This window comes from Dendrosporobacter sp. 1207_IL3150, from assembly GCF_036763085.1.
Taxonomy (GTDB): domain Bacteria; phylum Bacillota; class Negativicutes; order DSM-1736; family Dendrosporobacteraceae; genus JBAIYU01.
On record NZ_JBAIYU010000010.1, the window covers coordinates 634,385 to 865,070 of the forward strand.

206 protein-coding genes, 1 tRNA gene and 2 riboswitches (2 of these 209 cut by a window edge) are annotated in these 230,686 nt (G+C 39.5%); of the genes, 39 read left to right on the plus strand and 168 right to left on the minus strand.

The genetic code is table 11. The features are described from left to right. From V6C17_RS06510 to V6C17_RS06540, 7 genes are all read right to left on the minus strand, one after another. Window positions 1–929: the 5' portion of a sensor histidine kinase gene (locus V6C17_RS06510; protein ID WP_333521739.1), read on the minus strand. The gene continues 202 nt to the left of window position 1, outside the view; 929 of the gene's 1,131 nt are visible here — the first part of the coding sequence; the start codon lies at window positions 927–929; the stop codon falls past the left edge of the window. Between the two features lie 100 nt (window positions 930–1,029). Further along, window positions 1,030–2,001 (minus strand): type II secretion system F family protein, encoded by a 972-nt coding sequence (locus V6C17_RS06515; protein ID WP_333521740.1) that lies wholly within the window; start codon window positions 1,999–2,001, stop codon window positions 1,030–1,032. An 11-nt stretch (window positions 2,002–2,012) separates the two neighbouring features. Next, on the minus strand, window positions 2,013–3,224 hold the full coding sequence (locus V6C17_RS06520; protein WP_333521741.1) for a response regulator: 1,212 nt from the start codon (window positions 3,222–3,224) through the stop codon (window positions 2,013–2,015). Continuing rightward, the gene (locus V6C17_RS06525) at window positions 3,193–4,431 is read right to left on the minus strand and encodes a type II and III secretion system protein family protein (protein WP_333521742.1); all 1,239 of its coding nucleotides are present in this window, start codon (window positions 4,429–4,431) and stop codon (window positions 3,193–3,195) included. The genes V6C17_RS06520 and V6C17_RS06525 overlap by 32 nt, the downstream gene beginning before the upstream one ends. A gap of 34 nt (window positions 4,432–4,465) precedes the next feature. Continuing rightward, a complete protein-coding gene (cpaB, locus tag V6C17_RS06530) occupies window positions 4,466–5,341 on the minus strand; it encodes a Flp pilus assembly protein CpaB (RefSeq protein WP_333521743.1) in 876 nt (291 codons plus the stop codon). A 372-nt stretch (window positions 5,342–5,713) separates the two neighbouring features. Further along, window positions 5,714–6,895: a type III PLP-dependent enzyme gene (locus tag V6C17_RS06535; protein ID WP_333521744.1), complete on the minus strand. Its 1,182-nt coding sequence runs from the start codon at window positions 6,893–6,895 to the stop codon at window positions 5,714–5,716. Window positions 6,896–7,093: 198 nt separating this feature from the next. Continuing rightward, window positions 7,094–8,527, minus strand: a complete 1,434-nt coding sequence (locus V6C17_RS06540; protein WP_333521745.1) for a CCA tRNA nucleotidyltransferase — start codon at window positions 8,525–8,527, stop codon at window positions 7,094–7,096. A 234-nt stretch (window positions 8,528–8,761) separates the two neighbouring features. On the opposite strand from V6C17_RS06540, the gene V6C17_RS06545 reads away from it, so the two are divergent. Then, the gene (locus V6C17_RS06545; RefSeq protein ID WP_333521746.1) at window positions 8,762–9,046 is read left to right on the plus strand and encodes a hypothetical protein; all 285 of its coding nucleotides are present in this window, start codon (window positions 8,762–8,764) and stop codon (window positions 9,044–9,046) included. A gap of 29 nt (window positions 9,047–9,075) precedes the next feature. Next, the gene (locus tag V6C17_RS06550) at window positions 9,076–9,636 is read left to right on the plus strand and encodes a peroxiredoxin (protein WP_333521747.1); all 561 of its coding nucleotides are present in this window, start codon (window positions 9,076–9,078) and stop codon (window positions 9,634–9,636) included. 58 nt (window positions 9,637–9,694) lie between these two features. Here V6C17_RS06550 and V6C17_RS06555 read toward each other — a convergent pair whose 3' ends face one another. The 8 genes from V6C17_RS06555 to V6C17_RS06590 all read right to left on the minus strand — a co-directional run bounded on the left by V6C17_RS06555 (window position 9,695) and on the right by V6C17_RS06590 (window position 18,317). Next, window positions 9,695–9,991, minus strand: coding sequence for a hypothetical protein (locus V6C17_RS06555; RefSeq protein WP_333521748.1), 297 nt, complete (start codon window positions 9,989–9,991; stop codon window positions 9,695–9,697). A gap of 118 nt (window positions 9,992–10,109) precedes the next feature. Further along, window positions 10,110–10,769 (minus strand): CPBP family intramembrane glutamic endopeptidase, encoded by a 660-nt coding sequence (locus V6C17_RS06560; protein WP_333521749.1) that lies wholly within the window; start codon window positions 10,767–10,769, stop codon window positions 10,110–10,112. 414 nt (window positions 10,770–11,183) lie between these two features. Further along, entirely contained in the window at window positions 11,184–13,106 is a 1,923-nt protein-coding gene (locus V6C17_RS06565; protein ID WP_333521750.1) for a TRAP transporter permease, read from the minus strand. A gap of 25 nt (window positions 13,107–13,131) precedes the next feature. Then, window positions 13,132–13,632, minus strand: coding sequence for a DUF1850 domain-containing protein (locus tag V6C17_RS06570; RefSeq protein WP_333521751.1), 501 nt, complete (start codon window positions 13,630–13,632; stop codon window positions 13,132–13,134). Window positions 13,633–13,659: 27 nt separating this feature from the next. After that, window positions 13,660–14,619: a TAXI family TRAP transporter solute-binding subunit gene (locus V6C17_RS06575; protein ID WP_333521752.1), complete on the minus strand. Its 960-nt coding sequence runs from the start codon at window positions 14,617–14,619 to the stop codon at window positions 13,660–13,662. 284 nt (window positions 14,620–14,903) lie between these two features. Further along, window positions 14,904–16,298 carry an FAD-binding oxidoreductase gene (locus V6C17_RS06580; RefSeq protein WP_333521753.1) on the minus strand — a complete coding sequence of 465 codons (1,395 nt, stop codon included), beginning with the start codon at window positions 16,296–16,298 and terminating at the stop codon, window positions 14,904–14,906. 39 nt (window positions 16,299–16,337) lie between these two features. Next, window positions 16,338–17,516 carry an FAD-binding protein gene (locus V6C17_RS06585; protein WP_333521754.1) on the minus strand — a complete coding sequence of 393 codons (1,179 nt, stop codon included), beginning with the start codon at window positions 17,514–17,516 and terminating at the stop codon, window positions 16,338–16,340. A gap of 12 nt (window positions 17,517–17,528) precedes the next feature. Further along, a complete protein-coding gene (locus V6C17_RS06590; protein ID WP_333521755.1) occupies window positions 17,529–18,317 on the minus strand; it encodes an electron transfer flavoprotein subunit beta/FixA family protein in 789 nt (262 codons plus the stop codon). Window positions 18,318–18,890: 573 nt separating this feature from the next. Here V6C17_RS06590 and V6C17_RS06595 point away from each other — a divergent pair. Further along, window positions 18,891–19,586, plus strand: a complete 696-nt coding sequence (locus V6C17_RS06595) for a heparan-alpha-glucosaminide N-acetyltransferase (RefSeq protein ID WP_333521756.1) — start codon at window positions 18,891–18,893, stop codon at window positions 19,584–19,586. 38 nt (window positions 19,587–19,624) lie between these two features. Here the strand turns inward: V6C17_RS06595 and V6C17_RS06600 are convergent, their stop codons facing one another. Further along, entirely contained in the window at window positions 19,625–20,767 is a 1,143-nt protein-coding gene (locus V6C17_RS06600) for a sensor histidine kinase (RefSeq protein ID WP_333521757.1), read from the minus strand. Then, window positions 20,751–21,449: a response regulator transcription factor gene (locus V6C17_RS06605; RefSeq protein ID WP_333521758.1), complete on the minus strand. Its 699-nt coding sequence runs from the start codon at window positions 21,447–21,449 to the stop codon at window positions 20,751–20,753. Before V6C17_RS06605 ends, V6C17_RS06600 begins: the two co-directional genes overlap by 17 nt. Window positions 21,450–21,575: 126 nt before the next feature. Between V6C17_RS06605 and V6C17_RS06610 the strand changes: the two genes are divergently transcribed. From V6C17_RS06610 to V6C17_RS06630, 5 genes are all read left to right on the plus strand, one after another. Then, window positions 21,576–22,016: a DUF3842 family protein gene (locus V6C17_RS06610; protein ID WP_333521759.1), complete on the plus strand. Its 441-nt coding sequence runs from the start codon at window positions 21,576–21,578 to the stop codon at window positions 22,014–22,016. Further along, window positions 21,992–22,183 carry a CooT family nickel-binding protein gene (locus V6C17_RS06615; RefSeq protein WP_333521760.1) on the plus strand — a complete coding sequence of 64 codons (192 nt, stop codon included), beginning with the start codon at window positions 21,992–21,994 and terminating at the stop codon, window positions 22,181–22,183. Before V6C17_RS06610 ends, V6C17_RS06615 begins: the two co-directional genes overlap by 25 nt. Window positions 22,184–22,396: 213 nt before the next feature. After that, complete coding sequence (locus V6C17_RS06620; RefSeq protein ID WP_333521761.1) at window positions 22,397–23,440, plus strand: energy-coupling factor ABC transporter permease; 1,044 nt, start codon at window positions 22,397–22,399, stop codon at window positions 23,438–23,440. A 60-nt stretch (window positions 23,441–23,500) separates the two neighbouring features. Continuing rightward, the gene (gene cbiQ, locus V6C17_RS06625; protein ID WP_333521762.1) at window positions 23,501–24,310 is read left to right on the plus strand and encodes a cobalt ECF transporter T component CbiQ; all 810 of its coding nucleotides are present in this window, start codon (window positions 23,501–23,503) and stop codon (window positions 24,308–24,310) included. Further along, window positions 24,310–25,059, plus strand: coding sequence for an energy-coupling factor ABC transporter ATP-binding protein (locus V6C17_RS06630; RefSeq protein ID WP_333521763.1), 750 nt, complete (start codon window positions 24,310–24,312; stop codon window positions 25,057–25,059). The genes cbiQ and V6C17_RS06630 overlap by 1 nt, the downstream gene beginning before the upstream one ends. Before the next feature lie 77 nt (window positions 25,060–25,136). Here the strand turns inward: V6C17_RS06630 and V6C17_RS06635 are convergent, their stop codons facing one another. From V6C17_RS06635 to V6C17_RS06690, 12 genes are all read right to left on the minus strand, one after another. Continuing rightward, window positions 25,137–25,760: a DUF3793 family protein gene (locus V6C17_RS06635; RefSeq protein WP_333521764.1), complete on the minus strand. Its 624-nt coding sequence runs from the start codon at window positions 25,758–25,760 to the stop codon at window positions 25,137–25,139. A 267-nt stretch (window positions 25,761–26,027) separates the two neighbouring features. Continuing rightward, window positions 26,028–26,228 carry a hypothetical protein gene (locus tag V6C17_RS06640; RefSeq protein WP_333521765.1) on the minus strand — a complete coding sequence of 67 codons (201 nt, stop codon included), beginning with the start codon at window positions 26,226–26,228 and terminating at the stop codon, window positions 26,028–26,030. A 100-nt stretch (window positions 26,229–26,328) separates the two neighbouring features. Next, window positions 26,329–27,264, minus strand: a complete 936-nt coding sequence (cysK, locus tag V6C17_RS06645) for a cysteine synthase A (RefSeq protein WP_333521766.1) — start codon at window positions 27,262–27,264, stop codon at window positions 26,329–26,331. Window positions 27,265–27,535: 271 nt separating this feature from the next. After that, window positions 27,536–27,748 carry a hypothetical protein gene (locus V6C17_RS06650; protein ID WP_333521767.1) on the minus strand — a complete coding sequence of 71 codons (213 nt, stop codon included), beginning with the start codon at window positions 27,746–27,748 and terminating at the stop codon, window positions 27,536–27,538. 232 nt (window positions 27,749–27,980) lie between these two features. Beyond that, window positions 27,981–28,325, minus strand: a complete 345-nt coding sequence (locus V6C17_RS06655; protein ID WP_333521768.1) for a YezD family protein — start codon at window positions 28,323–28,325, stop codon at window positions 27,981–27,983. After that, window positions 28,325–29,476 carry a trans-sulfuration enzyme family protein gene (locus V6C17_RS06660; RefSeq protein ID WP_333521972.1) on the minus strand — a complete coding sequence of 384 codons (1,152 nt, stop codon included), beginning with the start codon at window positions 29,474–29,476 and terminating at the stop codon, window positions 28,325–28,327. Before V6C17_RS06660 ends, V6C17_RS06655 begins: the two co-directional genes overlap by 1 nt. 13 nt (window positions 29,477–29,489) lie before the next feature. Further along, a complete protein-coding gene (locus V6C17_RS06665; protein WP_333521769.1) occupies window positions 29,490–30,620 on the minus strand; it encodes a trans-sulfuration enzyme family protein in 1,131 nt (376 codons plus the stop codon). 70 nt (window positions 30,621–30,690) lie between these two features. Then, window positions 30,691–31,503: a MetQ/NlpA family ABC transporter substrate-binding protein gene (locus tag V6C17_RS06670; protein ID WP_333521770.1), complete on the minus strand. Its 813-nt coding sequence runs from the start codon at window positions 31,501–31,503 to the stop codon at window positions 30,691–30,693. A 56-nt stretch (window positions 31,504–31,559) separates the two neighbouring features. Next, window positions 31,560–32,213: a methionine ABC transporter permease gene (locus V6C17_RS06675; RefSeq protein ID WP_333521771.1), complete on the minus strand. Its 654-nt coding sequence runs from the start codon at window positions 32,211–32,213 to the stop codon at window positions 31,560–31,562. Further along, window positions 32,182–33,240, minus strand: coding sequence for a methionine ABC transporter ATP-binding protein (locus V6C17_RS06680; protein WP_333521772.1), 1,059 nt, complete (start codon window positions 33,238–33,240; stop codon window positions 32,182–32,184). The genes V6C17_RS06675 and V6C17_RS06680 overlap by 32 nt, the downstream gene beginning before the upstream one ends. A gap of 19 nt (window positions 33,241–33,259) precedes the next feature. Beyond that, the gene (locus V6C17_RS06685) at window positions 33,260–34,075 is read right to left on the minus strand and encodes a MetQ/NlpA family ABC transporter substrate-binding protein (protein ID WP_333521773.1); all 816 of its coding nucleotides are present in this window, start codon (window positions 34,073–34,075) and stop codon (window positions 33,260–33,262) included. A gap of 11 nt (window positions 34,076–34,086) precedes the next feature. Next, window positions 34,087–35,271, minus strand: coding sequence for a pyridoxal phosphate-dependent aminotransferase (locus tag V6C17_RS06690; protein WP_442891447.1), 1,185 nt, complete (start codon window positions 35,269–35,271; stop codon window positions 34,087–34,089). 79 nt (window positions 35,272–35,350) lie between these two features. Continuing rightward, a riboswitch (SAM riboswitch) is annotated at window positions 35,351–35,454 on the minus strand. Window positions 35,455–35,715: 261 nt separating this feature from the next. On the opposite strand from V6C17_RS06690, the gene bioB (V6C17_RS06695) reads away from it, so the two are divergent. Together bioB (V6C17_RS06695) and bioB (V6C17_RS06700) are read left to right on the plus strand one after the other, a co-directional pair. Next, window positions 35,716–36,696: a biotin synthase BioB gene (gene bioB / locus V6C17_RS06695; RefSeq protein ID WP_333521775.1), complete on the plus strand. Its 981-nt coding sequence runs from the start codon at window positions 35,716–35,718 to the stop codon at window positions 36,694–36,696. A 60-nt stretch (window positions 36,697–36,756) separates the two neighbouring features. Next, window positions 36,757–37,755, plus strand: a complete 999-nt coding sequence (gene bioB / locus V6C17_RS06700; protein WP_333521973.1) for a biotin synthase BioB — start codon at window positions 36,757–36,759, stop codon at window positions 37,753–37,755. A 288-nt stretch (window positions 37,756–38,043) separates the two neighbouring features. Here the strand turns inward: bioB (V6C17_RS06700) and V6C17_RS06705 are convergent, their stop codons facing one another. The 3 genes from V6C17_RS06705 to V6C17_RS06715 all read right to left on the minus strand — a co-directional run bounded on the left by V6C17_RS06705 (window position 38,044) and on the right by V6C17_RS06715 (window position 42,106). Next, entirely contained in the window at window positions 38,044–39,018 is a 975-nt protein-coding gene (locus V6C17_RS06705) for a 2-hydroxyacid dehydrogenase family protein (protein ID WP_333521776.1), read from the minus strand. A 153-nt stretch (window positions 39,019–39,171) separates the two neighbouring features. Further along, the gene (locus V6C17_RS06710; protein ID WP_333521777.1) at window positions 39,172–40,062 is read right to left on the minus strand and encodes a LysR family transcriptional regulator; all 891 of its coding nucleotides are present in this window, start codon (window positions 40,060–40,062) and stop codon (window positions 39,172–39,174) included. A 193-nt stretch (window positions 40,063–40,255) separates the two neighbouring features. Continuing rightward, window positions 40,256–42,106, minus strand: coding sequence for an ATP-binding protein (locus tag V6C17_RS06715; protein ID WP_333521778.1), 1,851 nt, complete (start codon window positions 42,104–42,106; stop codon window positions 40,256–40,258). A gap of 245 nt (window positions 42,107–42,351) precedes the next feature. Here V6C17_RS06715 and V6C17_RS06720 point away from each other — a divergent pair, with 245 nt between their 5' ends. After that, on the plus strand, window positions 42,352–43,137 hold the full coding sequence (locus tag V6C17_RS06720) for an alpha/beta fold hydrolase (RefSeq protein ID WP_333521779.1): 786 nt from the start codon (window positions 42,352–42,354) through the stop codon (window positions 43,135–43,137). 13 nt (window positions 43,138–43,150) lie between these two features. On the opposite strand, the gene V6C17_RS06725 is transcribed toward V6C17_RS06720, so the two are convergent. After that, complete coding sequence (locus V6C17_RS06725) at window positions 43,151–43,921, minus strand: formate/nitrite transporter family protein (protein WP_333521780.1); 771 nt, start codon at window positions 43,919–43,921, stop codon at window positions 43,151–43,153. A 146-nt stretch (window positions 43,922–44,067) separates the two neighbouring features. Here V6C17_RS06725 and V6C17_RS06730 point away from each other — a divergent pair, with 146 nt between their 5' ends. Next, window positions 44,068–45,258, plus strand: a complete 1,191-nt coding sequence (locus tag V6C17_RS06730) for an MFS transporter (RefSeq protein WP_333521781.1) — start codon at window positions 44,068–44,070, stop codon at window positions 45,256–45,258. Between the two features lie 16 nt (window positions 45,259–45,274). Here V6C17_RS06730 and V6C17_RS06735 read toward each other — a convergent pair whose 3' ends face one another. The 12 genes from V6C17_RS06735 to tatA form a co-directional block, all read right to left on the minus strand. Continuing rightward, window positions 45,275–45,499: a small, acid-soluble spore protein, alpha/beta type gene (locus V6C17_RS06735; RefSeq protein WP_333521782.1), complete on the minus strand. Its 225-nt coding sequence runs from the start codon at window positions 45,497–45,499 to the stop codon at window positions 45,275–45,277. 58 nt (window positions 45,500–45,557) lie between these two features. Next, complete coding sequence (locus V6C17_RS06740) at window positions 45,558–47,525, minus strand: LTA synthase family protein (protein WP_333521783.1); 1,968 nt, start codon at window positions 47,523–47,525, stop codon at window positions 45,558–45,560. A 161-nt stretch (window positions 47,526–47,686) separates the two neighbouring features. Then, window positions 47,687–48,499, minus strand: a complete 813-nt coding sequence (gene larE / locus V6C17_RS06745) for an ATP-dependent sacrificial sulfur transferase LarE (RefSeq protein ID WP_333521784.1) — start codon at window positions 48,497–48,499, stop codon at window positions 47,687–47,689. Window positions 48,500–48,780: 281 nt separating this feature from the next. Beyond that, on the minus strand, window positions 48,781–50,067 hold the full coding sequence (locus V6C17_RS06750) for a homocysteine synthase (RefSeq protein WP_333521785.1): 1,287 nt from the start codon (window positions 50,065–50,067) through the stop codon (window positions 48,781–48,783). 326 nt (window positions 50,068–50,393) lie between these two features. Beyond that, the gene (locus tag V6C17_RS06755; RefSeq protein ID WP_333521786.1) at window positions 50,394–51,305 is read right to left on the minus strand and encodes a 4Fe-4S binding protein; all 912 of its coding nucleotides are present in this window, start codon (window positions 51,303–51,305) and stop codon (window positions 50,394–50,396) included. Window positions 51,306–51,717: 412 nt separating this feature from the next. Next, the gene (locus tag V6C17_RS06760; protein WP_333521787.1) at window positions 51,718–51,876 is read right to left on the minus strand and encodes a hypothetical protein; all 159 of its coding nucleotides are present in this window, start codon (window positions 51,874–51,876) and stop codon (window positions 51,718–51,720) included. Window positions 51,877–51,991: 115 nt separating this feature from the next. Then, on the minus strand, window positions 51,992–53,713 hold the full coding sequence (locus tag V6C17_RS06765) for an ABC transporter ATP-binding protein/permease (protein WP_333521788.1): 1,722 nt from the start codon (window positions 53,711–53,713) through the stop codon (window positions 51,992–51,994). A 269-nt stretch (window positions 53,714–53,982) separates the two neighbouring features. Next, on the minus strand, window positions 53,983–54,966 hold the full coding sequence (galE, locus tag V6C17_RS06770; RefSeq protein ID WP_333521789.1) for a UDP-glucose 4-epimerase GalE: 984 nt from the start codon (window positions 54,964–54,966) through the stop codon (window positions 53,983–53,985). 21 nt (window positions 54,967–54,987) lie between these two features. Then, window positions 54,988–55,992, minus strand: a complete 1,005-nt coding sequence (hypE, locus tag V6C17_RS06775) for a hydrogenase expression/formation protein HypE (protein WP_333521790.1) — start codon at window positions 55,990–55,992, stop codon at window positions 54,988–54,990. A gap of 8 nt (window positions 55,993–56,000) precedes the next feature. After that, complete coding sequence (gene hypD / locus V6C17_RS06780; RefSeq protein ID WP_333521791.1) at window positions 56,001–57,086, minus strand: hydrogenase formation protein HypD; 1,086 nt, start codon at window positions 57,084–57,086, stop codon at window positions 56,001–56,003. Continuing rightward, a complete protein-coding gene (locus V6C17_RS06785; RefSeq protein WP_333521792.1) occupies window positions 57,073–57,294 on the minus strand; it encodes a HypC/HybG/HupF family hydrogenase formation chaperone in 222 nt (73 codons plus the stop codon). Before V6C17_RS06785 ends, hypD begins: the two co-directional genes overlap by 14 nt. A gap of 17 nt (window positions 57,295–57,311) precedes the next feature. Continuing rightward, window positions 57,312–57,491 (minus strand): twin-arginine translocase TatA/TatE family subunit, encoded by a 180-nt coding sequence (gene tatA, locus V6C17_RS06790; protein ID WP_333521793.1) that lies wholly within the window; start codon window positions 57,489–57,491, stop codon window positions 57,312–57,314. A gap of 268 nt (window positions 57,492–57,759) precedes the next feature. Here tatA and hypF point away from each other — a divergent pair, with 268 nt between their 5' ends. Continuing rightward, window positions 57,760–60,024: a carbamoyltransferase HypF gene (hypF, locus tag V6C17_RS06795; protein ID WP_333521794.1), complete on the plus strand. Its 2,265-nt coding sequence runs from the start codon at window positions 57,760–57,762 to the stop codon at window positions 60,022–60,024. A gap of 69 nt (window positions 60,025–60,093) precedes the next feature. Next, a complete protein-coding gene (locus V6C17_RS06800) occupies window positions 60,094–61,884 on the plus strand; it encodes an urease accessory protein UreH domain-containing protein (protein WP_333521795.1) in 1,791 nt (596 codons plus the stop codon). An 85-nt stretch (window positions 61,885–61,969) separates the two neighbouring features. On the opposite strand, the gene V6C17_RS06805 is transcribed toward V6C17_RS06800, so the two are convergent. The 3 genes from V6C17_RS06805 to V6C17_RS06815 form a co-directional block, all read right to left on the minus strand. After that, window positions 61,970–62,371 carry a hypothetical protein gene (locus V6C17_RS06805; protein WP_333521796.1) on the minus strand — a complete coding sequence of 134 codons (402 nt, stop codon included), beginning with the start codon at window positions 62,369–62,371 and terminating at the stop codon, window positions 61,970–61,972. Between the two features lie 90 nt (window positions 62,372–62,461). Next, complete coding sequence (locus V6C17_RS06810) at window positions 62,462–62,695, minus strand: DUF1653 domain-containing protein (RefSeq protein WP_333521797.1); 234 nt, start codon at window positions 62,693–62,695, stop codon at window positions 62,462–62,464. 65 nt (window positions 62,696–62,760) lie between these two features. Next, window positions 62,761–64,011, minus strand: coding sequence for a dicarboxylate/amino acid:cation symporter (locus V6C17_RS06815; RefSeq protein ID WP_333521798.1), 1,251 nt, complete (start codon window positions 64,009–64,011; stop codon window positions 62,761–62,763). Window positions 64,012–64,291: 280 nt separating this feature from the next. Here V6C17_RS06815 and V6C17_RS06820 point away from each other — a divergent pair, with 280 nt between their 5' ends. Then, complete coding sequence (locus tag V6C17_RS06820; protein ID WP_333521799.1) at window positions 64,292–64,948, plus strand: hypothetical protein; 657 nt, start codon at window positions 64,292–64,294, stop codon at window positions 64,946–64,948. A gap of 75 nt (window positions 64,949–65,023) precedes the next feature. On the opposite strand, the gene V6C17_RS06825 is transcribed toward V6C17_RS06820, so the two are convergent. From V6C17_RS06825 to V6C17_RS06840, 4 genes are all read right to left on the minus strand, one after another. Further along, window positions 65,024–68,158, minus strand: coding sequence for an efflux RND transporter permease subunit (locus tag V6C17_RS06825; protein ID WP_333521800.1), 3,135 nt, complete (start codon window positions 68,156–68,158; stop codon window positions 65,024–65,026). Between the two features lie 12 nt (window positions 68,159–68,170). Continuing rightward, window positions 68,171–69,304 (minus strand): efflux RND transporter periplasmic adaptor subunit, encoded by a 1,134-nt coding sequence (locus tag V6C17_RS06830; protein ID WP_333521801.1) that lies wholly within the window; start codon window positions 69,302–69,304, stop codon window positions 68,171–68,173. Window positions 69,305–69,355: 51 nt separating this feature from the next. Beyond that, a complete protein-coding gene (locus V6C17_RS06835) occupies window positions 69,356–69,928 on the minus strand; it encodes a TetR/AcrR family transcriptional regulator (protein ID WP_333521802.1) in 573 nt (190 codons plus the stop codon). A 219-nt stretch (window positions 69,929–70,147) separates the two neighbouring features. Further along, window positions 70,148–72,352 (minus strand): diguanylate cyclase domain-containing protein, encoded by a 2,205-nt coding sequence (locus V6C17_RS06840; protein WP_333521803.1) that lies wholly within the window; start codon window positions 72,350–72,352, stop codon window positions 70,148–70,150. Window positions 72,353–73,315: 963 nt separating this feature from the next. On the opposite strand from V6C17_RS06840, the gene V6C17_RS06845 reads away from it, so the two are divergent. Together V6C17_RS06845 and V6C17_RS06850 are read left to right on the plus strand one after the other, a co-directional pair. Next, window positions 73,316–73,489 (plus strand): YjfB family protein, encoded by a 174-nt coding sequence (locus tag V6C17_RS06845; RefSeq protein WP_333521804.1) that lies wholly within the window; start codon window positions 73,316–73,318, stop codon window positions 73,487–73,489. 219 nt (window positions 73,490–73,708) lie between these two features. Continuing rightward, the gene (locus tag V6C17_RS06850) at window positions 73,709–74,122 is read left to right on the plus strand and encodes a YmaF family protein (RefSeq protein WP_333521805.1); all 414 of its coding nucleotides are present in this window, start codon (window positions 73,709–73,711) and stop codon (window positions 74,120–74,122) included. Window positions 74,123–74,228: 106 nt separating this feature from the next. Here V6C17_RS06850 and V6C17_RS06855 read toward each other — a convergent pair whose 3' ends face one another. The 3 genes from V6C17_RS06855 to V6C17_RS06865 all read right to left on the minus strand — a co-directional run bounded on the left by V6C17_RS06855 (window position 74,229) and on the right by V6C17_RS06865 (window position 75,537). Next, on the minus strand, window positions 74,229–74,465 hold the full coding sequence (locus V6C17_RS06855) for a hypothetical protein (RefSeq protein WP_333521806.1): 237 nt from the start codon (window positions 74,463–74,465) through the stop codon (window positions 74,229–74,231). A gap of 92 nt (window positions 74,466–74,557) precedes the next feature. Then, window positions 74,558–74,986 carry an EamA family transporter gene (locus V6C17_RS06860; RefSeq protein ID WP_333521807.1) on the minus strand — a complete coding sequence of 143 codons (429 nt, stop codon included), beginning with the start codon at window positions 74,984–74,986 and terminating at the stop codon, window positions 74,558–74,560. Between the two features lie 224 nt (window positions 74,987–75,210). Continuing rightward, window positions 75,211–75,537, minus strand: coding sequence for a hypothetical protein (locus V6C17_RS06865; protein WP_333521808.1), 327 nt, complete (start codon window positions 75,535–75,537; stop codon window positions 75,211–75,213). A gap of 343 nt (window positions 75,538–75,880) precedes the next feature. On the opposite strand from V6C17_RS06865, the gene V6C17_RS06870 reads away from it, so the two are divergent. Beyond that, window positions 75,881–76,057: a hypothetical protein gene (locus tag V6C17_RS06870; RefSeq protein WP_333521809.1), complete on the plus strand. Its 177-nt coding sequence runs from the start codon at window positions 75,881–75,883 to the stop codon at window positions 76,055–76,057. Window positions 76,058–76,772: 715 nt separating this feature from the next. After that, window positions 76,773–76,985, plus strand: coding sequence for a hypothetical protein (locus tag V6C17_RS06875; RefSeq protein ID WP_333521810.1), 213 nt, complete (start codon window positions 76,773–76,775; stop codon window positions 76,983–76,985). A 104-nt stretch (window positions 76,986–77,089) separates the two neighbouring features. Here V6C17_RS06875 and V6C17_RS06880 read toward each other — a convergent pair whose 3' ends face one another. Both V6C17_RS06880 and V6C17_RS06885 read right to left on the minus strand, forming a co-directional pair. Next, on the minus strand, window positions 77,090–77,623 hold the full coding sequence (locus tag V6C17_RS06880; RefSeq protein ID WP_333521811.1) for an N-acetylmuramoyl-L-alanine amidase family protein: 534 nt from the start codon (window positions 77,621–77,623) through the stop codon (window positions 77,090–77,092). 293 nt (window positions 77,624–77,916) lie between these two features. After that, window positions 77,917–79,065 carry an RtcB family protein gene (locus V6C17_RS06885; protein WP_333521812.1) on the minus strand — a complete coding sequence of 383 codons (1,149 nt, stop codon included), beginning with the start codon at window positions 79,063–79,065 and terminating at the stop codon, window positions 77,917–77,919. Window positions 79,066–79,308: 243 nt separating this feature from the next. Here V6C17_RS06885 and V6C17_RS06890 point away from each other — a divergent pair, with 243 nt between their 5' ends. From V6C17_RS06890 to V6C17_RS06900, 3 genes are all read left to right on the plus strand, one after another. Beyond that, window positions 79,309–79,470 carry a zinc-ribbon domain-containing protein gene (locus V6C17_RS06890; RefSeq protein ID WP_333521813.1) on the plus strand — a complete coding sequence of 54 codons (162 nt, stop codon included), beginning with the start codon at window positions 79,309–79,311 and terminating at the stop codon, window positions 79,468–79,470. Window positions 79,471–79,540: 70 nt separating this feature from the next. Continuing rightward, on the plus strand, window positions 79,541–79,729 hold the full coding sequence (locus V6C17_RS06895; RefSeq protein WP_333521814.1) for a hypothetical protein: 189 nt from the start codon (window positions 79,541–79,543) through the stop codon (window positions 79,727–79,729). A 156-nt stretch (window positions 79,730–79,885) separates the two neighbouring features. Further along, on the plus strand, window positions 79,886–80,464 hold the full coding sequence (locus tag V6C17_RS06900; protein ID WP_333521815.1) for a hypothetical protein: 579 nt from the start codon (window positions 79,886–79,888) through the stop codon (window positions 80,462–80,464). A 117-nt stretch (window positions 80,465–80,581) separates the two neighbouring features. Here V6C17_RS06900 and V6C17_RS06905 read toward each other — a convergent pair whose 3' ends face one another. From V6C17_RS06905 to V6C17_RS06915, 3 genes are all read right to left on the minus strand, one after another. Further along, on the minus strand, window positions 80,582–82,297 hold the full coding sequence (locus tag V6C17_RS06905; protein ID WP_333521816.1) for a methyl-accepting chemotaxis protein: 1,716 nt from the start codon (window positions 82,295–82,297) through the stop codon (window positions 80,582–80,584). A gap of 431 nt (window positions 82,298–82,728) precedes the next feature. Continuing rightward, complete coding sequence (locus V6C17_RS06910) at window positions 82,729–83,970, minus strand: hypothetical protein (RefSeq protein ID WP_333521817.1); 1,242 nt, start codon at window positions 83,968–83,970, stop codon at window positions 82,729–82,731. Between the two features lie 326 nt (window positions 83,971–84,296). Next, on the minus strand, window positions 84,297–85,175 hold the full coding sequence (locus V6C17_RS06915) for a hypothetical protein (RefSeq protein WP_333521818.1): 879 nt from the start codon (window positions 85,173–85,175) through the stop codon (window positions 84,297–84,299). Between the two features lie 217 nt (window positions 85,176–85,392). Here V6C17_RS06915 and V6C17_RS06920 point away from each other — a divergent pair, with 217 nt between their 5' ends. Continuing rightward, window positions 85,393–86,073: a CBO0543 family protein gene (locus V6C17_RS06920; RefSeq protein ID WP_333521819.1), complete on the plus strand. Its 681-nt coding sequence runs from the start codon at window positions 85,393–85,395 to the stop codon at window positions 86,071–86,073. Between the two features lie 116 nt (window positions 86,074–86,189). On the opposite strand, the gene V6C17_RS06925 is transcribed toward V6C17_RS06920, so the two are convergent. The 3 genes from V6C17_RS06925 to V6C17_RS06935 all read right to left on the minus strand — a co-directional run bounded on the left by V6C17_RS06925 (window position 86,190) and on the right by V6C17_RS06935 (window position 87,586). Continuing rightward, window positions 86,190–86,393, minus strand: coding sequence for a hypothetical protein (locus tag V6C17_RS06925; protein WP_333521820.1), 204 nt, complete (start codon window positions 86,391–86,393; stop codon window positions 86,190–86,192). Between the two features lie 176 nt (window positions 86,394–86,569). Further along, entirely contained in the window at window positions 86,570–87,151 is a 582-nt protein-coding gene (locus V6C17_RS06930) for a GH25 family lysozyme (protein WP_333521821.1), read from the minus strand. A gap of 261 nt (window positions 87,152–87,412) precedes the next feature. Beyond that, complete coding sequence (locus V6C17_RS06935) at window positions 87,413–87,586, minus strand: hypothetical protein (RefSeq protein ID WP_333521822.1); 174 nt, start codon at window positions 87,584–87,586, stop codon at window positions 87,413–87,415. A 387-nt stretch (window positions 87,587–87,973) separates the two neighbouring features. Between V6C17_RS06935 and V6C17_RS06940 the strand changes: the two genes are divergently transcribed. Continuing rightward, on the plus strand, window positions 87,974–88,585 hold the full coding sequence (locus V6C17_RS06940; RefSeq protein WP_333521823.1) for an outer membrane beta-barrel protein: 612 nt from the start codon (window positions 87,974–87,976) through the stop codon (window positions 88,583–88,585). 480 nt (window positions 88,586–89,065) lie between these two features. Here V6C17_RS06940 and V6C17_RS06945 read toward each other — a convergent pair whose 3' ends face one another. After that, window positions 89,066–89,338 (minus strand): hypothetical protein, encoded by a 273-nt coding sequence (locus tag V6C17_RS06945; RefSeq protein ID WP_333521824.1) that lies wholly within the window; start codon window positions 89,336–89,338, stop codon window positions 89,066–89,068. An 84-nt stretch (window positions 89,339–89,422) separates the two neighbouring features. Beyond that, window positions 89,423–89,519, minus strand: a tRNA-Sec gene (locus V6C17_RS06950). 269 nt (window positions 89,520–89,788) lie between these two features. On the opposite strand from V6C17_RS06950, the gene V6C17_RS06955 reads away from it, so the two are divergent. Beyond that, complete coding sequence (locus V6C17_RS06955) at window positions 89,789–91,120, plus strand: ammonium transporter (protein WP_333521825.1); 1,332 nt, start codon at window positions 89,789–89,791, stop codon at window positions 91,118–91,120. Window positions 91,121–91,230: 110 nt separating this feature from the next. Here V6C17_RS06955 and V6C17_RS06960 read toward each other — a convergent pair whose 3' ends face one another. The 3 genes from V6C17_RS06960 to V6C17_RS06970 form a co-directional block, all read right to left on the minus strand. Next, window positions 91,231–92,613, minus strand: a complete 1,383-nt coding sequence (locus tag V6C17_RS06960; RefSeq protein ID WP_333521826.1) for a methyl-accepting chemotaxis protein — start codon at window positions 92,611–92,613, stop codon at window positions 91,231–91,233. Between the two features lie 502 nt (window positions 92,614–93,115). Then, window positions 93,116–94,390: a serine--tRNA ligase gene (serS, locus tag V6C17_RS06965; protein ID WP_333521827.1), complete on the minus strand. Its 1,275-nt coding sequence runs from the start codon at window positions 94,388–94,390 to the stop codon at window positions 93,116–93,118. A gap of 335 nt (window positions 94,391–94,725) precedes the next feature. Continuing rightward, the gene (locus V6C17_RS06970) at window positions 94,726–95,703 is read right to left on the minus strand and encodes an HD domain-containing phosphohydrolase (protein WP_333521828.1); all 978 of its coding nucleotides are present in this window, start codon (window positions 95,701–95,703) and stop codon (window positions 94,726–94,728) included. Between the two features lie 411 nt (window positions 95,704–96,114). Here V6C17_RS06970 and V6C17_RS06975 point away from each other — a divergent pair, with 411 nt between their 5' ends. Continuing rightward, entirely contained in the window at window positions 96,115–97,158 is a 1,044-nt protein-coding gene (locus V6C17_RS06975; protein WP_333521829.1) for a YkvI family membrane protein, read from the plus strand. Here the strand turns inward: V6C17_RS06975 and V6C17_RS06980 are convergent, their stop codons facing one another. After that, window positions 97,159–98,031 (minus strand): NAD(P)/FAD-dependent oxidoreductase, encoded by an 873-nt coding sequence (locus tag V6C17_RS06980; protein WP_333521830.1) that lies wholly within the window; start codon window positions 98,029–98,031, stop codon window positions 97,159–97,161. A gap of 55 nt (window positions 98,032–98,086) precedes the next feature. On the opposite strand from V6C17_RS06980, the gene V6C17_RS06985 reads away from it, so the two are divergent. Beyond that, window positions 98,087–98,401: a hypothetical protein gene (locus V6C17_RS06985; protein ID WP_333521831.1), complete on the plus strand. Its 315-nt coding sequence runs from the start codon at window positions 98,087–98,089 to the stop codon at window positions 98,399–98,401. Here the strand turns inward: V6C17_RS06985 and V6C17_RS06990 are convergent. The 3 genes from V6C17_RS06990 to serA form a co-directional block, all read right to left on the minus strand. Next, complete coding sequence (locus V6C17_RS06990; RefSeq protein ID WP_333521832.1) at window positions 98,361–99,368, minus strand: aldo/keto reductase; 1,008 nt, start codon at window positions 99,366–99,368, stop codon at window positions 98,361–98,363. The two genes, V6C17_RS06985 and V6C17_RS06990, sit on opposite strands and share 41 nt — an antisense overlap. A gap of 195 nt (window positions 99,369–99,563) precedes the next feature. Beyond that, complete coding sequence (locus V6C17_RS06995) at window positions 99,564–100,817, minus strand: DUF1015 domain-containing protein (protein WP_333521833.1); 1,254 nt, start codon at window positions 100,815–100,817, stop codon at window positions 99,564–99,566. A 12-nt stretch (window positions 100,818–100,829) separates the two neighbouring features. Further along, window positions 100,830–102,413 carry a phosphoglycerate dehydrogenase gene (gene serA / locus V6C17_RS07000; protein ID WP_333521834.1) on the minus strand — a complete coding sequence of 528 codons (1,584 nt, stop codon included), beginning with the start codon at window positions 102,411–102,413 and terminating at the stop codon, window positions 100,830–100,832. 516 nt (window positions 102,414–102,929) lie between these two features. Here serA and serC point away from each other — a divergent pair. Both serC and V6C17_RS07010 read left to right on the plus strand, forming a co-directional pair. Continuing rightward, window positions 102,930–104,018: a 3-phosphoserine/phosphohydroxythreonine transaminase gene (gene serC, locus V6C17_RS07005; RefSeq protein WP_333521835.1), complete on the plus strand. Its 1,089-nt coding sequence runs from the start codon at window positions 102,930–102,932 to the stop codon at window positions 104,016–104,018. Between the two features lie 146 nt (window positions 104,019–104,164). After that, on the plus strand, window positions 104,165–104,668 hold the full coding sequence (locus tag V6C17_RS07010) for a flavin reductase family protein (protein WP_333521836.1): 504 nt from the start codon (window positions 104,165–104,167) through the stop codon (window positions 104,666–104,668). Window positions 104,669–104,713: 45 nt separating this feature from the next. On the opposite strand, the gene V6C17_RS07015 is transcribed toward V6C17_RS07010, so the two are convergent. The 54 genes from V6C17_RS07015 to V6C17_RS07280 all read right to left on the minus strand — a co-directional run bounded on the left by V6C17_RS07015 (window position 104,714) and on the right by V6C17_RS07280 (window position 168,270). Continuing rightward, window positions 104,714–105,283 (minus strand): DJ-1/PfpI family protein, encoded by a 570-nt coding sequence (locus tag V6C17_RS07015; RefSeq protein ID WP_333521837.1) that lies wholly within the window; start codon window positions 105,281–105,283, stop codon window positions 104,714–104,716. A gap of 119 nt (window positions 105,284–105,402) precedes the next feature. Further along, window positions 105,403–106,080: a hypothetical protein gene (locus V6C17_RS07020; RefSeq protein WP_333521838.1), complete on the minus strand. Its 678-nt coding sequence runs from the start codon at window positions 106,078–106,080 to the stop codon at window positions 105,403–105,405. Between the two features lie 249 nt (window positions 106,081–106,329). Beyond that, window positions 106,330–107,025 carry a DUF2225 domain-containing protein gene (locus tag V6C17_RS07025; protein WP_333521839.1) on the minus strand — a complete coding sequence of 232 codons (696 nt, stop codon included), beginning with the start codon at window positions 107,023–107,025 and terminating at the stop codon, window positions 106,330–106,332. 51 nt (window positions 107,026–107,076) lie between these two features. Then, the gene (gene cydC / locus V6C17_RS07030) at window positions 107,077–108,822 is read right to left on the minus strand and encodes a thiol reductant ABC exporter subunit CydC (protein ID WP_333521840.1); all 1,746 of its coding nucleotides are present in this window, start codon (window positions 108,820–108,822) and stop codon (window positions 107,077–107,079) included. Next, window positions 108,819–110,543, minus strand: coding sequence for a thiol reductant ABC exporter subunit CydD (gene cydD, locus V6C17_RS07035; protein WP_333521841.1), 1,725 nt, complete (start codon window positions 110,541–110,543; stop codon window positions 108,819–108,821). The genes cydC and cydD overlap by 4 nt, the downstream gene beginning before the upstream one ends. Before the next feature lie 17 nt (window positions 110,544–110,560). Then, window positions 110,561–110,896 (minus strand): YjcQ family protein, encoded by a 336-nt coding sequence (locus tag V6C17_RS07040; RefSeq protein WP_333521842.1) that lies wholly within the window; start codon window positions 110,894–110,896, stop codon window positions 110,561–110,563. 120 nt (window positions 110,897–111,016) lie between these two features. Further along, a complete protein-coding gene (locus tag V6C17_RS07045) occupies window positions 111,017–113,878 on the minus strand; it encodes an FAD-binding and (Fe-S)-binding domain-containing protein (RefSeq protein ID WP_333521843.1) in 2,862 nt (953 codons plus the stop codon). A gap of 320 nt (window positions 113,879–114,198) precedes the next feature. Continuing rightward, on the minus strand, window positions 114,199–115,203 hold the full coding sequence (gene cydB / locus V6C17_RS07050) for a cytochrome d ubiquinol oxidase subunit II (protein WP_333521844.1): 1,005 nt from the start codon (window positions 115,201–115,203) through the stop codon (window positions 114,199–114,201). Further along, window positions 115,194–116,582, minus strand: a complete 1,389-nt coding sequence (locus V6C17_RS07055; RefSeq protein WP_333521845.1) for a cytochrome ubiquinol oxidase subunit I — start codon at window positions 116,580–116,582, stop codon at window positions 115,194–115,196. Before V6C17_RS07055 ends, cydB begins: the two co-directional genes overlap by 10 nt. Then, window positions 116,575–117,009 (minus strand): RrF2 family transcriptional regulator, encoded by a 435-nt coding sequence (locus V6C17_RS07060; protein ID WP_333521846.1) that lies wholly within the window; start codon window positions 117,007–117,009, stop codon window positions 116,575–116,577. The genes V6C17_RS07055 and V6C17_RS07060 overlap by 8 nt, the downstream gene beginning before the upstream one ends. A gap of 321 nt (window positions 117,010–117,330) precedes the next feature. Next, the gene (locus V6C17_RS07065; protein WP_333521847.1) at window positions 117,331–117,669 is read right to left on the minus strand and encodes an ArsR/SmtB family transcription factor; all 339 of its coding nucleotides are present in this window, start codon (window positions 117,667–117,669) and stop codon (window positions 117,331–117,333) included. Window positions 117,670–117,698: 29 nt separating this feature from the next. Beyond that, window positions 117,699–118,190, minus strand: a complete 492-nt coding sequence (locus tag V6C17_RS07070; RefSeq protein ID WP_333521848.1) for an NADH-quinone oxidoreductase subunit B family protein — start codon at window positions 118,188–118,190, stop codon at window positions 117,699–117,701. A gap of 18 nt (window positions 118,191–118,208) precedes the next feature. After that, window positions 118,209–118,562 carry a 4Fe-4S binding protein gene (locus V6C17_RS07075; RefSeq protein ID WP_333521849.1) on the minus strand — a complete coding sequence of 118 codons (354 nt, stop codon included), beginning with the start codon at window positions 118,560–118,562 and terminating at the stop codon, window positions 118,209–118,211. 25 nt (window positions 118,563–118,587) lie between these two features. Next, a complete protein-coding gene (locus V6C17_RS07080; RefSeq protein WP_333521850.1) occupies window positions 118,588–120,180 on the minus strand; it encodes a hydrogenase large subunit in 1,593 nt (530 codons plus the stop codon). After that, window positions 120,177–121,649 (minus strand): hydrogenase 4 subunit F, encoded by a 1,473-nt coding sequence (locus V6C17_RS07085; protein ID WP_333521851.1) that lies wholly within the window; start codon window positions 121,647–121,649, stop codon window positions 120,177–120,179. Before V6C17_RS07085 ends, V6C17_RS07080 begins: the two co-directional genes overlap by 4 nt. A 4-nt stretch (window positions 121,650–121,653) precedes the next feature. Continuing rightward, on the minus strand, window positions 121,654–122,289 hold the full coding sequence (locus V6C17_RS07090; protein WP_333521852.1) for a hydrogenase: 636 nt from the start codon (window positions 122,287–122,289) through the stop codon (window positions 121,654–121,656). A 44-nt stretch (window positions 122,290–122,333) separates the two neighbouring features. Next, a complete protein-coding gene (locus tag V6C17_RS07095; RefSeq protein ID WP_333521853.1) occupies window positions 122,334–123,275 on the minus strand; it encodes a respiratory chain complex I subunit 1 family protein in 942 nt (313 codons plus the stop codon). An 8-nt stretch (window positions 123,276–123,283) separates the two neighbouring features. Then, entirely contained in the window at window positions 123,284–125,305 is a 2,022-nt protein-coding gene (locus tag V6C17_RS07100; RefSeq protein ID WP_333521854.1) for a proton-conducting transporter transmembrane domain-containing protein, read from the minus strand. Between the two features lie 387 nt (window positions 125,306–125,692). Continuing rightward, a complete protein-coding gene (ilvN, locus tag V6C17_RS07105; RefSeq protein WP_333521855.1) occupies window positions 125,693–126,190 on the minus strand; it encodes an acetolactate synthase small subunit in 498 nt (165 codons plus the stop codon). Window positions 126,191–126,193: 3 nt separating this feature from the next. Beyond that, window positions 126,194–127,885, minus strand: coding sequence for a biosynthetic-type acetolactate synthase large subunit (gene ilvB / locus V6C17_RS07110; RefSeq protein WP_333521856.1), 1,692 nt, complete (start codon window positions 127,883–127,885; stop codon window positions 126,194–126,196). Window positions 127,886–128,318: 433 nt separating this feature from the next. Continuing rightward, the gene (locus tag V6C17_RS07115; RefSeq protein ID WP_333521857.1) at window positions 128,319–128,870 is read right to left on the minus strand and encodes a BMC domain-containing protein; all 552 of its coding nucleotides are present in this window, start codon (window positions 128,868–128,870) and stop codon (window positions 128,319–128,321) included. 19 nt (window positions 128,871–128,889) lie between these two features. Beyond that, window positions 128,890–130,218 (minus strand): SLBB domain-containing protein, encoded by a 1,329-nt coding sequence (locus tag V6C17_RS07120; protein WP_333521974.1) that lies wholly within the window; start codon window positions 130,216–130,218, stop codon window positions 128,890–128,892. Window positions 130,219–130,251: 33 nt separating this feature from the next. After that, entirely contained in the window at window positions 130,252–131,682 is a 1,431-nt protein-coding gene (locus V6C17_RS07125) for an aldehyde dehydrogenase family protein (RefSeq protein ID WP_333521858.1), read from the minus strand. 28 nt (window positions 131,683–131,710) lie between these two features. Beyond that, complete coding sequence (locus tag V6C17_RS07130) at window positions 131,711–132,745, minus strand: cob(I)yrinic acid a,c-diamide adenosyltransferase (protein ID WP_333521859.1); 1,035 nt, start codon at window positions 132,743–132,745, stop codon at window positions 131,711–131,713. A gap of 4 nt (window positions 132,746–132,749) precedes the next feature. Beyond that, window positions 132,750–133,034, minus strand: a complete 285-nt coding sequence (locus V6C17_RS07135; protein WP_333521860.1) for a EutN/CcmL family microcompartment protein — start codon at window positions 133,032–133,034, stop codon at window positions 132,750–132,752. 21 nt (window positions 133,035–133,055) lie between these two features. Next, window positions 133,056–133,862 (minus strand): flavoprotein, encoded by an 807-nt coding sequence (locus V6C17_RS07140; RefSeq protein WP_333521861.1) that lies wholly within the window; start codon window positions 133,860–133,862, stop codon window positions 133,056–133,058. Next, the gene (gene pduL, locus V6C17_RS07145) at window positions 133,863–134,522 is read right to left on the minus strand and encodes a phosphate propanoyltransferase (RefSeq protein ID WP_333521862.1); all 660 of its coding nucleotides are present in this window, start codon (window positions 134,520–134,522) and stop codon (window positions 133,863–133,865) included. It lies immediately after the preceding gene. Between the two features lie 37 nt (window positions 134,523–134,559). Next, window positions 134,560–134,847, minus strand: a complete 288-nt coding sequence (eutM, locus tag V6C17_RS07150; protein WP_333521863.1) for an ethanolamine utilization microcompartment protein EutM — start codon at window positions 134,845–134,847, stop codon at window positions 134,560–134,562. Between the two features lies 1 nt (window position 134,848). Then, the gene (locus tag V6C17_RS07155) at window positions 134,849–135,433 is read right to left on the minus strand and encodes a BMC domain-containing protein (protein WP_333521864.1); all 585 of its coding nucleotides are present in this window, start codon (window positions 135,431–135,433) and stop codon (window positions 134,849–134,851) included. A 4-nt stretch (window positions 135,434–135,437) separates the two neighbouring features. Then, entirely contained in the window at window positions 135,438–135,890 is a 453-nt protein-coding gene (locus tag V6C17_RS07160) for a glycerol dehydratase reactivase beta/small subunit family protein (RefSeq protein WP_333521865.1), read from the minus strand. A gap of 4 nt (window positions 135,891–135,894) precedes the next feature. Continuing rightward, entirely contained in the window at window positions 135,895–137,718 is a 1,824-nt protein-coding gene (locus tag V6C17_RS07165; protein ID WP_333521866.1) for a diol dehydratase reactivase subunit alpha, read from the minus strand. Window positions 137,719–137,730: 12 nt separating this feature from the next. Further along, window positions 137,731–138,249 (minus strand): diol dehydratase small subunit, encoded by a 519-nt coding sequence (locus V6C17_RS07170; RefSeq protein WP_333521867.1) that lies wholly within the window; start codon window positions 138,247–138,249, stop codon window positions 137,731–137,733. 17 nt (window positions 138,250–138,266) lie between these two features. After that, a complete protein-coding gene (locus V6C17_RS07175) occupies window positions 138,267–138,908 on the minus strand; it encodes a propanediol/glycerol family dehydratase medium subunit (RefSeq protein WP_333521975.1) in 642 nt (213 codons plus the stop codon). 22 nt (window positions 138,909–138,930) lie between these two features. Beyond that, window positions 138,931–140,601, minus strand: coding sequence for a propanediol/glycerol family dehydratase large subunit (locus tag V6C17_RS07180; RefSeq protein WP_333521868.1), 1,671 nt, complete (start codon window positions 140,599–140,601; stop codon window positions 138,931–138,933). 21 nt (window positions 140,602–140,622) lie between these two features. Then, window positions 140,623–141,408, minus strand: coding sequence for a propanediol utilization microcompartment protein PduB (gene pduB, locus V6C17_RS07185; RefSeq protein WP_333521869.1), 786 nt, complete (start codon window positions 141,406–141,408; stop codon window positions 140,623–140,625). 25 nt (window positions 141,409–141,433) lie between these two features. Then, the gene (pduA, locus tag V6C17_RS07190; RefSeq protein WP_333521870.1) at window positions 141,434–141,709 is read right to left on the minus strand and encodes a propanediol utilization microcompartment protein PduA; all 276 of its coding nucleotides are present in this window, start codon (window positions 141,707–141,709) and stop codon (window positions 141,434–141,436) included. After that, complete coding sequence (locus tag V6C17_RS07195; protein ID WP_333521871.1) at window positions 141,702–142,148, minus strand: EutP/PduV family microcompartment system protein; 447 nt, start codon at window positions 142,146–142,148, stop codon at window positions 141,702–141,704. The genes pduA and V6C17_RS07195 overlap by 8 nt, the downstream gene beginning before the upstream one ends. 1 nt (window position 142,149) lies before the next feature. Next, entirely contained in the window at window positions 142,150–142,491 is a 342-nt protein-coding gene (locus tag V6C17_RS07200) for a BMC domain-containing protein (protein ID WP_333521872.1), read from the minus strand. A gap of 255 nt (window positions 142,492–142,746) precedes the next feature. Further along, window positions 142,747–144,369 carry a response regulator gene (locus tag V6C17_RS07205; protein ID WP_333521873.1) on the minus strand — a complete coding sequence of 541 codons (1,623 nt, stop codon included), beginning with the start codon at window positions 144,367–144,369 and terminating at the stop codon, window positions 142,747–142,749. 26 nt (window positions 144,370–144,395) lie between these two features. Beyond that, window positions 144,396–145,616 carry a sensor histidine kinase gene (locus tag V6C17_RS07210; RefSeq protein WP_333521874.1) on the minus strand — a complete coding sequence of 407 codons (1,221 nt, stop codon included), beginning with the start codon at window positions 145,614–145,616 and terminating at the stop codon, window positions 144,396–144,398. 160 nt (window positions 145,617–145,776) lie between these two features. After that, entirely contained in the window at window positions 145,777–146,808 is a 1,032-nt protein-coding gene (locus V6C17_RS07215; RefSeq protein WP_333521875.1) for a nicotinate-nucleotide--dimethylbenzimidazole phosphoribosyltransferase, read from the minus strand. A 265-nt stretch (window positions 146,809–147,073) separates the two neighbouring features. Beyond that, a riboswitch (cobalamin riboswitch) is annotated at window positions 147,074–147,269 on the minus strand. A gap of 125 nt (window positions 147,270–147,394) precedes the next feature. Beyond that, window positions 147,395–148,147, minus strand: a complete 753-nt coding sequence (gene cobS, locus V6C17_RS07220; protein ID WP_333521876.1) for an adenosylcobinamide-GDP ribazoletransferase — start codon at window positions 148,145–148,147, stop codon at window positions 147,395–147,397. Window positions 148,148–148,415: 268 nt separating this feature from the next. Next, the gene (locus V6C17_RS07225) at window positions 148,416–148,805 is read right to left on the minus strand and encodes a hypothetical protein (RefSeq protein WP_333521877.1); all 390 of its coding nucleotides are present in this window, start codon (window positions 148,803–148,805) and stop codon (window positions 148,416–148,418) included. Window positions 148,806–149,051: 246 nt separating this feature from the next. Further along, window positions 149,052–149,543 carry a DUF134 domain-containing protein gene (locus V6C17_RS07230; RefSeq protein ID WP_333521878.1) on the minus strand — a complete coding sequence of 164 codons (492 nt, stop codon included), beginning with the start codon at window positions 149,541–149,543 and terminating at the stop codon, window positions 149,052–149,054. Between the two features lie 165 nt (window positions 149,544–149,708). Beyond that, complete coding sequence (locus tag V6C17_RS07235; protein WP_333521879.1) at window positions 149,709–153,170, minus strand: bifunctional glycogen debranching protein GlgX/4-alpha-glucanotransferase; 3,462 nt, start codon at window positions 153,168–153,170, stop codon at window positions 149,709–149,711. Between the two features lie 200 nt (window positions 153,171–153,370). After that, window positions 153,371–155,857 (minus strand): glycogen/starch/alpha-glucan phosphorylase, encoded by a 2,487-nt coding sequence (locus V6C17_RS07240; RefSeq protein WP_333521976.1) that lies wholly within the window; start codon window positions 155,855–155,857, stop codon window positions 153,371–153,373. 55 nt (window positions 155,858–155,912) lie between these two features. After that, window positions 155,913–157,358: a glycogen synthase GlgA gene (gene glgA / locus V6C17_RS07245; RefSeq protein ID WP_333521880.1), complete on the minus strand. Its 1,446-nt coding sequence runs from the start codon at window positions 157,356–157,358 to the stop codon at window positions 155,913–155,915. After that, window positions 157,359–158,471: a glucose-1-phosphate adenylyltransferase subunit GlgD gene (gene glgD, locus V6C17_RS07250; RefSeq protein ID WP_333521881.1), complete on the minus strand. Its 1,113-nt coding sequence runs from the start codon at window positions 158,469–158,471 to the stop codon at window positions 157,359–157,361. Window positions 158,472–158,475: 4 nt separating this feature from the next. Beyond that, entirely contained in the window at window positions 158,476–159,651 is a 1,176-nt protein-coding gene (locus tag V6C17_RS07255) for a glucose-1-phosphate adenylyltransferase (RefSeq protein ID WP_333521882.1), read from the minus strand. A gap of 45 nt (window positions 159,652–159,696) precedes the next feature. Further along, window positions 159,697–161,613: a 1,4-alpha-glucan branching protein GlgB gene (gene glgB, locus V6C17_RS07260; protein ID WP_333521883.1), complete on the minus strand. Its 1,917-nt coding sequence runs from the start codon at window positions 161,611–161,613 to the stop codon at window positions 159,697–159,699. A gap of 269 nt (window positions 161,614–161,882) precedes the next feature. Further along, window positions 161,883–164,309, minus strand: coding sequence for a glycogen/starch/alpha-glucan phosphorylase (locus V6C17_RS07265; RefSeq protein ID WP_333521884.1), 2,427 nt, complete (start codon window positions 164,307–164,309; stop codon window positions 161,883–161,885). A gap of 182 nt (window positions 164,310–164,491) precedes the next feature. Next, a complete protein-coding gene (gene glgA, locus V6C17_RS07270) occupies window positions 164,492–165,928 on the minus strand; it encodes a glycogen synthase GlgA (RefSeq protein ID WP_333521885.1) in 1,437 nt (478 codons plus the stop codon). A 1-nt stretch (window position 165,929) separates the two neighbouring features. Beyond that, complete coding sequence (gene glgD / locus V6C17_RS07275) at window positions 165,930–167,048, minus strand: glucose-1-phosphate adenylyltransferase subunit GlgD (protein ID WP_333521886.1); 1,119 nt, start codon at window positions 167,046–167,048, stop codon at window positions 165,930–165,932. Between the two features lie 40 nt (window positions 167,049–167,088). Next, entirely contained in the window at window positions 167,089–168,270 is a 1,182-nt protein-coding gene (locus V6C17_RS07280) for a glucose-1-phosphate adenylyltransferase (RefSeq protein WP_333521887.1), read from the minus strand. A gap of 445 nt (window positions 168,271–168,715) precedes the next feature. Between V6C17_RS07280 and V6C17_RS07285 the strand changes: the two genes are divergently transcribed. After that, complete coding sequence (locus V6C17_RS07285) at window positions 168,716–169,390, plus strand: 3D domain-containing protein (protein WP_333521888.1); 675 nt, start codon at window positions 168,716–168,718, stop codon at window positions 169,388–169,390. 57 nt (window positions 169,391–169,447) lie between these two features. Here the strand turns inward: V6C17_RS07285 and V6C17_RS07290 are convergent, their stop codons facing one another. Beyond that, on the minus strand, window positions 169,448–170,500 hold the full coding sequence (locus tag V6C17_RS07290) for a M48 family metallopeptidase (protein ID WP_333521889.1): 1,053 nt from the start codon (window positions 170,498–170,500) through the stop codon (window positions 169,448–169,450). A 248-nt stretch (window positions 170,501–170,748) separates the two neighbouring features. Here V6C17_RS07290 and V6C17_RS07295 point away from each other — a divergent pair, with 248 nt between their 5' ends. The 3 genes from V6C17_RS07295 to ppdK are packed head-to-tail and all read left to right on the plus strand — an operon-like array spanning window position 170,749 to window position 174,908. Beyond that, window positions 170,749–171,390 (plus strand): helix-turn-helix transcriptional regulator, encoded by a 642-nt coding sequence (locus V6C17_RS07295; protein WP_333521890.1) that lies wholly within the window; start codon window positions 170,749–170,751, stop codon window positions 171,388–171,390. Beyond that, a complete protein-coding gene (locus V6C17_RS07300) occupies window positions 171,368–172,258 on the plus strand; it encodes a pyruvate, water dikinase regulatory protein (RefSeq protein ID WP_333521891.1) in 891 nt (296 codons plus the stop codon). Before V6C17_RS07295 ends, V6C17_RS07300 begins: the two co-directional genes overlap by 23 nt. Next, window positions 172,251–174,908 (plus strand): pyruvate, phosphate dikinase, encoded by a 2,658-nt coding sequence (ppdK, locus tag V6C17_RS07305; protein ID WP_333521892.1) that lies wholly within the window; start codon window positions 172,251–172,253, stop codon window positions 174,906–174,908. Before V6C17_RS07300 ends, ppdK begins: the two co-directional genes overlap by 8 nt. A 20-nt stretch (window positions 174,909–174,928) precedes the next feature. Here the strand turns inward: ppdK and V6C17_RS07310 are convergent, their stop codons facing one another. The 5 genes from V6C17_RS07310 to V6C17_RS07330 form a co-directional block, all read right to left on the minus strand. Further along, window positions 174,929–175,843 (minus strand): CYTH domain-containing protein, encoded by a 915-nt coding sequence (locus tag V6C17_RS07310; RefSeq protein WP_333521893.1) that lies wholly within the window; start codon window positions 175,841–175,843, stop codon window positions 174,929–174,931. A gap of 32 nt (window positions 175,844–175,875) precedes the next feature. Beyond that, window positions 175,876–178,467 (minus strand): ABC transporter substrate binding protein, encoded by a 2,592-nt coding sequence (locus tag V6C17_RS07315; RefSeq protein ID WP_333521894.1) that lies wholly within the window; start codon window positions 178,465–178,467, stop codon window positions 175,876–175,878. A 184-nt stretch (window positions 178,468–178,651) separates the two neighbouring features. Beyond that, window positions 178,652–179,317, minus strand: a complete 666-nt coding sequence (locus tag V6C17_RS07320; RefSeq protein ID WP_333521895.1) for a hypothetical protein — start codon at window positions 179,315–179,317, stop codon at window positions 178,652–178,654. 12 nt (window positions 179,318–179,329) lie between these two features. Then, on the minus strand, window positions 179,330–180,286 hold the full coding sequence (locus V6C17_RS07325; RefSeq protein ID WP_333521896.1) for a DUF1858 domain-containing protein: 957 nt from the start codon (window positions 180,284–180,286) through the stop codon (window positions 179,330–179,332). A gap of 137 nt (window positions 180,287–180,423) precedes the next feature. Continuing rightward, window positions 180,424–183,036 carry an ABC transporter substrate binding protein gene (locus V6C17_RS07330; protein WP_333521897.1) on the minus strand — a complete coding sequence of 871 codons (2,613 nt, stop codon included), beginning with the start codon at window positions 183,034–183,036 and terminating at the stop codon, window positions 180,424–180,426. Window positions 183,037–183,340: 304 nt separating this feature from the next. Here V6C17_RS07330 and V6C17_RS07335 point away from each other — a divergent pair, with 304 nt between their 5' ends. Both V6C17_RS07335 and V6C17_RS07340 read left to right on the plus strand, forming a co-directional pair. Beyond that, entirely contained in the window at window positions 183,341–183,910 is a 570-nt protein-coding gene (locus V6C17_RS07335) for a xanthine phosphoribosyltransferase (protein ID WP_333521898.1), read from the plus strand. A gap of 158 nt (window positions 183,911–184,068) precedes the next feature. Beyond that, on the plus strand, window positions 184,069–185,127 hold the full coding sequence (locus V6C17_RS07340) for a glycosyltransferase family 9 protein (RefSeq protein WP_333521899.1): 1,059 nt from the start codon (window positions 184,069–184,071) through the stop codon (window positions 185,125–185,127). On the opposite strand, the gene V6C17_RS07345 is transcribed toward V6C17_RS07340, so the two are convergent. Further along, window positions 185,120–185,725 carry a DedA family protein gene (locus tag V6C17_RS07345; protein WP_333521900.1) on the minus strand — a complete coding sequence of 202 codons (606 nt, stop codon included), beginning with the start codon at window positions 185,723–185,725 and terminating at the stop codon, window positions 185,120–185,122. The two genes, V6C17_RS07340 and V6C17_RS07345, sit on opposite strands and share 8 nt — an antisense overlap. 109 nt (window positions 185,726–185,834) lie before the next feature. Continuing rightward, window positions 185,835–186,371 (minus strand): GNAT family N-acetyltransferase, encoded by a 537-nt coding sequence (locus V6C17_RS07350; protein ID WP_333521901.1) that lies wholly within the window; start codon window positions 186,369–186,371, stop codon window positions 185,835–185,837. A gap of 170 nt (window positions 186,372–186,541) precedes the next feature. Here V6C17_RS07350 and V6C17_RS07355 point away from each other — a divergent pair, with 170 nt between their 5' ends. Continuing rightward, window positions 186,542–186,664 carry a hypothetical protein gene (locus tag V6C17_RS07355; RefSeq protein WP_333521902.1) on the plus strand — a complete coding sequence of 41 codons (123 nt, stop codon included), beginning with the start codon at window positions 186,542–186,544 and terminating at the stop codon, window positions 186,662–186,664. Between the two features lie 126 nt (window positions 186,665–186,790). Here the strand turns inward: V6C17_RS07355 and V6C17_RS07360 are convergent, their stop codons facing one another. From V6C17_RS07360 to V6C17_RS07390, 7 genes are all read right to left on the minus strand, one after another. Next, a complete protein-coding gene (locus V6C17_RS07360) occupies window positions 186,791–187,918 on the minus strand; it encodes a DUF362 domain-containing protein (protein WP_333521903.1) in 1,128 nt (375 codons plus the stop codon). 216 nt (window positions 187,919–188,134) lie between these two features. Beyond that, window positions 188,135–189,145 (minus strand): hypothetical protein, encoded by a 1,011-nt coding sequence (locus tag V6C17_RS07365; protein WP_333521904.1) that lies wholly within the window; start codon window positions 189,143–189,145, stop codon window positions 188,135–188,137. Between the two features lie 89 nt (window positions 189,146–189,234). Continuing rightward, complete coding sequence (locus V6C17_RS07370; protein WP_333521905.1) at window positions 189,235–190,101, minus strand: toll/interleukin-1 receptor domain-containing protein; 867 nt, start codon at window positions 190,099–190,101, stop codon at window positions 189,235–189,237. Window positions 190,102–190,206: 105 nt separating this feature from the next. Further along, a complete protein-coding gene (locus V6C17_RS07375) occupies window positions 190,207–190,833 on the minus strand; it encodes a helix-turn-helix domain-containing protein (RefSeq protein WP_333521906.1) in 627 nt (208 codons plus the stop codon). Window positions 190,834–191,032: 199 nt separating this feature from the next. Further along, window positions 191,033–192,820, minus strand: a complete 1,788-nt coding sequence (locus tag V6C17_RS07380; RefSeq protein ID WP_333521907.1) for an ATP-dependent nuclease — start codon at window positions 192,818–192,820, stop codon at window positions 191,033–191,035. A 209-nt stretch (window positions 192,821–193,029) separates the two neighbouring features. Then, on the minus strand, window positions 193,030–195,438 hold the full coding sequence (locus V6C17_RS07385; protein WP_333521908.1) for an HD domain-containing protein: 2,409 nt from the start codon (window positions 195,436–195,438) through the stop codon (window positions 193,030–193,032). A gap of 129 nt (window positions 195,439–195,567) precedes the next feature. Then, window positions 195,568–197,067, minus strand: coding sequence for a recombinase family protein (locus tag V6C17_RS07390; RefSeq protein ID WP_333521909.1), 1,500 nt, complete (start codon window positions 197,065–197,067; stop codon window positions 195,568–195,570). Between the two features lie 81 nt (window positions 197,068–197,148). Between V6C17_RS07390 and V6C17_RS07395 the strand changes: the two genes are divergently transcribed. Beyond that, window positions 197,149–197,322, plus strand: coding sequence for a hypothetical protein (locus tag V6C17_RS07395; protein WP_333521910.1), 174 nt, complete (start codon window positions 197,149–197,151; stop codon window positions 197,320–197,322). 60 nt (window positions 197,323–197,382) lie between these two features. Here the strand turns inward: V6C17_RS07395 and V6C17_RS07400 are convergent, their stop codons facing one another. The 4 genes from V6C17_RS07400 to V6C17_RS07415 all read right to left on the minus strand — a co-directional run bounded on the left by V6C17_RS07400 (window position 197,383) and on the right by V6C17_RS07415 (window position 199,707). Beyond that, window positions 197,383–197,916 carry a hypothetical protein gene (locus V6C17_RS07400; RefSeq protein ID WP_333521911.1) on the minus strand — a complete coding sequence of 178 codons (534 nt, stop codon included), beginning with the start codon at window positions 197,914–197,916 and terminating at the stop codon, window positions 197,383–197,385. A gap of 182 nt (window positions 197,917–198,098) precedes the next feature. Beyond that, window positions 198,099–198,359, minus strand: a complete 261-nt coding sequence (locus V6C17_RS07405; protein ID WP_333521912.1) for a helix-turn-helix domain-containing protein — start codon at window positions 198,357–198,359, stop codon at window positions 198,099–198,101. Between the two features lie 328 nt (window positions 198,360–198,687). Beyond that, complete coding sequence (locus V6C17_RS07410) at window positions 198,688–199,131, minus strand: hypothetical protein (RefSeq protein ID WP_333521913.1); 444 nt, start codon at window positions 199,129–199,131, stop codon at window positions 198,688–198,690. Window positions 199,132–199,158: 27 nt separating this feature from the next. After that, window positions 199,159–199,707, minus strand: a complete 549-nt coding sequence (locus V6C17_RS07415; protein ID WP_333521914.1) for a site-specific integrase — start codon at window positions 199,705–199,707, stop codon at window positions 199,159–199,161. Window positions 199,708–199,964: 257 nt separating this feature from the next. Between V6C17_RS07415 and V6C17_RS07420 the strand changes: the two genes are divergently transcribed. Continuing rightward, window positions 199,965–200,831, plus strand: a complete 867-nt coding sequence (locus V6C17_RS07420) for a putative phage abortive infection protein (RefSeq protein WP_333521915.1) — start codon at window positions 199,965–199,967, stop codon at window positions 200,829–200,831. A gap of 32 nt (window positions 200,832–200,863) precedes the next feature. On the opposite strand, the gene V6C17_RS07425 is transcribed toward V6C17_RS07420, so the two are convergent. From V6C17_RS07425 to V6C17_RS07525, 21 genes are all read right to left on the minus strand, one after another. Further along, window positions 200,864–201,193: a GrlR family regulatory protein gene (locus V6C17_RS07425; RefSeq protein ID WP_333521916.1), complete on the minus strand. Its 330-nt coding sequence runs from the start codon at window positions 201,191–201,193 to the stop codon at window positions 200,864–200,866. A 473-nt stretch (window positions 201,194–201,666) separates the two neighbouring features. Then, window positions 201,667–202,305 (minus strand): hypothetical protein, encoded by a 639-nt coding sequence (locus V6C17_RS07430; RefSeq protein ID WP_333521917.1) that lies wholly within the window; start codon window positions 202,303–202,305, stop codon window positions 201,667–201,669. Then, window positions 202,302–202,442, minus strand: a complete 141-nt coding sequence (locus V6C17_RS07435; RefSeq protein ID WP_333521918.1) for a hypothetical protein — start codon at window positions 202,440–202,442, stop codon at window positions 202,302–202,304. The genes V6C17_RS07430 and V6C17_RS07435 overlap by 4 nt, the downstream gene beginning before the upstream one ends. Window positions 202,443–202,803: 361 nt before the next feature. Continuing rightward, window positions 202,804–203,397 carry a hypothetical protein gene (locus V6C17_RS07440; RefSeq protein WP_333521919.1) on the minus strand — a complete coding sequence of 198 codons (594 nt, stop codon included), beginning with the start codon at window positions 203,395–203,397 and terminating at the stop codon, window positions 202,804–202,806. Window positions 203,398–203,613: 216 nt separating this feature from the next. After that, complete coding sequence (locus tag V6C17_RS07445; RefSeq protein ID WP_333521920.1) at window positions 203,614–205,149, minus strand: DUF5906 domain-containing protein; 1,536 nt, start codon at window positions 205,147–205,149, stop codon at window positions 203,614–203,616. 297 nt (window positions 205,150–205,446) lie between these two features. Then, entirely contained in the window at window positions 205,447–205,953 is a 507-nt protein-coding gene (locus V6C17_RS07450) for a hypothetical protein (RefSeq protein ID WP_333521921.1), read from the minus strand. Window positions 205,954–206,830: 877 nt separating this feature from the next. Then, the gene (locus V6C17_RS07455; RefSeq protein ID WP_333521922.1) at window positions 206,831–207,736 is read right to left on the minus strand and encodes a hypothetical protein; all 906 of its coding nucleotides are present in this window, start codon (window positions 207,734–207,736) and stop codon (window positions 206,831–206,833) included. A 592-nt stretch (window positions 207,737–208,328) separates the two neighbouring features. After that, on the minus strand, window positions 208,329–210,710 hold the full coding sequence (locus tag V6C17_RS07460) for an N-6 DNA methylase (RefSeq protein WP_333521923.1): 2,382 nt from the start codon (window positions 210,708–210,710) through the stop codon (window positions 208,329–208,331). Between the two features lie 287 nt (window positions 210,711–210,997). After that, a complete protein-coding gene (locus V6C17_RS07465) occupies window positions 210,998–211,345 on the minus strand; it encodes a cupin domain-containing protein (protein ID WP_333521924.1) in 348 nt (115 codons plus the stop codon). Between the two features lie 176 nt (window positions 211,346–211,521). Continuing rightward, a complete protein-coding gene (locus tag V6C17_RS07470; RefSeq protein ID WP_333521925.1) occupies window positions 211,522–211,707 on the minus strand; it encodes a hypothetical protein in 186 nt (61 codons plus the stop codon). 266 nt (window positions 211,708–211,973) lie between these two features. Further along, window positions 211,974–213,884, minus strand: a complete 1,911-nt coding sequence (locus tag V6C17_RS07475; protein ID WP_442891451.1) for a deoxyguanosinetriphosphate triphosphohydrolase family protein — start codon at window positions 213,882–213,884, stop codon at window positions 211,974–211,976. 121 nt (window positions 213,885–214,005) lie between these two features. Further along, window positions 214,006–216,894 carry a DEAD/DEAH box helicase gene (locus tag V6C17_RS07480; protein WP_333521926.1) on the minus strand — a complete coding sequence of 963 codons (2,889 nt, stop codon included), beginning with the start codon at window positions 216,892–216,894 and terminating at the stop codon, window positions 214,006–214,008. Between the two features lie 407 nt (window positions 216,895–217,301). Beyond that, on the minus strand, window positions 217,302–217,487 hold the full coding sequence (locus V6C17_RS07485; RefSeq protein WP_333521927.1) for a hypothetical protein: 186 nt from the start codon (window positions 217,485–217,487) through the stop codon (window positions 217,302–217,304). Between the two features lie 518 nt (window positions 217,488–218,005). Then, on the minus strand, window positions 218,006–218,839 hold the full coding sequence (locus V6C17_RS07490) for a CPBP family intramembrane glutamic endopeptidase (RefSeq protein WP_333521928.1): 834 nt from the start codon (window positions 218,837–218,839) through the stop codon (window positions 218,006–218,008). A gap of 138 nt (window positions 218,840–218,977) precedes the next feature. Further along, window positions 218,978–219,163, minus strand: a complete 186-nt coding sequence (locus V6C17_RS07495; protein ID WP_333521927.1) for a hypothetical protein — start codon at window positions 219,161–219,163, stop codon at window positions 218,978–218,980. 44 nt (window positions 219,164–219,207) lie between these two features. Beyond that, window positions 219,208–219,672, minus strand: coding sequence for a GNAT family N-acetyltransferase (locus tag V6C17_RS07500; protein WP_333521929.1), 465 nt, complete (start codon window positions 219,670–219,672; stop codon window positions 219,208–219,210). Between the two features lie 161 nt (window positions 219,673–219,833). Continuing rightward, window positions 219,834–220,574: a transposase gene (locus V6C17_RS07505; RefSeq protein WP_333521930.1), complete on the minus strand. Its 741-nt coding sequence runs from the start codon at window positions 220,572–220,574 to the stop codon at window positions 219,834–219,836. A 200-nt stretch (window positions 220,575–220,774) separates the two neighbouring features. Continuing rightward, a complete protein-coding gene (locus V6C17_RS07510) occupies window positions 220,775–221,122 on the minus strand; it encodes a cupin domain-containing protein (protein ID WP_333521931.1) in 348 nt (115 codons plus the stop codon). A 360-nt stretch (window positions 221,123–221,482) separates the two neighbouring features. Continuing rightward, window positions 221,483–223,312 (minus strand): MASE3 domain-containing protein, encoded by a 1,830-nt coding sequence (locus V6C17_RS07515; protein WP_333521932.1) that lies wholly within the window; start codon window positions 223,310–223,312, stop codon window positions 221,483–221,485. 262 nt (window positions 223,313–223,574) lie between these two features. Then, on the minus strand, window positions 223,575–225,764 hold the full coding sequence (gene katG / locus V6C17_RS07520) for a catalase/peroxidase HPI (RefSeq protein ID WP_333521933.1): 2,190 nt from the start codon (window positions 225,762–225,764) through the stop codon (window positions 223,575–223,577). 425 nt (window positions 225,765–226,189) lie between these two features. After that, complete coding sequence (locus tag V6C17_RS07525; protein ID WP_333521934.1) at window positions 226,190–226,858, minus strand: L,D-transpeptidase; 669 nt, start codon at window positions 226,856–226,858, stop codon at window positions 226,190–226,192. A gap of 83 nt (window positions 226,859–226,941) precedes the next feature. On the opposite strand from V6C17_RS07525, the gene V6C17_RS07530 reads away from it, so the two are divergent. Beyond that, complete coding sequence (locus V6C17_RS07530) at window positions 226,942–227,958, plus strand: hypothetical protein (protein WP_333521935.1); 1,017 nt, start codon at window positions 226,942–226,944, stop codon at window positions 227,956–227,958. Between the two features lie 113 nt (window positions 227,959–228,071). Here the strand turns inward: V6C17_RS07530 and V6C17_RS07535 are convergent, their stop codons facing one another. Both V6C17_RS07535 and V6C17_RS07540 read right to left on the minus strand, forming a co-directional pair. Beyond that, on the minus strand, window positions 228,072–228,665 hold the full coding sequence (locus V6C17_RS07535; protein ID WP_333521936.1) for a L,D-transpeptidase family protein: 594 nt from the start codon (window positions 228,663–228,665) through the stop codon (window positions 228,072–228,074). Between the two features lie 418 nt (window positions 228,666–229,083). Continuing rightward, window positions 229,084–230,686: the 3' portion of an L-lactate permease gene (locus V6C17_RS07540; RefSeq protein ID WP_333521937.1), read on the minus strand. The gene runs 53 nt beyond the window's last position; only the last 1,603 of its 1,656 coding nucleotides appear in the window; the start codon falls outside the window, past its right edge; it ends in the stop codon at window positions 229,084–229,086.

Consider the following 230,686-nt stretch of genomic DNA (forward strand, 5'->3'; position numbering starts at 1 on the left):
ACTTTAACACTTGATGCTTTAGCATGTTTTTCAATATTGTTAAGTGCTTCTTGAATAACTCTAAAAAGTCCTATCTCTACATGGGAATCAAGCCTTTTTTCTTCGCCCAGTATTCTTATCTCACCATGTACATTTGCCCTTTCCTTCAAGCTATCTAGAAACCTCTTTAATGTTGGAACTAGTCCTAAGTCATCCAGAGCCATAGGCCTTAAATCAAAAATAATCTTGCGGGTCTCTTTCAGACAGCCTCGAACCTGTTCACGTAAATCTCTAAGTTCACCCTTTGCCCGGTCAATATCAATATCTATTAAACGTTCGCAAACCTCGGCTCTGAATACCACATTGGCCATAAGCTGTGCCGGCCCATCGTGGATTTCCCTAGCTACTCGGCGGCGTTCCTCTTCCTGAGCTTTTATTATTTTCGCTCCAAATATTTGACTTTGCTGTAACGATTCAATCTGGTTTACGACCCCGCCCATTTGATTACCTAAATAGCCCAAAACTACACCGACCTGAGACACTAGGCCCTCGGCTTTCTCTACAGTATTTTTGAGCTGCTTTAGCCTTATTTCCAGTTCATCACGTTGACGTCGCAGATTTTGTTCTTGCTCTCGAGCAACTGCCAATTCAATCTGAAGATTCTTGGCCTCATCATAACAATCTTTTATATCTTCTTCTTTATATACGCGGAAATTTCGGCTAACTTCCATCAGTCTCAAGCGCGCCCGACGCTCTTTTTTCTCTAGCTCGTCCACTAAGAAAATGACGTTAATGGTTTCTTGTTTTACCTTTTCAACGTCTTTTTTAACATTTTCCATTTCATTTCGAGCTGCCTCATATATCTCGAAAATTTGCGTTTTGCTTTTTTCAACAGCCGATAGAGTATTCTTTATTATTTTATCCAATGCTTTTAAATCTAAATCAGCCATATTTCCACCTTAATAAGTTTTCATCAAAATTCGCTCTTTTCTGAGTTATACCTGCTAAAAGTATAACGGAAATTAAAGGAAGAGGGCAATAGCCCTCTAATTAAACCTCAATATCTACAATCTTTCTTATCAAAACTATTCCTATTAACTGACTGAACACAGCAGCAGCAATCATTGCTTTACCAATTGGATCTGTGAACAATACTCCCATATAGCCTGGATTTACAAATGAAATTAGTATACCAACGGCAATTGGCAGCAAGCTTATTACTATGCCAGATGCCCGGCCTTGTGCAGTAAGTGTTTTTATCTGGCCTTTTATCTTAACTCGTTCTCTAATAGTATTGGATATATTATCTAATATTTCAGCTAGATTGCCACCAACCTGCCGTTGAATTAGCACAGCAGTTATCACCAAATCCAAGTCTTCGCTATTTACTCTCTTTGCTAAATTATTAAGTGATTCTTCTGTTGTTACGCCTAAACTCATTTCCTTCAGTACCCGTGCAAATTCTTCACCGATAGGTTTAGGCATTTCTTTAGATACCATTTCGATTGACTGCATAAAACTATATCCTGTACGCAGTGAATTAGCAACTAAAATTAAAGCATCACCTAATTGGCTGTTAAAGGCTCTAACCCTGCGCTCTATTTTCAATTTCAAAATAATGATTGGGGCTATATAACCCAAAATGCCTCCTAGTAATCCTAATAGCAGTTTACCACCTGATAAAACAGACAACATTACTGCTCCAAGAAAACCAACTGCTAGGCAAATAACTAAAAACTCTGCCCCACGCATAGGCACGCCTGCCTGAACAAGTTTATGCTCAATTTGCCGGGACCACTGCGGTATTTCAACATATCTGCCAAACCGCCTAATCAATACCCGCCATTCATCGGCTTTAGCTACTGATGGGTTATTATTTATAACAGTTTCGAAACCTGTACGTTCTATATAGCGGCCAATCCGATCCTTAACAAGCTTCTTATCATTATTAGAATAGCTATAGACGATATAGAAAACAACTGCTAGCGTAGTGCAAGATGTAATTGCTATTAATAATAGCATAAAATATCCTCCTATCCAAACAGACGCTTAAGCCGTTCGACTACGCTCTTAGGTGCTGGTTTTTCCTGTTTCCAACCGCCAGCCGCAATTGATCTGGCAAGTTCAAAAATCCCCTGTCCTATTGGAGTATTTGGATGGCTTATGACAAAAGGAATTCCTTTATTTACGGAAGGTACTACCGTTTTGCCTTCACTAGGAAGAGTAGCGGCAAAAGTGCAATGGAGACTTTCCTCTACTTCGTGTGGTTCCATTCCACCCTCAGAGTTCGCCCTATTTAGTATAACTTTTACTTTATTATCCGAGTAATTTAGTGATTCCATAATCTCTAAGCATAGTTTTATATTTTTAATCGTAGGCAAATCCATCGAGGAAACGACTAATATCTGGTCGGCAGCATCTAGAACAGTAAGCATTGTATCATTAAATGCAGGAGCCGTGTCTACGATGATATAATCAAACATCTGACGCATAACTTTTAAAATTTCAGACAGATTACTGCCATTAATTGTATCAGCCTGCTCAGGGCGGAAAGGGGCTGGCAACACCTGTAAATTTTCATTGTACGGAGTTAGGTATCCCTCCATCAAAGCTTCATCAAGATGCTCGATATCTTTTACTAAATCGGCTATTGTAGCCTGAGGCAAGAGATTTAGAAACAAAGCAACGTCACCAAATTGTAAATCACCATCAATAAGACCGACTTTTGCACCAGTCTTTTCCGCCAGGGCAACCGCTAAATTAGTAGCTATTGTCGTCTTACCTACTCCACCTTTGGTACTAAAAACCGTTATGACTTTCCCTAGTTCTTTGGCCTGAAGTTGTGTTCTACTGACATTTTTACGCTTTTGTTCTAGATTGTTGACCTGCTTGACCGCATTAAGTAATTCATCGCCAGTAAAGGGCTTTACAAGATAGTTCTTGGCCCCAGCAACCATGGCCCTGCGAAAATACTCAGGTTCACCTTGGACACTCATAATTATAATGCTCGAATTTGGCACTTCGCCACTTATAATTTCGGTTGCAGTAATGCCGTCCATACCTGGCATGTTTATATCCATTAAGATTATATCTGGATTAACTTGCTTCGCTAAAGTAATTGCCTCTTCCGCTGTTGCGGCCTGCCCAACAGCAATAACCTCGGGATGGAACGCCATCAATTTATCAATGTTTTCCCGGGTATCCGCTACATCATCAGCGATCAACACCCTTATTTTTTCCGCCATTGTTAGCTCCTCCCCATGGATTCTCCTTAGAAAACTCATGCATCTCAGTAGTCAATTGAGGTAAATATTCAGCTGGATCAACAATTGTTGGGGTAATTAATATTATAAGTTCGGTCTCATTTCTGGTAAAGGATTTACTTTGGAATAATTTACCGAGCACAGGTAAATCCCCTAGAAATGGCACTTTGGTTACGTCTTGAGCTGTTTCATGAGCAATAAGACCACCAATTGCCATGGTTTGACCTGAGGATAGAGCAATAGCTGTCTCAGCTTTACGCATTTTTATCGGCGGTATTTTAAGATCGCCAACACCTTGTATACTCTTTGTCGAATTCCAGTCAAGCGAGCTAACTTCGGCTTTGATTCTACTGTTAATTAGCCCTTCATTATTAACTTCTGGTTCAATGTCGAGCTTGATACCATACTCTTTCCACTCAAATGTTATTTTATTATCATCCCAAGCGATTGGAACGGGAATTTCTCCGCCTATCATAATGTTAGCCTTTTCCCCGCTTAATGTAATCATATTGGGCTGGGATAAAATCTTAGCTGAGCCATCACGAACTAAAAGTCTCAGCTCAGAGTGTATGTTAGCATAAAAAGATCCTAGATTTTGCCGCTGCCCAAATAAAAATGATCCTGGCGAAGAGTATGGATCATTACCCCATTTTAGACCTATGTTCTTTAGCTTCTCCCGATCAATTTCAATTACCTGTGCCTCAATTTTGACTTGTACTGGTTTAGTAAGCTCTAGAAGGTTTACAACCTTTTCACCATACGCCTCCGCAACCTTTTCGGCACGGTTTTTCTGGTAACGGTCATTGACAGTACCTTCAAGGATGATAGTTTTGCCTACTTTACTAACACGTATATCGTTATAGCCCAGAATATTCTTAATTTCATTAGCAATTGGTAAGTCATCTGCAGCAACTTCTACCAAGTAACTCTGACGATTACCTGCCGACCATATATGTAAAGTGGTCATACCAGGAGCTTTGCCTACTAGCAGTATTTCATTACTTGATACCACTAAAACATCGGCTATTTCTGGATTCGCAATTGCTACTCTTTCAACTCCATAGTAATTAAGAACTCTTGATTGGCTCACAGCCACAGCTAACTTTCCTTCCGCTAGCGCAGGCGAAATATTTATAGATATAAAACATAACATCATCATTATGAAAACAATAATACGTTTAAAATTCATAAGTTTGTCCTACCTCTCTCAAATCTAGTAATCTTTAATCTAAAGGGACTGTTTCGACCTTTGTACCTCGAATCATTTTAATCCCTGAATTATCACTAGCTGGAGGCTTAGGACTTTCATAAACAGGTGGATGTATGAAATTTGGTGTGGGACTAGACGGATTAGTATTCACTGGTGATGAATGTGATCCAACCATCTCAGTAGGCGTAATTGTACTTGTAACAGCTATCCCATTGATAGGCAGATAAGGGCGCAACGCTAGGCGAATCTTGCCTTTCTCATCAGCCAAAGTTATTCTAGCTGCTTCGTCAGGAGAGACTGCAAGCGTTACAGTAGTTGCTTTAACAGGCTCTTTGGTCTCAGATTTATTTGCAGTTTGAGTTACGCCTTCTTCAGCATCACGATTCGAAGCTAATACCAAAATATTCTGCAGCAGAAGTTGGCTTACATTATCTCCTATTGTTCCAGCATCAAACGTTACAACTATATCAACGTAATCTCCTGGCTTAACAAATCCCGCAACTCCGGTGATTTCATTAACGGCCACAGTTAATGCTCGTTTATCCCGAGGAATAACCCCCGTAAAACCAACTGCCTTACCCTCAAATACTAAGCGGCGCTCGGTAACCTGTTCGCCAGCCAGCACTCTTTCTCTTGAAACAATTCCTATTACTTTATTAATGTCTGTAACCGCTCCTGGTTGAAGATATTCGACTGGAACTATAGTCTCCTGAACCATTTCGGCTGTAATCCTAGTTTTAGGTGGTATCTCCGCTTTGGCAACTATTACTGGTATTCCTGTTACCTCTTTGTTTGCCGTACTCTTTAAATAGTTATATATCAATAACGAAGTAACTAAACTAAGAACTAAGGCAATACCTAATAAGCCTTTGTTGGTTAACTTTGCCACTAAAGGTCCCCCCCGCCTCAATATCTGGTACATTAATTGTACTTCAACGACGGGATATTCTCATCAGACTACTGCCTTATAGCTATCCAAGTTGTGGTCATAATTTTATAGGACAAAGGCACTATTCAACTATAGCAAAATCCATTCTATAGCTATTAAATAAATCCTGCCGATTTGTAGTTATCCACATATAATATTTGTATATATCCCGTAAAATGGGGATTTATTATAACTTTATCCACAATTGTGAGCATAATGTTAATAACTTTGTGGATAACCTTGTGTAAAATTACTTTTCACAAGGTAGTTTCATTCTTTCGATAAAAAAACAGAATGTACTAATCCGTACATTCTGTTTATCCTGAATAGCGTTTATAATGTTCTGTTGCTAGTAGCAGCAGCTAGAGGAATGGTTTCAATTTCTTGTTTAACATCTTCCCAAACTATCCGGGTTGTTTTGGCAAACCCGTTAAAAACAGTAGCTGATGCAGAGGTATATGAACCACAGTTAGGAACTAGGATTATATCATCCATTTCTAAAGGAACTGTCATTTTATCTCGGAACATAACATCTAGCGAGTCGCAGCTTGGTCCAGCGAAAGTTGCCGGAATTTTTTCAACATCCGGCTTAAAGGTTAGAAGCTCAAAATCCCAGTGATCAAAAATAACACCTGAGAATGTACCATATAAGCCATCATCTAGGAAATACCATTGCTGACTATTGCGATGCTGTGTTCCAATTACTCTTGTAATCAGATTTACCGTAGTACCGCAAATAAAACGCCCCGGCTCAGCCCAAATTTCAATATCGGAAAAATTCTTTTCGAGCATTTCCCTTATAGTCCGAGTTATTGCCAAAGCATCAACTTCAGTATCAATAGCCGGTATCGGGAAACCACCGCCAATATCTAAAATACGAAGTTTAAAACCTTCTTTAGCAGCATCATCAAAAAGTCTTCGGCAGATATTTATTGCATCAACATAAGCATCAGCACTTAAAGACTGACTGCCAACATGGAAACATAAACCTGCAACGTCAAGCCCTTGTTCCCTAGCTATTTTAAGAAGGCGAAGTGCATCGTCAGGATGTGCCCCAAATTTTTTATTAAGATCAACCAAAGCCTTAGGGTTATCCACTCTTACTCTTAAGAGAACTGTCCCTCCCGGTATTGCTTTGGCCATTTTATAGATTTCACTTTCACTATCAAAGGTAAATTTATATACACCCGTACGTTTTGCAACAGCTAGTCCGTTGTGGGTTTTGAAAGGATTTGCATAGACCATGCGATCTGGAGCTATTCCAAGTTCAGTCAAAGCCAGCATCTCACCATCGGATGCTACATCAAAACAAGAACCAAGGTCAGCTAACGTACGAACTATTCGCTCATCTGGATTAGCTTTAACAGCATAATAGATTTTAACTCCCGGCAGGTTCTCCGTAAGAAATCTATAATTATGCTCAATTTGTTCTAATGACAACACCAAAAGCGGTGTGCCATATTTTTCTGCTAAGGTTTCAACCGCAGACTGTGTGAGTTTAAAGATCTTTTCCATATCCCTCTCCCCTCTTTCGTATGTCTCTTTTAGGCATGATATGATTGTAGCATAATCAGCCGAAAGTTCAAGAAAAAATCGCAAAAAACCCGATAAATTTTTCGTTAAGTGCTAAATACTCAAAATATCGCTAAATATCATGCAATATTATTCATAATCGCTTTATAATTATGAAACATGATGCATATCGAGCAGACATTATTGACTTTGAGTAATTTTTTTTGTCGATATCGACCTCTTCAATTGTGATTCTAGCGCATTTTCTAGTGCATCTATAGTGTTTTCGAGTTGCCCACACTGAATACGCTCTAAAAAATTTTTTTGAATTTTCCCTACTTGCGGACCAGCTCCAATTTTGGCAGCGATATCGCCGCCTTTTATTGCTAACTGAGCTGGAAAGAACGGCAAGGCTGATAAAACAGAAAAAACTAATTCTTCAAGATCATTAAACCTGCAATTAAGCTTATGCCGTGTTGCCAGACCATCCGCACGATATAGTTGGAACAGCTCCTCTACAGCTTCTTTGAATTGCTCAAACTGGCTAAACTCTTTAGAACGTCTGCGCAGCCACTTGACCACAGACTTTATTTCCGGCTGTGGCCCATGCATATGATTAGCTATCAGCCAAGTTACTCTTTCAGCTACTATTCGGTCGACTTTCAGCCTTTTAAGCATAACTGAGGCCATTAGAGCCCCTGCTTTATCATGACCATGGTCTGTTGGTTCACCATACTCGTTCGTCCCTCGTATACCCGCACAGCCTTTTGCTATATCATGCAAAAGTGCTGCCCAGCGCAGCGTTAATTTTTGGGGGATAGTTTCTACTGCATTAATAACATGGCGCCAAGTATCTAAATGATGATAGCGCGAGTTTTGTGGAAGCTCATATAGATGGCTAAGCTCTGGCATAATTGGGACATATATATCGCTATTTGCTTCGCGTGAACGGCATTCCTGATTTAAAAGTCCTGAGGTTAACATTAAGTTGAGCCCGCGGCCAGCATATTTAGTTAATAGAGTTTTTTCAATTTCGTTTCTTACCCTCTCAACAGATAACCCGCGCACTCTATATAGATTAGCAACCATCGCAGGGAAGATAGCCTTATCCATCGCAAACCCTAATTGTGCTGAAAATCGTGCGGCGCGAAACATTCTTAATGCATCCTCGGCAAATCTAAGATGTGGATCGCCAACAGATTTAATTATACCCATTCTGAGATCATTTAGTCCGCCAAACAAATCTATCAAGTCGCCATAAACGTCAAGGCACAATGTATTAATAGTAAAATCTCGCCTTGCCAAATCTTCTTCAAGCAAGGCTCCAAATTCAACCTTTGTTGGACGATGACTATCCTCACCATATTCTTCACGGCGAAAAGTAGTTACATCATAAGGCTTGCCATCGACTATGACCATGACACTGCCAAAGGCCGCCCCAACTAATTCGGTTTTCCAGCCTTGTTTTGCCGCTATCCCCAAAATCTCTTTTGGTTGAGCATTTGTACATATGTCAATATCACTGTGGGTTATTCCAAGCATAAGATCCCTTACTGCTCCGCCAACTACATATGCTTTATAGCCACTATTTATAAATGACTGAAGTATTAAACGTGCATGCTTAATTTTACTCACCCCGCCTACGTTTTATATAGTATATTTTCCCATGAATATCTAGGTAATATCAAGAGATAATATAAAATGTAAAGGGTTCGTAATGGTTGAGCCAAGATTAGTGTCGGATCTTATAAGGTTCGGCATTAGTCGGCCAAAGATTAATATCGGGTCCCTGGCTCGGTATTAGTCGGCGGGAAGATGACTATGTGTCTTGTTAGGCTGTACAGCAGCCGCTGCTAAAGTGGTTGTTGTATGGTCGAAGCAGGATGCATAGTTGTCGAGCTAAGACTGTTAGGGGTTTTGGAGAAGAATACAGTAAGGCTGTATTCTTGGGTCTATTGTAGTCGAAAGATTGCAGTAGGTTCGGCAGGTATCCCTGGTAGTCGAGCAAAGGTCAGTGGTGGTTGTGTAATGCTTGTTGGTAGTCGAAAGATTGCTTATAGGTGTGTAATGATCATTATTGGCTGTAGCGTAAATCATTACGGGCTCTTTGTGAAAGTTGTAATTCCTGCGGCAGGGCAAGTTCTCTGCCGCTGAATTATTTAAACGAGGGAGCTGAAACTTAGATGAGTTTTCAATTATTAGACCTAGCGCCTGGATTTTGTGCCTCAGCCTATCATAATGGTAAGGAAACCGAAGTGTGCTTATCCAACTACAGCGGTAAGTGGCTAATATTGTTCTTTTACGCCTCAGATTTTAGCTTTGTCTGACCAACCGAATTAGCGGCAGTTGCCGACAATTATGAACAGATAACTAATTTATCAGCTAACGTCCTAGCAATAAGTACTGATAGTGTACTCGCTCACAAAGTGTTTCACGATATTTCCCCTAGCGCTAGTAAAATTACATATCCTATGCTTTCAGACCGAAATGCCTTAATTGCTGAAACCTACGGCGTTAAAACTAAAGATGGTACAGCTAATCGCGCTACTTTTCTTATAGATCCCTCAGGCCGTATCCGCTACTACGAAATATATCCTCTTGAGGTTGGCCGTAATATTCCGGAAGTTATTCGACTTATTCAGGCTCTTAAGTATGCCGAAGCAACAAACGAGGGCGTGCCCTCTGGCTGGCATCCTGGAATGCCTGGTATAAAAGCTGAGCTTTCCAAGGCAGGCCAGTACTAATTAAAGTGAGTATATAAAAATTGAAGCCTCTACATTAGAGGCTTCAATTTTTATAAAATTAGATTGGATAGCAAGGCCGTGGATAGCAATTACGCCGAGGATAGCAGCTGAATTGACGTGGATAGCAGCCAAAAAGCCGAGGGCGACAGCCGAATTGACGAGGGTAGCAGCCAAATTGGCGCGGAAAACAGAAGCGACGAGGATAGCAACCAAAGCCGCCGAAACCGCCAAATCCTAAACCTAATATAACTTGTCGATCTTCTTGTCGCCAGTCTTCCTCTTCAGATAAATCCTCGTCGTCATCCCAATCTTCAATTTCTGGCTCTCCCCATTTTGGCTTTCTAAAGTCCTCCATTTGGGCACCTTCCTTTCAGTTATACAGGGATCTAATCCCTTGCTACATAATATTCTTATATAGCAACAACTGCCACTGAAAGCAGGTCCTTTTATGTAGCCAGCAACATCCTATTTAATTATGGTGAAAAATAGCTTGTATATTGTATAGTTATAGTCGATAAATTTATTAAATTATTAGTAGCATGCATTATAATCGGTGTCCATAGAGACTGACTGCATTTGAAGATATAGCCTAACAGCCAACTAAAGCCTGTCAAATATATTAGGCCATTAGCTATATCACTAATTGCTAAGTTATCAGCTATCCATGATGGAAAGTGTATAAGCACAAAAAAGATTGTCACTAGAATGTTAGCAATGTTAAAACTCGTAGATTCCATTAGTTTTTGCATGAGAAATCCACGGAAGAATACTTCTTCAACTATGCTTGCTATGACTACAATACTTAATATATCTTTTAACTCCCATTGATAATAAAAAGTTCCCTCCCCCTGAAAATGAATCTTTGCGGCAATGATAGTTATTAGAATTGCTGAAAGTACACTTCCCCAAAGATAGCCAGAAATCAACCTACTTTTATCTAGCTTTAAGAACTCCACAACTTTTCTATTATCAACATATCTTATATACATATAAACAGGAAGAATTGTACCTGCAGTAAATAATCCTGGTACAGAATAATTTACTGTCGCCCAGACTACGATAAATATCCAAAAGTATAATAAAAGGTAGATTTTGCAGCTTAAATATACTATAAGCTTTTTCCAGCATTCCATAAGCTAAGTCCTCCAAATGAAGATCTCATGCTTATCTTATGCCAAGCTTCCAATTTTTATTTATTTAGTCACAAAGGGTCTATTAATCATGTATAAAGCCGCAGAAGTTTCTGCGGCATAGTGGACCACAAGTTATTCTCTTATATCCCTTTAGGACCCGCTTTTTTCAGCTTCTTTTCCTGGTCTGACTTTATAAATTGTGACGCTTTGCTAGCTCCAGTACTAACTTTACCAGTAGTTTCGCCAGAATTTTTCATAAAATCACCTCCTCCTTTATAGTTTTTCCCGATGTTGTATTAGTAATTTGCGAAAAATAATTTAAGAGCACAGAGATACTGATTATCTTGATAAAATACACCAGATAGAAAAAGGAAACTCGACTGCACTTTATAGCAGTCGAGTTTCCTTAAGGTTTTATTCATGTGCCTTTTGTTTTCTTTTCTTAGTCCATTGCCAGAACACCACTAAGGTTAGAATCCCTGCTCCGATCATATCTGTGAAAGATCCAGGGTCTACTAGTAATATACCGCCTACAAAGAACAGTATCCGTTCTATAAAGTTAGCTTTAGTCATAAAGAAACCAATCATGGCTGCACCTATGCCAATCATGCCTATTAGCGCAGTACAAGTAGCGTATATCAAAGTGCCTGCTGTTGCATTAATCATTAATAAAGTAGGTGAAAAGACAAAAATATATGGTATTAAAAAGGCTGCAATTGCTAATTTCGATGCATTAACGCCGGTTTTTAGCGCATTACCTCCGCTCACTGCTGCTCCGGCATAAGCTGCAAGCGCTACCGGCGGCGTAACGTCCGCGATTATTCCGAAATAGAATACAAAGAGATGTGCGGCTAATATAGGTATTCCCATCTGTTCAAGAGCAGGTGCCGCAATAGTTGATGTAATTACATAGTTGGCTGTTGTTGGAACACCCATTCCGAGAATTATCGAAGTAATCATGGTGAAAAACATTGTCGCCAGAAGATTACCACCAGAAAGATCCAACAAGGCAGAGGCTAACTTCAGCCCAACCCCAGTTTTGGTAACAACACCAATGATTATTCCGGCTGCAGCACAAGCGACAAGTACACCTAGTACTCCTCTAGCACCGCGTTCTAAGCCTGCTACAATTTCCATCGGCTTAATTCTAGTAGATTTTCTAAGCATGGAGGCACCAATTGCCAAGAAAATTGCCCAAAGAGCAGCCTTCATTGGAGTAAATCCGGACACCAACAGATAAATTATTGCTATTAATGGTATCGCCAGATGCCCTCTTTCTTTAAGCAGCAAAGAGGCATTTGGAAGCTGATCCCTTGGTATCCCTTTTAAATTATTCTTTTTCGCCTCAAAATGAACTCCGATCCAAATGCCAGCAAAATAAAGAAACGCTGGAATGGCTGCGGCTTTTACGACTTCAATATATGGTACACCAACAAACTCGGCCATTAGGAAGGCGGCCGCTCCCATGACTGGCGGCATTAACTGTCCGCCGGTTGATGCCGCAGCCTCAACTGCACCGGCAAAATCTTTGTGGTAGCCTAGTTTTTTCATCATAGGAATGGTAAAGCTTCCTGTACCCACAACATTAGCGACCGAACTACCGGAAACAGTACCCATCAATCCACTTGATAGTACCGCAACCTTAGCCGGTCCTCCACTGGCCCAGCCTGCGATAGAATTGGCAATATCAATAAAAAACTTTCCTAAACCTGTTGTCTCTAAATATGCGCCAAATAGGATAAATAGAAAAATAAAAGTAGAAGAAACTCCTAATGGAATACCAAAAATACCTTCAGTAGTAAAAAATAGATGACCGATCAATTCGTCGACACCTAACCCCCTGTGTGCAAGAACACCAGGAGCATAAGGACCTATAAAAGCGTAGGCAAGAAAACATAATACTACTATTACAATAGGTATACCGACAACACGACGTGCTCCTTCGATTACAAGCAGTACGCCAAGAGCACCTACAAGCATATCTGTTTGCGTTACAGTACCTGCTCTCATTACAAGTTCGTTATACATCATAATTATATAAATCGGAGCTGCTGCCCCTAAAATAGCCAGCAGTAAATCAAACGGATGGAGCTTCTCTCGTGACCAACTGCGGGAAGTAGGGTATAAGATAAATATTAACGCCATACCAAAGCTTAAATGTACTGCTCTTTGTATATGGGCGTCCAAAACACCAAACATCGCCGTATATAGATGGAAAATAGAAAATGTAATCGCAATAACGGAAACCGCTAAAGCCATTAATCCTTTAAAACTTCGCGTATCGGACTCCCGATCATACTTTTTCATAATCTCATCTGCACTTAATTGCTTGCTCATATATAACCTCCTAACTATGCGATTTTTACAGCCAAGTAGAATAATAGGGAGCGACACGCAGAGAAATTAATCCCCCGCTAGGAACCATTTGATATAAAGCATATACTTTTCCCTGATAGTACATTTCGAGCTTGGCCTCGGGACCAGCCCGCAGGTTTATTATAGAAAAAGGACGATTAATATCCTCCAAGATAAATCTAGTTCCCTCTTGACGGAATTTACCCTCATCAGCTAAATAAGGTAATCCTACACCATAAGATTCGTATTCAGTAGAATTAACAACTAATTTACCTGAATTATCTATTGATATATTCTCCACAACTAGTGTTTTATGGACAGAATGGGTATATTTTAGGGTTATCCCATTATCCCGGTTAGCTGGCAGCCTTATCAGCAAGCCATCGTCAGATTGTAAAACTAGGCATGGCAATGAAATAAAATAGCCTGCACATAAGACTATCAATATTATTATTGTTAATTTCTGTGTATTCATAAAAAGCCGGGGGCCAAAATTGGCACCCGGCATTTCCCCCTTCACGGACACCTTACTAAGTTATTCCTTGAAGAATTTTTCAGCTCCGGCATTCAATTTAATAGGCATACCAGCTTTAGCGCCCTCTTTTGTTATTTGCTTTCCTACAGAGTGAGACGCTTTTATGCGGTCAAGATTGGTATAGATAGCTTTAGTAACCTTATACCCTGTATCCGCATCTAGTTTGTCTGTTGCAACTAACATAGCCATAACTGCTACTGCCGAAACATCAGCAGCTTGGTTTGGATAAGTGCTGGCTGGGATATTAACTTTAGTATAGAAAGGATATTTACTAATTAAAGCATCAGCTTTATCGGCCGTAACTGGAAGTAACACAACTTGATTTTGTGCAGCAATATCCTGAATTGCTGCAGTTGGGAATCCTGCAGTTACAAAAGCAACATCAACGTTACCATCTTTTAAACCGCTGGCAGCTTCACCGAAAGAAAGATACTGAACCTTGATATCTTGGTATGTAATACCATATGCTTCAAGTATTTGGCGAGCATTTGCCTCAGTTCCGCTTCCAGCGGCTCCAACTGCTACCCGCTTACCTTTAAGATCAGCAATAGACTTGATGCCAGTCTTATCTAGAGTAATGATTTGTATTGTTTCAGGATAAAGAGTAGCTAAGCCCACTAAATTAGGAACTTTTTTATCCTTGAACATTTCGGTTCCATTAGCTGCATAATACGTAATATCATTTTGGACGAAAGCGATATCTACTTTGCCATCCTTAAGCATATTAATATTGGCAACAGATGCTCCTGTACTTTGAGCACTAGCATTCATGCCAGGGATATTCTTATTTAGGATTTCGGCAATAGCGCCACCAAGAGGATAATACGTGCCTGCAGTACCACCTGTAGCGATGTTGATAAATTTCTTATCAGCAGGCGCCTGGCTTGTTGTACCGCCGCATCCGGCGAGTAATGCAATAGCTAAAAAGCATATAACTAAAATGGAAACAGTCTTTTTCATGCCTTTCCTCCTCAAAAATAATTTTGACTGGCAGGGTATTGCCTTCACCTCCTGGTCCCTTACCGTTATAATGTAATTACATATTTTTCTACATATGGAATTTCAATTCCTTCCGTTCGAATAAAGTATACAGAATATTTCACTCAGGAAGGACATTCCTCTATCACTAAATTTATATGTTCATGCTAATAGAAATAATACAAGTTATTATATTAAAATTTTGCATTGCATAATTATAAAAAATAGACTGTCGATTAATCGACAGTCTATTTATGTTACTCAAATTAGCAAACTTTGCCTGGGTTGAGTATGTTTTTAGGGTCAAATGAAGCTTTGATGCCTCTAAGAACGGACATGTAATCTTCGCCCATTGCTTTTTCAAGGTAAGGTTTCTTTTCAGTACCGATACCATGCTCACCGGAAGTTAAACCGTGAAGCTCAGTAGCTTTGTCATACATTCTATCCATTGCTTTGTGCAATTTAGTTTTCCACTCGGTTTCGCCAAGATCATCTCTCAAGATGTAAACGTGTAGGTTACCGTCTCCAGCATGACCAAAGCTTTGAATGCGGATGTCAACTTCTTTTTGAAGTTCGTTAGTGAATTTAATGAATTCCGCAACTTTGTTTCTTGGAACAACAACGTCGCACTCATCAAGTTCGCTTGTTGAAGCTTTGATAGCCTCAAGGAAAGCACCGCGAGTTTTCCAGATAGTTTCTTGTCTTTCTTGAGTGTTGGAAATGAATACGTCATAAGCGCCAGCTTCTAAGCAGATGTGGGCAACTTTTTCGTAAGCATCTTCAACTTCTTCTTTCTTGTTGCCATCAAATGTTAACAAGAGGTAAGCGTCAGAAGACTTATCTGGGAACTTTTTACCAAGGAATTCTTCAGCAGCAACAATAGCGGAGCGCTCCATGAACTCAATAGCAGTTGGGATAGATTTTGATTTAATGATTTTTGGTACTGTCTCAATAGCAGTTGCCAAATCTGGGAAAGGAATTAGCAAGCTTTGAGAAATTTTAGGAAGCGGAAGAAGCTTAAGGATAGCTTTAGTTATAAAACCAAGTGTACCCTCGGAGCCGACGATAAGATCTTTAATGCTGTAACCAGAGCTGTTCTTAACGTTTTTACCGCCAACTTCGATTACGCGTCCGTCTGGAAGAACAACTTCCAAACCACGAACATAGTCTCTAGTTACGCCGTACTTAACAGCTTTCATACCACCAGCATTAGTAGAGATGTTACCACCAATGGAAGCGGATTTCTCACCTGGATCTGGTGGGTAGAATAAATCATTACTTTGAACATGCTTGATAATATCCATCAAAAGAACGCCTGGCTCTACTGTTAGAGTTAGGTTTTCGTCATCAAGCTCAAGAATGTTGTTCATACGAACAGTGGAGATCATGATACCGCCATTAAAAGCAACAGCAGCACCAGCAAGGCCAGTACCTTGACCGCGTGGAGTTACGATAATGTTGTTATCATAAGCATATTTCATAATTTTTGAAACTTCTTCAGTAGTTTCAACTTCTACAACAACATCAGGATACTTATTAGCGTGAACGATTTCGTCACGGCTATAAGTTTCATGGATTTGGTCGCCAACAAATACTTTTTCTTTACCTGCAACGGACACGATAAACTCTATATCTTTACTATCGACTTTTTTGTAATCCATAGTTTGTTCACCCCTTAACTATAAATTTACGGGCTGCTATTAAGCGCCAAGCTCTTGAGCAAGCTTAGGAAGTATTTCGTTTACATCACCAACGATGCCATAGTGAGCAACGTCGAAGATTTGAGCGTCAGCATCTGTGTTAATAGCAATAATTGTTTCGGATTTGTCCATACCAGCTACGAATTGGATATAGCCTGCTACACCAGCGCAGATGATAAGACGAGGCTTAACAGTTCTACCGCTAAGACCGATTTGCAGTCTTGCATCAGCTAGACCAGCTTCAACAAGCGGTCTAGTTACCGCAAGCATACCACCAAGTTTCTCAGCGATGGCTTTGCACATATCAAGACCTTCTTTAGTCTTGATAGCACCACCTGCAACTACGATAACTTCAGCATCCTCAATAGATTGTACAGTTTCTTTCTTAACTACGCCCTTAACAGAAATGCGTGAGTTAAGTTTGTCTGCATCAAGGCTGCAAAGAGTAATTTTGCCGCTTTGCTCTTGAGTTCTTTCAGGAGCATCGAATATTTTATAACGTACAGTCGCAAATTGCGGACGGTTGTTTGGAGTATAGATATGAGCCATAATGTTGCCGCCGAAAGCAGGACGGATTTGTGCTAAATCTGTGCTTTCATCCATATCAAGAATTGTACAGTCAGCAGTTAAACCAGTACGGAATCTTGCAGCTACACGAGGAGCTAATGAACGGCCAACATTTGTACCACCAACAAGAATTGTGGAAGCTTTAGTTTTGTTGATGAAGTCTTCCATTACCGCAGTATATGGCTCGATGCGGAAATGCTTGAGTTCTTGAGCGTCGTAAACGAAAACTTCGTCAACGCCGTAGTGAAGAATTTCAGCAGCTTTTTCTTGTATATTTGAACCGGCAAATAAAGCATATACAGGATGGTTAATTTTAGCAGCCATCTCTTTTGCTTTACCGATAAGCTCAAATGTTACAGGATGGATATCGCCGTCTACATGGTCAACATAAACGCAGATACCTTTCCATAAGCTCTTATCAATCTCTTCAACTTTATCTTCTTCGCATACGAAAACGCCTTCAGGGCCTTTTTTCACGCAAATTTTACACATTTTACAAGCAGCGTTTATTTGCAGATACTCATTGTCCCACTCAATTGCATTGAATGGACAGAGTTTCATTAGATCTTCTGGACTAGTAACTAATTTTTGATTAATAACTATTCTAGCCATTATTGTCCCTCCTTACGCAAACTTAAGTTCTTTTAGCTTTTTAACTAACTTAGCATTCAGTTCTTCACCGGTGCCTGTCCACATTTCGCGATCAGAATTAGCTTCTGGTGAGAATATTCTTAAAACGCGAGTTGGGGAACCGTTCAAGCCATATTTCTTCTCATCTTTGTCTTCGAAGTCATTTAAGGTGTAGAACGGAATCTTTTTACCTTTAGTAGCCAACTTAAGTTTGAAAGAAGGCAGTCTTGGTACATTGATGCCCTTTTCAACAGTAATAAGGCAAGGATACAGCATTTCAACAATTTCCACACTGTGACCCATGTCCATTTCAACAGTAACAGCTTTGTCAGTAACTTCGATAATCTTAGTTACGTTAGCAACATGCGGAATTCCAAGGAACTCAGCAAGTTCAGGGCCTACTTGAGCAGTATCGCCGTCAGTAGTTTGTTTACCACAGATGATAAGATCAGGGATGTTAACTTTCTTGATACCTTGCGCAATAGTGTACGCAGTTGCAAGAACGTCAGCACCAGCAAATTTTCTGTCAGTGAATAGTGCAGCTTCGTCAGCACCCATCATGAATGCTTCTTGAAGAATCTCGGACGCTTGTGGCGGCCCCATGCTCACTACAGTAACTTTTGCCCCATTTTTCTCTTTAATTCGTACAGCTGTCTCTACGCCATACAAATCGTACGGATTCATTTTTGAATCAATACCTTCTCTTTTTAGGACGCCAGTCTCTTTGTCTACTTCAACTTCTGAAGTTCCGGGAACTTGCTTAATGCAAACCAAAATCTCCACACAAAAAACCCCCTCTTGGTAAATATAAGACCACTCTGAAAACTGTGCATTACTGCCTAATCCATGACAGTAATGGTAAATAATAAGTAAAGCTTATCCCCTGAATAATTGTAACAAAATCTTTGCAATATAGCAACAATTTGATATCTAGTTCTTTTTTTCACAGGCTAGTTCTTTTTTTCACAGCTTTTCTATGTTTTTCTTGCTATTTTGCAAATTTCGCTAAACTTTATAGTTCCCAATTACAGTTACGAGTATGCGTACCTCTCACATAAAACTGTAATTTTTCAGAAAGCTTCATTAATATATAGTAATCAATCGCTGCTTAATTCGCGTTGCTATGCTCCTTGTAATTATACCAGTGTCGACTGTCAATTATTTTAGGTGCAATGTACAGCCATATTACGCAAATAAACGGCAATTTTATTAATTTAGGAATATACTTTAAACCTGTATTTCCGCTAGCCTACTTGTTAGTTAGCGCTCGGCACATTTCGTGAGTATAAATATGCCAATACAGCCTGTGTTTATTATGATAATATATTTATAATACATCACTATAGGCGGGATAAAGTGAAAGAATATAAACGAATTTGGGAAATTGATTTTTTTCGCGGTTTAGCTATCATTCTTATGATTCTATTTCATTTAGTTTTTGATTTTAAAGAATTTCTGAATGTAAACTTGAATTATAGTTCAGGTATATGGTTTTACACTGGCAAAAGCGCGGCCGTTCTTTTTATCTTCATTTGCGGACTAAGCGGCAGTCTAACTAACAAACATGTACGTAATGGCGTTAACGTCTTAATTTGGGGTTTAGCACTATCTGTCCTAACTTATTTTTATAACCCTATCTTATATATAAGATTCGGCATATTGCATCTCCTCGGGGTAAGTCTTATCACCTATCCATTTGTCCGCCCTCTAAGCATAAGTCTGTTATTCATTTTGGGCATTGCCGCTATTATAGCAGGCTTTATTACAACCAAGCTTGGTACAACTAATGATTGGCTGCTAACTATCGGGTTAACGAGCCCTTCTTTTGCCTCATTGGATTATTATCCTTTACTTCCCTGGTATGGAGTTTTCTTATTCGGTGTTGCTGCAGGCAAATACTTTTATTATGAAAAAACCTCGATCATGCCTGTATTTATTGATATCCCACTAATTAATTATTTAGGCCGTCATTCACTTCTAATTTATTTAATTCATCAGCCTATATTACTAAGCTTAATATTCGCATATAAGAAGCTTATCGATTTGCCTTAGTAGCTTTAGCTCAGATACCAAAAAAACACTAACTTTACCTACTCTTTTTCTATAACAGCTCGGCTGATTGGAATATATAGAGAAAAAACACTACCTCTTCCCTCATGGCTCTTAACTAGTACTTTCCCGCCGTGACTTTCAATTAGCTGTTTGACTATTGCTAATCCAATACCAGATCCACCGCTTTTGCGATCACGTGCCTTATCCGACCGATAAAAGTGATTAAAAATATATGGTAAATCCTCTGCAGCAATTCCAGTGCCAGTGTCGGAAACTTCTACTAGTAACCAGCTCATGCTGTTTTCAAAAACGCTCCGGGTAGCAACTGATATTCTCCCACAATCCGGTGTATGTCTTAAAGCATTAGTCATAAGATTGTACAATACCTGATTTATTCTGCCAGCATCAACGTAAACTTCCGCGACGTTTTCTAAGTCTGTTTCTAACCTTATGTTTTTTTCTTCCGCCAGTGGTTCTAGCATGTGGATTGCCTTAATAATCAACTGATTCAAATCCGTTGGCCGTTTTTCTAATAATAACTGACCTGCCTCAGCTAAAGATAAATCACGCAGGTCTTTGATAAGCCTGTTCAAATAGACAGTTTCATCATAGAGTGAACTTAACTGAGTTTCACTTGGTTCAACAACGCCTTCAAGCATACCTTCCAAATTGCCTTGAATGACAGCTAGCGGAGTTTTAAGCTCATGGGCAACATCGGCTAACAGTCGTTTTCTTAATCGGTTATTCTCATTTAGAGCCTCATTCATTCTATTTATAGCGGTGGCTAATTGCCCCACCTCATCTTTTGACTCTACCTCAACCTTTTGATTAAAGTTACCCTTTTGGATTTCTTCAACTGCCATTACCAGCTTACGTAGCGGCACTGTTATACTGCGGGAAAGGGCATAACTTGCGGCAAACCCGGCTGCAATGATGGCTACACCTACCCAAATAAGCGACCGATGAACTGATGCTAAAAACATCTTCTCCGGCATACCAATTATAGTTCCTTCTGCCAGCGCGATTGCTCTCATTCCGTGGGCTTCGTGCGCTGTTAAGTATTCATGGAATAATCCAGTCATTTGACTCTCCGCCAGATATACTAAGGTTACGACAGTAAGTCCGACCAATAAAAACATTAAACCATTTATACGGTAAGTTATACTATTCAACAACTTCACCGCCCATAAACTTATATCCCACACCATAAACAGTTTGAATTAAACGAGGCTCTTTAGGATTATCCTCAATTTTACGCCTTAAATTCTTAACGTGAGCATCAATGGTCCTTTCGTAGCCTTCGAAAGCATAATCCTGAATTTTTTCTACAATTTGCAGACGATTGAGAACGCGCCCGGAGTTATTCGCAAATAACTCTAATATTTTAAATTCAGTAGGCGTTAGGTCAATAATGTCTCCGCCCTTCCGCACCTCATGACGGCTTATATCTATAAGTAAATCAGCTACCTTGAAAATTTGCTTAGCTGATGTCTGTTTATATGTACGACGCAAAATAGCTCTAGCTCTGGCAACAACCTCTCGCGGGCTGAATGGCTTTGTAACATAATCATCTGCACCGATTTGAAGCCCAGCTAGTCTGTCCATTTCATCGTCACGCGCCGTCAGCATTATTACAGGAACATCACTATCTTTTCTAATTCGAAGGCAAACTTCCAAGCCATCAAGCCCTGGCAGCATTAAGTCAAGCACAATAATATCAGGCCTTAGTTCTTTGGCTAGCTTTAAGGCGCTATTACCATCATGAGTTACACTAGTAATAAATCCATCGCTTTTGAAATACGTTTCGATAAGAACAGCAAGCTTTTCATCGTCTTCAACTATAAGTACAGAATATTGATTCATATTGCCCACCTCAATAAATAGGTTTATACTTTTAAATGTTAATACTTTTTAGCAGGATATTCTAGTTTTATCTGAGAAAAAGTTATTATCATTGGTACAAGCGTAAAATTAGTACTGGAGGTAATCATGCGGGTTGCAGTAATTGACGGACAAGGCGGCGGCATGGGCAAAGTCATCATTGACAAATTAAGAAAAGAATTTCATGAAAACATTGACCTTCTGGCCCTTGGAACTAACGCACTCGCCACCGCAGCCATGTTAAAAGCTGGGGCTAATGACGGTGCCACTGGGGAAAATGCAATAATCTATAACATAAATCAAGTAGATTTAATAATAGGGTCTCTAAGTATAATCTCCGCAAACTCAATGCTCGGTGAATTGACTCCGAAAATGGCAGAAGCCATCTCTTCAAGCAGTACTCGTAAGCTGCTTATCCCAGTTTTTAGGGGTAACATGACTATAATCGGGATTCAAAACGAGCCGCTTCCGCACTATGTCGAAGCCTTGATATTACATATAAAAAAACTTCGGGAGGAATATAAATGTGCGAAGCAAACGCATACATAATTAATAAGGGCATTGAAGAACTGCTATTAGAAAGAGTTGATAAAGTAGTTCCTACTGACGGCGAAATCTATCTTGAAAATATTTTTGGGCAGCGTCTGACATTAGCAGCTCGCATTAAAGAACTGCATTTGGTAGATCATAAAATAGTCCTTGAACGCATCAAGTGAATCCTACATATAAGTAGGAAATTTACCTACAAAATATTTTCTATTTAGAGGAAAAAACTAGTAAGTGTTGAATATATATTATCTAAGTAAATACATCAATGTGACCATGAAGGTCACCCGATGACTACGAAGGTCTTGCTCCAAAGAATTTGGGGCTATCTTGCGTAGTTTTTTATTTATCAAATAAAAAGTACCATATAGGAGTGATTTTTTATGCATATGGCGGACGCACTAATCTCGCCAGTTGTTGGTGGAGCCATGTGGGCTGCAACAGCTGGTTTGGCATCATTTGCATCCAAGAAAGTTCAAACAAATATTGATAGCCACAAGGTTCCGCTGATGGGAGTTTTGGGAGCCTTTGTTTTTGCAGCCCAAATGATTAATTTTACAATACCGGGAACAGGCTCGAGCGGTCACCTTGGCGGCGGCATCCTACTCGCAATATTGCTTGGCCCGCACGCCGCTTTCTTGACTATCGCATCAATATTAGCAGTTCAAGCACTATTTTTTGCCGATGGTGGTTTATTGGCACTAGGCTGTAACATCTTTAACATGGGATTTTTACCTTGCTATATTGCGTATCCATTTATTTTTAAGCCCTTAACCGATCAAAAACCTTCTAGAAGGCGTATTATTATCGGTTCTGTTGCCGCCGCAGTCGCAGGACTTCAGTTAGGTGCATTCGGCGTTGTTATGCAGACCTTGTTCTCAGGAATTTCCGAACTGCCTTTCTTATCTTTTCTTCTGCTCATGCAGCCAATTCATTTAGCAATAGGGATTGTAGAAGGAATCATAACTGCAGTAGTAATTAGTTTTATTTACCAAACAGCACCTGAAATTCTTACTAAAACCGCCTTAAATAAGCCGTTAGATAATATACCAATCAAGCCTGTTTTAGTTGCATTTTTTATAGCAGCTCTTGTTATCGGCAGCACATTATCATGGTTTGCTTCTAGCAACCCTGATGGCTTAGAATGGTCGATTACAGAAACCAGCGGTCAAGAAGCACTGCAGGCGACAACAGAAATTCACGGTTTTTTTGCAGATTTACAAGAGAAGCTTGCCTTTCTGCCTGACTATAACTTTAAAAGCTCATCTGCAGTTGAGGCTCCAGCCGCGGCAATAGAAGAGTCAAAGGAGAGCGCATGGCCAGCTGTCGACAGAGGCACTTCTACAGCTGGTATTGTAGGTTCTCTCATCACACTACTGCTTGCATACTTGTCCGGGAAAGCACTCCAATATGCTGGGAAAAGCTAAAGTCAATTCAAAGGATGCTTCTATCCTTACTGTCTTGTGAAATAACCGAAAGAGGATGCTATGCTTAATATAGAATCAAATTGGCTTAACATGCGCTTGCTTGACGATCTTTCAATGCAAAATACACTAATCCATCGAATTGATCCGCGAATAAAAATCTTAATATCACTGGCGTTTGTTATTATAGTTACTTCGTTTTCAAAATATGAGATTACAGGATTGCTTCCACTATTTTTTTATCCTATAACTTTAATGTCAATAGGGAATATCCCCTCAACTCTCTTACTTAAACGCCTGCTCATTATTTCCCCTTTTATTTTATTTGTCGGAGTATTTAACCCGATATTTGACCGGACACCTCTTTTAGATGTTGGATTTATCAGTATTTCCGGAGGATGGATATCCTTTATATCTATTACTGTCAAACTCACTTTAACGGCAGCAGCTGCATTATTGCTTGTTGCGACTACCGGCATCAATCCAATTTGTGCGGCGATGCATAGACTAGGCTGTCCCAAACCTTTAGTAGTGCAACTATCATTTATGTACCGCTATCTGCATGTATTACTTGAAGAATTTATCAAAACTGTGACTGCATATCAACTAAGATCCCCTAATGGAAAAGGAGTTCAGTATAGAGCTTGGGGCTCATTACTGGGGCAACTGTTACTAAGAACTTATGCCCGGGCGAAAACTATCTATGATGCTATGTTATGCCGCGGCTTCGACGGAAGAATAACATTGTTATATACCAAGAACTTGCAAAACCATGATAGAATATATCTTGCTTATTGGTTATTCTTTTTTATTCTTTGTCGTGCCGTAAATATACCAAAACTCATGGGCAAGCTGTTACTGGGGGGACTTTAGTGCAAAATAATGTGATAGCTGTGAAGGATATTCAATACATTTATCCTGATGGAACGCACGCATTAAAAGGTGTCAGTTTTAAAATAAACTATGGAGAATCTGTCGCTATAGTGGGCTCAAATGGTTCAGGTAAAACAACTTTACTGTCCCATTTTAATGGAATATACCTTCCGAGTTCTGGAACAGTCCATATCGGAGAACACTCAATAAATCCCAATACATTAAGTCATATCCGGAGAACTGTTGGTATGGTTTTTCAAAATCCTGATGACCAGCTATTTATGCCGACAGTCTACGATGATGTCGCATTTGGTCCAACAAACCTAGGACTTTCGCAAACAGAAGTTGAATTGCGTACAACCACTGCACTCAAAACGGTGGGCGCATGGGAGCTAAAGGACAGACCACCATACCGATTATCAGGAGGACAAAAAAGAGCAGCCTCGATTGCAGCCGTTCTGGCAATGGAGCCGTCAATTTTGGCAATGGACGAGCCTACTGCTTTTATTGATCCTCTTACTCGTCGGCAATTAATAAATCTTTTAAAAAGCTTCAAGCAAACTAAAATAATTGCTACTCATGATTTGGATATGGCTTTAGACCTATGTGAACGGACAATTCTTTTGCAAAGTGGGTCTATTTTAGCAGACGGACCAACTGTTAAAATTTTTCGTGACAAAAAACTTCTTGAAAAAGGACGCTTAGAGCAACCACTATCAATGCAAGGTTGCCCCATTTGTTCGAAATAAATTTACATTAGAAAACGAGAGGATAGACTTCATAATCGTACGAAGTCTACCCTCTCTTGTTTTGTATTTATCGCTTGCTACGAAACCATAGCTTCTGGCTTTTCCTCACGATACGACAGCACTCTATATGGTTCCCAGCCGCCTTCAATCCACGAAGCTGCTTTATACCTGTCGTCGTCAAATCTCTTCATTATTGCTAGTGAGCACTCTGGATTTCCATAAATATGCCAGCAACCACTGCAGCAGAGCGGCTGATCTGACAAACCCATAAATCCAAGCACATCTTTAAGCGGAATACCTAGAAGTATCCCAAAATCATGTGGACAGGTTTTGGTGAATTTACTTTTTAAATATACTAAAGTTTCGTCTAGCCCCTTATCGATAGGATAGCCATGGCTTAATAAAAACTCTTTATTATTTGGCTCATAAATACATTGTTCCAGCATATCCCGACGATAGAATAAAATAGCTAGACGATCGGGAGTTTCTTTGAGTATAAAAAATGATATTGAACTGCCGTTTAAAAGTTCAGGTCCATATTGGCGCCAGAGTGTCAATAGCGGGCGACTTTTTGTATTAACGATAGAGAGAATAGTCGAAGGTTTACTGCCAAAAATGGTTGGCGCAAGTTCTAAAGCTAACCACTTTGATAAAAAATCTTCATTATTATAATGTGTTAAAATTACCGCTTCTTTAGCCATATTTCATCCCTCACTTTTAAGGAGTTTTGATAACGATTATCAATTTCATTATAACATCTACCAAAATAATCCGTCAATATATAATATGTAAATAAACTTTAAATGTATTTTCTTTCGGTTTGTCCCTAAAGCAGCAAATAAAACCTATCCAGGTTGCATAAAAACAATTAGTAACTTGACTTGCCAAAAATGACAAAACCACCGTAGTAGCGGTGGTTTTGGTGTAATTGTAATTTAACGTTTAGAATTGGGTAATGCCTCATAACATCATGGATACAATGGCTGACCATAATTAATATGTTTACTTAGTTTACTAAACATGTTCTCATTCTTTTTAATTAGGTCAAGCATCTCCTGCGCCATTGCAATATCTTTAACATAATGATGAAAATACTCTAAGTTTCTGATATGTGCTTTCTGAAAGGTAAGATAATCATCGAGATGGCGCAGTTCTTTTGATGAGATCATCTCTAGACCTCCTTTAGTTATGCTATTACTAAATTAACCAATTTAGTAAGCTAACATACGCTAAAGAAAATGCGATGGCGTTAGCCATCGCATTCATATGTTAGTCTTGTTGAAATAATACAGTTGATAAATATCTTTCACCTGTATCAGGAAGAAGAACTACAATATTCTTGCCTTTATTCTCAGGACGAGCCGCTACTTGACTAGCTGCAAACGCCGCAGCGCCACTGGATATACCGACAAGCAATCCTTCAGTCTTAGCAAGTTCACGCGAAGTAGCAAAAGCCTCTTCATTTTGAACTGTAACTATCTCATCGACGATATTCTTGTTGAATACGCCCGGAACGAAGCCAGCTCCAATACCTTGAATTTTATGAGGTCCCGGCTTTCCGCCTGACAAGACCGGTGAATCAGCAGGTTCAACAGCAATTATTTGTATATTAGGATTCTTAGCTTTTAAAACTTCGCCAACCCCAGTGATTGTTCCGCCAGTGCCTACACCGCCAATAAAAACATCTACCTGCCCATCAGTATCGCGCCAGATTTCTTCTGCTGTTGTCTTACGATGATACTCTGGATTAGCAGGGTTTTCAAACTGCTGGAGAATAATTGAATTTGCTGTCTCAGCTGCAAGTTCCTCAGCTTTTTGAATTGCCCCTTTCATTCCGGCCGGGCCAGGAGTAAGTACTAATTCCGCACCTAATGCTTTGAGTAGATTGCGACGTTCAATGCTCATTGTCTCTGGCATTGTAAGAATAAGTTTGTAGCCTTTAGCAGCTGCTACAAAAGCCAGCGCAACACCGGTGTTACCACTAGTTGGCTCAATAATTACAGTGTCTTTATTTATACGGCCCTTTTCCTCTGCATCTTTAATCATTGCGTAGCCGATACGATCTTTTACGCTGCTTAGAGGATTAAAATACTCCAGCTTTGCAATAACTTTTCCACCTAATGCTTTACTTGCATTAAAGTTTGAAAGCTCTAGAAGAGGTGTATTGCCAATAAGATCAGTAAGGTTTTTTGCGATTTTAGCCATTGATTCATTCCTCCTGAAAATAATTTTATCTTAGTTTTTAACTTTGTTTTAATTTTAACCTATATCAATATAGAAACTGACTTTAAGTACATTCGTAGTACCAATACCAAAATATGGTACTATAAAAATATACATAAAAAGGCTAAGGAAGTTCCCGAGGAACAACTCCTTAGCCTTCAGTCGTCTGATCAGCTATAACGATATATCATTAACTGTAGTATATTCCTGTATTTAAATATTGTCAATACTTTTAAACAAAGTGGCGTGCAGCTTATTTTACTCCTTTTACTTTACGGGACTTTGCTGCAAAAGCTATGTAACCCTGCAGACATTCAACTAATTGATCAGCTTGCTGCATACTGATACTTGCAAGCTTTGTCGTTCCAATCTCATCCTTCACTATGCTGTGAACCTGGAAATCGTGGTAACCCAATTCGGAAAGCTGTCTCATAAGACTTTGAACCTCAGATACCTTGTCTTGCATATATCCCTCCAGAAATCAATATTACATAGTATAAATAGGCCCACAGTCCCTAGAATAGTGCTATGCTCCTGTCCATTAACTATATTTTATTTCAAATTATTTCCAGAGTAAAGAGTATTTATTCGTAAAAAAGCTTTCAAATTCGACATTTTAGCAGTGCTACCTTGCGAGAAAAAAGTAAGTATGATTCTCATGTCCGAGATTCAAACTTACTTTTTATAGCTATTCTTATTTATATTCCATCCCCATAAAGCCCTTCAACTTCGACAAAACGACGTTTCTCGGTCTTTTCCAGCTGCACAATTTTACCATCCTGAATTTTTATTAATATTTGCCCATATTGCAAGTCGGATATTTCAGCTAATATTTTTGCTCGCACTGCTTTTAGACCTTCTACAGTTTTTTTACTGACAGCTGTTTTAGCTCCTTTAGCCGAAACTAGTATTTTTTCAGTACGTTCAATTTGCACTACTCGTGAGTCTTGAACTACAAGTGTTAGTGAGCCAAAGTTAACATCTTGTATCGCCTGATCAATAACATCGTGGACAATTTGGGGAAATTCTGATTCTTTGCCCATTAATCTTCCTCCATCGCAGAAAGTATATCTTCTGCAATATCATCTGGTGACTCCAGACCTACTGATAGCCTAAGCAATGCATCGCTTATGCCAAGTTCAGCTCGTACTTTTGCCGGTATAGCTGCATGGGACATAGTAACAGGGTAGGAAAGTATTGATTCCACGCCTCCTAAGCTTACAGCAACTGCCGAAAGTTTTACCTTACTCATAATTTTTCGGGCCAGTTGAGCCGTTTCAGCTTCAAATGACAGTACAGCCCCAAACCCTTCAGCCTGCTGTTTAAGCAATTCATGCCCAGGGTGAGATGTCAGTCCCGGGTAATGTATCGCTTTAATTTTAGGATGGGCTGCAAAGCGCTCAGCTATTAATTGGGCCGATTTTTGCGATTGGTCCATCCTTACTTTAAGAGTTTTAATTCCTCGCATAGTAAGCCAGCAGTCTTGAGGACCTAAAATGCTGCCTAAAGCATTTTGGAGGTAATATATTTCGTTTGCCAAGTGCTTACTGCCAGTCGCGACCAAGCCAGCAACAACATCACTATGACCTGCTAGAAATTTCGTTGCGCTATGAACAACAATATCCGCTCCAAACTCAAGCGGCCGCTGTAGATATGGGGTCATAAAGGTATTATCAACAATTGTGATAATACCACGTTCTTTGGCCCACGCACAGATAGCGGGTAAATTGCTCACTTTTAGCAGCGGGTTTGAGGGGCTTTCAAGCACAATTGCTTTAGTATTCCGTAAAACGGCTTTCTCAATTGCCTCTAAGCTTGTAGTATCAACAAAATCATGGTTGATACCCCACTTGCCGCAAACCTTACTAAGCATACGGTAAGTGCCGCCGTAAACATCCTTTGGTGCTAAAATATGATCGCCAACACCAAATAACAATAAAACTGTAGACATCGCTGCCATCCCGGAGGAAAATGCGAAACCGGCAACCCCGCCTTCTAATTCAGCTATAATAGTTTCAAGCGCCTTACGAGTAGGATTTCCTGATCTTGAATACTCGTAATCCTGGGCTTTACTTATATCTTCCTGGTGAAAGGTCGATACCTGATAAATTGGAACACTTACAGCCCCAGTATGTTTATCATTCTCAACCCCTATATGCAGCAACTTAGTAGAAAAATCCTTCAATTCTTTCACCTCATCTTTAGCCCTAGTCAAGCGCTTGCGCCAGATCAGCTATAATATCTTCGGCATTTTCTATACCTACCGATAACCGCAGAAGACAATCGGATATTCCCAGTCTCTCACGGACATCCACCGGCACATCGGCATGCGTCTGTACAGCCGGCAAGGTAATTAGCGTCTCGACACCACCCAAGCTTTCCGCAAAACTAATTAGCTTAACCTTTTCTAATACATCTGCCGCCCTTTTTGCGTTTTCAACTGTAAAGGACAGCATACCGCCATAGCCTGTTGCCTGTTTATCATGAATACTTTTTCCAGGATGCTTATCGAGACCTGGATAATAAACGCTTTTTACCGCAGGGTGATTTTCAAGCCACTGTGCCACAGCTATAGCATTGGCGTTATGTCTATCCATTCTTAAGGCAAGCGTTTTAATACTTCTTATTAAAAGCCAGCTGTCATTTGGGCTTAACACTGCACCAGTTGAGTTTTGGATATACTTAATCTTTTCGGCTAATTCAGCTTCACGGGCTACAACCAAGCCGCATACCAAATCATTGTGTCCAGCTAGATATTTTGTACCACTATGGATTACTATGTCTGCGCCCAGAGCAAGAGGACGCTGGAAGTAAGGTGTTAAAAAAGTATTATCAACTATACAGTGAGCATTCGTTGATTTTGCCAGTTCAATCATTGCTCTTATATCCACTATTTTCATAAGCGGGTTAGTCGGAGTTTCAACAATAATAGCAACAGTGTTTTCTTTTATGGCCTGAGCAACTTCATCAATGTTACTGCCATCTACGAATGTCGCTTCAAGCCCAAACTGCGAGAACACTTTATCAACAACACGGTAGGTACCACCATAGCAGTCCTCAACTATTACGATATGATCACCTTGTTTATAGATCATTAAAACAGCCGTCACTGCCGCCATACCTGACGAAAAAGCATACCCAGCTGCACCTTCTTCAAGTTGTGCAATACCGTCTTCTAAAATTTTGCGGGTTGGATTTAAACTGCGTGTATAGTCGTAACCGGTACTTTGACCAAGAGCCGGATGACGGAATGTTGCTGACTGATAGATTGGTGTGCTTAGTGCACCAGTGTGATCTGTACAAACTCCTATATGAACTGTCTTCGACTCGAATTTCATTAATTTGCACCCCGCTATTTTTTTTAAAAATCCCCCTTCTTTAAAGAAGGGGGACAATTCACTTTGGCAATTAGAATGCAGGAACTACTGCGCCTTGGTATTTATCATTGATAAATTTCTTAACCTCAGGAGAAGTTAAAGCTTTGATAAGCTTTTGAATTTCAGGACGGTTTTCATCACCTTTACGTACAACAAGAATGTTCGCATATGGTGAGTCTTTTTGCTCAATTACTAGTGCATCTTTAGTAGGAACAAGCTTCGCTTCTAGAGCATAGTTAGTATTAATTACGGCAATTGCCACATCATCAAGTGCTCTTGGAAGCTGCGGCGCTTCTAATTCACGAACTTTAACATTCTTAGGATTTGCAGTGATGTCTTGAACAGTAGCGTTTACACCAACGCCCTCTTTAAGATTAATTACACCAGCTTTAGCTAATAATGCAAGTGCACGTCCGCCATTGGTAGGATCGTTAGGGATAGCTACCTCTGCACCGTTTGCAAGATCATTCAGACTCTTAATTTTTTTAGAGTAAACGCCCATCGGTTCGATGTGGACTGCTGCAACATTAGCTAACTGCAAATTGCGCTCACTAGCAAACTTATTTAAGTATGGAGTGTGCTGAAAGAAGTTTGCATCCAGTTCTTTCTCAGCAACTGCCATATTAGGTCTTACATAGTCTGTCATCTCAACGACTTGAAGATCTACGCCGTCTTTCTCTAATATCGGTTTAACTACTTGAAGTATTTCGGCATGCGGTACAGGTGTTGCCCCGATTTTTACAACCGCTTTACCGGTAGGAGCTGCTGGAGTGTTGCTGCCGCAGCCAACTAATGCTAACGTTAAAGCTAAGATAGTGATAATAACAAGTGTAATTCTTTTCAAAATTTTCCCCTCCAAAATAACTTTTTATTTGCCAAACTAATAATGTTTGGTCTAATTTATTTTTTGTTCAAACGGCGAGCTGCATAATCCCCTGCCGATTGAACAATTTGAACTTGGGCTATGAGAATAACTACTGTGGCGATCATGATATCGGCGCGAAACCGCTGATATCCGTACCTAATTGCCAAATCCCCCAGACCGCCTCCACCAATAGCTCCTGCCATCGCCGAATATCCAATTAAGCTTATTACGGTAATAGTTAGGCCAGATATTATCGACGGCATAGCTTCAGGAATAAGCACCTTTGCAACAATCTGCCATGGTGTTGCCCCCATCGCCTGTGCGGCCTCAATTACTCCATACTCGACTTCTTTAAGTGATGTTTCAACTAGACGTCCAACAAAAGGAATTGCTGCAATAGTAAGAGGTACAATTGCTGCGTCGGTACCAATTGACGTGCCGACAATAATTCGCGTCAGCGGAATTATTGCTACCATCAATATTATGAAAGGAGTTGAGCGAGCGGCATTGACAATACTGCCAAGGATTCTGTTAAGCGGAAGATTCTCTAATATATGACCTTTATCGGTAGTTACAAGAACTACACCTAAGGGAATACCGGCTAGAGCCGCAAAAGCTGAAGAAACGGCAACCATATAGGTGGTTTCCCACAGCGCCTTAACCAGCAGCGCGATTATGTCTTGCGACATAGCCAATCACCTCAATCCCCAAGTTTCTAGACTGTAAATAATTCAGTGCATTTTCGATACCCTGCTGACTGCCGGATACTTCAATAACTAAAGTGCCATATGGCGTATTCTGTATATGATCTACGTTGCCATAGATGATATTAGTGTCAACATCAAATCTTCTTATCATACCAGCTATTACAGGTTCTTCTGCCGAGTGACCAATAAAGGACAGACGCAGCACCAAGGTACTGTCTGGCAGAGCTACAGGTGAAAACTTAGTATCGGCGAAGATGACGGGAAGATCATGATTGATAATAGCGCTTATAAATTCGCGGGTTGTATTTGACTGAGGCTTTGTAAAGATATCCAATACTGAACCCTGTTCAATAATAATCCCGTTTTCAATAACAGCTACCTTATCACAAATCTCTTTGATAACTTGCATTTCATGTGTAATAAGCACAATCGTCAATTGAAGTTTGCGATTAATGTCTTTTAGAAGTTCTAAGATTGATTTAGTAGTTTGTGGATCTAATGCTGATGTCGCTTCATCGCAAAGCAACACTTTAGGTTTGCTTGCCAGTGCTCTGGCAATACCAACCCGTTGCTTTTGTCCACCGCTTAGCTGGGCTGGATACTGATTCCGCTTATCCGATAGACCAACTAATTCCAAAAGCGGCACAACTTCTTTTTCAATTTCAGCTTTACTCTTACCAGATAACTCAAGTGGGAATGCAACATTGTCATAGACCGTACGAGAAGAGAGCAGATTGAAGTGCTGAAATATCATACCTATTTGTTTACGCACCTCGCGCAGCTCACTATCACTCATTGCCGTTAAGTCTTGACCGTCGACTATTACGTTGCCGCTAGTAGGTCTCTCTAACATATTTATACAACGAATAAGTGTACTTTTTCCGGCACCGCTTTTGCCAATGACACCGTAAATTTCGCCACGCTCTACATTAAGGTCTATGCCCTTAATAGCGTGAACTGTGTTAGCGCCGCTTTTATACACTTTTTCAATTTGCGAAAGTTTAATCATCTTGTTACTCCTTTTCTATTTACCAAGCCGCAACAACCGATCCTTTGAAATGCTCCTTGATAAATTGCTTCACTTCTTCAGAGTGATAAGCTTTAATCAATTTTTGATATTCAGGATTTTCTTTGTCTTTGGTACGTACTGCGATGACATTCGCATATGGAGAATTTGCATCCTCAATTGCAAGCGAATCACGAGTTGGTACAAGGCCGGCAACCACGGCATAGTTTGTATTAATAGCAGCAAAATCTACATCATCAAGTGAACGCGGAATTTGCGCAGCTTCTAATTCTTTAACTTTAATATTTTTAGGATTATCGGCGATATCAGCAGCAGTTGCACTAAGACCAGCATTAGGCTTTAGCTTGATTAGGCCAGCCTTTTCAAGCACAAATAATGCACGGCCACCGTTAGTAGGGTCATTAGGAATTGCTACAGTAGCGCCAGTTTTTACATCAGCAATATTTTTAATCTTTTTAGAGTAAATACCCATTGGGAAAATAACTGTTTTCGCCAGTGAGGTAATTTGATAACCGCGGTCTTTCACTTGATTATCAAGAAACGGCTGGTGCTGATAACTGTTTACATCAATATCACCTTGGTTAAGAGCGACATTTGGCTGAATATAGTCGTTGAATTCGACAACTTCAACCTTGAGCCCATCCTTCTCTGCTACCTTTTTTACAACGTCCATTAGCTCGGCATGCGGCCCTGCTGTAACACCAACCTTGATTGGCTTCTGTGGTGAAGCTGCCTGCTGAGTACCGCAGCCAGCTAATAATGCTATCGAAAATATCGAAATAAGAACAAGTGTAATTGATTTTAGATGTTTTTTCATGATTTTTCCTCCTATTTTTTAATTAAATCTTTTAGTTTAGCAAGACGAGCCGCAGCAGCCTGAAGTGTTTCGAACTTTTTGCAATAGCAAAACCTTATAAATTTCTTGCCATCTGGTATTTCATCCCGATAAAAGGTTGAGCCAGGTACAACAGCAACGCCGATTTCCTGCGCTAAGAAATGCGCAAACTTAACATCATCGTCATATCCAAACGGTGTAATATCGGCCATGATATAATAAGCACCGGCAGGTTTGATACACTTGAAACCAGCATTTTCTAATTCTTTCATTAAGTAATCGCGCCGCTCTTGATAGAATTCGCATAGCTCCAGGTAATATTTTGTATCAAATCTAAACGCCTCGGCAACAGCATTCTGGAGTGGTGCGGCAGCACCGACTGTTAAGAAGTCATGCACCTTACGAATTGAATCTGTCAACTCCGTTGAGGCAGTAACAAAGCCTATACGCCAGCCGGTAACGCTGTATGTTTTTGATACACTGTTGACGGCAATTGTTCGGTCTTTCATACCAGGAAGCGTCCACATCGGTATATGCTCTATACCATCGTAGATTATATGTTCATATATTTCATCTGTTATTGCTAATGTATCATACTTAACACACAACTCAGCTATAAACTCTAACTCTTCTCTCGTAAAGACTTTGCCAGTAGGATTATTAGGAGTGTTAATTATTATGGCCTTAGTTTTCTCATTGAAGAGATCTTTGAGTTCATTAAAATCAAAGTTATAGCCTGGCGCGTTAAGTTTAATGTATCTTGGTACAGCTCCGCAAAGCACAACATCTGCGCCGTAGTTCTCATAAAAAGGTTCAAAGATAATAACTTCATCTCCAGGATTTATGGTAGCCAAGAGCGAAGCAATCATTCCTTCAGTAGCTCCGCAGCACACTGTAATCTGCCCTTCGGGGTTATACTCCACACCATAGTCTCGCTTAATCTTCCAAGCAATAGCATCACGTAAAGGTTTGGATCCCCAGGTTATGGCATATTGATTGTGATCGTTAAATATCGATTTTGCCGCAGCTTCCTTTAGTTCATCTGGCGCTGGAAAATCAGGAAAACCCTGTGCTAAATTAATGGCATTATATTTAGCAGCAACGCGAGACATCTCACGGATAACTGACTCTGTAAATTGTTTGGCTTTTTCTGATGTGAAATTTCTCAATGCACTCATCCTTCCTTTATGTAAAAAAAAACAAAAAAACTCTTTTCCGAGAGGAAAAGAGTTCACATACACATAGTGATACGCTTTTCTCTCATCTCCCAGGATCTAAAATCCTGCTGGAATTGGCACCACTGCATTTCTGCCGGTTGCCGGGTGTCATCGGGCCAGTCCCTCGACCACTCTGGATAAGAGTTCCGTTAATTCAATTATGGATTTGATAATATCATGCGCTATTTTTAAAGTCAATACATTTTGATAACATTTTTATGCAGTCATCACATACATCACTATTAAACCCTTCCTAACGGTACTTTAAGATTATCATACCATTTTAGCTTGCAAATTTCTTTATTCTATTTACAATGATAAGTTAGTCGTTGTATGATGTAATTGTTAACTAGATCTGATCGGTCGGTTAACCTTTTTAATGATATTTCGAAGGGAGTATCTTAAGTGAATGCACTTGATATTGTAGCTTTAGGCGAAAAAATACTCAATGGTCATCGAATCACTTACTTGGAAGCACTTAATCTGGCAAAAATCTCTACAACGGATATTCCGCTGCTCGCTGCCTACGCCCACAAGATTAGAGAACATTCTGTCGGCAACAACGTAGACATGTGTGGCATTATTAGCGCTCGATCAGGCATGTGCTCAGAAGACTGTAAATTTTGTTCACAATCAGTATATTACAAGACTGACGCACCTAGTTATCCGCTGCTAGATACCAAAGCTATCATTGAAGCTGCTAAACAGGCCGAGCGGCATGGCGCGAAAAGAACCAGCATTGTTACAAGCGGTAAAGGCATGGATAGCGATCCTGAATTTCCTAAAATTATTACGGCGATACAAGCCATACATACTGAAACAAACTTAAAAGTTTGTGCAAACCTTGGCACAATCACACCTGATCAAGCCAAACAATTAGCTGCCGCTGGTGTAAAACGCTATGCACATAACATAGAAACAAGCCGGCGTTTTTATCCTGAAATATGCACAACCCACCCTTTTGAGGAGCGTCTTGCTACTATTCAAGCAGCTAAAGATGCTGGATTAGAACTGTGTACAGGCGGAATTATCGGGCTCGGAGAAACCTGGGAAGATCGTATTGATATGGCATTTACCCTTAGAGCACTCGGAGTTCACTCCGTCCCTCTAAATATACTAAACCCGATAAAAGGCACGGCTTTAGAAAATACTGCCCCTCCAGTTCCGCTAGATTCGATTAAAACCTTCGCCCTCTTCCGCTTTATCTTACCACACGCTGTTATTAGGCCTGCCGGCGGCCGTGAAATAAACCTGCGTGACATGCAAGGAGCCTTAATGCTCGCGGGAGCCAACGGCCTTATTATTGGCAATTATTTAACCTTTACCGGGCGTGACACGCCAGCAGATTTTAAGATGGTTCAGGATGCTGGGCTAGTACCGTCTTAAATAAATATTAACCGCAAAGACCACAAAAGTACGATTATTTTAAAACATTCGGAGGTATATATAGTGAGTTATGATTTGATTTTTGAACTTGGTAAAAAAGTGTTAAACGGCGGACAGCTTACTTTTGATGAAGCTCTTTCACTCACAACTATTGATGAATCGGATATACCAATCCTGCTTGGCGTTGCAAATAAAGTTAGAGAACATTTTACAGGAAAGGCAGTAGATACTTGTCAAATCGTCAATGCCCGCTCTGGAAACTGCTCGGAAAACTGCAAATTCTGTGCCCAGTCGGCGCACCATGAAGTACAATTCAATGCATATCCGCTAATGAAGGAAGACGATATCATTGCTGCTGCTAAAAAAGCAGAAGTTGATGGTGCTTCACGTTTTTGTGTGGTAACTGCAGGCTGCGGTGCACAAGGCGATCCTGACTTTGATAAACTTGTTGATGCCATCAAACGCATTGGTCGCGAAACAACCCTTGACCGCTGTTGCTCACTCGGAACACTACAAGAAGAGCATGTTGCAGCCCTTAAAGAAGCTGGCATTACACGTTACCATCATAACCTTGAAACAAGCGAGAGCTTCTTCAGCGAAATCTGCACAACCCATACCTTCCAGGAACGGGTTGATACCATTAAGCGTATAAAAGCGCAAGGGCTGCAAGTATGTTCTGGCGGCATTATCGGCATGGGCGAAACCTGGCGTCAGCGTATTGAACTTGCCTTCACTCTAAAAGATTTGGATGCAGATTCAGTACCTGTTAATGTATTAAACCCAATAAAAGGGACGCCTCTAGAAAATAACGATCGCCTAAATCCTATGGAAATTCTTCAAACCTTCGCCATTTTCCGCTTAATCCTCCCTACCAAAATCATTCGCTATGCTGGCGGTCGCGAGCATAATCTAGGGGAATTAGTTCCACTAGGATACCTTTCTGGAATCAATGGTGCTTTAATCGGCAATTACCTTACTACCTCTGGCCGCGGAGCTAACCATGACCTTGAGACAATTACCGGACTTGGCCTTAAACCTGTCTGCCCAAGCGGAAAATAATGATTACCAACTGCTGAGTGCGCGGAGGGAAACGCGGAATTATAAAATTCTCAAACAGCCACTCTAGTGACCCTCCGTGTACTCTGCGTACTCTGTGGTTCAAAATAAAGCAGCTCCTTCGATATTATCGAAGGAGCTGCTTTGTTGTAAAACTACCTAGGCTGCTCTATAAAGGTTCAGTTGCTAGGCGCACCGGAAAACCCAGCAGCGCCGCGTACTGCGGTCGTACGCAAGCAATGGGTTTGAGGTTGAGCGACGCAAATGAGCCTTTATCGACAGCCTGCATACTTATTCGTATATTTGTGGGTTAACGCAAGAAATTGGCTTTTGGCCCTTAAGAACAGCAATAATATTATTTGCAGCAATTGTGGCCATTTGATCGCGAGTTTCCACTGTAGCGTTGCCTAGATGCGGGCAAAGAACTACATTATCTAATTCTTCAAGTCCCGGCGTGACCGCTGGCTCAAATTCATATACATCAAGACCAGCCCCGGCGATAGTCTTGTTGCGTAGAGCTTCTAAGAGGGCCTGCTCATCGACAATCGGACCACGAGCAGCGTTAATCAAGAATGCACTTTTCTTCATGCTGGCTAACTCTTTAGCCCCAATAAGATGGCGAAGCGAAGGATTATAACTAAGGTGGAATGTTAGAAAGTCTGAGTTACGGATTACATAGTCCATATCACGATACTCAGCATTCAGTTCTTTTTCCTCTTCGGGACTCAAACGTGTTCTTGAATAATAAATAATCGGCATATCAAAACCTTTAGCTCTGCGGGCTACAGCTTTTCCGATATTACCTATTCCGATAATCCCTAAAGTTTTGCCAGTTACTTCAATTCCTAAATGATAAAGCGGTGCCCAGCCAGTGAATTTACCAGCACGAGTATTCTTGTCCCCTTCGACAATTCTCCTGGCGACAGCTAAAATTAGCCCCCAGGTTAAATCAGCAGTCGCATCTGTAGAAACTTTTGGCGTATTGGTAACAGGAATGTTCTTCTCCGTTGCTGTCGCGACATCAATATTATTAAAGCCCGCTCCATAATTGGCAATAACTTTTAAGTTAGGGTTTGAATTGATTATATCAGCATCAATATTGTCTGATAACAGGGGAAGTAATGCATCCTTGCCCGCAAGACCCTCAATAATTTCAGCTTTAGACAGCAGTCTCAAATCATTGTGCATGGTAACTTCAAATTCTTTCGACAGCATGTCATAAGCAACCTGAGGAATTAAGCCAGAAATAAACACTTTTTGTTTCACACAATTACCTCCTGCTTGTAATATACAGTAAATATTCGCCTACAAAGAATGGGTGATAAGCTTAAACTTACTAGTTAATTTTACGCCTTCTGCTACTATCTGTAAAATTCATAGTTTAGATAACTATTATTCTTTTTCCAAATACGACTAGGTTTACTTTTTCTTATCTTGTAAGTAATCTTTCACAAAGTTAACCCAGAGTTTAGTTGCGTAGGAAATATACCGCCTCTTATTCCAAATAATGGACATCTGCAAAAAAATAGGCTCATCTAATGAAACAGCAATTATATTAGGCGAGGTGACTTCATCACAAATCTTACTTGGTAACAGGGCTATTCCCAAATTTGCATCAACAATTTGCGTCATTAACTCACGCTGGGATGTTTCAAAAATTACATGGGGTGAAAAACCTGCAAGTTTACAGCGACTTAAGATCTGATCATATAGACTGAAGTCATGACGGTATAGCACAAAGCTTTCATTTCTCAGTTCCTTAAACCCTATCTCTGATTCTTTGCTTAACCGATGCTCTATATTCATGATAACTTTCAGCGGGTCTTTGGAAAATGGTATTTTATCGTAGTTTTCATTACTCGGTGGCGCACAAACTATCCCTACATCAAGTGTTCCATCCTGAATACCAATCTCGACTTTCTTAGAACCATACTCGAATAAATTTATATCAATTTTAGGATAATTCTTACTGAATTGACCAAGCAGCTGAGCAAATTCTGTAGCGCCAGTAATCGGCGGCAACCCGATACTAATTTTACCCTGCTCGAGGCTTAAACTATTTTGAAATTCATTGTTAATATTATCAAACATTTCTATCATTTTTTGAGCTTGAAGAAATAGTCTTTCACCTTCATCAGTTAATTCTACGTATTTTGAGGTTCGATTCAACAAGCCTACCCCAAGCTCTAATTCCAAGTCCTTAACCATTTTGCTGATAGTTGACTGTGAGACAAAATTGATATTGGCTGCCTTACTGAAACTTTTATGCCGGGCGACCTCGACAAAGTATTTAAGGTGTTTTATATCCACAGTAAATTCTCCCTACAGTTAATAAAGGACTGAGTCCTAATTGTACAAGAAAAGTTAGTTTAGCCAATTTTATCGTACATCAGAATCCAACCCTTAATATTCTCATTCGGCAAAATAAAGTCCTTCACTTTTTTAGTGAAGGACTTTATTTGCTACAATTATTTAACAATTCAATTTATAGGTTTGAGTTAATTTATAAAGGTTGTGTATTCTTTACAGAAAAAGATTCCTCATTCTGGCCATTTCTTATCGGCAATTTCACTTCAAACCTAGTGCCACTTTGACATTCTGAACAAATATTTATCACTCCATTATGGCGTTCGACAATACTTTTACATACTGGTAAGCCTAAACCAGTGCCATTTTTCTTTGTTGTAAAAAAGGGTTCAAATACTTTACCTAAGTACTTTTCTGGAATACCACATCCTGTATCCTCTAACGATAGGACAACATGGTCATTATCATTGTTAGTTTTTAGAAGTAACTGACCGTAGGTTTCCATGGCATCCATAGAATTAAATGCTAGATTAAGGACTACTTGTTTGATTTCTTCTTTATTTACTAAAACCCGGGGAAGTGATGGTGAAAGCTCAATATTAAAAGTCTGTCCACGTTTCAAAGCTTCAGAAGAGATTAAAGGAATTACCTCTTCAAGTATAATGTTCAAATCTAGTATTTCTTTTTCAACATACCTATTACGAGCAACCGAAAGAAAATCATTTATTATTCGGTTAGCCCTGTCCAACTCCTCCAACACTAGATTAAACTGACTGTTATAGACATCGCCCAACTTGTGCTGAATTCTTTGGATATAACCTCGAACAACAGTCATAGGATTTCTGATTTCATGCGCAACACTGGCCGCCATTTGTCCTACCACTTCCAGCCTTTCAAGACGGCCCATCTCTTCAAGGTATTTTTCATATTCAGTAATATCATAAAGCACTGTTACAATGCCTTCTATTTCACCATTATCTATGCTTCTAATCGGTACAGCGTTTACAAGCCATTCTCTGTTAAAAAAATTATTACGTTCTCCATAGATATCTTCCCCATTTAATGCGCGGTGAAATAATGATCTTTCATTTGAACTTCCCATTGAATTTGCAATAAACTTATACGATACACCAATAAGTTCTTCTTTGGTATAATCTCGTAAGTTTTCTACAAAAGTCTGATTTACAACTGCTATATGACCACTCTTACTAACCACACATATTGGAATTGGTACTGTTTCAAGTATACGATTTAGCCTGGCTATATGTTGATTAAGACTTCCTCTTAACAGATTGATCTTATCGAAGACAGGATATAATTGCGGGAAATCTTTCAGATTCTCTAGGCTGTCTTCTCCCTTATCAATCTTATGACCAAGTATTTCTAGTTCAAGCCTTAATTTGTCAAATATAAGTTTAATTATAAACAGTGTACCGATCCAAACTAACAAGGCAATTAAAAATCCCTTTAAGATATTCATATAATATTGTTGATTGACAATTTCAATGTCAATACTTGCCCAAGTTACGCCAACAATTTTGCCATTATCATAAATTGGGTTACATACACCCAGTACAGCCTTCTCCTTGCTTAATGCCGTATTTACTATGCCAAACTCCGGCTTTCCAGAATCTAATGCCTTATATAACAGCGATGCGTTAACTTTAGTCATATATTCTGCTGAACCGAGCACTGGATTAAGCGCAACAATACTATTTAGATCTTTCGAGTAATAACCTAATGTAAATTCCGGAAAGATCCCATTGAGTTTTTCAACAATTGGCTGCAATTTTTTATTAAGAATTACCTTTTTATCATTGTTGTCAAATTCTAGTGCTTCCTCTTCAGAGAGTATCTTCTCAAAACTTTCATTTGGCAATCTCCTTGTTAGTATTGCTGAAGCACGCAAAAGCTGATTCTCGTATTGACTAATTAACATTTCTTTTTCTTGTACCGCAGCAAAATAAACTATTAGTATCATGGGAATTGTTACTACTAAAGTTACAAGTAGGTACGCCCTAGTAGCGTACCCTTTATGTCGAACCATTTATCTTTTATTCCTCCATACCGAAATAATTGGAATATCATGTCAAAATGCAACCATGTATATATATTCATCCGGTAACCGGATAATCCTTTATAGTTAACGATTAAAATTCCATAAAAGCGTTATTATATAATAACAAACACTAAAAGATTCAATCATACTTAAATTGAATCCTTTAGCGTTTAGGCATGGACTAATAACACTATATAAACAATAGAACTAACATATAAATGAAGGACTATATTATGCCACACTTAAAGAGCAGTGACTTATTTTATACTGAAACAGGGACAGGAAGCCCCTTGGTTTTTATTCATGGACTTGGGGCGAGCGGTGCTATGTTCGAACCCCAAATTGAGCATTTCAGCCAAAAATACCGAGTTATTTGCCCGGATTTAAGAGGAAACGGTCAGTCAGGGCGTCTTGGCGGCCCTGTAAAAACAATTCTTGACCGGCAGTGTGATGAAATAGCAGCTCTATTAGACCACCTTAAAGTAAAAAAGGCGGTATTCTGCGGGATATCTTATGGCGGAGTTTTCACCTTTCATTTTGCCCTTCGCCATCCTAACAAAATAAAGGCGATTGTCATAGCCGACTCGACAGGAGATACAGCTCCTAAATCAATCAAGGAGCGTATCATTTTGATTGGTTTTTCCTTAATGTTCTGGTTAATTTATTTTCCTAGATCAATTATACTGCCCCTGATTAAAACAAATTATAAAAAGTGGCCTCTTGCCGAACGTCACATCATACATATAGCGGATAACCTGCGAAAATACGAAGCAGTATTGCAGCACTATGCAATTCTTCGCACCAATCATACTAAGAACCTGCACAAATTATCTTGTCCGACTTTAGGCATGGTCGGAAATACCTTAGACATAAGTCTAAAATTAATGCAGCGCTCTCTGCAAAAAATACATTCCTCCGAGCTTTACGTTATTACTAATTCAGTTGATCCAACCAATCTTTGTCAACCGGCAATTTTTAATAAAGTGTTAAGCAATTTTTTAAATAAGATTCATTGGTAGGAATGCCGAAAGATTATATTTTACCTTTAGAAATATACCAATAAGAACACGCTATAAATAAAGCGCCGCCTACAAAATTTCCGAGTGTAACTACACCAATATTGTACCAAAACCCGCTTATCGATAATGGGACACTACTAGGAATCATCAACGCCCCAGAAAGCAGGGTCATATTTGCTACACTATGTTCGTAACCAGATGTTATAAAAGCAAATAAACACCAAAATATCATGATCAGCTTGCCGGCTTCCTCTTTCATTCTAAAAGAACACCATAAAGCAAGACATACTAACATGTTGCATAATATGCCTCTGGCAAAAAGTTCGGTAGCTGACAGCGACATTTTTGTCAGGGCAATTTTTTGCATAAAAATAGCAGTACTTCCCTGTGACAGTCCAGTAAGATAAAATATCCAGGCAATCAAAACAGATCCCGCCAAATTTCCAATAAAGCTATATAAGTGCACAGCAGTAACTTGTTTAAGGCTCGTTCTTTTTTCCAACAAGCCTATTGTCATAATCATATTATTACCCGTAAATAATTCCGAGCCTGCCATAATAACAAGACTTAATGCAATTCCAAAAGCCGCCCCCATAACTATTCGTACAGCCGGTGAGTTATCTTGAGCAAGCAGTCCGCCAATTGTGAAAATAAGCAAAATACCGAACCCGACATACATACCTGCCAGCACTGAGGATAGTAGATATCTCAGCTTACCTCGTTCTAACATGCTGCTTTTTAACTCCGCTGCAGCTGCAATTTTTGTTATATCATCATAATACATTTTATCATCTACTCTCTCTCATTTATTCACTCTTATTTTACATAGAATAAACATTACAACAAAAGATAAAATTATCCAATCTTACCCTTAAATAATATATACTAGAAATAACAATATTTCTAGAAAAAATACTAAGGGAGGTATGTATGAAACATTTAAACGCTAATTTGGAGCAAAAGCTGTGGACAAAGGACTTTTTGCTGGTAATTTTAGCTAACTTTTTGGTATTTACATCTATGTATATGCTTCTTCCTACGCTACCTCTCTATGCACAATATATTGGCGGCAGTCAATCTATGGCCGGCTTAATTGTGGGAGCCTTCACTCTTGCCGCCGTTTTATTTCGTCCTTGGTTCGGCAACATGCTAGACAGTACTGGCAGGAAAAATGTACTGATGCTAGGAGTAGCTATCTTCACTCTTACTACTGCAGCCTACAGCATTTCATCAATAATTGTTATACTACTTTCTGTTAGACTACTTCAAGGTATTGGCTGGGGCGCAACTACCACTGCAACAGGCACAATTGCCTCAGATGTAATTCCACCCGCACGCCGCAGCGAAGGTATGGCATATTTCGGCATGGCTTCGACTATCGCCATGTCAGTTGGACCAGCCTTGGGTCTTTATCTTACCAGCCACTCAAGCTACACTGTCTTATTTATGCTTGCTACAATATTATCGCTTTTATGTTTTGTAACCGCGGTATTTATTAACTATGAAAAACCTGCTAAAACCATAAATAAATCGGTAATTAAAGGCGTAATTATTGAAAAAACAGCTGTAATTCCCTCACTAATCTTACTAGTTATCGCCCTGACCTATGGAGGAATAATAACCTTTCTCCCCGCATACGCGGCCTACCGCGGAGTTAGTGATATTGGTATATTTTTCACTACCTTTGCCCTTTCTTTACTTATAACACGTCCGCTTATGGGAAAAGCAGGTGATCGTTACGGTTTTTCGGTTGTATTACTGCCAGGTATGCTATTCTTAGGGGCTGCCTTAATACAATTAATAACCGCCAGCTCACTTGCAGATTTTTTAATTGCCGCAGTATTTTATGGCTTTGGCTTCGGCGCAGTTCAACCGATACTTAACGCTATAACTATCACCCTTGCTCCGCCTGAACGAAGAGGCGCGGCTACAGCCACCTTTATGTCCGCCATGGACACAGGAATTGGTGTTGGGGCTATAATCTGGGGCCTAGTCGCGGAAAAATTCGGTTTTACCTATATCTTCAGCGGCTCCACTTTTCTAATAATTGTTGCGTTAATTTTATATATATTTCTTCTGCACAGTAAGCTTTCGCAAAAAGCAAATCGAAGCGGCCTTTAATTAGGCCGCTTCGTTATTATTTATTTCTATCTTGAGCATTTTCGGCCATCAAATCTTCAGCCATTTCTATCAGCTTTCTTACTTTCGCCCCGCCAATTTTTCCGCCGATTTTCCCAACCTCGTGAGTTGTTAGATTTTCATTATGGCCTTCATCCAATGGAATACCAAGTTCAGCTGCTACCTCGTGCTTGTCAGGTAACGATGCATCAAGTTCTTTCATCGAGCGATATTTTTGCGTCATATTTTAATCCCTCCCTTTAAACTAGGGTGGATTAAAACAGTCAAAAATATTATCTATACTAGTTTAAATTATTTCCGTTTTTGATTCGCCACCAGGAAACAGCACGCAAACAATCTATCTCTTTAGTCAACCGTTCCCATTTAGGCTCTTCAGCTTTAGTATCGCTTACAATTGCTTCTGGGACATTATCCTCTGTCTTGCCAATGTAATCACTAGTTATCCAAAACCCGTAATTAACACCGAAGTTATTAGATTTGGTAAGACTCTTCCCTACTGAATAATAAGTAAATCCTTTAGGCGCAACCAACTCAATTAGGGTTGGTGCGATATTAATATGACTACCCGCTGTTTTTTCGGGAAAGATGTTTTTGTTAATACCATTTCCATAAACCACAAACGGAATGCCATAACGCTCATACATACTAGGATTTGTATCGATGTTTAATCGATCGGCATGGTCACCAACAATAAGAAAAAGACTGTCTGGATATTTAGTCCGTACTCGCTGAACAAATTCGCTCATAACTTTATCGGCATACCAAAAATGGCCTAATTGCTTTATCAATTCCTGATTATTTCTATGTCTTTCGGGTAGTCCTGCTATAAGACTGGCTTGATCAAAACCCTCTTCTGCCAGATTAACAGTATACGGAGCATGATTAGAAACTGTAAGGATAACGTTAAAGGTCGATTTATCGTCCTCGATTCCCGAAAATGCGGCATCGAGTAGGTATTTATCATCAGCACCCCATACATTACCCTTACTGCTATTATAATCGCCGCTTCCATAGAATTCTTCAAAGCCTTGTGCCATTGAGAAATCCTTTATACGTTCCCAGGAACTTGGTCCAGCATACCAAAACCGTGGTTTATAGCCCAATTTTTTCATTTGAGGAGCTATTGCAGTTGGGAATTTTTCTCTATATCCTTCAGGAATACAGTTCAAGTAAAGATTGGCATCAGTAAAACCAGTTGTAACTCCCAATACTCCAGAAATGGTACTCATTCCATTTGGAAGCATAGTCCGCACATAGGCCGCATCGTCCTGGCTGATAATGTTTTTCAGACCGTTAGCGATATTCAGGTCTTTATATTGGGACAGCAGCGGCCAATTTGCGTAGCTCTCGGCAATTATAAGAAAAATGTGCCTAGGCCTTTCTACCTTGGGACCGTGCGCTTTTTTCTCCAAGTAATCGTCTAAATTGGCCGTTTCTATTTTCCGTCCGGCTAATGACTCCCCGTATTCCGTCATTTTTTCCGAAGAAAATGCTAAACCAGTTGAACTGCGCATTCTTTCATGCAGTTCATAGGCTCGATATAAAGCTTGCATATCATCAAGAACAGCCTCATTCAAAAGCTGATCTTTTGTAACTCCGGAGTTCTCCCAATCTACGTTATAGGCATATGTCATGCTCCCACCAAACCGGACAAAAATTACTATGTAATATATTACAAGCAGGAATACTGCCCGGGTGCTGATATTCAAATACCAGCGTGAAAACCTTGGTAAATGTATTACGCCAAGCTCCAGCCACCCTTTCAATAAATAGCGGAGAATCCAGGCGGTTATAGCAGTCATGACAAGCCGAGAAGCCAAATTATATTGTTCGATTAATGTGTAAAATAGTGCGTACACATCATCTTGAAAAGTATTGAAAATTAGTTGGTTAAAACCCATATGAAATTGTTCATAATAGGGTATTCTGGCATAAAACAATAAACTTAGCAGACTCAAATAACCGGTTCCTATCAATAACCGCAGTCTGCAGTTTTGCTGCTTGAAAATAAATTGCAGACTACAACAGAGAATAAAAGATACTAAAGCTAAAATACCTGCGCTTTTTAAGCTAATACGCAAACCATAATACAAGGCTACTGCAACATCGCCCACTGCAGTCATATCACCCATGTATGTATGCATTACTGCAATAAAGCCGATGCGAAAAAGACACATAACTGCCAAAACAAATAACAGCAGCTTGAAATCCTGCTGTAGATTTTCGTAAAACCTTTCCCAGCTAATCAAGAAAATGAACTCCCTTTCGTTATGCTTAATAAAATATTATAAAAGGAACTAGTTAATAAAAATAACCTCCCAAAGTTTCAGCCCATGGCTGAGAACTCTAGGAGGTTTCGACTTTTTTTTACAATTTCCTCTTTTTTGTTGCAGATAATGCTAACGAAAGGTTACTTATTTAAAACTTCATTCATACTGCCAGTCCGATAACCTTGCAAGTCCAATACTACAAAAGTAAAACCTAGCTTTTTCAACTCAGAGGTTATTGCTGCTGCAGTATTAGGCTGTGCTAAAACAGGGATATCCTGGGACGATACTTCAATTCGTGCCATGTTGCCATGATGCCTCACTCTAATCTGATTTGAACAAAACTTACGAACAAAAGCTTCGGCAAATTCAACTTGCTTTAATCGCTCAGCCGTTACAGGCAAACCGTAAACAATTCTTGAGGACAGACAAGCGGCGCTAGGTTTATCCCAAGTCGGAAGACCCCATTGCTGAGATATCTCCCTGATTTCGGCTTTGGTAAGACCTGCTTCAAGAAGAGGGCTCCTAACACCTGCCATTTCTTCTACGGCCTGTAATCCTGGACGATAATCAGAGGTATCATCTGCGTTTGAACCCTCTAATACCCATTCATAGCCTTGCGCCTTACCCCATACAGCAATTGCTCCTAACCGCTGTTTTTTGCAGTAGTAACAGCGTTTTGCATCATTAGCTACGAAGTCAGTACTTTCTAATTCACTTATATTGAGCAGCTGATGCTTAATCCCAATATTATCCGCAAATTCTATAGCTTCACTGCGTTCACTTTCAGGCAGAGTTTCAGAGCAAGCAGTGACGGCAATAGCTTTATCGCCAACAGCTCTAGCAGCTGCTGCAGCCAGAAATGTACTGTCAACCCCGCCGGAAAAAGCTACAACAACACTGCCGCACTCTTTTATCAATTCAAGAAGTTTAGTAATTTTAGTATCTAGACTCATTTTTTCCTCCTGATTAATCCGAACCTTCACATTTTTTTGTAAGACTTGATTCAGATGGAGTTGCCTGTGCCCCTCGGGTATACCTCCCTGAATCTTAGTCGCTCTTATCCAGAGACTTAGCCGCTCGCCTGTGCCATTTGGGTAAAAGCGGATTAGTCATCGGATAAATTTAAAATTCGCCTCCAATAGGCAAACCACCTTCTTGTAGGTAAATTTCCTACAAGTTTTTTTGTCTTCTAAAAAAATAAAAACTAAGGATATTACTCCTTAGTTTTTATTTTCTATTTTGCGGCTGCTAATGCTTGCTCAAGGTCGGCAATTATATCTGCACTATCCTCTATGCCAACTGAAAGGCGAATCATATCATCAGGCACACCAGCTTTTGTACGTTGCTCAGAAGTAAGCTGCGAATGGGTAGTGCTGGCTGGGTGAATAACGAGTGACTTTGCGTCACCGACATTAGCCAGCAATGAAAACAGTTTCAAAGAATCGATAAACTTCTTGCCAGCTTCAAGTCCGCCTTTGATTCCGAAGGTTAAGATAGCCCCCGCTCCTTTAGGCAGATATTTTTTAGCAAAATTATTATTAGGATCGGTTTCAAGACTAGGGTAATTGACCCAGCCAACTTGCTCATGGCTTGCTAAAAATTTAGCTACGGCAAGTGTATTCTGACAATGTCTTTCCATACGCAAATGTAAGGTTTCTAGTCCCTGCAATAACTGAAAACTATTGAACGGGCTTATCGTTGCTCCTAAGTCACGCAATATTTGAATACGCAAGCGAATAATATACGCGAGTTCTCCTAAAGCAGTTGTATAGCTAAGGCCATGATAGCTTGGATCTTCATCGCTTAATAAAGGAAACTTCCCATTCGCCCAGTTAAACTTGCCACTATCAACAACTACGCCACCCATCGATGTTCCATGCCCGCCAATAAACTTAGTTGCTGAGTGAACAACTATATCCGCTCCGTGCTCAAATGGACGGCAGAGATATGGCGTTGCTAAGGTATTATCGATGATAAGCGGAATTCCGCTTTCATGAGCTACATTAGCCACTGCAGTAATATCTAGAATATCAATTTTAGGGTTGCCGATGGTTTCAGCATAAACAGCTTTAGTCTTTTCAGTAATCGCCTTACGGAAATTCTCTGGATCGCTCGGATCTACAAGTGTTACTTTTATCCCAAGACGAGGCAGAGTATAAGTAAACATATTATATGTACCGCCATACAATGACGCGGAGCTGACTATTTCATCACCTGCTTGAGCAATATTTAAGATAGCGGCACTTATAGCAGCATGTCCTGAAGCAAAGGCCAGTGCGCCGACTCCGCCTTCCAACGCTGTTATCCTTTTCTCAAAAACATCGCTTGTTGGATTCATAATACGCGTATAGATGTTACCCGATTCTTTTAGCGAAAAGAGATTAGCGCCATGCTCGCTGTCCCGAAAGTTATATGATGTGGTTTGATAGATTGGTACTGCTCGTGAACCGGTCGTTGGATCAGGCTCCTGTCCAGCGTGAACAGCAAGGGACGCAAAATTAAGTTTTTCAGGTAAAGCCATGTCAATACACCTCTCTAATTTTAAATAGTAGTACAAAAAAGGCCAAGAAAAACCCCTATTTAGGATATTCTCAGCCTTCAGTTTTTCTGATCAGCTATCTGCGATTGTTACAATTAAAACACTTATTTAATATTATGTCAATAATAAATTACTATTTGCACAATTAAACAGCACTGAAGTATCCACCCAGTAGACTAAAATTCAAGGAAACCAAAGTTAAAAGAGAACCATCTACTTACACAAACCTCTACCTGCAAGGCCGATATTATACTGAGCATCTTTATGATAGCAAGAATTAACGACACCACTTAGTGGTGTCGTTTTAATTAAACTGCTTTAGTGTTTTTCTGCTCAAACTTAGCAAGACGTGCGATAATTTCTTCATCACTGTCTAGTTTCTCTTCAACTTTAGCCTTTAGTTGAGCAATACCATATTTTTCTACTACTAAATTTAGGCGCTCGCCCTTGCCAGCTAAATCCTTATAGGCTTCTAATAACGCATCAAGATAAGGGAAGATGTTTTTTTCTGATACATATTTCGCGACTAGTTGGCCTTCATAAGAATAACGGCCGCCTTTCCCGCCCACATAAACATGATAACCCTTTCGCCCCTCAGTAAGAGCTTTCTTGGGACAAAGTTTAATACAAACACCACAAGCTAAACATTTCGAGTAATCAATTGTAAGTTCTGTATCAATAGCCATAGCTCTAGCCGGACAACGCTTTACACATGCTCCACATTTAACGCATGCGTCTTGAGCAATTATTGGCTCGATTACCCCTTTAAAACCAACGTCATGCGCTTCAGGCTTTGTACAGGAGTTCGGACAACCACTCACTGCAAATTTAGTCTTTGCAGGCAGATCACGGCCAACAAAATCGTCATCCAATTTTTCAGCTAATGCACGGGCATTAAGCAGTCCATATGGACACGTATCAGTAGCAGGGCAGGCAACGACTGGACGAACACGCGGGCCACATACAGCTGGCAATAGTCCTGCGTCGATAATCGCTTGATGTGCTTGTTCAAAATCAGCTTCTTTTACTCCAGGGATCTCAACACCCTGTCGATTAGTTACATGAACTTGACCTTTTCCGTATTGTTCAGCCAATTCTGCAACTCGGCGCATTTGTTCAGAAGTCATATTTCCCGCTTTGTTTCTAATCCGCATAATTAACAATCCTTTTTGAGCTTGCGGAATAAAACCATGTTTTTTGTAATCGGGTTTTACTGCCATTGTAACCAATCCTTCCCTAAATTTAAATTAAAATTTATCCTACAAATAAGGAAACTATCTTACATAAGATTAAAAAACAAAAAAAGGCCAAGTTTTCTCTACAGAAACTCTCATCCTTCAGTTTTTCTGATCAGCTAAACTATTTATCCAATGACTAACCCGCTCTATACCCAAAGGGCACAGGCTACTCCCCGCTTCTTCAAGCGATGAGCCAAAGTGCGGCAAAGTCCCTGGATAAGAGCGACTAAGATTCAGCTGGAATTATACCCGAAGGGTATAGGTAACCCATCTGACTCAAGTCTTACTATATCTTAGTAAATAATATTCCTTTAGCGTCCTCTTTGTCAACAACTATATTTAGGGTGAAATAGCAAAAATAATTAAAACAAATATTTATAAGCGGGCAAATTTACTAAGCTCCCGCGGAGACGGAGGCCTCACAATAAGCAAACCACTTTTTGCAGTCAGGGCAGCGGCACTGCGCTCGGCTTATTGCCCAAGCTACTAGCTTGCCGCAAATTGGGCATTTATATGGCACCAGTACAGGTGTCCTTATTTCCTCTTCAACCATGTCTGTCATACTCCTTTTACCGCTCTAATTTTTCCTATATCTTCCATATGCATTATTTGCATTCCTGCTTTTTTTCAACTATTTTTTCTAAGGTTTTATGACAGCATCCTACAAATCATAGATTTAATAAATTCCACTTGCCAGTCCCGTCTAAACTAAGTTTCATCTTGTGGTAGCTGGTAAGAGTATTCCTATGACCAATACTAATAACTGAAGAATCCCTTAACTCATTTTTAATATGTTTGTAGAGCAATCGTTCAGTAGTTTCATCAAGTGCCGAAGTCGCCTCATCTAAGAACAGCCACTTAGGTTTTTGCAGCATTGCCCTGGCAAAAGCTATTCGCTGTTGCTCGCCTAGTGATAAAACATGTGACCAATTATCAACAACATCAAGTTTACCAATAAAATCATTTAATCGGCACATGTTCATAACTTCCTTAATTTTATCATCTGATACAACTCCTAGACTTCCAGGATAAAGCAACACATCTCTAAGAGTTCCCAGCGGTAAATAAGACTTTTGAGGTAAGAAAAGCATATTATGCCCTTCTGGTATATGAATACTTCCCTGCCCAAATGGCCATATTCCAGCCATTGTACGCATTAATGTGCTTTTTCCACATCCTGAAGGTCCTGTTATTAGTAAAGAATCCCCTGCTGCCAATTTTAGATCAAGTTTATCTAACAGTCGTTGACCATTCGGTAAACCAACCCCCAGCCCGACAACCGAAAAAGTCGGATTAAGAGTTCCTTGTACTGAGATTGTTTCTTGCTCGGCCATACTGCGTACTCTATCAATGTTATCCACAAAACCAAGCAAACGATTAATAACAGCCTGCCATTCCGCTAATATTGTATAACTTTCAACAAAGAAAGATAAAGCGTCTTGAACACGCCCAAATGCCGATGAGGTTTGAATGAGCCCTCCGAGCTGTATCTGCCCGCTGAAATAGCGTGGCGCAGCAACTAAAATTGGAAATATAATAGCAATTTGTGAATAGCCAGATGTAAACCATGTTAGCTTTTTTTGCCTAAGCATAACTTCCCTAAAATTTTCGAAAACTCGCTTAAAGCGATTATTAAAGTTTTCTTCCTCCTGACGTTCGCCGCCATAGAAAGCAATACTTTCACTGTTTTCGCGCAATCTTACAAGACTAAAACGAAAATCTGCTTCATACCGCTGCTGGTTGTAATTAAGCCCGATAAGCGGTCGGCCTATTTTTGCAGTAAGCCAAGTACCAATTAGCGAATATACAATTGCTACCCACACCATATAGCCTGGAATAGTAATTTGTAATGATCCCAGAGGAACGGTAAAAGAACCTGATAGCTTCCAGAGAATAAAGATAAACGAGACAAGGGTTACTGTTGCTTTTAAAAGTCCAAGGGATAGCCTTAACGTCAGTGTTACAAACAGCCTAAGGTCCTCACTAATACGTTGATCAGGATTGTCTGTAGCGTTATCCAGAAGCTGCATACGATAATAGGTCCGATTTTTGAGCCAATTGTTAAGATACTGCCCAGTCAGCCAACGCCGCCACCTAATTTCGAGCATTTGCTGTAAATATAGCTCGTACACTGCAACAACGATAAATATCGCTGCTAATATCGAAAACTCACCCAGTAGACTAAAAAAGCCATCCTTATCATAATTCTGCAGCGAATTATAGAAACGGTTGTTCCACTCATTGAGTAAAACCAGTATGTAAACATGCCCTAAATTTAGTGTTACAATTACCGCAAGCAGCATTCTAGCCCGCCACTTTTCATCCGAATTCCAATATGTCTTTGTTAAATTCCAGGTTTCTCTGAAAAAGCTACGACTAAATGTCTGCATAAATAATACTCCTCAATTAAAAATTCGGACTGCATAAAGATTAGTTTGATGATTCGATGCCTTTCCAATAAATCCTGCTAAAAGGTATTATTGGAAATTATGAGGACAGCCCGTATATACCATATATATGAATTAAAATTCGGAGTATTCCACTTTTGAACATAGCAAAAGAAACTACGACAAGCATCAATTTAAGCTACGATTATCTTGGTTTTTAAATTTCTTTAGTAGACGAAAAGCTCACAGACAAATGCTGTGAGCTTTCTAACTTAATTAAAACCTTCAGGATTATTTTGATGCCATTGCCATGCAGTTTTAATAATACTTTTTATATCCTGATATTCCGGCTTCCAGCCTAGTTCAGCTTTAATTTTTTCCGAACTGGCTACCAATACTGCCGGATCTCCCGCCCTTCTTGATGCTATATCCTTCCGTATACTTTGGCCAGTTACAGCCTCGGCAGCTTCGATAACTTGTTTAACTGAGAAGCCGCTGCCATTTCCCAAGTTATAAACCGAAGAAGACTTTCCGTTATAAAGTGCCTGCAGAGCTAGTACATGAGCCTGAGCTAAGTCATTTACGTGAATATAGTCTCTTATACAAGTTCCGTCTTGCGTAGGATAATCATCGCCGAATATTTTAATGCTTTCCCTTTTACCTAAACAAGCTTGCAGTATAAGTGGAATAAGGTGCGTCTCAGGATGATGATCTTCACCGATATCAGCCTGCGGGTCAGCGCCACAGGCATTGAAATAACGCAGCGCGATGTAGTTAAGCCCATGAGCCAAGGAATAATCAGCCATAGCATTTTCCATTATAAGCTTTGTTCGTCCATATACATTAGTAGGATTTTTTGCTGCAGCTTCAGTTATCGGTACACATTCCGGCTCGCCATAGACAGCCGCCGTCGATGAAAATACTAGCTTATTTACTCCGCTTTCAAGCATTACTTCTAGTAAATTAAGCGTACCTTGAACATTGTTTTGGTAATAAGCTCTGGGATTTTGCATTGACTCACCTACTAAACTAAAGGCAGCAAAATGCACAACAGAATCAATATTATTCTTTTTAATAGTCTCCGCTAATAATTGACTATCAAAAAGATCCCCTTGTACAAAATAGTTTGCATTAACCGCTTGCTGATGCCCCTTTGATAGGTTATCGTAAACAACTACTTTCTCAGCCGCTTTTTCCAACATCCTTACTGTGTGGGATCCAATATAGCCAGCCCCACCCGTAACAAGAATTCGCATAGCACCCTCCCATAATCATTTTTAACATATACGCGGCAGAGGATCTCCTACCATTACATCTACAATTCTCTGTCCGCCAACTATAGTGTTTATATAAACCCGTCCGCTTGACTTCTTTGTTACTTTACCAATAACTGTCGACTCACGACCATAAGGGTTTCTTTTCATTGCCGCTAATATAACCTCTGCTGACTCTTCCGGTACAACTGCCAGCAATTTACCCTCATTAGCTAAATATAGAGGATCTAGACCAAGCAATTCACAAACACCGCGAACTTCAGCCTTCACCGGCATTTCATCCTCATATAGCTCAATTTCCACCTGACTCTGAGTTGCTATCTCATTAAGAGCTGTCGCAGCACCACCGCGTGTAGGGTCACGAAGCACACGGATATCAGGACATACCTTCAGCATGTCTTGTACCAAGCTATTTAAGGGAGCGCAATCGCTGACAAGTTGACTCTCCAACTGCAGCTGCTGGCGCTCAACCATTATTGCCATTCCATGATCACCTAACGTTCCGCTTGAAATTATAACATCACCAACTGCTGCCCGCCCCCCGGAAATTTCTACTTTATCAGCAATCTCGCCAATCCCGGCAGTATTTATAAATAGTTTATCTACTGCACCACGTTCGACGACTTTTGTATCACCGGCAACAATTAGCACATTAGCTTCTTTTGCCGCATCAGCCATAGCCGCAACAACTTCTTCCAATACCTTAACCGAAAGACCTGCTTCAATAATAAAGCTGCTGCTAATATACAGCGGCTTAGCTCCACTCATGGATAGATCGTTAACTGTACCGCATACCGCCAGCTTTCCAATGTTTCCGCCTGGAAAAAATAAGGGACTAATTACATATGAGTCAGTAGTGAAGGCTAGGCGTCCATTTGGTCTAGGCAATCGCGCCGAGTCATGACCTTCCAGCAAATAAGGGTTTTCAAAGTACTTATAAAATAGTTTCTTAATAAGCTGGGCGGTTAAACTGCCGCCGCTGCCATGCTGAATTGAGATTACCTCCATATATCCTCCTACTCTAAATCATACTTGTAATAAGCAGCACATGTGCCTTCTCCTGAAACCATGCACGCCCCGATTGGATTTTCCGGTGTGCAAAGCTTTCTAAATAAAGGACAATCCGGCGGTGTCTTTTTTCCCTGAAGAATGTCCCCGCAATTGCAGGCTGAAGGCATTTCTCTGTCTACATGCGGCAATGAAAAAACAAAACGGGCGTCATACTTAGCGTATTGCGGTCTAATTGCTAAACCTGATTCTGTGATAACGCCAATTCCCCGCCACGCACTATGACTCTTAATAAAGACCTGCTCCATTACAGCTAAGGCATTAGGGTTGCCGTCTTGCTGCACTACCCTGCTGTAGTTATTTACAACTTGCGGACTTTTTTCCATTATCAGTTCAGTTAACTTCAGTAAGCCCTGCAATATATCTATAGGCTCAAAGCCCGCAATCACTGCGGGAGTTCTATACTGTTCAGCCAGAAAGCGATATGGTTCAATACCAATTACACAACTTACATGCCCAGGACATAAAAAACCCTGAATATTAAGCTCAGCATCTGCGACAAGGGCTTGCATCGCAGGAGGTACCACCTTATGGGCAGAGAAAACTGAATAATTGTTAATTCCCTGCTGTGCTGCCTGCAAAATCGCAAGGCCCACAATCGGTGCTGTTGTCTCAAAACCTATACCTAAAAAAACTACCTGTTTGTTGGGATTATCTAACGCTATTTTAGTGGCATCCAGTGGTGAATAGACTATTCTGATGTCGTTACCTTGATTCTTTTCATTTAATAGCGATCCAAGACTACCCGGCACCCTCAGCATATCTCCAAAGGTAGCAATAATCACATCTTTTTGCCGCGATAGTTTAATTGCCTCGTCGACATAGCCCTGAGGCGTAACGCAGACCGGACACCCAGGGCCAGAAACTAGTTTTAATTCTTTCGGCAGAACATCTCTAATAGCGCCTCTTGCAATAGCCATGGTATGGGTACCGCATATCTCCATAATGGTGATCGGACGAACAGCTAGCTTTTGAAGTTTAGCCGCCAGTTGTTTAGCCAATACAGGATCACGAAACTCACTAAGAAACTTCATTACTTATTATCCTTAGCAATTCTAAAGTTTCCATGGCAGCTTCTTCATCAATAATTTGCATACCGCATCCTGCGTGAACCAGAATATAGTCTCCCACCTTAGCTTCCGGGACGAACATTAAAGTTATTTTACGTTTTACGCCGCTGATTTCGCCTATTCCCTCAAAATCTTTCCGCTCAATTAATCGTAATGGTACGCCTATGCACATTTTAGTTCACTTCCATCTTATTTTTCCTTATCATTATTTGTTTCAGATATATCTTTTTTTATCTCATCCGTAGCCTTCTTAAATTCGCCAATCGATTTTCCTAATGATCGACCTATATCAGGCAATTTACTAGGACCAAAAACAACCAATGCAATTACTAAGATCATTCCTAATTCTGGCAGACCTATTCCAAACATTTCTACCCCTCACTTTTTTAAAAGAAATTTATAACTCAAAATAAAATACACCCGACGTGCCGACATATAGGTAAAGAATTTAACCATAATATATATATTATATAATTTAATGCCAATTTAATCCTTATCTTTAAGATTCGCCTAAATTCGGAAATTCACCTGTCTTTTATCCCTAAAGATATTAGCGATTTAGTTACAGGATTTTTTATAGCACTATCCGAATCTTCTATGATGAGACGACCTAAGCTTTTTAAAACGGGGGTTGACCTTGATACGTTTAAATATTTTAGTAAGAGGTACTGTACAGGGCGTAGGTTTTCGTCCATTTATTTATCGACTGGCTAGCGAGTATAACTTAAAAGGCTGGGTTCGTAATAATTCAGCTGGTGTCGAAATTGAAATAGAAGGAACTGTTCCTAATATAGAGCTTTTCCAAAAGACGATTACTAGCAAAAAACCTCAGCTAGCCGTGATAACCAAAATTATAACTAAAGAAATTGATGTAACTAATAGTGTTGATTTTAAAATTCTAGAGAGCAATAATTCGCTCTTAGAAACTGCTATGATTTCATCTGACGCCGCAACCTGCCAAGACTGCCTGGCTGATATAACAAATGATCAAGGCAGGCGCTATGGCTACGCCTTTACTAACTGTACAAACTGCGGCCCGAGATACACCATTATTAAGTCCACGCCTTATGACCGTGCTGCTACAACTATGGACTCTTTTAAGATGTGTGATGCCTGTAAAAATGAATATAATGATCCAGCTAATAGAAGGTTTCATGCCCAGCCAAACGCCTGCCCGGTTTGCGGACCACAGTATCAACTGCTTGACAATAACGGTCAGCAGGTTGCTGATGAAACGACTGCATTCGAACTCGCAAGGCAACTAATAGCGGCTGGATATATATTAGCTGTTAAAGGCCTTGGCGGATATCATCTTGCATGTAACGCCTATAATGAATCCGCAGTAAAGCTCCTTAGAGCACGAAAAATTAGAGAAGATAAGCCTTTTGCTGTCATGGCCGGCAGCTTAGACACTTTAAAGACGATATGCATAATATCTGACGAAGAGACAAAGCTTTTAACCTCTCCCGAAAGCCCTATTGTTTTATTAAACAAAAGCAGTAACTACAATTTGGCGGAAACGGTATCACCTGATAACCCGCGCATTGGCGTTATGCTGCCCTATACTCCTGCTCATAGCTTATTGATTGATTCAAGCCAAGTTTGGGTGATGACCAGCGGAAATGCCAGCGATGAACCTATTGCCTATGAAGATACCGACGCACTTTGCCGGTTATCCAAAATCGCAGATTACTTTTTGGTACATAATCGACCTATTTACCGCAGGGCAGATGACTCAATTGCTTATGTAATTAACGGCAGCCCAGCACTTTTGCGCCGCAGCAGAGGCTATACACCTAGCCCAATTAAACTGCCAAAATCAATACCCTCAATGCTGGCCTGCGGCGGTGAACTTAAAAGCACTTTCTGCCTTACACGTGACAACAATGCGTATCTAAGTACGCATATCGGTGATCTCGAAACCCCAGCTACATATGATTACTATGTTGACTCCATAAGACATTATAAGCAACTTCTTAATATCGAACCTGAATGTGTTGCATATGACTTTCATCCAGAATATCTATCCACAAAATATGCCCTAAGCCTTGAAATACCTAAGGTTGCTGTACAGCATCACCACGCCCACATTGCCGCAGTTATGGCTGAGCATGGCTTACAGGAGGCAGTTATCGGAGTTGCCTTTGATGGTACAGGCTATGGTGATGATGGCTCACTTTGGGGCGGCGAATTTCTCGTTGCTGATTATAAAAGCTATATCAGAGCAGCGCATTGCAACTATCTGCCACTCCCGGGCGGCAGCAAAGCAATAAAAGAGCCTTGGCGTCTGGCACTGGCTGTTCTTTACGAGCATTATGGTGACACCCTAAAAGAAGCCAAACTTCCGGTCATGGAAATTTTACCGCCAGACTGGCCAATTGTAATTCAAATGCTCGATAAAAAATTAAATTGTCCTCTTACCTCTAGCGCGGGCCGCCTTTTCGATATTGTGGCAGCACTTTGTAAATTGCGGACTGCTATCAACTATGAAGGTCAGGCCGCAGTAGAACTGGAATTAGCTGCCGGAAATACTAAAGGCATAATCCTTCCCTATGAAATCACTACTGGGCGGCCTAGCATTATAGACTTCATGCCCACATATCGCAAAATAATAGAACTACTTGGCAGCGGTTACACTTTAGATTATATTAGTGCATCCTTCCACAACACGGTAGCGGACGCTATCTTTCAAATGATACATAAAGTAAGCCATGAGACCGGAATAGCTAACGTTGTGCTAAGCGGTGGAGTATTCCAGAATATACGCCTGCTTAATACTACTCTCAGACTATTAGCCGATAGTAAATTCAGAGTCTTGATCCCAAGACAGGTTCCTCCTAATGACGGTGGACTGGCCTTAGGCCAAGCACTCATCGCTGCCGCGAACCTCAAACTTATTTAATACTCAAGTGAGCAGAAACTCCTTTGTTCCAGCATATAATTTTGCATACTCTTCTTTGGGGTGATAATAATGGATTTAGTAACAAAAACAATACCAGTATCGGGAATGCACTGCAGCGCTTGTGAAACTAGAATTACAAAGGCCATTAACAAATTAAAAGGTATATCTCAGATAAGAGCGAGCTATCAGGAGAACTTGGTCGAGGTTTCATTTGATTCCAGTATATGTTCTTTAGATGACATTAAAGAAGTTATAGTCAGAGCTGGCTATGAAATTACCCCAGTAAAAAGCAGCAGCTTAGGTTCGATGCTTATAATATTTATTGCTATATTAGGCTTGGGACAGTTTTCGGGCAATTTTGATATGTCAGCAAAACTTCAGAGTAATGTCACTTATTCTCTGCTTTTTATTATTGGCATATTTACCTCACTACACTGTGTTGGAATGTGCGGGGGTATAATGCTGTCCCAAAGCTTAAATAACGGATCAGCTGGACGTTACGCCGTGATGCCTGCCCTAAGTTATAACCTTGGCAGACTTCTTAGCTATACACTCCTAGGCGGCATAGTTGGTGCTATTGGTTCTGTTATATCGCTATCCCTAGGGTTTATGTCAGGTGTAACTATTTTTGCCGGTTTATTTATGGTGCTAATGGGAATTAATATAGCCGGATTTACAATTGGCCGTAAAATTCTTAATCTTATCCGCTTGCCTTTGCCTAAGATTAATTTATCAAAGCCGAAAACACCTTTTCTGGTTGGTTTGTTTAACGGCTTCATGCCTTGCGGTCCGCTACAGACTATGCAGCTGTACGCTCTTAGCACCGGCAATGCGCTTGAAGGTGCGGCAACAATGTTTATCTTTGCTTTAGGTACAATTCCATTGATGCTCTCATTCGGCAGTATTTCAGCCTTCCTTAGTAAAAATTCGACTGCAAAATTGCTCAAATTCAGCGGCATCTTCATTATCGCCCTTGGCTTGATTATGACCAACCGTGGTCTATCCTTAGCTGGATTTAGTCTTCCCTTTAGTCAATATGCCAGCCAAAACATTACAGGGAATAACAATGTAATTAAAGCTGAGCTACGTGACGGAATTCAAGTCGTTAATATTACCGCGGACAATCGGGGGTATACACCAAATGTAATATTTGTGCAAAAAGGTGTTCCCTTAAAATGGATAGTTAACGGTCAACAAATTAATTCCTGTAACAATGAGATTATAGTACCAGCGCTTGATATAAGGAAAAAGCTAACCGCTGGTGAAAATATAATTGAATTCACGCCGCAGGCTGATGAGCTAACCTTCAGTTGCTGGATGGGAATGCTGACAGGTGTTATCAAAGTCGTTGATGATGTAAAATCGGTAGATATATCCAAAGCAAATGTCGCTGTGCCTCCTAGCAGCGGCTGCTGCGGCGCGGGTGCAGGAGGAGGCGGCTGCTGCGGCAGTTCGTCCGCCTCCGCCGGAATTTATGGTGATATTGCTAAAGTGCCAACTGACCGACTCATTAAAAAGGCGGAAATAAGAAACTCAAGCCAGACTGCTTATTTTAAGGGCATAGGTAATGAATTAGAGCCACTGATTATAGTAATTCAAAGAGATATGTCGGCAAAAATTATTCTAGACTTAACTAACTTTGATAACCCAGTTGGTAAATGGGAAGTATTTGATTATAAAAATAAAAATACTATTACTGCCTTCCAGGGTAAAAAAGGAGTTAACGAAGTAACTTTAAACGTCACCGAGGACTGCTCGCTGGGTTTATATAAAGATCGCAAGATCATTGCAATTATTGAAGTTGTAGAGAACACCGATAAAATAGATTTGGAAAAAGTGAGAGATAAATACTTAAGATAACCTTAGTCTCTGCTTAAAACCAATCAAATCCTAAAACAGTCAGCCGCAGACAAAGCGAACTAGCTCGTTTTGTCTGCGGCTGCATTTATGATAAGTACTCATCGCTTTTTGTTAATTCTTCTGGGTCAGGATGAATAATCCCCCACTCGGCACCTTCCTGATCTAACAATTCTTTTATAACGTCCAGCAAACCTTCCTTATCGCCTATTTCATCATGCCGTTCGGTAATTGCTCTAATAAACTCATTGACTCCTTCTGAGAACAGCGATTCAACCTCCATGCGACCTGTTAGCATATCACCTTCAGCTTCAAAAATCTCAAACGTTACATCAGGTTCAGGCCGCTCCCCACCTATTACACGAACACTTTGTTCGCCTTTATATATATAAACTATCGGGCTATTCAGATAAATATATAAATACTCACCTTCAAAATGATCGCCTTCCTCGATTTCAAAACACCCATTCCTTCCGCAGTAGTCTAACATAATCCCGCCTCCATAAGATTAATAATTACTCATTATTTTTTCCACAAACAACGAATAGATTCGCCTGAGGCTATCATAATATGAAGTTTTCTAAGGTATCATTTCATCTGCGTAACAAAATCTTGGCACTATTTTACCCACCACCACAATTTCTTCGAGAAACATAGCTTTAGGCCTGACCCATAAACCATAATCGCCGTAAAGGGCCTGATAAACTACAACATCTTCCATTGTTTCGCTATGTTTTGCTTCACCAATAACTTTATAATAATTTCCTTTGTAGTGCCTATATATGCCCTGCTTAATTGCGGTTTCTTGCTGCATAATAACACCCTCCGTAATATTATGGTAATAGGAAGAAAACTCCCAGCGGTAACTGGGAGTTTTAACTATGATTTAAGCTTTTCTTTGAGCATATCTTTATCTAATTCGTTTTCCCAGCTGGAAACTACGACTGTAGCAACACCATTTCCAATAAGGTTTGTAAGAGCGCGAGCTTCTGACATAAACCTATCTATTCCTAGTATCAGCGCTAAACCAGCTACTGGTATCGTAGGAATAACCGATAAAGTTGCCGCAAGCGTAATAAAGCCGCTGCCAGTAACTCCTGATGCCCCTTTCGACGTTAGAAGTAAAACTGTCAAAATGGTCAATTGCTGTGCTAGAGTCAGCTCAGTGTTAGTCGCCTGAGCTACAAATATCGCAGCCATTGTTAGATAAATCGAAGTACCATCTAAGTTAAACGAATATCCAGTAGGTATTACTAATCCAACGACGGATTTTGAACAGCCCAGCTTTTCGAGTTTATCCATCATACGAGGCAGTACACTCTCGGAAGATGAAGTACCCAGAACAATTAACAGCTCTTCCTTAATATACTTAATAAAGCTAAAAATGCTGAAACCAGCAAATCTGGTAATTGTGCCAAGTACTAAAAAGATAAACAACAGACAAGTAAGATAGAAGCTTCCCATGAGTTTAGCAAGAGGCGCAAGTGACGCAAGGCCGTACTTACCAATTGTGAACGCCATGGCACCAAAAGCGCCAATAGGAGCAACCTTCATAATAATGCCTACTACACCAAATAATCCATGTGAAATTTCGTCGATTATTCCTAATAGCTTATTGCTTTTTTCACCCATAGCCGATAAGGCGAATCCGAACATTATGGAAAACAATAATACCTGCAATATGTCACCCTTAGCAAAGGCATCAACAACAGTGTTTGGAATAATATTCAGTAAAAAATCAACAGTGCTTTGATTGCTTGCCACTTTAGTATAAGCAGCCACCGCTTTAGTATCTAACGTGCTGATATCAGCATTCATTCCTACACCAGGTTTAACAAAGTTAACTACTAAAAGGCCGATAATTAAAGCTACTGTAGAAACTAATTCAAAATATAATAACGCCTTCCCACCTACACGGCCAACCTTTTTCATGCACCCCATACCAGCGATTCCAACTACAACAGTACAGAATATTATCGGTGCAATTATCATCTTAATAAGTTTTATAAAGCCATCACCAAACGGCTTCATCGCAACCCCTAAAGACGGATAAAAATGCCCTAAAAGAATACCAACAATGATAGCGAAAATAACTTGAAAATAAAGGTATTTATAAATAGGTTGCTTCATTTTTTGCTATTATCTCCCCTCTTTTAATTTGATTTAGTTATTTTAGTAACAATATTAAAATCACAAATATATAATATCTCATTCTTCTTGGTAAAGTAAAGATTATCTCCCCTAAAGCAATATGTATACACAATGCAAATACATAGTAAACTATTACCTGCGTATTATTAGCACTATATTGGGCTATTTTGCTGAAAATTTACAAAAATCATAAAATAAAGGTAATCTGTTGATTTTGTGGAAAATAAATATACAAGCATTACTTAAGGAGCTGCCTAAAATGTTATTAAGTTCACCCAGCATCAAAGCATTACTAATAATAACATTTATCTTTGTTATAACTGTTTTGATTGTTTTAGCTTCCAAAGGAAATAAACGCCTCAAATTAATTTTGGCATCATCATTTGTCATTCCGCTAATGATAAGTTATTTACCCGAACGTGGGGCTGATGTAAGCTCCCAGTCTGAACGCCTATATGCGCTTGAACATCATCAGGCTATGTACTCCAGCTGGGTTAAAACATACGAAGCTAACTTTGACAGCATAGATAGATCCTGGCAAGATTTCAATAAAATAATAAAAGACTATGAGCAGAAAGAATATTCTAGAGAAACTACGGCTAAAAAACTTAAGGAAGTTCTTAACAATGCCATGGAACACAATCGTGAGATGCTTAAGGTAAATTCTCCACCAGAATTGCCGCTTGAAGCTCAAGATATAATGGTCGAAATGCAGAAAGAATTGCAGGCAATATCTTTGACTCGTATTATGATAATAGAAAAATCCATCAAATTATTGGATGAGCCAAACGGCAAGCAAAAGAAACATGAAGAAATAGTAACTGACATAAAAAAGCTAATTGTACTCAATAACCCAGTTTATATAGATATTATGCCAAAACTCTATAAACTCAAAGCTATTCTAATGCCAGTATAATCAATACAAAACGTTTAAAAGGGGCTGTTTCAATGGTCATTGACCTATTGAAACAGCCCCTTTTTATAATAACGATCAAGCAGTATTTTTCATTCTATATGATTTAAACTTAGCAGCCCCATATTCAATCATAACAAATAATACGGGTACAAGAAAAATCCCAAGAGCAGTTGCTACCAACATTCCACCAACAACTGTTGTGCCAAGCGCTGTACGCGCCGCCGCTCCAGCACCAGTAGAAAGAGCCAGCGGAATGCACCCTAGAATAAACGCTAGTGATGTCATTAAAATCGGTCTTAAGCGGAGTTTGGAAGCTTCTATCGCCGCCTGTACCGGATCCATGCCTTTATCGGTCCTTACTTTAGCGTACTCAACTATCAAGATTGCATTTTTAGCAGCTAAACCGATAAGCATAACCAGACCTATCTGCATATAAATACTATTCTCGAGACCGCGAGCATATTGGAAAAGTACCGATCCTAAAATACCAGTAGGAACAGAAAGCAGTACAGCAAATGGAATATTCCAGCTTTCATATAATGCTGCTAGACACAAGAATACGAAAAGAAGAGCAAGGCCAAATATAACTGGCGTCTGACCGCTGGATAATTTTTCTTCACGGCTTAAATCAGCCCATTCATAGGTGAAGGTCTTAGGTAATACTTCGGCCGCGATTTCCTCAAGGGCTGCCATAGCCTGACCAGAACTATATCCAGGTGCGGTTGTCGCATTAATCTGCATTGCCGGATAACCATTGAATCGCTTAATCAATGTCTGTCCGCTAGTCGATACAGGTGTTACCAAAGTATTTAACGGAACCATCGTACCTGCAGAATTGCGGACATAGAAGAACCGAGTAGCATCAACATCAGAACGAAACTCTGGTTCGGCCTGAAGCATAACCTTATAGGTACGTCCGAAACGATTAAAGTCATTTACCGGAACGCCGCCTAAAAAGGTTTGCAGCGCAGTGAAAATATCTTGAACAGGAACTCCTAAGGCCTTCGCCTTTTCACGATTTACCTCATAGCTGTATGAAGGAGTATCTGCGCGGAAGCTTGACTGAGCCATGGCAAGCTCCGGCCTCTTGCGAGCAGCTGCAATAAACTGCTGAGAGACGCTATTCATTTCTTCAAGCGAAGCACCACCACGGTCTTGGATCATAAAGGTCAAACCTCCAACTGAACCAATACCAGGAAGTGATGGCGGACTAAAAGCAAAAACGGTGGCTTCTGGGATGGCGCCAACTTTACCCATTGCTTGCCCAATTATTGACTTAAGCTGTTTGTCAGGTGTTGTTCTTTCAGCCCATGGCTTCATACCGGCGATTACCATCGCCCCATTTGATTTTTGACCGCCGGCTAACATATCAAAGCCTGCTATTTCCACAGTGTTTTCTACACCAGGAATTGAGCGGTATATTTCGCCAACCTGCTGCGCAACGGAACGAGTTCTGTTCATATTTGCAGCTTCCGGAAGACTGACAACTGACATCATAAATCCTTGGTCTTCATTTGGTACGAAAGTAGATGGGATAACTCTAAGCATACTCACAGTTAGTATAACAATAACTGTAAGACCAACACCCCAAAGACCTGCCCGACGGATAGACTTACGAACTCCCTCAGTATATTTATCAGTCAGACGATCAAACCAAGCATTGAATTTATCAAAAAACCTACCCATAACACCAGTACGAGGCTGCCCCGTGTATGGCTGCAGCATTAGGCTGCAAAGTGCTGGTGTAAGTGAGAGTGCAACAATTGCCGATAATGCCATAGACACAGCGATTGTCAAAGCAAACTGTTTGTATAGTACACCGGTTGTTCCGCCAAAGAATGCTACAGGTATAAATACCGAAGCTAGTACGAAAGCTATAGCAACAACGGGACCGGAAACTTCTTCCATGGCGCGGATAGTTGCATCTTTCGGACTAAGACCAGAGTGCCGCATATGATGCTCAACGGCTTCAACAACTACTATCGCATCATCAACAACCAGTCCTATAGCTAATACCATTGCAAATAATGTTAGTGTATTGATCGAAAAGCCTAATAATATAAATGCTCCGAAAGTTCCTATCAGCGAAACTGGTATTGCTAACATTGGTATAAGAGTAGCTCGCCAATTCTGTAAGAACAAATACACAATAATCATTACAAGAATCAATGCTTCAATAAAAGTGTGCAAAACTTTTTCTAAAGATTCACGTATATACTTGGTATTATCGGTAAGAATACGGTATTCCATGCCTGGCGGGAACCTTTTAGAAGCATCTTCAATTACTTGACGAACTCCGGCAATTGTTTCCAAGGCATTAGCCTCAGTTGTTAATTGGACAGCAAATACAACTGAATCTTTGCCATTGAAATTACTTTTAAAGGTATTATCCCTGGCACTTAATTCAACTGTTGCTACATCACCAAGATGAATTGCCGAACCGTCAGACTGAGATCTAATAATAACTTTTCTAAAATCCTCTTCTGTAGCAAGGCGACCTTGAACACTTGCTGTATATTGGAATTCCTGCTGGGCTACTGACGGCAATTGGCCAATTGTACCAGCCGGAGCCTGTACGTTCTGTTCTTTTATAGCACTTACGATATCAGATGAAGTAATGCCTAACTGCGCTAATTTGTCTGGTTTTAGCCAAATACGCATACTGAAATCAGAGCCGTATTCCGCAACATCGCCTACACCTTTAACCCGGCGGATATCATCAATAATGTTTATGCTGCCGTAGTTCTTAAGAAAAACACTGTCATAACTTTTATCTGGCGAAACAAGACTGAAGTACAGTGCAGTATCTGGTGATACTTTACGGGTTGTAACACCTGATAGCTGTACATCCTGAGGCAGACCTGCGTTAGCCTGAACAACACGGTTTTGTGTGTACATAGTGACCATGTCTGGGTTTTGCCCCAGCTCAAATTTTACATTCATAGAATATCGGCCAGAATCAGCACTGGTTGAAGTCATAGCAACTGCGCCTTGAACCCCATTGACCTGCTGCTCGATAACTTGCGCAACTGTTTTCTCAACTACATCAGCATTGGCACCTGTATAAATAGTGCTCACACTTACCTGCGGCGGTGTAATCTGTGGGTACTGAGCAATCGGTAAGTTAAAAGCTGCTATACTTCCTGCAAGTGTTATGAGAATTGCAATAACAATTGCGAAGATGGGCCGGTTAATAAAAAACTTTGCCATGAACCCGCCCCCTTACTTAGCTGCCGGTATATTTAGATCGTCCGGCCCGATCATAGTAACCTTAAGAGGGCTTCCTGGCTGAGTTTTTGCAAAGCCTTCAACTACAACAACATCCTGGACAGTAAGTCCCTCTTCCACAACTTGCATATTGCCAATTTTAGGCCCTAGCTTTACAGGCTTAGTCACGGCTTCACTGTTTGAGCCGACGACAGTCACAAAAGTTTTACCTAGCATATCTTGAACTGCTCGCTGTGGAATTAGAATTGCACCGGCTCTAGTCTCACCGATCGCAACAATTCGAGCAAACATGCCTGGTACTAGCAAGCGCTGTGGATTGGCAAAAGCTGCTTTCATAGCCAATGTTCCTGTTTGATTTGCTAAACCGCGGTCAATTTGCTCTAACTTGCCTGGAAGCGGATATTGGCTGCCATCACTTAAAATAAGTTTAAGATTCTGCCCCCATGCATCAGGTGTGTTGCCTATGCGGGCAAATTTTAAATATTCGTTTTCACTCATACTGAAACGCACTTGGACAGGGTCAACAGTCGAAACTGTTGCAAGCACAGTACTTCCGGCCTGAACATATCCTCCAACACTTAACTCGCCTACACCAATCCTGCCATCGATAGGAGATACGATAAGTGTATCAGCCAAATCGTTCTCAGCTTGAGCAAGTTTGGCTTGATAAGCATTAACCTGAGCTTGAGCCTGTTCGGATTGCGAAATAGAAGTATCTAGTGCTTGAGCTGCAATTCCACCCTGAGCCGCTAAACTCTTATAGCGTGCCACATCACGGCGAATGTTACTGAGAGAAGCCTGAGCCTGGGCTACTTGAGCTTGAGCATCTGCTACCGCAGCTAAATAGTGCCGCGAATCGATTTCAAATAATGGCTGACCCGCATGGACAGTATCGCCGCCTTTAACTAGTTTCCGCGATATATTGCCAGAAACTGTCGCTTTAATCGGCACCTCGTCCTTTGCTACTATTTCACCAACAAACTCGTATGTAACAGGTGTATCTTTTTGAATGACCTGAATGGCCTTAACAGCTACCTCCTGCGGTGCACGAGCACTTTGCTGTTTACTGCAGCCAGTTGCTAAAATTAAAAAAAGTGCTGTAATCCATATGATGCTTTTTTTGTTCACCGTTTTTCCTCCTCATTTAATACATTTGTATCAGTTTTAATGTTTATATAGTCAAGATGGTTTGTCTTGCTGCTGAACAACAATTCCATACATAAGAATATCAACCATGTAATTAATCATTTCTTTGACTGTAACTCTGTTTTGAAGCAAAAAAGCATAATTAGCAAACTCATGAAATGATCCTCTAAACATGACGCGCATAGCTGGAAAAAAAACTGGACGGAAAACTCCCTTTTGCTTACCCTCACTCAATAAAGCGTCTATTATTTCCCAAAGTTCATCAATAGATTTTTCGATTTTTTTCCACTGATGCGGCATGCATTTTTTTATATCCAATGATACCTGGTCTGCTGTGTCACCCCAAATAGTTGATCTTACCGTCATGATCTGTTTGAATTTCTCTCTTACGTCTAACTGATTATCGTATAAAATTGCTTCGCGTTTTGCTTTAAGTTCTGCCGTAACTTCGGTCAATAAAAAACCTATTAATTCTTCTTTAGAGGAAAAATTTTCATACAATGTCCGTTTGCTAACCCCCAATTGCCGTGCCAAATCATCCATGGTAAACTTAATGCCCCGTTCATTCAGTTCCGTCATGGCTGCAAGCATAATTCTATTGCGCAATGACTAATCCCCCCATCAAGCTAAAACTAATCACTCGGAAAACAAACTATGAAAACTATTTTCGTGTCCTCGTTACCAGCTTACACCTCGGCATAACTAATGTCAATTATTTCTTAAGTATAATAAGTCCGCAACCTAACTCAAAAAAAAATCCCATGCAGTAACATCCTGCATGAGATTATCTTCTTTATCTTCCGATTGTTATAGCTAACGTCACAGCTATTTAACAATAGTTTTAAAAATTCTAACTAATTCTGGGTCAAACTGTGAACCCGAACAACGCTCCAGTTCACTTATGGCAGCGCTGTGAGGCAGAGCATCCCGATAAGGCCGATCATTAGTTATTGCATCATATGCATCAACAATGGCCAATATTCTGCAGGCTATTGGAATGTCCTCTCCTTGTATTCCTAATGGATATCCCTTTCCATTCCACCACTCATGATGCTTTAAAATCCAATCGGCAATTGGTGATAACTCGGCTGAGGATTGGGCTATCCGATAGCCAATTTCGGAATGACGCTTCATTATTTCAAATTCTTCTTCAGAAAGTCGTCCTGGTTTAAACAGAATATGATCAGGTATACCTACTTTACCAATATCATGGAATCTTCCTAAAAGCCTCAGATCTGGAAGTTTGCTTTCTGAAACCCCAACAGCCACTGCTAATTCAACAACTAAATCTTGCAATCGGTCTGCATGACCGTCAGTAACAAAGTCCCTAACTTCCATCGCCTTAGCTAGTGTGTGTACAAGCGCGCTGCGAGTACTGTAGCTGCTGTGTAGTTTTTCCCGATACATATTATCATCTGCCGCTTTATACACTTCACGAATATCCTGATGAGGATATGCTCTCAATCCAAGCCCAATCGAAATACTGATGGGTATATCAGTATTCTTATCCCTAAATTGTTTTACCTTATTGCGTAATTCCTGACAAAGCCGCTCCATATCCTGGGCTTGTCTGTTAAAAACTAAAACTGCAAATTCATCGCCGCCGACACGAGCAACTATATCGTCTTTATTAAAGAAATTCTTAATTAAAGTGGCAGCATTCATAAGCAGCTCATCACCAGCATGGTGCCCTAATGTATCATTTATTAATTTTAGACCATCTATATCACAGGCAATAATACTGACCGGCAACTGATAATTTCTATTCAGTTTATCCATCTCATCTTCAAAATAGGTTCTATTATATAATCCGGTAACTTTGTCATATAACCCTAGGTATTTAAGCTTTTGATTAGTTTCAACTTGCCTGGTAATATCCCGCACAATTGCGATCGCCTCGTTTGTGCCGCAAACTTTTATTCTTGCCTCATGCCACTGGGGCCTTCCATTTATTACAACGTCATATTCAAATTGATTTGTCGTATTGGTGAGAAACGATTGGTGCAAATATTCCATATAACTGTTTGCTAATAATGTTGGAAGGAACTTATCCAACTGCAAACCAATTTTATCGTTGATATCAAACGGCAAATCAAAATCACTGCCTTTTTTAAACTCTAACAACGTACCTTGGCGGTCTAAACGCACAATTAGATCTGGCAGAGCATCGATCAGCGCCTGACTGCGGCTTTGGCTTTTATGCAGTGCATCGTTCAAATGAGCGTTGTTAAGAGCTATAGAGGCTAACTCGCTAAAACTCATAAGTGTCCGTCTTTCTTCATCATCTACGACATGCTTATCTATATAATTCATACTAAAAACGCCGATGACTTGACCTCCTACTTTTATCGGCAAGCCAACCCCGCTTTGTAATCCTTCATATATAGGTTCGCGCAAACGACTATTCCATTCAGGGTAATTATCAATAACTACCATATCTTCGCTGTCCCAAACGGCACCAATTATTCCTTCGCCGCGATTAACACTATTCTTTACTGATTCAATCGGAAACCCTTTAACCACTTTAGGCCTCATTACCAAAGCCTTTTCATCAAGTAAGTAAATATAACCAAAATCCGCTCCGGTTATAGCCATCATTTTTTTTACAACTATATCTAACAGTTCATCCACATTTCGCTCTTGCATTAATATTAATGCTGCTCTATGAAGCGCAGAAAGGCATTCATTCCGCCGGTTAATAACAGAATCCTGGCTTAATAGCTCATCAAATTGATGTCGCAATTCTTCCTCTGCTGCATATAATTCCTCATATGTGGCTGCTAATTCTTCATTCTGTTTGTGCAAATCTTCTTGGATTGCTTCAACCCTCCGTGCATTAGTACTAAGAAGCTTATATAGTACGAAAGTGGTTACTAATATAAACAGCCAGCCTTTAAGAACCTCAAGCTTACCACGCAAGACATAATCTGATACCATATACCCGGCTATAAAGTCAGATATCAAAATCCATCCTACTCCTGTTATCGCATAAATAAATGAAATCCTTATTGCGCTTACCTTATTAGTCATTAGCATCACCTCGCAGCACGAAAGGCTTTTATTTTAAATTTTTCGACAAATAACCAGATTTATCCTTCTTGCTAATATTGATTTAGCAATTATATCCTAGCAACAAGCAAAAGCAGCTGCCTTTGAGCAGCTGCTTTTGCTTGTTGCTAGGATATAAGTACAGTTAGAAAGTTCCAGTACATGTATCATCATCACAGAAGCAGAACAATAAAATAATGATGATGATTATAATCCATACCCAGCTATCACGACCGCCATGGCAACCAAAACCCATAAGAATTCCTCCTTATTGTTAAACACTTTATTGTTAGAACTTTGATATATCCTATGTAATAGGTATATATCTTGCTACTATCACTAAATTAATTTAATAAGATTATTTACGTAATTTTCTTACTATTTTTGCCATATATATCATATGATTTACTAGGACAAAGCAGGGAGGTAAGAATATGTTAAAACCTGAAGCCACGAGCAATGAGCCTATAGAGGTGAAGAATCCCTTTAAAGGAAGCTTACAGTATCTTGCTCTTTGTTTATGCAGTCTTACCGCCTGGCTTTGTATACTATTTTTGATCCGCCCGCGCTGAAATGTTTCCTAATGATACATATCGATACCATCACATATATACAATAAAAACACCACAAAAATCAGTGGTGTTTTATTGTGCTAATATATGTAGCTTGTTAGCAATCAGTTGAACAATCGTTTTGACAACAGAAGAATAGTAAAATAATGATGATTATGATTATAATCCCACTATTGTTATTTCCAAAACCGCCAAAAGCCATATATATAACCTCCTTTTTATAGGTAGACACTTAGCTGTCAGCCCTACACCATACTATGAGGAATACTATTACTTTGCTACAGTCCATTTTTTTCATTTTCGACTATTATATGGAAACATTTTTGATAAACTTGCATTATAGGTGTATAATTTTAAATAAAGGAGGGATTTCGTGGATATTGCTGCTTTATCAATCATTAATTCCCAAACGGAAGTACAGAATACCGCTAGTGTCTTGATTCTAAAAAAAGCTATGGAAACAGCCGAGACTAATAATATAAGTCTAATTAATGATTTACTTCCACCATCTCCAACGTTAGGTGCCAAAGTTGATATAAAGGTGTAGATTTTTTTGCCGTACGGAAAACCGTACGGCCTTTATTTTTAAAGAAAATACCGCTTGCGCCGAGCCTTAGCGACAGTGCAAGTCGATGTTGCACTTATCCTGCTTTTAAGAAAGTTATGCTTCCTGTTAGGAGAGCAAATATTAATAATAAAACTTCTAATGCTATATCACCCTTTGCACAGTACTAGAATATTATGTTAGCAAGGATGGTGATATAATTTGGATTTACAGGAAGACCGTAAAAACAAAAAAGGTTATCAGCCAGTAGTACCAGAAAGGGACAGCCGAAACCATAATCACACCTTTATGGCTATGGCCGATGTCTCTAATAGACATCAGCACTTAATCGTCGGAACTACAAGCCCAGCAATGTACTCTAACCGTACCCATGTTCACCGAATATATGTTAGAACATCTTTTGATCCTAAAGAAACCGAGGGCCACTGGCACATGGTCGAAGAAACAACTGGTCCTGCCATTGAAGTTCCCGGCGGCGAACACACTCACTATTTCCGCGGTGAAACAAGCTACGACCTGGGTCATAGACACTGCTTTGATAATATTACTGCCTCAGCTCCCGACAGTGACTATGACGATTGTGACAATCACCACCACGATGATGATGACTGTTAAGTAAAAAGCTGAGACTCTTAGGTATGTCCTAAGAGTCTCAGCTTTTGTTTCTATAGCTAAAGATTATATTTAATTTAATTAGGAAAGAAAAAGAGCCTAAGCTCTATTATTTCCATTCGTACTCTAAAGTAATTAGCAAGCCATTACTATCTGGGCGAATGCTATAATATGAGGAATAAGAAAGGAGTTTTTGAAAAGACCTGAATTGCTTAGGCGATTCTCCTATAATTTCAGGTATTTTTAGGGTTACAAGGGCTTTATTATTAAAGTTTTCAACAACAGAAACGTTATTCGAAACAAGTTTGATTGCCGCTAGTATGCGTATAAAGGCCGCTCGCTTCATAGATCCTGGCCCCCTTCCTTTTTAACTATTATATCATAGATAATCTACGTTAATCTACTTGAAAGATATACAACCTTTTAATCGTACTATATTTATGCCTTATAGTTAACTAGTACTAAACCAATTACGCTCAGTACTAACCCGGCTATATTGACTAGACTCAAGCTTTCTTTAAAAAATAATATACCAATAGGAATAAGCAGTAACGTCACTGACAGATTTGAGACTATTCCTGCTAAGCTAATCTGCCACCCGAGACGATAAGCCAATAGAAAACCAACTTCCAGGCCAACGACGGCAAACCCTAAAGCATAGCTTGCCCAATTTAAAGATTTAAAGTTATCAATCAAAGAAATCTGATTTGGATAAAATGGGTAGATTAGTAAAGTTGCAATCGCAGCTGTTACGTAAGTTACTGAAAGCGAAATTATTGGGTTTACAGTATTAGGTGTCATCTTTAAGAAAATATGATAGAGAACATTTGATACTATGGTTAACACTATGGTCAAATAATAAAACATTAGTTTCCCCCTATTATATGTGCCTATTCTACAAACTAAATAATACCAATTATACTCTCAGCTCTTGTTTACTGCAATGAAAGCCTTATGACTAGATGACTAGGTGTTACTTTAGAGATATCTATATCCAAAAAATAAATCCCGAAGATAGTCTTCAAGATTTACTGTTTAAATACATTGCTATTTTCTAAATTAGGTAGGCTTGCTTCCACAGACAGTTTTAGCTAATTTGGGGCATTAGTTTTTTTCTGCATCTTTCTAATTGCAGCAACTTCAAGATCAATAATCCAACCAATAAGCGCTGATGGTATAAATAGCTTTCGCCAACCTAAAATTTCGCTGATTTTATGAACTGCGATACTCCGTTTTTCAATGTTTTCCATGCTATCAGCAAATTTATCAAGCTCTAATATAATATTTCTAATGTTTTCTTTTAAACTGCTTTCTGGTAGCTTACTAAATAAAACGAACAAAATCATCGCTAAAGCATTAGCCGCTATTATTAAACCGCCAATCCAAGCAATAATTTGCAAGTCACTTGGTATTAACACATACTTTCCCTCCTCTGCTTTTCACCCTCAATTTATGTTATGCTCGCTGTTAACATTTTGTTATTAACTTAACAAAGACTTTGACATAATAGCACAAACTCAGGCAATAACAGAGTAGTTTAAGTTCCTTATAATTATTTATTTAAAATGTTTAGAATTAATTTATATAGGACATACTATCAGCGTAAGAACTTTTCTCCTCTCCCATTCCCGCATTTTGCGGGGCTTTTTTTTGTAATTAGCTCGGTAGTTTATTTGCGCATATCGAATAGGTTAGAGAAATAAAGATAATACTTTAATTGGACTCTTAAGAGTTACTATACCCTGAAAGTTGGGTGGTCTGGTGTTTAAACCAATAGTATCGTTATTTTCATTTATATTATGGCTTATCGAGAAGAGGCACTGGATTATATCACTTTCGATAGTAGCAGTAGTGGTAATAATGCCGCAGGAAAGCCGCCGTGTTATCCCCCCGGTCATTATAAAACTCTTGTACAAGTTTATTGACGACTATATCTAGTTCCACTAGATACCCCGATTGTTTGTGATAATGCTAAAAACTACTTTACTTTGTCAAAATAATATAAAACTCTTTAGTTTCCATATAATCACAATAGCTTAATACTATACATAAGATATCTTAAGGTAGCTATTTTCCGGAGGTACTAAAGAATGTTTGATATTATTTTACTGTCCATACTCACAGTCGCGACAATTATCGGAATTCCGCTTTCTTTTGCATTTTTAACTTTCCTGTGTATGTAACTTGCTATGTACCAGACTAAACCTTTATAAGAAAGATCATACTATAACTGAGGTGATGAGTATGACCTACCGATATGATAGTTCATATTTAAAGTTTAATGGCAACCGTATTAAAGGGGAAAGATTAAGCTCTGTAGGGGAATATATTAATTATGTAATATCCCAGGACGAAGAAAAGTCTCACCTACATGATCAGCTAACAGTAAGTCAGTCGCAAAATGTCTATAATTCCCCATCAATGAAATAAACCTGCTGCTAATGTATATCTCTTCATATATTAGGGCATATTAATATTGCATAATACCTTCTCTTCCCTCTTTTAAAACCTCGCTTTTCTGCGAGGATTTTTCTTTTTAATATTCTTGCTGGAATTACAGTAAATAAGTTGATAGCTCAATCTGCTGTGTAACCCTTTTTTACATTTAATGCATATATTTATATCAATAAATCTTACCCGAGGGATTAAGTACATGAATTGTGATAATATTAATAAACTAATAATCTTTGTAATAACGCTTACCATAGTTACTGATTTACTAGCACTTTTTGCTGAATTTTTTAGTCAAAGATGTGAACGAAAAGCAGAAAAAGAACAGCAAAGGAAAGAAAAGAAACTTAACGATGAAATTGAAAATTTACGAAATCGAATAGTTGTACTAGAGAAAAAAATCGGTACACAATGAAGACATTTACCATATAACTTGAAATGAACTCTCTCAACAATTAAATTCATTATGCGAGCCCCTAAGCAGAGTTAAGAATCCATGCTTAGGGGCTCGCATTATTTTTACATGCCTATACCTGCTGCGCAATCAGTTATTCCTCTAGATATTGCTCTTGAAAACTCGTCAAGCTTTTCTGAATCTGATAATAATTTTTCATCATCTGGATTGGATATAAATGCCGTCTCGACCAACGCCGCCGGGCAATCTGTCTCGCGTAAAACATGGAAATTCGCAGTTTTAACCCCACGATCAACAGTCCCCAAATTCTTTACTATTTGTGCTTGAATACACTTTGCCAACCTTTCGCCAACACCGCCTAAACTATAGCAAAATGTTTCTGTGCCCGAGGCTGATGTATTTGCTGCGGCATTACAGTGGATTGAAACAAATAAATCCGCTTCAAATATATTCGAAGCGTCAGTTATATCGTAAAGTTCATTTTTTTGAACTTCTAGAACATCATAGCCAACTACACGTAAGTAGTAAGCTACTTTTTTCATAAGTTCTCTGACTACAACGGCTTCCTGCAGACCAGTTGCACCCATCGCACCTGGATCAATACCTGGATAATGTCCTCCGTTTATAGTTATTTTCATAAAATCACCTCCTAGTTTATGTTATTCATACATTCCCGTTTTGGCCTTAATTAAACTAAAAACACTTGCTTCGCCCGCCACAATTGTAAAGTGTTATTAGACAAAAATATCCGCAGATACTATCTAGGCGGCTATCGTTCTTTATGATCTAGAATACAAAGGATGAATTAGTTGTCTGCCTGCAAGACCACGGACTGCAAAAGTTATGAGTACAGAAAGAATCCTAGGAAAACATAATGCTATAAGAAAATAAACCTTAGCTAGCAGCTAAGGTTTATTTTCTTATAGCCCACCTATCCTTTAATTACTCCTAAAGGCGTAAGTCTAACAATCGGTTTAATTAAGTCCATTTCGCATTTAATTACCTCGTCGATATCTTTGTATGCTTGTGGGCACTCATCATACTTACCATTAAACCTACCATAAACAATCCCCTTCATCGCCTCTTGAGCCATCGATTCAGTAATAACTTGGTTTGCTTGCTTACGAGACATCTTCCTGCCCGCCCCATGAGAAGCAGAACAAAATGAGTCTTCATTCCCAAGGCCTTCAACAATATATGATGGTGTCCCCATGCTTCCCGGAATAATGCCACGATCACCCTTTTCCATACGAATTGCCCCTTTGCGATGAACCCAGATATTTTCATTAAAGTGCTCTTCCGCTGCAGCATAATTGTGATGAACGTTTATTTGATCTATCTTCGTATGTCCCGTTATTTGGGCAAAAATTCGAATCACTCTGTCCATCATTGCCACTCTATTGGTGTATGCAAACTTTAGACAGAATTGCATAGCTTCGATATAGTCTTGCCCCTCTTGAGTTTCTACGGGCAAAAAAGCTAGGTCCCACTCTTTAGGTATCTCAACCTTCCACTTCTTATTTAGCTCAATAGCTTTTCTATTAAAGTGTTCAGCTACTTTTTTGCCTAAGTTACGACTTCCTGAGTGAATCATCAACCAGATAAAACCGTCTTCCCCTTTCTGGATTTCAACAAAGTGATTTCCTCCGCCTAAAGTCCCGTGCTGGTACTTGGCAGACTGCAGCTCTTGTTTAATGATCTGAAGATGAACAGGCGCTCTATTAAATACGCTATCCTCTTGCTGTTTCTTATGGTGATTAAAACCTACAGGAACAACTTCGCGAACCTTACCAATTAATTCTTTAATTTCATCTATCGTTAATCCCTCAGCTGAAGTCTTGGCCGCAATCATACCACAACCGATATCTACGCCCACCGCGTTGGGTATGATGACTTCTTTTGTTGCTAATACTCCGCCTATTGGCATACCATACCCACTATGGCAATCAGGCATTAACGCAATATGGCGAAATGCAAAGGGCAAGTTAGCAAGATTATTAGCCTGCCTCAAACAGTCAGAATCAATATTATTTGTCCAGGACTTGATGGGAATTATATTCTCATTTTGCCAGATTTTCATATTACTGTCCCCTCCAAAGTACTTATCACTCATGCTAAAAGATTACATATTTATTTTAAGCCTTAGCTTAACTAGTTTAATTCACTAAGAGATTAACCTTATAGCATGTTTCATTTAAGATAAAATAGCGCATATAACATTATATATCTTTAAACTATATATTTAACATATATGGTAATATATTCTACAATGTGGTAAAATCCACATTGTTTAGTGCTTAAAACACTATTAGGGAGGTATCACATGCAAATACAATGTCCATGCTGCAAGAAAGAATTCTCATTATTCGAAAGCCAAGTTAAAAAGAAGGAATGTAAAATTCGCTGTATCGGCTGTGGTCATATTATGAAGATAACTCCCGGTAAAATGAAAGTTAATAATAGTACTAGATTTAATCGGCTATGATGATAACCGCTGAATGAACTTCTCCCTATCATCTAATTAATAGATTTTTTTACAAAAAGGAGCGGTCGAGATGACAACAAAAACAGAACTAAACCAACTAATCGAAAAGCTATCAGATAACCAACTAGAGCAAGCTAAAGAAGCTCTTACCCTGATACTCAACGGAAAATCTAGTTTGCCTGTGTGCGATTTAGGTACTGCTGAGGATATTGCAACCCTATTTAACACTGTTGTTTATGAGGATAAAGAGAAAAATTAATTCTAGATAATTACAGTATAAATATGTAGTTTTGGTTGCGATTATATTTTTGCTTCTGGAAATTTCATTATAGTATGAGAACGGATAATCCTTAAGCAACATCTATTAAAACGCTAAGTTTTCAATAGTATTAAGTTAACATTAAGGAGTGATAAGATGCTTCACCGAAAAAGTTTATGCAGAGCTTTACTTTTATCTATCATGATTCTAATGAGCTTAGCAATTACAATTGGCTATGCCGATAGCACTCGCCGAGTTGCAATAATTCCACCTATCGACTATGCAAAGTATGGAGAGCCTGAGCTAAATAAACTTGTATTAACAGAACTAAAAGAAAACTTCATCAACCAACAATACAACGTTGCGCTTGATACTCAAGTAGAAAAAGCCGTTAACGAAGCAACTCAAGGTAAAGCCTTGAAATCCTTACCTAAAAAAGAACTTCTCAAAGAAATATCCTATAATCTTTCATCAGACCTTGTAGTAGCCGTGGAGTTTACCCGTCTTAGCAGTATAATTATCCCTACCATGTATTCTTCTAATGAAATGAGGCAAGTGTCTATAACTGCAGCTATTTATCACGCAAAAACGGATACATATAAAACATTCAACTATACTCGCAATGAGACTTCCGAAAGCGATGGTTATAGGGGTATTAAACGACTAACCATGGAATGTATTGATCAGTTATTAAGAAAAACAAACAAATATTTAACGAGCCTCTCCTTACATTAAACTTGATTTTATTTGATCCCTGCAACCAGCTGAATTTGCTATCGAGAACCTTAGACATTAAATAGACTATAACGTATAAAGCCGACAGAGGATATTACTCCCCTGTCGGCTTTCGCATTATAACTTGAATTTATTTATTATTGTTTGCAGTTCCTCTGCTAATTTAGCTAGTGCTTGGCTTGAAGATGCAATTTCTTGGACTGATGCAGATTGTTCTTCTGTAGCTGCAGATATATTTTGAGTTTGACCTGTAGTATGTTTACTCAAATCAGAAACAACTTTAGTAGATTGAACTATTTCCCGACTTCCGCTAGCCATCTGTTGGATTGCATATGATATATCTTTTATCTGATCAGTAACTTCTACAATATTAGCGTTTATCTGCGAGAAGCCTTCACCAGCTACATTTACAGCCCTACTACCATTTTTGACTTCTTCAGTTCCGGCTTTCATTGCTGTTATAGCTTTTTCAGTCTCAGTCTGAATGCCAGCAATAAGGGTAGATATCTGCTTGGATGCCTCCTGTGATTGCTCGGCTAACTTTCTCACTTCTTCAGCTACAACAGCAAAACCGCGCCCTTGTTCACCAGCTCTTGCAGCTTCGATCGCGGCGTTAAGTGCAAGTAAGTTAGTCTGTCCGGCGATAGCTGAGATTGTATCTACTATCTCCCCAATTTCTTCTGACTTAGATCCAAGGTCTTCAATTATATCAGATGAAACAGCTATCACTGTTTCTATCTGATTCATTTGCCTAACCGCGTCAGTAACAGCTTTTTGACCACTAATTGCCGCTTCATTTGTCTTTTGAGCGGTTGCCGTAACAACACCTGTGTCTGCAGCTATTTGCTCAATACTTGCTGACATTTGCTCGACCGAGGCAGAACTTTGTTCTAAAGCAGACAATTGTTGAGCCGATGCTTCAGCTACTTCTGTAACCGTAATCGCAATATGGTTACACGCCTGAGCAGACTGCTCAGCACTAGCAGTAAGCTCTTCGGATGATGCGGCTACTAACTCTGACGAATTAATAACTTGTGTAATTAAGCCCCTTAATTTTATAACTGTTTCATTTAACATTTGTGATAATTGCCCTAGTTCATCTTTTGAATCAATGTTTAATTTCTCAATACCAAGGTTACCTTCCGATATTTGCTTAAGGTTAGATACAACACTACTGAGTGGATTGGTAATTTTTTTACTGATAATAAAACCAAGGCTTATCGTTAAAACCAAAGCAATTATAATTGTAATAGATAAAATTAGTACCGCTTTACCAAAATCCTTTTCATTTTGTTGAGCTGCAACATCTGCCTGCTTTTCGGCGATGTGTGCTAAATCAACTAGGTAATTCTGAAACTCGTCGGCATGGGGTTTTACGCTGCTATTATAAAAGTTATACGCTTCTTGACCTCTTTTTTGGCTAGCCAAATTTAGGACTTCTTTTCTTGTATCTCGATAGTGTGACAAAGAATTCTTAGTTTTCGCTAAGAGCGCTTTCTCCTGGTCATCTAGATTTGTCATTTCGTACGCTTTAATGTTTTCATTAAAAAGATTCGCGCGTTTCTGTATATCTTCTAATATTCTTTGGCTTTCACTTGTGTCCGTAATAAGCATCAATTTATAAATATCCGCTTCAATAGCTCTTGCTTGGGCACGACAGTCTTCTAGCAGTTTGACCGACTGAAGTTCGTGATTATACATTACATCAAGACTCTGCTTTGAATACGACAGATAACGATATCCAGTAAAACCGGTGATTACAAGAAAGACAGCTGAAATCAAAATTAGTAAGCCAATTTTTCTTGAAACATTTAGATTATTCAGCAAATTCATAAAATACCCCCATAAATTTAGCTACGATACTTAAAACACTTAAATAATATCGATTGTCTCTGGATATCCTTTATTATATAGTTCGCTTTCATGGGTATATTTCCCTCTATTGTAGTAAAAAATAAATACATTATATTGAGTTTTACATAGATAACTAAGTAAGCAATAAAAGTAAAACTTAATTACAAGCTACTATATTTTTATATAACTATATATTGTCAAATTAGAAAAAACGGAGATTCACTTTTTAAAGTGCCTCCGTTTTTAGTTCATTTAGACAGCCTTATTTTTCTTCTCGGACTCGACTTTAGCTCTGCTCTTACTTTGTCTCAAATCATCAGCATCACAGTTGTTCTGAAATGCTACTTGAGCCCAACTTTATCTTTAACAGATTCGTTTTGTCCAAGTATCTGAAACCAAAACCTCCTTAATCACCCGTTCTTACGACCAATACTAAGTGCATGATGTCCAGCCAATACTCGCTCGACCATCTCAGCCTCTTCCTCATGACAACTAACTATGAGTACTACCTCTGTAACCTTCCCTGAAGTGTTTTTCTTCTGATAAAACCAATAGTAAAAATACTTAAATACAAAGCCTAAAGCTCCACCTGCAAAAAGAGCAATCAAACCCCATATTATTGGTCCCCAAGTCCACATAAATCCCCACATCACGCCAAAAAGCATAAATATTGTGCCCAAAACAGTAGGCAAATCAAATATACTCATACCGTCTGCCCGATGAATAGTATCGAACATCCTTGTCTCTTTTTTCGGGATATGCATTGGAATTGCACAGATATTTTCTGGGTTTATACCCTTCTGCTCTAATTCCGAAATAGCAATTTCTAAGTTTATTGAGTGTTCAAATGAAGCAGTAATATACATAGCATTTTCCTTCTTGAATTGCATTTCAAACTTAGGGCTCTGGTACTTTCTCTTTAAAAAAAAGGCTTGTTCTTTCTCAAACAATCGGTTAAATTCTACAGTATTTACATACGCATCATAGATAGCAAATCCGTATATGGAGGGCAAAAACATAAGCCACTCTGGGTTAATAATGGCTTTTGCTTCTTCGAATAATCCTAATGCAGTATATTGTACTCCCTGGAAGAGAAACGAATAGTAGGCTATTACCATCCACCATATTACAAGAAAAAAACCTGTTGGTATACGGTGGGTATATAAATGTCCTAACCCTGGAGCTATCACCGACCATGCCACGGCGGCCCAGGGTGACCTCTTGTCTAAAGCATTAATCTCCATAAAAGAAATGGAAACAGGCTGAATTGTTTGTTCGTGTCGATCAGCCAATATCGCCAATTGGTTAAATTGGAGTGTTAGACGGTAGCTATCCCATATTGCATATATATATACAGATAAATATAGGAGCAACCATCTATTATTTACGATTTCTTTCGCCATATCAAATCGGCCTGTAAAAGTATATAAGATTGCTAGATTTACATTACCCTGTGTATTTACAGTCATTTCCCAAAAGAAGAGTAAAAAACCAGTAACATAATTCCCCATGCTAATATGGCCAAAACCAGGATATGATGCTGACCACCAAGCTATTGCCCAGGGGTTACGCAAATGAAAAAAATTAGTTGCTAAAGAGTTCATAATTCCCTTAGGCCGGCGAGGTTGTTCTTTTTGCGATTCTGTAAACATAAGCTCTCCTGGAAATAATATATGTTGCAAAATACTTGTACTTTCTTAGTTTTATCAATAGCTCAGATTATATGCATATGTCGTACTTCTAAACTAAGCGTCCTAAAATCGCTACATTCCAGCCGGCCTGACGATACCCCTAAGATCCAGAAAAGCATGCGTTCCTGTCTCAGGTTAGACGCAAGCCCTTTTAGGCAGTAAAATACAAAAGCTCCCGAAGTAAAAAACCCTCAGAAGCCTTTATTGTCGCTAACAGTGTAGTAATCTTCCCCACCTAGTGACAGGTTAGTGCCACGGAACCCGTTTTGATTTCTTGATATATTCTTTTAATCACAGGTAATAACTTCGTATCCTATTTTGAAATTAAGTGTATGTGTTTTTGAGTACAACCTAATGCTATTTATAAAATTATCATCAATCATGCTGACATCTGAAACAAAATCCACAGGCACGAATTCCTCTGGCAAATGCGCTTCATAATAGTCTTTAATTTGAAAGATTTTATCCGGCAATAAACTAACAGCATAATTACTATAAGCAATTTGAAATTTATCGTCTATCTCTGCATATTGAAGCTCCTGTACGCCCTGTAAAATAAAGTACTGCGCACCAATAGCTAAAAATTCCTTCTCGCTAATTTTATGTAGTTCAGGATGTCTTTCATCAATAAATTGCATTAATAAATTAAGTTCAGCAACGAAATAAATCAATTTTAAAGGAATATATACTTGCTTGCCCCAATCGACTTCTGTAATAAGATATATCTCTCTAAATCCGCTTCTTATTATTTGTCTTTTTAGATCGTCGTTAAACAGATTATTGTATACTTCATCCCTATAAATTGTATTACTAAAGAAGTTTTCTGTATCCATTATAATCAAATTAATTGGCAACAAATCATAATGATTTAGTTTCTCATTTTTGGCCATAATTCGTTCGGTGATACCTCGTACATATACGTCTACATCAGGTGGAGATTGGATTGTTACATCTTTAGCATTTTTACTACCATAATTAGGAATATTTCTGATTCTCGCATTAGATTCATTATGGTAATACTCTGTTACCTCTACTCCAAAAGAATATTTAGCTTTCTTATTAATTATAATAAAGTCTGGTTCCTCTGAAGGAGTAATTTGGTATTCAACATCACTGTATATTAGATTTACTATGCTTATTTCTTTAAGTTTTTTATCTAAAATCATACCATGATACCTGCACTTCCTATTCAATTATAAAGTTTTTGGTACCAACTTTGGTATATATAATTATACCTTATATATTATAGAAATTGTAACTGAGTGGAGAAACTAAAGTAAATGATGCTCTGACCTACGATAAGAGATTAGCATAGAATGAATGAACTAATTAAGGTTAAAGCTTTTTTTTAAATCAAATTGAGTAACATTTTTCTAAACGGTTATGATAATACTGTCCGTTAGGGGGTGGATACTCATTGATGTTCTAGAAAGATTACACAACTCTAGGCTTGTAACTTGGGAACTTAAAACTTTTCTATGGCAGCAAAACTTTCTAACTGCCAAGTGGTGGTTCATTGCTATAATTATTGCTATCTCATATGCTATCTGGTGGAAGTTCACTGATAAAAAGAGAATAATTGAATTATTGCTCTTTGGTTCTTTCATTGCTGTATGTCGAGTAATATTTGACGATTGGGGTATTAATTCTGGAAGATGGACTTATGTTATAGACATAGTACCTCTTGGGGTAAGCCTATTTCTTAACGATCTTACCATTGTGCCATTAAGCTATATGCTGGCATACCAGTACTCACCTTCATGGTCAAGGTTTCTCGTAACAACGGTTATTCTTCAGAGTGCTATTTCCTTTGCCTTTTTACCACTACTATCGCGGCTGGGAATACTTATAATACATAACTGGCACGTTGGCTATACCTTCATCTTTATGATGGTAGTTTCTATTACAATGAGGACGATCATACTGCTTGGTTTAAATCTACAGAGAAATTCACGATTACAATATTCAGAGAGTATTTCGTATGAACTGATCCCCCAGCCTGCTATGAAACCAGTTCAGGAAGACGTTAAGAATGAAGTAGTTAAGAACAATAACAAGAACTAGCTTTATTAATAGGACTTTGCTATATAAAATACTATACCGTCTTCGCCCTTTCCTTCAACACCACCCTCGTAGTACTACGAAGTTCCAAGTGCCAGGAGTTTTGCCCTTATTTACCCCTATTTCAAAAAACAATATCCAAGGTATAACATCATTAGTAAAAAACCAATCAGCGATAACCCCATTTTATTGCAATTGCGTCTTCTGCTTATAGCTAAGCCATATAACTCTCCAACAAATAATACTGCAATTAAAATAACAAGTGCAAACCCAATATTTCCAGGCTTAATGAAATCAAGAAAGCTATGCCACATAAAGCTCACAATACTCACCTCGCTTCATTATATTAAAGTAAGGAACGAATATTTCCAGGCACCTCATTCCTTTTATCTTTTATTGTTAAAATTTGAAGTTGTAAGGACACAGTGAATACCACATCCGAAGTCCATGTTCATCCTCACCCCAATAAGCGACTCATCGAGAGCCGCTTTTATTACTTTTATCCAAAATACTCATTTCCATCAAATAGCTTACCAGCTATTTCAAATCTATCAGTAAACTGCCACATCCTAGCACGTTGAAAGTCATTTTTGCTACCCCACTGAGCATTCCAGTATGGAACATACTCAGCTAACTGCGAAGTATCTATCACTCTAGTTAGCCACCAATACGAAGCATACACTCCAACATAGGAATATCCAGCATTATTCAACTCACAAATAAATGCTGAACACATATCAGTTATGGTCTGATTATCTGGCATTCCATTGCGTTCTTTATACCCATCAGCGTCCTCCATGTCAAACCAAATACCCAATTCAGGTATTATCCCATGCCCTTGTAACACATCACGGACAAACTGCGCTTCGCCTTTTGCGGCCTCAACATCAAGGGCATAGCTATAATAATACACACCAATTTTTAAGCCTGCCGCAAGTGCACCATTTACGTTATCAACAAACTTTGTATCAAGATGGCGATTGCCGTACCCAAGACGAACTATAGCAAATTCGATACCGGACAGAACTATAGCTTTCCAATCGATCACACCATTATGATAGCTTACATCTATGCCTTTCATTTTATCATCTCCTTAGGTTTATTATATTCACGGCTATTTCCCAGGTTCTGATTTTTCACGTCAAAAAGAAGTATTAATTACTCGAAGCAGGAGTAGTCGTACATGAGCTACCCCTTAAAATGCAAAAAAACTGTTGTTACTGCTACCATTATCACACCTCTGATATATTTGGGTAAAAGTAAAACCGCCCTGATTAGGACGGTTTAAAGTTTTATATTCTTTAAAATCATAATATTCTTTGCAAATAAATTTTCTTCATCTTCAGTCGTCTTCAGTTTCAAAACCATGCTCAAGATGAGTATTAACATATTCAGCAGGAAGCTCAACTGAACCGGATCTTTTTAATTCTTGGTATAATTTTTGGCGCTCTTCATCAGATAGCTTTGAGCTTAATTTATTGACCTCTGTCCATTCACCAATATTATCTTTAGTCATAATGTACCTCCTTCGTTAGTCTTATATTTAATATGTCCCGCTCTCTATAATTTTACCAACGAAAAAGCCCGAAGAGTTAGTTGGATAAAAGGAAAAGAGCCTTTTGAAGTGCACCCCAAATGTTAGACATTGATTAATGTTTGGAGGTGCACTAATGTAAGACCCAACAATTATAAAACTCCCAGCAAATAAGCCGGGAGTCTTTGATTGTTTTTCGTTATGAGCCTGAGCGATAATAATCACCGAATTGCACAGTTAAAGTGGGTATAAAGTCCTAAAAATGAAAAATATGGTAAAATATTACCAAAATTAAACTTTTACATAATAATGTATTTTATGGTAAAATATAGAAAATATTCATAAATACATTTTATGGGGGTATACACGATGAAGAAAAAAGTCTTAGCAAGCATTATTGGAGCAATGCTCGTGTCTAGCGTAGGTTTCGCCGCTCCTGTTACTAACTTAGAAGCTGGTCAAACAAGTGTAGGTTATAATTACTCCAATTTAGATTTTACTATTGATGGAACGAAAATCGACTCAGCTGGCGCTAATGGTTTCTATGTGGAGCATGCAGTTAATAAGAATGTTATAATTGGTTTGGAATATAATGGTGGCGATATTACTAAAACACTTGGTGGCGATGCTTTAAAGCTTGAAGACAAAGAAACAGATTTTTATGTGCAGTATAAAGTTGAAAAAGGAATCCGACTAGTATTGGGAACCCGTAATTATGACCAATCTTTAAGCCTTAACGGAGCTACAGTTGGCTCATATGATACAAATAAAGTACTATACGGAGTAAGTTTCGATACTAAACTTGCTGATAAATTGGACGGTTACACAACTTTATTAAAAACAAGTGATGAGACCGAGTGGCGTCTTGGCGCTACATATAAAGTTGATGAGCAAACTTCTATTGACGTAAACTACAAAAACAAAGATTTTGATGGGTTAGAATTAAAAGGTGTTGGAATAGGTCTTAACTACAAATTCTAATAAAAGTCATCCGAATGGTGTGAGATTACTAGTCTCACACCATTTTTTATTACATACACGTTGGAAACATTTGAGCTGTAAAACCCCCTATAGAAAAGAAAGGTGTAGCAACAAATCTTTATCTGTCATATGCATAACCCTCCTTTATCTTTACGCCCCAATCTCCAACCGCCTCCGCTCCTTCAATACCACACTAACCAATATCGTCCTCACCTTCTTAATCCGCTCTGGTGCATTTCATAAATCGAAATTTTATCTTTACCAATGCCGCCAAGAATAGGATTCCTTTCTTTTTACATACTGTTGCAAATTCGTCAACCAACTTATGAATTATTTCCTGATAAATTCCTCCTCAAATTTTAAATACTTACCGCACCCCTGTCATACAGATGAAATCGGTCTAAAATTACTGTGATCATGGCATTTTTGTACCGTGACGCTATACACGTCGCTACACACTACGGTATACCTAACCGACCACTAACTATATAACTTATAGAGCTCATCTACTATGTTTACAATAAACATAATACCCATGCCAAGAAATATGCCGTAAGCTGATATTAAGGTAACTCGGTTTAAAATCTTAGCCATTTTTACATTGTCAGAAAAACTAGTGATTAGATTTCCCATCAAGCCAACAACACCGATGATAGCCAGAGTAATAATACCATATAGAACTGATGCTACCTGTGGTCTTGCTTTATCGGCTATGCTTCCCAATCCTGATGTCATGAATATTTCCTGACCCACGCTGCCCCACAATAAATTTTTCTATAGTCAGCACAAACAAAGAGGCCTCTCAGTCGCAATGACCGAGAAGCCTTAAATTCTCTATGGCGGGAGCGTGTAGGAATCGAACCCACCCATGACAGGTTAGTGCCACGCAAACGGTTTTGAAGACCGCAGAAGCCACCAGGCCCCATCCGCCCCCATATATACTCTATATTAGCATGTATCAAATTAAATAGAAATATTCCCTCAGGATAACTTTACTGTTAAATACAAATAATATTTCCCTGGAAATACATGATGATAATTTTTCCACCCTTGAGATATCATTTTGTTATTGACAGTCCTTTTCTCTACTGCTATACTAAGTTCCATCAGAACAACATAATGATTATTGGCAATGAAGCCATCGCAATTTTTGCGATGGCTTTTTCTGTTTTCTTATACTTTAATTCAAGAGGAGGTTTCACAATGGAACAACTAGCTATTAATGCGGGTGATACAACGTTTGTACTAATGTCTGCAGCACTTGTAATGTTCATGATTCCTGGAGTAGCATTCTTCTACGCAGGTATGGTAGGTCAAAAGAATGTACTTAATACTTTAACGCAAGTACTTGTTGTATTGGCAGTGGTTTCGATAGAATGGGCTTTGTTTGGCTATAGTTTAGCCTTCGGAACAGACCGAGGTGGATTGATTGGCGATTTAAGCATGTTAGGTTTGAATGGTGTAGGATTTGATATTAATGATAAATATGCCCCTACAATTCCCCACATGGCCTTCCTAGTTTTCCAAATGATGTTTGCGGTTATAACTCCAGCACTAATTTCCGGCTCTATTGTCGAACGTATGCGTTTTCCTGCCTTTGTCGTATTTACACTTCTTTGGAGCACGTTAGTATATAATCCACTTGCTCACTGGGTGTGGGGCGTCGGCGGCTGGTTACGTGAGATGGGAGCGCTAGATTTCGCTGGTGGTACTGTTGTCCATATTAGTTCTGGTGTTGCTGGTCTTGTGGCCTGTATTATGCTAGGTAAGCGTAAAAAACAAGCTCGTCCTCATCATTTGCCAATGGCTGTACTTGGTGCGGCAATGCTGTGGTTTGGCTGGTTCGGTTTTAATAGCGGTAGTGCATTAGCTGCAAATTCCTTAGCAGCCAGTGCATTTTTAGTTACACATTTATCTGCAGCAGCAGGTGCTGGTGCTTGGTTAGCTGCCGAGTATATTCATACTGGTAAACCATCCTTACTCGGATTAATAAGCGGCGCGATTGCAGGTTTAGTTGCTATAACTCCTGCTGCAGGATTTGTTACATCCATGTCATCTATTGCAATTGGTCTAATCTCAGGCTTTATCTGTTATGCTTCCGTTGCAATACTCAAAGTACGATTAGGCTATGACGATTCTTTAGATGCCTTTGGTATTCACGGTATTGGCGGTATCTGGGGTGCTGTTGCAACTGGTCTTTTTGCCACTACCTCAGTAAATAGTGCCGGAGCCGATGGATTATTTTATGGCAACTCAGCTTTGATGCTGCCACAATTAGTCGGCGTAATAGCAGCCGCCGCATTCAGTGGTATCGCTACTTTCGCAATCATTAAAGTAATGAGTGCATTTATGGCTATAAGAGTTGAAAGTACAGATGAAAGCGGTGGATTAGACATTAGTGAGCATGGGCAGGAAGCCTATGATTTAACCATTGGTACTGCCCTTCCAGTAATTAATGAACGTCCGTTAGCTTGGGAAAACTCATTAGAAAACTCATTAAATGATAGATATCACTTAAATAGTAATCTGCAGTAAAGCCCCCTCAAATCCCCTAAATCCAAAGAACACGGTAGTGTAGTGCCTTTTATAGGCACCACACTACCGTGATTTTATCTGTCTAACTATATTCTATGTCTGTTCACATTCTACGCAAGTTGTTTAATTTGATCAAGCATCCTTATGACTTTATCCGATAAATTTTTAATATCTACGACCATTCTTTGGGCTCCTAGAATATCGCCTTGCTTATATAAGCTTATAGCATCAGCGCATCGATGATGAAATTCTTCATGATAATTGTCTAATTCCTTGAAAGTATCTATATTTCCGTATGCAGCTTGACCAGGGCCAAAGTACCACTTACCTAAACGACATATATGGTGATTTTTGACCTTGGATTCCTCTAAATTTACAAACCCTTTAAGCATATAATCGACCCTTGATTTCCAAAGCAAATGGTCAGTTTTGGCTAATTCAATTATATCTTTTGGGGCAAACGATACTTTTAAATTGCTAACCTGCCCACGAATAGCTTCTGCTTTATTAATTAGTTCAAATAAATCGCCATTGCAATTCTGAACAAGACTATTCATCTTTGCCAAACCTGCCGCCGCTCCATCTAGGCTCGCACTTGTTTCTTCGAAAGCTGCTGACTGACTTTCAATTATTGGAGCTAGTTTTTTCATTGCACTATCTATATCACAAAAGGCTGTATTTATTTGATTCACACTGTTGTCTACCTCGCTAACGGCGCTAACGTTACCAGCAATCGCGCCTGCCATTCCCTTTACACCGATTCCTATAGTTTCAACTCGCTTTTTAATTAATTTAACCTGATCGGTAATCTGATCTACTGACTGACGAGATTGATCAGCTAACTTGCGTACCTCTTCTGCTACAACACCAAACCCACGTCCATGCTCACCGGCTCGTGCTGCCTCAATAGCTGCGTTCAGTGCAAGCAAATTAGTTTGGTCAGCTACATTTCTAACAACGTTTATAAGACCATCTATATGGGAGGTTGATTGGTTTAACTCCGCTACACTATTTTGCAGATTCCCCAAGTGTTCTTGCGCATAAGTGGTCTGCTCAGAGGCTGCTAATACTTGTCCTAGTGCAAAATTAGCTGACTGCCTTCCACCTGCTGTCCTTGCGGCTGTATTGCTTGTAGAATCCACAAGTTCAGTCAAGTTAGCGGCAAGCTCTTCATTTGCTGCCGAGATCTGTTGAATCCCGCTGGATTGCTCTTCAAACTGCTGCGCCAAGGTATTTAAAGCGCTGCCTTGCTGCATTGATAACGATACCAAATTGGTCATATTTAATGAAAAATCAATTATAATTTGGCTATAGAATGCGGCGAGTTTATTTATCCGATCAGCTACAGGATACAGTGGGTCATCACTGCTAATGTCGACACGCGCCGCAAAGTTACCTGACAAAAGCTCCTCTAATACTCCAGTTACTCTATCCAAATTGACTTCATGCCGATTTTCTGGCATCTCAGCCTTACCAAATAAACTTTTAAACATAATAACCTCCTTGTAAATGAAGTGCTTAGTTTGTCAAAAATACTTGCAGTCTAGCTAGTAGCTTATGCAGCGGTAATTGTAAATACAACTAACTACTAGTGATAGTTATTATCAATAATACCAATCAACTATATTTCCGTCAACATAATTTTCCATAATGTTTACTTCTTTGGCATCGCAATCAGCTCTATAAACTGATTAACAGGCCTTCTTATGTACCATTTTTTCATGCATATAAAAATCAGGGCAGTACCTAACCAAGCAGCCGACTACTCAACTGGCAGAAATTCCTCACCTATATGCACCACAGCTGTATTTCCCGGCAGACCGACAAGTATTGAGAATTTAGTAAAGCAAGATTATATTTCAAAATATCCCTACTCCTTCGCACAGCACTTGCTATATATTTAAATATATTGTGAAGCCAACAAAAAAATCTCTACCACAAGGTAGAGATTTTCCGTCTTATAAAATATATTACTATGCAATTCTGATTAGAATGTTATGCTTTGGTTATAAGATCTACACCCATATATGGGCGCAATACCTCAGGTATGACAACTGACCCGTCTTCTTGCTGATAGTTCTCCAATATCGCTGATACTGTACGTCCAACAGCTAAACCTGAGCCATTTAGTGTATGTGCAAACTCCGGCTTCGCCTTTAATTCACGACGGAATTTGATATCGGCACGGCGGGCTTGGAAATCCTCAAAGTTAGAACAGGAGGAAATCTCCCGGTATTTATTAAAGCTTGGCAGCCAAACCTCAATATCATAAGTTTTGGCAGATGAAAAGCCCATATCACCTGAACAAAGAAGAATGACTCTATAAGGCAATCCTAACAGCTGCAACACTTTTTCTGCATTATTTGTAAGCTTTTCAAGTTCATTGTAGGATTCTTCTGGAAGCGAGAACTTAACTAATTCTACTTTGTTAAACTGATGCTGGCGTATTAATCCGCGGGTATCGCGACCAGCAGCTCCAGCCTCAGCCCTGAAACAAGCGCTATAGGCTGCGTAATAGTACGGCAACTCTTTGCCATCAAGTATTTCGCTCCGATGAAGATTAGTAATTGGTACTTCAGCTGTAGGAATTAAATAATAGTCTAACCCCTCAAGCTTAAACATATCCTCCCCGAATTTGGGCAGCTGACCAGTTCCCGTCATACTTTCTTTGTTGGCGATAAATGGAGGGAAGTATTCTGTATAGCCATGCTCACGTGTATGTAAGTCAAGCATGAAGTTAATTAGTGCTCGTTCTAATCGAGCACCGAGACCTCGATAAAACGTAAAACGAGTTCCCGTAACCTTCCCGCCTCGCTCAAAATCCAAAATCCCAAGCTTCTCACCAATTTCCCAGTGTGCAAGCGGCTCTTTCGCAAATTGGCGTGGCTCACCCCAGCGGCGAATTTCCTTATTATCGTTCTCATCACGACCAATAGGCACGGACTCATGCGGTACATTAGGTATATTTAAAATAATTTCGTTAATACCGGCTTCAACTTCTTTGACTCTACCATCAAGCTCACTGATGCGATCTCCTACAGCACGCATTTCAGCAACTAAGTCATCAGCATTTTCCTTATTTCTTCTCATCAAACTTATTTGTTGGGAAACCGTATTACGCTTGTTCTTTAGGTTTTCCACTTCGCCTAGCAGTTCGCGACGCTCTTTCTCTAAAGCAAGAAAGTCCTCTAAACTCATTGCATTACCACGGTTTTCTAAAGCTTGTTGTACCTTTTCCGGGTTGTCCCGAACAAATCTAATATCAAGCATAATCCTAACCCCCAAAAAAACTACCGCCTTTATTTCAAAGCGGGGATATATGTATAGTTTATAATTATTACGTATTAGCGATCTCCTTACTATTATTAACTATTAAGGAAATCGTATACTTCTTCTATTTAATTATATATAGTAGATAAACTACTGTCAAACATTGGAGAGTTGCCATTGCTTAATACCCCGAATGTTAGTTAGGTACAGAAAACTCCTTCCAGAAGAAGGAGTTTTTATTTTCGCAATCAAAAGATAATGTTCCCTGTTGTCTAATTTTATTACTATCTCAAAACAGATACCGCATATTTAAATCAATTGAAACCAGCTTGGTGCTAGTTGCGCTGAAGTTGTTTCTTCATACAGGTAATAAATTGCTCACTAATAATTGGATCAAACTGCAACCCGGCGCATCGTTTAATTTCCTCCAGAGCCTGCTCAGTTGTATAAGGATCTCGGTAACATCTTTGACTAGTCATTGCATCAAAAGCATCACATATACATAACATCCGGCTTAAAAATGGAATATTCTCGCCTGCAAGCCCTTCCGGGTAACCACGCCCGTCATATCGCTCATGGTGATGGCGAACTATACTGGTGATGGCACCTAATCCATCTATTTCCGCTATAATTTCAGATCCCTTAACGGGGTGACATTTGATTATCTTAAATTCCTCATCAGAAAGACGGCCCGGTTTTCCTAGAATTCTCTCAGGTACACCGATTTTTCCAACATCATGAACTATTCCCGCTAGATATGCCTTTGTCACTTCGTCTGGTGATAAATTTAAATACTCGGCTAATTCAACCATTAAATAAGCCACACATTCACTATGCTGTTTCGTATAAGCATCACGAACGCCTATAGCCTTGCAGAAGGCTTTTATAATATCAAGGTTGATATTATCTAAGCGTCTTTCGATAACTTTAAATTTATCTATCGGTAGATATGTACCTACAGCATATTCGATGCGGCCTTCACTATCGCGTAATAAATATGTATTTGCTAAACACCAGATATTAGCATCATTATATTGGCTTGTTACACATACTTCCATCAAAGCTATTTCTCGGCCTGTATCAATTGTTTCAATAAGCGGTCCCAAATAGTTCCCGCGATTATCCTTTTTTTGACCCTTAAAAAACAGCTTCAGTATATGTTTACCAATAACCTCTTCACTCTTCGTCTTCCACAACTGGCAATATGCCTCATTGGCATGAACTACCTTAAAATCGCGGTCAACAACTAGCCAGCCCTGCACAGAGCTAGACTGAATAACTGCAGCAATACGAGCTAATATATTTTGTTCCATACGGCTGGCCTCCTTTCTGCAAATGGGAAAATATTGACTCCAGCCAATTTTAATGCCAGCATTGTTTCCTGGCTGCATATTCCTTTTACAGTAGATGCCTTTTTCGCGCCACTACATGCATAAAGTTTACACTGAAGTTATTGATTAAAAGTCTTTTTTACAAAATTCGCTATTATCCAACAAATTTCCTTCCGGGTTTTATTAGATTTGCCAGTAAAATTGCTTAAATTTTCTAGTTTACAGATATATTCTACTTTGCAAAAGAAAATCCTCTTAATCAACTCTTTTGTTAATTAAGAGGATTTATCTATTTTCTAAAAGCCCAATTTAATACACCCAATAAAATTAATGTAAGATTTATTGTTGCTTCAACATACATTTGATTAGAGTATAATTTGGGGGAGTGATTTCATGCACGGCCATTCCGCTCTAAGTACTACAAGAGTGGCAGCAACTTTTGCAGGTACTATCATCGGTGCTGGTTTTGCATCGGGCCAGGAACTTTTGCAATTTTTCGTGGTGTACGGCGGTATCGGGCTTGTAGGTATAGCCTTAGCCGGCGGGCTTTTTGCTTGGCTGGGAAGCCTCATTCTCGAACTTGGCTATCGTCTTCGCGCAACCAGCTACCATCAGTTACTCTATCATTTGTGCGGAAAAAAAGTTGCTATGTTTCTAGATGGTATAATAGTTGCTTTTTTGTTTAGTGTTCTTACTATTATGCTAGCTGGCGCCGGTACAGTCTTTAGAGATAATTTCGAGCTACCCTTTACAGCCGGTATTACGGCCTTAGCTGTAGTCGTAACATTAATAGTCCTGCGCGGCGTATCCGGCATTACCACAGCTAATATGATTGCAACCCCGATCTTAGCGGCAGCCATTATCGGGATAAGTGCCTATTCCCTGGCTTACCACGATTTTCAAACAGATTTTTTAAACATCCCAGCCAGCAGTGCTGCTTATCCTACACCACATTGGATTCTCTCAAGCCTATTGTATGTGTCGTATAACCTCGTCATGGCTACAACTGTATTGGCACCACTAGGAGCCGCAACACCTGCTAAGTATTCCCGCCAAATGGGAAGTATCATTGGTGGGGCAATTTTAGCAACACTTGCCTGTTTGGTATCGGTCGCTGTTATGCTGCATTATCCAAACATTATGAATCAAGAAATTCCCATGCTCTACATTTCCAGCATCCAACACTGCATAAATGGCAACATATATACTGCAATATTCATAATTGCAATGTTTACAACAGCATTAGCTAGTCTTTATGGTTGTGCTACCAAATTAGCCTCTGCAACAGGTTTAAAGTTTTCTTTGAGTGTATTTATCGTCATTACTTTAAGTATTGCCTTTAGCTATATCGGCTTTGCAACTCTTATTAATATTCTATTCCCGATATTCGGGTACGCAACTCTTTGGTTTTTAGTCAAGCTCGTAGTGAAAAAATAGCTATTTGTTTGCTTTCTTCTCAAGATAACTAATGGCACTTAAAACAGCCACCAATCCCTCGCCTGTTGCCTTGGCTATCTGCCACGGCTTGCCTATACAATCACCTGCTGCAAAAACGCCCGGGATACTTGTCGACATATCCCGATTAACTTTAATTACCTCGCCATCTAGTTCTAAACCAGGCAGAACATTTTCCACCGGATCGGACTGTCTTATTATAAATACTCCATGAACTTTAATGTCACTATGCTCCGTTACTAGTTTTTCAACTTGGCTGTCTCCTTCTATGCTGCGCGGCTTTGTATTGATTATTTCTATACCTGAACGCATACCAGAAAGTTCGCTTTTATACTGAGGCAAATAATAAACATTACGACAAATCTCGTCTAGGTAGTTTGCTTCATGCTCACCTTCAGTGCTATAGGATATTACAGCTACATCCTTGTCTTTATAAAACATACCATCACAGGTTGCACAATAGCTGACTCCGCGACCCAGCATTTCCTTTTCACCTTTGAACAATGCTGTCGCAACAACACCAGTGGCTATTATTACTGTTTTAGCATTATATATGTTCTTTGGCGTGGCAATTGTGAAGCTATCGTCACCTGGGAAAATATTAACTACTTTTTCTTTAATTAAATCAGGGCTATGGGCTAAACAATGCGCAGACATCTGCTGCATTAAGCCCTTTCCTGTAATTTGCGGTAAACCGAGATAGTTATCTACTAAATGTGCTTTTTGCAGCTTTAGGCTAAAATCCATATGCTCGAACAATGCTATGCTCTTATTACGAATTCTCCCTGTCAAGGCAGCTGATAAGCCAGCTGGGCCGCCGCCGATTACGGCGATGTCATAAATAGTCTCAGCCATGTTTTTCCTCCTTGGACAATTTTTCGAAGGTTATATAAACAGAGGAGTGAAGGTTATGTATAATTACACCATCACACGCCTGTCTTATCTGCCCATTTTTGTTATGCTTTTTGCAGGCGGAATATGTACCGGTGGTCTAGGCGGAATTGCGATTGGAATACTTGAAAAAGATGCAATTGGTATACTTGGTGGAACTTTTTTTGGGTTCGTTGCAGGTTTAATGTCAGGTATTGCTGGTCTTATTTTTACTTTTGTCTTTAACGCAGTTGCTCCGGTTTTCGGCGGTCTAAAATTAAGGCTTGAAACTGCCCCAGTAGAACTACAAAAAACTAACCCAAATCCTGAGCCACCTGCTTCAACCGATCCCTGATTGGCAAATCATAAGGACATCGTGTCTCACAGACTCCACAATCAATACACGCGGACGCTTTAGCCTTCATCGCCGCATAACGTTTAGGGATAGCCTCCTTTAAACCATAGAATGCATATTGTAAGTGGAAAATAAACATCTGGGGAATGTCAATTTCTGCCGCACATGGCATACAATAACCGCAGCGTCGGCAGAAATTGGGACCAATCTGCTGGGCTTCATCTTTAAGAATATTCTTTTCTTCAATGGTAAGCGGGTGGAACTTCTTAGCTGGCGCTATATTCTGTGCAATATGTTCTACCTTGTCCATACCCGGTATTGCCACCGTAATATTATGTTCTAGCAGAAACCTCAATGCCAAATCGATACTGCGAACTTGTCCGCCGCCTAATGGCTTCATTACTATCCGTCCAACGTCAAGCGACTCAGCTAATGGAAACAACTCATCTAGCGCACCTGTTTCGATAAAATTAAAAGGCACTTGGACGGTACTGAATTCATTAGTCTTTACAGCCTCAATTAATAGTGGCAAGGAATGGCCTGTGACGCCGATATGACCAATTTTTCCGGCAGCTTGAGCCTCTTTGAGTGCTTCGAGCGCACCGCCTGGTGCCATAACTGCTTCAAAATCTTTTCTTTCCTTAATATTATGAATTTGGTATATATCAATATAATCGGTTCTCATATTAGTCAAGCTTGTCTCAATGTCTTTAGCCATCGAGCTCTTATCTCTAGACATACTCTTTGTTGCAAGATAATACTCTGATCTTCTTGAGGAGATATGCTGACCGATCTTTTCTTCGCTGTCTGAATAAGCGCGAGCAGTATCAATAAAGTTGATCCCGGCATCTAAAGCTGCGTTAAGCACAGGGCCAGCATCCTCCATTGTATGGCGCTGTATTGGCAAAGCCCCAAAGCTAATTACTGTAACATCAAGTCCAGTTCTGCCTAATCGTCTTTTTTCCATATAATCCTCCTGTATCTAGTATTAATCAAATAGTGTTAACTAATCCAAACTGCCGTTATGGACTGTTTTCCAATTATTAATATATTTATTGTTCTTTTAATACAAATCCTGCTAAGTAATAATAAACGGCAAAATATAGCTATCTATAAACGATAAATAGTAGTCAAATAAATTTGACTACTATTTATCGTTTATCTATTTAATTAGAGGGGTTAAGTGGACAACCATTGCATCACGAAGTTTCGGTTCAAACCAAGTTGATTTTGGCGGCATGATTTGCCCCGCATCAGCAATATCCATTAGCTGCTCAATCGAGGTAGCATACATCGAGAAGGCAACAGCATATTTCTTGCTGTTTACCAGTCTTTCCAGCTCAGCCATGCCTCTTATTCCTCCAACAAAGTTAATCCGTTTGTCGGTACGAGGATCTTGGATGGCTAATATCGGATTTAAGAGGTTATTTTGCAGTATGCTTACATCAAGCACCTCTACAGGATTGTCTTCAGTAAAAGTTCCCGGTTTAGCTGTCAGCTGATACCATGTATTGTCGATATACATTCCAAATGTATGAAGATCATTCGGCTTAACAGCGCCGGACGGGCTTTCTGCAATATCAAACTTCTCTGCCACTTTCTCAATGAACTCATTTGGGGATAAGCCATTCAGATCGGTTACAACACGATTGTAATCCATTATATACATCATGTCATGAGGGAAGATTACGGTAAGAAAGGTATTATACTCTTCGTTACCTGTGTGGTTTGCATTCTTCTCACGGCAGAGATCGGCAACACGTCCGGCTGCAGCTGAGCGATGATGTCCATCAGCTATATATAGGAAGTCAATTTTTGCGAATGCGTTTTCTATAACCTGAATTTTTTTATCCTCGGCTACAACGTATAGTGTATGGCTTATTCCATCTTCAGTTGTGAAATCATACACCGGGGCTTGGTTCATACACTCTTCAATAAGTTCATTCAAAGTTTGCTCGGCTTTGTATGTTAAGAAAACTGCGCCAGTTTGGGCTTCGGTTGCTGTTATATGGTCAACCCTGTCTTGCTCCTTATCGGGTCTTGTTAGCTCATGCTTCTTAATAATATTGTTCTGGTACTCATTTACCGACGCTGCAGCAACAAGTCCTACCTGTGTATGGTCACCCATTTTCTGCTTATATATATAGAAGCAAGGTTTTTCATCCTGAACTAAGATTCTATCACCGATAAATTTCTGAAGGTTCTCAGCAGCCTTTTCATAAACTACCGGTGAATGTACATCAATATTTTCAGGCAAGTCAACTTCGGATTTAGTCACACGCAAAAAGCTATATTTATTGTTATCGGTTATTTTACGAGCTTCCTCAGAATCTAACACATCATAAGGCGGTGAAACCACTTGAGAGGCTAGTTCTTGAACAGGGCGTAAGCCGCGAAACGGTTTTAATACTGCCATTAACTTTCCTCCTTAGATAGTGTTAAAGTTGATTAATTTAGCACCAAATATGCCGTCAATTGCTGTTACTTTTTCTAAAATAGCAACTGGTATATCATTATCAACTGCAAGAACCATGATGTTTGTACCTGAAACCTCAGTTTTTCCAACTTGCATACCCGAGATATTTATACCAGCTTCACCCATCATTGTGCCAACTTTACCGATAACACCTGGGCGATTGATGTGTGGGCAGATTAGAATGCGAGCACGAGGATCAACATCTACACGGTGTCCATCGATGTTTACTATACGTTCTTCTTCGCCAAACAGTGTACCTTGAACAACATGCTGGCCTTTAGCAGTAAGTACTCTTACTGTAATTAGATTAGCAAAACTTAAGGCTTCCTTATTTTTAACTTCCTTAACTTTAATGTTACGAGCTTTTGCTAAGCCAGGAGCATTTACATAGTTTACAGCTTCTTGGAGTATTGGATTTAAAATACCTTTAAGAACGGCTGTTGTCAGCATCTTAGTATCAACATCAGTAATATCGCCGTTGTATTCTACATCAATGCTAGTAATAGGACCATCAGCCAAGTTAACCGCGGTGCAGCCCATACGCTCAGCTAGGTTAAAGTAAGGTTTAATAAGTTTAAGCACATGCGGAGCAACTGGAGCCATATTTACTGCAGTTGTTACAGGTTCGCCACGAAGAGCAGCTATTATGCCATAAGCAACGTCTACAGCAACGCCAACTTGAGCTTCAGCAGTTGACGCACCTAAATGCGGTGTTAAAACAATATTATCTAATTCAAGCAATGGATTTGCCGGATCAATTGGTTCTTTTTCGAAAACGTCAATTGCTGCACCAGCAACAATACCATTTTGGATAGCTTCTGCTAAAGCTGCTTCATCGATAATGCCGCCGCGAGCACAGTTTACTATTCTAACGCCCTTTTTCATTTTGCCAAACGCTTCTTTATTAACCATGTATTTAGTTTGCGGCGTAAGAGGCATATGGAAAGTAATGAAATCAGCTTTGGCAAAAATCTCATCAACAGTCGCGAGCTCAATACCTAGATTTTTAGCATGGTCTGCATTTATATAAGGGTCATAACCGATAATATTCATTTCCATTGCAATTGCTCTTTTCGCAACGCCGCTGCCGATACGACCTAGGCCAATAACGCCGAGGGTTTTGCCACGCATCTCAACACCCATGAACTTGCTGCGCTTCCATTCGCGGTTCTTCATCGAAGCATGAGCATCTGGAATGCTGCGAGCCAGTGAAAGCATCATTGCCACAGTGTGTTCTGTTGCGGCAATAGTATTGCCTTCTGGGGCATTAAGCACGATAATACCTTTTTGCGTAGCAGCTTCAACGTCAATATTGTCAACACCTACGCCAGCTCGGCCAATTGCCTTGAGTTTTTCGGCTACTTGAAGTACAGCCTTTGTTACTTTTGTTTCACTGCGTACAACTAAAGCATCATATTCGGGAATAATAGCAAGAAGCTCTTCTGGCGCAAGCTTTTTCCTTACGTCAACTTCAAACTCTTTGCTAAGAATCTCAACACCTTGTTCCGAAACGCCGTCACATACTAAAATTTTCATAATTTGCACTCTCCTTGAATTAATAATTAATATTTTGGCTGCGTTTACTTGAGGTTAAACGCGTCTTTTTCTGTTTTTGGAAAATAAAAAAGCCCCGCCCCATATTTGGGGCGAGACTTATATCCCGCGTTGCCACCCAGTTTGTGCCTTTCGGCCAACTCTAGACCGCTGTATCGGGCGGCTCCCGTCAAAATTCATCATCTGCCACTCCAGGGCGGAACGATCTGTCCTGTTCACCGACTCTCACCACCCGTCGGCTCTCTGAAGAACTCAAACAAACGCTTCCCTATCTTCGTGTTCAAACCAATGAAGTGTTTTCACATTCACTGGCGGATATTTACTTGGCTTAGTTTTGATTATATTTAATCCGCGTTCAAAAGTCAAGTGTGTTTTTGACAAAAACATCAGTAACATTAAATACAAAAAAACATTGAAAACTTTCTGTTGCGCATTCTTAAAACAGAGGTTAGAATATAACACAAGTCATAAATTTTACACATGCTGGGAGGTATCACCTTGACAAAGCGTATTTTTAATTTCAGCGCAGGTCCTGCTACTCTACCCCTTGAAGTATTACAACACGCTCAAGCAGAATTATTAAACTTTAACGATACAGGGATGTCTATACTCGAAATCAGTCACCGATCCAAAGCCTACGAGGAAGTAAATGCTGAAGCAGAAGCAAACATGAAAGAACTGCTAGGCCTCGGCGATGATTATCGTGTTCTATTTCTCCAGGGTGGTGCAAGCCTTCAGTTTTCGATGATCCCACTTAATTTCCTTGCACCTGGTCAAACTGCAGACTATATTCTTAGCGGAGCTTGGTCCGAAAAAGCATTGAAAGAGGCTAAGCTAGTTGGCGAAACTCATGTTGCAGCAACTACCGCGGAGGAAAACTATAAGCGTATACCTAGCCTTGATGAAATTAAACTAAGCTCAAATCCAGCTTATGTTCATATTACATCCAATAACACTATCTTTGGCACACAATGGGCTGATTTCCCGTCATTCGGTGATATCCCGTTAATGGCTGATATGTCTTCAGACATGCTCTGCCGCCCATTTGATGCATCCAAATTTTCTTTGATCTACGCAGGAGCGCAGAAGAACCTTGGTCCATCCGGCGTAACGGTTGTTGTTATTCGCAAGAGCTTGCTGGAAAACAATCCGAAAACTGTTCCTACAATGCTTCGCTACGATACTCATGCTAAGAACGATTCACTGTATAATACACCGCCTTCTTTTGGTGTATATATGGTCAACCTTGTACTGCGCTGGATTAAGGCTAACGGCGGTCTGGCTGGTATGGAAAAACACAACACCGAAAAAGCTCAATTAATCTATGACGCAATCGACCAAAGTGGCGGCTACTATCAAGGCCATGCTGAAAAAGACAGCCGCTCATTAATGAATGTAACTTTCCGCCTGCCAAACGAAGAACTGGAGAAAGCTTTTGCCGCTGAATCTACAAAGGCTGGGCTTAACGGCTTAAAAGGTCACCGCTCTGTTGGCGGCTTGAGAGCATCAATTTATAATGCTATGCCAAGAGAAGGCTGCCAGGCACTGCGCGACTTCATGCTCGAATTCCAACGGAAAAACGGTTAATAATACAATAATTACCCCTTGCTCGCTTTAGTTGCGGACAAGGGGTATTGTTTTTGGTTCTTACCAGTTTATTAGATGCATACCCTTTTTAAATAGGGTATAATACCAATAGGAAAATTTATCCGATGATCAAGGGGGCTATTAAATTGTTAAAAGAAGTTAACTATAACCAATATGCAGATAAGGCAATTGAAGTATTAAGTAAAGGGGCCTTTCTAACAACAGCAGCAGATGGCGAAGTAAATACTATGACTATTGCCTGGGGTTCGATAGGCTTTATTTGGGCTAAGCCGGTATTTATGGTAATGGTAAGACCATCGCGCCATACTTATAATCTAATCGAGAAAAGCGGCGAATTTACTGTCAGCATCCCGCTGAAAGACATGCAGCAAGCACTCGCAATATGCGGCACAAAATCAGGCCGCGACATGGATAAGTTCGCCGCAGCAGGTCTGACAACATTGGCAGGACAAAAGTTAGCTACTCCGGTAATTGCTAATTGCGGTCTACATTTTGAATGCAAAATCGTCTATAAACAAGCCATGACTGACGAAAACTTAGATAGCGAAATTAACGCTAAGAAATATAGTACTGGTGACTACCACACTCTGTATTTTGGCGAAATAGTAGCTACATACATCGAAGAATAACCAAAAAAAATGACCCGCGCCTATCAACGGCAGCGGGTCATTATCTTAAATACTTATTTTTGCACCTAGTAATTCAACAAAGGCTCGTAGCCACTCAGGATGATTTGGCCAAGCCTGAGCCGTAACCAAGTTTTTGCTTACTACAACTGGTTCATTCTTCCACTCAGCTCCAGCGATCCGGCATTCAGCTGCACAAGCAGGATAGGAAGTAGTCTCATAGCCTTTTAAAACTTCTGCTGGGGCTAACAGCTGTGTACCATGACAAATAGCTGCAACCGGCTTACCATCGGCGAAAAAGGCTTGCACGATTTTAATTGCTTCATCATACATGCGTATATATTCTGGAGCTCGCCCGCCAGGAATAACAAGCCCAACATAATCATCAACATTTACTTCTGCGGCAGAAAGGTCTACAGGGATACGATGACCAGTCAATTCTATATAGGTATCAAGATTAGTAAAGTCATGCACGACCAGCTGCAGCATATCTCCCGCCTTTTTATTCGGGGCAGCTAGATCTACTTGATAGCCAAGCATCATTAATGCTTGCTGAGGCACTTTTACTTCATAATCTTCTGCACAATCACCAGTTAATATAAGGATCTTTTTAGTCATTAAAATCCCCCCATAATAAACGTTCTTTAGAAATATAATTCATTTTTTCCCATTATATTCCTGCTATTTTAGATGTTAATTTTTTGCCCAAAATCGCCTTAGTAATATAAAATCACTTTCTACTCAAGTAAATTTCTAACCATAGCTTTAACGTTTTCAGGCATATCCAAGCCAGTATGAAACTCTATACAGCCACTTTGCGGCAGAGCATCATTTATTACTATAGCATCAAGCGGTTTGTAGCCGAATAACTCAGCACTTCCGAAACGCGAATTATATAGTGCCTGATGAAAATTAACTGTGGCTGCATTGCCTTTTATATCAACAGTTATTCCTGCAGCCATATCAATATTACCTACGAATTTTGCGGCCATTGCTAAACTCACTTTGGAAAAAATCCATGAAAGCATTGGTTTATCCGGGAGTTTTTTGTCAAGCACCTTCAGTTGCATGATTGAATTATGTTTAGTATGCTGAAACTGCACTATTTTGCAGGTTAGCACTACTCGGCCAGCATCCTTGGTAATTGCCGTTATTTTTAGCTTTCCTTCGCCGATAGAGTTTATCGTCAGTTCTTTAATCTGATCGTGTTGTCCGATAGCCTCAGTTAAGGATTTATTAATAATATGATCTGGAACGACTACTAAGCCCTTTTCTAAGTTCTCAACAGTCTGATAATCCCAAGTTTCCTGTATGATATGCATTACTGGCGATAAATCGGCAACTTTTGCTTCAAGCTCAGCGAAGCTGATTTTACTTGTAAAATCAGCTGGCAAATCAACTGGTATTGTTATCATTACTCTCGATCACCTCTAAATATCTTTGGCGTAACTGCTAACCGTCTAAATAATATTTAGGCCGCCTACTATTAATGAGGCTAGGTCTGAACCTTATTATAGCGTAAGTTAGCGTTGGAGCGTTAATAAGGTTCAGACCTAGCCGGACAAGTTATATGTGGCATAGATAATCTACGTAGTTCATCCCCTTAGCCCTAGTCCTACTTTTATTGAACAAATGAAAATCCGGTACAGCTGTACCGGATTTTGTTATTCGCCAGCCTTTTCAGCTGCCGACTGATTACGAGAGTCCCGAATCTCCTGCCATACGTCTCGGGCCAGATTATAAATATTACGCTCCAGTTTGGCCTGTTGATTTGAAATAATTTTATTAAAATAAGGTATCGCTTTTTCCACATTACCTGTGCGTCTAAACAAATCTCCCACCAAGTACGTTAGCGTAACTTCAGTCATATTGCCGATAGGCAGACGCTCACGAAAAAGTGCCTGCTCATAATGCTTAACTGCATTAACCAGAGCAACCTGTTCCTCAGTTGTCTGCTCTCCTTCACGGTACAGCCATGCCAACTTAAGATACAACCCGCCTATTCTGCTTGAAGCAACCTCTAGCATCTCGTTATAGAAAATAGCAAGCTTATAAGTAGCAATAGCCTGTTCTCTAGTTCTATTGCCGCTAAAATTAATATTAATCTGGCGTGATGAGAGAAATTTGGCTAATTTCTCTTTTGCAGCTGGAACTATCTCATCAAAATTACTATCCTGAGCAGCATAGCCACAGTGGGGGCATGCCCATATTGAATAGTAATAAGGATTAACATCTTGATAATACGTGCAAAAGTCACTGTCTTGCTTAATTTTCAGCAATCGTGAACGGACTTTAGTCACGCTGAATGTCTTGCCGCACAGAGCACACTCTTTATCAACTTGATATATGTAATCTGCCATAAAAACTCCCTCCATAGTAATACATTACCATATATTACTCAGAGGTCAAGATCAGTTTGGGAAATAAGTCTGTTGCAACTTATACATCTGGTAAAATAGTCCTTGTTTTTCTACTAGACTATCAAACCTTCCCCGCTCAACAACCTTGCCCTGATCAAGTACCAAAATTTTGTCCATAGCCTCTAAGCCTATTATACGATGGGTAATCATTAAGGTAGTTCTGCCCTTCATAAGTTCGCCTAATGCAGTCATAATTTGATGTTCAGTTAACGCATCTAAGCCTACAGCAGCTTCATCCAGCAGCAAAATCGGGGCATCTTTTAGTATGGCTCTCGCTATTGCTATCCTTTGACGCTGACCACCAGATAACGCCCTGCCATTATGGCCAACAGCGGTATCTAAGCCTTGCGGCAGTGTGCCGACAAATTCTCCTAATGCCGCCCCATGTATTGCAGCCATTAGCTGTGCTTCAGTCGCATCTGGACGTGCCAGTATAATGTTATCACGTATAGTTGCATTAAAAATATGCGTCTGCTGTGACACTACGCTGAAACTATTTCTTATATCCTCTGGACTTAAATCACGATAATCTAAACCACTCAGAGTTATACTACCTGAATCATACTCCCAAAAACGCAGAAGCAAATTTATAATTGTACTCTTCCCCGCACCGCTAGGACCGACAATGGCGACACTTCTTCCAGGTTTAAGTTCAAACGAAATATTCTGCAAGCCTTTTTTCCAATACTTATCTGTTCCAGAATTATAAGTAAAAGATACATCTTTAACTACAATGCTTAAATCATTTGGCAAATTAACTGTTTCTCTGTTTGTACTCACTGCAGCTTTTGTATCCACTATACTAAACAAACGCTGGGCTGCGGCTAAGCTTTCGTTAAAGTAGTGGACTGCCATCGGCAGCGGCAATACAGCTTCAAAGCTGCTTTGAACAGCTAAGGCCGCAGCTGCTAGATAAATTCCATCAACATAGCCTCCATTAACCAAAGGTATCATCAGCCAAAGTACAGCCCATAATGCGCCGTTCATTATTAAGCTACCAAGAGCTTCAGTTAATCCACTTAATGCTGCTACTCGCCCTTGCAAAGATGAAAGTTTTCCATTGAGACTTCGTATTGCGTCAAGTTGGTCCTCTTTACGATTATAGGCTGCTAGATCAGCAATTCCTTCAACACTATCCACTAGATACGCTTTTAGCTCAGATCTTACAGCAACAAGTTCACTGCCGGAATTTTTATTTAAGCTTCGTACCACCAGAGGCAAACCGATTCCAGTTAATAAGAAAGCTGTTGTTAAAATATATACCAGTCCAACAGTAAACTTCTGGACAAAAAATATCATTGAAGCCAAAATCATTATTGCCACAATCGGCGGTGCCAAAACTCGTAAATAAAAGTCTTTTAACGTCTCGATATCGCCAACAATTGCACCAAATAATTCTCCACTCTGCCAACTCTGCAATTTAGCCGGGGCTAGAGGTTCAAGGCGAGTATAGAACCAAACTCTAAGCTCACTCAAAATACGAAATGTCGCATCGTGAGAGATATAACGCTCTAAATAGCGGAAAACTGCTCTAGCTACGCCAAAAAACCTTACTCCGACTATAGCTACCGAGAGTTCCGCTACCGAAGGATGAAGTGCGGCACTAGCAATCAAAATCGCTGAAGTAGCCATTAGTCCGATATTACTTGCTACAGTAAGCCAGCCAAACAGAACTGCCAATGCCATTATAGGCCAAGCCGGCAGCATAATTTTAATAAGCCTAACAGCAGTCCTCATTCTGCACCTCGGTAAGCTGTTACCAGATCATAGTATAAACCCTTCGATCCAATAAGTTCAGCATGATTTCCACTTTCAGCTGTTCGCCCTTGATTAATAACAACTATCTTATCAGCGTTGTACACAGTCGTCAGGCGATGAGCAATAGTAAGCACTGTACGACCGCTAGCCAACCGATCAAGCGCTGACTGAATTTCATTTTCATTTTTGGCATCGAGACCCGCCGTAGCTTCATCAAGTATCAAAAATGGCGCATCTTTCAAAAAAGCTCGGGCAATTGCAATTCGCCGTTTCTCACCGCCGCTTAGACCATGTCCACCTTCGCCGATTAACGTATTATAGCCTTGCGGCAGCCCAATAATAAAATCATGAGCACCGGCATCAACTGCCGCCGACTCTAGCTCGTGCTGTTCTGCATCTTTTCTTCCAAAGCGGATATTATCAGCCACTGTTCCGTAAAACAGGTGTGCTGATTGGGGTACATAGGCTACCTTCTCCAGCCAAGCGGATAAGTCTAATTCGTCCAGTCTTTCGTTATTGATTAAAATCTCTCCTGACTGGGCTTCAACAAAGCCAAGAAGCAGGTTAGCAACTGTACTCTTTCCGGCACCACTTGCACCTACTAGTGCAACATTTTCGCCGGAACTTATAGTTAAGTTAAATCCCTTTAGAGCAGTCCGCTGTCCCTCTTGATAGGCAAAATAAACATCCTTAAATTCCAAACATATCTTGTCTTGTGGCAAAATCTTTTGATTCCCATCTCTTTTCACCACTGGTTTAGATAATACCTTATATATCCTTTCCGCCGCGCTCATACCTGCCATACCAGCATGAAACTGTGTTCCTAAATGTCTTAATGGCAAATAAAATTCAGGAGCAAGCAGCAGCAAAAAAAAGGCTTGGCTAAAGGTCAGGTTGTAATACAGCAGCCTTAGGCCAACAGTTACCGCGACTAAAGCTGTACTGATAGTCGCAACGAGTTCCAGCACCAATGCCGATACAAAAGCAACTTTTAATACACTGAGAGTAATATCGCGAAACTCATTGCTCATTCTGGCAATAACCCTTACTTGGTCAACACTGCGTCCGAAAATCTTGAGGGTAGTAAGCCCTTGCAGCACATCGAGAAAATGGGCACTCAGTCGTGATAAAGTTTCCCACTGACGTTTATTAAGCCTCTCGGCCATTTTTCCGATCAAAATCATAAATATCGGGATAAGCGGAGCAGTTATTAACAAAATTAAAGCTGTTGTAACATCTAACGGTGTAACTATTCCAAGTATTAATAGCGGCACTAGCGCCGCAGTACATAACTGTGGTAAGAATTTCGCAAAGTATGGCTCAATATTCTCTACACCCTCGACCATAAGATTTATTAACTCTCCAGACTGCTCCCCGCTTATATGTACAGGTCCTAATGCCAACAGCTGCTTGGCTAATCGCTCGCGCAGATTGCTTTTTATACTTACGGCCAGCTTGTGAGAAAAATGTTCATTCAACCAAACAAATATTGCCCTCAATATCATAATAACGAGCAGCATGCACATCCAAGGATAGACCGCTGACAAGTCTAAATCACCTAGAAATACCCCATCAATTATCTTTGTCAAATAGTCGGCTTGCAGTACGACTAATACCCCAGTACCTAGACTTAGACCAATCAGCGTCATAAACAGCTGTCTGTAATTTTTCATCTCTCTTATAAGACGCTTATCGATCATGACTTTCTCCTCTTTACTTAGCCGAGATGACGCTCATAATCAATGCCTGCTTGGGTAACTTTGACATCCTTTATATCAACGCTTTCTGGCATGCCATTTTCATTGACTTGAATATTTGCCCCTTCTATAAAACCATAATCTTGAAGTTTTTTTACTGCCATCATATAGATTTTTTCATTTAGCTGAACAAACTCAGCAGTAACTTTAGTCATATCTGGCTCACTCTTGAGCTGTTCCTTATAAAATTCCATAAGTACATAGTCATGGGGTCCAGTCAGGTCTACCTTTTTGAAATGCTCCTTTTCATGCTCACTATATTTCTTAGTAAGTTTAAGTAATAAATCAGAACGCATACTATCACCCTTTCTTAACCATTCTACTCACTCTAGCACTCTCATCAACAAAGATATACGATACTTATTCTATCTTATATTGTAATATATTTAAGGCCGGATTACTCCGGCCTTAAATAATTATTTTTTGCCTTTAGCACATTTATCAACAAGATACGCAATTGACTGATAGCTAATTCCCGCAGTATTTGCAAGACCAATCTCACAAGTACGGCTGTTAGAATAGCCACACTTACAGTCATGCGGCAAAGCTTCTTTTAAGTGTTCTAAAGCTGATTCATTTAGTTCCGGTACTTCAAAGCCTTTGTCACCAGCGAAACCGCAGCACCTTACTTTTTCCGGCACTATAACTTTTGTTGCACAAGCTTCAGCGATTGCCTTAAACTTTTCAGCTAATCCCATTTTGGTTGCACTGCAAGTGACATGTACCGCAATGGTTTCATCTGATTTTTCAAGGTCGAGCCTGTTTAATAATTGATCATGTATGAACTCAACAGTATCTAAAATCTTTAGGCGCTTATCCATTACCCGCTTCATCCGGTATACACATGGACTTGTATCGCAGAGCACAACGTACTCACCATTATTGCTGCATTCTAAGAGCGCTTTTTCTAGTTCTGCGCTCATGTTATCAGCCGCTTCAAAATAGCCTTTGCTCTCAAACGGCATACCGCAGCATAGTTTATCCATCTCTTTAGGATAAATAACCTCATAGCCAGCTTTATCAAGCAGCGAGACCATTACTTCGCTTATTTGACGCTGATCTACATCATCTTTTGCTGGTCCCATTGTTCTAGTAACACAGCTAGGGAAGTATACCACTTTCAGCTCGCTTTTGGTCTTTTTAGCAAGCGGGCATGGTGTCGAACCGCCACGAGGCAGCCATTTGTTCCATTGAGGTATTTTATTGCCGCTTATTTTTCTTGCACCAGTCGTCAGACCGTCCATTGTGCATGTCCCCAGCACGGAATGAGCTAAATGCGCTCCAGCCATTCCTAACTTAGCAAGAGTAGTAACTCCGGCAAAGTTTTCAGTCATAAATTTAGCTATATTCTTAGCTTTAGGTGATATCTTAGTAGAACGATCCTGCTTGGTAAATGAACCGGTGTTAATAGAAAGCGGACAGGTTGTTTCGCATAAACCATCGGTTGCACAGGTCTCATCACCAAAATACTCATAGTCTTCTTCAAAGCGATGAAGTCTTTCCGGGTTTTCTCCTGTATTTTTTAGTCTCGTTATCTCGCGCTGTACTGCTATACGCTGACGAGGTGTACTGGTTAAGTTTTTCGACGGACAGTTTACCTCGCAATATCCGCACTCAATACACTTATCAACAACATCATGCGTTTTGGGCATTAGCTTTAGATTTTCAAGGAATAAGTTCTTGTTATCCGTAATTATAACATCAGGATTGACCATATTATCAGGGTCAAATGCTTTCTTAAGACGTCCCATGAAAGAATAAGCTTTCTTGCCCCATTCCATTTCTACGAATGGTGCCATATTACGTCCTGTTCCATGCTCAGCTTTGAGTGCGCCGTCAAACTTATTGACAACCATCTCGCAAACTTCTTCGATAAATAACCGATACTGTTCGATCTCAGCTTCTGTATCGAAGGACTGGGTAAATACAAAGTGTACGTTACCATCTAAAGCATGACCATAAATAATTCCTGACTCATAGCCATTCTTATTCATACTTTCTCTAAGGGCAAGTACAGCCTCAGCCAGTTTATCTTTTGGGAAAGCAACATCTTCAATTATAACCGAAGTTCCGATCTTCCTAATTCCACCAACAGCTGGGAAAACACCAGCACGTATCTTCCATAACTTTTCATATTCTGCTTTAACATCAGTAAACTCTATTGGAAATATTATTGGAATGTCGGCAAGTACCTGCTTAACTTCGTCTATCTGCTTTAATAACGCCGCTTTTTCTTCAGTCCTTATTTCAACCAATAGCGCTGCTGCTTCAGATCCTAAGGTCTTCAAATATGCTGGCATGCCTGGTTTGTCCTCAACCGAAGACAGCGAGGCGCGGTCAATTAGCTCTGCTGCTGCAACGAGCGGGCGGCTAAGCCTCATAACCGCCTGACAAGCACTATTTATGTCTGGAAATATCATCAGTGCCGATGCCTTGTGGGCATGATCGACAACAGTTTTGTATGTAATTTCTGAAATGAAGCCCAGCGTACCTTCCGATCCAATCATAAGATGATTAATTATATCAAACGGATCATAATAGTCGACGAATGCATTAAGGCTATATCCAGTAGTATTTTTAATTTTAAATTTGTGTGAAATTAACGCTCTTAGTTCAGTATCAGCGTTAATTTCATCGCGAATAGCTTCGATAGCCGTTATAAGTTCTTGATGCTCATTTGCCCATTGCTTTTTGGAATTTTCATCAGCCGTATCGAGCGTACTACCGTCAGCAAAAATGAGTTTCATACTAGCTACAGTTTTATAGCTATTGTCTGACGTCCCACAGCACATACCACTTGCATTATTTGCCGCAACCCCGCCAATCATCGCATGATTTATTGATGCCGGATCGGGACCTATTTTACGAGCGAACTTTTTCAAATAGGAGTTTGCTTCTGAGCCTATAATGCCAGGCTCCAGCGAAATGCTCTCACCATTTTCACTAACACTATAACCGCTCCATCCTCCAGCTAACACAAGTAGTACTGAGTCTGTAAGTGCTTGACCTGACAGGCTTGTTCCGGCCGCCCGAAATGTCACCGGGATTTTAAGAGAGTGGGAAATCTTCATAATTTGTGAAACTTCGTTCACAGATCTAACTTTTACAACTAATTTTGGATTCATGCGGTAAAGGCTTGCGTCAACCCCGTACGCATATGTCCGGATGGGATCTGCAAAAATTCGTGTCTGTGGGATAAATGCCGATATTTTATCAAAGAACTCTTTATAATTCACTGGAAGATTTGTAATATCGCTTTCTCTTGATCTCATGCCCATACAATCTAACCACCTTTCATATATTGCCAATTTCTAACATAATTCGACTATTTTTTAAATTTTCCTACTATTGATCTTGTTATTGTGTTATTAATTTTGCGGTTTACCCTATTGTAACTTGTTAATTACTAAATTTTCTGTGATTTAGAACACATTCTCTGTAAATTTAGAAATAGCAGTTAATTCTAATCCTTACGCCCTTCCCAAATAAAAGGCTGGGATTATATATAATTCAAAGGTATCAGCGGCCTAAATAACTAGCTCTAATCGGGACATGTCTGTTAAAAAGCGGCTTACCCGAAGATAAACCGCTTTTTGTATTAATATTCTAGGTTTTTAGCAGTAACCCGCTTACGGAAAACCCAATAGGTCCAAGCTTGGTAGGCTAGCACGATTGGCACTAAGATAAGCGCCGCAATCGTCATGATCTTTAAAGTGTAAGGAGTTGAGGATGCGTTGTAAACAGTAAGACTCCAAGCTGGGTTTAAACTAGAAACCATCAGTCTTGGGAATAAACCGGCGAAAAACCCGATCGTTGTAAGAGCTATCGCCAAACCGCTCATAGCAAAACCCCAACCGTATTTTTTAACCCAAGTTAACCCATAGCCTGCAACAAATGCTACCACCGCACCCCAGAGTGCAATTCCACCCAGAGCACTTTTGAATAAATCAGTATTGGTGTAAGTTAAGCCTACACAGGTTAGAAAAACCACTGCTGCCGCTGCGCCGGCTTTTAAGGCAAAGGCTCTTGCCCGATCTATCATTTCACCTTCAACCTTCAAAGTTATAAACAGAGCACCATGGAAAAGGAATACCAGCAAAAAGGCTAACCCGCCCACTATTGTATAAGGGTTAAGTAAGTCAAAGAATGTACCCACATAAATCATCTTTTCATTGATCGGCACACCTTTAATAAGGTTGGTAACAGCTACTCCCCATAGCAGGGCAGGAACAGCGCTGCCGAAAAAGATAAGCCAATCCCAAGTACTGCGCCAGACTGGGCTATCATCTTTACTGCGGAATTCAAAGGCAACTCCACGTACAATCAGTGCGATTAATAATAAGAATAGAGCCATATAGAAGCCACTGAACATGGTTGCGTACACATGAGGAAAGGCTGCAAACATCGCCCCGCCTGCTGTGATCATCCACACCTCATTGCCATCCCAAACTGGTCCGATCGTATTAATAATTACCCGGCGTTCAACATCATTTCTCCCTAGGAAGGGCAGCAGCATACCAACTCCATAGTCAAAACCTTCAAGGAAGAAAAATCCTGTGAATAACACACCGACGAGGATAAACCATAAGATATTTAATTCCATAATGTCGCCCCCTTCGCCGCTGTTGCAGCAGGAATGCTTGGTTTAGTATCAACAGGTCCTTGCTTGATAAACTTAACAGCAAGATAACCGGCAGCTATTGCTAAAACTCCATAGACCACTGTAAAACCAATTAGTGATATCCAAATTTCACCTGCAGTAACATTAGGAGAAGCTGCTTGCGCTACTTTCTGCAGACCGACAACTATCCAAGGTTGGCGTCCGCCCTCTGTTACAAACCAACCGGTTGAGTTTGCTATATACGGTAGCGGTAATGAAAACAGCATTGCTTTGAGTGCGATTGGATAAGCTTCAAGTTTACCTTTATACCATAATAGAGCACAAAGTAGAGTTATGCCCATCATAACCATACCTGCTATTACCATTACCCGGAAGCTCCAAAACAGCGCTTTTACGTCAGGAACGTAGTTACCGGGGCCGTATTTTGCAACTGCTGCAGCTTGCAGTTCTTTAATCCCTTTAACTTCACCTTTAAAAGAATCATGAGCTAAAAAGGTTAATGCACCAGGCACCCCGAGTTCGAAGGTGTTAGTTTGATTCTTCTCATCAATAACAGCAGCAAGCGCGAATGGTGCTGGATCGGCTGATTCCCAAAGCGCTTCAGTTGCTGCAAGTTTCATTGGTTGATTTTTAGCAATAAACTGCGTTTGTAGATGTCCACTGCCCATTAACGCAAATAAACCAATAATACTCCAGACTAACCCCATTTTGAAGGAAGTACGGAACACCTCTAAGTGAGTACCTCTAATTAAATGATATGCACTTATTGCTAGAACAAAAATGCCAGCAGTAACTACACCTGAAAGAACTGTATGGGGAAACTGGTTGGCAACGTAAGGATTTGTGATAAGGGCAAAGAAATCTACCATCTCTGCCCGGCCATTATTCAAGGCATAACCAACTGGATTTTGCATAAACGAGTTTGCCGCTAATATCCAAAAGGCCGATAAATTGCTAGCAAAAGCTACTATCCAGATGCATGCGGCATGAAGTTTTTTGGATAGTCTATCCCAACCGAAAATCCAAAGTCCGATAAAGGTCGATTCCAAAAAGAAAGCCGTCAGCGCTTCCATTGCAAGCGGCGCTCCAAATATATCACCCATAAACCTTGCATATTCTGACCAGTTCATCCCAAAGTGAAATTCTTGAACTATGCCAGTAACAACTCCCATTGAAAAATTAAGTAAGAATAATTTCCCCCAGAACTTGGTCATTCTCTTGTATAGCTCATTGTCAGTACGAACATACATGGTCTCCATAATGGCGACCATTATTGATAAGCCTAGTGTCAGTGGTACAAATAGAAAATGATAAACTGTAGTGATACCAAATTGCCACCGTGCTAATAGGATTTCATCCATAGCATATATCCACCTCTCTTTTATTTTCTTGAGCAAGGGTCGCAAAATTAACCTGGCTTAGGGCTTGCAGAAACTGTCCTTGGATATTTTCTAAAGCTTTATGTACGGGACAAACTTCTGTGCAGCATTTATTGTATGACGTTTGCTCTCCTAAGCAGCGATTAAGTGAAATATGGCCCTCCATTGCTTCAATAACACTTAACAACGTTATTTTATAGGGTGATCTTGCAAGCTCGAAGCCCCCGTCTACACCGCGATGCGATTTGACTATCTCGGCCTTGGCTAAAGATCGCATTATTTTCTGCAAAAACTGCGGTGGTATCTTTTGCTGTTCAGCAATTATCTGACCGCTAATAATCCTGCCTGGCGCACCAGCCAAATGGAGAACTACTCGAAATGCATAATCTGTTGCCTGATTCAGCTGCACTCCTTAACCCTCCTCTCTTAATATAATACTGTACTCGTTTGGTATTAATTACATTGTAATACTTCTCCGAATTGTTCGTCAATACTTTTCTATGAATATTTATTATTTAATAATATCATCTGTCCAGCATTGCATCTATGATTTTTGTTGATAGATTAACTAGCTAAACCATTGATAATCCTCTATAATCTGGAATCACCCGCCTGTAAAATTTGAGAATAAGTCTATTTATTTTATCTATTACAGCCAAAAAGCTCTGTATTTGTTAATTCATCAAGATAAAAAGGACTCAGGCGCCGGCCTGAGTCCTCTTATTCGTTCTCAAAACTCATTATTATCTTCATTAAATCTGTCTAGCATCGAGATAGTATCGATTAAGTGATTATTAAAAATATGCCGCGCAACTGTTAACAGTTCAACAATCATTGGATCACGCAGCGAATAAGTTACCTTATTGCCGTCTTTTGTGCCAAACACAATGTTTTTATTGCGCAATATTGCTAGCTGTTGCGAAACCGCCGAGCCTTCACTGCCGATTATTGCTTGTATCTCGTTAACATTTTTATCACCTTCAGACAGCAGCTCTAAAATTCGGATACGTAAAGGATGGGCCAGAGCTTTAAAAAAGTCTGCTTTAAATCGTTGTAACTCTAGGTTCATTTTTTACCTCCAAACAAAAACCAATTCACTCATTCTCTAGTTGCCGCTACTTCTCTGTTCGAATAACTTTCTAATCGATCCAGAGCTAGCATAATCCCCTCTATTAGAGCCGATGGCCGCGGTGGGCAACCAGGCACATATACATAAACAGGCACTATTTTGTCCACTCCGCCCATATTAGCGTAAGACTGTCCTACGACACCCCCGCCGCAAGCACAAGATCCAACTGCTACTACCATTTTGGGAGCAGCAGCCGCACTATAAGTTTTCTTAAGTGCGATCTCAAGATTGCGAGTTACACCGCCAGTAACCATAAGCATGTCGGCATGACGAGGCGAAGCCACAAAATCAACCCCAAAGCGCTGAATATCATAAATAGGATTACATAAGGCCATCATCTCAAAATCACAGCCATTACAGGAGCCTGCATCTACGTGGCGGATATGCAAAGAACTTCCCAATACTTGTTTAATCCTTTGCTTTAGATTCAGACCTAGATCTATCGCTGTTTTATCTTCCATTATAGCATATTCCTCTCTTTATAATACCTGCCGATTGCTTTGCAGCATAATTGGCGATAGCTCAACCAGCTCATTTTTATCTTTAACAGCTATATAACAATTATTTGTTACTTGAATAGCGTTATCTCCACAAGCATCATAACAAGCACCACAAAAAATGCACTTCGAGTGAGTCAAACATAAGTACACCTTATCACTACTGGAACAGCTTCCAATTGCCCCACTAGGACATGCTTCAATACATTTCCCGCAACCTGTACAATTGCCGGCCTCAACCTTTACTTTTCCACGGTATTTTACAGAAGCTTGCTGCAAGGGCTGCAAATTAGTAACAGTACCTATCTTAAAAATTTTCCTTATTATTTCAAACAAGCTAATTACCTCCGATAATCAGTAATTACCGATCACAACATGAATAGCAGAGCTCAAAACTTTTATTTATGAGCGGAAAGTCAGGTACAATGTTTCCCGGTACTGCAAGAGGAACAGCTGGCCAATTACTGTAAGCTGCAGATCGCACGCGATACCTATATATCGTTTGGTTAGGACCCACCATCAGCCAATGACAAATTTCACCTCGAGGCGATTCAACCCACCCCATTGCTGTAGTATAGGGTTCGATTTCAGTTACTTCTGTCACAACCGGCCCTGGCACTATGTCCTCGAGTATTTGATGGATTAGTCTAAGTGATTCTCTAACTTCATCAGCTCGAACTTTAAACCTGCAAAGCACATCGCCTTCAGTATATATCGGAACATCAAATTTTAATAACCCATATGCCGCATACGACTTGTCTCGCCGAATATCGATATTACGCCCGGACGCCCGGGCGGCAACTCCGACAACCTCTAAATCATTTGCCTGGCCAAGACTCAATATTCCAGTAGAGGTCATTCTATCGAGAGCTACTTCATGCGATAATACAATATCGATAAATTCTTCAAAATCTGCTTCTAATTTAGTTATTACTTCTGAAATTGTAATAATTTCTTTATTGCTAATATCTAACCGCAAGCCGCCTAAAGTAACAACGCCACGCAAATAACGATGCCCAGTCAGATTTTCATTAAGCTGCAAAAGCTGTTCTTTAATGCGCGAACCTTGGCTGATACCAACAGCCAGACCAAAACCAGCACATAAATTACCTAGATCACCAATGTGATTATACAATCGCTCTAATTCTAAAAAGAGTGTTCTAAGGTACATTGCTCTTGCCGGAATAGTTACTTGAGCAGCCGTTTCTACTGCTTGGGCAAATGCAACAGCGTGAGACAAAGCGCATACTCCGCAAATACGCTCAGCTGTGAATAAAGCTTTTTTGAGCGAAACGCCTTCAGTCGCTTTTTCAATACCGCGATGGGTATAAAAAAGTTTAGCATCAAGATGTAAAACAGTATCACCAACCGACCCGAAGCGGAAATGTCCAGGTTCAATTATACCTGCATGTATTGGCCCCACTGGTATTTGAGTTACGTCTCGCCCCGTATACTCCATAAAGGAATCACGGTCTGGCTGACGTGCTATATCAGAATTGCCACTGTAATCTTTTCTCAATGGATACTGATCTTCCGGCCAATCACCATGTAAGATCAGCGGACGCCTGTCCGGGTGTCCTAATGCTCTTAACCCAAATAAATCGGCAACCTCGCGCTCATACCAATTGGCTGACGGTACTCGAACAGCAATAGAAGGAAACACAGGATCAGCTTCTTCGATTAGGGCTTTCACCGTTATAAAATGACCTATCTTATCAAAGCAAAAAACATAATACAAAGCAAAATGACCTATTATTGGACGCTCGTCGTTTCCCACCATCGTAAACAGTCGTCCGCCTTTTTCTAGCGAGAGAAGACTGCATACTTCTGGAAGGTTTTCTTTGGCTACCGTGATTTCCGTCTCATTTTGTCTTACTGTTTTACTTGACTGCACATTTTTTCCTAAAGAATGAATCAGGCGCTGCACCGCCTGTTTTTTACTAAGATGAATCATCTAACTCCCCCCTGTAGAACAGTGGAAACCTTATAGATTGTGTTATCCAGCAGCGGTGGAACGTACCAGCCGCAAATCACAACCAATATCAACGGAATAATCAATGCTACGGTCGACCAATTGCTTGTTTCTATTCTCTCAACTTTATTTCCCGATTCACCAAACACCATCTTAATTATATAGTGCATCATACCGGCAAATATAATTGTAATCAACACAATCAAAATAACTGACACAATTGTCTGATTCGATTTGAAGCCTGCCATCATAATAGTAATTTCACTCAGAAAAATGTTAAATGGCGGCGCACCGGTTATAGCGAAGGCTGCAATCAAAAATATTGTTCCGGTCACCGGCATTGACTTAAGAATACCGGTTATTCTTCCCATTTGCTTGGTATGATACTTTTGGCATATTGTTCCTGCGGCAAAAAATAGCAGTGACTTGGCCATCGAGTGATTGAACATATGCAGAAATGCTCCATATAGCCCCAGAGTCCCGCCAATACCTACACTTAGAGTAATAATCCCCATATGTTCAACACTTGAATAAGCTAGCATTCTTTTTAGATCATGCTGAATCATAATAAACGGAACAGTTATAGCTATTGAAAACAGCCCAAAGAATATTAGATATTGTGCTGCCTCGCCATTAAGCGTCGTATTAGCAATCGCATACACCCTAAACAGACCATAAAGAGCTGTATTCAGCAAAACACCTGACAATACTGCACTGATCGGGGTGGGTGCTTGGCTATGTGCGTCCGGCAGCCAAAAATGCATCGGCGCCAAACCTGCTTTTGTCCCAAAGCCAATCAGGATAAATATAAAACCAATCTTTATCCATGAAGGATTGAGAAATTTCGCGGCAGCTAATAATTCCGTCCAATTCAACGCGGCATGCTGCTGCCCTAGCGTCTGAATGCCAGACAAGTATACAAAAATAATACCCAATAGGGCGAAAGCAATGCCAACGCTGCCCATAATCAGATACTTCCACGCTGCTTCCAAAGCATTGTTTTTACCATAAAAGGCTACTAATAGTGCCGACACTAATGTTGTAAGTTCTATACCGACCCATAACAACCCTAAACTATTAACGGCACTAACGGTTAACATTGTAAAGATAAATAAGTGGTAAAAAAGATAATAAAATCTAAGCTGGGAAAAACTTATCTCCCCTTCTGCTAATTCATGACGCATATATCCAATGGAATATAGTGAGGCGGCAAAACCGATTAATGCAATCAAGAAAATGTTAAAAGCGCTTAACGCGTCAATATATATAATATCGTGCCAACCATTTATTGCTCCTCCGTAATAGACAGCAGAGGCAATCTTACCGGCAGCTGCAAGTGTTGCCAAGGCACCTACTGCCTGCAGTTTTTCGGTAAACCGCTGGCTCTGAGCAACCCAGGCGAACAGTCCTGTTATAAGTGGTGCTAAGAATAGTACCGCAACCAAAACCATGCAATTACCCCCTCAAATTCTGCATCTTATCCGTGTTTAGACTGTCAAAGGACGAGTGAATTCTAAACGCCAAGACAGCAATAACAACTGCTGATACCAAGAGATCAAAAAGAATACCTAATTCAACAACTAACGGCATTCCATAAGTAACTGATTCGGTAATTAGAAATATTCCATTCTCAATTACTATTAATCCAATAGCCTGCATAATAGCCTTTTTGTGTTCGATCATTGTGAAAGTACCAAGGAAAATTAGTATTATTGATGAAGCGATATAATGTTCTCCATGCTGCGTGCCTGGCAGCCGCAAGTCTGTCGCTACATAGTAGCCGGCAGCCATTAAAAGTATTGCCAGCAGCAAGGAAACATGGGGTGAAGACAGTCGTTCAACAGCTTGCTTATCATTAGTTCTATTGATTGTGTAATACAGTATTGAAGGTATTAAGATAGTCTTGATGGCAAACGTTAACGCTGCAGCCACCAATAAATGTTCTATACCTGTTTTATACCACATTATTGCAGCTACAAGTGCCAGGAGCGCTGACTGAAAGGCTATGATTCCCACCGCATCAGTGATTTTACGAATTTTGAACAGCCATAAAGTACTGAACAACAGCCCTGCCGAAACAAGTGCATCCATATATTAAAAATCCCTCACTTTAATTGATTTGCTTGAACCCCTATTTACCTAACAACCCTGACTATTATAGCCAGCAGTGATAAAGCCATCGAAGATGCTAATAGTTTAGGCACCTGAAACAAACGAACTTTGGCATAGGCTGTTTCTATAAAAGCCAAAACAGTTCCTAACGACAACAATTTTAATAAGTAAGCACCTGCTGCATAGAACATCCCTGTCAAGGTTGGCGTTGTTGCTATTCCCCAAGGAAAAAACAGATCAATAAAAAGCGTTAATATCAAGAGCTGTTTTATATAAGAAGCCCATACCATGAGCCCGAGATAGCGACCGGAATACTCAAGAAGCATTCCCTCATGGATCATGGTAAGTTCTAAGTGCGTATCAGGATTGTCTACCGGTATCCGGCCAGTTTCAGTAATAACTACAATAAGCATGGCTAGAAAAGCTAAGCCGTAAGCAGGATCTAAAAAGTTTAAATGCCCCTCAGCCACCTGAGTTATTACCTGACCTAATTTTGTTGTTCCTCCCTCTAGCAAAACAGCCACTACAGCTAAAAAAAGAGCCGGCTCAGCTATCGCCGATAATGCCATATCACGACTTGAACCCATTCCACCAAAGGAGCTGCCCGCATCTAAAGCACTAAGCGCCGTAAAGAACCGAGCAAGAGCAAACAAGTAAATAATAACTATAATATCTCCAACAACACCAAGAGGAGCTTCGTTCCAAATTGTCGGTACAAATAGCCCAGCGGCAATAATTACCGTAAATGTTAAGTAAGGGGTGCTAGTCGTAAGCCAAGAGGCGTGATTTGATACAACTGCATCTTTTTTTAAGTATTTTATAATGTCATAATAGGGCTGAAAAATTCCTGGGCCTACTCGGTTTTGCAGCCGAGCTTTGACTTTCTTTACAAAGCCTTGAACCAGTGGTGCTAACATAATTAAAAGTATAACTTGTAATACTCCCCAGAGCATTTGCTCAAACATACCTGCACCTACCTTGTACAAATTAATGCTAAAACTAAAGCGCCTACCATATAGGCTAGATAATTCTGTAAGTTCCCATTTTGGATATTCTTAATATATTGCGATAAGTGTACCAACATCGCTATAACAGGTTTATATAATACATTCTCAATATTTGCGCTGGAAGTAAATCTATGACTGATTCTTTTGGGATAATAATCATATTTACTTTGAATCTCTACCTGACGGTCAAACCTTATCAGCCTGTTAAATATTACGACCAGTGGGTTAGAGTATGACGTCCCAGTATAGGCCATATCGGAGGAAAGATTGGTGCCGCAATTCCAGGTTTCATCAATTACGACATTACTCTTGCCAAACTTTAGCCTCATCACTATTAATACTAAAATTAATAGTGCAGCTACAGCAGCAAATATCACTGCCATAGATAGGGTTTCGGAAGTACCTGCAAATGGAATTGACAAAACCATCATTCCAGTAATTTCCTCAGATAAATACCTATTAGTTATGTTATTAATAAGCTTTAGTACAACCCCTGGCCACAAGCCAAATAGTATAGTAGGTATAACCAGCAAACCTATACCAAGACGCATTGTAATAGGAACCTCTATTGCTTCTTCAGCCGCCTTAGTCCTAGGCATAGCCAAAAAAGCCGTACCAAAATGTTTAACTACGCCGCCTGCTGCAAATGCGCCCGCCAAAGCTAACAAGGCGGCTGCAGTAACACCAGCTATTTTTAGCCATATATTATCTAAGTCAAAGGCTAAATGCAGCATAGACTGCAGCATAGACCATTCACTTACAAAGCCGCTAAACGGAGGCAAAGCTGCAAGTGACATGCCACCAACTAGAAAAAGTCCGGCTGTCCAAGGCATGCGATGAATAAGACCGCCAAGTTCATTTATGTCTTTTGTATGAGCAGCAAATAATACTGAACCAGCTCCCATAAATAATATGCCCTTAAATAAAGCATGGCTTAAAACGTGAAATAACGCAGCCGTTAAGGAAAGCGCTGCCAATAAAGGCTGGTCATTCGCCTGAAAGATGATAGAAGCTCCTACTCCGGCTAAAATAATTCCCATATTTTCAGTACTACTGAAAGCTAAAAATCGTTTTATATCGTTTTCAGTAATTGCCAGCAGAATTCCCCAAACTGCCGAAATCAGACCTAAAGCTAGCAATATTCCGCCCCACCAAGCCGGCCCCCCCCCGAGAAAATCAAATGTAACTCTTAGCAGACCGTATACGGCTGTTTTAATCATTACAGCTGACATCAAGGCCGATATATTGCTAGGCGCAACAGGATGGGCGCGAGGCAGCCAAATATGCAGCGGCATTATGCCAGCTTTTGCACCAAAGCCGATTAAACACATTAAAAATAGCACGCTCTTTATTGCCTCAGGTAAAAAAGGCAGCTGCTTCTTAAGCACAGCAAAATCAAAACTATTGCTATAAGTAAACATTAATAAAAACGATATGAGAATAAAGGCAGTTGCAATGTGTGTCATAACTAAATAAATATACCCCGCTGATCGCACTTGACTCTTTTCGTGCTCAAACATAACCAGCAAAAATGAAACTAGTGACATGGTTTCCCAGGCAATTAGAAAAGCAAAAGTACTATCCACGGTTACTACTGCCACCATTGATAGCACAAAGATATTCATCAAACCTCCTAAATAGGCGATGTTCTTTTTTGAATTGTATTTTGACACATAACCGATAGAATAGATAGCTGCCGCTGTAGTAATCAATGAGATCACCAAAAGGAAAAAAGCTGATAAATAATCTACTTTAAGTCGAAATTCAATTCCTGATACTATCTCCCAAAGCGGTAGTTCGATAACTTCTGCGGTTAACAGTACCCAAGCTGCAGCTAGAATTCCACAAAGACCTCCCATAAAAGCACAGCCGTGAGCCGCCCAATTTGCAGCCTTTTGACTCTTAGCAGCCAAAAAAGGGACAATACTGCCTGCAATTAGGCATAACAAACCCGTTTTCAATAACACAGCTAAATCAACTGCTGCCATACAAGACCTCCAAATATAATATTACTGAATATCTGATTATTTAAATATACTAATATACTATGTGTTTTGCAAAGCTGAAATTACCCTAAAAAACTAGGACAACGCTTATTTATGTTACAAAAATCAGTTATCATCATCCTATCTCATTTTTTTGCCAATTCTGTCAATTTATCATTATTCAATTTTTACCTAGATTGAAAATAAAAAAAGTACAGGCTTTTTAAGCCTGTACTTCAGTCTCTTTTTTACCTTTACCTAGGCTGCCCTAGAAGGTTCAGTTGCTAGGCGCACTGCAAAACCCAGCAGCGCCGCGTACTGCGGTCGTACGAAGCAATGGGTTTGAGGTTGAGCGACGCAAATGAGCCTTGTAGGGCAGCCTCTAGATGTTTACATATCTTTAGCTGGTATCGGTCCGCGAGAAAGAGCAATCTTTCCTGTGCGAGCGATCTCAATTATTTCATAGTCCCTTAACACTTCGCATATGGCGTCTATCTTAGTCTGCTCACCAGCCAATTCAATAACCATAGTTTCGCGGTTAACGTCAACAATCTTCGCCCTGAAAATATCAACAATATTGACGATGTCCGAACGAGTCATTGGATTTGCTCTGACTTTAATAAGTACTAATTCACGATTGATAGGATCCACATGTGTCAAATTAATAATTTTTATAACATCAATAAGTTTTGACAGCTGGTTTACCACTTGTTCCAATTCTATCTCATCATCTACTTCTACATCAATCGTAATTCTGGTAGTATCAGGCTCCTCGGAATGACCAGCAGCAATACTCTCAATATTAAACGCCCGACGGCTTATAAGCCCCGATATATGCGTAAGCACACCAGGTCTGTTTTCAACCAGGACGGCCAATGTATATTTCATTTGTTACCCTCCAAGAATCATTTGATCTAAGCGGCCCCCGACGGGAACCATTGGCAATACATCTTCAACTTCAGGCAGCTGCACATCCACAAGCACCGGACCATCAGTATTGAGTGCCCGCTTAAGCGTTTCTTCCAGTTCTTCCGGCTTAGTTATCCTAAAGCCCGTTGCCCCCATTGCTTCCGCTAATCTCACCAAATCGGTCTTACCGCGTAATTTCGATTGCGAATACCGCTCACCATAAAACATCCGCTGCCATTGGGTTACCATACCCAGAACTTGATTGTTCATAACAATAGTTTTGACTGGGAATCCATTAGTAGCAGCTGTCGCAAATTCCTGACAGTTCATCATAATACTGCCGTCACCGCTTATTAGCACTACCGTCTCATCTGGCTTACCGACCTGAGCTCCTATAGCTGCTGGAAGGCCATATCCCATAGTACCAAGTCCACCAGAGGTCATCAGCGACCTTGGTGTACGGAATTTAAAAAACTGCGCAGTCCACATCTGATGCTGCCCAACATCTGTTACTACTATAGTACCATCCTTAGTAAGTTTACTCAACGTTTCGATAACCTGCTGAGGCATGATAATATCTGAATTCTGATTATATGTTAGCGGCTTATTCTTTTTCCAACTTAGAACTTGTTCGACCCATGGTCCGATTTTTTTCTGGTATTCCGCTGTTTTAAGCTTAACGGCTTTTTGCCTTATTAGCGGTAGCGCCCACTTAAGATCGCCAACTACCCTTAAATCAACACGAACATTTTTATTTATTTCCGCTGGGTCTATATCAAGATGGATTATTTTTGCTTTAGGAGCAAACTCATTAACCACCCCAGTAACCCTATCATCAAATCTTACACCAATTCCAACAAGGACATCACATTCAGTTGTTGCCATATTTGCGGCATATGTGCCATGCATACCAACCATACCAAGATGTTCAGAAGCATCGTCAGGTATACAGCCCAGTCCCATCAGACTGGATATTACAGGAATGCCAGTTGAGTTTATGAATTCCCTAAGTTCTGCAGCAGTATCAGAGATGTTTACGCCGCCGCCTATAAATACAAGCGGTTTACAGGCTTGCTTAAGCTGTTCAATAACTTGATCGATATCGGCTGGATCACCATTAACTGTGCCCTGGTAGCCCCTAAGGTGTACCGTATCAGGGTATTGAAAATCAAACACAGCATTAAAAACGTCCTTAGATATGTCCACAACGACAGGGCCGGGACGACCTGTGCTGGCAATATGAAATGCTTCTTTTAATACACGTGGTAGTTCGTGTACCTTTTTAACAAGATAATTATGCTTAGTAATAGGGGTTGTTATTCCACAAATATCAGCTTCTTGAAACGAGTCTTTACCAATTAAAGAAACTCCGACCTGTCCGGTGATTGCTACGAGCGGAACTGAATCCATATATGCGGTAGCAATACCAGTGATTAAATTTGTACCACCAGGACCTGATGTTGCGAAGCAAACGCCGACTTTACCCGTTGTCCGTGCATATCCATCAGCAGCATGCACAGCCCCTTGCTCATGACCGGTCAGTACATGGGGAAAATTAGATTTATATAAGGCATCATAGAGCGTTAGCACCGCTCCGCCCGGATAGCCAAAAACTACTTCAACGCCTTCATTTTTCAGGCTTTCTATAACCGCTTGGGCACCATTCATTTCCAAAGTAAGTCCTCCTTTATGCCTTGGCCCTTTTCTCAGTATTATAATATAAATTACCTGCGAATGTCACCTATTGTTTTTATTATATTAAAAAATGTTTATTCCCACTGTACATGATTAAATAACTATTCCGATAACTTAATCATTATACCAAAATTCAATTTTATAATGTTACAAATATACACCTTAGTAAACGGAGCATTTTTTCTGCGACATGATAAGCTGTACACCTAAATATAGCCAGTTTAAAAACCATGCTTAGGCTGCCCTAGAAGGCTCAGTTGCTAGGAGCACCGCAATATCCAGCAGCGCCGCCTACAGCGGTCGTACGCAAGCAATGGGTTTGAGGCTGAGCGACGCAAATGAGCCTGGCAGCCTTTATAGCTTAAATTAGCCTGTACATTTAGTGTACAGGCTAATTTAAGCTATAGGAGTATTAATATAAAACCTCATGCAGATTTTTATGTGGTGCCGGCAGAACTAGAGAGTCTAAGAAAAACCCTGACTCTTTGATAACGTCACTCCCTGCCCGTACAGCTGTGCTGACTGCTCCAACGTCACCAGACATTGTAACTACAGCTTTGCCCCCCATGCCTCGGGCCAGCCTCACTTCCAAAAGGCTTATAGCAGCAGCTTTAACGGCGGCATCGGCTGCAATTATAGCAGATGCAACAGAAAAGCTTTCTATAACCCCTAGCGCCTTAATCTCCTTTACATTAGTACACCCTGTAAGCGCTGGAAAAATACTGGCGTGAGCGTTAGGAAGAATAAATTCATCTACAATATTGTCTGAACCACCAGCGGCCTGTCCACTGCGTACAGCACTTTGGACAGCACCAACGTCTCCCGCCACCATTACAACATATTTCCCCGGACAAAGCGGCTGTGCCATAACAAGCTCCACGTTTGCAGCCTTAAGCATGGCATCAGCAACCAAAATGCCCTTTGTTATATTCTTGATTTCAAGCAGCCCAATAGCACTTCTCATTCTACTACCTCCTGCAGCTTTATACTGCCCGAATACCGATCTGGTCATTTACGGCAATTACTTTACCGGAAATACTGGCATGCAGTTTCGCGCCTAGAGCACCTTCCGGAATTTCGGCGATCACATCTCCACGTTTTACACTATCTCCAACCTTTACAATGGAGACAGCCGCAGCACCGATATGCTGAGATAGAGGCAGCCAAACCTCTTGTGTACTTACCTGCTCTAAAGTCAACGGAGCTTTAACATCATACTGAGTTAACCCTAGACGAGCTATCAATCGTTTAGTTGGAATTCGACGATATTCCCGCTGCTGTTTTACCGAAAGCGGTATATTCTTATGCGGATTTTTAATGCCGGCCTTACTCAATTGGCTTTTCAATTCTGCATTAACTCTCCGCGGAGATAACCCCATAGTGCAGCCAAAGGTATCGCAAGCACCACATTCAGAACAGAGAAACGCCCTTGTAATAGTATCAATATCATTATATTGGCTTCTGCCAATAATCTGCATAACCTTATGTGGTTCCAAACTATGTCCTAATAAATTGCGCGGACATACATCAGTACAGGCCATGCAATTACAGCACACTGCTTTAGCCCGATTAGAAATTGCTGTCCAGTTTGTCTCTTTTTGCACTACCAGCGGATGTTCTACCGGCAACACTATCAAGCCGCCGGTTGTTTTCGTTACAGCAGCATCAGGTGAAGTCAGCTTTCCCATCATAGGCCCGCCGTCAATAATGGCATAAGGAGTAACTAATGGGCCTCCCGCTAGCTCGAGCAAATATTTCAGCTTTGTCCCAACTGGAACTTTTAGAGTTATCGGATGATTAACCACACCAGTGACTGTTACATATTTATCAGTCACTGGCTGCCCTTCCATGGCCTGCGCTATATTCATTAGTGTCTCGACATTAGCCACAACGACACCAACGTGTAAAGGGATTCCTCCTTCCGGAACAATCCTCCCTGTTACTTCATTTACCAATACTTGTTCATCACCGGCCGGATAAAAATCAGGTACAAAGAACAACTTAATGTTTTGTTCATTTACCCTGCTTATTGCAGCCTTAAGATTAACAGCTGCCGCCTCATATTTAGCCTTTAAGCCAATAAAGCCGCTTTTGGCGCCGGTGGCACTCATTACAAGCTTTAGACCCATTACAATTTTCATGCTTTCTACAGCCATAAGATGCTGATTTGTTCTGAGAAGTGGTTCACATTCCGCACCGTTAGCGATAACAACATCAACATTAGCATTTATTTTAGTATGAGTCGGGAAGCCGGCTCCCCCGGCTCCCACAACTCCGGCTGCTCTAACTGCAGCAATAATTTCATCCCGCATTCCCTTCACCCGCTTCCCCTTTTCACTTGGCAATTACACAATGGAAAATGCATCAACGAGTACGCAGCGGCGCTGACGAGTAAAGCTCCGCGGTGAAGTTAAACCTTCTCCTGTCGGACCTGCAATCGTGAAGGTGGTAAAACCTTCCCCGCCAACTCCAATACCAGCAAATGATGGGGCATTCTTTACAAAAATAGTGGTTTCAATTGCCTTTGCAAGGCGTGTTAAATTATCAACATTTTTGGAATGCATTATAGCAGTATGACGATTACCATGTTCTACTTTTACGGCCAGTTTTATTGCGGTGTCGATATCTTTGACCTGAACAATCGGCAGTACTGGCATCATGAGTTCTTCCACAACAAAAGGATGATCTTCACTTGTCTCACAAATTATCACTTTGGTTTCAGCGGAAGCATTTATGCCAATCTTAGCAAGAATATATCTTGCATCTTTTCCGACGTAGTCTTTGTTAATGCCGTAAATTTTTTTAGGCTTTTCTGTGCAGCCGGCGGCCTTTAATTCTTCCTGCTCTGTCATGATAACTTGAAGCAGCTCGTCAATCTGACTGCCGGATATTAAATAGGCACCGTATTTTTGCATATAAGCCATTAGTTTATCAGCAATAGACCCGACGACAATAACTTCTTTTTCTGCAATACACGGTAAATTATTATCAAAAGAACATCCAGCGATAATGTCACGAGCCGCTTTTTCAATATCAGCTGTCTCATCGACAACTGCCGGCGGATTTCCCGCTCCTGCACCAATTGCCTTTTTGCCCGATGACATTACAGCCTTAACAACGCCCGGTCCGCCTGTAGCTACAAGCATATTTACTCCCGGATGCTTCATCATCTCATTAGCTGCATCAATTGTAGTATCAGCTAATGTTGTTAGTAAATTGGCTGGACCGCCCACTTTAATAATAGCTTCATTAAGAAGTCTTATTGTCTTAATAGAAGTTTCTTTAGCTTTGGGATGAGGGCTAAACATAACGGCATTTCCGGCAGCAATCATTCCTATTCCATTACAAATGACTGTTTCCGACGGATTGGTAGTCGGCGTTATTGCCCCTATAACTCCATACGGACCCATTTCAATCAAAGTCAAGCCATGATCTCCACTCCAAGCGTCTGTCTTGAGATCTTCGGTACCTGGAGTCTTTTGAGCAGCTACTTTATTCTTAAGTATCTTGTCATCTACATTACCCATGCCTGATTCTTCAACAGCCATTTTAGCCAATAACTCGGCATTCTCACAAGCTGCTATACGCATTGCCTGTATTAAGCACTCGCGTTTTTCAATAGAGAGCGCCGCTAACTGCTTTTGAGCTGTACTAGCTGCAGCCACAGCTTGATCAACAGTAGTAAAAATGCCATCATTAACAGTAATGTCTTGTCTTTCCATAACGGCTAATATTTCGGCTGTTATTTTTGCAACTAGAGTCTGATCAATAACCATATAAGCACTTCCTCCCATCCACAGCTGCTTATTGCAAAACTGCCATGCCAGCCTTAGCAACTATCATATCTTCTTCTACAGTACCGCCGCTCACACCAACCCCGCCTATTAAGCGTCCTGCAGAGATTAACGGAAAACCGCCGCCAAAGACAATAAACCGCCCTGAACCTGCAGTGTTAAGACCATAGAGAGACTGCCCCGGTACAGAGAGCGATGCGGCTAGATCTGTAGGCAGCTGCAAGGCTGCAGCCGTATAGGCTTTGTCTAATGCAATCGATATACTGCCAAGCAAAGCTCCATCCATACGATGTTGGGCAACCAAATTGCCACCGTCGTCTACAACTGCAATAACCATCGGTACGTTTATTTCGCGGGCTTTCTTTTCTGCAGCCTCGATAATTTTTTTGGCTTTATCTAAAATGCTTTCTACGCCATTTGTACCGGTTGCAGCTTCAACAAGCCTTTTCGCTGTATTTATTATTTCAGCTGTACGCTGATTTTCTTTTGCAGACTGTTCAGCTAAGATTTTCGTTATCTTTGCTGCTACCGTCTTTATTAGCTCCTCCTGCTCAATGCACCTTGCCAAAACGAACAGTAAATCCGATAATCGATTTAAATAAAGTGCTGCCTGCTCAGAAACCGATTCAGACCTTCTCAGCTTAACTACAAGCCGCTCAGCTCGCCTAACTATGGTACGAGCTAGGTCCAAAGCTGCTCCGGCCGGAGTTCCTCCCGGTGTTATAAAGCTTCTTTGTGGTATTCTCTTTAGCTCTAATGAATCAATAATACTTTCTAGCCGAGCGACATGATCTTTATTAATTCTGAAGTTCGCAGCAGCACTTTCAGTTGCTAAATCAGCATTAAGCAAAATTAACTCATCCTGTATACTTTGAATAATTTCAGCTGCCCAGCCTTTATCTGTTAGCGATTTAGCCAGCCCCATCGCTGCACTGGCTTCATCAACTGTACCATAAGCGTTTACCCGGTCATGGTCTTTATAAACCCTTTGTTTAGAAAGCAAACTTGTCTGACCGCCATCGCCAGTTTTCGTATAAACTTTCATGGTACTACTCCTCAAGTAAAGCTTTATTTATTTCAATACTATCAATTATCCCAACGATAGCCGCATCTACCGCAGCATTTGGTCTGCCTGTTACGTGCCTAGCCGAACTGCCTTCAACTACGAGTACCGTTTCACCAGTACCAGCCCCAATGGTATCTACCGCAACAATAGGCGATGTTCTCCCACTTTGACCTAATAGCGACGGCTGAACTATAAGCAGCTTACAGCCAGTCAGACTGTCATCTTTCGGCGTGGCAACTAGTGTGCCGATCACCTTTCCCACCCACATAAACATCCTTCCTTTCTTGCGCTATCTACTATTAGAAGCAGTGACTAACTCAATACCGTATTCACGAGCGACATCTGCCGCAAGTGGTGTCACAATGGTCCCATCTGCTATAATAAGCGACTTAGAACCATTTAACGCAGCACTCTTTACAGTCCCCGCATCAAGTACGGCTTTTCTGCCTGCTTGAATTGGTGCCATTTCGTTTTTTACTTCAGTGTAGAGCAGCTTACTAGTCAGAGCAGCTAATTCATTCACTTTAACAAGATTAATACCAAATGCCCGAGCCTTATTTAAGTTAGCCCTAAGAGCCTGCGCTAAAGTAGGTGATGCATTACCCATTTTAGCTTTTACTCGCCAGTCATCGTGCGGATCAGCTGCGTTTTCGGCTGCAACGACTGGCTTTCCCAGCTGCAGGGCCTGAAGTATTAGTGTCGCCGGCATAGTGTCCAAAATTGTATAAGCGATTTTAGCTACTGTATTTTGAGTTAAAACCGGAACTAGCACTAAATCAGCCTCTCTTAGCTCTTTTCCCGGATAGGGCGAATGGGCGGTTACAACATTAATGTCACCACCCAGAGTTTTATGGACCCTATTTATACCAATAATTTCTTCTGCGGCTTTAGATAAAACCACTGTTATGTCAATATTTTGATTTTGGATTTCTTGCAATTCACACATTGCTTGGTCCAGCCCAATTGTTCCACCAGTTAAAATCACAAGAGCCTTATTTCGCCTAACTGATGTTTCCTGCTTTTCTTCTAAATCAGTACTTTTCAGCTTCCTTAAAACCTCACTGGTAATATATTGGATAAGCGACTCATTATCCATCTACTTAGCCCCCTCATGCCGCAGGGTTACGAGTTGACCGTTCACTAGACCTAAACCATTAGCTTCATCGGTATCAATATGCAGTTCTCTCTGAAAACTTGGGTTGACTCGTACTAGTACGTTACTGAGTATGCCGCCCCGCGCTCCGTCGACTTCTATCGTTACTCGGCTGCCGTCAACTACGCTGAACATATGAGCATCGGCACTGCTCATGTGAATGTGACGGGCTGCACAAATCACTCCTTCAGTCAGCGTAACGGCTCCCTTCGTGCCGACTACTATTATTCCAGCAGAACCTGCAATATCGCCAGAATCACGTACAGGAGGTTTTATTCCTAGGCTAAAACCATCCGTACGAGACACTTCAACTTGAGTAAATTTACGAATTGGTCCCAAAACTCTTACTCCACGAATAATCCCTTTGGGCCCAACCAGCGTAACTGTCTCTTTGGCCGCAAATTCACCAGTCTGTTTTAAGTCTTTCTCACATGTAAGCTCATAACCGCTTCCAAACAGCAAAGCTGTATGTTCGGCAGAGAGATGGATATGGCGGTTTGATATTCCTACAGGAATTCCGGCTTTGTAAGAATCATTAATCGCCTGACCTGATAGTGATGCTAGAACCTTAGCTACAATTTCTTCTACTACCGCTTGCTCCATAATCGCACCTCTTTCCGCCTAAAACTCCCGCAAAAATTTATAGATTACCGTCAAATTTAGGAAGAATTTTTTCAATATCAGTGTGAGGACGCGGAATAACATGAACAGATACTAATTCTCCTACCTTCTGAGCTGCTGCTGCTCCACTGTCGGTAGCAGCTTTAACAGCACCAACATCACCACGCACCATAACAGTTACTAAGCCTGAACCAATTTTTTCATAACCAACAAGAATAACATTTGCCGCCTTTACCATGGCATCAGCAGCCTCTATCGCTCCAACCAAACCTTTAGTTTCTACCATTCCTAATGCCTCTCCACGCATACTATTCATCCTCCTTATTATTTCTTTCATAGTGAATGCAGGTCACTTTGGGATCGCCCTTTTTTCTTGAGCAATTAGGATCACCGCATAAATTACAAATCTCTGATGCCTTTTTACTGCTCGAGAATTGCACTGTTTTGAGATTTTCTACTAATTGATCAAGTTTAGGAACTTCCTCATTGGTTTCCTCAGCTGGAAGAACAAGCTCCTCCACCTGTTCTGGCTGTTCTCCTTCTTCAATTTCAGCGGGTTCTTCCGATTTCACACAAGATTCTGCTGGCTTAGGGACTACGTCTTTCGCTATTGTGTCTTTGGTTATAACTAACGACCCTAGATCGCTATGAGGCCTTGGTATTACTTGAACTGCGTAAACCTTGCTGACCCTTTTTGCCGCTGCTGCACCAGCTTCAACTGCTGCTTTTACGGCACCTACGTTACCGCAGAGCTTTATAACTACCATTCCCCCGCCTTTAGTGAGTTCATAGCCTAATAACTTAACGTCAGCTGCCTTTACCGCGGCATCTGCCGCCTCGACTCCCGCCGCTAAACCTACTACTTCGATTAAACCCAGCGCACTTTTGACCATGTATTCACCTCCCCATGGCCTGAGAATGTTCTTTAATTACCCTTAAAACAATATCTCGAATCATTTGATAAGCGTCCTCATCCACTTCGGGAATAATGCTTTCTTGACGGTCTTTAAAAGGTATTCCCTTTACCAGACGGGCAGCATTATAGCCGAACCGCCGCCACTCATGAGTATCTGAGCAATCACTGACAAAAAGCGGCCGCTCAGCAGGCAGTTTGTAATAGTGAATGCAGACTTCCTCCAAACCGATACCAATACCTACACCTAACTTAGACTGTTCGGCCCCCTGATAGGCTAGTCTAACTGCATCGGTTTCGTCGCTTATGAACAACGTAAACGGCACGCCTTCTTCCTCGATACCAGCTTGGACTTCACGCAGCTTGCATTCGCAATCGGCATGAGGAAAGGCCCAAATCATTATGCTAGGCTTTACTAACTCCTGACTTGTCTGCATACATTCACACCTCTTTGCCGAGATATGATAGTACTAGCCCTGTAGCTACAGCATTACGTGGTCCCTCAGTACCTCGGATATTTCCACGTCCACAAACTATTCCATACTCGGCAAGAGCGTCTGTGACCATATCAGCTACCTCAAAATCCAGCGCTGATCCTCCTACCAAAACAACAAACTCGATATGCCGTATGTTTCCGGTAGGCGCGACCCGCGCCAACGACCGCAATGAATTTGTAACAAAGACCCGTTTTTTCGCTTCACGCCTCACATGGCGGATCTTATCCAGAGCATGATCTGTTGGAATCGGCAGCATACCGTCTTCTTTTAAAATTACCACTCGCGAAAATACTTCCGGCGGCAGATGCTTTTGATAAAACTTAACGGTACCATCCTCAAGTCTTACATGATATAGACTCTCAACTTTAGCTAACGGATATTTTTTTATATCTTCAGCTAAATCAAAATCATCTAAGCCAAGCTCAGAATTAATAAGCATTGTTACCATATCTCCAGCGCCGCCCAAATGAATTGAGAAAACCCGCTCATCTCTAGTTATAATCGCGGCATCTGTCGAACCGCCGCCCATGTCCAAAATGGCGAGCGGTTTATCGGTGCCAGGAGTAGTCAGGGCGCCGCGTATCGCCATGTTTGCTTCTACGCCGGCTATAACTACCTTAACCCCTAAGCGTTCGGTGAGATCATTTGCAATTTGCTGCATAGGCAGCCGACTTGTTTTAACCATGGCGGCCAAGGCAACAGCGTTTTCCAGTGCAAATTCGCCAGCTAAACCACCTTGGACCTTTTGCGGTATAAATGTATCGACCGCCAGTACATCCTGAATCTTCATATCAGAAAGAGGCTGAGCAGTAAGTTCGCTCATTACTTGCCTTACTCGCTCCAGCATGCCGCTTACATTTGTGCCAGCCTCACCTTGAACATCCAATATCGGCTGTACCCGCTCAACAGCCTCCATTATATTTACAGCACCAGCTTCCACATCAATATCAGCTTTGCCCTTCTGTCCGACAAGCGTGATGAAGCCAGCTGGAATTGCCCGTGCTTTGACATCTCCCTGAGGGGTTTTGACAACAACGGCCGACCGATTACCAATCAGTGCTCGGGCAATCGGAACTACCATTTTAGTCTCATCAGGGGTGAGGTTAAACACTGTTGCAATGCCATAAGGGTTAGAAAGCGTTTTGATTGTTTGACCGGCTTCAGCAACTTCAACCGATGCCAGCATGCCAAGCGGTACCCGCTCGATAAGAGTAACCTCATCTACAATGGGTATTTTGACTTTGAGCCGATTGGCAATCAGCACTGCGTCATCCTGTTTAACTATTGCTCCCTGGATAATTATTCCGCGGTCAACTGCCTGATTAAGACTGCGGGCAGCATCCTCAAAATCGATGCCCTGAGGTATGACACAAATAATCTTTTCGCCTGCTTTTATACTCGGCAAGTCAAAATATGAGACTGTTGTCCCCACACCTAAACCAATTCCGCCAGGAGTTGATGGATTATGCCCAATCATTGTTGATTCAGTAATAATGGTTTCGGTTATGGTCTCCATAGCTAAATCGCCGATAACAGGAGTGGCTTCGTTAATACGTATTTCCGCTAGTTGGCTTAGGCTGACACCGGATTTTTTAAGCGCATCTTCCAAGGCTATTATGATTCCAGGTACGTTAGCCATGGTACCCTTAATACCGGTTGTTTTTATAATACTGCTGGCTAAATATTCATCTACCTTTCCTTCCTGAATTCTAGCCAAACAAATTTCAGTCGTGGAGTTACCGATATCCACACCAGCGATTATTGGCATTAGACTCCCACCCTACTCCGCTCTTAATCGATTGCGGCGTTCATACACTCCAGCAGCCTCACGGACAAAAGCAGCATTAATTTTAGCGTTATATTTGAATTCCATTTCATCTGCAATAGCAAACAATTCCTGTTTAGTAGAACGATATGGGCGAAGAGCATTATAAATTTCTAGAATACGGTCATCTGGGATTGCTGTAAGTTCGGCAGCCCTCCTCAGGTTGTTAGCAAACTGATTACGTCCTACACCATCAGCAATTTCAGCCTGAAGTCTTAATGTTTCCGGGCTAATCCGAACATCCTCAGGTTTAACTTCGCCTTTCAGAGCTTTCTCAAGGGTGATATCTGCCAGACTTTTACCGGTTGGGGTTCTTACAAGTTCAGGACGCTTGGCAGCTAATGGGTAATCCTTATCCGGGCATAACCCCTTTGCTGCTGGAGCAGCTGAAACTGGGGCAGCACCTTGGGGTGACTTATACATTGTTTTTAATACTTCACGGATTATATCTTCCACTAATTGTTGTTGACTCATTTGTCTTCACCTCCGCCCTAAAATTCAACGCTTAATTCCACAGGCTTAGCGCCGGGAACAACATGTTCGGTCTCTTTAATATGCAGTACTGCCGCCTTAGCTTGGAATTTCGGACGAGCCATCTGATCATTACGGGTAGGAACGGGTGTCGGCGACTCGCCTTTAGCATATTTAGCTGCATTACGGCCGATAGCACGATATGCCTCTAGATCAAGAAGCGGTGATTGAGGGAACAACTCCAGATTGCTGAGCGGCGGTAAATCTTTCTGATGAATTACTGCCGTTCCGCGTGATTGAATACCGATAGCTATTCCCGATCCGCTTAGCTTCGTCGCATCATGGGCAGCAAATGCTACATCTGAAGTACGAAGTACCCGGATAACCCTGGCACTTAGACCTTGCTCCTCAATACCTGCAATGATTTCTCTTAAAACATCGCTATGAGGAAGATTTACTATTGTTTTATTCTGATACTTACCAAAAGCCGGGGCTAGCGCAATTAATACTTCGTCCGCCTTTGTTCCAGGACGGGCTTCACCCTTTTCAACCAACTTAAGAGTGCGCCCTGCCACTGCAGCTTTAGCAGCTGCCTGGGGCTGTTCTACACTTTGCAGCACCTGCATTACTATCTCACGAATCATCTGTTCATTAATTTGCATCACATTTACACCCCTTTCTCTCTCAAACGTCAAAGTCAGATGGCTTAATTGCCTGACTTATTGTTTTAATTTCATTCCAGCGCTCTTCGCTTAAACGATAGCCTGTTCCAGGTCCGCGATAATCGTTGCGGCTGTTTACTGCGCTGATAACATTAAAATCTTTATCAAGAATAGCAGAGGTGTGGAGATAATCGCCGGATATACGTTGTTTTAAGAGATTTAAAACATTTTCGGCTAAATCGTTAAAGCCGTTTTTGGCTAATGCTTTAACAACGTCAAGACCTGTAATACCACGGTTCATCATATCTTGAGCCGCTTTAAGATCTTCGACAACATTACGGCCTGGCATATCTTTACTGCCATGAGCATAAGTAGCTGCTTCTACTTCGGCATCAGTTATAGCAGGGAAGCCTAACTCTTTAAATACAGCCTGAAGGGCTCTCGCAGCCTTATTGCGCACCGCAATAACTTCTTCTTCTGAGGCTGGGCGCAAACCGCCATCTACCTTTAAGTCGCGTTGGATAATATTCCAGTCGTCATAGTCGTCAACATCCCAGTTGGAGCCGGCAAACATATTGTCATAATTCGGAACGCCGCTGTAACCTGAACAAATAAAGTCAGTTCCAGGCAGCATTTGCATTAATGTACGAGCAGTCCGGCGGATATCGGAATGTGTAAAGGTTTGGTCATTACTTGATGCAACTTCCATATCAAGCATAGTTGTGCACAAGTTTTCAGCTAAAATGGCACGGATACCGGATGGTACAGCTGCTGGTACACCGACGCAGCTTACTGAACCATTTTGCAGACCTTGTACACCAGCGCCTTTAGTAACCATTATGCAGCGGATTTCCAAGTACAACATTGACTTGCCCTCAGCATAGCCCATTTGCACTTCCGAACCAGTACCTGAAGTAAAACGCATTTTTAAGCCGCGTGACGCGTAGGCTGAAGCTAAGAACGCCTTAGACCAAGGAGTATCATCTCCATCAACGAATACGTTTTCAGTACCATATACTGAGATTGTTTCAGCATAAGCAGTGATTCCTCGCATACCAAGCTGAAGTTCTGTGGCTTCTTCCAGTGCGCATTGGATTAGAGTTCCACGTCGGCCGGTCTGGCCACCGATTAGCAGAGCAAGCGCATTAAACGGTGCATAGCGGACAACAGCTACTGTTGTTTCCATTTCATCAAAACCGCGCATTGCGGCTTCCGCACCATCAGCAGCTATAAGCACAGGGTTATCGTTGACGTTTGTAATATGGCATTGATTTGAAGGTATCTTACGAGCACGCATTTTCTGAAGTGCCATCATCATTTCAACAACATTCATCGTTTCCAGCACGGCGACTATTTTAGCTGGAGTAAGGCCACGAACTAAGCGGACAATTTCGTCGCGCGAAACATTAACATCAACAAGCATTTTTGCAATGGCTGTGTCTTCCATCGCCATAGCCTTCTCAGTTACTTGCACATCTATCGCGTAATCAGCAATAAACTGATCAATAAAGTCAAAACGGTCTCTTGGAATACCGTCCATTTCAACAACTTTACCGTTTTGAACTTTGATACTTGGTGTCGGGTCGTTGGGGCTGCCCATTGCTATAAGGCCAACCTCCGGCCACTCGACTACGAATCCGTCCTGGTTCACAGGGCGGGCTGCTAGCACTTCAAATCTTTTTTGTCTTTTCATTGTTTCTCCCCTCCCCGCCTTTTAGATGTAAGGTTTAGTAACAGATGGAGCCGGACCAGCCATAGATTCTAACAATTTCTTGCCCATTTCTCTCGCCGCAATTACTGACTGGCGAACAGCACCGGAATCCCCAGTAACCATAATAATTACCTCATTGGAATAACTGGTTCCACTCGCTGGGCTGGCGTAACCTACGACTTCAACATTAGCGGTTTTGACTGCGACATCGGACATCAGCACACCTATAGCTGCTGGTGCGCCTACGATAAGACCAAAAGCTTTGCCGATAGGCGCGCCGAAGGCTTTATTGATAGCATAGCTTGCGCGAGCTGTATATTGTAATTCCAAGTGTCCAGCATCATTGGCATATACATCGCCAAAGGTACGGTCAAGTTCTTTAAGAGCAACCTCAATAGCACGTCGGGCATCAGAAACTTCTTCAGCACCGAAGATAATCAAGCAGCCGTGACCTGCACCGCCTTTAGTATCGCGAGCTAGTTCAATTGAAACGATTTCAGTATTAGTAGCTTTCACGGCCTCGTCGGCTGCCATAATGTGAGGACCAGCCCCTGTTCGAGCGCCAAGAATACCGATTGACCGATATTTAGGATCAAGTTTCATTTTTTCATGGAGAATTGGATCAACGTTAGCAATAACTAAGCCAATAGTATCTCCGATAGCTGTACCGACGAATTCTGTAACTCCAGGATTAATAGCCTTAGGAGCCTCTTGAGTTGCAGGCGCGGATTGGCTTTCCATCCGCTTTTTAATTTCTTCCATCACCTTATCAATAAGCTGTTCTTGCATAATAACTCCACCTCCAAATTATTACCTATTTAATTTTAGGAAGGATTTTTTCCACATCCATGTGAGGACGAGGAATAACATGAACAGAAACTACTTCGCCAACATTTCGTGCTGCAGCTGCTCCGGCATCTGTCGCCGCTTTGATCGCCCCTACATCGCCACGCACCATAACGGTTACCAAACCTGAACCGATTTTTTCATAGCCGACAAGAATAACATTAGCTGCTTTTACCATCGCATCAGCTGCTTCAATTGCTCCTACCAGACCTTTCGTTTCAACCATACCCAAGGCTTCACTCATACTTGCACCCCCCTTCAACTAAATAATTGGATAGCTCAATAAGGCCTTCACCAGTAATTGCCGATACAAAAAAAATCGGCCGCGTCACTCCAACTTCTCTCAGGCACTCTTGTGCCTTCTCTCTATTGGCATGTGGTAAATCAATTTTAGTAACTACCCCAACTAATGGGCGGGAAAACATTCCGGCAAAACCTGGCGGCAAAGTTGGCCGACAGTCGGCCGCATCCTGAACAATAAGTACAACCTCAGCTTCTACCGCGGTTACTAAAAGTGCTGAATAAAATCGAGGAATTTGGCAGTACTCACCAGGTGTATCAATTGCCCCATCATAAAAGCAGATACTGTTTGTTTTGCCTGCTTTAGAATCATCCTGATTCAGAGCCTTAATTAAAGAGGTCTTGCCTGCCCCAACTGGTCCAACTAGCATAACCTTCTTCATATTACGACCTAGTAAGCTTGGCGCCGGTAAAGCCTAAGCCATTCGACAATACGTTGATTACCTGTCCTAGAGCGGCTTCAATAGCTGATACAGGACCAGTAATAACTAGTGACCCAGTAAAGCGATCCATAAAGCCGATTTGGACATTTGCTGTTTTAGTTGCCACATCGGCAGCAATTATCGCAGCTTCACAAGGGGTAATCGTTAATATTCCAATAGCTGAACTGTTTGCAAGCCCTAATTTTTCACACAGTTCTTTCTTAGGGTTGGCAATCAGATGGGCCAAAGTTACTTGTTTGCCAGGTACATATTCCTGTACTACTCTTGGCTTATCTGGAGTCATGCCATTACCTCGCAATCTTCAAAATGTTCTGTATTAATAAAATATGCTTGTTTTCCTTTTATACCTTGAGTAGATATTGCGTACTAGCTGTACTTATTTGCCTGCAAAAAATAGGGACTGCCCCCAATGGGCAGTCCCTATTTTTGCTATGGAAGTTTATTGCTGATTTATATTGCACCTGTGCTATTGAAAGCAAAAAAAGACTGTATAATTACAGTCCTTTAATATTATGCGTACGCACCAGGTCGCGGACTATTATTCTTTATGACTAATTTTACGCAGTTCATTACGATACTGATTAGGAGTCATGCCAACCTCCTGCCGGAATACACGACAGAAATAACTTGCATCATGATAACCCGACTCGGCGGCAACACGTACAATTGTATGTTCATGGCATTGCAGCATTGACTTTGCTTTATCCACTCTGGCTTTAGTTAGAAATTCAACAAAATTGCAGCCTTTCTCCTGTTTGAATAGCCGACTGAAATAAAATGGGCTTAAATGCACAGATTGTGCTACTTCTTCTAAAGATATGTTTTTATGGCAATTTTTCACTATATATTCGCTAGCCTTATTTACTACCCTTGTATTCATGCCTCCACGGTTTTCTAGCATATTATCAAGAAAACTATCCAAAGAGTCAAACATCCATCGATAAACCTGGTCTTTTGTGCCGCACTGGATTAAACGACTTATATGGTCAAAATTAAGCAATGTCAGCTGCTCTAAATTGGCGCCGCCCTCGATGGCAGATCTAGATAATACTATAAGAAGCTCCAGCACTGAAGCTTTTATTGTATCTATACTGCTGCATTTTGAGAATATCTCATCTAGGAGCTTAGCAAGCGATTCTTTCGCCTGCCTCCGATCACCGCAGCGAACTCGGTCAACCACAGTGCGTTCATTCTGAAATGGATAGCGAAATGGCTGCCCACTAAGATGAGGGATATCTTCGATATGAATAATCTGGTTATCTCCTAAATAGAAGCGTTGGCGCTGTGCACTTAATGCTTCTAAATATGATTTATGGAAATCTCTTGGATCGCTGTAATATCGGCCTATGCCAATGGTAACGCTTATGCCCATCGTACTAGAAACAGTTTTCCGAATGCTGTTTGCAATATTCAGCGCATCTGTTTTAACCAGGCTCGCCTCTTTTATATCACTGCCGATTATTATTATTATATTATCACTGCTAAACGGAGTCACCAGAGTACTCGGACCGGCTATCTCGGAAGCAATCTCATAAAGCTGTTGTTTTACCAATTGTTTTTTAAATTCTGGTTCACTTTGAGTCAACTGCTTAAAATTATCAACATCCAGCACCATAACAATTCCCGATTTTACTTCTAACCCTAGGAAAGCAGCACGCTCGTAAAAGTGTTCCAGCTCGGTTATACCGCCTGATATCAGGTCCTGTATAAAAGACATTTTTATATACGGCGCTGCTTCCTGCAAACTTTTGCGCATTTGCTTGTCTTCTTTAATGCGTTCTTTTGCTTGCTTTACATCCTCAGCAACAGCCTGAAGAGCTTTGATTAAATCTTCTGGACGCAACGGTTTAAGAAGATACTCAACAGCACCTAGCTTTAGTGCCTGCTTAGCATATTCAAACTCATCAAAAGCCGTTAGCATTATGATTTTTGCATCCGGCAAAATTGCTCTAATAGCTTTTGCCGCCTCTAAACCATTCATTTCCGGCATTCTTATATCTAAAAGCACAATATCTGGTTTTTGCTGTGATGCTTCGCGAATGGCGGTTGCTCCATCACCAGCTTCACCGATTATGTCAATGCAGGGACAATGCCTTGTTATGATATAACGCAAAGCTTGCCGTTCGAGTTGTTCATCATCTGCTATTAACAATGTAATCATATATTAACTTCTCCTTTGGCATTATACTAAGACTGGCAAAGCGGAAGCCTAATATAGATACTGGTTCCTTTACCCATTTCACTTTCCATCCTTAGACCATATTCGCTGCCAAAATGATGCTGAATTCGCTTGTGTACGTTAATAATTCCTAGGCCTGTTGTCTGCCCCTTTGTATGTTTCCTTTTTTCCGAACGGAAAATTGAATTTATTCGCTCTTGTGACAGCCCTATTCCAGTATCGCTGACAACCAGCATTAAGTAACCTTCATCGTTGCTTGCACTTATGTGGATTTCTCCCCCATCCTTTTTGGGCTCAAGTCCATGGATTATTGCATTTTCAACTATCGGCTGCAATGTCAGTGCCGGTATGTGTACATCCAAAACTTGAGAGTCTACATTAACTTTGGCATTTATTCTATCACCAAAGCGTGCCCTTTGGATTGTCAGATAGTCACTTATCGATTTAACTTCTTCCTCAAGGGTTCGCAGCTCTTCAATATCACGAAGATTATTACGAAGTAAATCGGACAGCGCATAAACGATCTCTTGTGTTCGGCTCGCACCTTCCAATAAAGCAAGTCTGGCAATTGTATTTAAGGTATTAAAGAGAAAGTGCGGATTAACCTGGGACTGCAAAGCCTTTAATTCTGTTGCCCTGAGCAGGTTTTCTAACTCGGCTTTAGCCCTAATTTCATCCATAAGCTGCTTCTGGACAATGTTAGCAACCCCAATTTCGACAATGTAGTTAGACATTATATAAATTAAATCTGCAGCAGCTTTAAGCCTGGCCCCCTGGATTATATCGACTTTATCAAATAGTTCACTAAGCTTATCATTATCCCGCTTAAGAGAAGCTGTCAGCTTATACATCTCACCTTTGGTATCATAGTCTTCCTGAGGTGAAACAACTTGACCGGCTAATAAGGCCCCAACATATTGATTCTGAACAATAATTGGTGCTGCTAAATCAGTTAAACCAGCATGGCAATGATATACATAGGGCCGCCGGCTTTGTAAAGCCTTTCTGCCCCCTCGGTCATCACAAGCCATACAGCGAGCAAGACCTTCAAAATCGGACCTAATATATTGACAAAATTCCGTAAAATTACTAGGTTTAGTAACAGGCATCCCTTCAACATCAACTATAACAGCAGCTAACCCTGTTGCTTCTGAGAACTTATCTTGTATCTCCTGCAATACCTGAGTATTTACAATTTCACCAAGAGTAAAGCGATTATAACCTTGCACAAAGGTTCCCCCTATGAATTAAAGTTCACCGAATTGTAGGAATTTTCTCATAGGGTATTATTTGGATTAAATATAAAATTTTTCCTGCAAATGACAAGATATTGTTATTTCAGAGCAATTAACTTTTACGAAACTCTCGAAACACTACCATCAATGCTAGCTATATGGCTACCTGCGGCTCACCTGCAACATTCAGGTCGAAATCTGACAACCTAGCCATGTTAAGAAGCGTATATGCAGTGGTTTTAAGAATAGATACCATTAATACAGCCCCTGTACCTTCGCCTAACGCCATATTACCGCGAATAATTACATCATCGGCTAGGATATTTCCTAGCAGCAGTGCATACGCCATACCAGGCTCTTTAGACATATGCGACGGTATAGCGTACTTTTCAATATCACTGTTAAGCTTCGCAGCACAAGCATAAGCCACTGCAGTTATAAAGCCGTCGATGACGAACGGAGTTTTACGCTGCGCACATTCAAGCATACCTGCACAAATCGCTACAATGTCAAAACCGCCTACACACCTTAAAATATCCTCGACTCCTTGCATCGCAGCTTTGTGACGTTCAACACCTTTACTTACAACTAAACGTTTTCGCTTGAGCAAATCATTGTTTGCCGGGCTAGCCCCATAACCAACTAAAAATTCTGGAAACATCCCTGTCAAAGCATGAAGTACCGCAGACGAGGTTGTGGTATTCCCGATTCCCATTTCACCGAACGACAGTAAATTGCAGCCCTGCTTGCTAACCAATTCTTCTACTATATCTTGCCCAGCCTTCCACGCTAAGTAAAATTCCTCGTTACTCATAGCTTCTTGCTTCATAAAGTTCTTACTTCCTAAAGCAACTTTCTTATCGATACCTACAGCAACGCTGTTATTAATGCCAACGTCAACAACAGTATATGGAATACCATTACTGCGACAGAAGCAGCTTATCGTCGCTCGCCCATCAACCATATTCTGTGCTTGCAAGTAGGTTATCACCGGCGGGTAAGCAACTACCCCCTCATCAACAACCCCATTATCAGCCGCAAAAATCACGTGATGCGGGCGTACTTCTGAATGCTTAGTTTCCCAAGCCAAAAGTATCTTCCGAAAATACTTTTCTAAGAGTCCAAGACTGTTCGGCGGTTTAGCCGCACCATCAATTAAGTCGTTCACTGCTGCTTCGTAATCCATAAAAATATCCCCCTCTATTTTAGTTTTTAATATTCTTATGTGTTAACCACAGAGTACGCAGAGGTCGCAGAGTGGACGCAAGTGTAGGTTATAAAATTCATGCGCGATAATATCTCGACCAATTCCTCCGATAACCCTCTGCGTACTCCGCGTACTCTGCGGTTCAAAAAATCATCCCCACAAAAATAAATACCTAGCCCAAAAAGGCTAGGTATTTAAAATTTAAAAACCCTATCCTTCTGGCATTACCCCTTGCGCGGAGGTAAAATGTCAGCCAAAACAGGCAGGTCTCCTGGCTTACGGATCTTGAGTCTCCTGCGCCTTCCCGGCAGCCCGGTGGCATATGCAGAAGACTTCCCCGATTACAGTGGCGCGACCGCGTCGTTTAAGGGCTATAGCCCTTCCGTACTTCCCTATTCTCCTCTTGGTTTAAAAGAGGCACCTGTTTGGTGGCAGTATATTAAGTTGTTTATTTTTCTATTTCTACCATATTATGTGATTTCCTATCAGTAAATGCGGGTTAGCAAGATGTTGAAGCGTAAAGTAAAAAAAATGCTATTTCTAGATCGACATACTAACTTTTTAATTAAAATACGAAGGCCATCAACACAGCAACCTCGGTAACTTCTATAATGGCGCCATATACATCTCCAGTCATGCCGCCTAATTTATTGGAGATATAGCGGGCAACTAAAGCAGCCCAGCTAATTGCTACTATCCCAGCAATTAGTGCAGTATTGCCTAGCGGAATTAATAGTGCTAACGTAAATATGCCAGCTATATAAATAGTAGTTTTATCTGAGTATTGGAAAAAAGTCTTCCCAAGACCATTGGCCCGAGCATATGGGAATTTAGTTATTGCCACAACACTAGCCATCCGACCTATAACCGGCATTACAAATAAGGCGGCAGGCAGCTTTCCTATTGGGATGTCTAAAATAAGCGAATACTTAAGTAATATCAGCAGGCTAAACCCAATCGCTCCAAAAGCTCCAATGCGGCTATCTTTCATTATCTCCAACATTCGTTCTCGCGAACGACCCGAAAAAACCCCGTCTATAGTATCCATAAAGCCATCGCAATGCAGGCCGCCTGTGATTACAATTTCGATTATAATCAAACTTGCCGCTAGTAAGTGCATTGGAAATACTTCAAACTTATATTGCTGTACTCCATAAGCCAAACCAGCCAAAAGAATGCCTATTATGCCGCCTACCAAAGGAAAGAACTTAACACTTCGTCCAAATGCCTCAGGCGACCAATCGGCGTGTTTACTAACATAAATTCGCGTCAAAAACTGAAAGCCGGTAATAAAATCGCCGCATAGCTTTTTAACCAACCATTACACCGCCTCGATCATTTTACTTATACTTTCACTAAATTAATTAGCTATCCTTCAGCGTAATAATCGATCGGCAATATAGTCCTGCAATTAGCTAAGAAAGTACATAGATTGAATGTGACGTAAGTGTTCTTGAATAAAGTGCACCTTATTATAAGCGCAAGTCAGCGCCAGCAGCGTTAATAAGGTACCGTCTCCCCTTCTCAGCTTCCTTAAGAAGATTAAAAACCCTTGCGAAATCTCTTCCGCAAAGGTTTTTAATCTTCTATTCCAAAAATTTTATGGTAGCATTAGGCAAAAACTTTTTGGCTGCTGCAAAAGTATCTGTAAAAAACTCTTCGTTTTCAATTGCCTGCTCAATATCTGACCGCTCAATTATAGCGTATGGCTTAAATTCACCTAACATCGGATGCTTTACTGCAGCGTCTAATATACCGACCTCTACACTTTCAATGCTTACTCCATTGGCAATGAGAGTGTATTCGCCTACTGTTTTTCCGTTCTCAGTAATTCTTAAACCGAATTTATTTTTGCGACCAGCCATTGCAGATTCAACTATTCCGATAATATATGGATGTTTTTCTTTTAAGTGCTCTAAAACCTTGCGGCGGAAAGAGACAAACTTTTCTTTTATCAATACATCAACTTCAGTCATTTTCCAGGCCTCCTTATTACATTAAGTCATCTTTTAGAGTACCCAAAATGGTTGTTAAGAATGTTACATCAGATTATTTTCTATTATCAAAAAAAGGTACAACAATAAAATATCGGTCTAACCTTCAAAATCTCAAGAAAGTCAGACCGATATTTCTTCATAATTACAGCTTGCTTTCATATCCGGCCGAAAAACCAGACGTGCAATTGCATAAGATTCCTATACCAATTAAAACAGTTTTAACTATTATTTGTGGTTACTGCAGCAGCCATGTCCATGTTCATGATCACCGTGCTGGTGCCCACCGCAAGCATGCTTAACCCCATTTTCTAACTTAACTTTCTTCATGCTGCCACAAGTCGGACAAGCAATTTCATAACCATGTTTGCCACCTAGTGTACATGGTTTCTCCTCCCACTGATGTGCACAGTCTACGCATTCAAAAATTCTGTTAGTCATTATATAATTACCTCCCTCAATATTTATTATCTGCCCTTCTAATAAAGCGAGTGCCACTTTCCTGCGAGCCGAGTTTAATACCCTTTGGAAAGTACTGCGTGAAAGCCCCATCTTCAGTGCACAATCACTTTGATCCAATTCGACGACATCCTTCAAGCGAAGCGACTCAAGCTCTTCCAAAAAAAGCTCAATACTCCCTGAATTCATTTCACCTTCAGGAATAAACCTGCGGCAATATGGAATTTCCTCAACTATCCCACAACAACGTTTTCGGGGCATTCGAAACTCTCCTTTATCAATTGGGCATATGCCCAATTAAATTATATCCTATAATTAGATAAAAATACAATGAAATTTAAGCTCTTTTTAAGTAGATTTTTTACAACTTATAATGTAACGCAAAAACAGGCAGCCCGTATGAAGAATGCTGCCTGTTTTTAGATGCTAGCGTTTGTAGCGCCCTGCTAACGATGCTAAATGAGCGGCAAGTTCTGGCGTAAGCCATTCCTTGCGGCAACGCCATTGCCAATTCCCCCCGACAGTCCCCGGTGTATTCATTCTAGCCTCACTGCCTAGGCACAGAACATCCTGCATTGGAATTATTACAGTATTTGCATTAGTGTTATAAGCAAATTCTATCATTCGCCAGCAAACATCTTCCGGATCAGCGTTTTCCATTTGTAGCATTTTATTAATACACTCAGCATATTCAGTTTCTTCGCCAACATTTAGCTTATACCAACCAAGAGTAGTGTTATTATCATGCGTCCCTGTATAAACTACACTATTTTTATCACATGTAAAAGGAATGCAGCAACCTTCCTCATCACATGACAAAACAAAATGCAATACTTTCATGCCCGGGTAATAAAAAGCATCCCGTAAGTCTTCAACCTCCGGGGTTATTACCCCTAAGTCTTCAGCAATAATCGGCAGTTTACCAAGATATCGCTCCAGTGTACTAAATAGCTTTGCACCAGGTCCCTTTATCCACTTGCCATTGACAGCAGTTTTCTCTCCTGCCGGCACTTCCCAATATGCTTCAAAGCCGCGGAAATGGTCCACCCTGATTATATCAACCTGATTTAACATAACCTGAAAGCGTTCACGCCACCAATTATAATCTTCGTTGGCCATCTCTTGCCAATTATAGTGCGGGTTACCCCATAGTTGACCAGTTTCACTGAAGTAATCCGGCGGCACTCCAGCAATCTTTTGGGCCAAGCCTTTCTTATCAAGCTCAAACAGCTGCTGATTTGCCCACACATCAGCACTATCATGTGCTATAAATATTGGCATATCTCCAATTATCTTAATGCCCCATTGATTTGCATAGCGCTTTAAAGCAAGCCATTGTTTATTAAATTCAAATTGCAGGAAATAGTGAAAACCAATTTCATCTCTCAGAAGTTCACGATATTCTCTCATCGCCCCCTCTTGGCGACTAGCTATTTCGTAAGGCCATTCAGTCCAGCTGCAATCATTAAAATATTCTTTGAGAGCCATAAATAGGGCATAATCGTGCAGCCAAATAGCGTTTTCATTTACAAACCGCTCATATTCTACAGACGACTCGAATTTCTGCTTGAAACTATTAAACGCAATTCGCAAACAACTTTCCTTAAAATCTTTAACAGCTTCAAATTCTACCTTATCAGTGTCAAATTGCTTCGGAAGTTTCACATCCACACCGCTTAGCAAGCCGTCGCCAACTAGTTTTCCTAACGAAATTAAGAGCGGATTACCCGCAAAAGCTGACGGTGACTGGTAGGGAGACTCACCTAATCCTACCGGGTTTAAGGGTAGTATCTGCCATAGTTTTTGTTTGCTTTTATATAAAAAATTAACAAATTCATAAGCTTCTTTCCCTAAGTCTCCAATTCCGTATTTTGACGGCAATGAGGTCGGATGGAGCAATATCCCACATTGACGCCCCAGCAGACTATGCTCGTGCTGCAAAAGAACTTTGCCTTCCAGTGGCGCCAATTCTACATTAATAATACCATCATGCACTGCTGCTTCACCCCCATCATTTAAGACATCTTTCATAATTCCACGGCATAATCCCCTGACATCAAGGGTTATCTTCGCCGCACTATCTTTACTGCGGTTTAATAGTACAAGGGCCGTGTTATCAGGTCTTTCCTGGCCGAAGTGATCTTTTCCATTAATAATCCGCCTGGCATAGCCGTAAACATCACCTTCAGCATATATCGGAAGCCATTCACCTGTCTTAAAAACTGGATAGCTATTTCTAAGATTAATTACTTGTTTATACCACTTAAGTAATTCTAGATCTTCCTGCCCCCACGGGTAGGTACTTCGATTAAACGGATCTTTAAACCCTTCGACACCACACTCATCACCATAGTATATAGCTGGAACTCCCGGGAAAGTCATCTGCCATAAAGCTAAAAGTTTCAGTCTGGCTTTTGCGAGGCATCGCTGCTCGGCATTCAACCTAAATTTGCTCTGCTTAGTTATTGAAAATGTATCATTCATTGGGGCTTCTCCAAGCAGGGTTAGAACACGAGGAACATCATGGCTACCTACTAAATTCATCATTGCATAAAAGTTTTCTCTTGGATAATTCTCGTATAGACTCATGAGCGAACGATGAGTGATGCTGCTATCGGCATGGCCTAAAATAAAGTCGAGCAGAATCTTACGAAAAGGATAATTCATAGCCGAGTCAAGTTCACTGCCGCCTAAATAATCCCTCAGCTTACCGTAGCTTTCTTTATGTGATGCATCTTCCCACACCTCGCCGATCAACACTGCATCTGGGTCTATTAATTTCATCTCTTTGGCAAAAGTCCTTACAAATTCATCCGGCAATTCATCCACAACATCAAGCCGCCAGCCTTTAATGCCTTGCTTCAGCCAGTATTTTAAGACACTATTATCGCCACTAATAATAAAATCAACGAATGAAGGCTCATTTTCCTCTGTATTCGGCAGTGTATCTATGCCCCACCAGCTCTCATACTTATCAGGATACTGGCTGAACCTGTACCACTTATAATAAGGTGAGGCCTGAGACTGAAACGCCCCAATACTTTTATAATTACCGTACTTGTTAAAATAAATGCTGTCACTTCCAGTATGACTAAAGACACCATCTAAGATTATCTCAATTCCAACTTCTTTAGCTTTCGTACAGAGTTCAGCAAATAATTCATTATCGCCAAGCATGGAATCAACTTTATGATAGTCACCAGTATCATAACGATGGTTGCTGGGTGACTCAAATATTGGATTCAAATAAATTACACTAATCCCTAGTTCTTTTAAATAGGACAGCTTATTTATAATGCCGCGCAAATTTCCGCCAAAGAAATCATATGCTGCGATTTCTTTGGTATCAACATCTCTAATATAGTATGGGGTGTTGCTCCAGTCAGCATGAATTACCGAGCCCTTTTTAGGAGCCAATACTTTTCCTTCAGCTTCACCATTACAGAATCTATCCGGGAATATCTGGTACATTACTGCCTCTTTAAACCAATTAGGCGTAACAGCACATTTTTGGTATACAGTAATCTGAAATGACGGCGGTGGGCTATCATAGATATCGCCACTTCCGCCTAAACCTGCATGGTTATTGCCATAATAAAAGGTCTTGCCGCCAACTATAACTATGAAGTAATACCAAATAACACAACTCTTTTCCGGCACCGTTAGTTTTAATTTATAAAGGTTATCGGAATTTGTTTTACTATCTGAGAGCATATCCAGCTTTTGCTCTCCTAATCCGTCTTGCCATATTCTTAATACTACCGATTCCGGCTGACTTGATGATAATATCCGCAAGCGGAGCGTTATCTCAGTATTACAACAAACAGCCCCAAAGGGGCTGCGGTAGGCTAGCGATTGCGAATTGTGAAACAGCCAATTTTGATTCATAGCAATACCTCACCTTCTGGCGTAATAAAAAGGCGTTGACCGACTAACCGCAGAGTACGCAAGGGAATGCGGATATTATTTTAAAATTAGCGCGATGACATCGCTCAAAATAAGCTACTTCGTAGCCCTCCGCGTACTCTGTGTACTCTGTGGTTCAAGAAAACGTTTCCCATTTTAAATACCCCAATTATCACAATAGACTATTGCATTAATATGCTGGCGCGGCTGTCTCTAGCACAAGCCTTGTCCAATGTCGCCTCATTGGTTTCCTCTTGCGGACGTACTGGATTGACTGTCCAAATATCCTCTGAGTATTCAGCAAAGGTTCGGTCGATTGCAAATCGTCCAGACTGTGCGATGTTATTTATCGCCATTCGCCGCCACGCTGCCTGATCCTTAAATCTGTTATCAAGGCGTTGATGTGCTTCGGCATAAGCATTAAAATCTTTCAAGACAAAATACTGATCATTCTCATGAAGCAAGGAACTGTAGAAGACTGAAAATTCATCCTTTGGAACTGGCATAAAGCCGTTAACAAGCTGCTCCATAACTGTTTTAATTCGATCGTCACTATGGTAGATATCCCACGAATGGTAACCGCCATATTTATAAAAATCAGTTGTTTGATTCGCCGTCAAACCAAAGATGAAAATATTATCTTCACCAGCAGCTTCTTTGATCTCAATATTAGCACCATCTAATGTCCCAATTGTAATGGCTCCGTTCATCATCAATTTCATGTTGCCTGTGCCAGATGCTTCTTTGCCAGCAGTAGAAATTTGTTCACTAACATCAGCTGCTGGAATGACTAATTCAGCTAAAGATACGTTATAGTCTTCTAAAAATATAACCTTGAGCTTGTCCTGCAATTTGTCATTGTTAATAATACCAGCAATTGTGTTAATTAATTTTATTGTCGCCTTGGCTTCGTAATAGCCTGCAGCAGCCTTACCCCCAAAAATAAACGTTCGCGGGGTAATATCGATATTGGGCTGGGCCTTAATCTTGTTATATAAGTCCATAATATGCAGAGCATTCAAAAGCTGCCGCTTATAAGAGTGAATACGCTTTATCTGTACATCGAATATCGAATCAACAGACAGTCTGATATCGTACTTTTCCCATACATATTTAGCCAGATTTAGCTTGTTAGTGCGTTTTACTGCAGCAATATCCTGCTGCAAACCGGAATCGTCGGCATACTTTGCAAATTCCGCTAAAGCAGCTGGTTGTTTAAGCCAGTCTTCACCTATTGTTTTTGTTATAGTTTTCGCAAGTGCAGCATTAGCTTTAATCAGCCAGCGTCGATGAGCTACACCGTTTGTTTTATTATTAAATTTAATTGGATAATAGTCAGAGAAGTTTTTCATAACCTGTGTTTTTAGAATTTCTGTATGAAGCTTGGCTACACCATTGACGCTGTGACTTCCAACAATCGCGAGATGAGCCATGTGAACTTGATTGTCAGCAATTACAGCCATTTGAGCAATCTTGTCCCATTCCCCTGGATAACACAGCCATAAATCATGACAGAAGTGTTCATTGATATCATTTATTATTTCATATATCCTAGGCAGCAGCGCCTTGAACATATCAACCGGCCATTTCTCCAAAGCCTCCGGCAAAACGGTATGGTTGGTGTAGGATAGAGTATTTATAGTAATGGACCACGCCCTATCCCAGGCTATATGCTCCTCATCCAGTAATATTCTCATTAGCTCGGGAACGGCTAACGCAGGATGAGTGTCATTGATGTGAATAGCAACATATTTATCTAAATCCTTAACTGGCCTGTTTTGAGCCTTGTAATCCCGCAGAATACTCTTTAGGCTTGCTGATACCAGTAAATACTGCTGCTTAAGCCGAAGCACTTTACCTTGGTAGGTACTGTCGTCTGGATAAAGAATATTCGTTATAGCTTCTATTGAATTACAATTGTCAATCTCACTTTGGCAATCTTGATGCCCATCAATTAAACAGGCTGACGAACCTATCGCTGCCTCGGCACTCCATAAACGAAGTGTATTTACCACATTATTCTGGTAGCCAATTATCGGCACGTCATACGGCACTGCGAGAACAGTTTCAATTTCATCTTTGCCGAACATTACTTCTACCGCGTCATCAGGCCGGCGGTATTCCCAAGCATAGCCATCCTTTAACCAACCATCAGGGTATTCATATTGCATGCCTTCTACAAATCTTTGCTCGAAAAGACCGTATTTGTAACGCAGCCCACAGCCATGCCCTGGCAAACTCCCTGAGGCCATTGAATCTAGATAACAAGCAGCAAGCCTGCCTAGACCACCATTACCTAAACCGGCATCTGGCTCGGCTTGCTCAAGTTCATTGATACATATTCCGAGTTTACTAAGAGCTTTATCCGCCACATCATATAGACCTAAGTTAAGCAAATTAGAACCTAATAAACGGCCAAGCAAAAATTCGATTGACAAATAATAGACTTGTTTAGTCTCACTTGTTGCATAAAGCTGTTTGGTCTGCTGCCAATCAGCTCCAATCAGGTCACGAACAACAGCAGCTAAGGCAGTATATTGCTGCCATGGCGATGCTTGCTGCAAGCATACGCCATGAACAGCTGTTAATTTATTTAAAAACATCGTTTGAAATTTCTCAACTTCACTGTTGCCAGTCTCGCTAAAGTCATTGCCTGATTCACAATCAATACCAGCGACATCTAAGTAAGTCTGGCCTGACCGCTTCTTGCTTATCTGCAAATGTTTATCCTCCGTTATTATGTAAGCTAGTATAAATAGCTTTATACTGCTGAGCTGACTGCCTCCAGCTATAATCAGACTGCATAGCGTTTTGGACAATCTTTGACCATATTGGCTTATCATAAAATAAGCCCAAAGCCTTTTTTACTGTAAACAACAAGTCATGCGCGTTATAACTTTCGAAGGAAAACCCATTGCCTTCCCCAGTGTATTTGTTATAAGGCATTATGGTATCTTTAAGCCCTCCAGTTTCACGTACTACCGGAAGTGCCCCATATCTTAGTGCAATAAGCTGCCCAATGCCGCAAGGTTCATACTGCGATGGCATGAGGAAAATGTCTGAAGCAGCGTACACCTGATGCGCTAGAGCTTCATCAAAGCAAATATTAGCAGAAACCTTATTCGGGTATTTCCAGGCGGCCTGTTGGAAAAGGGATTCAAAACATTCTTCACCCGTACCAAGCACCACTAGCTGAATATCTTCACCAGCAATAAGCTCATCTATTATATGAGCGATTAAATCAAGACCCTTGGGAGCTACCAGCCGCGATACAATAGCAATAAGCGGTGTGCTTCGCTTAACTGGTAATCCTAGTCGTTCCTGCAGCCTGACTTTGTTTTCCCACTTTAGATCAAGTGAGTTCGCATCAAAATTAATCGGGATATGAGGATCGGTTGCTGGGTTATACAAGTCATTGTCAATACCATTAACTATCCCTACTATATCTGCCCGGCGTTTGCGCAGTAATCCATCTAGTTTTTCGCCAAAGTATTCGTATTGTATCTCCTCAGCATATGTAGAACTTACAGTAGTAATAATGTCAGAGAACACCAATCCGCCTTTCATATAGCTGACTTGATTATAAAATTCTAAGCCTTCTATATTAAAGTATTCCCAGCCTAGGCTTAATAAATCCGGCATTATCTCTTTAGGGAATACCCCTTGATAGCGAAGGTTATGGATGGTAAACATAGTGCGGATATTCTGATATTCTTGTCTTGATCGATAATGCGCCTCTAAAAAGACACTGACCATGCCTGTATGCCAATCATTGCAATGTATAACATCAGGGATAAAGTCTAGGTTCGGAAGTACGTCAAGTACAGCCCGGCAGAAAAATGCATACCGCTCAGCATCGTCATCGTAGCCATACAAACCATTACGTTTGAAATAATCTTCATTATGAATAAAATAAAACGGAACGCCGTCATATTCTAGTTTTTCGACACCGCAGTACTGTTGTCTCCACCCAACCGAAACAGTAGTTTGATGTATTGACGTCATTTGCTCTCTATACTGCGTCGGAATACCGCTGTATTTAGGGATTATAACTCGCACATCTACCCCTTCTGCTCTTAGTTGCTTAGGCAGCGAGCCGGCAACATCAGCTAGACCTCCTGTTTTAATAAAAGGAACAGCCTCAGCGGCTACAAACAGTACCTTTAACATTTATATCACCATTCCTTTCTTTATAATTATAGGATAACTAGGCTCTCCTTTAAGACTGCGGCCACTTTGTATCTGTACATCTTTATCGCAAATAACGTTCTGTAGCGTGGTACCGCTGGCAATCAGCCCTTTTTGCATGATAATACAATCTTTTATATAAGCGCCTTTTTCTACTCTGACTCCTCGGAATAGTATACTGTTCTCAACCCTGCCTTCAATGTAGCAGCCATTAGCAACAAGTGAATTAACTACTATAGCTTCTGCTTTATATTTAGCAGGCGGTTCATCTTTAACTTTTGTATAAATTAAATTTGGAGTAAAGAATAATTCTTCCCAAATTTCTGGTTTTAACAGCTCCATCGTGTGCTTAAAATAACTCTGAGTTGAACTAATGTGAGCTAAATAACCTTGGTGCTTAAACCCAAACATTTTTAAATTGCCGATGTTTTTAATTAAACAGTGTTTAACAAAATCGTAATCACCGCGAGCCGCACAGTTCTCAATCAAGTCTACTAGTAACTTACGCTCCATTATATATAAGTCCATAGATAAATGGTTATCTGGACAAGTACCGCTTTTCACCTGCATGTCAATAATACGATTGCTGCTATCCACCCGCAAAAGCGTTCGCACGGCACCATCCTGCAGTTGTTCCTTACTGCTGTAGACTGCTGTTATATCAGCTTTATTGGTTTCGTGAAACTTTATTACAGCCGTTAAATCGATATTATAGACCATACTGGCTCCTGCTATGACAACATACTTGTTCCTGCTGTGGGAGATATAGTCCAAATTACTGTGGAAATTCTCGATATCACCAAGCTGTTTGCCCTCAGGATGATTGGCATATGCCGGAGGTAAAATTGCCAAACCATCTCGCTTACGGGCTAGATCCCATTCCTTCCCTGAACGAAGATGATCCATTAATGAGCGGTATTTATTATGAACCATTATGCCTACACTAGATATTCCTGAATTAACCATATTAGACAGAGGGAAGTCGATAAGCCGATATCGCCCGGCAAACGGCACGGCCGCCAAAGGGCGATGCAGTGTTAACTCAGCTAGTGATTCTTTAGAATTATATAAATTAATAATTCCCATTGCATCCATATGTTTATTTCTCCTCTCCGCAAAGCTGAGCTTCAGTTCCAGGAGAAACAACCATTTCCTCTGCTACAACAGCAATCTCTTGGCTTTTGCCAGCCTTATTACATATAGTGCTGCCTTGCTTAATCACAGCTTTTCCGCCCACAATGGCTTTGTCAATAATTACGCCTGCTTCAATTGTGGCCTCAGGCATAATTACCGAGTTAGTTACTTTTGCTCCTGTTCCTATGTATACGCCCGGAAACACAACACAATGCTCAACTTCACCAAAAATTTGGCATCCCTCACTGACAATTGAGCTGCGAACCTTTGCAGAAGTCGATAAATAATGAGGCGGCCTCACCGGATTTACTGAGTATATGCGCCAGCTGGCATCATAAATATCGAACTGGGGCGGATCTGTTAATAAATCCATATTTGCTTCCCAAAAACTATCGATTGTTCCAACATCCTTCCAATAACCGCTGAAGGGATATGCGAGCATTTTGCGCCCTTCATTAAGCATCTTGGGAATAATATCTTTACCGAAATCATGACTTGAAGCTGCATCACTGCCATCTGCCTCAAGATACTCTCTTAATGCCGCCCAATTGAATATGTAAATACCCATTGAGGCCAGGTTGCTTTTGGGGTTTTTAGGCTTTTCCGCGAATTCGATGATATGCTTATCCTCATCGGTATTCATAATTCCGAATCTGCTTGCTTCTTCCCACAGCACAGCTATTACTGCAATAGTTGCATCAGCGTTTTTCTCAATGTGATAGTCAAGCATTAGGGAATAGTCCATTTTATAAATATGGTCACCTGACAGCACTAATACATACTCAGGATCGAAGCTATCAATAAAGTTGATGTTTTGATAAATAGCGTCTGCTGTACCTTTGTACCACTCACCGCCCTGCTCCCGTACGTATGGCGGCAGCACATAGACACCACCGTCATTTCGATCTAAATCCCAAGCACTGCCAATGCCAATATAGCTGTTTAAGGCGAGCGGCTTATACTGCGTAAGCACGCCTACAGTATCAATGCCTGAATTGTGACAGTTGCTTAGTGCAAAATCGATTATCCGGTATTTCCCGCCAAAAGGAACCGCCGGCTTAGCTAAATCTTTAGTTAGGAGCCCTAAGCGGCTGCCTTGTCCACCAGCAAGCAGCATCGCAACACATTCTTTTTTGCGCATTGTTATCCCCTCTTCATAGTAAATTACCGTTTATTCTTGCTGGCTTTACTTGTCACTAGCCATATTTATGTCATTTAGGCGTGGTTTTAGATATATTACGCCAAGTGGCGGCAGCTTCAAATCAATCGAATACTGTTTATTGTGCCAAGCATTTTTCTTAGCTTCTATGATTGTACCGTTTCGTTGTCCCGACCCGCCGAATTCCTCCCAATCACTATTAAACACCTCGGCGTAACTTATGTTTTCCGGCACGCCAATTCGATAATCGTCATGAACTACTGGAGTAAAATTACAAACTACAATTAAATAATCATCTGACTTTCGACTTTTTCTCATGAAGGCTATAATGCTTTGGTTGTAATCCTGGCAGTCAATCCATTCAAACCCCTGCCAGTCACAGTCGATCTCCCATAAAGCCGCCTGCTCACAATAAAATTTGTTTAAAGCCCTTGTATAATCCTGAAGCTTCTTATGCATAGGGTAGTCCAGCAAGTGCCAATCTAGGCTGTCGTAATATTTCCATTCGATAAACTGTCCAAATTCTCCGCCCATAAATAGCAGCTTCTTGCCGGGATGAGCCATCCAATAGCCATAAAACGCCCGCAGATTAGCAAACTTCTGCCAATAGTCACCAGGCATTTTTTCAATTAATGACCTTTTTCCATGCACAACTTCATCATGCGATAACGGCAGCACATAGTTTTCTGAAAAGGCATACATAAAGGAAAAGGTCACTAGATTATGATTCCATTTGCGATGGATTGGATCTATCGCCATATAGCGAAGCATGTCATTCATCCAGCCCATATTCCACTTAAAATTAAACCCCATCCCGCCCATATAGGTAGGTTTTGAAATCATCGGCCATGATGTCGACTCTTCCGCAAGCATTAAGGCAGTAGGATAGTTTTTAAAGACGGCTTCATTTAATTTGCGTATAAAATCCATTGCCTCAAGATTGCCATTTCCACCATAGCGATTGGGCTGCCACTGCCCTGGGTTTCGGCCATAGTCTAGATACAGCATATTTGCTACTGCATCCACTCTGAGCCCATCAATATGATATACATCAAACCAAAAAAGCGCATTCGATATCAGGAAGCTCAGCACCTCTGGCTGACCAAAATCAAAATTTGCTGTGCCCCACTCAGCATTTTCAGCTCTAGCTATATCGTTTGGCTCATAAAGAGCCGTTCCGTCAAACTGTCTTAACCCGTGGTCATCCTTGCAGAAATGACCAGGTACCCAGTCTAAAATAACGCCAAGCCCCCGCTTATGGCAGCAATCAACAAAATACATAAAATCATGCGGCGTGCCATAACGGCTTGTTACCGCAAAAAAACCTGTCGCCTGATAGCCCCATGAACCATCAAAAGGATGTTCAATAATTGGCATAAGCTCGATATGGGTATACCCTAAGTCAGCTGCATAATCAACCAATTGATCCGCTAAATCACGATAGTTTAAGGGCTGTCCATCAGCGTTGAAGCGCCACGAGCCTAGATGAACTTCATAAGTAAGCATTGGTCGTTCATAAATAGGCTTACACTGCTTTATCTGCCACTCACTATCATTCCATTCGTAGCCATCGAGCTGAAATACTTTTGAAGCTGTTGCCGGTCTTACTTCAGCAGCAAAGGCATATGGATCAGCCTTAAGAATACACTCACCAGCGGCTGTCGTAATTTCATATTTGTATGTAATATCTAAATTCAATCCAGCTATAAACAGAACCCATATTCCACTATCTGGCAAAAGCTTCATAGCGTGATTATTCCCCTGCCAGTTATTAAAATCCCCGACTACGCTGATTGCTGCTGCATTCGGAGCCCACACGGCTAAGCGGATACCTTTTACGCCGTCGATCTCAGTAACATGGGCACCTAGCATCCGATAACTGCGATAGTTTGTTCCCTCATGGAATAAATAGAGATCACTCTTATCAAGCGGTGAAATTGCCACACTTTTGCCTCCTATAGTTTAATAACGGCAATATCTATTCTTATATCAAATTCCTATATATCTAAACTGATCATTTTTCAACATTTGTAGTTATTGGAATATCTTCGGAAATTCTCCCAAAAAAACCTTCCCAAAATTACTATCAAATAATTATTTTTATTAATTACTTAGCTCACACTAACTCCAGTACTTAGTCAGATCAAAAAGGGCGGGTTGGATCCCGCCCTCTGAAAACCATTAAACTAGGCTCGATTAAAGCTCGACCTTTTCTACGGAATTATCACCGGATTAACATCCCAGATTCCTGAAGCATATTCATTAATCGTACGGTCACTAGAAAACATGCCGGATTTTGCAATGTTAATTATACTCATTTTAAGCCACTCAGGCTTATTATTGTACTTCTGTTCCAGCTTACAATGGGCATCAGCATAGGAAGCAAAATCTTTTAAAACAAAAAACTCATCATTATTAAGCAGCAGATAATCATACAGCGGGCGGAATTCTTCTTTCTCGTTTGGAAAAAACCCGTTGACAAGCTGATCTAGTGCTACTTTGATGCGATTATCGCTATTGTAGACATCCCAAGCACAATACCCTCCGTTCCTATAATAATCAAGTACTTGCTCAGCCTTAAGCCCAAAAATGATTATATTGTCATCACCAACTGCATCCCTTATCTCAACATTTGCACCATCGAGAGTACCTATAGTTATTGCGCCGTTCATCATAAATTTCATATTTCCCGTTCCTGAAGCCTCTTTGCTGGCGGTAGAGATCTGCTCACTGACATCAGCTGCCGGAAACAGCATCTCACCTAACGATACACTATAGTTTTCTAAAAAAACTACTTTTAACTTATCGTTAATAGTTTTGTCGTTATTAATTAAAGACGCCATGATGTTAATAAGTTTTATCGTCTGCTTCGCAATATAATAGCCTGGTGCGGCTTTACCGGCGAAAATAAAGGTTCTGGGAGTTATATCAAGATTAGGATTACTTTTCAATCGCTTATATAAATCAAGTATATGCAGCGCATTAAGAATCTGCCGTTTATAGGCATGAATCCGCTTAATATGAATATCGAATATCGAATCAGTATTTATGGTTAAATCATATTTGTTTTTTATATACTTTGCCAAATGCAGTTTTTTACTTTGCCGGATATCAACTATCTTTTGCTGAAACACGGCATCTGTGGCAAAGTCTTTTAACCTTTCAAGCTCATTGGGGGAATTAATCCACTTTGGAGAAATAGCACTTGAAATGAGCTTAGCTAACTCTGGATTTGCTTTTATCAGCCAGCGGCGATGTGTAATGCCGTTGGTCTTGTTATTAAATTTATATGGATAAAAATCGTGCAGGTCGGCCATAACGTGGTTTTTAAGAATATCTGAGTGAATCTGCGCGACACCATTCACACTGTGGCTGCCCACTACTGCCAGCCGGGCCATATGCACCTGATCATCAACAATAATTGACATTGCGCGAATTTTATCCCAGCTAGAGTATCTATTCCACAAATGTTCGCAAAAACGCCGATTTATCTCTTCGACAATCATATAAATCCGCGGCAGCAGAGTTTTAAACATTTCCACCGGCCACTTCTCGAGTGCTTCAGGTAAAATTGTATGATTAGTATACGATATTGTCTCAGTAGTTATCTGCCAAGCTTCTTCCCAACCCAGCCCCTCCTCGTCTAGTAAAAGCCTCATTAATTCTGGAATTGCCAGTGCTGGATGAGTGTCATTTATATGGACTGCTACTTTGTTAGGCAGGTCATGAATGCTGTACTTGCGGCGTTTAAAACGCCTTAAGATACTTTGTAAACCTGCAGATACGAAAAAATACTGCTGCTTCAAGCGCAGCAATCTTCCCTCATAGAAACTATCGTCCGGATAAAGGATTTTGCAGATCCTCTCCACAGACTGTTTATATTGCACTGCTTTAAGGTAATCTCCGTGATTGAATGAGGACAAGTCAAAATCCACCTGCATCGGTTCAGCATTCCAAAGTCTAAGTGTGTTCACTGTGTTATTCTTATAACCGATAATTGGAATGTCATAGGGTACGGCCTTAACACTTTCATAGTTTTCGTGGCAGAAATTCAGTTTGCCGCTGCATTCACTGCAACAAACATTGCCACCAAACCTAACCTCTACCGCTTTATCCGCTTTTCTGAATTCCCATATATAACCGTCCTTGAGCCAATTATCTGGTAGTTCGACTTGATAGTTATCCACAATCTTCTGTTCAAACAAGCCGTATCTGTATCTAATACCACAGCCATGTCCTGGAAGGTTGAGAGCAGCAAGCGAATCAAGAAAACAGGCAGCAAGTCTCCCGAGGCCGCCATTGCCTAAGCCGGCGTCCGGTTCCTCAGCCAGAATCTCATCCAAATTTATCCCTAAGTCTTTTAAACCTTCACTGCATATTGTCTTGAGATCTGTGTTAATTAAATTACAGTCAAGCAGTTTGCCCATAAGGAACTCAATAGAGAAATAATAGACTTGCTTTTCGCCAACATCTCGATACATCTTATTTGTTTGAATCCAATTACTACTAATACAATCGCGCACAACACTAGCGAGCGCTATGTACTTATCATTATTGCACGCTTCATCAATACTTTTGCCGCACATAGTCTGCAGCTTATTGATAAAAGCATCTTTAAATTCTTCTTTATTTAACAGCAAGAAATCACCTCCTGAAAATATACCTCCCGTGCCAATAAATCTGGCTTAAGTGTGTCGTTAAGAAATTAACACAATACTCCATGGTATGCTGTGAGCTGTATATATTATTCTGAAGCATGATTTTTGGTTAATTCTATTTATCCGCTGACCAGCCTCTGGCTAAGTCCCACCCAAACCAAAGCTCATTTATTGATTAACTCACCATAAAGGGCTTTGTATTGCTGTGAAGATTGTCGCCAACTGAAGTCACTCTTCATAGCTGACCGAATTAATTTATTCCAGGCCTTTTTGTTTCTATAAACTTCAGTTGCCATTTTTACCGTAAATAGTAATTGTTCTGCTTCATACTCTGAAAAAACAAACCCAGTTCCTTCGCCAGTCTGATAGTTAAATGGTTCAACCGTTTCTTTTAGCCCTCCTGTAGCAAACACCAGCGGGATACAACCATAGCGCATTGCATTGAGCTGGCTTAAACCACAGGGTTCATATTGAGAAGGCATTAGAAAAATATCCGCCCCGGCATAAATCTGTCTGGCTAACTCATTGCTAAATGTAATATTTGCCGAAACTCGATCCGGATATTTAGCCGCTGCATCTTCAAATAATTTTTGATAGCCTTCTTCGCCTTGACCTAGCAGTACAATTTGGGTATTAAGCGCCAGTATTTCTTCGAGAACTTGAGATATTAGATCAAATCCTTTTGAGTGTACTAATCGCGCAACTAACCCTATAACAGGAATATCTTCACTAATCCATAGTCCCAAAGTTTCTTGCAGTTTAAGCTTGTTTTCCCGGCGACGGCGTAACGAACGAGCGTCAAATCTGGTATAGATTAAACTATCCTTCGCGGGATTATATTCACTATAGTCAATTCCATTCCTAATACCAATTAGGTGCTTACGCCGACTTCTAAGCAGCCCGTCCATATTCTGTCCTCGGTCAGGCTGCAGAATTTCTTCAGCATAATTACCGCTGACCGTTGTTATATAATCTGAAAAATTGAGCGCACCTTTCATAAAGCTAACTTGACCGGAAAATTCTACACCCTCAGGGTTGAAGAACTCCCAGCCTAAGTTAAACAGATCTCCCAGGATTTCTTTTGGGAAATTGCCCTGGTATGCAAGGTTATGTATTGTAAATATAGTTTTTATCCCTGAATAAAATGGATTTTCACGGTAATGAGCTTCAAGCAGCACGCTAATCATACCACTGTGCCAATCATGGCAGTGCAGTATGTCTGGCCGAAACTCAATATGCGGAAGTGCCTCAAGAACGGCTCGGCAAAAAAAGGCAAAGCGTTCACTATCATCAGGAAAGCCGTATAAGCCTGGACGGTCAAAGCAATACTCATTGCCGATAAAATAAAAAGTAACCCCTTCATACTCTAAACAAGATATATCACAAACTTGCTGCCGCCAGCCCACAGGAACAATAATCCTGTGGGTGACGACCATTTTGTCAAGATATTCTGGTGCTATATCTCGATAGCGAGGCATAATGACTCGCACATCAATATCATTGCGTGATAACTCCTTGGGCAAGGAACCTATGACATCACCTAGCCCACCTGTTTTAATAAAAGGTACTGCCTCTGCCGCCGTAAATAATACCTTCATCATGCTAAATCACTGTCCCTTTCTCGATGACAAGAGGATACCGCTGATCCCCTTTAAGCCATTTGCCATTTGTGATAATTACATCTTTATCACATATTACGTTTTCGATGATAGCATTCTCAGCGATCTCACACTTTTGCATAATAATACTGTTCCTAATGCATGCTCCCTTATTTACTTTTACACCTCTAAAAAGAACGCTGTTTTCAACTTCTCCTTCGATAATGCAGCCATTAGCCACCATAGCATTACTAATCTTGGCATTTTCCTTATACTTGGCAGGAGCCTCATCCTTCACTTTGGTATAAATAAGTCCCGACTTCATGAAAAGTTCCTGCCATTTTTCCGGCTTAAGAAGTTCCATATTATGGCGATAGTAGCTGGCGATTGAATTTATTCTAGCAACAAAACCTTTATGTTGATATCCATAAATTTTCAGGCTGTCAATATTCTTTATTAATCCATCCTTCAGTAAGTCCACACCGCCACGAGCATAGCAGCCGTTAATTATATCAACAAGTAGTTCTTTCCTCATTAAATACATATCCATTGATATTTTGCCGCCATTAACTTTTGCTGGATTAACAGCTAAATCAATAACACGACCATCGTCAGTTGTAGCTAGAACAGTGCTGCCAGTAAAATCTTCACTATCCTTTTCTTGCTCTTTATATACGATTGTAATATCAGCACCAGTATTTTCATGGAACTGAAAAGCTTTGCGAAAATTCATATTGCACACGGTGTGACTATTACTGATAAGTACATACTTTTGCCTACTGCTCTCTATATAGTCCAAGTTATGATAAAAATTTTCTATATCGCCGTTGCCTTTGACAGCACCTGATGATGCTTGAGCTGGTGGAAGGATAAAAAGGCCATCACGCTTGCGGGCTAAGTCCCATTCCTTGCCTGATCTTAGATGGTCCATCAGCGATCGTGATTTACTCCGCAAGAGAATTCCTACATTTTGGATGCCGGAATTAACCATGCTTGATAAAGTAAAGTCTATAAGGCGGTATCGTCCGGCAAATGGAACAGCTGCTAATGGACGATGCTCAGTTATTTCTTGAATTAATTCCTCGTTTTCATAGAGATTTATGATACCCATAACTCGTTTCATAATAACACCTCTCCTGATTTGCACCTGCTAACAGTTATATCTAACCTACTTGTTTTTGTATTATTATACCGCCAGCGCCCACTTGGGCATCACGAGGTACAACATCCCCCTCTGGTATTACAGTAATTTCACTGCTTTCATCACCGATTACAGCACCTTCCTCAATCACGCATCGACGGCAGACTATAGCCCGGTTTATTTCAACATTTTCACCAATGTTAGCATAGGGCATTATGACAGAGTTTCTTATTTTTGCTCCAGCCCCAATCTGAGCTCCTGGGAAGATAACCGAATGATCTACATCTCCATAGACTGCAGCACCTTCACTTATCAGCGAACGAGTTACACTTGCCTCAGCGGCTATATAGTGCGGGGGTCTAGTAGGATTAACAGAATATACACGCCAAGAAGGATTATGAAGATCTAAATCAGGTTCGTCGCATAGTAAATCCATATTGGCTTCCCAAAAACTTTCGACAGTACCAACGTCTTTCCAGTAGCCATCGAAATGGTATGAAAATAACCTATGTCCTCCTGCTAGCATTTTAGGGATGACATTTTTACCAAAATCATGGCTAGAGTTAATATCTTTAGCATCCTCCTCGAGGCTTCGCTTTAAAAACTTCCAGTTAAAAATATAGATACCCATTGATGCCAAATTACTGATTGGCTGAGAGGGTTTTTCCTGAAAAGCTGTTACCCTCCCATTTTCGGCCGTATTCATTATCCCAAAACGCGGTGCCTCTGCCCAAGGCACTTCAATTACCCCGATAGTAGCCTCTGCTTTTTTAGCTTTATGATATTCAAGCATAATTGAGTAGTCCATTGTATAAATATGATCGCCAGAAAGCACCAGCACATAGCTAGGGTTAATCATTTCAATAAAGTTTATATTTTGATAAATGGCATCAGCGGTTCCTTTATACCATTCTGCGCCCTTTTCTCTTGCATAAGGCGGAAGCACATAAACTCCGCCGTCCTTCCTATCTAAATCCCAAGCACCGCCTGCTCCTATATAGCTGTGCAAAGCCAGTGGCTGGTACTGGGTAAGTATACCCACCGTATCAATTCCCGAATTGTGGCAATTACTAAGGGGAAAGTCAATAATCCTATATTTCCCGCCGAATGGTACAGCAGGCTTCGCTATTTTTTTGGTTAAACTGCCTAATCTGCTTCCTTGCCCTCCTGCCAAAATCATCGCCAAACACTCTGTTTTACGCATGTTACTTCCCCCTTTGGTTGTTCGCTAGCACCAGCGAAAGCAAATATTCACTACTGCACACTTTTTCACACTATGCATTGACTACCGCAAATTATTACTACTTTTTTATTTTTTTGATACTTAACAAATGAGCGTAACTAACGCACCAAACTCAACTTTACTGTAACAGCACTCAGGTAACGTGCTATTCCTATACTCAAATTGGTATTCAATAAGTAGCTCGATACATATATACTAAACTTAATTGCAAATAATTTACATTTATATTACTACACCCTCAATGAATCTTTTGTCACATCATGGTTAATAAATTGTCGATATTCGTTATGCTTTTGTTAAATATTTTTTACAAAAAGTAATTTATATAACTACCAGGAAATGCTTTGGATTAATTAGCGAAAATAGCTGAAAATATAATAAAGCCTCGCAAAAGGAGGAACATAGCATGAAACGCAACCACTACCACAAAAGAGCAAATAGAAAATATGACCGAAGGCTGGCAGCAGCTTTTATCGGAGCTGCTTTATTATCGACGGCGTCTTTTAGTCCAGTGGCATCAGCAGCAGTCCCAGATTTGCCGACTAAGCCTGCTGTCAGCTCCACAAAGCCATTGTCCCCTCTAAATAAGAATGTTGATAGAACTAGATCAGCCAAATCCATTGCAGATCAAGTTAAATTGGACAAAGAAACCGCCAATGCTCCTATTAAAACGTCATACACCGCAAAGAAAGCGGTCAAACAGCAAAATCAAAGTAAGGCCGCCGCGAACAAAAACCAGGAAAGCAGTAACCAAGCTGCACCTAAGGCTAAAGAAATAATAAATGTAACTGCTACCGCTTACGCTCCTGGTGCACATGACAATGGCAAGTGGGGCAATAAAACTCATCTTGGGACGCAAGTCCGTCCAGGTGTCATCGCCGTAGATCCTAATGTAATTCCACTTGGCTCTAGTGTATATATCGAATTTCCAAATGGACAAGGCATGCATGCTATTGCCGAAGATACCGGCGGCGCTATAAAAGGTAATCGAATTGATATTGCTAAATGGTCTGTAAGCGAAGCTGAGGATTTTGGCATTCAGACCGCTAAGGTGCATATTCTTAGCAGAGGTAATGCCTAAAACGCAACCTGTAGCCAAAAAGCCGGCCAACGCTGCTGCGTTAACCGGCTTTTTTTATTACTCTTTTGCAATTGATTTAGGTTTCCATTGTTTTAAAGCTTCAACATATAAGCTCGCTAGTTCTTGCGTCCCTACACCTTGTGCCGCTGCATCTTCTGGTGTAACTGTAATTATCTTTTGGTCATCATAGTACACTGTAATATTTGTCCCATCGGTATCTAGGATGTACCGATCCTTGTTATAATCAGGCAATTGAGCCAGCCGGTACAGAGTACCAGCAACGAAATACGCACGGTAAAGAGGCTTATATCCACCTAAAGAGGCGTAAATAGGAGGCAGCTGCCAGTCACCCTCTGCTACTTTGGCCCACTTTGCATTTTCGTCCTGAATAACACCAGGACTTACTTTAGCATCCTTTAGGTATTTTAAAGCAGCTGCTACACGCGCTTTGCCTTCGGGATGGTCTGAAAACAAGTCATAATGATATTTCTGGTCAAGCTCGGATAATTTATATAACCCGAGCAGCATACTATAAGGATTGTACCCTGCTTTCAACGAATGGCTGAACCCAAGGTAGTCAGCTTCCCTCTCGTCAGATCTGCTGTGGCCAGCCATTATCGCGTTATAAGCTATGTTCTGCAGCATAACACCACGATCACCAAAAACGACCCCAAAAAGCACGCTCATCCCGAGGCTTTTCTCCATCTGCTTAACTGTATGTTTTTTTACTACATGGCCTATTTCATGACCTATTACACCGGCAAGTTCATCATCTGAAGGCATATGATCAACTAATCCTTTAAATATGTATATGTACCCTCCAGGGGCAGCTAATGCATTAATATCCTTAGAGTTAAGTACTTTAAAACTGTAGGGCAAATCGCGGCGGTCGCTAATGGCTACCATGCTCATTCCGATTCGCGCTATTCGATCCTGCAGTTCTTGGTCTTCAACTAATCCATACTTTTTCTCAAGCTGTTTTCCTACATCACGCCCAATAGAAATTTCTTCTTTGGTACTAATTAAACCCGCACTTGCTATTGGCATTGCTAAAACATTCATGGCTATGGCAAAAGTCAGAGCTAAGCCTGTGATTCGGCGTAAAAGCACAAGAACCTCATTCCTTTCGATATGATTTAGTGCAACCTTTAGTATATTCCGTCTGCACCCCAATAATCCCTTTATAACTTTAATCTGATTATATGGAAAATAAAGGTTATTGGCAAAAGAATGATGAAAACAATTAATAATGCGTCATATTAGCATGTCAACAGCCTTTACAATCATATTGTTTTGAAATATAGTATATTATATTCGCAATAACTTCTGAATTAGTGTATACTATTCACTGAAGGCAGGTGAATTATATCGAATTATCACCAAGACAGGCAATAATACTGGATATGGTTAAAGACTTTGGACCAATAACAGGAACACAAATTGCCGAAAAATTATCCCTTAGCAGAGCAGCCTTACGCTCAGACCTAGCTATTTTAACAATGTCAGGTTTGCTTGGGGCAAGGCCTCGAGTTGGCTATTTTTATACTGGCAAAAACCCTTCAGAACTTGTGGCCGGAATAATTGGGAATATACTGGTCGGGGATGTTCAGTCTAGACCAATAGTCATTAGAGAAACCTGCACAGTTTATGATGCTATCGTTACAATGTTTATTGAAGATGTCGGTACTCTTATAGTAGTGTCAGCGGACGGCTTCATAGAGGGGATTGTTTCCAGAAAAGACTTGCTAAAAGCGGCGATGGGTGGCAAAGATATCAATAGTCTGCCAGTAACCCTAGCTATGACTAGGATGCCGAATATCATTTTGGCAACACCTGATGAATCAGTTTTGCGTGCTGCTCAGAAACTTATAAATCATCAAGTAGATGCTCTTCCTGTCGTCGAAATAATTAAATCAGGAACCAGCGAAAAATATAAAGTGGTCGGACGTTTCACAAAAACAAATATTACACAGCTTTTTGTACAGCTATCAAATAATTAACTCCAAATTATTTAAGGAGGTAATCTATATAAACTTACAAATAAATCGTTCAAAGGCTCCCATTATTTATATTCTGTCAGACTCCATTGGTGAAACTGGAGAAGTAGTAGTTAAAGCCGCAGTCAGCCAGTTCGCATCAGGCCATGTTGATTTCCGCCGAGTACCATTCTTAATCTCAGCTAAGCAAGTAGAGGAGGCTTTACTCGAAGCGGCCGATGCTGGCGGCGTTGTAATCTATACACTTGTTCGCCCAGACTTGAAAGCTTTTTTAGAACAAAAAGCTAAACAGCTAAAGCTTACTGTTGTAGATGTTATGGGGCCGATCATCGACGCATTGAAACAAGTTACTGACCTGCCTCCTAAAAATGAGCCGGGTGTAATTCGTAAAATTGACGAAGCTTATTTCAGCAAAGTTGAAGCAATAGAATTTGCTGTTAAATATGACGATGGTAAAGAGCCACGCGGTCTCTTAAAAGCAGACATAGTGATTATTGGTATCTCGCGGGCTTCCAAAACCCCTCTTTGTATGTACTTAGCCCATAAGGGCATCAAAGCAGCTAATTTACCGCTGGTACCAGAAGTACCACCACCTGCAGAACTATTTCAGGTTACGCCGCAAAGAGTAATTGGTCTTACAATAAAACCTTCGCTCTTATTTGAAATACGTAAAGAGCGTTTAAAATCCATGGGACTTTCTCCCGCAGCTGACTACGCTAGCTTCGAAAGAATACTTCAAGAATTGGAATATGCCGACAACATTATGCGTAAAATTGGCTGTCCTGTTCTTGATGTCACGAATAAAGCTACAGAGGAAACAGCAGCTAAAGTATTAGAATTTTACTATAAAGGGGTTGGCAAAAATGTCTAAATACGTTTATTTATTTAATGAAGGCAAAGCGGACATGAAGTCACTTTTAGGCGGCAAAGGGGCAAACCTTGCTGAAATGACTAATATCGGTCTTCCTGTGCCTCCTGGCATGACTATTACAACCGATACTTGCCGGGAATACTATAAAGCGGATCGTAAGCTTCCTGAAGGAATGAAGGAGCAAGTTCGCAATAATCTAACGCAAATTGAGGCTGCTACCGGTAAGAAATTTGGTGACGCCGCTAATCCACTTTTAGTTTCTGTTCGTTCTGGTGCTGTGTTCTCAATGCCTGGTATGATGGATACTATTTTGAACCTAGGTCTTAATGAAGCTACAGCAAAAGGGCTGGCAGAAAACACTAACAATCTTCGTTTTGCTTACGATGCTTATCGCCGCTTTATTCAAATGTTCTCAGACGTTGTCTTAGAAATTCCTAAGCACTCCTTTGAGCATTTGCTTGCAGATCAAAAAGAGGCACAAGGCGTTACATTTGATCAAGATCTTACCGCTGAGTCACTTAGAGTGGTTATCGATAACTATAAAGCCCTTGTATTAAAAGAATCCGGACATCCTTTCCCTGAAGATCCAATGGAACAACTTTTCATGGCCGTTGAAGCTGTTTTCCGTTCATGGAATAACGACCGCGCTATAATCTATCGTAATCTTAATAAAATCGATCACGATCTAGGTACAGCAGTAAATATACAGTCAATGGTATTTGGTAATATGGGAAATGATTGCGGCACGGGGGTTGCTTTTACTAGAAACCCATCTACCGGCGAGAAAAAACTTTACGGAGAATACTTAACAAATGCGCAGGGCGAAGACGTTGTTGCCGGTATCCGCACTCCTCAGCCTATCGCTAAATTGCAGGCCGAAATGCCTGAAATTTTTGACCAGTTTGTAAAAACAGCTGAAAAACTTGAAAACCATTACCGCAACATGCAAGATATTGAATTCACTGTTGAAAAAGGCAAACTTTATATGCTGCAAACTCGTAATGGTAAACGAACTGCTCAAGCAGCAATAAAAGTAGCTCATGATATGGTTCAAGAAGGGCTCATCAGCAAAACAGAAGCCCTTTTGATGGTTGAGCCAGGTCAGCTTGATCAATTACTGCACCGCCAAATTGACAGTTCTGCTAAACTAAATGTTTTAGCAACTGGTCTTCCAGCTTCACCGGGTGCGGCATCTGGGTCTGTTGTTTTTGACGCTGACGATGCTGAGCGCTTAGGTAAAGCCGGTCAAAAAGTAATGCTTGTAAGAATGGAAACTACTCCTGATGATATTCATGGAATAATTGTCGCGCAAGGTATTCTAACAAGCCGTGGCGGCATGACCAGTCATGCGGCAGTAGTTGCCCGCGGCATGGGTAAACCGTGCGTGTGCGGCTGTGAAGCATTGAAAGTTGATTATAATAATAAACAGTTCACTGTTGGTAACGTTGTTATCAAAGAAGGTGACCATATTTCTATCGATGGCGCTACAGGTCGTGTTATTTTAGGCGATGTACCGATGAAAGACCCTGAGCTTTCGGCGGAATATTTAGCTGTTCTTGACTGGGCTGATGAATTTAAGCGTCTTGATGTTCGCGCTAATGCCGATACACCAGAGGATGCGCTAAAAGCACGTGAATTCGGTGCAACTGGTATAGGCTTAACTAGGACTGAACATATGTTTATGGCTCAAGACCGTCTGCCATTTGTCCAACAAATGATTCTAGCTGAAACTCTCGAAGAAAGACAACAAGCACTATCTCATTTACTACCAATGCAAGAAAGTGATTTCTATGGCATTCTTAAAGCAATGGAAGGCTATCCTGTGTGCATACGTCTATTAGATCCACCATTGCATGAATTCCTTCCTAGCCAAGAAGAACTGCTAGTTGAAACTACCGTTCTTAAAACGCGCGGCGATAATGCTGAACTTTTAGCCCAGAAAGAAGAATTATTAAAACAAGTCCGTAAGCTGCACGAGTTCAATCCTATGCTTGGACATCGCGGCTGCCGTCTTGGCATAACCTATCCTGAAGTGTATGAAATGCAAATGCGGGCCATCTTTAATGCAGCTGCCCGTTTGACCAAAGAGGGCTTCAAAGTCTTACCTGAAGTAGAGATTCCTCTTACAATCAGCAAAGCTGAAATGTCCTTCTTCAAGGTACGAATTGATCGTATAGCAAAAGAAGTAATGAGTGAGTTTGGCGTTAACTTCCATTACACCTCCGGAACAATGATCGAGCTTCCGCGTGCAGCTCTTCTAGCTGATGAGTTGGCCGAAGATGCTGAATTCTTCAGCTTTGGAACAAACGACCTGACTCAAACTTGTCTAGGGTTCAGCCGCGATGATGCCGAAGGTAAATTCCTACCGCACTATCTTGAGTCCAAAATATTAAAAGAAAACCCATTTGTTGTGCTTGATCGTCAAGGCGTAGGCAAACTAATGGAGATAGCAGTTGCCGGTGGCCGCAAGACTCGTCCAAATATTGTTACAGGCATTTGTGGTGAACATGGCGGTGAACCAAGTTCAGTCGAATTCTGCCATCAAATTGGCCTCGACTTTGTTAGCTGCTCACCATACCGTGTTCCTATCGCCCGTCTTGCTGCAGCACAGGCTGCCGTAAGCAATGGAGAAAATCTAGGCACTAGATAATAGTAAAAGAGCTGCTGGCTTTAGCCAGCAGCTCTTTCTAATTCAACAGCCCATAAGCGCAATAATAAAGGTATCGTCCTTTTAAAATCAAACTGTCTAGACTGACGTAAAGCTTCGATCCATGTATTTATACCATTCTCAAACCCCTGATAGCCAGGTTGCTTATCAATGTCTTGTTTTAGGGCTAACAGTATACTCAGTTGAATATCCTCATCCGAACTATAAGTACCGGCCCATTTATCATATTCTAATGATAGCAGCTGATGAATATGAATCAAAATCTTATTCTTAGTAAATGATTTTTCTTCAAAAGAGCCTAATCCTGCCAGCTCTAACCCACGGACGAATTTACTGCGTGGTTCTAATACCAGCGAAAAACACTCTGCCAGCCTGGCTCCTGCTTTAAAAAGAGCGACTGGATTTCCCCTCTTCAATTCCAACTCAACTTCCAATATAGGAGCGTGCCGTTCGCCAGCAATAATATCTCCTTTATCTGCTGCCAATTCTATTACAGCATCATCTGCTTCAATAATTTTTATGTTCCGTTCGAACCTGGTTATCATTATTGCTCGCAATTCATTTGCACCGACAATTTTTTTGATGCTGCCGCCTATGTCAGTATCATCAAATATCGCTAGATCTGGATTAGGCTGAGCTATAATCTTATTGTATTCCATCCGGCTGTGAAGCCCGCCGTCACTCTGCCCGCCGCCCTTGATAGTGGCTACCCATTCTCCTTGTTCCCGCCGAATTCTGAAGGCCAACCCCTTCTTACGCAAGTGCCCTGTTACAGTATCATAGTATCTAGCTTCAAGCGTTTCATTTCTAGTCCGATCTGGTTTAATAAATTCATGTAAATCTTGAAGCTTTATTATATTATCCCACTCGCTAGCATCTACTACCTGAAGCTTTAATTCGATTTCGCAATTACCCAAAAGTTTAATACCCCCAAAATGATGCTGAGTTTTTATAGGTTGTAATCATCATCTACGCTAACTTTGCCTGAATTTTTGCATTTATACATATTGAAATCTGCTTCTTTTATCAAGTCAGCTGCCGAAGTCGCTGATGCGGGCATGTATTCGGCAAAACCGTGGCTTAAACTAATTGTAAAACAATTATCACTGGTATCATTATAGGTATTTATCCTCTCAGCTATTCTTTGCCAAAGCTGTTCGCCTTGCTGCATAGAATTATCCGAAAGTATTATTAGAAACTCGTCGCCGCCCAATCGACACAGCAAATCTGATTTTCGCAGAGCTTCCTTTAGAATTTGGCTTACTGCTTCAATCAGCCTATCCCCTTCATTATGACCACACTTATCATTGACCTTTTTCAAATCATTCACATCAACAAAACAAACAGTAAACGATTTGCCAGTACGATCAGCTAAGGCTATCTGCTCCTCTAAAAATATCAATCCAGTACGGCGATTTAATACACCTGTCATTGTATCAGTTGTTGCGTACAACTGTAGTTCACGCTCAACCTTCTTCCGGCGAACTATATTTACATACAGCAAACATATCGCGGTAACCAGCAAAACAATAAACGATCCAACACCCCAAACTAAAGACCTGTACTGCTCATAAAAAGTAATTGGGCGATTTACTATAAAACTTCCTTCTGGCATACGCTTTGGGTCAACGCTGAATTTTAATAATTGATTATAATCAAACATATAGCTATTTGGGCTTTCTTTTACAACAGGAATATTCCTTGGCTGCTCACCAGATAAAATGCGGGACACCATCTTTGCAGCCATTTCGCCTTGCGAATAACCATTAGTTAACAAACCACCCACTATCCCATGGCCTATATAAAAATCCCACAAACCGTATATTGGCACCTTAGCTCTCTGAGCTATTAACTCGATGCTCTCTTCGTAGGAAAATATATTATTTGACTTATCCTGATTAAACGATAGTAAAAGAATAATACTATCTTCCGGCAGTTGTGTGACTTTTTCCTGTACCTCTGACATATTCATATCTTCTAGAATAACAAAGTTAATACCATTAGCAGAAAAGCTAGGCATAATTGAATTTAATAAGCGCCTGTTACTCTGCCCAAGCGGAGTTTTGTCATTTATAACAGCAATGGTTTTGGTGTTAGGATGCATTTGCAAGGCAGCTTTTATTGTCCCCTCAATATCAATATTTTCGACAATACCAGTAAACCATTGGTTATGCTGCGCAAATTCTTCTTCATTAAAGTTGTTAACGCCGCAAAATACTATAGGTGTATTAGGAAACAACTCCTGCTGATAAGTAAGCATGAAAGAATAAGCTATATCATCTGTTACAAGTACTGCATCAAACTTCTTGTTACTATATTTATAATTATAGGCTTCATGTAGCTTCTGAAGGTACTCTGGGCTGGGATTTCGTTTAGTATCCATATAATCGGTATGAAATTCAATATTCTTGTTGTCCCCGAGTATCGACTTAATTCCGGCATCAATGTTCTGCACCCATACCATGTCCGAGTGGTAAGAGTTTAGTACTAATAGCTGCTTCTTATTACTATAAACCTGATTAATTATCATACTGTTTTCAGGCAGTTGGTAGTTTTTAATGCCAAAACGCTTCATCTGCACTTCATCAAACATGTATCGATTTGTACTATCCTGCACAACTGGTATCGTTGAGGGCTGCTGACCATTAAGTATGCTTAATGCCATTTTAGCAGCCATTTCCCCCTGAAAATAGCCATTTGTAAGCATACCTCCGACAATGCCATGCCCTAAATAGAAATCCCAAACTCCATACACCGGAACTTGGCTTTTTCCTGACACTAAGGATATGCTTTCATCGTAGGTAAAATAGTCACCCGCCACATCTTGGAAAAAAACTAAAAAAAGTACTATGCTGTCTTGAGGTAAGCGCTGCACTCTGTCCAATATTTCTGGCATTTTTAAGTCTTCAAGTGAGATAAAATTAATATTAGTGAATTCAGATGTCGTATCAAGCAAATTTCTTCTGATTCCCTGACCGGTTATTGTTTTATCATTTATAACATATACATTTTTAGTGTTTGGATGGATAGTAAGCGCCGTCTCAAGTGTCTTTCTAATATCATACATCTCAACAACACCGGTAAATACATTTCGATCCTTCACCATACTGTCTTCGAAATAATTCACACCGCAAAAAACGATTGGAGTACCAGGGAACAATTGCTGATGAAATTGCTCCAAAAATTGAAAAGCAGCATCATCCGAACAAATAATTACATCAAATTTCTTGTCTTGAAACTTGTACTTATAAATCTCATAAAGCTTATTGATATATTGTTCATCTGCAGATATCCTTTTAGTATCCATGTCCTCAATTTGCACATTAAAGCGCTGCGCATTTGGACCTAATACCGATGATATCCCTTCTACAATGTTGTCAGTCCACTTATACCCTTTATGGTAGGAGTTAAGAATAAGAATGTTTTTTTTATTATCATAGCTGTGATGGGCAAAACCAGCGTTGACTGTTATAAGGGTAAGACAGACAATCGCAGCTAATACAGCACTAACAAGTTTTTTCCTATAGTTTTCTATCCGCATTATAGTCACCTTCGGTAATAAGCATTGATCCATAAAATATACGCCTAAATTAGTAGAATATCCTTCATTTTTTGTAATGTTCTACCAATTTTAGTAGTAAAACACTCTTGTCTGGCAGTAAGTAAAAATCCGACAACGGTATCGTTGTCGGATTTTTATCTTGGTTCTATTTAATTAAGTAACCTTAACGCGCAATTTGATGTTTATTAACACTGTCCCCTTTAGTAATATCAGATACTTGCTGGTATGTGAAATCATTATTCATTGCTTTGACAAATCCAGCCAGCCAGTTTTGGTAGAACCCCGTCATTACAGCTGCCGGTATACCTGCCCGCTTCCAGTTGCTGGCCTGCAAGCATTCTGCGCCCTGCCAAACTACTTTGTCTGACGAACTCTCGACAACTTCATCGGCTTGATCACACGGCATTCCATTGAGATAGTAATCCTGTAAGGCGCGGTAAATACCGTCTGCTCCTTCAGCATTATATTTACCTTGGGCTTTAGCATGTTCGCCGCATATTGCACCATGCTCAGCAAAAGCTTGTGATACAACATCTTTGCCAGCATCACTGCATGAATCTAATAGTTCTTTTATGAATGTGGCTTCTCTTGTCTCAGCGATATTAATTTGACGCTGCAGCCAGCCGTGGATATTAGACTGGTCGATTACATCTATTAGATCAACATCTGCCAGTGGCTCGCCATAACTTTGCCAGGCTTGTGCTCTTAGTTCTTCAGCCGTACTGCCGCACATCGCTTCGGCTTTAGCGTAAACAATCTGCTCACGCTCAATTACTCGACGAATCTTATTAAAAAGCCAGTAATGTATATGTCCTAAAAATGCACTCATTTTAAATCCCCCTTATATAACCTTATTTAATGCTGCAACTAGCTCTTCTACATTGAGACCGTGAATTTCAGCGGCCTTCCATACTGGCTCACCAGCTGAAGACGGACATCCTAGACATCCCATGCCGAAAGCACGGAGCACTTGTATTGTCTGAGGATAAACTCTGATTATATCGCTTATAACACTATCTCTAGTAATCTTATCGCCAAGGACTAATGTCCCTTCAGTCAGTCCGCCTGGAAGAGGAACAATCTTTTCACCAATTTTGGACTGCTCTACCTTAGGCTCAGCTTCACGACTAACTTCACCATAAAATTCAGCTAAAACATCAGCTTTAAATTTCTTCAAGCCTATCCGGTCAATAAATTGTCCAACTCGCTCTATATCTGCATTCTTTTGATAATATCTAAGTATAATATCCACTATTTTCAATGAATCATCATAGCTTAAACCCTCGACAAGTTTATCTGCCAGTCTAGGATGTGATCCGGCAGTTCCGCCTACATAAACATCCCAGCCTTTATCAGTTGCTAAGAGGCCAATATCTCGAACATGTACCTCAGAGCAGGAATTTTCACACCCAGCAACTGCCATTTTTATTCTCGAAGGCATTTCTTTTTTATGATACAGCTTATCAAGTTCCATGCCTAATTTAATACTATCAAGTTTACCCCTCTTGCAAAATACGCTTCCAGGGCAGATCTTCACACTACGAACGCAATTTGCAAAGCCCATAGCTGGCTGCATATCTAACTCCTGCCATACATTCTCTATATCCTCTGCTTTAAGGCCTGTAATCATAATACGCTGAGCAGAAGTTAGTTTCAGAACTCCATGATATTTTTCGGCTACATCAGCATATTTACGCATGATGTCAGGTTTTATAAATCCACCAGGTAAATGTGGTGTTATAGCATATGTTTTCTTTCCATCACGTATTTTTTGTAGGTTAGCTCCCTTTGGTAACATTTTCCGCACCTCCTAGATTTCTTGTTTTTATAATACCCTATTTCAAACGCTTCTACTGTGATTTATATCAATTTTTTTACTAAATATTTGGCAAAGTTACCCTTAGCAGCAAAAAGCCTGATGTGTAAAACGTCAGGCTAGGGCTTACAGCTATTTTCTTTAGTATAGCTCTTCTCCTCGTACATTGCTTTATCAGCAATAATCACAAACTCATCAACTGTGAGTCGCTCATTTTTGTCAAATTGAGCAAACCCTCGGCTCACTGATAAATTATAGGGCTTGATACCAGAACTGTTGTGTGTGCTAATATTATCTTCAATCCTTTCCCAGATGCTTTTTGCCTGTTCTATATCACTATCTGGGAAAACTAATAAGAACTCGTCGCCGCCGAACCGGCATATGATATCTGATTTTCTAAGTGATTTTTCTAACAGACTGCTTATTGTTTTTATTAAGTAGTCTCCCTCTTGATGGCCGTAGGAGTCATTGACTACTTTCAAATTGTTTACATCAATAAAACATATAGTGAGCTTCCTTGTGCCTCTTTTTGCTATTTCCATCTGCTTTTCTAGGAAGTCCAGCCCAGTTCGCCTATTAAAGACACCCGTCATCGAATCTATTGTTGCATAATATTTCAGCCGCTCTTCTGCCCGTTTACGTTGTACTACAAGAGTTATTATAGTAAAAGCTCCGACTACACTCCATATAGTTGTCTTGTATTTGTTATAGGCAGATTCCGGCGTATTAATTACAATACTATCTGGGGGAAGTTTTGCAGTGTCTATACCGAACTTAGTCAGTTGATTATAGTCAAACATATATCTATTCGGACTTTCTTTAACTACAGGAATTAAAGCAGGTTTTTCGCCATTTAATATTCTCAAGATCATCTGTGCGGCCAGCTCACCTTGCGAGAAACCGCTTGTCATCATCCCCCCGACAATCCCTTGTCCAAGATAAAAATCCCATACAGAATAAATTGGTACTTTAGCACTTTGTGAAATCAACTTTACACTTTGTTCATAAGAAAACAAGTTATTTGATTTATCTTGATTAAAAGTCATCATTAGTACAATAGTATCTTTGGGCAACCCATTGACCCGCTCTTGCAATTCAGACATGTTTAGTCCTTCAAGAAATACAAAATTCATTTGCGGAAACTCCGCAATCGCTTCTTGGAGAACATATTTATTGGCAAGACCTGTTGCAGTGCGGTCATTTATTATTGCAAATTGGGATGTCTTCGGGTGTAGTCTTAGGGCAATTTCTAATGTCTTCTTGATATCTATAGCTTCAACTACTCCGGTAATCTGTTCATGACCAACTAAGTCAGCATCCTCGAAGTAATTTACACCACAGAAAACTATCGGGACATTAGTAAAAAGCTCATTATGATATTTCAGCAAAAATCTATATGCCGTATCATCTGTAGCGATGACAGCATCAAATCTTTTAGTTCCAAATTTATCTTTGTACACTTCATAAAGCTTTTGCGTAAATTCAGGCCCATTATTACGCTTCGAATCCATAAAATCAATGTATAACTCTATGTTTTTTCCGCTAAATACGGATTTAATACCTTTTTCAATACTATCCGTCCAACTCATTCCATGGTGATACGAATTGAGCACTAGGACCTGCTTAGATTCCGAAAAGCTATCATTTATTACTAAGCTATTTTCGGGAAGGTCAGCTTTATTTATGCCATAACGCTGCAATTGGACGGCGTCGAACATGTAATGGTTGGGACTTTGTTTTAATATCGGGATGTCCTTAGGATGCACGCCATTAAGTATTTTAAGAGCCATTTTCGCGGCAGCTTCACCCTGGTAATATCCACTGGTCAGCATTCCACCGACTATTCCATGCCTTAAAGAGAAATCCCAGCACCCATATATCGGCACACGGCTTTTAGCGGAAATCATTTCAATACTCTCATTATAATTAAAGTAATTCCCATCGACATCTCTAAACATCACTAAATATAAAACAAGAGCATCATCTGGCAGCGATTGCACTTTAGCCTGTATCTGAGACATATTTAGATTGGCTAAAGAAATGAAATTGACTCTGCCCGCAAAACTCGGCAGAACCTCATGCAGACTGCGGTCAAGCGCATAGCCTGTTGTGGTTTTATCATTTATTATATATATATCTTTAATATTCGGATGAAGATTTAAGGCTAATTCTATGGTGGCTGCTAGATCTTGCGCCTCTACTACACCTGTTATTAGCGAATCTCCCGCAATCTTGTCTTCTTCAAAATAATTCACTCCACAAAACACTATCGGTGTATTAGGGAAAAGCTCATCATGATATTTAATAATAAACTGATAAGCATCATCATCAGAGCAAACAATCACATCAAACTTTACGTTTTTAAATTTATACTTGTAAATCTCATATAATTTATAGATATACTCATCATCGGTTATTCTTTTTCTATCCATATCCTCTACGATAATATTTAAATTACGTGAATAAGGTTCTAGTACTGACGCAATGCCCTCAACAATATTGTCCGTCCATTTATAACCTTTATTGTAGGAGTTAATTACTAGAACATTCTTCTTCTGCAGGTCATTAGCCCATACTAGCCCGGTGGTTGCTATGAATAAAAGCATTAATAGAATGCTTATAATCTTAATAAGATTTTTCTTTCTCGTATGCATGTACACCCTTTTCACGCCCCGATCTATATAACCATATAGCATTTCGACATAGCTTATTCTTTTCCTTGTTTTTTCCATATATTTCTATACCAGTTTATATATTATCATTTTAATTGGAAGATTGCTTTACAGTTTATATAACATATGTTTATAAAACTGGCCACAATTGTTCTCTATAAGTATTTTTAATAGACTCATTAGCACAGCTTATTTCCACTATAAAGCTTAGTGTGCTAAACTCCTATAATAAGTATATTTGTCCGCGATCTGATCAGTACAATTACCCGTAATTCGAGTTGAAGATAATCAGATCATCACTAAAGCATCAGATGATTACGCTCACTGATGCAAATTTTTCTTTATTGTAAAATATGGAGGATTTATGGAATTACTGAAACAAAAGATTCTAGACGAAGGAACCGTCTTGAGCGGCAATGTTTTAAAGGTTGACTCCTTTCTTAACCATCAGCTAGACCCTATGCTAACAATGCAAATGGGGGCGGAATTTGCTAATCGTTTTGAAAACTGCCGTGTAGATAAAATTCTAACGATTGAATCGTCCGGTATAGCAATCGCTCTAGCAACTGCACTAAAGTTTAATGTTCCGCTTGTATTTGCCCGTAAGAAGAAATCAGTACTTATGAATGAAGAAACTTATAGCACTGAAGTATTCTCTTACACAAAACAAGAGACAAGCAATATAACCGTCCTCAAAAAGTTCTTGCCTGCGGGAGAAAAGATACTCATAATCGATGATTTTTTAGCCAGCGGTGAAGCAGCAGTCGGTCTGGCTAACCTTGTCCGTCTAGCAGGCTGTGAAGTTGTTGGTATTGGTATTGTCATCGAGAAGAGTTTCCAATCTGGTGCTGATAAGCTTAAGCAAGCTGGTTACCGTTTAGAATCACTTGTTCGTATCGGCTCACTAGATGACTGTAAAGTAACGTTTTTATAAATATTAATGCGTCAGCTCCAGTGAAATTGGAACTGACGCATTAATATTTTGAGCAATTATTGATTGATTTTAATAGCTAGACTTAAGCATAATATAATAGTAATATTTTTAGTCTAACGATATGAAATAAGTTTAAAAGTAAGGTGGCTTAATAAACTATGCTAGCTAACCCACGGATACTTATAGTAAGATTGAGCTCAATTGGGGATGTACTACACTGTACGCCTGTAGCTCGCTCACTTAAGGAAGCTTTGCCTTCGTGTCATATCACTTGGATTGTCGGTCAAGTGGCCGCAGATATGGTACGTTTTAATCCATATATTGACGAAGTACATATTTGGCCGCGTGAGAAATGGGAAAAAGCAATGCGCTCAGCAAAATTCAAAGAAGCTTGGCAGATATGGCAAGATTTGAAAGACTATTTTAAATCAAAGCATTTTGACATAGCACTTGATATTCATGGATTATTCCTTAGCGGCATGGTAACGGCAGCTAGTAAAGCCACTCGCCGCATTGGCATGAGCAATACACGTGAACTGAACAGTCTTTTTATGAACGAAATCGCGCCAATGTATGATGAAGACATTCACGTTATACAGCGTTATCTTAGTATTCTGCGCCCGCTTAATATAACAACTACTGACTATAAAATGACTCTTGAGACTCCGAAAGAAGCAGATGAATTTGCTAGAAACTTTTTATCAACTCACGGTGTAAAACCAACTGATAAAATTGTTGCTGTCAATCCTGTGACTACTTGGAGTGCAAAAAACTGGCCCCCCGAAAACTTTGCGAAAGTCATTCAGGAGCTAGCAGCCAATAATAAAATATTACTTTGCGGCGGACCGTCTGATAAGGCTGTCGCCGAAAAAATAATCGAACTAGCAAGTGTCCCTGTAATAAATGCGGTTGGACAGACAACACTCCTTGAAATGGCTGCGCTGCTTAAATTATCAAACGTCCTAGTAGTCGGCGATACTGGTCCACTACACATGGCTGTAGCCTTAGGGACACCCAGTGTAAGCATATTTGGTGCTACTGCGCCAAGCAGATTCGGGCCGCTTGATCCAGGGCATATCGTCCTTAAAGGCCAAGTCGAATGCGCACCATGCTATAAAACAGTTTGTAAAACTAAAGATATACGCTGCCTAAAATCCGTTAAACCCGAAGCTGTAATAGAGCAAACATTGGAAATTTTAAAATCAAACCCTATCTAAATCCCCGCACTTTCTTTTTTCTATGCAGATATGCAATTATACCCAAGACAAGCATGATAAGAATAGCTTTGGCAAGTCCATAACCTATATCATCTACCTGCCGCCAATTCTCACCAAGCATTTGTCCCATGTAAACTAGGAGAACTACCCAGATAACTGAGCTAAATCCAGTAAATAAAAAGAACACCCAAAAATCCAGCTTTATAAAGCCTGCAGGAATAGCTATAACACCTCTTACTACGGGTAACAGGCGGCCAAAAAATATCGTAAGTGCGCCATAGCGTTCAAGCAAAAATCTTCGTTTTTCGATTTTACGAAAAGTAATGCCAAACACATGCCCATATTTCTCAATAAACGCAGTGCCGCCATAATAGCCAATAGCATATGCAAGGCATGCTCCCATGAGCTCCCCAGTAATGCCAGAGATTATTACTGGGGCAAAGTTAAGCTGGCCCGTAAAAACTAAAAAACCGGCAAAACCTAGTGTAACCTCGCTTGGTATTGGCATGCCAACATTAGCTAGCAGTAAAGCGAGGCTTATTGCCGGATATCCCCATATAGAGATATACTCTATTAATCTGCCGATTAGCTCGTCCATAAGTCAGCTCCTATTACTTATTGTATCTATTCATTATTCCCATTTTTTCCATTTAATAGGCATAAACTAAAGCACCGAGATTCTCATGCAAGAACCCCGGTGCTTTAGTTTATGCCTTTTTTAGTTTTTCTAAATATTCATCTTCTAGAATTGCTAAGATAATGAGCGATTCGTACCTGTCACCCGTCTTTATACAATCTCTAATTCTACCTTCCTCAATAAAGCCTTCCGACTTATACAAATTTCTAGCTCTGTCATTATATTCCTTAACATCAAGCCAAGCACGATGAGCACCCAAATCTTCAAATGCCCAAGCCTGCAACATTTTTACTGTTTCTCGGCCATAGCCTTTTCCCTTATCAGCCATGATAATCCGCATAAACTCAATCTCTTGAAAAGGATTTTTAAGGCCTGAAACAATAACAAAGCCTACCTTTTTGAAGCCATCGGCAGTTTCTACAATAAAATGCTTGGTGTTATCGATATTTAACAGCCTTGCATGTTCCTCTTTGGGCCAGGGAATGACATATTGAGCGTTTTCTTCGGCATGTTCGGTTTCCATTATATAATCAAGGTCACTATCCATAGCCTGTCGAAACCGAATAATAGAAGACTGTTTTATAATTTCTGCTTTATTTTCGTCCATATAAAAACCCCTTCATGCAACTTGATAGATTGTAAAATCAATTTTAAGATATGTTATATTTTACTGCATCTCTTAAAATGGCACAATTAGTTTGAAATTTTATTGACATCTAAAGGAATAATCTGGTATTATTTAGATATTGATTATCATTATCATTTGGAGGTATCATAATGAAGTATGAAAATTCTATAGAGATCAATTTTGAGAAGATTCATTATCTCACTGAAAAACTCCGCAGAGCCAACGAAGAATTCCGCAATAGCAAAAATAGAATTTTTCTAAATAAACACTAAGAAGCCTTCTAAATAAAAACCAAGTTTATAGAAGCGTTTCTTGTTTGCCGTCACCGACTGGTTCTTATTTATAGTATACTTTTATTAATATAAACGTGATATTGCACCGCGCAATATCACGTTTATTTATTTTCGTCGTAATTTCTTAGCGGTTTTAAGCAGCGTGCCATCTTTTAGACTTACTGCATTAACAGGACAGAGTTCCTGGCAACAGTAGCATCGAATACATTCACGATAGTCTATAACCGCTCGATTATTCTCAATTCTGATTACTTTAGGCGGGCAATGCTGGGCACACCGACCACAGGCGATGCAGTTTTTCTCAATCCACGGTTTAGCTGTAAATTGATTCTGGCTAAAGTCAACCAGCCAGCTAGGCAAGCGTCCTTCAAGCCTATCAAAATTCTTAGGCTCAGTAAAATGATGAACTATATCTTTTCCGTTTCCTACTATCTCTAAACCGGCAAGTGTTTGCGAAAGCTTTGCCGCAATAGCAGCTTGAGCTACCGGCATTTTTTCAGCTTCAAACCCCATGCATTTTGCCATTGCTAAATCAACCGAAAAACCGCAAGACCCAGCTAGTAACAGCCCGCTGTTGATTGGCGTTCCATTGCGCGGTCCCGCCCCTTCCATTCCTACAATCCCATCGACTATTGATAATACTGGCTTAATTGCGCCATACAAATCAATAAGCATATGGGCAAAATCAGATCTCTTTTTCATTCTTAGATGAAATTGAGCTTTATCTGGTCCTACGAAAAAACCAAACAAATTCTTAACAGCACCCGTTACACCCATAAACGAGTGGGTTTTCATTTTAGCTAAAGAGATTACTTTGTCGACTTCCATATAAACCTTTGCTACGCTTATTTTTTTAAGGATCATACCGTTAGGCAAACTTAACTCAGTCGGCACTTCAAAAGGAACAACGGTTGTATTTTCTTCTAAGCAGACCTTCAATATACCGCACTTCTCGGCAACCTTTAACGTATTGCCTAAGCCTGGTGAATCGCCAACGACAGGTATACCCCCAGCAGATTTTACTAATCGGATGACGGCTCGTACTACTTCGGGATGGGTAGTTACTGAAAGACCTTTGTCCACCCCTTCGAGCATGTTCGGCTTAACTAATACTCGCTCGCCAGGCTTAATATATTTTGACATGCCACCTAAATGGGTAAGTAATTCTGTCATAGCTTGCTCGACGATTTGTGTATCGTATGAATTGGCTTTTACAACTGCTACTTTTCTCACGAGGGATTCCCCTTCCATAAATCATACAGGTGAATAGAATTAGATTATCCATAGAACTAAAGGAGTTTAAACTCTACTCTGACATTGTGCTAACAAAAAAAGTGCTCCCACACATCTCTACCGTAAAAATATACTTCTCCTGAATTTAATGTAATACTAAAGAAAATTAAAAATTGTACTATGACTTGCTTTAGTAAAAACCATTACAAATGTAATTTATACTCTTTTCAATTCGAGTTCTAATATCTTTAGACACAATTCAAGTAATTCATTAGTCAATTGCACAAGTTTATTATGAGCATCTTTGTCTACATTTTTGCCATGAAATAACCCATTTCTTGTATCTATAAAACATTTTGCCTTTTCATTATCAACATTAAACTTCATTAATCCTTTAGAAATCTCACAAATGTCAAATTTATCATTTAATATTGCACACAATTTTTCATATCTTGTTTTAATTGTTGATGTCTTAATGATTTGTGATAGCCTATTATATACTCTTTGACAGTATTCGTTATCACCACCTAGTATATCTGTAATTTGAGGCTTAAGCTTAGCTAATAAAGCGTTTTGTTGTTCACAGTTAAAAAGAGATTTGGCTAGATTCTCATCTTTTTGAAAAGTAGTTTCTATTCTTTCTATTATCGTAAATAAAGTAAAATACTTACTTTCAACATCTCGACTTCTTAATGCCCTAAATATTGTATCTATATATATACTTGTAATACCGCCAATGGTATATGATTTATATAACAAATCGATATTGCTTAAATTTAGTCCTTGTGAGATACGCATACTGGCAATTCTATCGCTAGCACTAAATTGCTCTTTTATAAGGAGATTATAATGATTTGCTATTTTATTTTTTATAATTTTATTATTATCCATCACTAAGAGTCGATCGCTAACTATTTCCACTTCTGATTTTTTAAATGAAACATTAGGTTGAAATTCCCTATTGTCGTAATTTTGCATTTGAAGTGTTATAGTTACCGCTCTACAAACAAACTCTATAATATCGTATGATTTTAGCAATGCTTCATTTGCCGTTTCACAGACTAATCCTTTTATATTAATACTAAAATTGGGATGTATCTCAATTTTGCACCCATTCACAATATCTTCAAAACAAAATGGGGTAAACTCATAGTTTATTTCTCTTTTAAACTCTGACCCATCCATATACTCATAAAACAAAACTGTTTTTAAAACGAATTCACGCACATGCCTAACCTCCCAAAATATTGACGAAAAAGTCCTAACTTTTGACCTTAGTTGCACCAGATAAATTAGTCTTCTTATCTGGAATCAATTTAAGCAAGAAGGCCTAGTCGCTCATAAATAAAATTAGCTAATTGTCGTGAGGAAAATTTATTTCCATCTATATATCCATCTGTATTGAAAACCCCATCAACATGCCCATCATCTAATCGTATGTACATAATTTTTTCTTCTTCTTTTTCCATAATCAATTCACGAATAGCCCTAAATTCAAGTCCACACCATTTTTTATCTTGATATTTTTCGCACAAAAAGACCACAATTAGTTTTGATCGATTTCTATAAATATCTTGCAATAAAGTGTCCAATGATGGTCTAGCAAGCTGACTAATATAATTATTATCATAAAAGATTCGGCTCTCATCAATTAGTTGTCCTAGTTCTTCCACAATTTGTTTGACGACATCTCGCGATTCACCAGCAAATGTAAATGATATATCAAAAATATGTTTCGTAATATCAATAGGTTTTGTCGATGTTAAAGGGTTTAGAACAATATCTAAAGCTTGTAACTCTTTAAAAAGATTAACTTTTTTTAATGCCCAATGAGTTCTATTTAATTCCCACTCATGAATATCCAGCTCAAACTGCCTCTTACGTAGATACTCTGATGGAATCTCTTTAACTTTTCGAAATACAATTTTAACTTTACCTTGACGAACTAGAATATCTGTTATACACCCTACACTAGCATTTTTTTCGCAGTAATCTTCATAAGCAAAAATACAAGGATACTTTTTCAATTGATCTATTTCATCTGTCCCAAATTTAACATATTTCTCAACTAAGTCACTTTCTGTATACTCTCTTATACAACGCGATAAATCAAATATTACTGTATCTTCTTCCCAAGCTTCTTCATTACCTGAGATTAGAAGATTATATATTTCTTGAGCCATTGTAAGATCATTCCTTTTTGTAATAGCGTTTGCTTATTATCAGCAATATTGATACCAGAGACTTTGTACAACATATAAAATATTTTAGAAAAGTTTATCTCTTCACTAATCTGAAACTTTGTGTAGTTGTTCATCAGTGTGGTTTAGAAAATTCTCTAGAAACTCAGGTAAATAACGCTCGCAGATTTCTTTCCTAACAATTGCATGTCCCCCGAACATGCGAAATACAATAACATCTTCCTCTTCGTTCAGCAACATCGGTCTAGAATGTGCTTGTATACATGCTTCAATCGCTCTCAATGGAATAACCGGTCTCAGTCTTCTAACTTCCAATGTTCGCATTTCATCTAACCAGCCAACCCATTCTGTCTGCCCCCCGATTACACTATTTTCTTCGGATTGAACCCAGTAATACTCAGAATTCTCGTCAACAGCAATACTTCTTTTGCATTGAAGATAGCGGCTATAAATCTTATTATACTTTCCATTCAGAAAAATCTTGTTTGATTCTTCTTTTAAATCGCCTTCAAATGCTAACAATCCTAGCAAATAGTCCGAGGAGACATCAAAATATGTTGCCAATTTCACCAACGTGTAAGTATCAGGTTTAGACTTATCTGTCTCGTATCTTTGAATAGATTTTATACTAACACCTAATTCCTCCGCTAATTTTTCTTGACTCAATGAAAGAGAAATTCTTAATTCTTTTAGCTTTTGTCCTTGCGTTTTCACAGCCCATTCCCTCCTGATCATCTGTATCTTGATAATAGTACAAATAATTCCTTTAGAAAATGGACAAATATGTCTTAAAGTAGGAAGAACGAAAAACCTTTTAGATCCTGCCATATTAATGGAAAGGTTAAACAACAAACTTGTATCCATTTATCATTTTCAATTAACACTTAAAAAACAAACCGCTATTAAAGCGGTTTTAAATAGTCTTTTGTCTCACTAGCATTTCTAACTGTTCAATATCCATCCATTCAATGGCATTTTTCGGTAACTGCTTAGAATGATCAATCAGTGCTTCTAATAACATTTCTATAATAGAAAAATTGTCTGGCTTGTTCTTTAACTTGACTAGTGCATTGTAAGGTTTCTCCGCTTTCATCTCCTCATCAAAATATGCTTCTTCAAAGTTGGGTACTGATGCAACAACTCTAACTTTACACGAATTCAAACTAGCCTGACTTAAAATATCAATATTTTTACTCCACGCAGGATTTACTATTTCTTTTTCTTTTCTCATTACCTTTGGTTTATCGCTATCGTGTAGAACAGAGTAACTAGTCCCAAAATGATTTAATATTTTGATTAAAGAAACTATCGTAGCCTTACCTCTTGCTCTAATAACGTGTACATTCTTAAATTTGTCAGGCTTTTCAACCATAACGTGTTTAAATGCTGTATATTCGGTGTCTCCTTCTACAATTATAATGCTACCCCCAAAGAAAAACTCAGCCACATATGGGTCAAATATATTTAGGAGTTTCAACTGATCTTTGTCATTCTCTTCTAATTTTGCTTTATCAGGCCTGAATATTGTAGTTCCACGTATTTCTGTATCAGTTTCTCGCGCAACTCTTACAATCGTTGTGTTATCCCGAGAAATATCAATAAATTGCGGGGAATGTGTAGTAACCATCACTTGCCAGTTGCCGCACTTCGGGAGACTATAGAGCAAATCGCAAGCTTCTCGAACAGCGCTTGGATGCAAACAAATTTCTGGCTCATCCAATAGTAGAACATGTGGACGGTTCGCATCTTTACCATTTTTTCTTTTGTTTTCACATAATATTCGCAAAGCAGTCCATAACAAAGTTCGCCTTGCTCCACTCCCTTGCCTATCGACTGTACTCATGTAACCCTCTTTAGGTCCCATAAGCAACTGTGAATTTGCCTTAAATAAATGGATACTTTTTTCCAAATCATCTTCCGGACGTGCATCATATTTGATCTCATACCCAGGAAAAACTTTATCAATATATTCCGTCAGTTCTGTTTGGACTTTATCGATTTCTGCTTGACTTTCTGCAACTATCTTCTTTTGGATAGCCTTGATACTAGATAATAATTTACTATATTCAGTCTCATCCTCATTCTCACCAGAACTCAGTGTTTTAAAGCTCTCTACTCGTTCCTTAATTACACTCTCTAAAAGATTTATTATTTCTTTAGTTTGGTTTTCAGGTGTATCAAATGCATCCACTTTATGCGGCTGAGGTCTTCTAGCATTGGAAACTGCCGCAGCACCCCAAGGTCTTTTTTCAGGGTGCCAATCATTCAATTCTTTACTAAATCCACGTCTTTCGGGCTTTCCGACCTGCGTCCAAGTCCATTTTTCTTTAACAAGTTTTTCACCATTATCCATGGTTAGTATCCACTCATCACCTGGACTATTATCATATACCACCGTATGTAATTCGATTTCAGGCAAACAATTTTCATCGATCTTTCCGTTTGGAAAGTCCTGAATAGTTAGAGCTCCCTCCGACGAACCTTCTGACATCACAACTTCATAAGCTCTTAAGATTGAGCTTTTTCCACAATTGTTAGGCCCTACTAGAACAACAATATCATCTAATTCGATTTCGACAGGAGTTGAACCGATACACCTAAAATTTTTTATAACCAGTTTACTCAACCTCGGTCTAGGCATCGCTATACTTTCTAATATTATTGTTTGATTACAGGTAATATCTTTCTTTTTAGCTGCCATAATACGCCTCCTCTTTGAGCAAAAACAATAAATCTTGTAAAACTTTCATACTGCTTTTCACTACAATTCATAATTACACTTTTTTAGTTCTTTAATCATGCGACAGAAACCTTCCATTCTTTTCTTTTTTTACCATAATTTTATATAAAATGACACGCAAAAATAGAGCCCCTCTAATAGGTGTATCTCTTTTTGCGTGTCATTTTAAGTTAAATATCATTAATTACCGCTACCAACTCTTGTTTTTTTGTGTGTTTAATAATAATTTGTTTTAATACACTCCATCGCTTAATTCCCATTTTTTCCGCAAGTTGTTTGCACACAATCCGAAGCAAGCGTTCTTCGAATTCAATCCACTTACTATCGAAAATTATTTCGGTTCGCGCAGAATTTAAATTCAGATCACCATTTCCACCTAAGTCCAAAACCATTAAAACGGGGAAAGGCCATCGTAATACAGATTTTGAACTCTCAAAATAATCTGGGAAAAGACTCTTGGGAAATTCAATACCGTGAATTGAAAAAGAAGACTTTGATTTCAGGATAGTTGACCGACTTGTACTCTCGCTTATATTCCCCTCATCGTCTATTCCAATACTTTGTGATGATTTTATAATTTCACCATCGCTATAGTGGACGTCCATAGCCATATCATATTTTTCACCTTCAACTTCAACCTCTTTAACAGCTACTTCAATTTTCTCTACAGGGCGACCATTTTTTACTAAAAATCCAATAATAGCAGAACCAGTAAACCCGAATTCTGAGTCAGATATGTTAATAATTATTTCCTCGATATTATCTTCAGATTTCCATGTATAGGTCTTTAAGCTAGCAGGGCTTAATTGCAGAAATTTACTTGAATCATGTTTTTCTATTTGATTGTTTGAACATATCTCAATTTCAAACGGGGGAAATTTAACAACTGTTTTTACGAATTTTTTAAACTCATTGTCGGACATCCTTTTCCAAGGATGCACCTTCCTAAGTTGTAAAACCGTTGTTGTTCCTGGTTCTTGTCTTTCTCCTTGTTTTATATAAAAAATACTATCATATCCCTCAACTATCACTTTTAATGGTTCGGCATATTTATATTTACCTATTACTCTTTTGGTATCAACCTCTAATGAATCAGAAACCATAAAACAAGAAAGAATTCCAATTCCGAATCTGGAAATCGGTTTATATTGGATATTGGCGTCAGACATCAATTCGTAAAACTCTCTAGATTTGTAAAAAGATGATCCAACGTTTGAATAAAAATTATCAATGATATATTGATCCATACCAATACCATTATCATATATTTCAAGATAATCAACGTTATCCTTGGCGTAAAAAGATACTTGAATTTGGGGGGTATACTCTTCTCCCCATACTTTACTCAATCTTTCTCTGACCAAGCAGGCATCAATAGAATTTTGAATAAGCTCTCTTAAAGCTACTTCTGGCTTTCCATATAACTCAGTTCCCATTAACAGATCAATGATTTGATTTTTATTTAGACTGAACTTTGTATTTTGATATTTGTAAATCGGTTCCCCTGTACAAACATCCTTAATTGCTCTAATTCTACTCCTATCTACTTGTTTTGGGAGATTAATCTTGTAGTGCTGTGTTTCATTGTTATTATAGGGATTATTAATGCTCGACAGGATTAAATTACAGTTCTTTAGCTCATTATCGATTAAGTCGCAAAAGTTTCTAATTGTTGCTTCAATGGCAGGATGTCTGCACTGTGCAGAAAAAATCAACTTATTTGGAGAAATACTCCACGCATTGATTGCTTGGTGCTTTTTCCATTCAGCTATTGATACAGGATGTCTTACTGCTAAGTGAGAAAATAATACATTCGGTGTCCTTTTAGGATCAAAATCTATTATATCGGCCAATCTAAGCATGACAGCAATAAATGGAATACAAATATATGTATCTTGATCACATAACTCAAAGCTTTCAATTTCTAACAAATGCATAGCATCTTCATTATGGCTAAAGCATATTTCTGCAAACTGAGATGTCAAATCGGTATCCTTATAATGTATTGATCCATTCCAATCTTTCGAAATTATTTCCCTTACCCTTTGTGCATGAGTCATTCGAATATACTCAGTTATTAAGTAGTCTTCTAATACTGCCGCTACATGATGTTTCCCCTCATCATGTAGCTTTTGAATTTCATCTACTTTTTTAACATTAGACATTTTAAAACGTTGATACTTATTATATTCTGTTTTGGCAAACCCGCCTTCCGAGTCTAGATCTTCACCTTTCCAAGCTCGTAAATATTTTTCCTCTGGTGCCATTCCAATGTCATGAAAAAAGGCGGTCAGTATAAGCAGCATCAATTCAGGTATCGATAATCTATTTAGAGTAGCTAGTGGAATTAACTTTTCCATAATAAATAAGACATTATAGACATGATCTTCATCGTGAAGAGTAAATTCAGGCATATTTTTAATCACAGTTTTCAACTTATTTATAGCATAATGTCCGGCATCATTTATAATCTTTACAACGTCAGCTTTTACCCCATCTTCTTCAAGTGCTAACTTTTCATTCAACTTCTTATATATACAACTATCTTGTAACTTAATATGTAGAGTGCTTTTAGACAAAGCAAGACCTCCCTAGCTTCTTATCTTTATAGTAATAGCTACTTTCCTTATATAACATAAAACTCCTGCCATATTTTGTATGAAAATGACAGGAGTTTTATCAAGTCGAAATATCCTTTCCATTTAAATTTAATTATATTGAATCCCCAAATAAACATTATTGTCTTCCCGGTGATACATAATCTTGCCCACGATTCGCTTCAACAACCTATTCCGTTCCTGTACACTCTCCAAACGCATCCATTTATCCTTAAATACTTTAATCTGCTGTTTCAGTTTTTCCATCGAAGGCATATCACTTTGTTCCTGAATAACCAGCTTTAAATCCTCAATCTCTTCTTTCATAGCCTGAATCTGCTCTTCCCTCATTTTTTTCCGTTCAAGAAAAGTACTCTTATCAATACTGTCCTCTTCCCTCATTTCATACAAGCGCTCTATAGCATGGTGATGCTTTTTAAGTTCTTTTTCTTTAACAGCTAATAATTGCTTATATTTCGTTATATCCTTATTATGCTCTTGCAATTGCCATTGCAAATTCTCATCAATATGTACCACCCGTTGATACAAGCCATCAAAGAAATCTTCATTCAGTACACTACTCTTTTGATTGCAACTTTTATCTTCATGACGCTTAGAACAAAGCACGCACCAGCTCTTATTGCCATTTTTATATATGACAGTCTTTACAATCATCCGTGCGCCACATTTTTCACAAAACATCATACCTGACAATGGCAATACTTCTGATCTTGCTTTAGGGTTAATGGTTTTTGATAAAGCCAACCTAGCCATAATTTTCTGATGCTCTTCTTCTGTCTTTAGTGGTACATGAGTTCCTTTACTTTTGATCCATTGCTCCTGAGGTAATACCTGTCTAACTCCTTTTTTTCCTTTATGCTTGCCAAAGATAACATACCCCAAATGGACTTCACTGCTTAAAATCCGCTTCACGACGACGGTAGACCATTTAGACCTCTTTCCCATGGTATCTTTCCGTTGCCTTGATACATTATTCGTCAGCCACTGGGCTATTTCTGTTAAACTACTTCCACTTATATACCGCTCTACCATTTCGCGGTAGTAAAATCGTTTGATATCATCTACCAATACCACTTTTTTTAGCCGATCATAATAGTATGGAAACGGCGGTTGACCGCTTGTCCACATACCTTTTTGGGCACCATTGATTTTGCCATCCCGCAAGCGTCTTTTAATTATTTTATACTCTTCCGTGGAAACAAATGACTTTATGCCAATGGTCAAAGCGTCACTGTCATCTTCAAGATCATAAATCTTTTGTGGTGTTATGATTAATGTACCTGCAGATTTAAAGGCTTCCTCTATTTTTCCCAAATCTGCATAACTACCACGGCTTAGACGATCAAAGTCTACCACAACAACCCCATCATAGCAGCCGTTATCTACATTTCTTAATAACGTTTGCATTTTTTGTCTCTTTTGAATTGATTCCCCTGAAGCAATTTCTTCCAGAATTTCGTAAGTCCAGCCTTTACTTTTAACAAACGAAGTCAGCGCATTTCGGTGTTTTGCCAACACATCTTCAAAATCTCCTTCATCTCGGGATTTCCGTAAATAAATTGCCACATGTTTTATTTTTTTATATTTCATGAACGTCACCTTCTTAAATAAATGTTAATTTCTTTCTCCTGAATCCGTATGATGTTTCAAAAATTCAGGAGGTTTTTAATAATGTCAAAAATCACTTATACTTTTACACAAACTAATCAACCATCATCGTCAGCCATACAGGAATTTAATCAACATGTTCATCAACTCCTTAAGAATCCTATGTATTGCCAAGCTAAAAAAGGGCATAGTTTGGCGGAAACAGCACATAGTACTCAAACGCCAGCTAAAAGTTAACAAAAATAGAAAATAAAAAAATCGGAGCGCATTTCATAAACGCTCCGATTTTTTTACGCCTTATTTTAAATTGTTAGCAATATATTCACGCTCTGCCTTTTTCAGATACCGGACAGATTTTTCATAAGTATAGAAGTAGTTTTTCTTTAGTAAGGCCAACTTCTCCAGAGATTGTTCAGAAATAGCCTTCTTTAGCGCAGGTATCATTTGGCTATTGCTGACTCCATATCGTCCAGGTTGAATAATATCTTCAACTTTGAGTTCATCTAATGGCTTCTCACTTCTCGTTGTGTTTTCTGGATTGTCTGAGGTAACATCTTGATTAGCTTCCTGTGATTCTGAAATATTCTCTTCATTGGATACGTCTTGAACTTCCTCTTGTTTTTGTATTTCTTCATAGTCGAAATCATCTATCATTTTTCTACCCGCCTCCATTGCAATTGTTGGTTTGCATTGACGATTTACTACTAAAATTGGTTGACTGTTGGCAGGTCTACATTTAAGACATAAACCAGAACCATCATCATCCCGATAGGAATAAAGCCTTTTACACAGTCCACATCGTGGAGTTAGAGGTTTAATATTCCGCTTCATCTAGGCACCTTCTTTGTTATGTTAAGTAATCCTATATTAATCGTATCCTCCTGCTCACAACGCGTAAACGGTTCTAGCTACTTTAATATAAAAAATAACCTTAGCCAATTCATTGACAAAGGTTTCTCTAATATTTCTCTTGTACTAGAATCTAGGGTTCAAGTGATTGTAAACAGCAAACATTAATGATCTTTCCGATATTTTTGGAAGTTTTCCTCTGTCATAGGTTTGAAAAAAGCTATGACATCCATTTGTAATGCTTCAGCAATAGCAAATAAAAAATCCAACTTCTTCACTGACCATATACCACTAATCGGTATTCGAACTGCAACACAATCACCTTCCACTTTACGTATATAAATTAGGCTACACTTAACTTGTCTGGCTAACTGATACTGTGACAGCCCTCGTTTCTCTCTATAAAAGGCAATTCTCTTTCCCAATTCCATATACTCCACTATATAATCTTTCTGCAACCTGGCTCTCCCCATCCAATGCAAACATTCGTTTGTTTTGATAATTATAAATGGTTTAAACACTAGCGAACATTAAATTGCAGAAAAATGCCAACCCTAAATTGCTGGCTAACCATCCTTCACCCAGTGTCACCACTGGCACTTTTCCCGAGGAGTATAAATGGTTTTATATTTTACACTTCTAGGTGTAAAGTTACACTTTGGGAGAAAATTTTACACCTTTTACACTTCTTTTACCTATAGAAGGTCTTCTACATCAATTCAGCACTAAATTAAATCATTAAATGATAGAATATTACCCCGCAATACCTTTTCTACTCTTGCCTTTGGATGTAAAAAAAATAAAGTCTTGGATTTCTCGCCAGACTTCACATCGATCCAAAAAATTGAATTGCCTTGGATATTTCGCAATAATTGTTAGAGCTTCTTCCACATATTTTAACGCCTCGCCACGTTTCCCTGTAGTATGCCATAAGCTTATAGCCAATTCTTGTAAACACCAGACTTTGTCTTCCACTTCTGAAAGATTAAAACAGTCTTTTTCCTCATGGTTTATATTGACTTCGATTATTGATTTAAACAATTCTATTGCAGGTGCATATTTTTTAGCTCTTACCAAAGCTCTTGCTAATATTGATATATTACGCCAATTATTCATATCCTGGACAACACTATCCGCTAAGGGGAAATGATATCTATTAATATAATCAATCCATTCTTGATATTCTTTGTATGTCAATAATGTCAGTCCTTCCTATCAAATTCTTTATAAGTTCAAAGTGATATACACATTGTCTAATTCTTCTTTAGTAATTCCAATATACGCCAATGTTACGCTAGGAGCAGAATGGTTCAATAACTTCTGGATGCGTGTTATATCAATTCCATTTTGATAAGCGTGATAACCAAATGTTTTTCTTAACGTGTGCGTACCTACTGCTTCTTTGATACCTACACGTTGAGCCGCTTCATTTAAGATCCGATATGCATGAATACGAGTAATCGGGTTGATTCCCTTTCTACCAGAAAATAAATAACCTTCGTTAACTCCTGTCGCTTTAAGATATTCCTGAATAGCTTTCTTACAGGTTTCCGATAACGGAAAGTCTTTAACCTTCCCTGTCTTTTGTTCTCGCACACTAATTCGATCCTGTCCTTGCACATCTTCTACCATTAGCTTAAGTAAGTCGGAAATGCGTAACCCCGAATTGATTCCAAGTACGAAAAGTAAATAATCACGTATATTTTGACCTCGTAAATACTTTTTTAATGCATCGATTTGTTTTTTGCTTCTAATCGGCTCCACTAGTTCCATACTCTCACCTCTATACCAAATGTAATATTATGTAAATTAATTATATATTGTATTACATTCAGCGTAAACGGTCTGTATGGAACTGAATTGAAATGTTATACGAAGCCTTATACAGCCTATATTCGTGAGCATTTTTAATAAGTAACACAATTATATTGTGTTACTTATTACTAGGAATTACATTTAGTAAAATTCATCGTCTAGATCAACTTTTATGATCTTATCAGTTATAGTACAATGTATATGGAGGCGAAATTATGAGGTTAAGCTTTGAAAACTTTCTAAAAACCATAGCTGTTCTGCTTGTTTGCATTGGGTGTGTAACTCCAATATATTTGTTTCGAACCTTTTATAGTCCTAACAATTATTATTATAGCCAGTATCCATTAACAATCGAACAACTAGGACAGCTCGGTCCTATAGCTGATTGGTTGAGTGGAACAACGGTACCAATATTTACATTGGCTAGTTTTGTTTTTTTATTTTTGGCATATAGAGTACAACAACAAGAGCTTTCTATTACTCGCAAGCAATTAGACGATCAGAATGTCTCTCTTAGTCTTCAACGTGTTGAAAATACCTTTTTTCAGCTTATTCAAAATCAGAGAGACATAATATCAGGTATTGAATATCTTGATGGACAAGGAGTCCGCCATCGCGGCCGTCAATATTTTTCAATAGCTTTAGGAGAATTTATAAGTATGTACAATGCTTTTAGAGGTTCTTCTGGTATGGTCCAAGGTCAAGCGTTTAATCCTCAGGCAGACATTGAAGCAACTGTTGATGCTTATTTACATTTCTCGATATCTCATCAGAATAACATAGGACATTACTTCCGGAATTTATATCATATTGTAAAGTTCATTGATAGGTCTGAGTCTTTAAAAGATCAACAAAAAAAAGAACTTTGTAGCTTATTAAGGGCCCAATTATCTGCCCATGAACTGGCTTTATTATTTGCAAATGTTACTTTTGGTCCTGGTTATCCAAAATTCATGCCTTTGGTTAAAAAATACGACTTGCTTCAAAATCTGGATAAAAACATCTTGCCTTTTGCTATTCGTAATGTAGATCCGATATTATTAGACTCTGTACAAAGTCAGCGGGAATGGAAGAATATATAATAACACCCCACGCCGGGTAGCGTGGGGTGTTATTATATATCTTCAAGTTTAGAAATACTAGCCGTAATTCTCATTTGTGGCATCTGTTTTACATATCCTATTAGTACAGAGCTTAACTGCTGAATATTACCAGTCATTTCAAGATCAAATTCAGGATAACTCCCAAATATAGATATTCCCTCAGAATGTTGTTTTACATGAATTGTAGCTATAATTTCATTATCGCGTACTTGGTAGCTACCTGAGTAATAATAAGTACTATCACCTCCAAATACTCGGGAATTTGCAAAACTAATAACCCCGGAACCATAACCTCCAGCGCTCGATGTAAATTTAACCAGCCATAAAGCCTTCTCAAGCACACTCATTCCCCCTCTTTATTTCAATAGTAGTTGCTTCAATAAAATCAACCATGTATAAACACGTTAAGTAGCATAGTATCATTTTACAACTGATTAAGTAATTTTTCCATAATTAGAACTTACTTAATTAGATTGGCTTTTATAGAACTTTTTGCATTACTCTGATTTACTATATCCAAAGTGCGCCATTTAATTACTAATATAAACTCGATATTTTTTACCCGTGATTTAAGGGACATCTTTGGGGTCGTAACTCCAAACTATATATTTTTCTTTTGAGACTTGAAAATGCACCGCCTAAATAATAATTATCTTAACAACTATATTAAATTCTATTAGAAAAAAAGATAATCATTATTTCTTTATCTCTTTCCATTTCCCTTAATGCTCGCATGATTTCAAATTCAGTTGGATTACGCTCACAACTACTTGCAATTTCTTCTATTGAAGTTGTTATTATGCTTTTTGTATCTTTAAATAATAACTTGATAACTCTCATTTTCAATCGCCTTATTTTTATCTCGTACTACTTGTTTAATGTGGTCTAAGTTACTATTTAGCTGTCCTACAAGTGCCAATTCATAAATCAATACGACTTTATTGCTATTTCGATCAAAATCGATTAAGCCTGCCCCTTTTAAGTTTCTTTTAATCTTGTCAACTTGATTTATTGAACACTGCAGATATGTTGCTAATTGATCCTTAGATAAATAGCAAGTAAAGTCTTCCTTATCTATGTCTATAAACCTTTTCATTATGCAATAGCCTATCATTGACCATTTCGATAATTCTTTATTACTGGCAATTTCCCAAGGTATCTCAGAAAAATATTCTTCATTACACAATATAGAGTAAGTATTGCAGCCATAGTTACCATCATTATGTTTGTTCTGATAGCGAGATATAACCTTATATTTAATAAGTGTATTGATATGTTTGGTTAACTGTCGTCCTTTTAAACCCGTAACCTCGGACAATTTTGCTATTGATACTTTTATGTTTTTGCTGTTCCCACTTCGAAATCGTAATAACGCCATATATACATACTTAGCCTCGTTTGCTACCTTTTTATCTAATACATCATAAGCAATTCTAATGTGTCTCCTTCTCATACCGACACCTCACTTGCAACGATATACCTCTCAATCGCTTCATTGGCAGCTTGTTGTAACGTGATATTTTTTACCGCGGCTACTATTTTTAATTTTTTTGCTATTTCAGGATTTACGTGTATTAATCTTGTTGACATATTTCTTTCCCCCACTATAATTTGTACAAATAAAACACTTGTTTCATTTGTTATATAAATACATATATTGGGTACCAATATAATAGTTTTGTAAAAAATCTTTATAGTGATTTGATATAAAATTAAACTCTGAGGTAATTTAAAAGTGCACCTATCAGAATCTGAAGGTGCACTCATTTCTATATATATTCTTTCTATATATAATACTATTTTCGCTACGCTCAAATAGTCTGCGAGACAAGCTCGCAGTACTATTTTTTTTAGAAGCTTCTTTAACCAGCTGTTAACTACTGGATAAGAACCGAAACGAAGTGAAGGTTCTTAAGAGATTACAAGTGGGGCGGATTATTGATAATCATTTTCACGGCGTGATTTTGCCTTTCAGGATCTCCAATACAATTTTTGCATCAAGCTCTCTTTTGGACATTTCAAGTCCGATATCGTGGTTTCTAAGAATATCTATTAATGCATACATTTGTTGTTCGTTGTAAAATGATCTATTGAATCCATAATAATTTTCAAAAAACCTTCTTAATATCGGAAATGTTTTACCTTCCTTAACCCAAGTTATATAACTTGAGCTTCTAGTATTTTTCAGGTACATTACTTTTTTATTGTTCACCCAGCACACATGGCTTTGGAAAAATGACATATTGCTTTGTATAATATTCCACATATCAATAGCCTGTATTGCATCTTTAACGCTATATTTATTTAGTAAAGACCCTAACATATCTGCATACGTCTTTTCTATATCTATGTGTGTCTGGTTTTCCCTAAATGCCGCGTTATCTTTATAGTTCTTTATGATGTGCTCTACAACTACCTTCGAATCATAATCGTTATATAGTTTGCATATTACTTGAATTAACTCGATAAAATCGTAGTTTTCAGCGTCCTTAACTCTACGTGCACTTTTTTGAAATAATTCGGCTCTTTTAGTTATACTTGACATGCTATCCCATCCTTTAAATTATGTATTGCAGTGTGCAATCGTCCTATAGTACTTAATTACAAATAAGCATTTAACATAATTTTGTCTAAAAATCACAGTTCCTTTGAGAAACTTGTACTGCAATACAAAGCAAAGACTGAGGTGCGCAACTTTAGTTGCGCACCTCATAACGTAAATCGCCAATTTGTCACACTGTCACGTTACTTTTATATTCTTTTAACACTTAAACATAAAATTCTCTAAACTCTTCTTATATTTATTATAATTAGCAACCCATTCAGACTTAATCTTTATCCCAGTCAAGACACGCGCTGTTTTGCCACTATCGGGAAGCCTCCTAGAAACAGATACGACATTTGCCATTCCTAATGATTTTGAGATATTAATTATTTTTTTACTAAACGTCGCCCTTACCATCGGCTTTGAGTTCTTGCCGTTGTCCCTTTCCCAATAACTAAATAAGTCGAAAGCAAAAGCCGATACTTCATAGTCGTTAATATTATCAGTAAGAGAAATGCATTCATCAATAAAATCCTTTATCAAGGAGTCATTCTGATAAATTAACTCATCCTTTAACTCAATTGAACCGGTTAAAAAATTAAAGTCATTAGCTTTTAATAAATACAACCCTTGTATCATAAAAGAAACTAATCCAGCCTTGTCTAACTCAAAGTTTCGCTTAAAAGATGCATTTCGCTCCCTCATTGTCGTTGTTTTACAAGTCTTTATCATTACTAGCCTTCTCATAATAGCTGAATCTATTTCTATAGATGGAAGACTGTTGACAGTCATTATATGTTTGCAAAATGGCTTATGATAGAATAAATCCTTAAATTTAGGATTCATTTGAAGCTCATCATTAGCAACTACTGCTTTAAATATGTCAGTATTTATTTCACGAGACGGACGTTCGCTTGTGATATTTAAAATAGATCCTATTAAAGCTGTTGTATCATGCTTTCCATCCCATTCTGACACTCTTAATCCGGAAACTACATTGCCAAGTAGATCACGCAATGCCCCCATAAGAACTCCTTTACCATCACCTCCATCCCCTAGAATTACAAGATTTTGTTGTATTTCAAACTGTGGTATTAAGACCGCTGCTAAATACTGTTGGAGCTGATCTCTATCATTGTCCGCATAATATTCTAAAAAATACTTGCCGACGAAACTATCCCTCCAATAGTTTGCTGCCATTAATTCTTCTTCATAATTCATGTTAAGTATATATACTGCATTATTTTCCTTACGAAAGATATTTTTATAGAATTTATGATTATAATTAGTAAAATCAATCTCTAGAGTTCCATTCAAAAATGTAATTATTAGCTTATTAGCGTATTCTTGGCTCCAATCCCATCTTGGAATAGATGGAATAAAATCTGCGTACAGGCAAGTATTTATTAGCTCACTTAAATATTTGCTATCAATTGCTATTCCAAACGTATTCATAAATTTTAAGAATATGAATTTTTTAATAAAATCATCTGCTCTTGTCCAACGCTTGCCATCCCAACCATAAAGTATATTATCGACTTTCTTAAAATCATCCTTTATTATCTTATGTCCCATTCGAGCAAACCAGCTATGCAATTCTGCGTAATTTACTTGCCAGCTTCCTTTATAATGATACATAAAAGTTACCTTTTTCCGGTTAGTAGAGATTTCGTCACTCTTAAGTTCGTCATTAGTGACACAGTTTGAAATATTGTTTACTTGAATTTGTTCAGTATTTAGATCCATATTCATAAAATTTCTCCTCCAGTGGCGCACCCGGATCAAGATCCGGGTGCGCTTCATTATTTGTTTTTTCAGTTTCGATTTGTTATTAATTGTTCAGAGCATCAGATTATTAAAGCAAGCTATCAATTAACTTTGATGGTAATGTTTTAGGACAGTTTCGAAAAGATGGACCAATGTACTCTGCGAAACAAAAGTTCCCATTTGACTCAAAAAACTGGTCATTAGATATTTTGTTGCAAATTCCCAATGCGTCTTGGTTTAAATCATCAGACACTGTTTGTTCGTTCTTTTGTTCTATTTTTGTCATTTCGTTCTTCCTTTCGTTTGAGATTGTTGGTTGTCTTTTGGAGACGCTAATAACTTACTTACTTTATCGCTGCTTTTTAACAAAATATTTTCGTATTGCTTATAAACTGTTATCCCCATCTCAAAAGATAGCAAGATACTCCTTTTGCATCTTGGTACTTTGGATTTAATAACATTTGGGTTATCGCTTCCTTTTACTACTCCGTACTTATACAGATAGCGCCTGTATAAGAGCATAATATAGTCGCACATATATTGGACAAAATCGTTGTCTATCTTACTGATATTCCGATGTATCATGGTTTCAAGATACTCACTTTCTTGTGATGAACGAATAGCCACTATTTCCGCTTGAACGCTTTTTTCATTTGACAGCAACTGAGTATATGCTGATAAAAATCCTAAAGCAATAAAGTCTTTTCGAGCCTTTAGAGGCAGCTTCTCGCTTCTTAAGAAATTCCTAATCCTTTTTACTAACATGATATCTTTTTGACTTTTTTCCATTAGGGCACTCTCCTTGTTTACATTTTTTATTTAATCAATTGTTACCTAAGACTGCATATTCGATTTTCAAAGAACGCCTAGGGCTTAAAAACCTAGAAAAAACAGTGGTTTTACCCCTTAAAACTTTAAAAAACTGTTTACAACCCCTAAAAACACAAAAAAGCTGCCTATTACTAGGCAGACTTCTATCCGTGCAAACACATTTCTTAAAATTTATATTTAATTTTTACTATAATTAATTACATGCTTATACTATCATAACAGTATAAAAAAAGTCTAGTATTTTTCCAATTTGACTCAAATAGAAAGTTTATTCAGAATATTTAGTTAGTAAATTCACTTTTACTGTTAACCATCAACAGTAAATGAACTACATTACTATTATAAACTACCTTGATATGAAACCAAAGTGCAAAGGGCACCCTTAGATAATTCATTGACAAGGTACCTTACGCTCTAGTCGTTAGGTATCTAACGTCAATCACAACCACCCACCTAATCCAGAAGCACTTAATTTGACTCCACCAATATTAAACATTAACACGCTAATTTAATTTCCTAAATTCAATCACCTAGAAATATTAAAAATTGTTTATTTAATATTTCCATCATAATCCAAATGCGAAAAAAACGTTACTGTTCTACAGACAACTACGGTTCGCCATTTCTGAATTTACAAAGCTATCAATGATAAATATGGACAAAACCTGTTTCGGATTGAAAATAAGACCAAAAAGCAAAGCCTCACCCCCGCGTTTTTCAGGGTTGAGGCAATTTTTCACCACTAGAGGTGCTACGGTTCTCTGTATTGGATTTAATCACGAGATTAACCGCGGTATTTTTCTACTACACCATACCTAAAATTAGTTGTTTATCGTTATAAAGAGGTTAGAAATGAGCTTCCATTTTTCATTTCTTGAGATTGAATACCTATGGCTTTAAGAATAAAAGCATCTTCTTTGGCACGTAAAAAATACCATGCTTTAATAAAACTATAATAATCATCGACACTTCGTTGATCTAAACCAAACATTTCGGGATAAGCAATAGAATCTTCCAATTTCAACTTCATGTCTTCTGTTATTTCTCCACTTCTATGTAATTTTTTAATTTCTTTCATGCATACTTCATAACTATGTTCTCCTGTCAAATGACGTAAATATGTTATGACTTTAGAGTATTGACCTGCTATAAGTGGGTGAATTATGTCTTTTAATTCATTACAGGTTATTGCCTTGATTTGTACCCCTGCTGGGATAGTAGTACCTACTATTGTTGCAGGCTCTGGTCTTCCTATCTTTTCATTCATAGTTAAAAACAGTATATCAAATTGCCTAAGGGTTGGATTATAGTATCCTGGAAAATTAGCATCTGTCTTAGGAAATCCTACTCCGACAGTATGATACTTCTCATAATAACTTTCAGTTAACCTTTTTCTTTCTGTACTCCATTTAAATAATTTATATCCAAAATTGGGATTATTATTGGCAATTCTCACTGTATATGCTTCAAAGATAAATCCCGCTATCACAGATACATTTTGGCTTAATGTTCTAATTGCCACCTTTATACCATCTTCTTTTAGTATAAAGTGCCCAGTTTCTAATGCATCTGATATAAAGTCGTTCTGATATTTGCTTAGCATAATTCTATATCTTTCTTCATTAGAAAAGCTTGGGTGTCTTGTATCCAATATCCCAGCTCCATAAGTATTTAATTTTTCAATAATAAACGGCTCCATTTGAGTTACTTGCCCACTATTTGTAATAATTAATTCACTCATCTGCTACCTCAATAATCTTTTTCAACTATTATAAGGGATGTTCTTTAATTAAGAAATTTTTCGAAGTCTTGATCAAAGAACTGGCACCTGTAAAATCTCTCTATATTCATCTACCCATCTTACTAGTTCTTGCCTTTTCCTCTCGTCAATCATTAATAGAATTAGTAAATATCAACTAACTTAACCTTATTAGCGTACGTATTACTCTCTATTGCTTTTTTAATCAACTCTATTTTTGATAAAATACTTTTCACGTCTTTCAACCCACTCCACTGAAGGGGCAAAAAAATTCAATTCGACCAATCTAATATTTATATCAAAAAGAATGGACAAGGAAACAGGTTGGTCGCCCCACGACATCCTATCCAATACACTTTTTACAAAGTCATCCTCGACAATCCCTAATTCCATTACAAAGAGATATCATAATCCACAAAATTCCACCTACAGTGCAAAGACTCCTGCCAAATTATCACAAATCTGACAGGAGTCCTTATTTTTCACCATTACCAGTGATACAGTTCTCCGTATCAGGTGAAACGACGAAATTTAGTTTTTAAAAGGAAGCAAACGCCCCATCCCTGTACTTCCATTAAATCAATCCATTCAAATTGTTTTGTGCTTTATTTTCTGCAGCTATCATATATTCTTCCATATAGTTCCAATCAATATTATCGTTTTCATCAATAGGCAATGGTATAGTAAAATCTGTTTTCATATGCCTATTTAACTCATCAACAAAAGCTTTATAACGCAATCGACCTTCTCTAAAAACCATTGTCGCTATATACTTTTTACAATAAATTGACATTTCGGATTGGGGAATCAAAACATTCACATTTTGGCTCGTATAAAAAGGCTTTTCTTGAATAAAGCATGAACCTAAATACTCACCACCTAAAGAGATTGTAAGTAAACCTGCATCATATGGCTTTAATCCCTTAATCTCATCAATAAAGTCCGTTACCCCATTATTTGCATTTGCACGTCCAACAAAATTAATTGAAGGGGAATTATTGGTCATGCGCACTTTATCAAGCTTCGTCCCACTATCTATTATAAATAATCCATCATCATATAAATGAAATCGCTTAAATCTGTGTAAATCAATTACTCTTGGAACTTTCAACTTCAAGGTAGTTACATCATTATCTGTTGATACTTCTGAACTATAAAGAACTCTTTGTAAAAGCTTATCGTTGAACTCTTTTACATCAATCCCCTGCTTGTACATCTCATAATCCATCATTGTCTTAATAAAATCTTCTTCATGAACTTCAAAAGGTTTTTCAGGCATTTGATATGAAAGATGTTCTGCTGGATTAATTATTTGTCTAGTATTGTATTTGCTATCATTTCCATCATGAATTGCCTGAATCCAATAATCCTCGATGGCAGCCCATTTATTCTTTATATCCTGTCTTCCTTGATTTTTTATAGTCTCAAGACCATCTTCTTCAATATAGTAGCCTATAATATTCTGACCATTTTGAGGTTTATGGGCTTCAAATACAAATATTGAAGTTGTTACACCTGTAAAAATGTTTTCTGGCAACTTAATAATGTTCTTTACAGAATGGTCTTTCAAAACTTTATTGCCATACTTCTTGTCAGTCAAATCCTTTTCAAGCTTTTTTTCAGGTAAGATGAATGCACACATAGTTCCAACAGGAACATTATCAAGAACTGTCTTTACAATAGTCATACAGCCATAAGCACGCTCAAAAGGGGGGTTCATTAAAACCTTCGTCACACTCTTTGAGTGTGATTCACCTTCAAGCTTAACACTAATATTTCTAATCCATTTAGCTGCATCTTCTTTTCTTGTATCGAGTTGTTCCAGGTTTGTCTTGCCATCTTTATGAATAAGCATATTAGCACAAGCCAAAGCATAAATTTCTCTATCAAACTCAATACCATATAGCTGCTTAGCTTTGATTTCTTTTGCTTTCTTGGTAATAGTGCCACCTGCTTCTGTAATCATGTTGCACATTGACTTAACTAAGAAAGCTCCACTACCACAAGCTGCATCAAGAATAACATCTGTCTGATTAACATCAATCAAACGATACATAAATGATGTTATATGGTCTGGTGTAAACACCTGTCCATGTTCTGATTTTCCTTTGTAACGGTTAAATTCATTGAAGAATATAGCCATTACGTCCTCACCTTTCCACTTATCGGAATTAATCAAATCAGAGATTTCAACAACCCAATCAATGAAGTTATCGATAGCTTCCTGATTATCCGTCGTATTCATCTTAATTTCTGAATATACTTCACACAATAAGTCAAGCTTCTCATTTTGTCTCTTTGCTACTTTTAAAGACTTTGAAAGCTGATTAAGAATTGTCTGATGAAACAGACTATATTCAGTCCCTTTATGAAGCACAGCACCTTCTTTAACAGCAACTAAAGCACATGCAGTAAAAATCATTCTATGATTAAGATTCTTAACACCAAACTCCTTATGAAGACAGTTATTAATCTTCATAGTCAACTCAAATATTCTCTTTTTATCGATCGTATCTGGAACAAAAAGATTAGCATAATAATCTACACGCTGAAGTGGCGATGCTGGAGAAGGAACTTCATCCATATTCAAAAAGACACGTATATCTTTACCATTGTAAAGAATACCCGCTACCTTTGAATAATGCTTGTTTGCTATTTCAATGTTCTTCTTAAGTTCATCTTCCCACTTCTTCTTTGATAAATCTTCTTTTTCAGATTTAGTTTCAAGAACAATAGCTACGCTATTTTGATTATATGGTAAATACCAACCATCAGGCTTATCACTAATTCCCGCAAAATCTGTTGTTCCTAATCTGGAACCTAACTGAATAAACGTTGTAAGTTGACCAACACCAGAAATAAACTCTGATGTATCAACATTATTCCCACTAGCATCAATAAATCCAAGCGTAATACCCGCTTCATTTCTAACCTGGTCTTCTGTTCTGTAAAGCATGTTCTGCACCAACCCTATCAAAGATTGATTTCCATATATGGAAACACAATTCTTATTTTAAAGAATTATGCGCAAAACCTCAAACAATTGTAATTGATTTATGAGCATTTTTTACAAAACAATATCCCTGATAGGACTAACCTACCAGGGATATCTTCATTAATAGAATAAACTAGCCAGACCTTTTTATTCTAGGTGTATTTTATAAAAATGTATGTCGAAAATCAATATTCATTATTTTGAGAACTGAATGTGATTACAAAGGGACAGCCAGCTACCTGCCCTTGTTAAACATCTGCATCTGTTGCAAAGGCCTCTGAGCCCATTGGTGAAATTGTGACAAAAAGGCGCATGACATCTTCGCCGACGTTTATAACCTGCATGCTTTCCTGCCCATCAACCTGCATTAACTCGCCAACCTGTAACGAGGTTTCATTGCCATCCGTGACAACCTTGGCATTACCCTCTAAGACCTGCAGGAAAAGGGTTGATTCTAGATGTGTGTGTCCTGGTAGTATTGCCCCTTTTGCAATGTTCAGAATAAAGGCAATTACATTATCGCTTTTGAAAAGCATCCGTTTGGCGATTTTTTTCTGAGGATCATGGAAATAATCATTGAAAATAAACTTGTTCATAGATAAATCCTCCGTTAATTTAACTTTAGATTTTTAATATACCCTAATTGGGGCATATATAACTAATCTCTTTTCTGCAAAATGCTCGAATATCTTATAGGGAAACAACCATCAACGTGTCATAGTGGATATTACCGCCCGCATCCGAGCATCTAAAAAGGTACTCAGCGAACTACCTACGGATGGGTAGTTACTGAAAGACCTTTGTCCACCCCTTCGAGCATGTTAGGCTTCACTAGTACTCGCTCACCAGGCTGTATATATTTGGACATACCACCTAAATGGGCAAGCAATTCTGTCATGGCTTGTTCGACTACCTGGGGATCGTAGGAATTAGCTTGTACAACTGCTACTTTTGTCATATAGAATACCTCATTCACTATTGTTATTGCGGCTACCTACCCAAAACTATATTTAATCATTTATCCCAGAAGTCCGGGCTACAAGCATAAAAAAACACGATTTCAACTGATTGATCGTGCTTTTTTATTTTCTTAATAAAGTCCATTGTATTGAAAAACTTGCTTTCGATCCTTTCCATTTAAGGCATTTTACTACTCATTATAATATCACCTGACATTACACCACTCCCTATAAACAAAAGATAATTTCATTTCACCTATTTCGCTCATGATATATATAAATTTTGAAATTGACTCTTTGCAAATTCGTCAGTCATACCACCAATTAGATCAGCAATATTTCTCATGAAAATACTATGTTTTAAAAAATCATTTGCTTCATTGCCACTCGAAGCTGTTCCTTGTAAGACTTTTATTTCTTCTTCAACATCATCTTTTTTCCCTTTTCGAATGTCTGTATAATTGATTCCCAAAACATTTAACTGCTTGTTGATTCTTCTTATAGTATTATCTGGTAACTGACGTGGATTAGAGTAGTAGGCTTTAAATAACTTACGTACTATATAGGCAGATTTCCCATCGAAACAATTTACTTCTTGAGAATTAATTATTCGAGTTTTTATAATTTCTTCAATCTTTTCTATAACAAATTTATCATTATCATTAAAATTGATAACTCTTTTATTAATAACAGGATTTGAAGAAAATGTTGGGTTTTCTTTTATATATGTATTCATATTCGCAAGAGCTTCCGTCGTAAGTCTTTTCATAAAATATCCCAGTATTGCAGGTGTAACCACAGCTCTTTTCAAATCGGCTTGATCTATTATATCGCGCTTAATATTTTCAATGTTTGTAATCGATTTTTTTACTAACTCAGTAATCTCTTTAAATCTTGGATCTTCTATAGACTTTATTTCTAATTCCTTTATTAAATCATCTATAGTAAATACACCACTTGCAATACCATCATCTAAATCATGTCCTCTTTGTGCAATTTCATCAGCCAAATCGACAATTTGCCCTTCTAGAGTTGTACAAAAATCATATTCTAAATGCAAGTATTTAGGATCGCCAACAATAAGAAATTCATCTATGTTAAAGCATTTTGTCAAACACTGTTTACAAGTACGTTTTTCTCCTTTATGTTTTTTTATACCAGTATGTTTTAACATTCCTTCTAATACTTGATAGCTTATATTTAACCCTTCATATTCAATATACTTTTCTTCTAAGTAGTTAAGCAATCTAACCCCTTGGTAATTATGCTTAAATCCCCCAAGATTTTCTGGTTCGTGATTGTCAGTTAATTTAACTTTCCCCGATAATATTAAATCTAGTTGCCGTTCTCCCTCATGCCCAAAAGGCGTATGTCCAACATCATGTCCAATTGCTATAGCTTCCGTTAAATCTTCGTTTAAGTTAAGCTGTCTAGCTATAGCTCTAGCTATTTGGGAAACTTCTAACGAATGAGTTAGACGTTTTCTATAATGATCGCCTTTAGATGTATCGTATATCTGCGCTTTATCAACTATTCTTCTAAATGCCTTGGAATGAATGATTCTCTCTTTATCGCGTTGAAACTCATTTCTAAAGGGGTGTGCCGATATCATATTTAGAGGCCTAATACAATAAGCACTTTTTTGAGCTAAATCATGTAAATTTGCTTCTACGCTATAACTATACTCGGCTTTTTGATCTTTTATTTCATCATTTACCTTATAAATTTCATTTATTCTTTCTTTGAAACGCGAACTCATTAACTCAAAAACAATGTCAAATAATTCTTTCTTAGGCAATTGTTTAATAAAAAAATATGACGGTGTGTTTTCCAATGTATGTCGCGTACCCGATAAGGTGGACGCCTCGTAGAGATTTTTTAGTTCTGCAATTTCGTGATCAGATAGCTTTTTATACGCATTAATTTTCAACTTAAATGTGTATTCCTCAGAAGAAGCTTTACCAATCCAGGCCTTTTTAATCGTTCCATTTTGAGGATCATATCCTACTACAATAATAGTAATGAAGCCTAGTTGACTTTTTTCAAATAAATGAGAAACCATTTCTCTCTCATTTTCTTTAGTATGATACGTATAAGTTTTATCTTCACTAAAATATTCTTCTATTTTACTAAATGAGAATTCCCCTATCTTATACTTCCATATTAAAACTTTCATCCTCCACACCTCATCTTGTCTAAATTAATCAATTATTAAACATCTTCTCAATCTATAAAACAAATTAGCATTCTTGCATACCTATGTGAACTGTATTTTTCATTTAGCCTATTTTATGCCTTTATATACTTCCCATTATTTCAAGGGACTTCGTTTTACCGGAATTACTAATATAGTATTTAGTTGCTGCCAAAACTTCCTGTAATTTTTCAGGTATTGGTATACTTTTGCTAATTGATGGCTGTACAATCACAATTTTACCAGTAAGTTGTTTGTTTTGTTTTAATGTATTTCTAAAATCTTCGAATTCTCCTCTAATAAATTTACAGTAGCCTGCTCTTCTACGGCTAGTTACTTTATTTATAAATCCTGGTTTTGTTTTGAGCCAAATAGTTGATTTTACTGCTTGTCCTGATACCTCATATACATCATTCACGCTACTATTGAATAAAGCAGACGACATTCCCTTTACATGATATAAAGTCACTTCAAAATAATGGTCTTTTTCTAGGATTGATATAAAATCAGCAATCTCACCATTCCCATGATCGTAAATTAGATATTTATAGTCATTATTAGCTTCTAAAATTTCCTTTAATGTAGACTGAATAGATTTTTCAGTGGGATGATATCTATTATCATTTACTTCAACTTTTATATCTGTACCATATTGATTCCAATCTATAGCTATAATATTATCTGAACTAAAAATAATTGCCTTTGGATTCCCCTCACAATATTCAATATCTTGAATTGTCACATCATCTGTAGTTCTAAATATTAAAGGATACTCATTTAAATAATCTACTAATGATATTTTTCCCCTACCATCTAATAGCATAATAGCGGAGGACAGAGAAGTGTATTTTGCATTAATATCACAAGTAATTTCTTCTAATAAATTTTGAAAACTAAAAAGCAATTTAATTTTGTCTTTTTTTACCTCTATAATGTTCGGAACAATTTCAGTTAGTATGTTTCTATCAATTTGATTATCTAAATGATATAAGATTGGTGGCGAAGAATAGGTGTTTGCCGAATAATCACACATAAAAATATTATCGGGATATGCCTGCAAGCGCTTTGGCATGGGTAGATAATCATAATTTGTATTAGTTTTAACTTTTATATTTGAGTTCGCAATCTTTCTACCATTATAATCACACCATTTTATATATTCTTGTATAGAGAAGTAGGTACTACTCCAAATCTTCGCACCACTGCTAAAACCAATTGTAATTTGATTATCTTCTGTTTGCGCTTTGCAAAAAACATGCCCTGGTGAATATAACTTTCCTGTTATAGGATCAATTGCAGAACTCACATCCGCTCCAGCAGAGATTCTATAAGATTCACCCGATTCACTAAATCTATTTTGCATACCTGAGTTGAAAATTTCAAACTCAGATAACTCGCCAAGAACACGGTTCATTTGATATTTTGGTATTTTTTCGTATGAATCAGAAAAAGCATCCGCAATTTTTTCATATATAATTTCAGTTTTAGTCTGAGAGTATATAAATAAAAGATTACATTCTTTTTGAAAATGCACTACGTGAAGTATATTTTGAATATCTAAAATGTTATTATTAGTCCCCCATCTAGGGGGACTATAATTTTTTCCAATTCCAATTACAGTATTATCATTTTCATTAATGAAGATTAAATCTGAGACATTACATTCCTCCGGAAATTCAGCTGTTAAATTAATCCCATTTACTTTATACACTTTAGCATGACAATTAGGTCTAATGCTATGTAACGATATTTCTTCATCAATAGTTTCTGTTTGTTGATTACCTTTTCTGAAGTCCCTAAAATATTGTTTTGTAGCTTCTTCTTTTCTTGTTTTACCTTCACTTAAATCGATAATAATATCTTGCCAAATAGCATCGTTAGAGTACATATTAGTGTTTTCGATCAACAACTCGTTATCGTTCATTGCAATAAATTTAGCTGTTCCAATATTCTCCGCATTTGTTCTAGCAAATCTTCCTATAAACTGTAAGGTATTAGCTAATGATTTATGCGGAGAATGAATAGCTGCAATCTTTAAATTAGGGAAATCAAAACCTTCTCCTAACATATCTACGCATATGATGCCATCAAGCTTCTTATCTTTCAATTCTTTAATACATAAATCAACCACCTTGTTTGTCATAGAGCTATCAATTCGTTTTAATAGTAGCTTTGTTTCCGTTTGATATAGTTTCTCTAGCTCTTTAGCCTTTTCTTTGGAATTAGCTCTAACCATTAAATAATGTTCATAGCCTAATTCTCGGTCTGCTATTAGCACTCTTTCTGCCTGTTTAGCAATTAGAAAATCTTTATTGGGCGCTTCATCAATAGGAATATATTCAATTTCTCCAAAGATTCCGTCAGCATATGCCATAGATAATGGATAGGAGAATATAATTTCCCCTTTAATTTCTTTTCTGTCTAATCTATACGGAGTAGCTGTAACCAAAATGTGTTTCGAATTATTCATATTTATTAAAATTTGCTGCCAGGTTTTCGCTGGAGAATGATGAGCTTCATCAATCAATACTAGATCAAATTTATTAAGCATATCTTCAGATTCCGAAAGAGTCAATGCACACTGAGGAGTAGCAATAACAACATCTGATCTGTCAATTTTTTCATGAATTTCACTATTATATGTATGCTTCAACTCATATACTTTTGGCTTTTCAACTTGATCATTGAAAACAGTTGCCTTTCTCAAGGTTTTTAGTTCTTCAAAATCCTCTTTTATTTGTCCGCGAACCATAACGCTGGGAGTAACAATCAGAATTTTCTTACTTTGTAATATATAAGGAGCCATCATTAAAACTGAAGTTTTTCCTGACCCTGTAGGCATAACAATAATTGCAGCTTTATTTTTATGGATTGTAAAAAAAGACGCTATAGCATGTATGGCGCCGATCTGTGCATTTCTTAGTCCCATAGTCCGGTCTGAGCCTTTAGGGTATCTTAGTTTATTATAATTTTTTATAAAATAATTCCCCATAAATTGCCCCTCCATTATATATCAACTGATTTGGTCTTAAAAAACAAAATAATCCATTATCTACATATTTTTTCTTACTTAGTAATATTTGCCAATAAATCAAGATACCCTGCCTACTTTACACATATTCAGCAATTCTTTCAGTAATTTTCGACACTATTCCCTATCCTTAATTTATTTAACTGAAATAAAAAAAGACCCGTTAAAAAAACGAATCTTCTTATGGACTGTAGCCAAACCTTTATTGCTAACTTATTAATCTATATCATGAAATTCAATTATATTGTATCCCTAAATACACATTATTGGCTTCCCGGTGATACGTAATCCTACCTACAATCCTCTTCAACAGCCTATTCCGTTCCTGCACGCTCTCCGAATGAGACAGCGGGGACGTTCCTTTTTTGTCAACTTTTTGCTACAACTCCTCGCGAAATGCCAGTCACTCTTTCAATCTGTCGAATTGATAAGCCTATTCCCTTTAGTTTTCTCAGCATGGAATCACGATCAACTTTTGTCCAAGAACCAATCTCGTGCGGTTCGCGTCCATTTGTATATTGCATAATCCTGCGACGTATTTCCCCATTATTCATGCTGAGCTTCCCTGAAATCTCAAAAATGGCGTCTGTTTCTACCGTTAAATAAGCCGTAATTTCATTGCAGTATATCTTGAAGATTGAGTAAAGCCTAGCTTTTCATACAAGGGTTTTCCATCCTCGGTAGCTGAAAGGTCAAGGGAGCACACTCCTAATTGTTTTGCTTCATCGGCAGACAGCGGGGACGTTCCTTTTTTGTCAACTTTTTTTACAAAGCCTGCGAAATGCCAGTCACTCTTTCAATCTTTCAAATTGATAAGCCTATCCCTTTAGTTTTCTTAGCATGGAATCATGCTCAACTTTTGTCCAGAACCAATCTCGTGCGGCTCGCGCCCATTCGTATAATGCATCGTCAGGGGGACGTCAGAGACGTTCCTTTTTTAGAACCTATTTAGCGATTTGAATTTTTCTCCATGAGTCTATCTTCGCAAAATTTTATTTCTATAATAGGATTTATGGCTATTATAAACAAAAAAGTACCAGCTCGACGCTGATACTTTAAGTCCCTAGAGTTATTAAACACTCTGATTAATTTCCTTTTGGCTTAGTTCAAGATTTTCACGCGGCCAATTCCTGTAAATGTAATAAAGTAATATTAACGCAGTCAAAACCACGACAGATATGTCTATCCAAATTCCATTAGTTATTGAAGATAAGTTAAGGATAAATCCATCCTTGTTGACAAGTGCGAGCACTGGAACAACGTTCAATGTTGATTTGATTATATTAAACATTATAGGCACTAACACAGTCCGGGTTTTCAAATATAAAATAGCCATGATAATTCCAAAAACGTACTCAGATGGAAACTCGAAAAAAAACAAGCTTATTACAATTGAGGATAAAATTATTGCTTTGCTTGTTCCCTTTTCTTCTGTAAATTTTCTAATTAATAGACATCTGAATATCTCTTGGATTATCGGGATAATAATCACGATGCGAAAACTATCTAATATCTTTTCAGTTACCCAATTTGCTTCTTTATTATTAAATTTTAACAGTATATTATTTGTCGTTTCGGTTGCCCCTATTGATAAGATATACAATACGAATTTATCTAAGCAGAATTGAAAAGCATATAAGACGATAAAAATAAGTAGAGCTTGCCTTATCCATCCCATATCTTTCGGGAAGTCACCTATGAATGCTTTCCACTCAATGCCAATTTCGCTGATTTTCCTCACAAGTAAAAAGAGAATGAAACCACTAAATAGATACGAAGACAGCACTTTCCCCAGAGTATTATTTTCGACTATAAAACCACCTATAAGAACTTCAAAAACTAACCACAAAAAAACACTCCAGCTCACAAACCCTTTTAGACTAAACTTTTGAAATCGATTTTCCATACTACACACCTCAAATCCATTACCATATTATTACAATGCAACTTTCAACATGCTAATATGGAATCCCTTCTACGACTGTGAAATGAGTAGTTTAACGAGACGACATATCATAGAGACAGCGGGGACGTTCCTTTTTTGTCAACTCTTTGCTACAACTCCTCGCGAAATGCCAGTCACTCTTTCAATCTGTCGAATTGATAAGCCTATTCCCTTTAGTTTTCTCAGCATGGAATCACGATCAACTTTTGTCCAAGAACCAATCTCGTGCGGTTCGCGTCCATTTGTATATTGCATAATCCTGCGACGTATTTCCCCATTATTCATGCTGAGCTTCCCTGAAATCTCAAAAATGGCGTCTGTTTCTACCGTTAAATAAGCCGTAATTTCATTGCAGTATATCTTGAAGATTGAGTAAAGCCTAGCTTTTCATACAAGGGTTTTCCATCCTCGGTAGCTGAAAGGTCAAGGGAGCACACTCCTAATTGTTTTGCTTCATCAATTATTTTAGACATTACCTTACTGGCAATCCCCATTCTGCGATACTCAGGATATGTTAGCACATTTAGTAAAGTCCCTGTCTTACCTGTAATAGATGTTAAATTCGCCGGCTTTTCCGCTATAGCTAGAAATGCTGTTGCCAATACATTGTTATCTACTTCAGCCACTATAGCTATGAAATCATGATTTATATGTTTGGTAAAATATGATGTCAACTGTGAACGAATTGCGTGTTCTTCCGCTGCTGATAAATTACCGCTATCAGCTATCAGATAATCAAGCCGAAGTTTAATAAGAATATCGATATCCGCAATAGTTGCCTTACGAATATTCATTTTTCTCCATCTCCCTCATTAAGCTAAAATAAATCATTATCGAAATAATTGTTCTTAGAATTAAACACGTAAAACACGGGGACAGGTGTACCATTTTATGCTTTCCAGACTCTCGTTTTAGATACCCCTGTTTAAGGGATAGCGGGGACGTTCCTTTTTTGTCAACTCTTTGCTACAACTCCTCGCGAAATGCCGGTCACTCTTTCAATCTGTCGAATTGATAAGCCTATTCCCTTTAGTTTTCTCAGCATGGAGTCACGATCAACTTTCGTCCAAGAACCAATCTCGTGCGGTTCGCGCCCATTCGTATATTGCATGATCCTGCGACGTATTTCCCCATCATTCATGCTGAGCTTCCCTGAAATCTCAAAAATTGCGTCTGTTTCTATCTGTTGCAAACGTATCCATTCATTACGTCCGATCAGTTCTAAAGCAAACTCAGTATCAGCTAATTTTCCACCAATTAGATATTCTTTATAACTACTATACGGATACTCTTCCAGTTTATTCACTAGCCCCGCTTTCAGCGGATTCTGGTGAATATAGCGTTGCAATGGAATAAAGTATTCGTCTACTTCGACTGGCACACTCTTATATCTACTCGCTATCAATGCTCCGCTTCTCTGATATTTGCGGTTAAAGTACATAGCGTATTTAGTCAGTAATCGCTTCATAATCAGAGATATTTCTCCTAATTGTTTTTCCCGAAGTAAAAGATGAACATGATTACTCATTAAGCAGTAGGTATGCACCTCAAAAGCAAGGTCAACTTTTAGATCATATACGACCTTCAGAAAATAGTTATAATCACTTTCATCTTCAAAAATGTGTTGATGATTAATACCTCGAAGCACTATATGATAAAAACCGCTGCTGCTTAATTGTCGCGCTTGCCTTCCCATTCATTTATCACCTCTGAGAATAACATATCAAAACAGTGACAAAAAAGGAACGTCCCCAATCGTCCCGCCAAAAACGCCCGCATAAACGGACGCTTCAGAATTTCAGTATTAATTTAGATCAACCATTAATACTCTTTGCGGCAATCTATCACATAAAACCAGATTAGAGAGGGACGGGCATAACTGTCCCTCTGTCCCCGTTAAACATCCGCATCTTTTGCAAAGGCCTCCGAGCCCATTGGTGAAATCGTGACAAAAAGGCGCAAGACATCTTCGCCGATATTTATAACCTGCATGCTTTCCTGCCCATCAACCTGCATTAACTCGCCCACCTGCAACGAGGTTTCATTGCCATCTGTGACAACCTTGGCATTACCCTCTAGGACCTGCAGGAGAAGGGTTGATTCTAGGTGTGTATGTCCTGGCAGTGTTGCCCCTTTTGCAATGTTCAGAATAAAGGCAATTACATTATCGCTTTTGAAAAGCATCCGCTTGGCGATTTTTTTCTGAGGCTCGTGGAAATAATCATTGAAAATGAACTTGTTCATAGATAAATCCTCCATTAATTTAACTTTAGATTTTAATATACCCTAATTGGGGCATATATAACTAATCTCTTTTCTGCAAAATGTTCGAATATCTTATAAGAAAGCATCCAGCAGGCTGCAATGCACGCGCTCCTTACGACGTGTGCCAATCTATGAAACGGCTTTCCCTATTAGTGTGACTAATACCATCTATTTAAACGCAAGTGCCAATCTTTAATCTAAATGTATTTTATTTTTCCATTACGCATTTTTTCAATTTTTAAAATATAAAACACTCATGTATCTAAATATCAAAAAAACAAAATCCCATGTAGTTCATTCTACACAGGACATATAAGTCCGTCTAGTAATTTACTTTTCTCAAAATAGTGTATTAAATATTACTGTGACGGTAGTTCCCTGCGGACTTGTTACTATTTTAAGTTCTGCACTATGCCTTTCCGCGATTCGATAGCATATCGGAATTCCTAGTCCTGTTCCATTATCCTTGGTAGTAACAAAGGGAGTACCAAGTCTTTTCATCACTTCATCCGGAATGCCTTCCCCATTATCCTGGATTACTAATAATACTTGACTAGCATTGCAATATGTTTCAATGGTTATTTTTCCACTATTATTCATGGATTCTAGACCATTTCGTACCAAGTTTAGTATAAGTTGGCGTATTTCCTTCTCGTCAAACTTGATCTTGGGGATTTCTTTTAGATGTACTTGCAAATCATGACCCAAACAGAATGCGTCTGCTTGCAGCAACGGAAAGAGTGAATGAATAACGTTATTTAAGTTCCCATATTTCATTTCTACAGACTTATTTTTAGCAAGTGAGAGAAATTCAGAAATAATGCTGTTCGCTCTATCGAGTTCTTCTATCATTATACCGAACTGTTCATTATAATCAGAAAAATCCTGCTTCCTTTGAAGCATTTGTAAATAACCACGCACGGTAGTCATAGGGTTGCGTACTTCATGCCCAATACCGGCAGCGATCTCTCCTATAATATTTAAATTACTAAACCGAGCCATTTCTTCTTCCATTTTTCGTTGATTAGTTACGTCAATAAGTTTCAAGATAATATAATGGTCACCATTAGTTTTAGTAACAAACATTGACACTTCCCCTATTCGGGCTTCATTGTTTACATTCTTAAATTTGTAATCTTCGCGCAGAATACCGTTTTTCTTTAGCTGACTAAAAATCTCAGACTCAGTAAAGGGTATATCGAAAATATTTAGGTCAGAAAGCGTTATTCCATTAACTATTTCCTCTCGTTTGTAACCAGTTAAGCGTTCCCATTCACGATTTACGTCCAGTATAACAAAGTCATCGTATCTAACAAAAGCAATTGCTGCTGAGCTTTCCGAAAAGACACTAGCAAACTTAGCTTGAAGTTGCTCCCTCCTGGTGATTTCTATTTTTAGTTTTTCGTTTAATTCCGCTAACTTGTTAAATGGTTCTCGAAGACTTGTTTCTACAACTGCTCGATAGAGAAAATAGTATGACATGATTTGCCATAAGTGTCCCACTATATTCATTATTCCATATACCTGAACATAAGCAGTCATGGACAGCTCCGTAAAAATAGATGTGATGAAAAATAGCTGTAAATACCTATATATGTCTAGACGAAACTGACTTTTATGCCGCTGTAAAATAAACATACTTATAGCTAGGATAAGGCATATTACATACTCGCTGTATATCTTAAATGGAGTAAGGCCTTGACCTTCGACAAAACAATCCGGGAATATCTGCAAAAATATTGCTAGCAATAAAAAAAGTACCAAGGAAAAATACGCTTTCGCTAAATTCGATAATGGAATTTTTCTTTCTAAGGATAAGCCGGCTATCAGCATACCACTAGAATCTAAGTATCTCGCAATTATCCACATCTGCGTTGGTAAGTTGGCATCACTATTTAATATCCCCAACCCTTTATAAGCCAAAGTATGCAAGATAACAAAAACGTTCGAAAACCCATACGTAATTCCTAGTATCGGAATGAAATTGCTTGGCAGGTTATTATAGTTGAGGAATACGAATATCGAGATTATACAGCTAATGACTATTGCAAAGCCCTCTGCAAGCGTATGAAACAATAAGTAGTTGTACTCACTAACGTAATATAATAGAAGAAGAATGATCACCAAAGGAGTATAGGTTATTAAAGTTGAATGTCGTGAAAGCAGCATTAAGTTCTCCGTTTTTAAACAAAATTGAAATCATTCTTCCATTTTCGTTTCAATTTCGCGTAATCCCTCCTGTTTTCTCCATGTATAGATAGAACATTATCTTTTATTAAGCATCATAATACGACAAAACAAGTTACTATCACATTCTACTGTTATTAGAGTTTAATCTCATATATCTCTCCTATTTAAACTATGTGTTGGCCTTCAGCTTACTAAAAAGCGGCGTTTCAGAATGTCTCTGAAACGCCGCTTAAATATGTTCTTATAGATCGAAACGATCAAGGTTCATAACCTTGTTCCACGCCGCTACAAAGTCATGCACAAACTTCTCTTGAGAGTCCTGACATCCATAGACTTCCGCAAGTGCCCGAAGCTGCGAGTTAGAACCAAATATGAGGTCGACACGGCTGCCGGTCCACTTGAGTTCGCCTGTTGTGCGATCACGCCCCTCGAACACGTCAGCAGTGTCTGATATCGGCTTCCACATCGTGCTCATGTCAAGCAGATTCACAAAGAAATCATTTGTAAGTACTCCTGGCCGCTTAGTAAAGACGCCATGTTGGGACTGTTCGAAGTTTGCATTTAAAACGCGCATACCACCTAGAAGAACAGTCATTTCTGGAGCAGTCAGCGTCAGCAGTTGTGCCCGGTCAATTAGTATCTCTCCCGCCGATGCTGCATATTTTGCTTTAGCATAGTTCCGGAATCCGTCTGCAACTGGTTCAAGCATGGAGAAAGACATTACCTCAGTTTGCTCCTGTGACGCATCTGTACGCCCCGGAGTAAATGGAACAGTTACGCTATAGCCAGCATCCTTCGCAGCTTGTTCAACACCTGCGCATCCGCCCAAGACAATTAGGTCGGCAAGAGAAACCTGTTTCGCAGACTGAGCGCAATTGAACTCACTCTGGATTTGCTCCAATCTAGTAAGCACTGTTTTGAGTTGCTCTGGTTGGTTAGCTTCCCAGTCCTTTTGCGGAGTAAGACGGATACGTGCCCCGTTTGCCCCACCACGCTTATCTGAACCGCGGAACGTAGACGCCGATGCCCAAGCCGTCGAAACTAGTTGGGAAACAGATAATCCCGAAGCGAGTATCTTGCCTTTGAGGTCGGCGATATCTTGCTCGCCAATCAATTCATACGTGACTGCAGGAACAGGATCTTGCCAAATAAGCTCTTCCGCAGGAACTTCTGGACCAAGATACCGCGAGCGAGGCCCCATATCGCGATGGGTCAGTTTGAACCATGCGCGAGCAAATGCATCCTGGAATTCCTCGGGGTTTTGCAGGTAACGCCGCGCAATCGGTTCATAGACCGGATCGTAGCGGAGAGAAAGGTCTGCTGTAGTCATCATCGGACGGTGCTTCTTAGATGGGTCATGTGCATCAACAACCATGTCCTCTTCGGCCACGTCTTTGGCCAACCACTGATGTGCCCCGGCCGGACTCTTAACCAACTCCCACTCGTATTTGAACAGTACATTTAGATAGCCCATATCCCACTTGGTAGGGTTTGGCTTCCAGGCTCCTTCAATGCCACTGCCGATAGTATCACCGCCTTTGCCACTGCCGAAGCTGCTCTTCCAGCCTAATCCCTGTTCCTCTATGCCTGCAGCCTCAGGCTCAGGACCTACATGAGTCGCAGAACCAGCGCCGTGACATTTGCCGAATGTATGTCCTCCTGCGACGAGTGCGACGGTCTCTTCGTCGTTCATAGCCATACGAGCGAAAGTGTCTCGAACGTCATGGCCAGAAGCAACCGGATCCGGGTTACCGTTCGGTCCTTCCGGGTTTACATAGATGAGCCCCATCTGTACAGCCGCAAGTGGATTTTCAAGATCTCGATCGCCGGAGTAACGCTGATCACCAAGCCACTCTCCTTCTGAACCCCAATAAATATCTTCTTCTGGCTCCCAGACGTCCTCGCGCCCGCCACCAAAACCGAATGTCTTGAGACCCATCGACTCTAGGGCGCAATTTCCAGCGAGAATCATCAAGTCAGCCCAGGAAATCTTCCTCCCATATTTCTGCTTGATTGGCCAAAGTAGCCGGCGTGCCTTATCAAGATTAACATTGTCCGGCCAACTATTGAGCGGTGCAAAACGTTGGGTACCGGTTCCTGCACCTCCGCGACCATCACTTAGGCGGTATGTACCTGCGCTGTGCCATGCCATTCTTATGAAAAGAGGCCCATAGTGCCCATAATCGGCAGGCCACCAATCCTGAGAGTCAGTCATCAACGCATATAAGTCTTTCTTCAGGGCATCAAGGTCAAGACTCTTAAACTCTTCAGCATAGTTGAAAGTCTCACCCATCGGGTTGGATAGGGCCGAATGCTGATGTAGCATCTTGAGATTTAACTGATTCGGCCACCAATCTCGATTTGTTCTACCACCGCTGGTTACTTGCTTGTTAGATCTGCCCGTTACCGGACACTTGCTCTCTTTACCCATGAAAAACACTCCTCTCACCAAATAAATTTAATGCTCCGCTTTGCCATCCTACTATTAACTGCTTAACTTTATTCCGATGTTTAATGCGTTGCAGATAACTATGTAGAAAAGAACTTTTTTTCATCACCTACTTAATAGAATATTATAGCGGCTCAGACATGCAAAAGAGTCCATGTGCGGTGCTGTTTGTCCTACATTTGTTATAAGTCAGAATATTTACAAATTAAAGTTATTATAAATTAATTATAATTCCTGCTTTCGAAGCTGTCAACAGAACTCATTTTTGTATCTCTAAGCCTCGTGCTATGGAATAATACTGGTATATCTGTAAATACCTAAAATATAACTTAGGAAAAAAGCAAAAAAAGACACCAGAATTTCGCTGTTCTGGTGTTGACGTAATTTATCATGAAAATCATGCCTGTTTATTTTCCCGATTTATCGGACTGATTTCCGGCGATAGCTACTGCAATTTTCACTTCATTTCGATTCATGGAGTCAGTAGGAAATTGCCAGTCTGACAATAATTTATAACGTACAGCATAAGGTTTGAATAGTTCCATTACATTTGTCGTAGAGCCTTGCTTATGATGATAAATATCTGGTAGAACAGTGAGATAGATCGCGTTATCATGTTCTTTTAACAGCAGCACCTGATAGGTAATCACGACAGGAGTCCCGATATCAACCAATTCATATAGTTCCTCAACATCAGCATTGTGCATCCGAATACAACCGCCCGAAACTGGATATTCAATATCCCAATCTTTATTCGTCCCATGAACTCCATAGGCTGGTTTAAACTCCATCCAGCGACTGCCAAGCGGATTATCTTTTCCTGGTGGCACAGGGGTTTTGTCACTAAAGCCTGATCCAGGAATCCATGTTGGATCCTTCTCTTTATAGAATATTTTATATTTTCCTAAAGGAGTTTGCTCATAAGGAGTTCCTAATGCAACTGGATATTCTTTTACAATCCGGCTGCCGTCATACAAACGCAAGATGAGTTCAGGTACATTCACATGAATTTCTGGTTTGGCCCAAGCGGACTGAAATGACCAGAAGAACAGCATTAAAAACATTAGAATACGCATTAAATGCTCCTTTCAAATTGAAGGATAACAACAAAAATGACTAGAATAATAATGCTAATAACTTCCTCAAGAGAGGTGACGAAATGTTAAGTAGAACCTGGCTTTTCGGGGTAAATATCTTATTCCTGCTCTTGTTCCTCCCGATTACCGCCGTTCTGGCAGCACCTGCTGATCAGACCAATGCCGAAAGGTTATTAGGACCCGTTCAATCAGTATTTGAAGAACGACTGCTATTCTCTCCAGATGGTCAAGTTACTTCCACTGAGGCAGTCAGCAAAACGGAATATAATCCAGCTGGCAGCATAACCCGAATAATCTGGTACAAAAATCATGAAGTATATCGTGAAAAAGTCAATCTTTATGATTCAGCCTCTCGTCTGAAAGCCACTGGAACATATCGCACAAATGACATATTTCAGACAGATACTATCTATCACTATGATGCTGCTGGCAACCTAAGCAAAATTGATTTTCTAAATCCTGATGGTTCCATTTTTATAACAAAATCCCATCATTATAATGACAAAGGGTTCTTGACCGAACAGCTACGCCTCGATTCCAGTAAAAATTTACTAGGGCGCGACAACTTTTCCTATAGCAAAAACGGCAAACTGACGGCAACCCATCATTACGGAAGTGACAATATCCTGATATCCAGAGAAACCTATGAATACGATAAATCAGGTAATATCCAACAAGAATGTGTTTTTGATGGCACATCCGGACAGCCGCCGCTAAAAATTATTCAGTACGATGATACCGGTAGAAAAATTGCCGAATCAAATTATACTTCAGCAGGTGTCAAAACCCGTGAGTTTCTATGTGAATACAGCCCTGAGGGTAACAAAATTAAGCAAATTCATTATCGCGGCAATGGTACTAAGTATGCTGAGACACGCTATAATGATCATGGTTTACCCGAAACTTATCTAAAATATCTTGCTGATGGTTCTAGCGAATGCAGTGAAGAATATCAATACAAATATGATCATGCCGGGAACTGGATTGAACAAAGTATTACGACCTGTAAAGATGAAAACCCACAGCTGCCAGTCCGTCCACTGGGATTAGTCCGGCGAACCATCACTTATTACGAATAAAAAAATCTAAAATTAGCTTCTGCCATGAATCGGCAGAAGCTATTTCTTATGCACTGGGCAAATCAACGAACTGATTAAGCAGTTAAAGCCTTGTCCAACAACTGTTGAATTTGTTAGGCTACAATAACTACCGGCGTACCATAGTCGACCAAACGATACAGTTCCTCTAAGTCAGAGTCTTGCAATGCGAGGCAGCCCTCAGTCCAGTTAATCCTCTCTTTTGTTAAATCTTCACGTCCACCATGAATCCCAATCCAGCCGCCTAAGGCTGTATTTTGTGGTGGTTGGATTTTTTGCTCATTAGCTCGAACGATTTCTCGATACTGATTTATATTTATAAGATTATTCTCTATTCCCCGTTGAGCATGTACCGGATCAGGATAACTTAAACCCAGCCATTTTCGCCCTAAGTAAGGATGATCATTTAATCGCTCCTTATCAGTAATGAAAAATCGTCCCTCTGGAGTTCGGTTATCACCTTGGCGTTGTTTATCCCCTTGCGAATTAACCCCAGATACAACGGTGAACCTTTTCAATTCTGTCCCTTGATAAAAAACTGTCATTTTATTTATAGATTTCTCAACTACGACTACCATATCCCGCTGTTTTATCAGGTCGTGCATTTCCAGGCTTGCTGCCTCAACGCACCCAACTTTTAAAAATAAAACGCAGAAAGCCACAATCATCAATATTTGACGCAGAGCCATTCACCTACTTTTTTATTAGTTTAAAATAAATTTTAAATAATACGTTTTCTCATAATCCCAGCCGCAGGCTTATAAAAAGCTTAAGAACCAAAGATTTGTTGGTTTATTGATCCATAAGTTGATAAATATTCCTGTTATGACTACAATATACAATATTTGTCCTATTGCCTGCAAGTAAAAAAAAGCATGCACCCTGCTAAACCACTCAAGATAGCCTTAGCCTATAACTTCTGCAAAATTTGGTCATGGAAAAGAGCCGTGGAAGCAAAACCTCCAACGACTCTTGTTAGTCCTGAATCATTTCAAAATGAAATATATAAAAAAAGACACCAGAACAATTGCTGTTCTGGTGTTGACTTGGGTTACTAGGAGTGTATACATCAATTAATTTGATGTCAATTAATTGCCGCCTTAGATATTACGGCATCATCCAATGGAGTGCATAGGCTTGCAAATATGTTAACCCACCTATGAGAATGATCATAGCTATACTGTGAGGCAGTGCAAAACGGAAGATCGTGGATTCCTCACCAACTAAACCAGTAGCGGCAGTTGCTACCGAAATACTTTGCGGAGAAATCATTTTGCCGCAAACCCCACCAGATGAGTTAGACGCTACTATTAGATTTGGATCAATACCAAGCTGCTGCGCGGCAGTCTTTTGCATCGATCCAAACAATGCATTGGCTGATGTATCAGAACCAGTTAAAAATACACCCAGCCAACCTAAAAATGGTGCAAAGAAAGGATAAGCTCCACCTGTAGCAGTAAAGGCCATACCTAATGTTGAGCTCATGCCTGAGTAATTCATTATGTAGGCCAGGCCAAGAATCATAGCTATAGTGAATATTGGATATATAAGCTGCTTTATAGTCTTACCAAAGCATGTGGTTGCGCGACTGAATCCATAGTTTGGAATGACAAACAAGGAAATAATGCCTGTGAAGAAGATAGCTGTACCAGCTGCAGACAAGAAATTAATGCCATAAGTTGCAGCATACGGAGCATTTTTAGCCACAACAGGCGCTGATTTTATAACTAAATTATGTAGTCCTGGCCATTGGAAGGATGTTAAGCCAATAATCTTTTCCCATTTAACCAAAACTGCTTTAAATCCAATAAATTTATCATCAGCCCATAAGAATACAAGGATTGCTAAGATAATATATGGTGCCCAGGCCCTAAGTACCTCTGCTCCTGAATACTTAAGCTCTACCGGACCATTTGAATCGACTTTTTCATCTGGGAAATGCCAAGTATTTGAAGGTTTCCAAACACGCAGAAATACTAATAAACCAATTATAGTCACGAACGCCGAAGTTATATCCGGCAAGTAAACACTTATGTAGTTTGATGTGTAAAACTGTGTTCCTGCAAAGCAAACACCGGCAACAATAACTGCCGGCAGTACTTCCATTGCCCGCTTCCAGCCACACATCATTACAACCACCCACAAAGGTACGATAACCGATAAAAACGGCAGCTGTCTGCCAATTATTTTGCTAAGTGTAAAAGCGTCAATTCCGCTTACTTGCCCCAAAACTACTACCGGAATACCAATTGCTCCAAAGGCAACTGGGGCGGTATTTGCTACAAGACAGATACCTGCTGCATAAACAGGATTGAAGCCAAGTCCTACCAGCATTGCAGCAGTAATAGCTACCGGCGTGCCAAAACCAGCAGTACCTTCGATAAATGAGCCGAAAGCAAAAGCAATGAAAATTGCCTGAAGCCGGCGATCATCAGTAATTGAAGCTAATGAATTTTTAATAATTTCAAATTCTCCAGCCTCAACAGTCATATTATAAACCCATATAGCAGTAACAATGATCCATACAATCGGAAATATACCAACTAGAGCTCCATTTAAAGTTGCGCTGATTGCTAAACTCACCGGCATTTTAAATACAAGAACAGCTATTAACAGTGCAGAAAGAACCCCTACAAAGGCCGCATTGTGACCTCTAGAACGCTTAATACCCAGCATATACAAGAGAATGAATAGCGGAATAGCAGCTATC

Coding starts and splice junctions, on each gene's coding strand:
- hypD (WP_333521791.1), bottom strand. CDS start 57,086: ATGAAGTTTCTTAGTGAGTTTCGTGATCCTGTATTGGCTAAACAACTG.
- V6C17_RS06720 (WP_333521779.1), top strand. CDS start 42,352: ATGCCACACTTAAAGAGCAGTGACTTATTTTATACTGAAACAGGGACA.
- V6C17_RS07465 (WP_333521924.1), bottom strand. CDS start 211,345: ATGAACAAGTTTATTTTCAATGATTATTTCCATGATCCTCAGAAAAAA.
- V6C17_RS06855 (WP_333521806.1), bottom strand. CDS start 74,465: ATGAAGCGAGCGGCCTTTATACGCATACTAGCGGCAATCAAACTTGTT.
- V6C17_RS06655 (WP_333521768.1), bottom strand. CDS start 28,325: ATGGGCAAAGAATCAGAATTTCCCCAAATTGTCCACGATGTTATTGAT.
- V6C17_RS06990 (WP_333521832.1), bottom strand. CDS start 99,368: ATGGAAAAAAGACGATTAGGCAGAACTGGACTTGATGTTACAGTAATT.
- cydB (WP_333521844.1), bottom strand. CDS start 115,203: ATGGAATTAAATATCTTATGGTTTATCCTCGTCGGTGTGTTATTCACA.
- galE (WP_333521789.1), bottom strand. CDS start 54,966: ATGCGAATTCTTGTTACGGGTGGGGCTGGCTATATTGGATCCCACACA.
- V6C17_RS06650 (WP_333521767.1), bottom strand. CDS start 27,748: ATGCAAGACAAGGTATCTGAGGTTCAAAGTCTTATGAGACAGCTTTCC.
- V6C17_RS07420 (WP_333521915.1), top strand. CDS start 199,965: ATGAGGTTAAGCTTTGAAAACTTTCTAAAAACCATAGCTGTTCTGCTT.
- V6C17_RS06560 (WP_333521749.1), bottom strand. CDS start 10,769: ATGGAATGCTGGAAAAAGCTTATAGTATATTTAAGCTGCAAAATCTAC.
- V6C17_RS07085 (WP_333521851.1), bottom strand. CDS start 121,649: ATGGTTTTGGTTGCGGTACTATTCTTAGCACCACTTATAACAGGACTG.
- V6C17_RS06615 (WP_333521760.1), top strand. CDS start 21,992: ATGTGCGAAGCAAACGCATACATAATTAATAAGGGCATTGAAGAACTG.
- pduB (WP_333521869.1), bottom strand. CDS start 141,408: ATGCAAGAACAGCTTATTGATAAGGTGATGGAAGAAATTAAAAAGCGG.
- V6C17_RS07175 (WP_333521975.1), bottom strand. CDS start 138,908: ATGCAAATTAATGAACAGATGATTCGTGAGATAGTAATGCAGGTGCTG.
- V6C17_RS07515 (WP_333521932.1), bottom strand. CDS start 223,312: ATGCTGCTTTCACGACATTCAACTTTAATAACCTATACTCCTTTGGTG.
- V6C17_RS07530 (WP_333521935.1), top strand. CDS start 226,942: ATGTTAAGTAGAACCTGGCTTTTCGGGGTAAATATCTTATTCCTGCTC.
- V6C17_RS07155 (WP_333521864.1), bottom strand. CDS start 135,433: ATGGTCAAAAGTGCGCTGGGTTTAATCGAAGTAGTAGGTTTAGCGGCG.
- V6C17_RS07080 (WP_333521850.1), bottom strand. CDS start 120,180: ATGATTCATCTTAGTAAAAAACAGGCGGTGCAGCGCCTGATTCATTCT.
- V6C17_RS06755 (WP_333521786.1), bottom strand. CDS start 51,305: ATGGCAGTAAAACCCGATTACAAAAAACATGGTTTTATTCCGCAAGCT.
- V6C17_RS07285 (WP_333521888.1), top strand. CDS start 168,716: ATGAAACGCAACCACTACCACAAAAGAGCAAATAGAAAATATGACCGA.
- V6C17_RS06565 (WP_333521750.1), bottom strand. CDS start 13,106: ATGAGCAAGCAATTAAGTGCAGATGAGATTATGAAAAAGTATGATCGG.
- V6C17_RS07095 (WP_333521853.1), bottom strand. CDS start 123,275: ATGTTTGAGCAAATGCTCTGGGGAGTATTACAAGTTATACTTTTAATT.
- V6C17_RS06800 (WP_333521795.1), top strand. CDS start 60,094: ATGGATTTAGTAACAAAAACAATACCAGTATCGGGAATGCACTGCAGC.
- serS (WP_333521827.1), bottom strand. CDS start 94,390: ATGCTTGATATTAGATTTGTTCGGGACAACCCGGAAAAGGTACAACAA.
- V6C17_RS06810 (WP_333521797.1), bottom strand. CDS start 62,695: ATGCAGCAAGAAACCGCAATTAAGCAGGGCATATATAGGCACTACAAA.
- ppdK (WP_333521892.1), top strand. CDS start 172,251: ATGTCTAAATACGTTTATTTATTTAATGAAGGCAAAGCGGACATGAAG.
- V6C17_RS06910 (WP_333521817.1), bottom strand. CDS start 83,970: ATGTTTACAGAATCGCAAAAAGAACAACCTCGCCGGCCTAAGGGAATT.
- V6C17_RS06730 (WP_333521781.1), top strand. CDS start 44,068: ATGAAACATTTAAACGCTAATTTGGAGCAAAAGCTGTGGACAAAGGAC.
- glgA (WP_333521880.1), bottom strand. CDS start 157,358: ATGTTAAAGGTACTGTTTGTAGCCGCTGAGGCTGTTCCTTTTATTAAA.
- V6C17_RS06840 (WP_333521803.1), bottom strand. CDS start 72,352: ATGACTAATAAGGTAAGCGCAATAAGGATTTCATTTATTTATGCGATA.
- V6C17_RS06585 (WP_333521754.1), bottom strand. CDS start 17,516: ATGGCTAGAATAGTTATTAATCAAAAATTAGTTACTAGTCCAGAAGAT.
- V6C17_RS07065 (WP_333521847.1), bottom strand. CDS start 117,669: ATGAACCTAGAGTTACAACGATTTAAAGCAGACTTTTTTAAAGCTCTG.
- V6C17_RS07100 (WP_333521854.1), bottom strand. CDS start 125,305: ATGGCAGCAGTTGATTTAGCTGTGTTATTGAAAACGGGTTTGTTATGC.
- V6C17_RS07180 (WP_333521868.1), bottom strand. CDS start 140,601: ATGAAAAGACAAAAAAGATTTGAAGTGCTAGCAGCCCGCCCTGTGAAC.
- V6C17_RS06880 (WP_333521811.1), bottom strand. CDS start 77,623: ATGAAAATAACTATAAACGGAGGACATTATCCAGGTATTGATCCAGGT.
- tatA (WP_333521793.1), bottom strand. CDS start 57,491: ATGTTTGGAATAGGTCTGCCAGAATTAGGAATGATCTTAGTAATTGCA.
- V6C17_RS07330 (WP_333521897.1), bottom strand. CDS start 183,036: ATGGAAAAAACAAGGAAAAGAATAAGCTATGTCGAAATGCTATATGGT.
- V6C17_RS06955 (WP_333521825.1), top strand. CDS start 89,789: ATGGAACAACTAGCTATTAATGCGGGTGATACAACGTTTGTACTAATG.
- V6C17_RS06940 (WP_333521823.1), top strand. CDS start 87,974: ATGAAGAAAAAAGTCTTAGCAAGCATTATTGGAGCAATGCTCGTGTCT.
- V6C17_RS06935 (WP_333521822.1), bottom strand. CDS start 87,586: ATGACTAAAGATAATATTGGTGAATGGACAGAGGTCAATAAATTAAGC.
- V6C17_RS07055 (WP_333521845.1), bottom strand. CDS start 116,582: ATGGATGAAATCCTATTAGCACGGTGGCAATTTGGTATCACTACAGTT.
- V6C17_RS07535 (WP_333521936.1), bottom strand. CDS start 228,665: ATGGCTCTGCGTCAAATATTGATGATTGTGGCTTTCTGCGTTTTATTT.
- V6C17_RS07170 (WP_333521867.1), bottom strand. CDS start 138,249: ATGAGTCAACAACAATTAGTGGAAGATATAATCCGTGAAGTATTAAAA.
- V6C17_RS06685 (WP_333521773.1), bottom strand. CDS start 34,075: ATGAAAAAACATCTAAAATCAATTACACTTGTTCTTATTTCGATATTT.
- V6C17_RS07455 (WP_333521922.1), bottom strand. CDS start 207,736: ATGAGTGAATTAATTATTACAAATAGTGGGCAAGTAACTCAAATGGAG.
- V6C17_RS06900 (WP_333521815.1), top strand. CDS start 79,886: ATGCTTCACCGAAAAAGTTTATGCAGAGCTTTACTTTTATCTATCATG.
- V6C17_RS07160 (WP_333521865.1), bottom strand. CDS start 135,890: ATGCAGACAAGTCAGGAGTTAGTAAAGCCTAGCATAATGATTTGGGCC.
- V6C17_RS07380 (WP_333521907.1), bottom strand. CDS start 192,820: ATGGCAGCTAAAAAGAAAGATATTACCTGTAATCAAACAATAATATTA.
- V6C17_RS06820 (WP_333521799.1), top strand. CDS start 64,292: ATGTTATTAAGTTCACCCAGCATCAAAGCATTACTAATAATAACATTT.
- larE (WP_333521784.1), bottom strand. CDS start 48,499: ATGAGTCTAGATACTAAAATTACTAAACTTCTTGAATTGATAAAAGAG.
- V6C17_RS06575 (WP_333521752.1), bottom strand. CDS start 14,619: ATGAAAAAGACTGTTTCCATTTTAGTTATATGCTTTTTAGCTATTGCA.
- V6C17_RS06690 (WP_442891447.1), bottom strand. CDS start 35,271: ATGAGTGCATTGAGAAATTTCACATCAGAAAAAGCCAAACAATTTACA.
- cydD (WP_333521841.1), bottom strand. CDS start 110,543: ATGATCGATAAGCGTCTTATAAGAGAGATGAAAAATTACAGACAGCTG.
- V6C17_RS07125 (WP_333521858.1), bottom strand. CDS start 131,682: ATGGTTATTGATCAGACTCTAGTTGCAAAAATAACAGCCGAAATATTA.
- V6C17_RS07460 (WP_333521923.1), bottom strand. CDS start 210,710: ATGCTTTACAGAACAGAAGACCAGGTTAGAAATGAAGCGGGTATTACG.
- glgD (WP_333521886.1), bottom strand. CDS start 167,048: ATGAAACGAGTTATGGGTATCATAAATCTCTATGAAAACGAGGAATTA.
- V6C17_RS06610 (WP_333521759.1), top strand. CDS start 21,576: ATGCGGGTTGCAGTAATTGACGGACAAGGCGGCGGCATGGGCAAAGTC.
- V6C17_RS06975 (WP_333521829.1), top strand. CDS start 96,115: ATGCACGGCCATTCCGCTCTAAGTACTACAAGAGTGGCAGCAACTTTT.
- V6C17_RS06640 (WP_333521765.1), bottom strand. CDS start 26,228: ATGATCTCATCAAAAGAACTGCGCCATCTCGATGATTATCTTACCTTT.
- V6C17_RS07040 (WP_333521842.1), bottom strand. CDS start 110,896: ATGCGTTCTGATTTATTACTTAAACTTACTAAGAAATATAGTGAGCAT.
- V6C17_RS06675 (WP_333521771.1), bottom strand. CDS start 32,213: ATGTCGCAAGACATAATCGCGCTGCTGGTTAAGGCGCTGTGGGAAACC.
- V6C17_RS07350 (WP_333521901.1), bottom strand. CDS start 186,371: ATGGACGAAAATAAAGCAGAAATTATAAAACAGTCTTCTATTATTCGG.
- V6C17_RS06860 (WP_333521807.1), bottom strand. CDS start 74,986: ATGTTTTATTATTTGACCATAGTGTTAACCATAGTATCAAATGTTCTC.
- V6C17_RS07470 (WP_333521925.1), bottom strand. CDS start 211,707: ATGACAAAAGTAGCAGTTGTACAAGCTAATTCCTACGATCCCCAGGTA.
- hypE (WP_333521790.1), bottom strand. CDS start 55,992: ATGGAGGTAATCTCAATTCAGCATGGCAGCGGCGGCAGTTTAACCGCC.
- V6C17_RS06620 (WP_333521761.1), top strand. CDS start 22,397: ATGCATATGGCGGACGCACTAATCTCGCCAGTTGTTGGTGGAGCCATG.
- katG (WP_333521933.1), bottom strand. CDS start 225,764: ATGGGTAAAGAGAGCAAGTGTCCGGTAACGGGCAGATCTAACAAGCAA.
- V6C17_RS07165 (WP_333521866.1), bottom strand. CDS start 137,718: ATGCCAATAATCGCTGGTGTGGATATCGGTAACTCCACGACTGAAATT.
- V6C17_RS07475 (WP_442891451.1), bottom strand. CDS start 213,884: ATGAAAGTTTTAATATGGAAGTATAAGATAGGGGAATTCTCATTTAGT.
- V6C17_RS07120 (WP_333521974.1), bottom strand. CDS start 130,218: ATGCGGGATGAAATTATTGCTGCAGTTAGAGCAGCCGGAGTTGTGGGA.
- V6C17_RS07395 (WP_333521910.1), top strand. CDS start 197,149: ATGTCAAAAATCACTTATACTTTTACACAAACTAATCAACCATCATCG.
- ilvN (WP_333521855.1), bottom strand. CDS start 126,190: ATGAAATATACATTGGCCGTCCTGGTTGAAAACAGACCTGGTGTGCTT.
- V6C17_RS06890 (WP_333521813.1), top strand. CDS start 79,309: ATGCAAATACAATGTCCATGCTGCAAGAAAGAATTCTCATTATTCGAA.
- V6C17_RS06715 (WP_333521778.1), bottom strand. CDS start 42,106: ATGGTTCGACATAAAGGGTACGCTACTAGGGCGTACCTACTTGTAACT.
- V6C17_RS07495 (WP_333521927.1), bottom strand. CDS start 219,163: ATGAATAATGGGGAAATACGTCGCAGGATTATGCAATATACAAATGGA.
- V6C17_RS07230 (WP_333521878.1), bottom strand. CDS start 149,543: ATGCCCCGAAAACGTTGTTGTGGGATAGTTGAGGAAATTCCATATTGC.
- V6C17_RS07430 (WP_333521917.1), bottom strand. CDS start 202,305: ATGAGAAGGAGACACATTAGAATTGCTTATGATGTATTAGATAAAAAG.
- V6C17_RS07020 (WP_333521838.1), bottom strand. CDS start 106,080: ATGATAACAATACCAGTTGATTTGCCAGCTGATTTTACAAGTAAAATC.
- V6C17_RS06515 (WP_333521740.1), bottom strand. CDS start 2,001: ATGCTATTATTAATAGCAATTACATCTTGCACTACGCTAGCAGTTGTT.
- V6C17_RS07315 (WP_333521894.1), bottom strand. CDS start 178,467: ATGCGGATAGAAAACTATAGGAAAAAACTTGTTAGTGCTGTATTAGCT.
- V6C17_RS07485 (WP_333521927.1), bottom strand. CDS start 217,487: ATGAATAATGGGGAAATACGTCGCAGGATTATGCAATATACAAATGGA.
- V6C17_RS07505 (WP_333521930.1), bottom strand. CDS start 220,574: ATGGGAAGGCAAGCGCGACAATTAAGCAGCAGCGGTTTTTATCATATA.
- V6C17_RS07235 (WP_333521879.1), bottom strand. CDS start 153,170: ATGAATCAAAATTGGCTGTTTCACAATTCGCAATCGCTAGCCTACCGC.
- glgD (WP_333521881.1), bottom strand. CDS start 158,471: ATGGATGCAATGGGAATTATTAATTTATATAATTCTAAAGAATCACTA.
- V6C17_RS07135 (WP_333521860.1), bottom strand. CDS start 133,034: ATGTGGGTGGGAAAGGTGATCGGCACACTAGTTGCCACGCCGAAAGAT.
- V6C17_RS07490 (WP_333521928.1), bottom strand. CDS start 218,839: ATGGAAAATCGATTTCAAAAGTTTAGTCTAAAAGGGTTTGTGAGCTGG.
- V6C17_RS06805 (WP_333521796.1), bottom strand. CDS start 62,371: ATGTTAGACTACTGCGGAAGGAATGGGTGTTTTGAAATCGAGGAAGGC.
- V6C17_RS06635 (WP_333521764.1), bottom strand. CDS start 25,760: ATGGCTAAAGAAGCGGTAATTTTAACACATTATAATAATGAAGATTTT.
- V6C17_RS06960 (WP_333521826.1), bottom strand. CDS start 92,613: ATGTTTAAAAGTTTATTTGGTAAGGCTGAGATGCCAGAAAATCGGCAT.
- V6C17_RS07435 (WP_333521918.1), bottom strand. CDS start 202,442: ATGTCAACAAGATTAATACACGTAAATCCTGAAATAGCAAAAAAATTA.
- V6C17_RS07205 (WP_333521873.1), bottom strand. CDS start 144,369: ATGATTACATTGTTAATAGCAGATGATGAACAACTCGAACGGCAAGCT.
- serA (WP_333521834.1), bottom strand. CDS start 102,413: ATGAAAATTTTAGTATGTGACGGCGTTTCGGAACAAGGTGTTGAGATT.
- glgA (WP_333521885.1), bottom strand. CDS start 165,928: ATGATGAAGGTATTATTTACGGCGGCAGAGGCAGTACCTTTTATTAAA.
- V6C17_RS06920 (WP_333521819.1), top strand. CDS start 85,393: ATGATAATACTGTCCGTTAGGGGGTGGATACTCATTGATGTTCTAGAA.
- V6C17_RS07340 (WP_333521899.1), top strand. CDS start 184,069: ATGCTAGCTAACCCACGGATACTTATAGTAAGATTGAGCTCAATTGGG.
- V6C17_RS06605 (WP_333521758.1), bottom strand. CDS start 21,449: ATGAATCAATATTCTGTACTTATAGTTGAAGACGATGAAAAGCTTGCT.
- V6C17_RS07325 (WP_333521896.1), bottom strand. CDS start 180,286: ATGTTACCAAAGGGAGCTAACCTACAAAAAATACGTGATGGAAAGAAA.
- V6C17_RS07140 (WP_333521861.1), bottom strand. CDS start 133,862: ATGGATAATGAGTCGCTTATCCAATATATTACCAGTGAGGTTTTAAGG.
- V6C17_RS06545 (WP_333521746.1), top strand. CDS start 8,762: ATGGTCGAAGCAGGATGCATAGTTGTCGAGCTAAGACTGTTAGGGGTT.
- V6C17_RS06985 (WP_333521831.1), top strand. CDS start 98,087: ATGTATAATTACACCATCACACGCCTGTCTTATCTGCCCATTTTTGTT.
- V6C17_RS06520 (WP_333521741.1), bottom strand. CDS start 3,224: ATGGCGGAAAAAATAAGGGTGTTGATCGCTGATGATGTAGCGGATACC.
- V6C17_RS06735 (WP_333521782.1), bottom strand. CDS start 45,499: ATGACGCAAAAATATCGCTCGATGAAAGAACTTGATGCATCGTTACCT.
- V6C17_RS06815 (WP_333521798.1), bottom strand. CDS start 64,011: ATGAAGCAACCTATTTATAAATACCTTTATTTTCAAGTTATTTTCGCT.
- V6C17_RS07200 (WP_333521872.1), bottom strand. CDS start 142,491: ATGACTCCAGATAAGCCAAGAGTAGTACAGGAATATGTACCTGGCAAA.
- V6C17_RS07355 (WP_333521902.1), top strand. CDS start 186,542: ATGAAGTATGAAAATTCTATAGAGATCAATTTTGAGAAGATTCATTAT.
- V6C17_RS07525 (WP_333521934.1), bottom strand. CDS start 226,858: ATGCGTATTCTAATGTTTTTAATGCTGTTCTTCTGGTCATTTCAGTCC.
- V6C17_RS06680 (WP_333521772.1), bottom strand. CDS start 33,240: ATGATTAAACTTTCGCAAATTGAAAAAGTGTATAAAAGCGGCGCTAAC.
- V6C17_RS07025 (WP_333521839.1), bottom strand. CDS start 107,025: ATGGCAGATTACATATATCAAGTTGATAAAGAGTGTGCTCTGTGCGGC.
- V6C17_RS07045 (WP_333521843.1), bottom strand. CDS start 113,878: ATGGGCATGAGATCAAGAGAAAGCGATATTACAAATCTTCCAGTGAAT.
- V6C17_RS06570 (WP_333521751.1), bottom strand. CDS start 13,632: ATGCCGGGTGCCAATTTTGGCCCCCGGCTTTTTATGAATACACAGAAA.
- V6C17_RS06875 (WP_333521810.1), top strand. CDS start 76,773: ATGAATTGTGATAATATTAATAAACTAATAATCTTTGTAATAACGCTT.
- V6C17_RS06895 (WP_333521814.1), top strand. CDS start 79,541: ATGACAACAAAAACAGAACTAAACCAACTAATCGAAAAGCTATCAGAT.
- V6C17_RS07070 (WP_333521848.1), bottom strand. CDS start 118,190: ATGGAAGATAAAACAGCGATAGATCTAGGTCTGAATCTAAAGCAAAGG.
- V6C17_RS07090 (WP_333521852.1), bottom strand. CDS start 122,289: ATGGATGCACTTGTTTCGGCAGGGCTGTTGTTCAGTACTTTATGGCTG.
- V6C17_RS07510 (WP_333521931.1), bottom strand. CDS start 221,122: ATGAACAAGTTCATTTTCAATGATTATTTCCACGAGCCTCAGAAAAAA.
- V6C17_RS06525 (WP_333521742.1), bottom strand. CDS start 4,431: ATGAATTTTAAACGTATTATTGTTTTCATAATGATGATGTTATGTTTT.
- V6C17_RS07345 (WP_333521900.1), bottom strand. CDS start 185,725: ATGGACGAGCTAATCGGCAGATTAATAGAGTATATCTCTATATGGGGA.
- V6C17_RS07335 (WP_333521898.1), top strand. CDS start 183,341: ATGGAATTACTGAAACAAAAGATTCTAGACGAAGGAACCGTCTTGAGC.
- V6C17_RS06930 (WP_333521821.1), bottom strand. CDS start 87,151: ATGAAAGGCATAGATGTAAGCTATCATAATGGTGTGATCGATTGGAAA.
- V6C17_RS07215 (WP_333521875.1), bottom strand. CDS start 146,808: ATGGATTACGAAGCAGCAGTGAACGACTTAATTGATGGTGCGGCTAAA.
- V6C17_RS06785 (WP_333521792.1), bottom strand. CDS start 57,294: ATGTGCATAGGCGTACCATTACGATTAATTGAGCGGAAAGATTTTGAG.
- cbiQ (WP_333521762.1), top strand. CDS start 23,501: ATGCTTAATATAGAATCAAATTGGCTTAACATGCGCTTGCTTGACGAT.
- V6C17_RS07440 (WP_333521919.1), bottom strand. CDS start 203,397: ATGTCAAGTATAACTAAAAGAGCCGAATTATTTCAAAAAAGTGCACGT.
- V6C17_RS07400 (WP_333521911.1), bottom strand. CDS start 197,916: ATGAAGCGGAATATTAAACCTCTAACTCCACGATGTGGACTGTGTAAA.
- V6C17_RS06760 (WP_333521787.1), bottom strand. CDS start 51,876: ATGGTTGAAGAGGAAATAAGGACACCTGTACTGGTGCCATATAAATGC.
- V6C17_RS07320 (WP_333521895.1), bottom strand. CDS start 179,317: ATGAGTGCATTTTTAGGACATATACATTACTGGCTTTTTAATAAGATT.
- pduL (WP_333521862.1), bottom strand. CDS start 134,522: ATGGAGCAAGCGGTAGTAGAAGAAATTGTAGCTAAGGTTCTAGCATCA.
- V6C17_RS06580 (WP_333521753.1), bottom strand. CDS start 16,298: ATGGATTACAAAAAAGTCGATAGTAAAGATATAGAGTTTATCGTGTCC.
- V6C17_RS07415 (WP_333521914.1), bottom strand. CDS start 199,707: ATGGAACTAGTGGAGCCGATTAGAAGCAAAAAACAAATCGATGCATTA.
- V6C17_RS06980 (WP_333521830.1), bottom strand. CDS start 98,031: ATGGCTGAGACTATTTATGACATCGCCGTAATCGGCGGCGGCCCAGCT.
- V6C17_RS07445 (WP_333521920.1), bottom strand. CDS start 205,149: ATGAATATGGATCTAAATACTGAACAAATTCAAGTAAACAATATTTCA.
- V6C17_RS06970 (WP_333521828.1), bottom strand. CDS start 95,703: ATGGAACAAAATATATTAGCTCGTATTGCTGCAGTTATTCAGTCTAGC.
- V6C17_RS07280 (WP_333521887.1), bottom strand. CDS start 168,270: ATGCGTAAAACAGAGTGTTTGGCGATGATTTTGGCAGGAGGGCAAGGA.
- V6C17_RS07480 (WP_333521926.1), bottom strand. CDS start 216,894: ATGGGGAATTATTTTATAAAAAATTATAATAAACTAAGATACCCTAAA.
- pduA (WP_333521870.1), bottom strand. CDS start 141,709: ATGAGTGAAGCCTTGGGTATGGTTGAAACGAAAGGTCTGGTAGGAGCA.
- V6C17_RS07390 (WP_333521909.1), bottom strand. CDS start 197,067: ATGAAATATAAAAAAATAAAACATGTGGCAATTTATTTACGGAAATCC.
- V6C17_RS07450 (WP_333521921.1), bottom strand. CDS start 205,953: ATGGAAAAAAGTCAAAAAGATATCATGTTAGTAAAAAGGATTAGGAAT.
- V6C17_RS07015 (WP_333521837.1), bottom strand. CDS start 105,283: ATGACTAAAAAGATCCTTATATTAACTGGTGATTGTGCAGAAGATTAT.
- V6C17_RS06725 (WP_333521780.1), bottom strand. CDS start 43,921: ATGTATTATGATGATATAACAAAAATTGCAGCTGCAGCGGAGTTAAAA.
- cysK (WP_333521766.1), bottom strand. CDS start 27,264: ATGGCTAAAATCGCAAAAAACCTTACTGATCTTATTGGCAATACACCT.
- V6C17_RS06750 (WP_333521785.1), bottom strand. CDS start 50,067: ATGGCTTTACCTGAAAAACTTAATTTTGCGTCCCTTGCTGTTCACGCT.
- V6C17_RS07225 (WP_333521877.1), bottom strand. CDS start 148,805: ATGACTGAAGTTGATGTATTGATAAAAGAAAAGTTTGTCTCTTTCCGC.
- V6C17_RS06915 (WP_333521818.1), bottom strand. CDS start 85,175: ATGATTTTAGATAAAAAACTTAAAGAAATAAGCATAGTAAATCTAATA.
- V6C17_RS06995 (WP_333521833.1), bottom strand. CDS start 100,817: ATGGCAGTATTAAAACCGTTTCGCGGCTTACGCCCTGTTCAAGAACTA.
- V6C17_RS06555 (WP_333521748.1), bottom strand. CDS start 9,991: ATGGAGGACTTTAGAAAGCCAAAATGGGGAGAGCCAGAAATTGAAGAT.
- V6C17_RS06825 (WP_333521800.1), bottom strand. CDS start 68,158: ATGGCAAAGTTTTTTATTAACCGGCCCATCTTCGCAATTGTTATTGCA.
- eutM (WP_333521863.1), bottom strand. CDS start 134,847: ATGCGTGGAGAGGCATTAGGAATGGTAGAAACTAAAGGTTTGGTTGGA.
- V6C17_RS07255 (WP_333521882.1), bottom strand. CDS start 159,651: ATGCGCAAAAAAGAATGTGTTGCGATGCTGCTTGCTGGTGGACAAGGC.
- V6C17_RS06765 (WP_333521788.1), bottom strand. CDS start 53,713: ATGCAGACATTTAGTCGTAGCTTTTTCAGAGAAACCTGGAATTTAACA.
- V6C17_RS07115 (WP_333521857.1), bottom strand. CDS start 128,870: ATGAGAAGTGCTATTGGGCTGCTTGAAATCAAGAATATAACAAAGGGC.
- V6C17_RS06665 (WP_333521769.1), bottom strand. CDS start 30,620: ATGAAATTCGAGTCGAAGACAGTTCATATAGGAGTTTGTACAGATCAC.
- V6C17_RS06535 (WP_333521744.1), bottom strand. CDS start 6,895: ATGGAAAAGATCTTTAAACTCACACAGTCTGCGGTTGAAACCTTAGCA.
- cydC (WP_333521840.1), bottom strand. CDS start 108,822: ATGAGGACTGCTGTTAGGCTTATTAAAATTATGCTGCCGGCTTGGCCT.
- V6C17_RS07130 (WP_333521859.1), bottom strand. CDS start 132,745: ATGAAAGTTTATACGAAAACTGGCGATGGCGGTCAGACAAGTTTGCTT.
- V6C17_RS06905 (WP_333521816.1), bottom strand. CDS start 82,297: ATGAATTTGCTGAATAATCTAAATGTTTCAAGAAAAATTGGCTTACTA.
- V6C17_RS07500 (WP_333521929.1), bottom strand. CDS start 219,672: ATGAATATTCGTAAGGCAACTATTGCGGATATCGATATTCTTATTAAA.
- V6C17_RS07195 (WP_333521871.1), bottom strand. CDS start 142,148: ATGAAGAAGGTTATGCTAGTTGGACCAGTTGGGGCAGGCAAGACCTCT.
- V6C17_RS07370 (WP_333521905.1), bottom strand. CDS start 190,101: ATGGCTCAAGAAATATATAATCTTCTAATCTCAGGTAATGAAGAAGCT.
- V6C17_RS06885 (WP_333521812.1), bottom strand. CDS start 79,065: ATGAAAATCTGGCAAAATGAGAATATAATTCCCATCAAGTCCTGGACA.